At 69.2% G+C, this 182168-nt stretch carries 167 protein-coding genes, 3 tRNA genes and 1 pseudogene; 73 read left to right on the top strand and 98 right to left on the bottom strand.

The genetic code is table 11. From position 1 onward, the window contains the following. Positions 1–220 precede the first annotated feature (220 nt). Both ACO057_RS04370 and ACO057_RS04365 read left to right on the top strand, forming a co-directional pair. Complete coding sequence (locus ACO057_RS04370; protein ID WP_421989130.1) at positions 221–934, top strand: DUF1428 domain-containing protein; 714 nt, start codon at positions 221–223, stop codon at positions 932–934. Between the two features lie 42 nt (positions 935–976). After that, positions 977–1600: a dihydrofolate reductase family protein gene (locus ACO057_RS04365; RefSeq protein WP_421989129.1), complete on the top strand. Its 624-nt coding sequence runs from the start codon at positions 977–979 to the stop codon at positions 1598–1600. Here the strand turns inward: ACO057_RS04365 and ACO057_RS04360 are convergent. Continuing rightward, a complete protein-coding gene (locus ACO057_RS04360; RefSeq protein WP_421989128.1) occupies positions 1597–3186 on the bottom strand; it encodes a cisplatin damage response ATP-dependent DNA ligase in 1590 nt (529 codons plus the stop codon). The genes ACO057_RS04365 and ACO057_RS04360 overlap by 4 nt on opposite strands. Continuing rightward, positions 3183–4205 (bottom strand): ligase-associated DNA damage response exonuclease, encoded by a 1023-nt coding sequence (locus ACO057_RS04355; protein ID WP_421989127.1) that lies wholly within the window; start codon positions 4203–4205, stop codon positions 3183–3185. Before ACO057_RS04355 ends, ACO057_RS04360 begins: the two co-directional genes overlap by 4 nt. A 47-nt stretch (positions 4206–4252) precedes the next feature. Between ACO057_RS04355 and ACO057_RS04350 the strand changes: the two genes are divergently transcribed. Beyond that, positions 4253–6778 (top strand): ligase-associated DNA damage response DEXH box helicase, encoded by a 2526-nt coding sequence (locus ACO057_RS04350; protein ID WP_421989126.1) that lies wholly within the window; start codon positions 4253–4255, stop codon positions 6776–6778. Beyond that, the gene (gene pdeM / locus ACO057_RS04345) at positions 6775–7503 is read left to right on the top strand and encodes a ligase-associated DNA damage response endonuclease PdeM (RefSeq protein WP_421989125.1); all 729 of its coding nucleotides are present in this window, start codon (positions 6775–6777) and stop codon (positions 7501–7503) included. Before ACO057_RS04350 ends, pdeM begins: the two co-directional genes overlap by 4 nt. Here the strand turns inward: pdeM and ACO057_RS04340 are convergent. Continuing rightward, complete coding sequence (locus ACO057_RS04340; RefSeq protein WP_421989124.1) at positions 7493–8101, bottom strand: fasciclin domain-containing protein; 609 nt, start codon at positions 8099–8101, stop codon at positions 7493–7495. The two genes, pdeM and ACO057_RS04340, sit on opposite strands and share 11 nt — an antisense overlap. A 123-nt stretch (positions 8102–8224) precedes the next feature. On the opposite strand from ACO057_RS04340, the gene ACO057_RS04335 reads away from it, so the two are divergent. Together ACO057_RS04335 and ACO057_RS04330 are read left to right on the top strand one after the other, a co-directional pair. After that, positions 8225–9661: a cryptochrome/photolyase family protein gene (locus tag ACO057_RS04335; RefSeq protein ID WP_421989123.1), complete on the top strand. Its 1437-nt coding sequence runs from the start codon at positions 8225–8227 to the stop codon at positions 9659–9661. Then, a complete protein-coding gene (locus tag ACO057_RS04330) occupies positions 9658–10389 on the top strand; it encodes a metallophosphoesterase (RefSeq protein ID WP_421989122.1) in 732 nt (243 codons plus the stop codon). Before ACO057_RS04335 ends, ACO057_RS04330 begins: the two co-directional genes overlap by 4 nt. A 7-nt stretch (positions 10390–10396) precedes the next feature. On the opposite strand, the gene radC is transcribed toward ACO057_RS04330, so the two are convergent. The 3 genes from radC to ACO057_RS04315 form a co-directional block, all read right to left on the bottom strand. Next, the gene (radC, locus tag ACO057_RS04325) at positions 10397–11113 is read right to left on the bottom strand and encodes a RadC family protein (RefSeq protein WP_421989135.1); all 717 of its coding nucleotides are present in this window, start codon (positions 11111–11113) and stop codon (positions 10397–10399) included. Positions 11114–11349: 236 nt separating this feature from the next. After that, entirely contained in the window at positions 11350–13596 is a 2247-nt protein-coding gene (locus tag ACO057_RS04320; RefSeq protein ID WP_421989121.1) for a xanthine dehydrogenase family protein molybdopterin-binding subunit, read from the bottom strand. A gap of 50 nt (positions 13597–13646) precedes the next feature. Beyond that, complete coding sequence (locus ACO057_RS04315) at positions 13647–17270, bottom strand: hypothetical protein (protein WP_421989120.1); 3624 nt, start codon at positions 17268–17270, stop codon at positions 13647–13649. A 20-nt stretch (positions 17271–17290) separates the two neighbouring features. On the opposite strand from ACO057_RS04315, the gene ACO057_RS04310 reads away from it, so the two are divergent. Together ACO057_RS04310 and ACO057_RS04305 are read left to right on the top strand one after the other, a co-directional pair. Next, complete coding sequence (locus tag ACO057_RS04310) at positions 17291–20215, top strand: bifunctional [glutamine synthetase] adenylyltransferase/[glutamine synthetase]-adenylyl-L-tyrosine phosphorylase (protein ID WP_421989119.1); 2925 nt, start codon at positions 17291–17293, stop codon at positions 20213–20215. Between the two features lie 122 nt (positions 20216–20337). Further along, positions 20338–20631, top strand: a complete 294-nt coding sequence (locus ACO057_RS04305; RefSeq protein ID WP_421989118.1) for a hypothetical protein — start codon at positions 20338–20340, stop codon at positions 20629–20631. 3 nt (positions 20632–20634) lie between these two features. Here the strand turns inward: ACO057_RS04305 and ACO057_RS04300 are convergent, their stop codons facing one another. The 4 genes from ACO057_RS04300 to ACO057_RS04285 form a co-directional block, all read right to left on the bottom strand. Next, on the bottom strand, positions 20635–21450 hold the full coding sequence (locus ACO057_RS04300; protein ID WP_421989117.1) for an ABC transporter permease: 816 nt from the start codon (positions 21448–21450) through the stop codon (positions 20635–20637). After that, positions 21447–22394: an ABC transporter permease gene (locus tag ACO057_RS04295; protein WP_421989116.1), complete on the bottom strand. Its 948-nt coding sequence runs from the start codon at positions 22392–22394 to the stop codon at positions 21447–21449. The genes ACO057_RS04300 and ACO057_RS04295 overlap by 4 nt, the downstream gene beginning before the upstream one ends. A 4-nt stretch (positions 22395–22398) precedes the next feature. Next, on the bottom strand, positions 22399–24048 hold the full coding sequence (locus ACO057_RS04290; protein ID WP_421989115.1) for a peptide ABC transporter substrate-binding protein: 1650 nt from the start codon (positions 24046–24048) through the stop codon (positions 22399–22401). Positions 24049–24213: 165 nt separating this feature from the next. Then, positions 24214–24939 carry an orotate phosphoribosyltransferase gene (locus ACO057_RS04285; RefSeq protein ID WP_421989114.1) on the bottom strand — a complete coding sequence of 242 codons (726 nt, stop codon included), beginning with the start codon at positions 24937–24939 and terminating at the stop codon, positions 24214–24216. A 53-nt stretch (positions 24940–24992) separates the two neighbouring features. Between ACO057_RS04285 and ACO057_RS04280 the strand changes: the two genes are divergently transcribed. The 4 genes from ACO057_RS04280 (at position 24993) to ACO057_RS04265 (ending at position 28257) form a co-directional block, all read left to right on the top strand. Continuing rightward, the gene (locus ACO057_RS04280; RefSeq protein ID WP_421989113.1) at positions 24993–25910 is read left to right on the top strand and encodes a mitochondrial fission ELM1 family protein; all 918 of its coding nucleotides are present in this window, start codon (positions 24993–24995) and stop codon (positions 25908–25910) included. After that, complete coding sequence (locus ACO057_RS04275) at positions 25907–26782, top strand: sulfite oxidase heme-binding subunit YedZ (RefSeq protein WP_421989112.1); 876 nt, start codon at positions 25907–25909, stop codon at positions 26780–26782. Before ACO057_RS04280 ends, ACO057_RS04275 begins: the two co-directional genes overlap by 4 nt. 30 nt (positions 26783–26812) lie before the next feature. Next, entirely contained in the window at positions 26813–27883 is a 1071-nt protein-coding gene (locus ACO057_RS04270; RefSeq protein WP_421989111.1) for a tartrate dehydrogenase, read from the top strand. A 134-nt stretch (positions 27884–28017) separates the two neighbouring features. Beyond that, positions 28018–28257 carry a hypothetical protein gene (locus ACO057_RS04265; RefSeq protein WP_421989110.1) on the top strand — a complete coding sequence of 80 codons (240 nt, stop codon included), beginning with the start codon at positions 28018–28020 and terminating at the stop codon, positions 28255–28257. 47 nt (positions 28258–28304) lie between these two features. Here ACO057_RS04265 and ACO057_RS04260 read toward each other — a convergent pair whose 3' ends face one another. Genes ACO057_RS04260 through ACO057_RS04235 form a run of 6 tightly spaced genes read right to left on the bottom strand, consistent with a single transcriptional unit; the run spans position 28305 to position 34599 of the window. After that, the gene (locus tag ACO057_RS04260; RefSeq protein ID WP_421989109.1) at positions 28305–29465 is read right to left on the bottom strand and encodes an aminotransferase; all 1161 of its coding nucleotides are present in this window, start codon (positions 29463–29465) and stop codon (positions 28305–28307) included. Between the two features lie 49 nt (positions 29466–29514). Next, a complete protein-coding gene (locus tag ACO057_RS04255) occupies positions 29515–30465 on the bottom strand; it encodes a Bug family tripartite tricarboxylate transporter substrate binding protein (RefSeq protein ID WP_421989108.1) in 951 nt (316 codons plus the stop codon). Positions 30466–30487: 22 nt separating this feature from the next. Then, positions 30488–31441: a Bug family tripartite tricarboxylate transporter substrate binding protein gene (locus ACO057_RS04250; protein ID WP_421989107.1), complete on the bottom strand. Its 954-nt coding sequence runs from the start codon at positions 31439–31441 to the stop codon at positions 30488–30490. Next, a complete protein-coding gene (locus ACO057_RS04245; RefSeq protein WP_421989106.1) occupies positions 31438–32994 on the bottom strand; it encodes an acyl-CoA carboxylase subunit beta in 1557 nt (518 codons plus the stop codon). The genes ACO057_RS04250 and ACO057_RS04245 overlap by 4 nt, the downstream gene beginning before the upstream one ends. After that, complete coding sequence (locus tag ACO057_RS04240) at positions 32994–34373, bottom strand: acetyl-CoA carboxylase biotin carboxylase subunit (RefSeq protein ID WP_421989105.1); 1380 nt, start codon at positions 34371–34373, stop codon at positions 32994–32996. The genes ACO057_RS04245 and ACO057_RS04240 overlap by 1 nt, the downstream gene beginning before the upstream one ends. 4 nt (positions 34374–34377) lie before the next feature. Further along, positions 34378–34599 (bottom strand): biotin/lipoyl-binding carrier protein, encoded by a 222-nt coding sequence (locus ACO057_RS04235; RefSeq protein WP_421989104.1) that lies wholly within the window; start codon positions 34597–34599, stop codon positions 34378–34380. A gap of 62 nt (positions 34600–34661) precedes the next feature. On the opposite strand from ACO057_RS04235, the gene ACO057_RS04230 reads away from it, so the two are divergent. Next, entirely contained in the window at positions 34662–35357 is a 696-nt protein-coding gene (locus ACO057_RS04230; protein WP_421989103.1) for a GntR family transcriptional regulator, read from the top strand. Positions 35358–35415: 58 nt separating this feature from the next. Further along, positions 35416–37764, top strand: a complete 2349-nt coding sequence (locus tag ACO057_RS04225; RefSeq protein ID WP_421989102.1) for a CoA transferase — start codon at positions 35416–35418, stop codon at positions 37762–37764. A 4-nt stretch (positions 37765–37768) separates the two neighbouring features. Here the strand turns inward: ACO057_RS04225 and ACO057_RS04220 are convergent, their stop codons facing one another. Together ACO057_RS04220 and ACO057_RS04215 are read right to left on the bottom strand one after the other, a co-directional pair. Beyond that, positions 37769–38878 carry an LLM class flavin-dependent oxidoreductase gene (locus tag ACO057_RS04220; RefSeq protein WP_421989101.1) on the bottom strand — a complete coding sequence of 370 codons (1110 nt, stop codon included), beginning with the start codon at positions 38876–38878 and terminating at the stop codon, positions 37769–37771. 124 nt (positions 38879–39002) lie between these two features. After that, complete coding sequence (locus ACO057_RS04215; RefSeq protein WP_421989100.1) at positions 39003–40235, bottom strand: ABC transporter substrate-binding protein; 1233 nt, start codon at positions 40233–40235, stop codon at positions 39003–39005. Between the two features lie 258 nt (positions 40236–40493). Here ACO057_RS04215 and ACO057_RS04210 point away from each other — a divergent pair, with 258 nt between their 5' ends. Next, positions 40494–42095, top strand: coding sequence for an ABC transporter substrate-binding protein (locus ACO057_RS04210; RefSeq protein WP_421989099.1), 1602 nt, complete (start codon positions 40494–40496; stop codon positions 42093–42095). 3 nt (positions 42096–42098) lie between these two features. On the opposite strand, the gene ACO057_RS04205 is transcribed toward ACO057_RS04210, so the two are convergent. After that, on the bottom strand, positions 42099–43064 hold the full coding sequence (locus tag ACO057_RS04205; protein WP_421989098.1) for a Bug family tripartite tricarboxylate transporter substrate binding protein: 966 nt from the start codon (positions 43062–43064) through the stop codon (positions 42099–42101). A 4-nt stretch (positions 43065–43068) separates the two neighbouring features. Continuing rightward, positions 43069–44883: a CocE/NonD family hydrolase gene (locus ACO057_RS04200; RefSeq protein WP_421989097.1), complete on the bottom strand. Its 1815-nt coding sequence runs from the start codon at positions 44881–44883 to the stop codon at positions 43069–43071. A gap of 76 nt (positions 44884–44959) precedes the next feature. On the opposite strand from ACO057_RS04200, the gene ACO057_RS04195 reads away from it, so the two are divergent. Genes ACO057_RS04195 through ACO057_RS04180 form a run of 4 tightly spaced genes read left to right on the top strand, consistent with a single transcriptional unit; the run spans position 44960 to position 48742 of the window. Next, a complete protein-coding gene (locus ACO057_RS04195) occupies positions 44960–45877 on the top strand; it encodes an ABC transporter permease (protein WP_421989096.1) in 918 nt (305 codons plus the stop codon). Continuing rightward, entirely contained in the window at positions 45874–46743 is an 870-nt protein-coding gene (locus ACO057_RS04190) for an ABC transporter permease (protein ID WP_421989095.1), read from the top strand. Before ACO057_RS04195 ends, ACO057_RS04190 begins: the two co-directional genes overlap by 4 nt. Continuing rightward, positions 46740–47717 carry an ABC transporter ATP-binding protein gene (locus ACO057_RS04185; RefSeq protein WP_421989094.1) on the top strand — a complete coding sequence of 326 codons (978 nt, stop codon included), beginning with the start codon at positions 46740–46742 and terminating at the stop codon, positions 47715–47717. Before ACO057_RS04190 ends, ACO057_RS04185 begins: the two co-directional genes overlap by 4 nt. After that, on the top strand, positions 47714–48742 hold the full coding sequence (locus tag ACO057_RS04180; RefSeq protein ID WP_421989093.1) for an ABC transporter ATP-binding protein: 1029 nt from the start codon (positions 47714–47716) through the stop codon (positions 48740–48742). The genes ACO057_RS04185 and ACO057_RS04180 overlap by 4 nt, the downstream gene beginning before the upstream one ends. Here ACO057_RS04180 and ACO057_RS04175 read toward each other — a convergent pair. From ACO057_RS04175 to ACO057_RS04145, 7 genes are all read right to left on the bottom strand, one after another. Continuing rightward, on the bottom strand, positions 48673–48933 hold the full coding sequence (locus ACO057_RS04175) for a YbaK/EbsC family protein (RefSeq protein ID WP_421989092.1): 261 nt from the start codon (positions 48931–48933) through the stop codon (positions 48673–48675). The two genes, ACO057_RS04180 and ACO057_RS04175, sit on opposite strands and share 70 nt — an antisense overlap. Then, on the bottom strand, positions 48930–49145 hold the full coding sequence (locus ACO057_RS04170) for a hypothetical protein (protein WP_421989091.1): 216 nt from the start codon (positions 49143–49145) through the stop codon (positions 48930–48932). Before ACO057_RS04170 ends, ACO057_RS04175 begins: the two co-directional genes overlap by 4 nt. Positions 49146–49224: 79 nt before the next feature. Continuing rightward, a complete protein-coding gene (locus ACO057_RS04165) occupies positions 49225–50772 on the bottom strand; it encodes an ABC transporter substrate-binding protein (protein ID WP_421989090.1) in 1548 nt (515 codons plus the stop codon). Between the two features lie 68 nt (positions 50773–50840). Continuing rightward, a complete protein-coding gene (locus tag ACO057_RS04160; protein ID WP_421989089.1) occupies positions 50841–52187 on the bottom strand; it encodes an LLM class flavin-dependent oxidoreductase in 1347 nt (448 codons plus the stop codon). Between the two features lie 22 nt (positions 52188–52209). Next, on the bottom strand, positions 52210–53007 hold the full coding sequence (locus ACO057_RS04155; protein WP_421989088.1) for a MetQ/NlpA family ABC transporter substrate-binding protein: 798 nt from the start codon (positions 53005–53007) through the stop codon (positions 52210–52212). A gap of 16 nt (positions 53008–53023) precedes the next feature. Further along, on the bottom strand, positions 53024–53665 hold the full coding sequence (locus ACO057_RS04150) for a methionine ABC transporter permease (RefSeq protein ID WP_421989134.1): 642 nt from the start codon (positions 53663–53665) through the stop codon (positions 53024–53026). A gap of 17 nt (positions 53666–53682) precedes the next feature. After that, positions 53683–54711, bottom strand: a complete 1029-nt coding sequence (locus ACO057_RS04145) for a methionine ABC transporter ATP-binding protein (RefSeq protein WP_421989087.1) — start codon at positions 54709–54711, stop codon at positions 53683–53685. A 344-nt stretch (positions 54712–55055) separates the two neighbouring features. Between ACO057_RS04145 and dapA the strand changes: the two genes are divergently transcribed. Then, entirely contained in the window at positions 55056–56006 is a 951-nt protein-coding gene (gene dapA / locus ACO057_RS04140) for a 4-hydroxy-tetrahydrodipicolinate synthase (RefSeq protein WP_421989086.1), read from the top strand. On the opposite strand, the gene ACO057_RS04135 is transcribed toward dapA, so the two are convergent. The 5 genes from ACO057_RS04135 to ACO057_RS04115 all read right to left on the bottom strand — a co-directional run bounded on the left by ACO057_RS04135 (position 55994) and on the right by ACO057_RS04115 (position 64677). Beyond that, a complete protein-coding gene (locus ACO057_RS04135; protein ID WP_421989085.1) occupies positions 55994–56968 on the bottom strand; it encodes a Bug family tripartite tricarboxylate transporter substrate binding protein in 975 nt (324 codons plus the stop codon). The two genes, dapA and ACO057_RS04135, sit on opposite strands and share 13 nt — an antisense overlap. Continuing rightward, positions 56969–57685 (bottom strand): SDR family NAD(P)-dependent oxidoreductase, encoded by a 717-nt coding sequence (locus ACO057_RS04130; protein WP_421989084.1) that lies wholly within the window; start codon positions 57683–57685, stop codon positions 56969–56971. A gap of 209 nt (positions 57686–57894) precedes the next feature. Continuing rightward, the gene (locus tag ACO057_RS04125) at positions 57895–58761 is read right to left on the bottom strand and encodes a transglutaminase family protein (RefSeq protein WP_421989083.1); all 867 of its coding nucleotides are present in this window, start codon (positions 58759–58761) and stop codon (positions 57895–57897) included. A gap of 105 nt (positions 58762–58866) precedes the next feature. Next, a complete protein-coding gene (locus tag ACO057_RS04120) occupies positions 58867–61323 on the bottom strand; it encodes a circularly permuted type 2 ATP-grasp protein (RefSeq protein ID WP_421989082.1) in 2457 nt (818 codons plus the stop codon). An 18-nt stretch (positions 61324–61341) separates the two neighbouring features. Continuing rightward, the gene (locus tag ACO057_RS04115; RefSeq protein WP_421989081.1) at positions 61342–64677 is read right to left on the bottom strand and encodes a DUF2126 domain-containing protein; all 3336 of its coding nucleotides are present in this window, start codon (positions 64675–64677) and stop codon (positions 61342–61344) included. Between the two features lie 108 nt (positions 64678–64785). Here ACO057_RS04115 and ACO057_RS04110 point away from each other — a divergent pair, with 108 nt between their 5' ends. Continuing rightward, positions 64786–65865: an aminotransferase class V-fold PLP-dependent enzyme gene (locus tag ACO057_RS04110; protein ID WP_421989080.1), complete on the top strand. Its 1080-nt coding sequence runs from the start codon at positions 64786–64788 to the stop codon at positions 65863–65865. A 38-nt stretch (positions 65866–65903) separates the two neighbouring features. On the opposite strand, the gene ACO057_RS04105 is transcribed toward ACO057_RS04110, so the two are convergent. From ACO057_RS04105 to ACO057_RS04035, 15 genes are all read right to left on the bottom strand, one after another. Next, positions 65904–66746, bottom strand: coding sequence for a universal stress protein (locus tag ACO057_RS04105; RefSeq protein ID WP_421989079.1), 843 nt, complete (start codon positions 66744–66746; stop codon positions 65904–65906). 131 nt (positions 66747–66877) lie between these two features. Beyond that, positions 66878–67672 (bottom strand): enoyl-CoA hydratase/isomerase family protein, encoded by a 795-nt coding sequence (locus ACO057_RS04100; RefSeq protein ID WP_421989078.1) that lies wholly within the window; start codon positions 67670–67672, stop codon positions 66878–66880. 64 nt (positions 67673–67736) lie between these two features. Further along, positions 67737–69338 (bottom strand): complex I subunit 5 family protein, encoded by a 1602-nt coding sequence (locus ACO057_RS04095; protein WP_421989077.1) that lies wholly within the window; start codon positions 69336–69338, stop codon positions 67737–67739. Then, positions 69335–70786, bottom strand: a complete 1452-nt coding sequence (locus ACO057_RS04090; RefSeq protein WP_421989076.1) for a complex I subunit 5 family protein — start codon at positions 70784–70786, stop codon at positions 69335–69337. Before ACO057_RS04090 ends, ACO057_RS04095 begins: the two co-directional genes overlap by 4 nt. Then, the gene (locus ACO057_RS04085) at positions 70779–71078 is read right to left on the bottom strand and encodes an NADH-quinone oxidoreductase subunit K (protein WP_421989075.1); all 300 of its coding nucleotides are present in this window, start codon (positions 71076–71078) and stop codon (positions 70779–70781) included. The genes ACO057_RS04090 and ACO057_RS04085 overlap by 8 nt, the downstream gene beginning before the upstream one ends. Then, positions 71075–72016, bottom strand: coding sequence for an MnhB domain-containing protein (locus ACO057_RS04080; protein WP_421989074.1), 942 nt, complete (start codon positions 72014–72016; stop codon positions 71075–71077). The genes ACO057_RS04085 and ACO057_RS04080 overlap by 4 nt, the downstream gene beginning before the upstream one ends. After that, positions 72013–72300, bottom strand: coding sequence for a cation:proton antiporter (locus ACO057_RS04075; protein WP_421989073.1), 288 nt, complete (start codon positions 72298–72300; stop codon positions 72013–72015). The genes ACO057_RS04080 and ACO057_RS04075 overlap by 4 nt, the downstream gene beginning before the upstream one ends. Then, on the bottom strand, positions 72297–72557 hold the full coding sequence (locus tag ACO057_RS04070) for a monovalent cation/H+ antiporter complex subunit F (protein WP_421989072.1): 261 nt from the start codon (positions 72555–72557) through the stop codon (positions 72297–72299). The genes ACO057_RS04075 and ACO057_RS04070 overlap by 4 nt, the downstream gene beginning before the upstream one ends. Next, positions 72550–72999: a Na+/H+ antiporter subunit E gene (locus ACO057_RS04065; protein WP_421989071.1), complete on the bottom strand. Its 450-nt coding sequence runs from the start codon at positions 72997–72999 to the stop codon at positions 72550–72552. Before ACO057_RS04065 ends, ACO057_RS04070 begins: the two co-directional genes overlap by 8 nt. Before the next feature lies 1 nt (position 73000). Continuing rightward, positions 73001–76063 (bottom strand): efflux RND transporter permease subunit, encoded by a 3063-nt coding sequence (locus ACO057_RS04060; RefSeq protein ID WP_421989070.1) that lies wholly within the window; start codon positions 76061–76063, stop codon positions 73001–73003. Continuing rightward, positions 76060–77148, bottom strand: a complete 1089-nt coding sequence (locus ACO057_RS04055; protein ID WP_421989069.1) for an efflux RND transporter periplasmic adaptor subunit — start codon at positions 77146–77148, stop codon at positions 76060–76062. Before ACO057_RS04055 ends, ACO057_RS04060 begins: the two co-directional genes overlap by 4 nt. A gap of 151 nt (positions 77149–77299) precedes the next feature. Next, positions 77300–78757: an alpha/beta hydrolase gene (locus ACO057_RS04050; protein ID WP_421989068.1), complete on the bottom strand. Its 1458-nt coding sequence runs from the start codon at positions 78755–78757 to the stop codon at positions 77300–77302. A gap of 34 nt (positions 78758–78791) precedes the next feature. Then, positions 78792–79316 carry a hypothetical protein gene (locus ACO057_RS04045; protein WP_421989067.1) on the bottom strand — a complete coding sequence of 175 codons (525 nt, stop codon included), beginning with the start codon at positions 79314–79316 and terminating at the stop codon, positions 78792–78794. A gap of 54 nt (positions 79317–79370) precedes the next feature. Further along, a complete protein-coding gene (locus ACO057_RS04040; RefSeq protein WP_421989066.1) occupies positions 79371–80825 on the bottom strand; it encodes a GntP family permease in 1455 nt (484 codons plus the stop codon). Between the two features lie 3 nt (positions 80826–80828). Further along, positions 80829–81893, bottom strand: a complete 1065-nt coding sequence (locus tag ACO057_RS04035) for a patatin-like phospholipase family protein (protein WP_421989065.1) — start codon at positions 81891–81893, stop codon at positions 80829–80831. Positions 81894–82188: 295 nt separating this feature from the next. Here ACO057_RS04035 and ACO057_RS04030 point away from each other — a divergent pair, with 295 nt between their 5' ends. The 7 genes from ACO057_RS04030 to ACO057_RS04000 all read left to right on the top strand — a co-directional run bounded on the left by ACO057_RS04030 (position 82189) and on the right by ACO057_RS04000 (position 87506). Then, positions 82189–83205 (top strand): AI-2E family transporter, encoded by a 1017-nt coding sequence (locus ACO057_RS04030; protein ID WP_421989064.1) that lies wholly within the window; start codon positions 82189–82191, stop codon positions 83203–83205. Between the two features lie 118 nt (positions 83206–83323). Next, positions 83324–83398: transfer RNA gene (locus tag ACO057_RS04025), tRNA-Asn, on the top strand. A gap of 424 nt (positions 83399–83822) precedes the next feature. Next, positions 83823–84866 carry a hypothetical protein gene (locus ACO057_RS04020; RefSeq protein WP_421989063.1) on the top strand — a complete coding sequence of 348 codons (1044 nt, stop codon included), beginning with the start codon at positions 83823–83825 and terminating at the stop codon, positions 84864–84866. Between the two features lie 171 nt (positions 84867–85037). After that, positions 85038–85550: a winged helix-turn-helix domain-containing protein gene (locus ACO057_RS04015; RefSeq protein WP_421989062.1), complete on the top strand. Its 513-nt coding sequence runs from the start codon at positions 85038–85040 to the stop codon at positions 85548–85550. Positions 85551–85579: 29 nt separating this feature from the next. Continuing rightward, a complete protein-coding gene (locus ACO057_RS04010; RefSeq protein ID WP_421989061.1) occupies positions 85580–85876 on the top strand; it encodes a hypothetical protein in 297 nt (98 codons plus the stop codon). A 235-nt stretch (positions 85877–86111) separates the two neighbouring features. Beyond that, on the top strand, positions 86112–86615 hold the full coding sequence (locus ACO057_RS04005; protein ID WP_421989060.1) for an invasion associated locus B family protein: 504 nt from the start codon (positions 86112–86114) through the stop codon (positions 86613–86615). Between the two features lie 192 nt (positions 86616–86807). Beyond that, a complete protein-coding gene (locus ACO057_RS04000; RefSeq protein WP_421989059.1) occupies positions 86808–87506 on the top strand; it encodes an SAM-dependent methyltransferase in 699 nt (232 codons plus the stop codon). A gap of 194 nt (positions 87507–87700) precedes the next feature. On the opposite strand, the gene ACO057_RS03995 is transcribed toward ACO057_RS04000, so the two are convergent. Further along, a complete protein-coding gene (locus tag ACO057_RS03995; RefSeq protein WP_421989058.1) occupies positions 87701–92944 on the bottom strand; it encodes a beta strand repeat-containing protein in 5244 nt (1747 codons plus the stop codon). 438 nt (positions 92945–93382) lie between these two features. Continuing rightward, complete coding sequence (locus ACO057_RS03990) at positions 93383–93748, bottom strand: hypothetical protein (RefSeq protein ID WP_421989057.1); 366 nt, start codon at positions 93746–93748, stop codon at positions 93383–93385. A 293-nt stretch (positions 93749–94041) separates the two neighbouring features. Here ACO057_RS03990 and ACO057_RS03985 point away from each other — a divergent pair, with 293 nt between their 5' ends. From ACO057_RS03985 to ACO057_RS03970, 4 genes are all read left to right on the top strand, one after another. Next, positions 94042–94293, top strand: a complete 252-nt coding sequence (locus ACO057_RS03985) for a hypothetical protein (protein WP_421989056.1) — start codon at positions 94042–94044, stop codon at positions 94291–94293. Positions 94294–94344: 51 nt separating this feature from the next. Continuing rightward, positions 94345–94932 carry a hypothetical protein gene (locus tag ACO057_RS03980; RefSeq protein WP_421989055.1) on the top strand — a complete coding sequence of 196 codons (588 nt, stop codon included), beginning with the start codon at positions 94345–94347 and terminating at the stop codon, positions 94930–94932. Positions 94933–95020: 88 nt separating this feature from the next. After that, positions 95021–95356: a hypothetical protein gene (locus tag ACO057_RS03975; RefSeq protein WP_421989054.1), complete on the top strand. Its 336-nt coding sequence runs from the start codon at positions 95021–95023 to the stop codon at positions 95354–95356. Positions 95357–95449: 93 nt separating this feature from the next. Next, positions 95450–95836, top strand: coding sequence for a VOC family protein (locus ACO057_RS03970; RefSeq protein ID WP_421989053.1), 387 nt, complete (start codon positions 95450–95452; stop codon positions 95834–95836). A 48-nt stretch (positions 95837–95884) separates the two neighbouring features. Here the strand turns inward: ACO057_RS03970 and ACO057_RS03965 are convergent, their stop codons facing one another. From ACO057_RS03965 to ACO057_RS03945, 5 genes are all read right to left on the bottom strand, one after another. Further along, positions 95885–97981, bottom strand: a complete 2097-nt coding sequence (locus ACO057_RS03965) for a catalase (protein WP_421989052.1) — start codon at positions 97979–97981, stop codon at positions 95885–95887. A gap of 60 nt (positions 97982–98041) precedes the next feature. Further along, positions 98042–98323 carry a hypothetical protein gene (locus ACO057_RS03960; RefSeq protein WP_421989051.1) on the bottom strand — a complete coding sequence of 94 codons (282 nt, stop codon included), beginning with the start codon at positions 98321–98323 and terminating at the stop codon, positions 98042–98044. After that, positions 98324–98824 carry a ferritin-like domain-containing protein gene (locus ACO057_RS03955; RefSeq protein ID WP_421989050.1) on the bottom strand — a complete coding sequence of 167 codons (501 nt, stop codon included), beginning with the start codon at positions 98822–98824 and terminating at the stop codon, positions 98324–98326. It lies immediately after the preceding gene. A 126-nt stretch (positions 98825–98950) separates the two neighbouring features. Further along, positions 98951–99958: an alpha/beta hydrolase family esterase gene (locus tag ACO057_RS03950; protein ID WP_421989049.1), complete on the bottom strand. Its 1008-nt coding sequence runs from the start codon at positions 99956–99958 to the stop codon at positions 98951–98953. 56 nt (positions 99959–100014) lie between these two features. Further along, positions 100015–100956, bottom strand: a complete 942-nt coding sequence (locus tag ACO057_RS03945; RefSeq protein ID WP_421989048.1) for a glycosyltransferase family 2 protein — start codon at positions 100954–100956, stop codon at positions 100015–100017. Between the two features lie 155 nt (positions 100957–101111). On the opposite strand from ACO057_RS03945, the gene ACO057_RS03940 reads away from it, so the two are divergent. After that, positions 101112–102707, top strand: coding sequence for a hypothetical protein (locus ACO057_RS03940; RefSeq protein ID WP_421989047.1), 1596 nt, complete (start codon positions 101112–101114; stop codon positions 102705–102707). Positions 102708–102713: 6 nt separating this feature from the next. Here the strand turns inward: ACO057_RS03940 and ACO057_RS03935 are convergent, their stop codons facing one another. Next, a complete protein-coding gene (locus ACO057_RS03935) occupies positions 102714–103841 on the bottom strand; it encodes an alpha-D-ribose 1-methylphosphonate 5-triphosphate diphosphatase (RefSeq protein WP_421989046.1) in 1128 nt (375 codons plus the stop codon). 2 nt (positions 103842–103843) lie between these two features. Continuing rightward, positions 103844–104581: a phosphonate metabolism transcriptional regulator PhnF gene (gene phnF, locus ACO057_RS03930; protein ID WP_421989045.1), complete on the bottom strand. Its 738-nt coding sequence runs from the start codon at positions 104579–104581 to the stop codon at positions 103844–103846. A gap of 81 nt (positions 104582–104662) precedes the next feature. Here phnF and phnG point away from each other — a divergent pair, with 81 nt between their 5' ends. From phnG to ACO057_RS03890, 8 genes are read left to right on the top strand one after another with little or no spacing between them, the layout of a single operon-like run. Continuing rightward, the gene (gene phnG / locus ACO057_RS03925) at positions 104663–105097 is read left to right on the top strand and encodes a phosphonate C-P lyase system protein PhnG (protein WP_421989044.1); all 435 of its coding nucleotides are present in this window, start codon (positions 104663–104665) and stop codon (positions 105095–105097) included. Continuing rightward, the gene (gene phnH / locus ACO057_RS03920; protein WP_421989043.1) at positions 105094–105663 is read left to right on the top strand and encodes a phosphonate C-P lyase system protein PhnH; all 570 of its coding nucleotides are present in this window, start codon (positions 105094–105096) and stop codon (positions 105661–105663) included. The genes phnG and phnH overlap by 4 nt, the downstream gene beginning before the upstream one ends. Continuing rightward, a complete protein-coding gene (locus tag ACO057_RS03915; RefSeq protein WP_421989042.1) occupies positions 105663–106781 on the top strand; it encodes a carbon-phosphorus lyase complex subunit PhnI in 1119 nt (372 codons plus the stop codon). The genes phnH and ACO057_RS03915 overlap by 1 nt, the downstream gene beginning before the upstream one ends. Continuing rightward, entirely contained in the window at positions 106778–107635 is an 858-nt protein-coding gene (locus ACO057_RS03910) for an alpha-D-ribose 1-methylphosphonate 5-phosphate C-P-lyase PhnJ (RefSeq protein WP_421989041.1), read from the top strand. The genes ACO057_RS03915 and ACO057_RS03910 overlap by 4 nt, the downstream gene beginning before the upstream one ends. After that, on the top strand, positions 107632–108405 hold the full coding sequence (gene phnK / locus ACO057_RS03905) for a phosphonate C-P lyase system protein PhnK (protein ID WP_421989040.1): 774 nt from the start codon (positions 107632–107634) through the stop codon (positions 108403–108405). The genes ACO057_RS03910 and phnK overlap by 4 nt, the downstream gene beginning before the upstream one ends. Beyond that, on the top strand, positions 108402–109100 hold the full coding sequence (gene phnL / locus ACO057_RS03900) for a phosphonate C-P lyase system protein PhnL (protein WP_421989039.1): 699 nt from the start codon (positions 108402–108404) through the stop codon (positions 109098–109100). Before phnK ends, phnL begins: the two co-directional genes overlap by 4 nt. Beyond that, positions 109097–110230 (top strand): alpha-D-ribose 1-methylphosphonate 5-triphosphate diphosphatase, encoded by a 1134-nt coding sequence (locus ACO057_RS03895; RefSeq protein WP_421989038.1) that lies wholly within the window; start codon positions 109097–109099, stop codon positions 110228–110230. The genes phnL and ACO057_RS03895 overlap by 4 nt, the downstream gene beginning before the upstream one ends. Beyond that, complete coding sequence (locus ACO057_RS03890) at positions 110230–110898, top strand: DUF1045 domain-containing protein (RefSeq protein ID WP_421989037.1); 669 nt, start codon at positions 110230–110232, stop codon at positions 110896–110898. The genes ACO057_RS03895 and ACO057_RS03890 overlap by 1 nt, the downstream gene beginning before the upstream one ends. 3 nt (positions 110899–110901) lie before the next feature. Here the strand turns inward: ACO057_RS03890 and ACO057_RS03885 are convergent, their stop codons facing one another. Beyond that, entirely contained in the window at positions 110902–111522 is a 621-nt protein-coding gene (locus tag ACO057_RS03885; protein ID WP_421989036.1) for an EF-hand domain-containing protein, read from the bottom strand. A 214-nt stretch (positions 111523–111736) separates the two neighbouring features. Between ACO057_RS03885 and ACO057_RS03880 the strand changes: the two genes are divergently transcribed. From ACO057_RS03880 to ACO057_RS03840, 9 genes are all read left to right on the top strand, one after another. Next, positions 111737–112240 carry a GNAT family N-acetyltransferase gene (locus tag ACO057_RS03880; protein ID WP_421989035.1) on the top strand — a complete coding sequence of 168 codons (504 nt, stop codon included), beginning with the start codon at positions 111737–111739 and terminating at the stop codon, positions 112238–112240. A 43-nt stretch (positions 112241–112283) separates the two neighbouring features. Continuing rightward, positions 112284–112925 (top strand): hypothetical protein, encoded by a 642-nt coding sequence (locus tag ACO057_RS03875; RefSeq protein WP_421989034.1) that lies wholly within the window; start codon positions 112284–112286, stop codon positions 112923–112925. A 226-nt stretch (positions 112926–113151) separates the two neighbouring features. Next, positions 113152–113793: a YopT-type cysteine protease domain-containing protein gene (locus tag ACO057_RS03870; protein ID WP_421989033.1), complete on the top strand. Its 642-nt coding sequence runs from the start codon at positions 113152–113154 to the stop codon at positions 113791–113793. Positions 113794–114021: 228 nt separating this feature from the next. After that, the gene (locus ACO057_RS03865; protein WP_421989032.1) at positions 114022–114297 is read left to right on the top strand and encodes a hypothetical protein; all 276 of its coding nucleotides are present in this window, start codon (positions 114022–114024) and stop codon (positions 114295–114297) included. A 102-nt stretch (positions 114298–114399) separates the two neighbouring features. Beyond that, positions 114400–114633, top strand: coding sequence for a hypothetical protein (locus ACO057_RS03860; protein WP_421989031.1), 234 nt, complete (start codon positions 114400–114402; stop codon positions 114631–114633). A 111-nt stretch (positions 114634–114744) separates the two neighbouring features. After that, complete coding sequence (locus tag ACO057_RS03855; protein WP_421989133.1) at positions 114745–115011, top strand: HNH endonuclease; 267 nt, start codon at positions 114745–114747, stop codon at positions 115009–115011. 77 nt (positions 115012–115088) lie between these two features. After that, positions 115089–115673 (top strand): YfiR family protein, encoded by a 585-nt coding sequence (locus ACO057_RS03850; protein ID WP_421989030.1) that lies wholly within the window; start codon positions 115089–115091, stop codon positions 115671–115673. Continuing rightward, positions 115670–116941: a diguanylate cyclase domain-containing protein gene (locus ACO057_RS03845; protein ID WP_421989029.1), complete on the top strand. Its 1272-nt coding sequence runs from the start codon at positions 115670–115672 to the stop codon at positions 116939–116941. The genes ACO057_RS03850 and ACO057_RS03845 overlap by 4 nt, the downstream gene beginning before the upstream one ends. 22 nt (positions 116942–116963) lie before the next feature. After that, a complete protein-coding gene (locus ACO057_RS03840) occupies positions 116964–117404 on the top strand; it encodes an OmpA family protein (RefSeq protein WP_421989028.1) in 441 nt (146 codons plus the stop codon). Positions 117405–117786: 382 nt separating this feature from the next. Here the strand turns inward: ACO057_RS03840 and ACO057_RS03835 are convergent, their stop codons facing one another. Beyond that, on the bottom strand, positions 117787–118113 hold the full coding sequence (locus tag ACO057_RS03835; protein WP_421989027.1) for a hypothetical protein: 327 nt from the start codon (positions 118111–118113) through the stop codon (positions 117787–117789). Between the two features lie 202 nt (positions 118114–118315). Next, positions 118316–118387, bottom strand: a tRNA-Thr gene (locus ACO057_RS03830). Positions 118388–118454: 67 nt separating this feature from the next. Between ACO057_RS03830 and rlmB the strand changes: the two genes are divergently transcribed. The 5 genes from rlmB to ACO057_RS03805 all read left to right on the top strand — a co-directional run bounded on the left by rlmB (position 118455) and on the right by ACO057_RS03805 (position 122476). Beyond that, on the top strand, positions 118455–119222 hold the full coding sequence (gene rlmB, locus ACO057_RS03825; RefSeq protein WP_421989026.1) for a 23S rRNA (guanosine(2251)-2'-O)-methyltransferase RlmB: 768 nt from the start codon (positions 118455–118457) through the stop codon (positions 119220–119222). 3 nt (positions 119223–119225) lie between these two features. Beyond that, positions 119226–119987 carry a 2-keto-4-pentenoate hydratase gene (locus ACO057_RS03820; RefSeq protein ID WP_421989025.1) on the top strand — a complete coding sequence of 254 codons (762 nt, stop codon included), beginning with the start codon at positions 119226–119228 and terminating at the stop codon, positions 119985–119987. 100 nt (positions 119988–120087) lie between these two features. Then, positions 120088–120312 (top strand): hypothetical protein, encoded by a 225-nt coding sequence (locus ACO057_RS03815; protein ID WP_421989024.1) that lies wholly within the window; start codon positions 120088–120090, stop codon positions 120310–120312. 35 nt (positions 120313–120347) lie between these two features. Further along, on the top strand, positions 120348–121805 hold the full coding sequence (gene glpD, locus ACO057_RS03810) for a glycerol-3-phosphate dehydrogenase (RefSeq protein ID WP_421989023.1): 1458 nt from the start codon (positions 120348–120350) through the stop codon (positions 121803–121805). An 11-nt stretch (positions 121806–121816) separates the two neighbouring features. Next, the gene (locus ACO057_RS03805; RefSeq protein ID WP_421989022.1) at positions 121817–122476 is read left to right on the top strand and encodes an HAD hydrolase-like protein; all 660 of its coding nucleotides are present in this window, start codon (positions 121817–121819) and stop codon (positions 122474–122476) included. Here ACO057_RS03805 and ACO057_RS03800 read toward each other — a convergent pair. The 3 genes from ACO057_RS03800 to ACO057_RS03790 form a co-directional block, all read right to left on the bottom strand. Further along, the gene (locus ACO057_RS03800; protein ID WP_421989021.1) at positions 122464–124122 is read right to left on the bottom strand and encodes a hydantoinase B/oxoprolinase family protein; all 1659 of its coding nucleotides are present in this window, start codon (positions 124120–124122) and stop codon (positions 122464–122466) included. The genes ACO057_RS03805 and ACO057_RS03800 overlap by 13 nt on opposite strands. 64 nt (positions 124123–124186) lie before the next feature. Further along, entirely contained in the window at positions 124187–126277 is a 2091-nt protein-coding gene (locus ACO057_RS03795) for a hydantoinase/oxoprolinase family protein (protein ID WP_421989020.1), read from the bottom strand. Further along, positions 126274–127062, bottom strand: coding sequence for an SDR family oxidoreductase (locus tag ACO057_RS03790; RefSeq protein WP_421989019.1), 789 nt, complete (start codon positions 127060–127062; stop codon positions 126274–126276). The genes ACO057_RS03795 and ACO057_RS03790 overlap by 4 nt, the downstream gene beginning before the upstream one ends. Positions 127063–127178: 116 nt before the next feature. Here ACO057_RS03790 and ACO057_RS03785 point away from each other — a divergent pair, with 116 nt between their 5' ends. The 3 genes from ACO057_RS03785 (at position 127179) to ACO057_RS03775 (ending at position 129326) form a co-directional block, all read left to right on the top strand. Next, on the top strand, positions 127179–128156 hold the full coding sequence (locus ACO057_RS03785; RefSeq protein ID WP_421989018.1) for a 2-hydroxyacid dehydrogenase: 978 nt from the start codon (positions 127179–127181) through the stop codon (positions 128154–128156). A 255-nt stretch (positions 128157–128411) separates the two neighbouring features. After that, positions 128412–128723 (top strand): hypothetical protein, encoded by a 312-nt coding sequence (locus ACO057_RS03780; RefSeq protein WP_421989017.1) that lies wholly within the window; start codon positions 128412–128414, stop codon positions 128721–128723. A gap of 33 nt (positions 128724–128756) precedes the next feature. Beyond that, positions 128757–129326, top strand: coding sequence for a hypothetical protein (locus ACO057_RS03775; RefSeq protein ID WP_421989016.1), 570 nt, complete (start codon positions 128757–128759; stop codon positions 129324–129326). Positions 129327–129404: 78 nt separating this feature from the next. On the opposite strand, the gene ACO057_RS03770 is transcribed toward ACO057_RS03775, so the two are convergent. From ACO057_RS03770 to ACO057_RS03760, 3 genes are all read right to left on the bottom strand, one after another. After that, positions 129405–130406 (bottom strand): Bug family tripartite tricarboxylate transporter substrate binding protein, encoded by a 1002-nt coding sequence (locus ACO057_RS03770; RefSeq protein ID WP_421989015.1) that lies wholly within the window; start codon positions 130404–130406, stop codon positions 129405–129407. A gap of 93 nt (positions 130407–130499) precedes the next feature. Next, positions 130500–131855: a L,D-transpeptidase family protein gene (locus ACO057_RS03765; protein ID WP_421989014.1), complete on the bottom strand. Its 1356-nt coding sequence runs from the start codon at positions 131853–131855 to the stop codon at positions 130500–130502. A gap of 379 nt (positions 131856–132234) precedes the next feature. Beyond that, positions 132235–132870 carry an isochorismatase family protein gene (locus ACO057_RS03760; RefSeq protein ID WP_421989013.1) on the bottom strand — a complete coding sequence of 212 codons (636 nt, stop codon included), beginning with the start codon at positions 132868–132870 and terminating at the stop codon, positions 132235–132237. Positions 132871–132980: 110 nt separating this feature from the next. Between ACO057_RS03760 and ACO057_RS03755 the strand changes: the two genes are divergently transcribed. Further along, complete coding sequence (locus ACO057_RS03755) at positions 132981–134273, top strand: amidase (protein ID WP_421989012.1); 1293 nt, start codon at positions 132981–132983, stop codon at positions 134271–134273. 30 nt (positions 134274–134303) lie between these two features. Here ACO057_RS03755 and ACO057_RS03750 read toward each other — a convergent pair whose 3' ends face one another. Then, positions 134304–134669 (bottom strand): DUF6481 family protein, encoded by a 366-nt coding sequence (locus tag ACO057_RS03750; RefSeq protein WP_421989011.1) that lies wholly within the window; start codon positions 134667–134669, stop codon positions 134304–134306. 95 nt (positions 134670–134764) lie between these two features. On the opposite strand from ACO057_RS03750, the gene ACO057_RS03745 reads away from it, so the two are divergent. After that, positions 134765–136399 carry an NAD(P)/FAD-dependent oxidoreductase gene (locus tag ACO057_RS03745; protein ID WP_421989010.1) on the top strand — a complete coding sequence of 545 codons (1635 nt, stop codon included), beginning with the start codon at positions 134765–134767 and terminating at the stop codon, positions 136397–136399. A gap of 7 nt (positions 136400–136406) precedes the next feature. On the opposite strand, the gene ACO057_RS03740 is transcribed toward ACO057_RS03745, so the two are convergent. Beyond that, entirely contained in the window at positions 136407–137375 is a 969-nt protein-coding gene (locus tag ACO057_RS03740) for a lysylphosphatidylglycerol synthase domain-containing protein (protein WP_421989009.1), read from the bottom strand. A gap of 83 nt (positions 137376–137458) precedes the next feature. Then, the gene (locus ACO057_RS03735) at positions 137459–138127 is read right to left on the bottom strand and encodes a glutathione S-transferase family protein (protein WP_421989132.1); all 669 of its coding nucleotides are present in this window, start codon (positions 138125–138127) and stop codon (positions 137459–137461) included. Between the two features lie 141 nt (positions 138128–138268). Between ACO057_RS03735 and ACO057_RS03730 the strand changes: the two genes are divergently transcribed. Continuing rightward, positions 138269–138955 carry a hypothetical protein gene (locus ACO057_RS03730; protein ID WP_421989008.1) on the top strand — a complete coding sequence of 229 codons (687 nt, stop codon included), beginning with the start codon at positions 138269–138271 and terminating at the stop codon, positions 138953–138955. Positions 138956–139068: 113 nt separating this feature from the next. Here ACO057_RS03730 and ACO057_RS03725 read toward each other — a convergent pair whose 3' ends face one another. The 4 genes from ACO057_RS03725 to ACO057_RS03710 all read right to left on the bottom strand — a co-directional run bounded on the left by ACO057_RS03725 (position 139069) and on the right by ACO057_RS03710 (position 146637). Continuing rightward, positions 139069–139518, bottom strand: a complete 450-nt coding sequence (locus ACO057_RS03725) for a GNAT family N-acetyltransferase (RefSeq protein WP_421989007.1) — start codon at positions 139516–139518, stop codon at positions 139069–139071. 35 nt (positions 139519–139553) lie between these two features. Beyond that, positions 139554–144077, bottom strand: a complete 4524-nt coding sequence (gene gltB, locus ACO057_RS03720) for a glutamate synthase large subunit (protein WP_421989006.1) — start codon at positions 144075–144077, stop codon at positions 139554–139556. A gap of 5 nt (positions 144078–144082) precedes the next feature. Beyond that, positions 144083–145519, bottom strand: a complete 1437-nt coding sequence (locus ACO057_RS03715; protein WP_421989005.1) for an NAD(P)-dependent oxidoreductase — start codon at positions 145517–145519, stop codon at positions 144083–144085. A 185-nt stretch (positions 145520–145704) separates the two neighbouring features. Next, positions 145705–146637, bottom strand: a complete 933-nt coding sequence (locus ACO057_RS03710; protein WP_421989004.1) for a complex I NDUFA9 subunit family protein — start codon at positions 146635–146637, stop codon at positions 145705–145707. Positions 146638–146768: 131 nt separating this feature from the next. Between ACO057_RS03710 and ACO057_RS03705 the strand changes: the two genes are divergently transcribed. Both ACO057_RS03705 and ACO057_RS03700 read left to right on the top strand, forming a co-directional pair. Then, a tRNA-Leu gene (locus tag ACO057_RS03705) sits at positions 146769–146854 on the top strand. Between the two features lie 32 nt (positions 146855–146886). Continuing rightward, the gene (locus tag ACO057_RS03700) at positions 146887–147525 is read left to right on the top strand and encodes a ribonuclease D (protein ID WP_421989003.1); all 639 of its coding nucleotides are present in this window, start codon (positions 146887–146889) and stop codon (positions 147523–147525) included. Between the two features lie 47 nt (positions 147526–147572). Here the strand turns inward: ACO057_RS03700 and hpf are convergent, their stop codons facing one another. From hpf to ACO057_RS03660, 8 genes are all read right to left on the bottom strand, one after another. After that, complete coding sequence (hpf, locus tag ACO057_RS03695) at positions 147573–148166, bottom strand: ribosome hibernation-promoting factor, HPF/YfiA family (protein ID WP_421989002.1); 594 nt, start codon at positions 148164–148166, stop codon at positions 147573–147575. Between the two features lie 206 nt (positions 148167–148372). Further along, positions 148373–149830, bottom strand: coding sequence for an RNA polymerase factor sigma-54 (gene rpoN / locus ACO057_RS03690; protein ID WP_421989001.1), 1458 nt, complete (start codon positions 149828–149830; stop codon positions 148373–148375). A gap of 66 nt (positions 149831–149896) precedes the next feature. Further along, entirely contained in the window at positions 149897–150658 is a 762-nt protein-coding gene (gene lptB, locus ACO057_RS03685) for an LPS export ABC transporter ATP-binding protein (protein WP_421989131.1), read from the bottom strand. Between the two features lie 17 nt (positions 150659–150675). Beyond that, positions 150676–151722, bottom strand: coding sequence for an LptA/OstA family protein (locus tag ACO057_RS03680; RefSeq protein WP_421989000.1), 1047 nt, complete (start codon positions 151720–151722; stop codon positions 150676–150678). Further along, positions 151719–152399, bottom strand: coding sequence for an LPS export ABC transporter periplasmic protein LptC (lptC, locus tag ACO057_RS03675; protein ID WP_421988999.1), 681 nt, complete (start codon positions 152397–152399; stop codon positions 151719–151721). Before lptC ends, ACO057_RS03680 begins: the two co-directional genes overlap by 4 nt. Positions 152400–152414: 15 nt before the next feature. Beyond that, on the bottom strand, positions 152415–153398 hold the full coding sequence (locus ACO057_RS03670; RefSeq protein ID WP_421988998.1) for a KpsF/GutQ family sugar-phosphate isomerase: 984 nt from the start codon (positions 153396–153398) through the stop codon (positions 152415–152417). A 93-nt stretch (positions 153399–153491) separates the two neighbouring features. Next, on the bottom strand, positions 153492–154010 hold the full coding sequence (locus ACO057_RS03665; RefSeq protein WP_421988997.1) for a demethoxyubiquinone hydroxylase family protein: 519 nt from the start codon (positions 154008–154010) through the stop codon (positions 153492–153494). Then, positions 154007–154477 (bottom strand): disulfide bond formation protein B, encoded by a 471-nt coding sequence (locus ACO057_RS03660; RefSeq protein WP_421988996.1) that lies wholly within the window; start codon positions 154475–154477, stop codon positions 154007–154009. Before ACO057_RS03660 ends, ACO057_RS03665 begins: the two co-directional genes overlap by 4 nt. A gap of 292 nt (positions 154478–154769) precedes the next feature. On the opposite strand from ACO057_RS03660, the gene ACO057_RS03655 reads away from it, so the two are divergent. Continuing rightward, on the top strand, positions 154770–155522 hold the full coding sequence (locus ACO057_RS03655; protein WP_421988995.1) for a lytic transglycosylase domain-containing protein: 753 nt from the start codon (positions 154770–154772) through the stop codon (positions 155520–155522). On the opposite strand, the gene ACO057_RS03650 is transcribed toward ACO057_RS03655, so the two are convergent. The 6 genes from ACO057_RS03650 to ACO057_RS03625 are packed head-to-tail and all read right to left on the bottom strand — an operon-like array spanning position 155512 to position 162674. Beyond that, on the bottom strand, positions 155512–156684 hold the full coding sequence (locus ACO057_RS03650; protein WP_421988994.1) for an NAD(P)/FAD-dependent oxidoreductase: 1173 nt from the start codon (positions 156682–156684) through the stop codon (positions 155512–155514). The two genes, ACO057_RS03655 and ACO057_RS03650, sit on opposite strands and share 11 nt — an antisense overlap. A gap of 19 nt (positions 156685–156703) precedes the next feature. Further along, complete coding sequence (locus ACO057_RS03645) at positions 156704–158311, bottom strand: ABC transporter ATP-binding protein (RefSeq protein ID WP_421988993.1); 1608 nt, start codon at positions 158309–158311, stop codon at positions 156704–156706. Then, complete coding sequence (locus tag ACO057_RS03640) at positions 158308–159141, bottom strand: ABC transporter permease (RefSeq protein WP_421988992.1); 834 nt, start codon at positions 159139–159141, stop codon at positions 158308–158310. Before ACO057_RS03640 ends, ACO057_RS03645 begins: the two co-directional genes overlap by 4 nt. After that, on the bottom strand, positions 159138–160121 hold the full coding sequence (locus ACO057_RS03635) for an ABC transporter permease (RefSeq protein ID WP_421988991.1): 984 nt from the start codon (positions 160119–160121) through the stop codon (positions 159138–159140). Before ACO057_RS03635 ends, ACO057_RS03640 begins: the two co-directional genes overlap by 4 nt. A 34-nt stretch (positions 160122–160155) precedes the next feature. Continuing rightward, entirely contained in the window at positions 160156–161769 is a 1614-nt protein-coding gene (locus ACO057_RS03630) for an ABC transporter substrate-binding protein (protein ID WP_421988990.1), read from the bottom strand. A gap of 56 nt (positions 161770–161825) precedes the next feature. Further along, positions 161826–162674, bottom strand: a complete 849-nt coding sequence (locus tag ACO057_RS03625; protein ID WP_421988989.1) for a VOC family protein — start codon at positions 162672–162674, stop codon at positions 161826–161828. 97 nt (positions 162675–162771) lie between these two features. Here ACO057_RS03625 and ACO057_RS03620 point away from each other — a divergent pair, with 97 nt between their 5' ends. Continuing rightward, positions 162772–164169: a protein adenylyltransferase SelO family protein gene (locus ACO057_RS03620; protein ID WP_421988988.1), complete on the top strand. Its 1398-nt coding sequence runs from the start codon at positions 162772–162774 to the stop codon at positions 164167–164169. On the opposite strand, the gene ACO057_RS03615 is transcribed toward ACO057_RS03620, so the two are convergent. Continuing rightward, on the bottom strand, positions 164159–164917 hold the full coding sequence (locus tag ACO057_RS03615) for a 2-keto-4-pentenoate hydratase (RefSeq protein WP_421988987.1): 759 nt from the start codon (positions 164915–164917) through the stop codon (positions 164159–164161). The genes ACO057_RS03620 and ACO057_RS03615 overlap by 11 nt on opposite strands. Before the next feature lie 92 nt (positions 164918–165009). Continuing rightward, positions 165010–165981 (bottom strand): Bug family tripartite tricarboxylate transporter substrate binding protein, encoded by a 972-nt coding sequence (locus tag ACO057_RS03610; protein WP_421988986.1) that lies wholly within the window; start codon positions 165979–165981, stop codon positions 165010–165012. 156 nt (positions 165982–166137) lie between these two features. Here ACO057_RS03610 and ACO057_RS03605 point away from each other — a divergent pair, with 156 nt between their 5' ends. The 3 genes from ACO057_RS03605 (at position 166138) to ACO057_RS03595 (ending at position 169141) form a co-directional block, all read left to right on the top strand. Further along, entirely contained in the window at positions 166138–167106 is a 969-nt protein-coding gene (locus tag ACO057_RS03605) for a Bug family tripartite tricarboxylate transporter substrate binding protein (protein WP_421988985.1), read from the top strand. A 134-nt stretch (positions 167107–167240) separates the two neighbouring features. Next, positions 167241–168074, top strand: a complete 834-nt coding sequence (locus ACO057_RS03600; protein ID WP_421988984.1) for a polysaccharide deacetylase family protein — start codon at positions 167241–167243, stop codon at positions 168072–168074. Between the two features lie 125 nt (positions 168075–168199). Beyond that, on the top strand, positions 168200–169141 hold the full coding sequence (locus tag ACO057_RS03595) for a L,D-transpeptidase family protein (RefSeq protein ID WP_421988983.1): 942 nt from the start codon (positions 168200–168202) through the stop codon (positions 169139–169141). A 12-nt stretch (positions 169142–169153) separates the two neighbouring features. Here the strand turns inward: ACO057_RS03595 and ACO057_RS03590 are convergent, their stop codons facing one another. Then, on the bottom strand, positions 169154–169810 hold the full coding sequence (locus ACO057_RS03590) for a DNA-3-methyladenine glycosylase family protein (protein ID WP_421988982.1): 657 nt from the start codon (positions 169808–169810) through the stop codon (positions 169154–169156). Beyond that, positions 169764–171152: a carbohydrate porin gene (locus tag ACO057_RS03585; RefSeq protein WP_421988981.1), complete on the bottom strand. Its 1389-nt coding sequence runs from the start codon at positions 171150–171152 to the stop codon at positions 169764–169766. Before ACO057_RS03585 ends, ACO057_RS03590 begins: the two co-directional genes overlap by 47 nt. A gap of 146 nt (positions 171153–171298) precedes the next feature. Between ACO057_RS03585 and ACO057_RS03580 the strand changes: the two genes are divergently transcribed. The 3 genes from ACO057_RS03580 to ACO057_RS03570 all read left to right on the top strand — a co-directional run bounded on the left by ACO057_RS03580 (position 171299) and on the right by ACO057_RS03570 (position 172998). Beyond that, on the top strand, positions 171299–172003 hold the full coding sequence (locus ACO057_RS03580) for an RraA family protein (protein ID WP_421988980.1): 705 nt from the start codon (positions 171299–171301) through the stop codon (positions 172001–172003). A 3-nt stretch (positions 172004–172006) separates the two neighbouring features. Next, on the top strand, positions 172007–172498 hold the full coding sequence (locus tag ACO057_RS03575) for a thioesterase family protein (protein WP_421988979.1): 492 nt from the start codon (positions 172007–172009) through the stop codon (positions 172496–172498). Positions 172499–172794: 296 nt separating this feature from the next. After that, a complete protein-coding gene (locus tag ACO057_RS03570) occupies positions 172795–172998 on the top strand; it encodes a cold-shock protein (RefSeq protein WP_131547397.1) in 204 nt (67 codons plus the stop codon). Between the two features lie 72 nt (positions 172999–173070). Here ACO057_RS03570 and ACO057_RS03565 read toward each other — a convergent pair whose 3' ends face one another. Then, positions 173071–174033 carry an aminotransferase class IV gene (locus ACO057_RS03565; RefSeq protein WP_421988978.1) on the bottom strand — a complete coding sequence of 321 codons (963 nt, stop codon included), beginning with the start codon at positions 174031–174033 and terminating at the stop codon, positions 173071–173073. 109 nt (positions 174034–174142) lie between these two features. Here ACO057_RS03565 and ACO057_RS03560 point away from each other — a divergent pair, with 109 nt between their 5' ends. Continuing rightward, entirely contained in the window at positions 174143–175288 is a 1146-nt protein-coding gene (locus ACO057_RS03560) for an amidohydrolase (RefSeq protein WP_421988977.1), read from the top strand. A gap of 483 nt (positions 175289–175771) precedes the next feature. On the opposite strand, the gene ACO057_RS03555 is transcribed toward ACO057_RS03560, so the two are convergent. From ACO057_RS03555 to ACO057_RS03530, 6 genes are all read right to left on the bottom strand, one after another. Beyond that, the gene (locus tag ACO057_RS03555; RefSeq protein WP_421988976.1) at positions 175772–176584 is read right to left on the bottom strand and encodes a hypothetical protein; all 813 of its coding nucleotides are present in this window, start codon (positions 176582–176584) and stop codon (positions 175772–175774) included. A gap of 15 nt (positions 176585–176599) precedes the next feature. Then, positions 176600–177355 (bottom strand): hypothetical protein, encoded by a 756-nt coding sequence (locus tag ACO057_RS03550; protein ID WP_421988975.1) that lies wholly within the window; start codon positions 177353–177355, stop codon positions 176600–176602. A gap of 480 nt (positions 177356–177835) precedes the next feature. Further along, a complete protein-coding gene (locus tag ACO057_RS03545) occupies positions 177836–179029 on the bottom strand; it encodes a patatin-like phospholipase family protein (protein WP_421988974.1) in 1194 nt (397 codons plus the stop codon). A 103-nt stretch (positions 179030–179132) separates the two neighbouring features. Beyond that, positions 179133–179507 carry a cupin domain-containing protein gene (locus tag ACO057_RS03540; RefSeq protein WP_421988973.1) on the bottom strand — a complete coding sequence of 125 codons (375 nt, stop codon included), beginning with the start codon at positions 179505–179507 and terminating at the stop codon, positions 179133–179135. 41 nt (positions 179508–179548) lie between these two features. Continuing rightward, positions 179549–180232: an aspartate/glutamate racemase family protein gene (locus ACO057_RS03535; protein ID WP_421988972.1), complete on the bottom strand. Its 684-nt coding sequence runs from the start codon at positions 180230–180232 to the stop codon at positions 179549–179551. Further along, the gene (locus ACO057_RS03530) at positions 180229–180987 is read right to left on the bottom strand and encodes a sulfite exporter TauE/SafE family protein (protein WP_421988971.1); all 759 of its coding nucleotides are present in this window, start codon (positions 180985–180987) and stop codon (positions 180229–180231) included. The genes ACO057_RS03535 and ACO057_RS03530 overlap by 4 nt, the downstream gene beginning before the upstream one ends. Before the next feature lie 126 nt (positions 180988–181113). Here ACO057_RS03530 and ACO057_RS03525 point away from each other — a divergent pair, with 126 nt between their 5' ends. Beyond that, positions 181114–181935 carry a sulfite exporter TauE/SafE family protein gene (locus ACO057_RS03525; protein WP_421988970.1) on the top strand — a complete coding sequence of 274 codons (822 nt, stop codon included), beginning with the start codon at positions 181114–181116 and terminating at the stop codon, positions 181933–181935. A gap of 6 nt (positions 181936–181941) precedes the next feature. Here ACO057_RS03525 and ACO057_RS03520 read toward each other — a convergent pair. Then, positions 181942–182168, bottom strand: a pseudogene (locus ACO057_RS03520) (hypothetical protein); the annotation flags it as partial.

Here is a 182168-nt window from a genome sequence, read left to right as displayed (position 1 = left end):
CAGCGAGAACTGGCCACTGGTCAGCCCCGCCGGGCGAAGCGCCTCGTCAAACCGGCGCGCCAGCGCCCGCGCCGCCCGCTGCGCCGCGAGGCACAGGCAATGGTCGCGGACATGGATCGTCGTCTGGAAGGGAACCGGCCCGGAATTTGACATGGACCATTTAAGTTGATATCAACTTAATTAGTCAAGGCCAAGCGGCCCAAAATAAAGGAGATGTGCCATGAGCTACGTCCAGGGATTCGTTGTTCCCGTGCCTTCCGCCAGCCAGGAGGCCTATCGCGCCCACGCCGCCAGATACGTGCCGCTGTTCCAGGAATTCGGGGCCGCCCGCGTGGTCCATGCCTGGGGCGACGACGTGCCCGACGGCAAGCTGACCGACCTCAAGGGCGCCGTGCAGGCCAGGCCCGACGAAACCGTCGTCGTGTCCTGGCACGAGTATTCAAGCCAGGACGCCGCCATGGCGGCCTATGGCCGCATGATGTCCGACCCGCGGATGAAGACGCTGATGGAGGCGGGGGCGCCGTTCGACGGCAAGCGCCTGATCTATGGCGGCTTCGCCTCGCTGCGCGACGATGCCCGGGCCGGCGCCGCGCCCTATGTCGATGTCGCCATCATCCCCGTCCCCACCGTCAGCAAGGACGAGTTCGCCGCGCGCTCCGCCACGATGGCGGAGGTGCTGAAGGAACATGGGGCGACGCGCGTGGTGGACGGCTGGGGCGCGAACGTGCCGGACGGCCAGGTCACCGACTTCCGCCGCGCGGTGAAGGCCACGCCGGAGGAGACCATCGTCTATTCCTGGATCGAATGGCCCTCCCGGCAGGTGCGCGACGCCGGCTGGCAGAAGTTCATGGCCGATCCGCGCGTGCAGGGGCAGATGCCCTTCGACGGCAAGCGCATGATCTTCGGCGGCTTCGCCTCGATCCTGGATGCGTGAGCGATGGCGGACATGGGATCGGTCAGAGCGGCGGGATTCTCGGTGTCCCTGGACGGATACGGCGCGGGCCCGGAACAAAGTCTCCGAGATCCCCTGGGGCGGCGGGGGAAGGAGCTCTTCGGCTGGTTCTTCGGGACGAAGACGTTCCAGGCGATGGTCGGCGGGGACGGTGGCTCGGAGGGCGTGGACGAGGCCTTCGCCCACCGCGCGATGGACGGCTTCGGCGCCTTCATCCTCGGCCGGAACATGTTCGGTCCCTTGCGCGGCGCATGGCCGGACGACAGCTGGAAGGGCTGGTGGGGGGACAATCCGCCCTATCACGCGCCGACCTTCATCCTGACGCATCATGCCCGCGCGCCGATCGTGATGGAGGGCGGCACCACCTTCCACTTCGTCACGGACGGCATCCATGCAGCACTCGAGCGCGCGCGCGACGCCGCGGGGTCACGCGACGTCAAGATCGGCGGCGGCGTCTCGACGGTTCGCCAGTATCTCCGGGCCGGCCTGATCGATGAACTGCACCTCGCCTTCCCGCCCGTTCTGCTCGGAAGCGGCGAGGCGATGTTCGAGGGGCTGGATCTCCCTTCCCTGGGCTATCGCGTGACGGAATCCACCGCCACCGATCTCGCGACGCACGTCATGCTCGGCCGGGCGACCACGGCTTAAGCCGCGGCGGCGCCCGTTACGATGAGCGCGACGAGCGTCTCCAGCCGGTCAGCCTCCTCCGGCGGCTTGTCGCGCCGGATCCGCGCGATCCGCGGGAAGCGCAGCGCGACGCCTGATTTGTGGCGCGAGGAATATTGCGCCGCGTCGAACTCCACCTCCAGTACCAGGCCGCGCTCGACCTCGCGCACGGGGCCGAAGCGGTTGGTGGTGTGGTTGCGGATCCACTTGTCGAGCCAGAGCAGCTCCTCGTCGGTATAGCCGGAATAGGCCTTGCCGATGGGCACCAGTTCGTCACCACGCCAGAGCCCGAAGGTATAGTCGGAGTAGAAGCTGCTGCGCTTGCCGTGACCGCGCTGGGCGTACATCAGCACCGCGTCGACCGAGAGCGGGTTGCGCTTCCACTTCCACCACGGCCCCTTGATGCGGCCGGGCGAATAGAGGCTGTCGCCGCGCTTGAGCATCAGCCCCTCGATCGAGGCAGCGCGAGTACCGGCGCGGATTTCCGCCAGCTCCTCCATGGTCGAGAAGGCGATGAGGGGCGAGAGGTCCATCCGCTCCGGTCGAACACGCGCGTACCAGGCTTCGAGACGGGCGCGCCGGATGTCGAAGGGCAGCGCGCGCAGGTCCTCCTCGCCGTCGAAGAGCAGGTCGTAGAGGCGCACAGCCGCCGGATAATCTCGCAGCATTTTGGAGGTTACGACCTTCCGGTTCAATCGCTGCTGCAGGTCGGAGAAAGGCGCCACCTCGCCGTCGCGCACGACCAGCAGCTCGCCATCGGCGACGCCGTGGAAGGTCATGGCTGAAAGGATGTCGGGGAAGGTCGCGGAGATGTCCTCGCCCGAGCGCGACCAGATGCGCGCCCCTCCCGGCCCGGCCGTGAGCTGGACGCGGATGCCATCCCACTTCCATTCCGCGCGCCAGTCGGGCGCGTCGAGGCTGGAAAAATCCTTCTCCTCCAGCGGATGGGCCAGCATCAGCGGCCGGAAGACCGGCAGGCCGCTGAGATCGGGGCGCGGCCCCTGCCCCTCCAGCCAGGCGAAGATGGGCCGATAGGGCGGTGCGACGCCGTGCCACACCTCCTCGATCTCGCCCACCTCCACCTTCCCCCATTCCGCCAGCGCCGTCTTGGCCAGCCGGGCCGAGGCGCCCACGCGCAGCCCGCCCGTCACCAGCTTGATGAGCGCCACGCGCGATCCCGGATCCAGCGCGTCCATCCAGCCGGCGATGACCTGGGGCAGCGCGGCTTTCGGCGCCGTCTCCAGCGTCTCCACCACCTCGGTCAAACTGAGCGGGGGACGGTTGCTGCCCGTCTCCGGCCACATCAACGCGATGGTTTCCGCCAGATCGCCCACATAGTCGTAGCTGAGCGCGAAAAGCGTCGGGTCCGTGCGTTCCGCGATCAATTCGCGCAGGAGGGCGGGCTTGGCCGCGCGGAAGACGAGCTCGCCCGCCAGGGCCGCCAGACCGATGCCGCGATCGGGGTCGCCCTGGGTCGCGAACCATTGCCGCATCAGCGCGAGCTTGGCGTTGCGGCCGGGGGAGAAGACGAGCCCCTCCAGCAACTCGGCGAAGGCGGCGACGCTCATTCGTCCTCCGCTCCCTCTTCGCCCATGCCGACCAGATGCAGCGCCCGGCCCTTGATGCCGCGCATGGCCAGCGCGTGGATCAGCGCCTCCTCGCGCCCATGGGTGATCCAGATCTCGCCGGCCTCGACCTCAGCGCAGGTGGCGAGGAGTTCCGGCCAGTCGGCGTGATCGGAGATGATCATGGGCAGCTCCACCCCGCCCTGGCGCGCCCGCTGCCGCACCCGCATCCAGCCGGAGGCCAGGCACGGCAGCGGGTCGTTGAGCCGGCGCGCCCAGCGCTCGCCGATCTCCGAGGGCGGGGCCAGCACGATGGCGCCGGCGAATTTCTCGCGGCCCTGCACGGTGGCGGGGACCAGCTCGCCGAGATCCACACCCAGCTCCTGGTACAGCCGGCACAGCTTCATCAGCGCGCCGTGCAGCGGGATGGGCGCGTCCCAGCCGGATTGCCGCAGCAGGGCGATCAGCCTTTGCGCCTTGCCCAGCGCATAGCAGCCGATGACATGGGTGCGCTCAGGGAAGAGCCGCACGCTGCGGAGCAGCCGCGCGATCTCCAGCTCGGCCGGGGGATGATGGAAGACCGGCAGCGCGAAGGTGGCCTCGGTGACGAAGACGTCGCAGTGCTCCAGCTCGAAGGGCGCGCAGGTCGGGTCAGGGCGGCGCTTGTAGTCGCCGCTGAAGATGGCGCGCGAGCCCTGCCACTCCATGCAGACCTGCGCGCTGCCCAGCACATGCCCGGCCGGCCGCAGCCAGAGCTTCACGCCATTGACGTGCAGCACCTCGCCATAGCGCAGCGGCTGCTGGCTGTTCCCGGCGCGCTCCACCCCCATGCGCTCGCGCATGATGGCCAGGGTCTCGGAGGTGGCCAGGACGCGGTCATGGCCCGGGCGCGCGTGGTCGCTGTGGCCATGGCTGATCACCGCGCGCTCCACCGGGCGTTGGGGGTCGATGTGGAACCCGCCGGGCTCGCAGAACAGGCCGGACGGCGTCACGCGCAGCCAGGTCTCGGGATGGGGTGGCATCGGGCTCCTTCACGCGGCGCTTCCTGTCGCATATATCTGGGACCGGTATGAGAACATTGCCAGAACTTTTCGCCGGCTGGTTCGCCGGGCGCGGCTGGTCCCCACGCCCCCACCAGCTCGACATGCTGGAGGCCGCGCGGGCCGGGGAATCCGCCTTGCTCATCGCTCCGACGGGCGGCGGCAAGACGCTCGCCGGCTTCCTGCCCTCCCTCATTCAGCTCTACGAATTACCCCGCAAAGGGTTGCACACCCTCTATATTTCGCCGCTCAAGGCCCTGGCGGTGGATATCGCCCGCAACCTCGAAGCGCCCGTCGCCGAGATGGGGCTCGACATCACCATCGAGACCCGCACGGGCGACACGCCCGCCAATCGCCGCGCCCGGCAGCGCCAGAATCCGCCCAATATCCTGCTGACGACGCCCGAAAGCCTGACCCTGCTGCTCGCCTCGCCCGAGGCGGGAAGCTTCTTCGCCGATCTCGCCTGCATCGTGGTGGACGAGGCCCATGCCCTGGCCGGGATCAAGCGCGGCGACCAGCTCTCGCTCTGCCTCTCGAGGCTTTCCGCTTTGGCCCCGGCGAGCCGCCGCGTCGGCCTCTCGGCCACGGTGAACCACCCCGAGGCGCTGCGCGCCTGGCTCTCCCCCACCGCCCGCGCCGAGGACGTGGCCCTGGTCCGCGCCGCGCCGGGCGCGCCGCCCTCGATCGGCGTGCAGTTGCCGGAGGGACGCCTGCCCTGGGGCGGGCATATGGGCCTGGCCTCGGCCCCCGAGATCATGGCGCGCGTCGCCGCCGCCCGCGTTACCATCGTCTTCGTGAACACCCGCGCCCAGGCCGAGCTCGTCTTCGCCGCGCTGTGGAAGCTCAACGAGGAGGCGCTGCCCATCGCGCTTCACCATGGCAGCCTCACCGTGGAGCAGCGCCGCAAGGTCGAGGCCGCGATGGCCGCGGGCAGGCTGCGCGGCGTGGTCGCGACCTCCTCGCTCGACCTCGGCATCGACTGGGGCGATGTGGACCAGGTGATCCAGGTCGGCGCGCCCAAGGGCGTGTCGCGCCTGCTCCAGCGCGTCGGCCGTGCCAATCACCGCATGGACGAGGCCTCGGCCGCCGTGCTGGTGCCCGCCAACCGCTTCGAGGTGATCGAATGCGCCGCCGCCATCGAAAGTGTGGCGGCCGGCGAACTGGACGGCGATCCGCCGCGCCCCGGCGGGCTCGACGTGCTGGCGCAGCACATCCTGGCCATGGCCTGCCACGCGCCCTTCCGTCCCGACGATCTCTATGCCGAGGTGACGCGCGCGGGCGCCTATGCCGGGCTCTCCCGCCGCGACTTCGACGACACGCTGCGCTTCGTGGAGGATGGCGGCTACGCCCTCTCCTCCTATGAACGCTACCGCCGGCTCTTCCGCGATTCCGAGGGGATGATCCATGTGCGAGGCAAGGAGGTCGCGCTGCAGCTGCGCCTCAACCTCGGCACCATCGTCGAGCAGCCGCTGCTGAAGGTGAAGCTGCGCGGCGGGCCGGTTCTGGGCGAGGTGGAGGAGTACTTCCTCTCCACCCTCACCCTCGGGGACACCTTCCTCTTCGCCGGCCAGGTGCTGCGCTTCGAGGGGATGTCCGGCATGGTCGCGCAGGTCTCGCGTGGGGGGACGGGCGAGCCGCGCGTGCCGGCCTATTCCGGCAGCCGCATGCCGCTTTCCACCCATCTGGGCAGCCGCGTGCGCGACATCCTGGCCGATCCCTCGCACTGGGCCCTGCTTCCCCCGAGCGTGCAGGAATGGCTCGACCTGCAACGCCAGATCAGCGAACTGCCGAGCTCCGACGGGCTGCTGGTCGAGACCTTCCCGCGCGGCGGGCGCTGGTACATGGTCGCCTATACCTTCGAGGGGCCGCTGGCGCATCAGACACTCGGCATGCTCGCCACGCGGCGGATGGAGCGCCTGGGCTGGGGGCCGCTCGGCTTCGTCGCGACCGATTATGTGTTGGCGATCTGGTCCGCCTTCGAACCCGCCGATCCCGCCGCGCTCTTCACCGAGGATCTGCTCGGCGAGGAGCTGGAGGAGTGGGTCGCGGAAAGCTCCATGCTTCGCCGCACCTTCCGCAACATCGCCACCATTGCCGGCCTGATCCAGAAGAACCATCCCGATGCCGAGAAATCCCGGAAGCAGATGAGCGTGAATTCAGACCTGATCTACGACGTCCTCCGCCGCCACGAGCCCGATCACGTGCTGCTGCGCGCCACCCGCGCCGAGGCGGCCTGGGGCCTGACCGACGTGGCGCGCATCGGCAGCCTGCTCGCGCGCGCCAAAGGGCATATTCGCCATCGCCGGCTGGACCATGTCTCGCCGCTCGGCGTGCCGGCGCTGCTGGAGATCGGCCACGAACGCGTGTCCGGCGGTGCGGAGGACGCCATGCTGGCCGAGGCCATCGCGCTCGTCGAGGAGGCGACCGAGGGCGCCGACAGCTTCAGCGGACAGCTGGGCCTGGGCGATCTGATCGAGGACCGCCCCGCCGGCCCGCCGATCGACCGCACGCGCAGGCGCCAGCCGCGCCGTGCGCCGAAGGTGGCCGCGCGATGACCGCCGCCCCCCTGCATCTGGGTGGCGAGCGGCTGATGCTCTGCCCGAGCGGTGTGGCGATCTGGCCCGCCAAGCGGACGCTGATCGTCGCGGATCTGCATTTCGAGAAGGGGAGCGCCATGGCCGTCCGCGGCGCGCATGTGCCGCCCTACGACACGCGCGAGACATTGCAGCGCCTGGGCCTGGCCATTCGCCGTCACGCGCCGCGCCGGGTGATCATGCTGGGCGACGCGCTGCATGACGACGCGGCGGTGGCGCGCATGGCGCCGGCCGATCTGGCGTCGCTGCGCCATCTGCTGGAACGGCTGGAGGTCCTCTGGATCGCCGGCAATCACGATCCCAGGCCGCAGCCCAACCTGCCGGGGACCTCCGCGCCGGAATGGAGCGAGGGGCGGCTGCACTTCCGCCACATCGGCGGCGTCGCGCCGCTCGCGCGCTATGAGGCCGAGTTGAGCGGCCATTATCACCCCAAGGCCACGCTGCCGACGCGCATCGGCGGCATCACGCGGCCCTGTTTCCTGTCCACCGCTCAGCGGCTCGTGCTGCCCGCCTTCGGCGCCTTCACCGGCGGTCTCGACGTGATGGACCCCGTGATGACATCGGTAGCGAAGTCGGCCCAGCGCGTCTTCCTGCTTGGCCCCGACAGGCTCCACAGTGCCCCCTTCGAGGCGCTGCGGAACTTGCGCGACCGGGGGATGCCCTCCCCCGTCCTCATCACTGGATGAGCGGGCGATTGACCGGGAGCACGATGCCGTTGCTCGCCAGGATCTGCGGCCCGGCGAGCGAGGCCGGCGGATAGGCATTCGCCCCGCCGACGCCAAAGCCGGCATCGCCGACCAGCACGATCTGGAGCTGGCCGTTCGCCACCTTCGTCACCTGCAGGACATTGCCGTTCTTCGTGCGCAGCTGGACGGGCTGCTCGGAGAAATCGGCGATCGTGTAGCGGCCGGGGACGATGTGCATGTTCACCAGCGCCTGCAGGCGGACCATGTCGCCCTGCTGGCGCTGACCACCCGAGCCGCCGGTGCTCGGTGCGAGGTTCTCGCGCAAGGCGGCGGGGATCATGTCCACTGCCGGATCGGGCAGCGCGAAGAGGGTGAAGGGCCCCGCGCCCCGCAGCTGGTCGACGGCGCCGGCGAGGCTGGCATATTCCAGGAAGCTGTTGAATCCGCCGGCCGCGGCCAGGGAATCGATAACATTGGTCTGGGGGATGACGCTTCCGCCGGCCACGACGGGCGCATTGCTCACGCCTTGGGCGAGCAGGGGGAGCGGGATCGCGGCGGCGGCAACGGCGCCGAGAAGAACATGGCGGCGTGAGGTCATGAGGGGAGCCTTTCTTGGGGGGGAGGCCGCATCGAGGCGACTATGCGAGTGCAACGCAGCCATGAATTTCCGGTTGCACATCACGGCTTTGCGCCGTCGACACAAAACCCCCACATTGCTGAAATGACTGCCCCCACACTGTTCTGGTTCCGTCAGGATCTACGTCTCTCCGACAATCCCGGCCTCGATGCGCTCGGCGATCGGCCGGCACTGCTTGTTTTCGTGCTGGACGATTCCGCGGCCGGCGCCTGGGCGCTCGGCGGCGCGCAACGCTGGTGGCTGCACCATTCGCTGGCCGCGCTGGAGGCCTCGCTGCGCGACCGCGGCACGGTGCTCCATCTGGCGCACGGCGACGCCACGTGGATCATCCCGGAGCTGGCGGAGCGCATCGGCGCGGCGGAGGTGATCGCCGGCCGGCTTTACGAACCCTGGGCCCGCCGGCGCGACTCCGCCATTGCCGACGCGCTGGAAAAGGTCGGGCGCAAGCTCGTGCTGCACACCCATTCGCTGCTGCACGAGCCGCACCGCATCCGCACCGGCACGGGGAAGCCCTATTCCGTCTACACGCCCTTCTCGCGCGCGATCTTCGGACTGGGCGAGCCACATCCGCCGATCCCCGCGCCGAAGCGCCTCACCCCCGTCGCGCAGGCGCCCGAGGGCGTGACGCTCGACGCCCTTGAGCTACTGCCCCGCGCGCCGGAGCCGGATTGGTGGCGCGAATTCCCCCGTCACTGGACGCCCGGCGAGGCCGGTGCCGCGCGCCGCATCGAGGAGTTCGGCCGCCGCGCCATCGACCGCTACGACGACAGCCGCAACACCCCCGGCATCGACGGCACTTCCCGCCTCAGCCCGCATCTGCGCTTCGGCGAGATCAGCCCGCGCCAGGTCTGGTACGCGGCGCGCGAGGCGGGGCTGGGAGGCGAGGCCACCTTCCTCAAGGAGGTGCTCTGGCGCGAATTCTCCTACCACACGCTCTGGCACCGCCCGGACATGCCCGAGCAGCCACTGCGCGAGGAATTCGCCCGCTTCCCCTGGCAGGTCTCCAAGCCGGCGCTGACGGCATGGCAGCGCGGCCTCACCGGCTATCCCATCGTCGATGCCGGCATGCGCCAGCTTTGGCGCATGGGCTGGATGCACAACCGCGTGCGCATGATCGCCGCCTCCTTCCTGGTGAAGCACCTGCTGCATCCCTGGCAGGAGGGCGAGGCCTGGTTCTGGGACACGCTGGTGGACGGCGACCTCGCGAACAACGCGGCCTCCTGGCAATGGGTCGCGGGTTCGGGCGCGGATGCCTCGCCCTATTTCCGCGTCTTCAACCCGATGCTCCAAAGCGAGAAATTCGACGCCGACGGCGCCTATATCCGCGAATGGGTACCCGAGCTCGCCGGGCTTCCCACCCAGCACATCCACAAGCCCTGGGAAGCGCCGGCGGCGGTGCTGGCCCGGGCCGGCGTCACCCTCGGCCGCGACTATCCGCGCCCCATCATCGAGCATGGCGAGGGCCGCGCCCGCGCGCTCGCCGCCTATGCGTCGCTGCGTGCGGAGGGCGACGCAGCGTGACGACCACCGCCGCCGATCTCCGCCGCCGGGGCTTCAAGGGACTGCGCGTGGTGGGCGACGTGCATGGCGAGGCGGACGCGCTCGAAGCCGCCATCATCGGCGCCTGCGATGCCGACCTCTTCCTCATCCAGCTCGGCGACCTCACGGATTACGGGCCGGATTCCCCGGGCGTGCTGCGCGACGTCTTCTCGCTGCTGGACGCGCAGGCGGGGATGTTCATCCTCGGCAATCACGACCACAAGCTGCGCCGCGCGCTCATGGGCAACCGCGTCCGCAGCCCCGTCGAGGCGACGCCGCGCACACTGGAGCAGCTGGAGGCCGCAACCGACGGCGCCGAGCTGACCGAGCGCGCCATCACGGAGATCGGCCATGCTCCGGCCTGGCTGCGGATCGGCTCCTGGCTCTTCGTCCATGCCGCCTTCCATCCCGGCATGCTCTACGAGGCGGCCCCGCGCGAGGCCGGCACGCGCCGGCCGGACAACATCGTCTCGCGCGCCCTCTTCGGCCAGGTGACGGGCCGCACCCAGGGCGACGGTTACCCTGAGCGGCTGCTGCACTGGGTGGATTCCATCCCCGCGGGCCTCACCGTCTATTGCGGCCACGACCAGCGCTCTACGGACGGCCGCCCCCTGCCGGTCCACGGGCGCGCCGGCGGCGAGGCGGTGTTCATGGACACCGGCTCGGGCAAGGGCGGCCATCTCTCCTGGACGGATCTGCCCTTTCCCTGAGCCGCGGCTACAGCAGCCCCTCGCGGCGGAAGCTCGTATGGCGGCCGTTGCCCAGGATCAGATGGTCATGCACCACGATCTCCAGCACGGCCGCCGCGTCCTGGATCTGGCGCGTCATCTCCAGGTCGGCGCGGCTCGGCGTGGGATCGCCCGAGGGGTGGTTGTGCACCAGGATGATCGCCGTGGCGTGCAGTTCCAGGGCGCGCTTCACCACCTCGCGCGGATAGACCGGCGCGTGGTTCACCGTGCCGCGGGCCTGCGCCTCGTCGGCGATGAGGCGGTTCCTGGGATCGAGGAAGAGCACGCGGAACTGCTCGACCTTCTCGCGCGCCAGCGCCGCGTTGAGATAGTCGATCAGCCGCTCCCAGTTGTTGAGCACCGGCTGTTCGGTGATCTCCGCCTGCATCATCCGCAGGGCCGCCGCCTGCACCAGCTTCAGCGCCGAGACGCTGTGCGGGCCGAGGCCATGGCTCTCCATCAGCTTGCCGGCGGGGGCGGCCATCACCCGGGCGAAGCTGCCATGCTCTTTGATGAGGCGCTTGGCCAGCGGCTTGGTGTCGCCGTTCTTGAAGGCGAAGAAAAGCAGCATCTCCAGCAGCTCGTAATCGGCGAGCGCGTCGGGACCGCGATCGAGAAGCTTCTCGCGCATGCGCCCGCGATGGCCCTCAGGGCCGGTGGAGAAGAAGGCGCGCGGCTCGGGCGGATGTTCGGCCTCGCCGGACATCGGCGGTCCGACCTGCGACGGCGCCTGAAACGGCGCGGCGCTTTCGGCGAAGCCCCGCACCCCATAATGGGGGGCGGGCCGCTGCGGATCCGGGGCAATCTCTTCCCGCCGGCCGGCCTTCCTGAACCAGTCCACGCGAAGTTCTCCCGCGTCTCCTCAGCTATCGTTAGCCTTCCTTCATCAAATATCAAAGGAAGATTGAACATGAAATCGCAAGTAATACGCGATCGATACCGCTAATACCCGTGCAGGGCCCGCCAGATCTTCTCCGGCGTCGCCGGCATGGTGACCTCCGCTCCCACGGCATCGCGCAGCGCCGCCATGATCGCCTGGGGGGCCGCGATGCAGCCCGCCTGCCCCGTCCCCTTCACCCCGAGCCCATTGGCCTCGGTCGGCATGTCCTCGCGCAGATGGATCTCCAGATCCGGCAGGTCGGAGGCGCGCGGCATCGCATAATCCATGAAGCCCGCCGAGAGTAGCTGCGCGCTTTCGGCATCATAGGCGATGCGCTCCATCAGCGCCTGGCCGATCCCCTGCACCACCCCGCCCTGGACCTGGCCGCGCGCCAGCATCGGGTTCAGCAGCCGGCCGTAATCGTCGACGGCGATATAGGAGAGCAGCCGGATCTCGCCCGTCTCGGGATCGAGCTCCACCTCCGCCGCGTGGGCGCCGTTGGGGAAGGTCACGAGGTCGAGCGCATGGGCCGCCTCGCCTTCCAGCGCGCCCTCTTCCGTGGCGAGCTCCGCCAGGGTCAGCCCGCGTCCGTCGGCGAGCCCGAAGCGGCCCTGGGCATAATGCAACGCCTCGGGCGTGGCCTGCAGCAACCGCGCCGCGACGCTGCGGGCCTGGGCGAGCAGCGCGCCCGCCGCGAGGCGCATGGCCTCGCCCCCCATATGCAGGCTGCGCGCCCCGCCATGGCCATTGCCGCGCGGGATGCGTCCCGTATCGGCCTGGACGTAGCGGATGCGCTCCATCGGGATATCGAGCAGATGGGCGATGTATTGCGGGAAGCTCGTCTCGTGCCCCTGCCCGTTCGACTGCGTGCCGATCGCGAGCTCGACGAGGCCATCCCCGTCCACGCGCAGGCGCGACCACTCGCCCGGCGCGCCACGCGCCGTCTCGAGGAAACAGGTGAGGCCGAAGCCGCGCCGCCTGCCCTGGGCAGCGCTCGCTTCGCGACGGGCGGCAAAGCCCGCGCGATCGGACAGGCGCGCGCATTCCTCGAGCCGGGCGGCGAAATCGCCGTCGCGGATCTCCATGCCGAAGGCGGTGCGATGGGGCAATCGGGTGATGAGGTTCTTCGCGCGCAGTTCCTGCGCGTCCATGCCGGTCTGCGCCGCCGCCTTCTCGATCAGGGTCTCGATGATGAAGTTGGCTTCCGGCTTGCCGGCGCCGCGATAGGCCTCCATCGGCGCGGTGTTGCTGAAGGCGCCGCGCACGGTGAAATGAATCGCGGGGATCGCGTAGCAGCCGCCCATGGCGGTGGCGGCCGCATTGGTCGGGCAATGCGGGCCGACGGGGGAGAGGTAGGCACCGCATTCGGCGACCGAATCCACCTCCAGCGCGAGAAAGCGGCCCTCGCCATCGAGCGCGAGCCGCGCCTGGGCATGCAGGCCCCGTCCATGGGCGGCGGCCGAGAAATCCTCGGCCATGGCGGCCTTCCAGCGGACCGGCCGGCCCAGCAGGCGCGCCGCGTGCAGCAGCGGCAGATGCTCGGGGAAGGCGACATTCTTCACGCCGAAGCCGCCGCCGATATCGGGTGCCACCAGGCGCAGCGCCTCGGGCGCGATCCCCATGGCGGTGCAGATCTGGTCGCGGATACCGTGCAGGCCCTGGCCGTTGCAGTGCAAGGTGAGCTGCCCTTCCTCCACCAGCGCCAGCGCCGCGCGGGTCTCGATGGGCGCGCAGGCCACGCGCTGATTGGGGATGGTGGCGCGCACCACCGTGGCGGCGGTGGCGAAGGCGGCCTTCACGGCCTCGGCCTCGCCCTTGCGCCAGAGGAAGGCGAGGTTGCCCGGCGCCTCCTCGTGCAGCTGCGGCGCGCCCGGCTGCAGCGCGGCATGCGGGCAGCTCACCGCGTCGAGCGGCGCGTAATCGACCTCGATGCACTCGGCGGCGTCCTGGGCCTGGAGCGCGGTCTCGGCGAGGACGCAGGCCACGGGCTGGCCGACATGGCGCACCGCATCCGTCGCCAGTCCGGGCCGCGGCGGGACGATCAGCGGCTTCTCCGCCGCCAGAACGGAGGTGCAGGGCAGGCTGCCGATGCCCGCCGCCACGAGATCCGCCCCCGTCAGGATCAGCCGCACGCCGGGCATCACGCGGGCCGCAGAGGCGTCGATGGAGCGAAGGCGCGCATGGGCATGCGGGCTACGCAGGAACACGGCGTGGAGTGTGCCGGGCGCCATGTCGCGGTCATCGACATATCGCCCGCGCCCGGTCAGGAAACGCTCATCCTCAAGGCGGCGAATGGATTGCCCGAACATGCCCGTCTCCGAAATGCGAGGTTAGGTTTAGGCGGCCTGCCGCGCCGCGCCTAGCGAGCCGTGCGGCCGGAATCGGCCAGGCCGAACAACCCGCGCAGGAAGCCCGGCGTCAGGGCGGCGAGCGGGTTCACCGAGACCTCCGCATTGTCGGCCGGTCCCTGGGCGCGGAAGGTGGCCGCGAAGACGCCCCCGCCCTGCTCGGGGCTGAAGAGCCGGCCCACCAGCGGCAGGTTCCCCAGCAGCGTGTTGAAGACATAGGCCGGCACGATGGTGCCATCGAGATCCAGGATGGTGGGACGCTCGCGCAGGATGCGCCCGCGCGCCGTCAGGCCCAGCGAGGCCGAGAAGGCCCGCGCATCATTGATCCGCAGCAGCTCGGGCGTGAGGGTGAAGGGCACCACCGCGCGGCTGAACACCAGCCCGCGCTGCATCGCCTCCACCACGCCGAAGAGCGTCATCGCCTGCAGGATCTTGCCCAGGGTCGGCGCGTTGCGGATGGTGAAGTTGTCGAGCTCCGCCGTACCGGTCAGCGGCGCGCCGCGGCCCGCGCGCTCATATTGCGCGTCCAGCGTGAGCCGCCCGCCCTCGATGGTCTCGACGACGCCGAAGGCGCGCAGCAGGCCGCCGCCATCCTCGGCCGTGCCGCGCAGCTGCCGCGCCTGGCCTCGCGGCGTCATGGTCAATTCGAAATTGCCGGCGCTGCGCGAGGTCCGCCCACGCAGGCTGGCCTCGCGCATCACGCCGGCGGCATCGAGCCGCCCGCGCGACTGGGTGGCGTAGAGCTCGCGATCGGGCCCCAGCATCACGCGGTCGAAGCGCAGGTCGAGGGCGAGCGGCGTCTGGCTTTCCGACGGCGCCTCCGCCGGCTCGCCGGCCGAGCGCGCCGCCCCGCCCGAGACCTGATCGGGCGAACCGAAGAGCGAGCGCAGGTCCAGCACCGGGCCGCGCAGCGTGACGTTCCAGGGCTGGCCGGGGGCGGTGGGGGCGCGCGCATCGCCGGTGAGCCGGCTCGCACCGAAGCTGGTCTCCTGCAGCTCCACCCGCTCGACCCGCCCCTGGCGCGTCGTGGCGCGGGCGCGCAGCGCGAGTTCCAATGCCTCGATGCGGATATTGTCGATGGCGGTGAGCCGTTCGCCCTGCATGCGGAAGACGGCCTCCGCGCTGCCCGGGCTGCCCGGCGCCTTCATCCAGCCGAGCGGGGCGAAGGCCAGGGTCGCATCCCGCAGATCCCCGCGCAGATTGACCGTGCCGAGCCCGTTGCGCCGTCGCTCGCTGCGGACCTCGAAGTTCACCGGGCCGCGCAGCAGGCCCTCGGTGTCGAAGCCGATCATCGCGAAGCGCTCGGCGTCACCGCGGCCGGTCACGGTCTCGCGGCTCACCACCTGGGTGGCGGGGCCGGACCGGAAATCCATCTCGACGCCCAGGCGCAGGGGCACGCCGACCATGCTCCCCGTTCCCGTGATGCGCAGCTGCTCGGTATCCGCCACCAGCTCGATATTTGCCTCCTCAAGGTCGCGCTCGAAGAGCAGGCGCGTGAGGCGGGCATTGGCCGCCCGCGCCTCCGCGCGCAGCCGGACCTGCTCGGCCTGGAGGTGGGCGACGAGCGGGAAGGCGATGGTGAGCCGGCCCTCGAAGGTGCCGGCCGCGATGGTCGCCGGAAAGGGCTTGCGGTCGAAGAGATGCAGCCGGGGATGGCGCACGACGTTCACGACATCGGCCAGCGGCCCGGCCAGGTTGAAGGACATCTCCGTGCGGTCCTGCGCGCCCTCGGGGAAGAGGAAGCGCAACGTGCCCTCGCGGACCTCCAGCGGGCCCGGCTGGCCCGCCGCGTTCTCCTGGCGGCCGGCGGCCACCCGCACCTCGATCGCGTCGAGGCCGAAGGTGGCATAGCCCGAGGCGTTGCGCGCGGGCGGGATCGGCCGCAGCCAGTGCACCGTCGCGCCCTGCACCTCGATCCGTCCGGTGAGGCCCTTGACCGCGAAGCCGGTGTAGTCGTCGCCCAGCTCGGCCGCCATCTGCCAGCGCCCCGCACTGGCCTCGCCGGCCGTGATGTTCTCGACCATCCAGGCGCGGGCCTCCGCGGCGAGGCCTTGCGGCCAGAGCCGCGACAGGTCGGCGAAGCGGGCACGGTCGAGCTCCAGGCTGAGATCGCCGCGCCAGCGCCCCTCGCGCAGCGCCGCCTCGCCCATGGCCCGGATCGTGCTGGCATAGGCGCCGGCCCCCGGGGGCGTGGGCAGGCGCAGGGCGAAATTCTCCACACGCAGCGAATCCGGGCGCAGCTCGGCCGCCAGATCGATGGTCTCGACGGTCAGCTGCGGCCCGTTCGGCGAAACGAGCAGCGCATTCGCCAGCACCGCCTCGATCCGCGCCACTGGCAGGCGCCATTGCGTGAGGCTGGGATCCGCGGCGAGGCTGAGCCGCAGCATGGCGTCGCGCACGGCGCCGCGCGGGGCCGCCCGCCGCAGCGCGGCCCTCGTCTCGGGCGCGAGGCCCTCCGGCCAGAGATCGGGGAGCTCCCCGAGGTCGAGGCGCGAGAGGTTGGCGCGCAGGTCGCCCGCCCAGCCCTCCGCGCCCAGGGCAAGCTGGCCGGAGGCCTCCAGCGTCACGTGCCCCTGGCCCGGCAGTTCCAGCCGCGCCTGATCCAGCGAGACCTGGGTGCGGTTGCCCTCGAGGCTCGCCGAAAGGCGCGCGAAGGGCAGCGCGGCGCCGCCGTTCAGCACCAGATTGCCGCCTTCGGGCGCCTGGATGTCGAGTCCGCCGCGCAGGGGGCGGCCGTCCTTGTCGAATTCGGCGCGCGCCTGGATCGCCACGGGCGCGTCGAGGATCGCGAGCGGCGCCAGCGGCGGCAGGATCGCCGCGAGCTCGGAGGGGCGCAGCACCGGCAGGTCGACGCGCAGCGAGAAGCGCAGGGGATCGCCCTGGGCGCGGCCGCGCAGATGCACGGGCAGGTCCACCCCGCCCATGCGCATCACCGCCTCGCCATCGGCCTCGATGCCGCCCTCGGGCAGGCGGCGCAGCTCGATCTGCGTGTCGTTCAGCGACCAGTCGCGGCCCAGGAAGCGATCCTGCACCGTCACCTGTCCGCCGACGATGCGGATGCGTGTCAGCGAGGTGTGCATCGCCCGGTCCTGGGCGGGCTCCATCAGGTCGGAGAGGATATGGTCGGCGGGTTGCTCGGACTCGCCGGCGCTGGGGGGCCCGGCGCTGCCCAAGTCCAGCGAGAGGCCGCCCTCCTCGTCGCGCACCAAGGCGAGGTTGGGCCGCCGCAGCTCGATCGTGGCCGGCGCCACCAGGCCCTGGAGCAGCGAGGCGAAGGAGAGCGTGACCGCCGCCTCCGGCAGCGTGACCTGCGCCCGCCCCGTCGCATCCCGCAGCGTGACGCCGAGAAGGCGGATGTCGAGCGGGGCGGCGGTGCCGCGCCAGCCCTCCCAGGCGATGGCGGCGTGCTCGATGCCGATTCGCATGGCGCCGTCGGGCTGGTTGACCGCGCGCTCGATCTGCCGGGCGATCATGCTCCACTCGATCGGCCCCTGGGAGAGGCGGATGACCAGCGCGCCGACGGCGAGCCCGCCCAAAAGGGGAATGGCCAGCAGGAGGCCGCAGCACCAGCCCGCGATGCGCGGAAGGTGGGCCCGGCGGCGCGGCGGCGAAGGCGGGGGTTGACCCTGGCTCACCCGCGGTTCTCCTCTGCGGCATGACGCCGTTCCAAGATTCCGAAGCCGTTCAACGCCTGCGCGACCGCCTCGCCACCGGCAATGCGGGCCAGCAGGCCCTGCTGGCCCGCCCCGATGCCGCGCCCCTGCTGGAGCTGATGGGAGCGCACAGCTCCTACCTCGCCGATCTGTGCTGGGCCGAGCCCGCGGCCCTGGTACGCCTGCTCGAACGCGGGCCGGAAGAGGCGATGCAGCTCGCGCTCGACCCGCTGACCAAGGCCGATCCGACCGCGGCGCGCGACGTGGTGGCGAGCCTGCTGCGCCGCTCCAAGCGGCAGGGCGCGCTGGTGGTGGCCGCCGCCGACCTCTCCGGCGCCTGGGGCCTGGACCGCGTGACCCAGGCGCTGAGCGACCTGGCGGACCTCTCCATCGAATTCGCCTGCGCCCATCTGCTGCTGGACGCCGCGCGGCGGGGTCAGATCAACCTGCCCCGGACGAAGGGCGAGCCCCGACAGATCACGAAAGGCTCCGGCCTCATCGTGCTGGGCATGGGGAAACTCGGCGGTCGGGAGCTGAACTACTCCTCGGATGTCGATCTGCTGCTGCTTCATGATCCTGATTCGCCTTCGTATCACGAAGATCACGGCGCGGCTCCCTATGTCCGGCTCGCGCGCGATCTCGTTCGCCTGATGGAGGAACGGACGGTCGAGGGCTATGTCTTCCGCACCGACCTGCGCCTGCGCCCCGATCCGGCGGCGACGCCGCTCTGCGTCAGCGTTCCCATGGCGCTCTCCTATTATGAGAGCCTCGGCCAGAACTGGGAGCGCGCGGCGATGATCAAGGCGCGGCCCGTCGCGGGCGACCGCGCGGCCGGCGACGCCTTCCTGCGCGAGCTGCGGCCCTTCGTCTGGCGCCGGCACCTGGATTTCGCGGCCGTGGCCGACATCCATTCCATCAAGCGCCAGATCCATCGCCACAAGGGCGAGAAGGGCGCGGGCGGACAGATCGCGGTGGCGGGGCACGACGTGAAGCTCGGCGCGGGCGGCATCCGCGAGATCGAGTTCACGGTCCAGGTGCTGGAGCTGATCTGGGGCGGGCGCGATCCTGCCCTGCGCGACCCCACGACGCTGGGGGGCCTGGCCGCCCTGGCCGCGGCCGGCAAGCTGGACCGCCGCGCCGCGGCCGATCTGGCCGATGCCTATGTCTTCCTGCGCAACACCGAGCACCGGCTGCAGATGGTGGCCGACCGCCAGACCCATCGCCTGCCCGAGAAGCCGGAGGACCTGGCCCGCATCGCCAGCTTCATGGGCTATGCCGACACCGACGCCTTCGCCGAGGCGCTGACCGCGCATCAGCGCCGGGTGCAGGGCCATTACAACCGGCTCTTCGAGGCCTCGCCCAAGCTCACCTCCTCCGAAAGCTCGGGCAACCTCGTCTTCACCGGGGTGGAGGACGACCCCGACACGATGGCGACCCTGCGCGGCATGGGCTTTCGCGACCCCGGCTCGGTCGCCGCCATGGTGCGCAGCTGGCATCACGGCCGCCCGCGCGCCATGCGCAGCGAGCGCGCGCGCGAGCTGATGACCGAGCTGATGCCGGCTTTGCTCAACGCCTTCGCCCGCCAGCGCGAGCCCGACGCCGCCCTGGCGCGCTTCGACATGGTGCTGCAGCGCATGGCGGCAGGGGTGCAATGGCTGTCCATGCTGCACCGCAATCCGCGCCTGCTGCTGCGGCTGGCGGGGCTGCTCGGCGCCGCGCCGCAATTCGCCGACCATATGGCGCGCCATCCCTCCGCGCTGGAGGGGCTGCTGGCCGGCAGCTACGCCGCGCCCGGCGAGAAGCCCCTCGCCGCCCTGCCCGCCTTGATGCGCGAGGCGCGCGACGTGGAGGAGGCGCTGGACGCCACCCGCGGCCTCGTGACCGAACATCTGTTCGAGGTGGATGCGGCCGAGCTGGAAGGCCGGATCGACAGCGACACCTCCGGCGAGCAGCGCAGCGCGATCGCCGATGCGGCCATCTCGGCCCTCATGCCGGCCGTCCAGGCCGATTTCGTGCGCCGCTTCGGCAAGGTGGCGGGCGGCGGGCTCTGCGTGGTGGCCCTGGGCAAGCTGGGCGGGCAGGAGATGCTGCCGGGCTCGGATCTCGACCTCATCTTCATCTACGACCACGAGCCGGGCGCCGAGGCCAGCGAGGGCGGAGCGCGCAGCCTCGCACCCTCCGAATACTTCATCCGCCTCTCGCAGCAGATCGTGACGGCGCTGATCTCGCCCGGGCGCCACGGCCCCGTCTTCGAGGTCGATATGCGGCTGCGCCCCTCGGGCAATAAGGGCCCGCTCGCGACGCGCCTCTCGGCCTTCTCGCGCTACCACGCCGAGGAGGCCTGGACCTGGGAGCGCATGGCGCTGACCCGCGCGCGGGTGGTGGCCGGGCCCGCCGCGCTCTCGCGCCAGGTCGCTGCCGCGGTGGAGGCGGCGCTGTGCGCCCCGGCCGATCAGGCGAAGATCTTCGCCGATGCCGCCTCCATGCGTGGGCGCATGCTGCGGGAATTGCCCGCCGACGGCCCATGGGACCTCAAGGGCATGGCGGGCGGGCTGGTCGAGGTGGAGTTCATCGCCCAGGCGATGACGGTCGCCCATGCCGCGCGCCATCCCCGCCTGCTGCGCCGCACGACGCGGCTGGTTCTGGCCGAGCTCGGCCGCGAGGGCCTGCTGGACGAGCGCGAGGCGGCCACGCTCATCCAGGCCGAGCGGCTGTGGCGCTCGCTTCTGGCGCTGATGCGGCTGACCGTGGGCAAATGGCGCGAGACGGGGCTGCCGATCACCGTGGAGGAGGCGCTGCGCCTCGGCGCGGGGACGCTGGTGCACCAGGAGGTGCGCGACCTCGCGGAGCTGCGCGCGGTGATGACGGCGCATGCGGCCACCGTGCGGGCCGGCTTCGAGCAGCATCTGGGCCAGCTGATCAACTGACCGCCCGGCGGGCCGACCGATCCATTTCCGGAACAATCTGCCTCGGAATGGTGACAATTCGGCCAGGATCTTGCCCAGGCATGGATGCAGGATGACGTCCTGGATATCCAGAGGAGGAAACCATGCGTGGATTATTCGTGGCGGCCGCCCTCGGTCTCGGGCTGATCGCCGGCGGCGCCGGCGCGGCGCCCGTCCTCGGCGCGGCCCCGGCGGTGACGGCGGCTTCGGCCCTCGAGGTGCAGTACCGGCATCCCGGGCATCATCGCCCGCACTATCGGCCGCCGCCGCCCCGGCATTATTATGCGCCGCCGCCGCGCCATCATGGGTACCGGCCGCCGCATCATCACTACGGCCACCGGCCGCCCCCGCATCGTCACTACGGCCACCGGCCGCCCCGCCACTACGGCTGGCGGTAGAGCCTAGCGCCGGCGGGCCACCCCGTCGGCGACCAGGTTGCAGCCGAGCACGGTGAGCAGGATCGCCAGGCCGGGCCAGAGCGCGGTCAGCGGGGCCTGGAAGACCAGCTCCTGCGCATTGGCCAGCATATTGCCCCAGGAGGGCGCGGGCGGCGCGATGCCCAGGCCGAGGAAGCTCAGAACGCTCTCGGCCAGCACCGCCCCGCCCACGGCCAGCGCCGTCGCGATGGCGATGGGCGCGGCCAGTTGCGGCAGGACGTGGCGCCCCATCACGCGCATTTCGCTCACGCCCATCGCGCGCGCGGCCCGCACGAAGTCCCGCGCCAGGACCGACAGCGCGGTCGCGCGCACCAGCCGCGCGACCCCGACCCAGCCGAAGGCCGCGAGCAGGCCGGCGATGCGCAGCATATCGGCCGCCGCCTCGCCCCGCGGTAGCCCGACCACGGCGGGGTCGAGCGCGGCCAGGATCACCAGCAGCGGCAAGGCCGGCAGCGCGAGCATGCCGTCGGCGAGGCGCATGAGCGCGGCGTCGATCCACCCCCCGCTCCAGGCGGCCAGCAGCCCCGCGACGGTGCCGATCGCCGTCGCCGCCAGGGCCGCCATCAGCCCCACCACCAGCGAGACGCGCGCGCCATAGAGCAGTCGCAGGAGCATGTCGCGGCCGAGATCGTCCGTGCCGAGGGGATGCAGGGCCGAGGGCGATTCGAAGCGCGTGAAGAGGTCCGGCAGGAAGGGATCGTGGCCCAGCCAGCCGGCGGCCAGTGGCGCGGCGATCGCGGCCAGCACGAGGGCGAGCAGCAGGGCGAAGCCCGTCCTCATGCCTCCACCCGCGGATCCAGCCAGCGCTGCGCGAGATCGGCGACCAGGGTCGCCAGCATGGTCACGATCGCGACCACCAGCAGCGCCAGCAAGGCGAGGTTGAAGTCGTTGCCCATCACCGCGTCGTAGATGAGCTTGCCCATGCCCGGGCGCGCGAAGATCGTCTCGGTGATCAGCGCGCCCGACACCAGCGAGCCGGCATCCAGCGCCACCAGCGTCAGCAGCGGCACGCCGGCATTGGGCAAGGCGTGGCGCCAGAGGATCCGGGCCTCGCCGGCGCCCTGGGCGCGGGCCGTGCGGATATGCGGCTCGGCCATCGCGCCGGTCAAAGCGGAGGCGGCGTGGCGCGCGTAGCTGGCCAGATGCGCGAAGCTGAGCGTGGCGACGGGCAGGATCAGGAAGCTCCAGCCTCCCCCCTCGCCCCCGGACTGCTCATCGGACGGGGTGCCACCGGCGGGAAGCCAGCCGAGCTGCACGGCGAAGAGAATGATCAGCATCAGCCCCAGCCAGAAGGACGGAACGGCCTGAGCGAGAAGCGCCAGCCCCTGCACGCCCGGTGCCAGACGCGGCCGCAGCGCCGCCAGCGCGCCCAGGCCGACGCCGACCAGGACGGCGAGGGTCAGCGCCAGCCCCAGCAGCTGCAGCGAGCTCAGCAGCGCCGGTCCCAGCAGCTGCGCCACCGGCTGCGCGAAGAGCCGCGAATGCCCGAACTGGCCCTGCAGCACGGCCCCCGCCCAGGCGAGGTAGCGCGCCATCATCGGCTGATCGAGCCCATGCAGCGCGCGCAGCCGCGCCGCGTCCTCGGAGGTGAGGCGCGGGTCGCCGGCGATGGCGAGGTCGATCGGGTCGCCCGGCATCAGCGCGATGAGCAGGAAGGCGCAGAGCGAGAGGATCGCGGCGGTGACCGCGATCTGCACGAGGCGCGAGAGGATGAGGCGGGTCACGGCATCAACGCACCCGCCACTCCTCGGCCCAGAGGGACGAGAAATTGAGGTGGCCCGTCGGCCGGACACCCTCCAGCCAGCTCGGCCAGACATGGGCGTCCTGGCGGAACCACAGCGGCAGGGAGGGCAGTTCCTCGGCATAGATGGCCTGGAGGCGGTGCCAGAGCGCGCGGCGCTTCTCGCGGTCCAGCTCGATGGGCAGGGCCTCCAGCAGCGCATCCATCTCCGCGTTGCGGAATCCCGGATAGTTCTGGCCGGACCAGTTGCGCGCGACGGTCGGGATCTCCTCCGAATGCAGCGTGGTGCGCGGCACGCCCTCGGGCGAGGAGATCCAGGCATAGAGCGCCGCGCCCCCGAAGCGGCGATGGGACATGGTCTCGCCGAAGAAGACGCGCGGCGGCTCGTTGCGGATGCGCGCCTCCACGCCGATCTGGCGCCATTGCGCCTGGATCACCTGCTGCACCGCCTCGCGCGAGCGGTTGCCGGCCGTGGTCATGAGCTCGAAGGTCAGCCGCTCGCCGGCGGCGTTGCGCCGGATGCCGTCGGGGCCCGGACGCCAGCCGGCCTCCTCCAGCATCGCGGCGGCGCGGCGGGCGTCATAGGGCCAGGCCTGGACATCGGGATCGCTCGGCCAGTCGAGCGGGTTCACGTTGGAATTGGCGACCGTCTGCCGGCCCTCGAAGAGCCGGGCGACGATCTGCGCGCGGTCCAGGCCGATCAGCAGCGCCTGGCGGACCCGGCGGTCGGCGAAGATGGGCAGGTCGAGGTTCAGGTCGAGATGCTCGTAGATCAGGCCGGGACGGTATTCCACGCGAAAGCGCGCACCCGTGCGGCGCGCCAGGGCGACCGCCTGCTCGATGGGCAGGCCGAGCTCGCCGGCGATCATGTCGATCTGGCCGGCGAGGAGCTGGGCCTCCAGGGCCGGCGTGCTCTCCACGGCGCGGATCACGATGCGGCGGAAGGCGGGGGCCGCGCCGTCCCACTGCGCGTTGCGCTCCAGCGTGATGGCCGAGCCGGGTTGTACCTGGACGATGCGATAGGGCCCGTTCCAGAGGCCGGGCGTCGCCGGCTGCGTGTCGTAGAGGGTGCGCGTGCGATAGCTGCGCGGATCGGACCGCCAGAGCTCGCGCTCGAGATGGGCCGGAAGGGGCGCGAAATCGCCGAGGCTGGCGAATTCGAAGGTCACGCGGTCGAAGCGCAGGGTGAAGGTGCGGGCGTCCTCGGCGATGAACTCATAGGCCGAGCGGTAGAATTCAGCCGGGCCGATGCCGGTCGCGGGCTCACGCCCGGCCTCATAGGCGAAGCGGAGATCCTCGGTGGTGATGGGCGTGCCGTCGCCCCAGCGGCTTCCCTCGCGCAGGCGCCAGGTGACGCGGATGCCGGCCTTGCCCTCGGGCGTGGTTTCCAGACGCGCGAGGCCGTTCTCCAGCGTCGGCAGCGTCTCGCACAACAGGCAGACGAGCTTCCATTCGACGTCATAGGCCGTCACGGGGCGGCGCGCGAAGCCCAGCGTATAGGCCTTCGCGACCATGCTCTCGATATTGGGATGCAGCGTGGAGGGGTATTGCGTGACGCCGATGGTCAAGGTGTCGCGCGGCTGGGCCAGTGCGGGAAGCGCCCAGACCAGGCTCAGAAACAGAAAGCGGGCGAACATGCCGAACTCCAGGCCATAGGCACCCATGGTGGCCCGGCCCAGGTGGTAGGGGCAACCTTCCCTCGAAGGTCAGCCCCCCGGGTCGATCGGCTCATCTTCGGCTTCATGGGAGCTCCGTCGCGTGGTGATACCCAACCAGCACGCAACGGAGGGAAATCGCTCTCCTCAGGCCACCTTGTTCTTATGGGCCAGCGCCTCTTCGAGGCTGCCCACGCCGCCATGGGCGCGGCTCCAGGCCACCGGATCCTCCAGGAACTTGCGCACGCCGGTCAGCGAGGCTTCCGGGAAGTAGGACTTCTCGCGGCAGACCTCGAGCACGTCCCACCAGGTGGCGAGGTGATGCAGCGTGAGGTCCATGGCCTTCATCTGCTCGAAGCTGCCGGGGAAGACGCCGTAGTAGAACACCACGAAGGTGTGCGCGCATTTCGCGCCGGCCTCGCGCAGCGCCTCGGCGAAGCGGATCTTGCTGGCGCCGTCGGTGGTGAGGTCCTCGACGAGCAGCGTCTCCTTGCCCACCGGCACGTCGCCCTCGATGAGCGCGTTGCGGCCGAAGCCCTTGGGCTTCTTGCGCACATAGGCCATCGGCAGGTTCATGCGGTCGGCGATCCAGGAGGCGAAGGGAATGCCCGCCGTCTCGCCGCCGGCGATGCTCTCGATCGTCTCGAAGCCGATCGCGCGGTTGATCTTCTCGACGCCCAGATCGCTGATCCGCGTCCGTGCGCGCGGATAGGAGATGATCTTGCGGCAATCGATATAGACGGGGCTCTTCCAGCCGGAGGTGAGGGTATAGGGTTCCTCGGGGCGGAAATTCACCGCCTTGATCTCCAGCAGGATGCGCGCCGTGGTCAGGGCCGCGTCCTGATCCCAATCCGAGGCGTGATGGCCACTCATTCTTCCGCTCCGACACAAACGCCGTTTCCTACCCCCCGGAACCTCTTCCGTCCATGACGGTCTGGGTTCTGGAAGACCCGCGCGCGGGGACGGCCGCGCAGGCGCTGGGCATCGCCGAGCGTCTGGGCCTGCCCTTCCGCCGGATTCCGCTGCGCTTCGGCCCCTGGGCCAAGCTGCCTTGGCCCTGGGCGACCCTGGCCGGACTCGCGAACCGCTCATCCATCGCCCCGCCCTGGCCAGAGCTGGTCATCTCCGCCGGGCGCCGCGCGGCCCCCGTGTCGCGCTGGCTGCGGGCGCGTGGCGTGCGGACGGTCCACGCCATGCGGCCCGGATTCGGCGCCCATGATTTCGACCTGCTGGTGATCGGCGCGCATGACGCGCCCGCCCGGGCCGACAACGTGATGGTCATCCAGGGCGCCGCCCACAGGCTGACGCCCGGGACGCTGGCCGCCGCCCCCGCCCAATTCCCCGAACTCGCCGCCCTGCCCGCGCCGCGCGTGGCCTTGCTGCTCGGCGGGCCGGTACGGGCCGAGAACATGGCGCCCGAGGTGGCCGCGGAAATCGCGCGCCAGGCCGCCGGGCTGGGGGCGAGCGTCATGGCCACCGCCTCGCGCCGCACCGGCGTAACCGCCAGCGAGGCCGTGGCGAAAAGCCTTTCCGGCACGCCCCATCACCTGCATCGATGGGGGGGCGCCGATCCGAACCCCTTCCTGGCGATGCTGGCCTTGGCGCAACGCATCGTCGTCACGGGGGATTCCATCTCCATGCTCTCCGAGGCCCTGATGACGACAGCCCCGCTCCTCATCGCCGATCCCGGCGGCCTCGGCCCCCGGCACCGCGCCATGGCCGATGGGCTGATCGCGGCCGGCCTCGCCGCACGGCTGGGCGAGGCCCTGCCCCCACCGCGCGAGGCCCTGGACGAGACGGGCCGCATCGTCGCCGAGATCCATGCGCGCGGGCTGGTCCGGTGAGGCCGCCGCGCGCCGGGCGGGCGCCAGCCACCCCGACGATCCCCGACTGGGTGCTCTGGCGCGAGCGCAACGGCCGGCTCTCGCCGCTGCGCATCGTGGCGCTGGCGATCCTGATCCTGCCCCTCTTCTTCATCCTGGCCGATGCCTGGCGGGCCAATCTCGGCCCCGAGCCCCTGAACGCCGTGATGCATGAGACGGGGCGCTGGTCGATCCGGTTCCTGATCGCGAGCCTCGCCATCACCCCGGCCGGGCGCATCCTCGCCTGGCCGCGGCTTTATCAGATCCGCCGCATGGTCGGGCTCGGCGCGCTGGCCTGGGTGCTGCTGCACCTGACGCTTTACGTCGCCGACCAGAACTGGGTGGTGACGACCGCCCTCCTCGAGATCGCCAAGCGCTTCTACCTCACCATCGGCTTCGTCGCGGTCGCGGGGCTTTGCGTGCTGGGCTGGACCTCCACCGACGGCTGGATGAAGCGCCTCGGCCGGCGCTGGAAGCGGCTGCACCGGCTGATCTTCCCCATCATCCTGCTGGCCATGCTGCACGCCTTCATCCAGGCCAAATCCGATGTCGGGCAGGAGAGCCTGCTGACCGGAATCCTGCTCTGGCTGCTGCTGTGGCGGCTGGTGCCGGCGCGGTGGCAATCCAGCCTGCCGGCGCTGGCCGCGCTCACCGTCGTCGCCTTCCTCGCCTCGGTCGGCATCGAATACGCTTGGTACGCTTTGGCCACGAACCTGCCGGCCTCGCGCGTCGCGGCCGCGAATTTCGATCTGACCTTCGGGCCGCGCCCGGCCGCCTGGGCGACGATCGGGATGGCCGGCTTCGTGCTGCTCGCCGCCGCGCGGCAACTTGTCCAAAAACTGCGCGGGGCGTAACTCGAATTCCATCTGAGGATGGGACACGTCATGGCACGAACGCACCGCATCGCCGTCATTCCAGGCGATGGAATCGGCAAGGAAACCACACCCGAGGGCCTGCGCGTGCTCGACGCCGCCGCGCGCCGCTTCGGCTTCGACCTGAAGCTCACGCATTACGACTGGTCCTGCGAGACCTATACCAAGACCGGCCGGATGATGCCCGAGGACGGCCTGGACCAGCTGAAGGACAGCGACAGCGTCTTCCTCGGCGCCGTGGGCTGGCCGGGCGTGCCGGATCACACCTCGCTCTGGGGCCTGCTGATCCCGATCCGCCGCGGCTTTGACCAATATGTCTCGCTGCGCCCCTGCAAGCTCCTGCCGGGCGTCTCCACCCCGCTCGCCAACCGCACCCCCGCCGAGATCGACTTCTACGTCGTGCGCGAGAACACCGAGGGCGAGTATTCCTCCATCGGCGGCACGATGTTCCCGGGCACGGACCGCGAATTCGTCTCGCAGCAGAGCGTGCTGACGCGCACCGGCACCGACCGCATCATCAAATACGCCTTCGAGCTGGCCATGAAGCGCCCGCGCAAGAAGGTGACGAGCGCCACCAAGTCCAACGGCATCACCTTCACCATGCCCTATTGGGACGACCGCTTCGCCGAGATGGCGAAGAACTACCCCGAGGTGAAGACCGACCAGTTCCACATCGACATCCTCTGCGCGCATTTCGTGCAGCATCCGGACTGGTTCGACGTGGTGGTCGGCTCCAACCTGTTCGGCGACATCCTCTCCGACCTGGGTCCGGCCGTGGCCGGCTCCATCGGCGTGGCCGCGAGCGCCAACATCAATCCCGAGAAGGCCTTCCCCTCGATGTTCGAGCCGGTGCACGGCTCGGCGCCGGATATCGCGGGGCGCTTCATCGCGAACCCGATCGGACAGATCTGGTCGGGCGCGATGATGCTGGACCATCTCGGCGAGCCCGAGGCCGCCAAGGCCATTACCGATGCCATCGAGAACCTGCTGGCCAATGGCGGGCCGCGCACGCGCGACCTGGGTGGCCAGGCCGGCACGCTCGAGGTGGGCAAGGCCATCGCGGACGCCGTCGCCGCCTCCTGATCAGGACGATGGGGCAGGTGGCCGATGGGCCACCTGCCCGCCTTCCGACAGAGTGCCGGACGGACACTTGAACGACCGTGCAGATGTCGCTACTGTTGCGAAGCGTTGCGAGTGATTCGCAATTGGAGAGAACGATGGGCCAGGACTTCAGCCATATCGCCCGCCGCTGCGAACGGGCCGTTGTGACCGCTTATCGCGAATTGCGCGACGTGGGCACGCCGGATCTGTCGGCCTTCCAGGCCTGTACGACGCTCTATCGCGTGCATCACCCGGAAGCCTCGGTCACCGAGGCGCGGCGCCTGGTTGCCGAATGGGTGGACCACCACGTCATGCGCGAGAGCATGGCGCCGACTCCCGGTTGCGAATGCGACTGAGAATCGTCCGCCTCGCAACCGTCGAGGCGCTCTTTCTCTTTTCCTGACTAACCCGTCAGTCCGGCCAGCCGCTGCGGCAGTTCCGCCAGCCGCTCGGCCTCGGCATTGGCGAAGGCCAGCCGCAGATGGCGCTCCTGCCCCGGCCCGAAGAAGGGGCCCGGCAGGCAGAGCAACCCCTGCTCCGCCGCCAGGAACTCCGCGGCCTTCAGGGCATCGGGCGCGCCCTCGGGCAGGCGCAGATAGGCGAAGTAGCTCCCCATTGCATCGATCCAGCCCGCGTCCAGCGCGGCCCGGCAGGCGGCGGCGCGCTTGGCCATGATCGCGCGATTGCCCGCCCGCCAGTCGCGCAGCGCGTCGATCGCCCAGGTCACCGCCTGCTGGCCTGCGCGCGCCGGGCAGATCTGCAGGGTGTCGATCGCCTTGGCGAGCTGGGCCTGAAAGGCCTCGCCGGCGACGACGGCGCCGAGCCGATGGCCCGGAATGCAATAGGCCTTGGAGAAGCTATAGAGATGGACCAGCACGTCCTTCCAGTCCGGATCGCGGAACAGCCGATGCGGCGGGCTCTGCGCCTCGGTCAGGAAGTCGCGATAGGTCTCGTCGAGGATGAGCCAGATCCCGCGCCGCCGGGCCATTTCGGCGAAGGCCTGGATCACCTCGGGCGGATAGACCGCGCCGGTCGGATTGTTGGGCGTGACGAGCAGGATGGCGCGCGTGCGATCGTCGATCAGCGCGGCGGCGCGCCCGGGGTCCGGCACGAAGCGGTCCTCGGCGCGGCAGGGCAGCGGCCGCGCCTCGATGCCCGAGAGGCTCAGCGCCATCTGGTGGTTGAAGTACCAGGGCGTGGGAACGAGCAGGTTGTCGCCGGGCGAGGCAATGGTCTTCATCGCCATGGCGAAGGCCAGGTTGCAGCCGGCGGTGATCGACACCTGCGCGCCGGTGACCGCCGCGCCGTAGAACAGCGACACATCGCCCGCCAGCGCCTCGCGCAAAGCGGGATCACCAGCGATGGGGCCGTAGCCCGCTCCGGCGCGTGAGCCCGCCGCCTCGGCGAGGCGCGCCAGCAGCTCCGGATGCGGCGGATAGCCCGGCACCGCCTGGGTCAGGTCCAGCGCCGGCCCGTGCTGACCCTGATAGCGCGCCGCCCAGGCGCGGGCGGCGGGGATGGCGGGCTCGGCGGTGGCGAGGATGGTCGGGGCGAAGGGAGGCATGGGCGGCAAACTGGCATCGCCGCACGCGCCTTGGAAGCCGGCGGCGAACCTAATTGGCGCGGATATTGGCCCTTCGGATGGTCTCGCCCCACATCGCGCGCTCGCGCGTGATCCGCGCGGCGAAGGCCTCCGGCCCCTCGAAGGTGGGGGTCAGCCCGTTCTCCAGCAGCCGCCGCTGCAGCGTGGGATCCTGCAGCGCGCGCTCTGTCGCCGCGGCCCAGCTGCGCACCATCTGCGGGTTCATGTTCTTCGGCCCGCAGAGCCCGAACCAGCCCACCACCTCCAGGCCGGGCACGGTGTCCGCCAGCCGCGGCGCGCTCGCGAACTCCGGTACGCCCTGCGCGTCGCCCAGCGCCAGCAGACGGAGTTCCCCACCCTGGATCTGCCGGATGACGTCGCCGAGATTGGTGATGAGCAGGTCGGCCCGCCCCGCGATCACGTCCAGCGCCGCCGGCGCCGCACCTCGATAAGGAACGTGGACCATCTCGATCCCGGCCATCGCCTCCAGCCGCGCGCCGGTCAGGTGCTGGGCCGAACCGACGCCCGCGCTGGCGTAGGAGATCGTCCCCGGCCGCGCCCGAGCGGCCGCCACGACCTCGCCCAGCACCCGGAAGGGGCCACGCGCGCTGGCCACCACGCCATAGGTGGAAAGCGCCATGTTGGCGATGGGAACGAGGTCCTTGCCCGGATCGATCGGCAGCACGGCGCCCGGCAGCTCGGGGCTGATGGTCATGCCGCCCATCGCGCATTGCAGCACCACTGAGCCGTCCACCGGCCCGCGCGCCACGGCCTCGGCGGCGATGAAGCCATTGGCGCCCGTGCGGTTCTCCACGACCGGCCGCTGGCCGAGCGCGGTCCCGATTCCTTCGGCGATGAAGCGTGCCGTGAGGTCCGAGGTGCCGCCCGGCGCGAAACCCGAGAGGATGCGTGGCTGGCGATCCTGCGCCTGGACGGCGATGGGAGCGAGCGCCAGGAGCGCGGCCGTCAGCAGGCGGAGCATGGGCGTTTCCTCTTACTCTTGTTTATTCGGCGCGGATGTTCGCTCCGAGGATCACGTCACGCCAGCTCGCACGGTCGGCGGCGATGGTGCGGCTGAACGCACCCGGCGCCTCGAAGCGCGCGACCAGGCCGTTCTCGGCGAAGCGGCGCAGCGTGGCCGGATCGGCCGTCGCGGCGCGGATCGCCTCGGCCCAGCGGCCGATGACGGCCTCGGGCGTGCCGCGCGCGGCGCAATAGCCGAACCAGCCGCTGACGGCATAGCCCGGCACCGTCGCGCCGATCTGCGGCGCATCGGGAAATGCCGGCGAGCCGATGCCGTCGGCGAAGGCCAGCAGCCGCATCTCGCCGCCGCGGATCTGCTGCATCGCGTCGCCGAGATTGGTGATGATGAGATCCGCCCGCCCGGCCATCACGTCGAGCACGCCCAGCGCGGCGCCGCGATAGGGCACGTGCAGCATCCGGATATTGGCCGCCTGCTCCAGCCGCGCGCCGGAGAGGTGCGAGACCGAGCCGATGCCCGCGCTGGCATAGCTCACCTCGCCGGGACGGGCGCGGGCGGCGGCCAGGACCTCGGCCACGCTGTGGAAGGGCGAGTTCTTGCTGACCACCATCATCTGCGAGGAATGCGCGAAATTCGCGATGGGGATCAGGTCGCGGGAAGGGTCGATGGGCATGTTCGCGCCCGGCAGCTCGGGCGTGATGGTGAGCAGGCCGGTCGCGCATTGCACGATAGTGTAGCCATCCGCCGGGCTGCGCACGGCCTCGCCGGCGGCGATGAAGCCGTTGGCGCCGGTGCGGACCTCGACGACGGGGCGATGGCCGAGCGTGGCGAAGGCGGCCTCGGCCAGGATGCGGTTGATGATGTCGCTCGTCCCGCCGGCCGCGAAGCCGCCCAGGATGCGCGGCGCACGGTCGGGGAAGCCCTGCGCCGAGGCGGGTCCTGCCAGCAGCAGCGCGACCAGGAGGAGGCGCCTCATGGCCGCAGCTTCAGGCCGCTGGGCGTGGGCGAGAGCAGCGGCTGCGCCAGATCGGCGAAGTCGCAGAGCAGGCGACGCGTGTCGCGCGGGTCGATGATCTCCTCGACCCAGAAGGTCTCGGCCGAGCGGAAGGGCGAGCGCAGCTTATTCAGCCGGTCCTCGATCCGCCCGAGCTCCGCCACGGGATCCTCGGCCGCCGCCAGATCGGCCGCATAGGCCGCCTCGATCCCGCCCTCCAGCGGCAGCGAGCCCCAGCGCGCCGAGAGCCAGGCGTAGCGCAGCGAGAAGCGCCCGGCCGGCTGATGCACCACGCCGGCCACGCCGAAGGCGTTGCGGATGATCATGGTGCACCAGGGCACGGTGGTCTGGTTCACCGCAGCCATGGCGCGCACGCCCAGGCGGATGGTGGCCGCCTTCTCCGCCTCCAGCCCGACCATGAAGCCCGGGCAGTCCTGCAGATAGACGATGGGGAGGTGGAAGGTCTCGGCCAGGTCCACGAAGCGGATGATCTTGGCGCAGGCATCGGCCGTCCAGGAGCCGCCGTAGAAGAAGGGATCGCTGGCCATCAGCGCGACGGGCTTGCCGTTGAGCCGCGCGAAGCCAGTGATGATGCTGCGGCCGAACATCTTCCCCATCTCGAAGAAGCTGCCCTTGTCGACGACCGATTCCACGATCGGGCGCATCTGGTAGACGCGGCGGCGGTCGCGCGGGATGTGGGTGAAGAGCTTCTCGTCGCGGCGGTTCGGATCGTCCGCGCATTCGCTGACCGGCGGCGTGCCGTAGACCGAGGACGGCAGGTAGGACAGGAAGCGGCGCGCGGCCTCGAAGGCCTCCTCCTCGGTCTCCGTCGCGTGGTCCACGGCGCCGGACTTGGTCTGGATCTCCCAGCCGCCCAGCTCCGTCTTGCTCAGGTCCTGCCCCAGGCGCTTCACCACCGGCGGGCCGGCGACGAACATCGCGGATTTCTTGGTCATCACCGAGTAATGGCTGGCCGCCAGCCGCGCGGCGCCGAGGCCCGCGACCGAGCCCAGCCCCAGCGCCACCACCGGCACCATGCTCAGATTGGCGCCCGTATAATGATAGAGCGCGCCGCCGCCGACGCCGCCGGGCAGGTTCGCGCGGCCCGTCGTCTCGATGGTCTTCACCGAGCCGCCGCCGCCCGAGCCCTCGATGATGCGGATCAGCGGCAGGCGGAACTCATAGGCCATTCGCTCGGCCATGATCGGCTTTTCGCGGATGGTGGCATCGGCCGAGCCGCCGCGGACGGTGAAGTCGTCGCCCAGCAGGACCACCGGACGTCCATCGACCTTGCCGCGCCCCATGACGCAGTTGGACGGCGTGAGCAGCTTGAGGTTCCCGGCCTCGTCATATTCGGCCTTGCCGGCGATTGCGCCCATCTCGTGGAAGGTGCCGGCATCGGCCATGCCGTCGATGCGCTCGCGCACGGTGAGGCGGCCGCCGGCATGCTGGCGCGCCACCTTGTCGGCGCCGCCCAGCTCCTTCGCATGGGATTCGCGCAGACGCAGCTCGTCGAGCTCGGGTTGCCAGGACATCAGGCAGGCTCCTTCAGCGCCGCTTCGAGCAGCGTTTTCCTTGCGGCTTCCAGAAAGCCGGTATCCATTCGGCCCTCGCGCATCTCCGCGCTGCGGAGTGCCGCGGCGAGGAAGCCCGCATTGAGCTTCACGCCCTCCACGCGGATGGCGTCGAGCGCCTCGGCCAGCCGGGCCAGCGCCTGGGCGCGGGTGGGCGCGTGGGCGACGACCTTGGCCAGCATCGAATCATAATAAGGAGTGACGGTGTCGCCGGAGCGCACCCCGGCATCGACGCGCAGGCCCTGCCCTTCCGCCGGCAGCTCCAGCACCGCCAGCCGGCCCGGAGAGGGAAAGAAATTCTTCGATGGATCCTCGGCGCAAAGCCGCGCCTCGACGGCGTGACCATCGAGGCGGATCTGATCCTGCGTGAAAGGCAGCGCCTCGCCGGCGGCGATGCGGAGCTGCCATTCCACGAGGTCGAGGCCCGTCACCATCTCGGTCACCGGATGCTCGACCTGCAGGCGCGTGTTCATCTCCATGAACCAGATGCTGTCCACGGTCAGCGGCGCGGCGGCGATGAACTCAACGGTGCCGGCGCCGACATAGTTCACCGCGCGCGCCAGGGCGCAGGCGCGGCGGCCGAGTTCGGCGCGCAGTTCCGCGCTCATGCCAGGCGCGGGGCATTCCTCGACCAGCTTCTGATGGCGGCGCTGCAGCGTGCAGTCGCGCTCGTGCAAATGCAGGACATGGCCGTGGCTGTCGGCGATGATCTGTACCTCGATGTGGCGCGCGCTCTCCACAAGCTTTTCCAGCATCACGCGGTCGTCGCCGAAGATCGCGGCCTCGCGGCGCGCGGCGGCCAGGGCGGCGGAGAATTCTTCCGGTGAGCGGACGCGGCGCATGCCGCGACCTCCTCCGCCGCCGATGGCCTTGATCATCACGGGATAGCCGATGCGCGCGGCGGCGGCCGAAAGCCCGTCCTCCGACTGGTCGGCGCCCGGATCGCCCGGCAGGCAGGCCACGCCCGCCTCTTGTGCGATCAGCCGCGCCGCCGCCTTGCCGCCCATGGCGCGGATGGCCTCGGGCGAGGGACCGATGAAGGTGAGCCCGGCATGGCGGCAGGCCTCGGCGAATTCGGCATTCTCCGACAGGAAGCCGTAGCCCGGGTGCACGAAGCGCGCGCCGCTGCGCTCGGCCGCGTCGAGGAGCGCGGGGATGCTGAGATAGCTTTCGCGGGGATGGGCGGGGCCGATGCGCTCGGCGTGGTCGGCGGCCTCGACATGCAGCGCGCCGGCATCGGCGTCGGAAAAGACCGCGATGCTGCGGACGCCCATCTTCCGGCAGGTGCGCGCGATGCGCGCGGCGATCTCGCCGCGATTGGCGATCAGGACGGGGCCCATGAACCTACCGCCGAAGCGTGGCGACAGCCTGGCCTTCCTCGACCTGCTGGCCCTCGGAGACGAGAACCTCGACCACCGTCCCGGCATGGGGGGCAATGACCGGGATTTCCATCTTCATGGATTCCAGGATGAGGATCGGATCGTCCTCGCCCACCGCCGAACCGGCGGGGGCCGCAATCTTCCACACGGACGCGCCGATCTCGGCGAGCACTCTTGTTTCTGCCATGGGACCGTTTCCTCCGCGCCAATAATTGTAGGCTGCGCGTATTTGTGATCAAACTTTCAGCTATGGGCGTTCCTGTCAACACCTCCCCCGAAGAAAGCGTCGCCGCCCAGGTGCATCACCGCCTGAGGCTCGCCCTCATGCGCAGCCGCTTCCACCCCGGCGAGAAGCTGAAGCTGCGCGTCCTGGCCGAGGAGATGGGCGTCAGCTCCATGCCCGTTCGCGCCGCCCTCACCCGGCTCATCAGCGAGGGCGCGCTGGAGCAGCTGGACCGTCGCTCGGTTCGCGTGCCCATCCTCTCCGATGCGCGGCTGCGCGAGGTGGCCGAGCTGCGGATGGATCTGGAGGGCAAGGCCGCCACCCGCGCCGCCGAGCGCGCCACGCCCGAGCAGGTGGACGCCCTGGCCGCCATCCATGCCGGAATGCGCGACGATCGCGTCTGCGGGCGAATGGAGGAGATGATGGTCGCCAACGAGCGCTTCCATCGCGCCCTCTCGTCCATGGCCGAGATGCCCGTGCTGTCGCGCATCATCGAGGGGCTGTGGCTGCAATGCGGGCCGCTGAATGCGGGCATCAAGGAGATCCGCTTCCTGCACCATCCCGATGAGCATCCCCATCACGACGTGATCCGCGCCCTGCGCGCGCGCGACGGTGCGCTCGCGCGCCTCGCCATCCAGCGCGATATCTCCGTCTATGCTGACGCCCTGCTGCGCCGGCTGCCCGCCATCAACGCGGCCGGGCCGAAGCTTGACGAGGCCTGATCCCACCAATCTATGATCACAGATCTGGGCCGATAGAGCCCTCCAGTGGGAGAGATTCATGGCCGAGGCCCTGGCAGGAATTCGTGTGCTCGAGGCCGGCGGCGGCGCCGCCCTTGCCTATGCGGGCAAGCTCTTCGCCGACTTCGGCGCCGAAGTCCTGAAGATCGCCGACCACCACGATCCGATCGCCACGGCCTGGCCCCGCCTCGGCGAGGGCTCCGCGCTCCAGGCCTGGCTGAACACCAACAAGCGCCTGGTCGAGGGCAGCGTCTCGCAGCTGGCGCCGAGCTGCCACGTCCTGCTCGACGCGCGCCCCCGCGGGCGGGAAAGCCTGCCGCGCCACCTCGTCACCACGCGCATCTCCTGGTTCGGCGAACAAGGCCCTTACGCCCATTTCGCCGCGACCGACGTCACCTGCCGCGCTTTGGCCGGCGTCTTCGCCTGCATTGGCCCCAAGGAGGGCCCGCCCTCCATGCTGGGCGGCATGGCCGGCGAGGCGATGGGCGGCATCGCAGCCTTCATCGCGAGCGCGGCCGCGCTCTGGGGCGGCGGCGGACGGCGGATGGAGGCCAGCATCCACGAGGCCAATATCGCCATCGCCGAGTATCAGGCGGCCCAGGCCGTCACCAATCCCGAGGTCGAGCAGCGGCGCGGCGTGAACCGCTTCGCGCCCACCAGCCCGCTCGGCGTCTATCGCTGCCGGGAGGGCTGGCTCGGCGTCACCATCGTCACCCCCGCGCAATGGCGCGCCTTCTGCGAGATGCTGGGCCTCGACGATCTCGCGCGCGACCCCGCCTTCGCCGTCTGGCCCGGACGCCTCGCCCAGGCCGAGCGGCTGGAGACGCTCTTCGCCGAGCGCCTTGCCGCGCGCACCGCCGAGGACTGGTTCGCCGAGGCGCTGGCCCGCCGCCTGCCCTTCGCCGTGGTGCCCGAGATGACGACGCTGCTCGCCACGCCCACGCATCGCGCGCGCGATGCCTTCCAGCGCGTGAAGCTCGGCGCCACCGAGTTCGAGGGGCCCACCTTGCCCCAGCGCCTTACCCGCACGCCGCCGCGCCGCTACGGCATCGCGCCGCTCGGGCCCGAGCCCGCGCCGCCTGCGCCCCTCCTGACCGGCGGCCCATCGGAAAAGCTCCTGCCGTTGCAGGGACTGCGCGTGCTCGACCTCTCCATGGGCTGGGCCGGCCCGGTCTGCACGCGCACCCTGGGCGATCTGGGCGCCGAGATCATCAAGGTCGAGGCGATCCAGTATCCCGACTGGTGGCGGGGCGTGGATCCGCGCCCCGCCTTCTTCGAGCAGAAGCTCTATGAGCGCGACGTGCGCTTCGCCTTCCAGAACCGCAACAAGCGCGGCATCACGCTGGATCTCAGCCGGCCGGAGGGCGCCGCGCTGCTCCAGCGGCTGGTCGCGCATTGTGACGCGGTGATCGAGAACTACGCGCGCGAGGTGCTGCCCAAGCTCGGGCTCGATTATCCCGTGCTGAAGCGTTCCAGGCCCGACCTCGTCATGCTCTCCATGCCGGCCTTCGGCGGCCAGGGCCCCTGGCGCGACGCGCGCGCCTATGGCTCCACCCTGGAGCACGCCTCGGGCCTGCCCACCGTCTCGGGCGCCGCCGATGGGCCGCCGCTCACCAACCAGCTCGCCTATGGCGACCCCGTGGGCGGCATGAACGCGGCGGCCGCGGTGCTGACGGCGCTGCTGCACCGCAAATCCACCGGCGAGGGCCAGCATATCGACCTCGCGCAGGTGGAGTGCATGTTCCCCCTGGTCGCGCCCTGGATGATCGCGCAATCCGCTCTGGGCGACAGCGGGCCGCGCCTGGGCAACCGCCATCCGGACCAGGCGCCGCATGGGGCCTTCCCCTGCGCGGCCGAAGGCTGGGTCGCGATCGCCGTCACCGACGATGGCGCCTGGACGCGGCTCTGCGCCGTGCTGGAGCGAGCGGATCTGGCCGGACTCGACCTCGAGGCCCGCCGCGCGCGCGAGGACGAGCTGGAGGCGCTGATCGCGGCCTGGACCGGACCGCGCGATGCCGATGCCGTGATGGGCGTGCTGCAGGCCAATGGGATCGCGGCCGGGGCGGTGCGCTGGCCGAGCGAGCTGCGGCGCGACGCACATCTGCACGCCCGCGGCTTCTGGCAGGAGGCGGATCGCCCCTTCCTCGGCCCGCACACCCTGCCCTCGGCGCCCATCCGCATGGCCGGCGGGCCGCCGCTGAAGATCGTCCGGCCCGCGCCGACGCTGGGACAGGACAATACCGAGGTCCTGTCGGAGCTGCTGGGGCTTTCGTCGCAGGAGATCGCGGCCCTCGAGGCCGACGGGATCATCGGCACGGAGGCGATCCCGGTCTCGGCGCGCCGGCCCCGCAGCGATCCGCAGGCGCTGGCGCGGACGGTCAATGCGTGACGGTCTATTCCGCCGCTGAGCGTATGCCCCCCTGCGGCACCAGGTGCCGCACCAGCGGCGCGACCTCGTTCTGCAGCAGCGCCAGCGAGTTCTTCCACGCCCCCGGGTTCTCCGAATAATCGAAGCCGAAGACCAGGATGGAGCCGAACCCGCCCACCTCCTCGTAGACCTTGGCCAGCTTCTCCGCGACCGTCTTCGGCGAGCCCACGAGCCAGTTGCGCCGCGCGCAATACTCCACCGTCACGTCGCTGTCGGGCACCTCGGGGCTGTGCTTGAGATATTCGAGGAAGCCGAAATTGGCGAGCAGCGGCAGGAAGTACTCGCCCATCATCCGCCCCATCATCCCGCCCACCGAGAGCCGCCAGGCCTCCTCGTCCGTATCCGCGACGAAGACCTCGCGCACCAGGCGCCAGTCGCGCCGATGCGGCGTGCGGCCCGAGCGGCGCGCGCCCTCCTCCACCGAATCCCAGTGGCTGGAGACGTAGGCGGGGTTGAGGTTGAGGCTCATCGGCAGGAAGCCGCGCTCGCCCGCCAGCTTCAGCGTGTCGGAATTCTTGCTGAGGCCAGCGACGCCGATCGGCGGATGGGGCGCCTGCAGCGGCTTGATGTGCGGCTTGAGGAAGCCGAACATCTGATCGATCTTGTTGACGGTCCAGTACTTGCCCTCATGCCGCCAGGGCCCGTCCTCGGTCCAGGTGCGCAGGATGATTTCCAGCGCCTCGCGCGTCATGTCGCGGTTCTGGCCCGACATGCCGTCGACGTTGAAGGTGGCCCAGTCGCTCGGCAGGCCCGAGGCGGCGATGCCGAAATTCAGGCGGCCGCCCGAGATGTGATCGAGCATGGCCACGCGGTTCGCGAGCTCCACCGGGTGGTGATAGGGCAGCAGGAAGCCGCCGGGGCCCAGGCGGATATTGGTCGTCTCGCGCAGGGCCTGGGCGATCAGCAGGTCTGGCGCGGGGTGTGGCTCCCAGGGCGCGGTATGGTGCTCGCCGATCCAGGCCTCGCGATAGCCCATGCCGTCGAGCCAGCGCAGAACCTGCAGATCCCATTCATGCCCATCGCGCAGCGAGCGCTCGGGCGGATGGGACGGCATCGTGAAGAAACCGAAATCCATGGCGCTCCCTCCGGCAATTCTTGTTGGAAGCGCCGACGGCGCTCCGCCGGCAGCTTAGTCAGCTTGGAGGGTTCACCCAACGGGGCAGCCATGCGGTGCAGCATAACCGCCCCGTCGAGGCCGATCAGCCGCGCACCATCGGACAGCCACCCTCGCTCAGCGGCCGCATGGCCTGCTCCGCCTCGATGGTGCCGGCGAGCTTGTAGAGATCCCAGCCCGTCCGCACCTCAGCCGGCGCCTTCACCTCGAAGAGATAGACCGGGTGGATCTTGCGGCCGTCCTCGCGCACGCGGCCCGCGCCGAGGCAATCGTCATCCGTCGGCATCGCCTTCATGCGTTCGATGGTCGCGCGGCCGGACACCTTGGCCTGGGCGGTTCCCATCGCCGCCGCCGCCTTCAGGTAATGCGTCACCGCCGAATAGGCGCCGGCGTGGTTGGTGCTGGGATAGATGCCGGTCGGCATACGCGGCAGCACGCGCTGGGTGAAGCCGCGGGTGCGGTCATTGAGGTCCCAGTAGAAGGGCTCGGTCGTCAACAGGCCCTGCGCCGCCTCCGCGCCCATGGCGCGCACATCGCCGAGCAGGCAGAGCAGGCCCACCATCTTCATGCGTCGCGTCAGGCCGAATTCATGCGCCTGCTTCACGCAGTTCACCGTGTCCGTGCCGGCATTGGCCAGGCCGAGCACCTTGGCGCGCGACGCCTGCGCCTGCAGCAGGAAGGAGGAATAATCCGTCGTCGCCGGAAAGGGATAACGCGCCTGGCCGAGCACGCGCCCGCCCGCCGCCTCGACCGCGCGGGCCGTGTCGCGCTGGAGCGCGTGGCCGAAGGCGTAATCGGCCGTCAGGAAGTACCAGCTGTCGCCGCCGGCGCGCACCGTGGCCGAGCCCGCGCCATTCGCCAGCATCCAGGTGTCATAGGTCCAGTGGACATGGTTGGGGCCGCAGCGCGGGCCGTGCAGATCCGCCGTGGCCGGGCCGGTCGCGAGGAAGACTTTGTCCTTCTCGCGCGCGAGGTCGGCGACGGCGAGGGCGATGGCCGAGTTGTTCACCTCCAGGATCGCGTCCACGCCCTGGTCGAACCATTGCCGCGCCAGGGCCGAGCCCACATCCGCGCGATGCTGATGATCGGCATGCACCACCTCGACCTGGACGGAGGTGCCGGCGCGGGCGAGATCGTCGATCGCCTGCCGCACGCAAGCCATGGTGCCGAGGCCGGAGAGATCGCGATACGGCCCGGTGAGATCGCCGAGGATACCGAGCTTGAGCGTCGGTGTGGCCTGCGCCCGGGCCCGGCCCATGATCCCGCTCGCGGCCAAGGCGCCGCCGGCCGTCAGGATTGTCCTGCGATGACCCATCATATTTCGTCCGCTCCCAATGGGTCTCGTAACGGACCCCATGGCGGCAATCTGGCGCGGCTCGATGCGTCCGGCAACGACCCGGCGACGCGGTTACACTTCCTGAAAATCGGGCCATGATCGCTCCGCCGTCGCGCAAAAGGCGATGGACGCCTCCTCCTTCCAACTGGGCGAGGTGAAAAATTTCGTCCGTGCATCGCGGGCGGGGAAAATCGCGATCGGCCGCGGGGCGTCCCGCAAGAGCCGGGAATGGGAGCGACGATGACAAGAAACATCCGCCAGGCCTGGCCGGCCGCCCTGCTCGCGGGCGCCCTCGCTCTCGCGCCCGGCGGCGCTGAAGCGCAGGGGACAAATCAGAACCTCACCATCGGTGTCGGCGGCGCCTTCACCACGATGGACCCGCATTTCTACAACGCCTCGCCCAATGCCAGCCTGTCCTCCCATGTCTTCGAGCCCCTGGTGGTGCGCGACGCCCGCGCGGCGCTGACGCCGGGCCTGGCGGAATCCTGGCGCACGATCTCCGACACGGTCTGGGAGTTCCGGCTGCGGGCCGGCGTGAAGTGGCATGACGGGCGCGATCTCACCGCCGACGATGTCGCCTTTACCATCGCCCGCGTGCCCAACGTCCCCAACACGGCCGGCAGCTTCGGCGGCTATGTCCGCGCCATCTCGCGGGTCGAGGTCGTCAATCCGCTGACGGTCCGCATCCACACCGCTTCGCCACATCCGCTGCTGACGGTGGAGCTCGGCTCGATCTTCATCGTCTCGCGCCATGTGGGCGAAGGTGCGGCGACGGAGGATTACAACAGCGGCCGCGCGGCCATCGGCACCGGCCCCTATCGCCTCGTCTCCTACAGCCAGGGCGACCGGGTCGTGATGGAGCGCAACGGCCAGCACTGGGATCGTCCGCAGCCCTGGGCGCGGGTGAACTACCGCATGATCGGCAATGACGCGGCGCGCAGCGCGGCGCTGCTGTCGGGGGATGTGGACGTGATCGACCAGGTCCCCTCCTCCGACCTCGCCAGATTGCGCAGGGACCCGCGGGTCACGATCAGCGAGATCGAGAGCCTGCGGATGATCCATGTCGCGCCCGACTGGTCGCGCCGGGAAAATCCGATCTTCGTCTCCGACACCGCCGGCCGCCCGCTGGCGACCAATCCCTTCCTCGACGCGCGGGTGCGCCGCGCGCTCAACATCGCGATCAACCGCACGGCCCTGGCCGAACGGGTGATGGAGGGCACCGCCGTGCCCAATGGGCAATGGCTGCCGCCGGGCCTCGCCACCTATAATCCCAACGTGCCCGTGCCGCCGTTCGATCCCGAGGCGGCCAGGCGCCTGCTCGCCGAGGCCGGCTTCCCGCAGGGCTTCCGGCTCACTTTGCACACGCCCAACGATCGCTATCCCAATGACTCCCGCGTCGCCCAGGCGGTGGCGCAGATGTGGACGCGCATCGGCGTCCAGACCTCGATCGAGGCCCTGCCCTGGTCCACCTTCAGCACGCGCGCCAGCCGCCAGGAATTCGGCATGCGGCTCACCGGCTGGGGGAGCTCGACGGGCGAGGCCTCGATCGCGCTGGCCAATGTCTATGGCACCTACGACCGCGCGGCGCGGACCGGCTCGGCCAATTCGGGCCGCTACTCCAATCCCGCGCTCGACGCGCTGGTCCGGCGCGCCGTCAGCACGGTGGACGACGCGCGACGCGAGGAGATGCTGCGCGAGGCCGTGAAGATGACGATGGAGGACGACGCCAGCTTCGTCCTCTTCCAGCTCGTCAACTTCTGGGCCGTGCGCAAGGGGCTGACCTATGAGCCCCGGATGGATGAGCGGACGGTCGCCATGTCCGTCCGCCCTTCGGCACCGTAGCGGCTATTCCGGCCGCAATCCGCGGCGGCGGATGAACTCGCCCCAGACCTGGCTGTCGCTGGTCATGCGGGCCTGGAGATCCGCCGGCGAGCCCGACCAGGCGACGAGCAGGTTGTCGGCGAGGCGCTTCTGCACCGTCTCGTCGGCCAGCGCCGCGCGCACGGCCGCGTTGATCTGGTTCACGACGGGCTCGGCCATGCCGGCCGGGCCCACCACGGCGAACCACCCCGGCATGACCGGCGCATCGATGCCCGCCTCGCGCTGCGTCGGCAGATCCGGCAGGACGGGAAGGCGCTGCGCCGCGACGAGCGCCAGCGGCGTCACCGCGCCGGCCCGCACCTGGGCCAAGGCGACGGCGAGCACGAGGATCATCACATCCGTCTCGCCGGTGATGACGCTGGTGAGCGCGGCCGCGGTTCCGCCATAGGGCACATGGGTGAAGGTGACGCCGCTGCGATCGGCCAGCATCTCCATCGACAGATGCGTCGAATTGCCGATGCCCGCGCTGGCATAGGTGAGCTTGCCGGGCTCGGCGCGCGCGCGGCGCAGCAGCTCGGCGACACTCGTGATGCCCGACTTCTTGCTCGCGAGCAGGATGAAGGGCGCGTCCGAGACCGGGGCGACGAAGGTGAAATCCGCCGCCGCGTCATAGGTCAGATTTGGATAGAGATGCGGGTTGAAGGAGAGCTGCGAGACGCCCGGCATCAGCAGCGTATAGCCGTCCGGCGCCTGCTGCTTCAGGCCGTTGATCGCCACCATGCCATTGGCGCCCGGCCGGTTGTCCACCACCACCGGCTGGCCGAGGGCGCGGCCCATCGGCTCGGAGATGATGCGCGCCACCACGTCATTGGCCGAGCCGGGAGGCTGCGGCAACAGCAGGCGGACGGGGCGCGCGGGGAAGGACTGCGCCAGCGCCGGAGCGGCGGCGAGGAAGGGGAGCGCGGCGAGGCCGCGGCGCGAGATCGTCATGCGATCACTCCTGGAAAGGACGAAGGGGGAGGTCGAGGGCGCAGGCGCCCAGATGCAGCGTCAGCACGGGCGGACGGCCATGCGGGATCTGCTTGACGTGTTCGGCATCGGTGCCCGCCAGCGAGAAGCGCAGCTTGCTGCCCGGCTTGAAGATCCAGGAGGTCGGCAGCATCACCACGCGCATGCGCTCGGCGACACCGGGCGTCAGGGGCGTGGCGTCGTCGCGGTGATAGGTGCGGAAGGGCCAGGGCGACTGGTATTCCGGGGGATGCGGCGATTCCTTGCGGTGCAGCGCGCGCAGCAGGCCCTCGGTGACGTAGCGCACCCGGCCATCGGCCTCGACCTCGGAAAGATAGCAGATGATCGAGGCGTCCGGCTCACTGGAGGCCATCGTCAGATCAGCGATGGTGTTGCCGGTGAGCTCCATCGCGGTGTCGAAGGCCGCACTGTCATAGGCGGGAAGCGCGGCCTGCCGCTCATGCCAGTCGGGATAGTATTCGAGCGCGTTGATGGCGGCGATGCGCTCATAGCGCGTGCCCGAGCCCGTGCTGAAGGAGAAGTCGGTGAGATGCGCCGCCTCGCCGCCCGTCGCGGCTTCCGTCCGCAGCGCGCCGGCCGCCAGATGCAGGCGGGTCGTCTCGGGGATGGGCGGCCAGCTCGTCGCTTCCTGCCAGGTCTCGCCATGCATGGAGAAGAAGTGGATGGGCGATTCCGCCCGAAGGCCCGTATCGAGGCCCATCAGGTATTCGTCGAAGAAGCGCAGCGTCTCGCCCAGCAGCGCGAATTCCGGATCGATGCGCCCGCGCCAGGGCGAGACATTGCAGCGCGCCCCATGGTCCCACGGCCCGAGCAGCAGGTGCGTGGGATTGCCCTGCATCGTCAGGTATCGCGCGATGGCGCCATTGGCGTAGCCCACGCCGTCCATCCAGCCCGAGACGGCATAGATCGCCACGTCCTTGCGGATCGACTTGCACACCGAATAGGGGCTGATATTGGCCGAGGAGAAGGACGCGTCGTAAGGCAGCTTCTGCTCGCGGAAATTCAGGTCGGTGATGAAGTCCGGCATGCGGAAGTTGCCGGCATGCTGGGCCACGGCTTCCTTCACCAGCGCCCCGTCGGGATCCTCGTCCACCGGCATGGGTCCGGCGAAATCGGGGTTGGAGAAATAGGAGATATTGGCGAGCAGGTCGCGCCGGTCATGGTCCATCGCGACCATGAGCTCGTCATAGACCTGCGCCAGACGGTTCAGGAAAACGCCACCCGGATAATAATGATCCGACCAGGTGTCCCAGACAGCGAAGAGCGGCACGATGGCCTTCACCGCCGGATGCCCCGTGCTCGCCAGAAAATCCGAAGCCGCCCCGGGATAGGAGATACCGGTCGCGCCGATGCTCCCATCCGACCAGGGCTGCGCCACGATCCAGTCCGCAATCTCGCGCGCATCCTCGCGCTCGCGCGGGGAGCGGAAGCTGTCGCGCGTGCCGAAGCTCGCGCCCGTGCCGCGAATGTCGACGACGACGAGCGCATAGCCGCGCGGCACCAGGATGTCACGGAACTTGGCGGCGTTGGGGCAGGACTCGCCCTGGCCGCCCGGCTTCATCGCGAAGCGGCGGTAATAGGGGGTGTGGATGAGGATGGCGGGCACCGGCCCCGTCACGCCCTCCGGCACCCAGGCGTCCACCGCGAGGCGGCAGCCGTCGGGCATGGTCACGTAGCGCGAGATCGGCTGGGCCGGGATGACATGCTCGGCCGGGCGGCTCTCGAGATAGCGCGAGGGCGGCACGCGCCATGCGGCGCTGTTCAGGTCTGCATCGGCCAAGTCATGTAACTCCAAAGTGCAACGAAGCGGAGGTGATCTTGCAACGCCCTCCAACGCGCGCCTAGGCTGCGAACCAATGGCGAAATTCCTCTTGCGCAGATTGGCCGTGGCCATCCTTGTCGCTTTAACCGTGCTGACGCTGAGCTTCCTGCTCACGCGTCTGTCGGGCGACCTTGCGATCTCCATCGCAGGTCCCAATGCGTCGAGACAGGACGTCGAGATCATCCGCGAGACCTATGGGCTCAACCGCCCGGTCTATGTGCAGTATCTCGACTGGCTGTATCGCGCGGTCCAGGGCGATTTCGGCGAAAGCTACTTCTTCCGCGATCGCGTCTCCAACCTCATCGGCGCGCGGCTGCCCATCACCATGACGCTGGGGCTGGTCGGCCTCGGCCTAGCGCTGATCGTGGCGCTGCCGCTCGGCATCATCGCGGCCGTGCGCGAAAACACCTGGGTCGATCGCACCGTGATGATGGTGGCGCTTTTCGGCCAGGCCATGCCGTCCTTCTGGCTGGGACTGATCCTGATGGTCTGGCTGGGGCTGAACCTCGGGCTCTTCCCGATCTCGGGCACGGGCGGGCCGGAATATTACGTGATGCCGGGCATCGTGCTGGCCTTCTCCGCCATTCCCTCGCTGATGCGCCTCACGCGCAGCGGGATGATCGAGGCGCTGTCGTCGGACTATATCCGCACCGCGCGCGCCAAGGGGCTCAGCCGGCTGTCGATCCTGGTAAAGCACGGCTTTCGCAACGCGGCGATCCCGGTGGTCTCCATCGCGGCCGTGCAGCTGGGCTTCATGCTGGGCGGCTCCATCGTCATCGAGACGGTCTTCGCCATGCATGGCGTGGGCTATCTCGCCTGGGAGAGCATCAGCAAGAATGACTATCCCGTCGTCCAGGCCGTCGTGCTCGTGCTCGCGCTGATCTACATCGCGCTGACCCTGCTGGCCGACCTGCTGAACGCCGTGCTCGATCCTCGGCTGCGCACGTCATGAGCGTGGCGGTGCTTCCCGGCCAGGGCGTGGCGCGGCGGATGCTGCGCAATGTCGGCTTCCTCGTCGGCGCCGCGATCGTGGGGATCGTGCTGATCGTCGCGGTGCTGGCGCCCTGGATCACGCCCTTCGATCCCTTCGCGGTGAATCTCGAGCATCGCCTCGTGCCGCCGAGCTTCATGGAGGGCGGCACGCCGCTGAACTTCCTGGGGACGGACCAACTGGGGCGCGACTACCTTTCGCGGCTCATCTATGGCGCGCGCATCTCGATGATCATCGGCATCGCGACCGTCATCACCTCGGGGCTGATCGGCACCACGCTGGGCATCCTCGGCGGCTTCTATGGCGGGCGCGTCGACGATGCGGTCATGTTCCTCATCACCGCGCGGCTTTCCATCCCCGTCGTGCTGGTGGCCCTGGCCGTCGCCGGGCTGCTGGGCAGCAGCTTCCTCCTCGTCATCCTGGTGCTTGGATTGCTGCTCTGGGACCGCTTCGCCGTCGTCGCGCGCTCCACCACCATGCAGCTCCGCACGCTCGACTATGTGAGCGCCGCCTGGTGCGCCGGTTCCTCGCAGGCCAGCGTGCTGCTGCGCGAGATCCTGCCCAATATCGCCACCCATCTCGCCGTCGTCGCCACGCTGGAAATGGCGCTGGCCATCCTGCTGGAGGCCGCGCTGTCCTTCCTCGGCCTCGGCGTGCCGCCGCCTTTGCCCTCCTGGGGGCTGATGATCGCCGAGGCCAAGGAATACATGTTCTTCACGCCCTGGGTGATCCTGGTGCCGGGCATCGCGCTCTTCGTGCTGGTGCTGGGCGTCAATCTGCTGGGCGACGCGCTGCGCGACATGCTGGGCACGGATCTGAATCGATGAGTTCCTTGCTCGACGTGCGCGACCTGCGCGTGACCTTCGGCGGCACGGCCGCCGTGCGTGGTATTTCGCTCACAGTCGAAAAGGGCGAGACGCATTGCCTCGTCGGCGAGAGCGGCTGCGGCAAATCCGTCACCTCCCTGGCCGTGATGGGGCTGCTGGCGAAGGGCGCGAAGCGCGAGGCGGGCCTGCTCGCCTTCGACGGCACGGACATCAAGAACCACGGCGAGCGCGAGATGTCGCGCCTGCGCGGCGACCGCATGGCGATGATCTTCCAGGAGCCCATGACCTCGCTGAACCCCGCCTATACGGTCGGCTCGCAGATGACCGAGGTGCTGCGCCGCCATCGCGGCACGCCGCGCGCCCAGGCCGTGGACCGCGCCGCGGAACTTCTGGGCCGCGTCGGCATCACCGCGCCCGGGCTGCGGCTCGGCCAGTTTCCGCACCAGCTCTCGGGCGGTCTGCGCCAGCGCGTGATGATCGCCATGGCGCTCATGTGCGACCCCGAGTTGCTCATCGCCGACGAGCCCACCACGGCGCTGGATGTCACGGTCCAGGCGCAGATCCTGCGACTGCTGGCCAATCTGCAGAAGGAGCTCGGCCTGGGGATCCTGCTCATCACCCATGATCTCGGCGTGGTGGCGCGCATCGCCGATCGCGTCTCGGTCATGTATGCGGGCGAGGTCGTCGAAAGCGCGCCGACCGCCGAGCTCTTCGGCGATCCGCAGCATCCCTACACGCGCGGCCTGCTCACCTGCGTGCCCGTTCCGGGCAAGGTGAAACGCGACGAGCCGCTGGGCAGCATTCCCGGCATCGTGCCGCGCATTCCGCCCGGCTATGCCGGCTGCGCCTTCCGCGATCGCTGCCCGCAGGCCCATGCCGAATGCGCCGGCCCGATCCCGCGCCGCGCCGCGGGGCCGGGCCATGAGGTGCTCTGCACCCTGCCCGCCGGCTGGTTCCGGAAGCAGGCAGCGTGAGCGGCGCTCCGGCCATCGAGGTGCGCGGCCTGCGCCGCGTCTTCAACGTCCGCCAGGGCTTCTTCGCCCCCGCGCGCCAGGTCGTCGCGGTGGACGACGTGTCCTTCGCCGTGCCCGCCGGCAGCGTGCTCGGCGTCGTGGGCGAGAGCGGATGCGGCAAGTCCACCCTCGCGCGCATGATCCTCGGCCTGCTGCCGCCCAGCGCCGGCGATGTGCTGGTGGATGGCCAGCGCCTCGGCGACATGGACCGGCGCGCCCGCGCGCGGCTGATCCAGCCGGTCTTCCAGGATCCCTTCTCCTCGCTGAATCCGCGCCGCCGCGTGCGCGACATCGTGGCGATGCCGTTGGTGGCGCAGGGCAGCATCTCCCGCACGGAGATGGCGCGCCGCGTCGATGAGGCGCTGGAGCGCGTCGGGCTCTCCGTGGAACAGGGCGGCCGCTTCCCCTCGCAGCTCTCCGGCGGGCAGCGCCAGCGCGTGGCCATCGCGCGCGCGCTGGTCCTGCGCCCGCGCATCGTGGTCTGCGACGAGCCGACCTCCGCGCTGGACGTCTCGGTCCAGGCGCAGATCCTGAACCTCCTGGCCGAGCTGCGCCGGGAGCTGGGGCTCACCTACCTCTTCATCAGCCACAACCTCGCCGTCGTGGAGCATGTCGCGAGCGAGGTTGCGGTGATGTATCTGGGCCGCATCGTGGAGCGCAACGAGAGCGAGGCGCTCTTCGCCGAACCGCGCCATCCCTACACGCGCGCGCTGCTCGACAGCGTGCTGACGCCTGAGCCCGGCCTGGGCGTGCCCGATGTGGGGCTGGGCGACATCATGCCCGATCCGGCCAATGTGCCGACGGGCTGCCGCTTCCATCCGCGCTGCCCGCTGGCCTTCGATCGCTGCTCGGTCGAGGCGCCGAAGACCACGCCGAATGGCGCGGGCTTCGTGGAGTGCCACCTCGCGGAACCCGGTCAGGCCGCCAGCGCAACCGCCCTGCCGCCGAGAAGCTCCAGCGCCGCCTTGGGTTCCAGCCGGAGCTGAAGCCCGCGCTGGCCGCCATTGAGGAAGACGTGGGCCTCGGCGAGGGCCTGCTCCTCCATGACGGTCGGCACCGCGCGCCGCTGGCCAAAGGCGCTGATGCCGCCCACCTTGTAGCCTGAGCTGCGCTCGGCCTCCGCCGGCTTCATCATCTCAGCGGATTTTCCGCCGAAAGCGGCGGCCAGTCTCTTCATGGAGACCTCCCGACCGAGGGCAGGATGACGCAGACGGGCTTGCCGTCGACCAGCGCCATGAGCGTCTTGAGCACGCGCCGCGGCGCCTCGCCGAGCGCCTCGGCGGCCTGGAGGCCGATCCGGTCCGCGTCCGGATCGTAGTCGTAGCCTTGAACGGAGAAGGCGATGCCCGCCTTCTCCAGCATCTGCGTCGCACGGGTCTGTTTCGACATGGCCCTTTCCACCCCGTCGGCGCGCGGCGAGCCCTTGGGCCGCCGGCGCTCGACAAACGCCGGCGGCGTGACGCCGCGGCTATTTCCACTTCGCCAGATAGAAGCGCGGCAGCTCGTCCGGGAAGGCTTTGAACTCCAGCTGGCGCGAGAAGGCGTAGGTGTTCACATAGGTGTGCAGCGGCAGGAAGTAGGCCTGCTCGGTCGCACGGCGGATGGCGGCCGAATAGGCGCGCTTGCGCACCTCCTCATCCGCGCTGGAGCCGCCTTCCGCGAGGAGGCGATGCAGCTCGGGGTCACGCGCATAGTCGTCCAGGCTGCCCTCGCCGAACCAATTGGGCATGAAGGCCGAGACGTCATTGATCGAGTAGCTGCCCCAGCTGCCCATCGACATGGCGAGCTCGCCCCGCCAGGAGCGCTGGATGAGCGCCGCCACCTGCAGCATGTTCAGCCGCGACCGGATGCCTACGGCCAGGAGATAGCTCTGCACCGCCTCGGACCACTGCCGCGGCTGCACATAGCTGGCGAGCTCGATCTCGAAGCCGTTCGGATAGCCGGCTTCGGCCAGGAGCTCCCGTGCCTTGGCCGGGTTGTAATCGTAGAGGACGGCGGCATCGCCGTCGCAACCGAACTGCGAGGGGAAGCAGGGCGCGGGCGGCACGCGCGAGCCGCCGCCGACGAGGCGCTCCGCGATGGCCTGCCGGTCGATCGCATGCCAGACCGCCTGGCGGACCTTCAGCTTGGTCATCGGATTGTCCGCGCCGCTGCGGCCCGAGGCGTCGAGCATGAGGTAGCCCACGCGCATGGATTCCTGCCGCAGGGTCTGCAGCGTCGGCAGGCGGCTGACATTGGGGATCTGGTCGGGGTTCATGTTCCAGATCCAGTCCACCCGCTGGGCCAGCAGCTCGGTGAGCTCGGTGGCCGCATCGGTCACGAAGCGCGCGGTGATCTTGCGGATCGCGGGACGCCCCTTGGGCCCGCCCTCGTAATAGCCATCGAAGCGCTCGTATTCGACGATGGAGGCGATATCCACGCGGGTGATCTTATAGGGGCCGGTGCCGACGGGCGCGCGCGCATAGCCTTCGGGCCCGACGCGTTCGCGATAGGCCTTCGGCCAGATGGGGCCGACCAAAGCGAGGTATTCCAGCGCGGCCGGCGTCGGGCGATTCATGTGCAGGCGCACGCTGAACTCGCCGGTCTTCTCGACATTGTCGATCCAGGAGTAGTTGCTCGGCGTGGCGACGCGCGCCTCGGGCTTGCTCACGGTGTTGAGCGTGTAGACGACGTCGTCGGCCGAGAAGGCGCTGCCGTCGTGGAACTTCACGCCTTGCCGCAGCGTGAACTCGATCGTCTTGGGATCGACCAGCTTCCATTCGGTGGCGAGGGCGGGGACGATGCGGAAATTCTCGGGGTCGCGATGGACCAGCCCGTCCCAGGCCTGATGCGCGAGGATCAGGCCGGTGCGCTGGTTGTTGAAATAGGCGTCGATATTGGGGACGGAATCACGGAAGACCACGCGCAGCGTGTCGGCATTCCGCTGCGCCGAGGCGGCGCCGGAGGCGAGGGCGGGAAGGCCGAAGCCGCCGGCCGCGGCGATCCCCTTGCCGAAAGTGCGACGTCCGATGGTCATGTCCGATAGCTCCCGATTTCTATGGACGGGAGCCTAGGGACAGGGGGCCATTGGCCGCAAGACGGGAACTACTCCGCGGCCTGCGACTCTGCGGCGAAGAAGCGATTTTCCGGCCGCGGCAGGCCGAGATGGTCGCGCAAGGTCGTGCCTTCATATTCCCGGCGAAACAGTCCGCGCGCCTGGAGCTCCGGCACGACCTGATCCACGAAATCGTCGAGGCCGCCGGGCACATAGGGGAACATGACGTTGAAACCGTCGCAGGCGCGGGTCTCCAGCCATTCCTCCATCGTATCGGCGATGGTGCGCGGCGTGCCGACGATCGCCGCACCGCCATAGCCGCCGAGCCGCTGCGCGAGCTGCCGCACGGTGAGGTTGTCGCGCTTGCCCATGTTGATGGCGCGCTCGCGGCCGGATTTGCTGTTTTCCGTCTCCGGGATTTCCGGCAGCGGCGCATCAGGATCGAAGGCGCGCGCATCCACGCCGAGCACGCTGGAAAGCGAGCCGATCGCGCTCTCGTAATGCACGAGGCTGTCGAGGTGGGCGCGCTTGGCCCTGGCCTCCTCCTCGGTATCGCCCACGACGACGAGGGCGCCGGGCAGGATCTTGAGGTGGTCGGGGTTGCGCCCGATGCGAGCCGCCCTGCCCTTCACATCCGCGTAGAAAGCCTGGGCATCGGCGATGGGACCGCCGGCGGCGAAGATCATCTCCGCCGTCTCCGCGCCGATCTGCCGCCCGGCCTCGGAAGCGCCCGCCTGCACGATCACCGGCCAGCCCTGCACCGGCCGCGCCACGTTGAGCGGGCCGCGCACGGAAAGCTCGGGGCCCTTGTGGTTCAGCACATGCATCCGGGAGGGATCCCAGAAGGTGCCGCTCTCCACGTCGCGGATGAAGGCGTCGTCGGCGAAGCTGTCCCACAGCCCGGTCACGACGTCGTAGAATTCGCGGGCGCGCTTGTAGCGCTCGCCATGGGCCATGTGCTCGTCATGGCCGAAGTTGAGCGCGGCGTCCGGGTTCGCGGTGGTGACGAGGTTCCAGCCCGCGCGGCCATTGGAGATATGGTCGAGCGAGGCGAATTTGCGGGCCACGTGATAGGGGTCGTTATAGGTCGTCGAGGCCGTGGCGATCAGGCCGATGCGCTCGGTGACGGCCGCCAGCGCGGGCAGCAGCGTCAGCGGATCGAAGCTCGTCACCGTGTGGCTGCGGCGCAGCGCCTCGATGGGCATGTTCAGCAGCGCCAGGTGGTCCGCCATGAAGAAGGCGTCGAACTTCCCTCGCTCCAGCGTCTGGATGAGGCGCGAGAGCTGCGGGAAGGAGAAGTTCGCCTCGGGCCAGGCGCCGGGATAGCGCCAGGCCCCGGTATGGATGGAGACGGGCCGCATGAAGGCGCCGAGGTGAAGCTGTCTGCGTGCGGCCATGAGCTGTCTCCGGTGCAAAAAACTAGAAGGCGGGAACGACGGCCCCCTGGAAGGTCGCCGTGACGAAGTCCTTCACCTCCTGCGTCTGGTAGACGGCGAGGAGGCGGCGCGCCCAGGGCGCATCCCGATCCTGCTGCCGGACCACGATCAGGTTGGCATAGGGGCTGTCCGCGCTCTCGATGGCGATGGAATCGCGCACCGGGTTGAGCGAGGCCTGAATGGCGAAGTTGGAGTTGATCGCCGCGGCTTCAACCTCGTCGAGGATACGCGGCAGCTGCGCGGCCTCGAGCTCGACCACCCGGAGGCGGCGCGGATTGCCGGTGATGTCGGCGACCGTGGCGCGGAAGTCCGCGCCCTCGCGCAGGGTGAAGGCGCCGTTGGCCGCCAGCAGGACCAGCGCGCGGCCGCCATTGGTCGGGTCGTTGGGGATGGCGATGCGCCCGCCCTGCGGCACGTCGGCGAGGCTGCGGTGCTTGCGCGAATAGAGACCCATCGGGAAGACCAGCGTCTTGCCGAGCGCGACCAGCGCCAGGCGGCGATCGCGCACCTGCTGATCGAGGAAGGGCTGGTGCTGGTAGCTGTTGGCGTCGAGGTCGCCGGCGGCCAGCGCGACATTGGGCTGGATGTAGTCCTGGAACTCGGTGATGCGGATCGCGAATCCGTCACGGGCCGCGATCTCGCGCACCTTCTCCATCACCTGGGCGTGCGGGCCGGCGGTGACGCCGATGCGCAGCGGACGCGGCGTGGAGCCGATGTCCTGGGCCTGCGCGGCCATGGGCAGCGCCAGGCCGGCGAGAATGAGGGGGCGGCGAGAGATCATCACGAAAGCTCCGGATTCAGCGGTGGGACACGCGCCGGACCAGCCAGTCGCCGAGCGACTGCAGCCCCTGCACGAAGACGATGAGGAGAATGACGACGGTGGCCATCACCTCGGGCATGAAGCGCTGATAGCCGAAGCGGATGCCGAGATCGCCGAGCCCGCCGCCGCCGATGGCCCCCGCCATGGCCGAGAAGCCGACCAGCGAGACCAGGGCCACGGTGGTCGCCGCGATGATGCCCGGCAGCGCCTCGGGCACCAGCACCTTGAGCACGATCTGCATCCGGGTCGCGCCCATGGCGCGCGCGGCCTCAATGACGCCCTTGTCCACCTCGTGCAGCGCATTCTCGAAGAGGCGCGCGAGGAAGGCGGTGGCGGCGAGCGCGAGCGGCACGATGGCCGCCCCCGTGCCGATGGAGGTCCCCGCGACGAAGCGCGTGAAGGGCACGATCGCCACCATCAGGATGATGAAGGGCGTGGAGCGCGCGGCGTTCACGATCACGCCGATGGGCTTGTTGATCCAGGGCCTGGGGCTGAGGCCGTCACGATCGGTCACGCGCAGCAGCAGCGCGATGGGCAGGCCCAGCGCCACGGCGATCCCCGCCGAGGCGCCGACCATGACGAGCGTCTCCCAGAAAGCCTGGATCAGCAGGTCCTGCATGGTCTCAGTGAGCCAGCTCACGCCTCGATCTCCTGCACGGCGAGGCCCAGGCTGCGCATCCAGTCGAAGGCGGCGCGCACCTTGTCGTCGGGGCCATAGGCGGCCAGGGCCATGACGCCGAAGGGCTCGCCCGCGATCTCGTCCACGCGGCCGGAGACGATGTTGATGTCGATGCCGTAGTCGCGGCTCGCCTCGCTGACCACGGCGCGGGTGCTGTTGGGCCCCGCGAAGATGACCTGCGCCACGCGCCGCACCTCGTGCTCGCCGGGCACCGGCAGGCGCGCGAGCGTGGCTGCGGGGATGGAATGGCCCACCACCTCGGCGACGAAGCGCCGCGTGGTCGGATGCTCGGGGCGCGTGAAGACGTCGAAGACGCGGCCCTGCTCGATGATGCGCCCGGCCTCCATCACGGCCACGCGGTCGCAGATGGCCTTCACCACGCCCATCTCATGGGTGATGAGCAGGACGGTCAGGTCGAGCCTTTCGCGCAGGCCGCGGATAAGGGTCAGGATCTCCTGCGTCGTCTCGGGATCGAGCGCGCTGGTCGCCTCGTCGCAAAGCAGAATACCGGGGCGCGAGGCCAAGGCGCGGGCGATGCCCACGCGCTGCTTCTGCCCGCCCGAGAGCTGCGCGGGATAGGCGTCGCGCTTGCCTTCCAGCCCGACGAGGGGAAGGATCTCCTCCACCCGCGCCTGGCGCTCGGCCGAGGACAGGCCGGCGACCTCCAGCGGGAAGGCCACGTTCTGGGCCACGGTCCGGCGGGTGTGCAGGTTGAAGTGCTGGAACACCATGCCGATGCCCCGGCGCGCCGCGCGCAACCCCGCATCATCCAGCGCCAGCATGTCCTGGCCGAGGACGGAAATGCCGCCCGCATCCGGGCGCTCCAGCAGGTTCACCGTACGGATCAGGGTGGACTTGCCCGCGCCCGAACGGCCGACGATCCCGAAGATCTCGCCCGAGCGCACCTCGAGCGAGACGTCGTCGAGCGCCACCGTCCCGCCCGCGGCGAAACGCTTGCGCAGGCCGGTCAGGGCGATGGCGGTCAAATCCGCGGCTCCAGGCATATCACGCATGATAGACGTGATATGCGATCTATCCCGCGTTCGTGAAGTTATATCGGTGCGGGACAGCCATGCCCAAGCCGAGGGCGGAAAGTCATGCATCCCTTCCCTGGCCGTCGAGATCCTCCTTGACGGCCAAGGGAGGGACGGGGAACGATGGTGGCGTGATCCGCTGCCGCACCCTGCCCGCGACGTCGAAAAGCTGCCCCTCCCGGGGCAGCCTGGATCTTCGCGCGCAGTAAGCCACAGCGTCACAGGATCGAGTTGGACCCCGCCGATTGGACGGGGTCACTTCAGGTTCCGTCTCCGGCACGACAGGAGATTGACCCATGCAACCAAACCATCCGGCGCCTGGCGGCCTCTGGCTGCCCCTAGTCACACCCTTCCGCGATGGCCGCCTCGACGAAGCCTCGCTTCGCCGGCTGGTTCGCCACTACGGGAAGGAACCGATCGACGGGCTCATCCTCGCGGCCACGACCGGGGAAGGTCTGACCCTGGACGACGAGGAAACCGCCCGCCTCGTCGACATCACGGCGGAGGAATTGGCCCTGGCCAGGCGCCGCCTTCCCGTTTTCCTTGGCCTGTCCGGCAGCGACACCCGCAAGCTCGTGAAGGCCCGGGAGCGCACGGCAATCTGGCCCATCGACGGCTACCTGATCGCCTGCCCGTACTACACGCGCCCCTCGCAGGAGGGGATGATCCGCCATTTCTCCGCCCTGGCCGAAAGCGCGGCACGGCCGATCATGATCTACAACATCCCCTATCGGACCGGCGTGAACCTCGGCAACGAGGCCATGCTGGAACTCGCCCGGCACCCCAACATCATCGGCGTGAAGGATTGCTCGGCCGACATGGCGCAATCCTTCGAGCTGCTGCGCCACAAGCCACGCCACTTCGCGGTGCTGACCGGCGAGGACGCTCTCCTGCATCCCATGCTCACCCAGGGGGCGGAGGGCGGGATCGTGGCCTCGGCGCATATCGAGACGCGCGCCTTCGCCGCCGTGGGCGACTTGCTCCGCGCGGGCGACCATGCCGGCGCGCTGACGGCCTGGCACGCGATCTGCGATCTTCCGCGCCTCCTCTTCGCGGAGCCCAGCCCCGCGCCGATCAAGCATTGGCTGTGGCGGGCCGGGCTGATCGACAGCCCCGAGGTGCGGCTGCCCATGACGCCCGTGAGCAACGGCCTCGCAACCCGCATCGAGCGCGACATGCAGCGGCGGCCCAGCCGGGACGCCAACCCTCCTGGGCCGGCCGTCCCGCAAAGGTCCTATTCGGGCTGAACGTTGGCGAGCTTCAGCAGCCGCTCCGCCCGCTCGAAGTCGCTCTGGATATAGGCATCGAGCTCGGCGCCCTTCTGGAAGAGCGGCACGATGGCCAGTCCCTCGAGCCGCGTCCGCACCGCCGGCTCGGCCATGATGGCGCCCACCTCTTCGGCGATGCGCGCGGTGATGCTGTCGGGCGTGCGCGGCGGGGCCCAGACCACCCACCAGGACTGCGCGTCCACCTCGGGGAAGCCGGATTCCGCCGTCGTCGCGAGATCCGGCGCGGCGGCGTTGCGGCGCGGCGCGGTCAGCGCCAGGCCGTGCAGGTTGCCGGCGCGGACCGGCGGCAGCATGGCGAGCATGGGGTCGATCTGCACGCCGATATTGCCGCCCATCAGATCGGCCAGAGCGGGCGTCGTGCCGCGATAGGGCACCAGCGTCACATCGGCGCCGATCGCCCGCGTGAACTGGATGGTGGAGAGATGCCCGGCCGATCCCAGGGCGGAGACGCCGAAGGCCCAGTCGCGCGGATTGGCGATGGCCGCGGCCTTCACCTCGGCCATGGTCTTCTGTGGACGGCTGGGGTTGCAGGCGATGAGGCAGGGCCCCTCGCCCGTCCGCGCGACGGGCTTGAGGTCGGTGAGAGGATCATAGCCTGGATTGCGCATGACCAGCCGCGCGATGGTCTGCACGCTGGCCGAGATCAGCAGCGTATAGCCGTCCGGCGTCGCGGTGGAGACGGCGATGCCCCCGATGGTGCCGTTGGCCCCCGTGCGGTTCTCGACGGTGAAGGTCTGGCCCGTGCGCTCCTGCAGGCGCTGGGCGATGGTGCGCGCCATCACGTCGACCGAGCCGCCGGCCGCGAAGGGCACCACGATGCGCACGGGGCGCACCGGCCAGGCCGTTTGCGCGAAGACCGGCGGGGCGGCCAGCGGCACGGCGGCAGCCGCGGTCAGAAGGGTGCGGCGCGTCGTCGTCATTCAGAAGGGTTCCTTATAGGGGCGAAGGTCGAGCTCGAGGGTCCAGGCCGAACGATGCTGGCGATGGATCTGCCAATAGGCCTCGGCGATGGCCTCGATGCTCAGCAGCCCATCCTCGCCGGCCGCGGCCACGCGTTCGGGCCGCCGCGCGCGCAGGCGCTCGCCGTCGATGCCGCCATCGATCACCGCATGCGCCACGTGCAGGCCGAGCGGGCCCAGTTCGCGCGCGGCGGATTGCGCGATGGCGCGCAGCCCGGCCTTGGCCGAGGCGAAGGCCGCGAAATTCGCCGCCCCGCGCAGGCTCGCCGAGGCGCCCGTGAAGATCAGCGTGCCGCGCCCCAGAGGCACCATGCGCCGCGCCGCCTCGCGCCCCACCACGAAGCCGCCGAGGGTGTTGGTGCGCCAGGCCTCCTCGAAGGTCTCGACCGAGATGTCGCGAAAGGGCGTGCGGATGTTCACGCCCGCGTTGAAGACGGCGATCTCGGGGTCGCGCGCGCGGTCGAAGAGCTTGCCGATCTGCATGGAATCCGTGGCGTCCGCGACGATGGCCTCGGCCGCGCCGCCCGCGGCCTCGATGCCCTCCACGACGGTGGCGAGCTTGGCCATGGTACGGCCCGCGACGATGACGCGATGGCCCTCGCGCGCGAAGCGGCGGGCGATCGCGGCGCCCAATCCCTGCTCGGCGCCAACGCCGATGATGATCGCATCCGTGGCCATGCTGCGGTGCAGCCTGCCCGCACTATTACAAAGTGGCAAGTCAGGAATCGGGCGCCTGACTGGCCCGGCAAGCGCCGAAAAATACCTGAAATCACATGATATTTCCGGGTTCAGCGATCATACCGATGTTGCTGGGACGGCGGCCTCATCCCGAATGGCGGGACATCCCGCCTGGCGCGGGACCGGCCGGCCCCGCATCGGCATCCGTGTCAGGCGGCGCGCTCCGTCTCCGGCTCCAGATCCACATTCACCTCCAGACGGTGCGCCCCGCCCCCGAGGAGCACCCCGCGCAGCGGCGAGATATCGGCGAAGTCCCGTCCCCAGGCGAGCACCACATGCTCGTCGCGCACCACGATGCCGTTGGTCGGATCGAGCTGCACCCATTGATCCCCGATCCAGGCCGAGACCCAGGCATGCGACTGGTCCGCGCCCCGCCGGCGCAGCTGCCCCGCCGGCGGGCGCGTCCGCACATAGCCGGAGATGTAGCGCGACGGCAGGCCCAGGCCCCGCAGCCCCGCCAGCATCAGCTGCGTGAAGTCCTGGCAGACGCCCCGCCGCAGCCGCAGCACCTCGGAGATGGGCGTCGTGATGCTCGTCACCCCCGCCTGGAAGGTGAATTCGCGCCGCATGCGGGCATTGAGGTCGAGCAGGCCCTCCAGCACCGGGCGTCCGGGCGGAAAGCTGACCGCCGCATAGGCCGTGGCCTCGGCCAGGAGGGGGACGTAGCGGGTGGGCAGTAGGAAATCCGCCGTCTCCATCCGGTCGGCGCCGGCCGCGATCTGCTCCCAGGGCGGGGTGCTCCAGGCCGGCGGCGGCTCGGGGAAATCGACCTCGACCACGGATTCCGCCGTCACCTCGAAGGCCATGTGCGGCACGACGAGGAAAAGCCGGGTCGCGGCATTGCCGAAATGGTCCTGCGTCTCGGTGTGGTGGTCCGGTGCCGGCAGGCAGGTGAGCCGGGAGGAGAGGACGCGCTGCCCGGGCAGGGTCCGCGGCTTCAGATGCAGCAGATGCGAAGCCAGATCCACCGTGCGCGCATAGCCATAGGCGGTCCGATGACGGAGCCAATAGATCATCCGGGAACTGACGACAGCAGAATCATACCCCCATAGTGGCGGATGCGCGGGGCCACCGCCATGGTCGCACGGCGTGCAACTCCCGGACCCGCCGGGTCGCGCTCCTCAAGCCTCGATCACGGCCGCCTCGCCCGTGTCCACGCCGACGGCCCGGGCCGCAGGCAGCAGGGCAAAGTAGCGGCGGGCCACGTCGTTCGACAGCTCGCCGATCCCGCCCGCCATCTCCCGCAGCAGCCCCGGCAGGAGGCGGGTGGCCTCCAGCGCCTGGTCCGGGGCGGCCAGCAGGGTGGCGGTGATCCCCTCGGCCTGGACCAGCAGGTCGGCGGCATCCTGGGTGGGGCCTCCTTCCTCGGCGAAGCCCGCGACCTCGGCCAAAGCGGTCCGGATGGATTTGAGCTGGAAGGCCAGCCCGCGCGGATTGGAGGGGTCGGCCAGGACGAGGTCCAGCGCGGGGGCGGGCTGCAGCACGGCGAGGTAGCGGCTGCGATAGGTGATGACGCTGTCGCAGAGTTCCAGCACCAGCCGCAGCCCCGCCTCGATACGGGCGGGCGGCGTGTCCAGCGCCACCGCGACCTCGGAAGCCACGGCCTGGGCGCGCTCCATCCGCCGCCCGAGCTCCAGGAAGAGCCGCGCCCCCCCGCGCACCATGTTCTCGGAGGTGATGCCGGCGACCGCATTGGCGAAGCGCAGCGAGGGCAGCAGCGCGCGGGCGAGATCCGACAGGTCGGCCGGCGACTGCTCCAGCGCCTCCTCCGCCGCGCGAAGGGTCTGCTTGATGGTCGCATGCATGTCGGCGGTCAGGCGGTCGCGCACGGATTCCACGAGGCCGCCGATGCAGCCCTGCAGCCGGCGCACGGCCGGGCGGGCGGTGCGCCCCAGCGCGTTGGCCAGCGAGGTCAGGCTGCCCGCGCTAGGGCGGGCCTCCTCGTCGATGAGCCCCGCCTCGCAGAGGCAGGTGGCCAAAGTGGTCAGCTCCGCCAGCTCGCGCGGCAGGACCGAGCCACGGCGCAGGCGGGCGATGGCGGCGCGCATGAGCCGGGCCGCGCGATCCAGCCGCTCCACATAGCGCCCGAGCCAGAAGAGGTTGTCCGCCACGCGCGAGGGGATGGCGCCCGAGCTGCGGGTGATGGCGATGGGCGGGCCGCTGCGCGCCGCCGGGCCGATGATGGCCTCGGAGGGGTCCGCCGGCACCCAGACGTCCTTGCACCAGCCGCCGCCCGCCAGCCGCCCCGTGAGCGCGGCGCCCTCGGCCGCGACGCGGGCGATGCCGCCGGGCAGCACGTGCCAGCTCGTCCCGTCCGACATGGCGAAGACCCGCAGGACGAAGGGCGTCGGCGTCAGGGTCGAGCCGACCAGCGAGGGCGCGACCGGCAGCGGCGGCAGGGCCGTCACGGCCAGGCCGGCCGGCGGCGGCGTGTCGGGCCGCGCCAGGACTTCCGGGCCCGCCCCCTGCCCCGCCGGGCGATAGCACCAGGCCGCGTAGCCCTCGGGCAGCGGCGGCACGGGCGCGCCCGGCCTCAGCCAATGCGTCGGCAGCGAGGGCAGCCGGAGCGTCTCGCCCAGGACGGTGGGGCAAAGGCCCTCCAGGAAGGCGGCCAGGGCCGGCGCCTCGCCCAGCCCCGCGCCGGGCGCGTTGAGCAGGGTCAGCGCGCCGTGGCGCACCGCATCCAGAAGGCCCGGCACGCCGCTGGAGGCCCGGGCCTCGGGCTGGTCCAGCGGATCGAGGGTCGCCGCATCCACGCGGGAGAGCACCACATCCACCGGCTGCAGCCCGGCCAGGGTCTTCAGGAACAGGGCGCCGCCGCGCATGGTGAGGTCGCCGGTCTCGACCAGGGCGCAGCCGAGCTCGCGCGAGAGCACCACATGCTCGAACCAATGCGGGTCCTTCGTGCCCGGCGAGAGCAGCGCGACGGCGGGGTCGCGCCGGCCGTGCGGCGCGAGGCGGACCAGCGCCTCCTGCCAGAGCTCGAAGAAGGAGGAGATGCTGCGCGGCTGGGCGGCGCCGAAGGCCTCGGCCATGGCGGAGCTGTGCAGCCGCCGGTTCTCCAGCAGCTGGCCGAGGCCCGAGCAGAGGCTCGTGCGGTCCTGCAGGACGGCCCAGCTGCCATCGGGCCGGCGCAGCAGGTCGGCGGCGTAGAGATGCAGCATGGGCCGGCGCGCGGGTCCCCCGCTGCGATGCGCGGCGCGCAGGAAGGCCGGGCTGCCGAAGACCATCGAGGCGGGGATATGCCCCTGGGCCAGAAGCTCCTGCGGGCCGTAGAGATCGGCGAGGACCGCGTCCAGCAGGCGGGCGCGCTGGGCGATGCCGGCGGCCAGCGCCTCGAACTCCCCGCCCATGAGGGGCAGCGGCACGGGGTCGAGCTTCCACAGCTCGCGCGCCGCGCCGGGCAGCAGCGAGGCCACCCCGTCCTCGGCCATGGCGCGCGAGAGCCGCTCGCCCCGCTCGGCCAGAGCCGGACGGCCAAGACTGCCGATGATGCCCATGAGCGCGCGCCAATGGCCTCGGATGCGCCCGTCGCCGGACACCATCTCGTCGGGGCCGCCGGTGAGGAAATCAGCCATACGCGCAAGAATCCGTCATCAGTCGATGGTCTGGCCGGCGAAGGCGCGCAGGTCCAGCGTGCAGGGATGCTCCAGGCTGCGCTGCGGCTCGGCGAGCACGCGCGCGCCGGCCTGGTGGCCGAAGGGGATGAAGCGCGATCGGCGGCGCGCCTCTGCGGAATTGGCGTTCACGGGGAAGGCTTCATAGGCCATCCCGCCCGGATGCACGACCTCATGGGTCAGCCCGCCGATCGAGCGGCCCGTCCAGCGGTCATGCACGTCGAGGATCAGCGGCCCCTGCCCGCGCACGGAGGGATGCAGCGCCGAGGGCGGATCCCAGGCCTTGAAGCGGATGCCGGCCACGAACTCGCCCGCCCGGCCGGTGGGCTGCACGGGCACGGCGACGCCGTTGGCCGCCAGGATGTAGCGCTCCGGCACCCAGTTGCTGACCTTGGCCTGGACGCGCTCGACGCTGCTGTCCACGTAGCGGACGGTGCCGCCGGCGGCCTGTTCCTCGCCGAGGACGTGCCAGGGCTCCAGCGCGTCGCGCAGCTCCAGCTCCATCCCGCCCAGGACGACCTTGCCGATCTGCGGGAAGCGGAACTCCAGATGCGGGGCGAACCATTCCGGCTGGAGCGGGAAGCCGAACTGGCCCAGCTCCTCCAGCGCGCCGCGGAAATCCTGTTCGGCATGGTGGGGCAGCATGAAGCGGTCGTGCAAGCTCGTGCCCCAGCGCACCAGCGGGGCGCGATAGGGCCTGTCCCAGAAACCGGCCAAAGCCGAGCGCATCAGCAGCATCTGCGCGAGGCTCATCTCGGCATGGGGCGGCATCTCGAAGGCGCGGAACTCGACGAGGCCGAGGCGGCCGGTGGAGGAGTTGGGGTCGTACATCTTGTCGATGCAGAACTCGGTGCGGTGCGTGTTGCCCGTCATGTCGGCGAGGATGTTGCGGAAGAGCCGGTCGGTCATCCAGGGCGGCGGGTCGCCGCCCATCCTGTCGAGTTCGAGGAAGGCGATGTCGAGCTCGCGCAGCGCGTCCATCCGCGCCTCGTCCACGCGCGGGTGCTGGCTGGTGGGGCCGATGAAGAGCCCGCTGAAGAGGAAGCTCAGCGAGGGATGGTTGTGCCAGAAGGAGACGAGGCTGCGCAGCAGGTCGGGCCGGCGCAGGAAGGGGCTGTCCTCCGGCCGCGCCGCGCCCATCACCACGTGATTGCCGCCGCCGGTGCCGACATGCTTGCCGTCCAGCATGAATTTCTCCGAGGCGAGGCCCACCTGTCGGGCCTCCTCGTAGAGCTGCTTCGTGCGCTCCACCATCTGCGGCCAGGAGGTCGCGGGATGGATGTTCACCTCGATCACGCCGGGGTCGGGGGTGACGGAGAAATTGGGCAAACGCGGATCGCGCGGCGGCAGATAGCCCTCCAGGAAGACCTTCTGGCCCGTCTCCTCGGCCGTGGCCTCGATCGCGGCGACCAGAGCGAGCCAATCCTCCACGTCGGGCAGCGGGGGGAAGAAGATGTGGATCAGCCCGCCGCGCGGCTCGACGCAGAGGGCGGTACGGACCTTGCCGGGGTGATCCGCGTCGATCTCGGGCGCGGCCTGCGGGGTCGGGCGCTGGTCGGCCGGAAGCTCGCCTTCCCTACGCCGCGCGGCATGCAGCTGGTCGAGCTGCGGCAGGGGCTTGCCCGCCTCGGGCGAGAAGGGATCGGTGATGGAATCCACCTCCATCGCCAGCTGCTCGGGATCGACCCAGGGCAGCGAGGCGAGCGGCAGGCGCAGGCCCATCGGCGCGTCGCCGGGGGTGAGGAAAAGCGTGTCGTCGCGGAAGTGCCAGCGGCCCGATTGCCAGCGGCGCTCGCCGCCCTGGACCACGCGGCGCAGCGGCAGGACGGCCCCGACCGGTGTGGCCAGGCCACCGCGGAAGAGCCGGGCGAAGCGCGCGCGCTCCAGCCGGTCGGCGAGCCGGGCATCCTCGGCGACGACATTGGCCGGCAGCCGGCTCTCGCGCCAGAGGTAGTAATGGACGTCCTCATGCGCCGCGCAGAGCAACTCGGGCGGAACCTGCAGCCGCTCGGCGAGGATCTTCGCGAAGGCCGTGGCCTCGGCGCCGGTCGCCGTGCCCTTGTCGTCGTCCGAGGCCAGCAGCGCGGGGTTGCGCCAGACCGGCTCGCCATCCGCGCGCCAATGCGCCGAGAGCGCGAAGCGCGGCAAAGGCTCGCCCGGATATTGCTTGCCCTGGCCGGTGTGGATCACCGCGCCCTTGGCCCAGAGCGGCGTGAGCCGGCGCAGCAGCCGGCCCGCATAGGCGCGCTTGGTGGGGCCGAGCGCATCGGTGTTCCACTCGGCGGCATCGCGGTCGGTCGCGGCGACGAAGGTGGGCTCGCCACCCATGGTCAGGCGCATGCCCTGGGCCTGGATGGCCTTGTCCACCTGGACGCCGGCCGCCTCGATCGCGGCCCAGACGGCCGGCGTATAGGGCCTGGTGACGCGCGGCGTCTCGCGCAGGCGGGTCACCGACATCTCGAAGTCGAACTCGGTCTCGGCCTTCTCGATGAGGCCGGAGATGGGCGCGGCCGATTGCGGCTCAGGCGTCGCGGCGAGCGGGATATGCCCCTCGCCCGTCATCAGCCCGGAGGTGGCGTCGAGCCCTACCCAGCCCGCGCCCGGCAGATAGACCTCGGCCCAGGCATGCAGGTCGGTGAAGTCGACCGCGGTGCCCTCCGCGCCGCCGTCGACGGGCTTCTGGTCGGCCACGAGCTGGATCAGATAGCCCGAGCAGAAGCGGGCGGCGAAGCCCAGATGGCGCAGCGCCTGCACCAGCAGCCAGCCGGAATCGCGGCAGGAGCCGCGCGCTTCGGCCAGGGTTTTCTCCGGCTCCCAGACGCCGGGCTCCATGCGCACGATATAGGAGATCTTCGACTGAACGAGCTGGTTCACCTCGACCAGCATGTCCACCATCCGCCGCTCCTGGCGCGGGATCTCCGCCAGCAGCGCGGCGAGCCTCGGGCCCGGCGTCTCGACCTTGCGGAAGGGCGCGAGCTCCTGGTCGAGCACGGGGTCATAGGTGAAGGGAAAGGTCTCGGCCTCGGGCTCGAGGAAGAAGTCGAAGGGATTGATGGTCGCCATGTCGGCGACGAGATCCACCGTCACGTCGAAATGCGTGACCCGCTCGGGGAAGACGACGCGGGCCTGGAAGTTCCCCTGCGGGTCCTGTTGCCAGTTGATGAAATGCGGCTCGGGCTCGATCTTCAGCGAATAGGCCAGGATGGGCGTGCGCGCATGCGGCGCGGGCCGCAGGCGTATGGTCTGCGGGCCCAGCGTGACCGCGCGGTCGTAGCTGTAGCTGGTGCGATGCGTGAGGGCGACGTGGATCGACATGCGCGGCCTATCTCCTGGGAGGCAGGATGTTCGGCCTGATGGGCAGGGTTCCGCCATATCCTATCGTACGGATTGCGCGAATTTCGCTGAGGCGTCCATGCTGGGCGAATGTCAGCGCTCTTTCCCCCCGAGGATTTCCACATCACACCCGGCGTCGCGCATCTCTGCGCGGGCGGCAAGACGCCTGTTCTGCGACGAACGGCGGATGCGATCATCCGCTATCTCGCCGATAAATCGGACGGACCGGCCGGCGATCTCCGCCAGGAGGAGGAGATCCTGGGGCTGCGCCGCCGGATCGCGGGGTCCTGGGGCTGCGCGGTCGCGGATATCGGCCTGGTCTCCTCGGTGGCCGAGGGCGTCTCGATGCTCGCCGCCAGCCTGGACTGGCGCGCGGGCGACGAGGTGGTGGTGCCGGATGTCGAATATCCCTCGCTGGCGGCGCCCTTCGCGCTCCAGCCGGGGGTGACGCTGCGGGTCGCCGAGGGCGTCGGCGGCGTCGCAGCCGTCGTCTCGCCGCGCACGCGGGTCATCGCCGTCAGCAGCACGAGCTTCCTCCATGCCGAGCGCGCGGACCTGCCTGCGTTGCACGAACTCGCCGACAGGGTGGGCGCGCTGCTGGTGGTGGACCACACGCAGTCCGCAGGCTGGATGCCGATCGACGCCTCGATCGCGGATTTCGCTTTCGCGGCGAGCTACAAATGGCTGCTGGGGATCTCGGGCATCGCCGCCGCCTATTGGAACCGGGCGCGCCAGCCGGACTGGGCGCCGCAGAGCGCCGGCTGGTATTCGATGGCAAGCCAGGGCCGGCCGGACTGGCGCGATCCCGTGGGCCTCGTTCCCGATGCGATGCGCTTCTGCCGGGGCAATCCGAACCACGCCGGCGTCTATACGCTCAATGCCTCCCTGGACTACCTGGCGGAGCATCCGGGCGTGGAGGCGCATGTGACCGGCCTCGCCGGCGAGCTGCGTCGCCGCTGCCTGGATGCGCAGCTTCCGATGATGACGCCGGCCCATCACGGCGCCAGCGTCTGCCTGCCGCATCCGGAGGCGGCGAAGGCCGTGAAGACGCTGGAAGAACACGGCGTGCTGACCTGGAATGGACGCGGGCGCATCCGGATCAGTTTCCACGGCTATAACGACGAATTCGATATGGAACGCGCCTTCGAGCAGGTGCGCCGGCTTTATTAGCTCCTACCCCCTGGGTCGACCGGGGGGGGGGGTGCGCCTCAATGCATCATGAGCACCGGCATGTCCGCATCGCGCAGCACGCGCTGCGTGAAGCCCCCGAAGACCATCTCGCGGGCCCGGCTGTGGCCGTATCCCCCCATCACGAGAAGGCTCGCCCCGGCCTTCGCCGCGGCGGCGAGGAGAACATCCGCCGGCCTGCCGCCGCCGGCGGCGAGATGGCGCGCGGCCACATAGGGCGTGTGCCGGCTCAGCGTGGCAACCAGGCGTTCGCAGGAGCCCTCGGTGGCGTCGTCCGCGCCTTCATCCACCGTCAGCACCAGCACTTCCGTCGCCCGTGTGATGAAGGGCATGGCCGCCGCCACGGCCCGCGCCGCCTCGGCCGTGTCCTTCCACGCCACCACGACGACGTCGTGCAGGCTGGCCGGCGCCGCGCGCGGCGCCAGCAGGAGCGGCCGGCCGCCCTCGAAGAGCACCTGCTGCAGGAGCGCCATGGCGACGTCCTCGCCGCGCCAACGCCCGCTCACGATGAGATCCGCCGTGCGGCCATACCGGGCCAGCCAGCGCGCCGCGTCTCCGACCTGGACCGTGAACGCCGCCGCGTCGGACGTCAGGCCCTCGGCCAGCTGGAGCGCGGCGACCTCCGCGCGCGCCTTCGCCTCGCCCTCCGCGCCCATCCGTTCGAGGGTATCCATCAGCTCGCCCGCGGCGAAGCCGCCCGCGCCATCCATCGTGGCCAGGCCGGCCACCGCCTCGATCGGGTCGGGCCGGGCATGCAGGAATTCGAGATGCGCGTCGAACAGGCGGCTCGCCTTGAGCGCCGTGGCGAAGGTCACCGCATCCTCGGCGGTGCCCGTGGCCGGCACGAGAATCTGCTTGAACATGGACAATCCCTTTCCGGCCCAACCTGGGGCGCGCCTGCTGGCCCGTCCCAGCTTAATCCTCTCGGGACTGACCCGTGACGCGGATCGTCTGCCTAGAGCGGATGTAACGCGCCTTGGCCGACGACGCCCCCTCAGCGCCCCTTGAAGACGGGCGTGCGCTTCTCGTGGAAGGCCTTGAGCCCTTCCTTCAGGTCCTCGCTCTTCTGGCTCGCCTTGGCGCGCTCCAGCGCCCCGGCATGGTCGAATTCCTGGCGCGCGATCTCGTTCAGGCTGCGCTTCACGCCCTGCACCGCGAGCGGCGCGAGCGAGGCCAGGCGCATCGCCAGCGCATCGACGCGGGCATCCAGCTCATCGGCCGGGACCACCTCGGTCAGGTAGCCGATGGCCAGCATCTCGGGCGCGAAGATCTTCTCGGCCGTCAGGAACAGCTTCTTGGCCGCGTTGAGCCCGAGCCGGCTCGCATAGCGCTTCATGCCCGAGGGGTAGTAGTGGATGCCGATGCGCGCGGCCGGCATGAACATCTCGCAGCGCTCGACGCCGATGCGGAAGTCGCAGCACAGCGCCAGATCCGTCGAGCCGCCATAGACGCCGCCATTCAGCCGGCAGATCACCGGGACCTTCAGGTTTTCGAGCATGTCGCCGACCGCCTCGAAGGACGGACCGTCGTCCCGCGCCGTGACCTCGGCGTCCGGGCGGCTGGCGAGATCGCCGAGATGATAACCCGAGGAGAAGGACTTGCCCGTCCCCGTCAGCACCACGACGCGGATCTCGGGATCGGCCTCGATGGTCTGGAAATGCTCGATGAGCTTCAGCAGATCCGGCGGCTCGATGCGGTTGTGCACGGCCGGACGGTTCAGGCGGATGGTGGCGCGCGCGCCCTCGATGGTGAGCAGAGGCGTGGTCGCCTCCGGCTGCATGCCGTCCATGGTCAAGCTCCCTCAATCTTTCGGCGGGCAGGATACGCGAAACGCCCGCTTACGAAAGGGAAGGTCAGACCAGGGCCAGCCCGAAACCCAGCAGGAGCAGCAGCAAGGCGAGCCCCGCCTGCGGCCAGCAGTTCAGCACGCGCTCCAGCCCGTCCGCCGCACGGCCCAGCGGCCCGGCGGCCCGGTGAAACGCCCGCTCGGCGGGGATCAGCACATCGCCCTCCGGCACGGCGGGCAGCCGGCCGAGCAGCGGCACCAGCGCGGCCCCGAGGAGCATCGGCCAGACGGCCTTCCACAGCGCGTCCGTCTTGAACACGTCGGCGAAGCTGCCGACCTCGGTGAAGAGCAGCCAGGGCACGGCCATGGCGGCGGTGGTCATGGCCAGCCAGGGCAGCAGCATGCCCAGGCCCGGCCAGTCGCCCGCCTCCTTCATGCCGGCCGCCAGACGCCGCGCGAAATGCAGCATGAGCAGCGTGGTGCCGCCCGCGGAGATCATCGAAAGCGCGCCGAGCAGCCCGTAGCCGAGCTGATCCTTCACCGCCGCCTTGGCCAGCGCGCCGCCGGTCAGCGGGAAGCCGCCGAAGCTCAGCACCAGCAGCAGCACGGGGATCATCACCGCGACCATCCGCCGGCGCCCCGCCGCATAGGCGACGCCGACCGCGAGGAAGCAGGCGCCCTTCGCCAGCACGTGGTGCGAGGCATAGAAGGCCGCGTCCATCGGCGTGGCCCCCTGCCCGGCCGCGAGGCCCGCGCCGAGCGCGGCCATCACCACGCCCATCTGGCTCACGCTCGAATAGGCCAGCACGGTCTTGGGATTGGCCTGGGTGACGCCGATCGCCACGCCGTAGAAGGCGGTGACGAAGCCCAGCACCGTCAGCGCCTCGCCCAGCACCGGGCCGCCGGCATCCCAGGGCAGGAAGCGGATCAGCCCGATAATGCCGGCCTTCACGATCACGCCGCTCAGCACGGCCGAGGCCGGCATGGGCGCGGCCGGATGCGCGAGCGGCAGCCAGACATGCAGCGGCACCATGCCCGCCTTCAGCCCGAAGCCCAGGATGAGCAGCGCGATGGTCGCCCCGTACCAGGGCGAGGCCGGCAGCGCCGCCATGACGTCCGCGATGGCGATGCTGTCGCCGGGCGAGGCCACCGCGAGAACGGCGAAGCCGAACAGGAGAAAAATCTCGCCCAGCACGGCGAGCAGCAGGTAGATCGAGCCTGCCCGCCAGGCGCGCTCCGTCCGGTCGTGGATGACGAGGCCATAGGCGGAAAGGCTCACCATGGCGAAGGCCAGGTAGAAGGTGACGAGGTCGCCCGCGACGAAGACGCCGAGACTGCCGGCCATGGTCAGCAGCCACCAGCTGGCGAAGCGCTGCGTCGCCAGCTCGCGGGGCAGATAGGCGGCGGCATAGGCCCCGGCCGCGCTCCAGAGCAGGGAGGCCACGCCGAGCAGCAGCGCCGCCGGACGGCCAAGCTCCAGCGTGAAGCGAAGCCGGTCCGCATCCAGCACCATCGGCGGCTCGCCGACGGCGAGGAGCGCGGCGGCGAGGCCCGGCAGCGGCGCCAGCCAGAGCAGGCGCGGCATGCGCCGCCGGACCTCGGCCGAGAGGCAGGCCGCCAGCATCAGCAGCGGCACCAGCATGGTCGCCAGGAGCAGGTCCGCGCTCATGGCCGCCCGATCTCGACCAGCCCGAAGGAATAGAGCGGCAGCATCCCCAGCACGACGGAGATGAGCGCCAGCAGCAGCACCATCTTCTCCTGCAGACCGATCCTCGAGACGGCGACGGGGTTCTCCGCGCCGCGCATGGACGCCACCAGCACGCGGAAGACATAGCCGCCCGTGAGCAGCCCGCCCCCCAGCATCACCACGGCCCACCACCATTGCCCCGTCTGGAGCGCCGATTGCAGCAGCAGCCATTTGGCCGTGAAGCCGCCGCTCGGCGGGATGCCCATCAGCGAGAGCCCGGCCAGGCCGAAGGCGATCAGCGGCACCGGCATCGCCCGCGCGACGCCGCCGAGGCCCGCGATGCGGTCATGCCCCAGCGCATTGGAGATCACCCCCGCCGCGAGGAACATCGAGGCCTTAGCAAAGGCGTGCGAGACCGCCTGCAGCACCCCGCCGAGCCAGGCGCCCGAACCACCCGCCAGCACCAGCGGGAACATGAAGAACAGGTAGCCAATCTGCGCGATGGTCGAATAGGCGATCAGCAGCTTCAGCCGCGCCTGCCGCAGTGCGACGAGGCTGCCGAGCAGGATCGCCATCGCGCCCAATCCCGCGAGCAGCTGCGTCGCCGCCCAGGAGGCTTCCGGCGGCATCACATAGAGCCAGAGCCGCACCAGCAGGTAGAAGGAGCCCTTCACCACCAGCGCGGAAAGCAGCGCGCTGGCCGCGGCGGGCGCGCCCGCATGGGCCGGCGGCAGCCAAAGATGCAGCGGGAAGAGCGCGGCTTTCGCGATCAGCCCCGCCGTCATCAGCGCGGCGGCCAACATGGTGGGTGCGTCCATCCGGACCAGTCCGCGCAGCAGCCCGATGTCGAGCGTGCCGTGGCTGCCATAGAGCAGCGCCACGCCCAGCAGATAAAGCACCGAGCCGAGCAGCGCGAACATCAGGTAGCGCAACGCGGCGGAAATCGTCTCGGCCTTGCCGTCGAGCGCGGCGAGCGGCACGGCCGCGAAGGTCAGCAGCTCCAGCCCGACGAAGAGGTTGAACAGGTCGTTGCTCAGCAGCACGCAGGCCATGGCGGTCCAGAGCGCGAGCAGCAGGCACCAGAACATCAGCTTTCGGCGCGTCTCGGCCTCGCCGGCGGCGGAGCCGAATTCGGCCCGCGCAAAGACCGCCGTGATGCCGAGGATGAGCGTCGTCGTCAGCAGCAGCGCGGTGGACAGCCCGTCGGCCCGCATGGCCAGGCCGAGCGGCGGGGCCCAGGCGCCGAGATGATAGACCAGCGGCTGGCCGCCCCGCAGCAGCGCGGCCGCGATGGCCAGCGCGATCAGGAAGCCGACCGGCGGGGCCAGCAGCGTCAGCCTTTCGGCCAGGCGCGCACCGCCGGCGAAGCCCAGCGACATCGCCACCGCCGGCAGCATGGCGGCGAGCGGCAGCAGCCCGGCTTCAATCATGCGGGGGATCCTCGCGCAGCTTCGCCAGCCGCAGCAGCAGCGCGACGGCGAGCGTCGTGGCCGCGAAGGCCACCACGATGCCGGTGATGATGATGGCCTGCGGCACGGGATCGCCGTCGAAGCCCGCCCCCGCCCCGCGCCGCGCCACCACGCCGAAGACGAGGAAGACCCCGCCCCCCAACAGGTTGAAGGCGAGGATGCGGCGCAACGGCTCGGCATGGGTCAACACGCCGTAAAGGCCGATGCCGATCAGCGCGGCGGCGGTGAGGCCATAGATCGCGGTCTCGCTCATCGCGCGGCCTCCGGCGGGCCGACCAGGAGCAGGACCAGCCCGACCGCGATGGAGAAGGTCAGCGCCGCCTCCACCACCAGGATCAGCGGCTTGGTGAAGCCGGCTGGATAGGCCAGGAAGGCATCGGCCAGGAAGCAGCCCAGCAGCCCGACGGCGATGAAGACCAGCGGACCCAGCACCACCCAGATCCGCAGTTTCCGCGAGCTCACCGCTGGCGGGTGCACCAGCCCCGCCATCCAGGCCAGCACCCACATGGCGGCGAGCACCGTCCCGCCCTGGAAGGCGCCGCCGGGCGCATCGGCCCCGGTCCAGACGATATGCACGCCGATCACCACGCCGATGGGCGGGATGACCTGGGCCGCGAGGCGCAACGCGGGATCGGATCGCAGCGGTTGGGCCGGCCCCGGGATGCCGCCCCAGGCGTCGTCGCCGGCCACCGACCAGACGCCGATCACCGCCAGGACGAGCACAACCGCCTCCAGCAGCGTGTCCATCGCCCGCCAGGCCAGCAGCACGCCGGAGACGGGATTGCCGAGCTCCGTCGCGGCGAGGTTCGCGGCGGCAAGGGGTGCGAGGCTCGGCGCGGGCGTCGGCAGGCTCAGCAGGGCCCAGGCCAGGGCGCCGGAAAGCAGCGCGCAAAGCAGGCCCGTCGCGATCCGCAGCGCCAGGACGGGCATGTCCTTCGCCTCGGCCAGCGCCCGGCCACCCAGCCGGGCCGAGGCGCCGAGCAGCAGAACGCCCCCTGCCCCCGCGCCGACGGCCGCCTCGGTCAGCGCCACGTCCACCGTGCCGAGCCGCACCCAGGCCAAGGAGAGCAGCAGCCCGAAGGCGATGAAGCCGACGACCGCCTCGAAGATGCGTCGGGCGGCGACGGTCCAGAGCGCCAAGGCGATGGCCGACAGTGCCAGAGCGAGGTCGAGCAGGAGCAAAGGGCTCATCGGGAATCCCGCCGCGCGACGCGGGCGATCATCTGGCCGACCGTACCCCCCGCGAACATCGCCAGGGCCCAGACCAGCAGCAGCTTGAGCGCGCCGAGCAGGCTCCCCGCCTGGGGCATCAGCCCAAGCACGATGAGGCCCAGGCCGAGGCCATCGGCCTTGGTGAGCGCGTGCAGCCGGCTCAGCGTGTCGGGGAAGCGCAGCAGGCCCAGCGTGCCCGCCGCCAGGAAGAACAGCCCGGCCAGCACGGCAACCACGGTGAAGGCATCGGCCAGCAGGCTCACTCGCGGCCCTCCGGCGCATGGAGGGCGAAGGCCACCGAGGCGAAGGCCGCGAGCACGGAGAGCGACAGCGCGGCATCCAAGATGGCGCTGTTGCCCAGGCCGGCCGCGAGCAGCAGCAGTGCGGCGATGCCGCCGCTGCCCAGGAGCTGCGCGGCCATCATCCGGTCGGCATCGGTCGGGCCGCGCAGGACGCGCCAGAGCCCGACCAGCACGGTCAGCATCACGCAGCCCGAGATGAAAAGCAGGAACTCAGCCACCGAAGGCCCGCGCGAAACGCGCCTCCTCGCGGGCCATCGCGGCCGCGACGGGCCGGGTGGCGTCCAGGGCATGGACCAGCACGGCCCCCGTCTCATCCTCGCCGGCGGGCAGCGTGCCCGGCTGCAGGCTCGACCAGGTCAGGAAGGCATCGCGCAGGCTGGATCGCGGCGCATAGGGCACGAAGCCCGGCCGGAGGCGCAGATCGAAGGCGCGCCGGGCGACCTCGGTCCCGGCCAGAAGCGCCTGCAACGGAAAGCGCAGCAGCAGCCCCGCCAGGGCCAGAGGGCGCGGCCGGTAGATCCCGACCGGCAGCAGACGCAGGCTGAACCAGGTGGCGAGGGCGGCCGTGGGAATCCCCACGGCCAGATCCTTGCCGCCGGCCTCGCCGATCACGATCCAGACCGCCAGCAGCCCCGCGAACCGCAGCAGAGCCGCGGCCATGTCACCCGGCCTTCGCGGGCTGCGGCTCACGCGCCCGGAACCAGGCGACATAGAGCGTGGGCAGGAAGACCAGCGTCAGCAGGGTCGCGACCAGCAACCCGCCCATGATGGCGAAGGCCATCGGCCCCCAGAACACCGTCGGCGCGATGGGGATCATGCCCAGCACGGTCGAGATCGCCGTCAGCATCATCGGCCGGAAGCGCGAGGTGCTGGCGGCCACGACGGCCTCCCAGATGCCCATGCCCTCGGCGCGGTCGGCCTCGATCTGCACGATGAGGATGACGGCATTCTTCGCGATCATCCCCAGCAGCGCGAGGATGCCCAGGATGGCCACGAAGCCCAGCGGCTGGCGGAACATCAGCAGCGCGGCGACGACGCCGATCATGCCCAGCGGCAGCACCGCCACCACCATGGTCAGGCGCTGGAAGCTCTGAAGCTGGAACATCAGCGCGGTCAGCATCAGCACGATCATCAGCGGCACCACGGCGGCGACCGAGGCGCTGGATTCCGCGCTCTCCTCGGCGATGCCGCCGGTGTCGACGCGATAGCCTTCCGGCAGGGAGGCATTCAGCTCGGCCATGCGCGGGGCGAGCTCGTTCACCACCGTCTCCGGCAGCACGCCGATGCGCACGTCGGCCTGCACGGTCAGCGTCGGCACCCGGTCGCGCCGCCAGACGAGCGGGTATTCCTGTTCGTATTCGAAGGTGACGAACTGGCTGAGCGGCACCGAGCGCCCGCCCGGCAGCGCCACCTGCATGGAGCGCAGATTGGGGAGCGACAGCCGCTCCTCCGCCGTCGCGCGCGCCACCACGTTGATCAGGTAGATGTCGTCGCGCAGCTGGGTCACCACCTGCCCGGTCACGGCCGCGTTCAGCGCGGCCGAAACCTGGGCCGAGCTGAGGCCGAGGATCCGCGCCTGGTCCTGGTCCACCCGCACGCGCAGCTGGCGCGAGGGCTCCATCCAGTCGAAGTTCACATGCCGCGCGCCCCCGGCGGTGGCGACGACCTGCGCCACGCGGAGCGCGATCTCGCGCACCTGCTCGAGGTCGGCGCCGTTGACCCGGTACTGGATGGGCCAGCCGACGGGCGGGCCGAGTTCCAGCGGCGAGACGCGGGCGATGACGTTGGGGAACTCCTCCGCGAGCTTGCGCTCCAGCCGCAGCCGCAGCCGGTCACGGCCGGGGAGATCCTTCGCCACGACCACGAGCTGCGCGAAGAAGGGGTTCGCCAGCTGGACGTTCAGCGGCAGGTAGAAGCGGATCGCGCCGCGCCCGACATAGGTGCTCCAGCGATCCACATCCGGGTCTTCCTTCAAGGCCGCGTCCAGCAGGCCCGAGAGATCGGCGCTGGCGAAGATGGAGGAATTCTGCGGCAAGGTCAGATCGACCATGAGCTCGGTGCGGTCCGAGGCCGGGAAGAACTGCTGCGGCACGAAACGGATCGCGAAGATCGCCAGGGCGAAGATCGCGAAGGTGAGCGGAATGGTAAGGAACTTCCGCCGCATCGCCCCCAGCAGCAGGCCGGTATAGAGGCGCATCATCAGCCCGACCTTCTCCGGCCCGGCATTCGCGACGACCTTGGGCGCCTTGAGGATGGCGAGGCCGATCAGCGGCGCGAAGAGCACGGCGACGAACCAGGAGACGATCAGCGAGATGCCGACCACCGCGAAGATCGAGAAGGTGTACTCGCCGGCGGAGCTGGCCGCGAAGCCGATCGGCACGAAGCCCGCGATGGTGACCAGCGTGCCGGTCAGCATGGGGGCGGCCAGGGTGCGATAGGCGAAGGTCGCCGCCTGCTCCTTGGTGTCGCCCTTGCCCAGGCGGCGGATCATCGCATCCACCGTGGTCATCGCATCGTCCACCAGCAGCGTCAGCGCGATGATCAGCGCGCCCAGCGAGATGCGCTGGAGGTCGATACCGGCCAGCGACATGAACGGAAAGACGATGGCCAGCGTCAGCGGAATGGAGAGCGCCACCACCGAGCCCGGCCGGACGCCGAGGCTCACGAAGCTGGCGACCACGATGATCAGGATCGCCTGCCACAGGCTGTCCGTGAAATCATTGATGGCCGTGTCCACCGTCTCCGCCTGGTCGGCGACGAGGTGCGGCTCGATGCCGACCGGCAGCTCGGCCGTGATGCTCCGCATGGCGGCCCGGATGTTGCGCCCCAGGGCCAGGATATCGCCCGAATCCCGCATCGCGATCGCGACGCCGATGGAGGGCCGGCCGTTCACGCGGAACATCGGCTGCGGCGGATCGGAATAGGCGCGGCGGACCTCGGCGATGTCGCCGAGCCGGATGATCCGGTCGCCGACGACGAAGTTCACGGCGAGGATGTCGGCCTCGTTCTCGAAGGCGCCGGAGACGCGGATGGTCAGCCGCTCGTCGCCCGTCTGCACCACGCCCGCCGGCCGCACCACGTTCTGCGACTGGAGGGCGGCGATCAACGCCTGGAAATTGAGACCGAGACCAGCGAGCCGCTCGGTCGAGAACTCGATGAAGACCTGCTCGTCCTGCGCGCCGAGAATCTCGATCTTGGAGACGTCGGGCACCAGCAGCAGGCGCGAGCGCACGGCCTCCACCTGGTCGCGCAGCTCGCGATGGGTGAACCCGTCGGCCGTGAAGCCGTAGATGATGCCGAAGGTCTGGCCGAAATCATCGTTGAAGCCCGGGCCGATCACGCCCTGCGGCAGCTGACCGCGCATGTCGCCCACGCGCTTGCGCACCTCGTACCACATGTCGGACACGACGGCCGGCGGCGTGGAGCCCTTGAGGTTCACGAAGATCGTGGCGAGGCCCGCGCTGGTATAGCTGCGGACGTCGTCGACGTTCGGCGTCTCCTGCAGCGTGCGCTCGATGCGCTCGGTCACCTGCTGGAGCGTCTCCTCCAACGTCGCGCCCGGCCAGGAGGCCTGCACGATCATGGTGCGGAAGGTGAAGGCGGGATCCTCGTTGCGGCCCAGCTTCATGAAGACCAGGCAGCCCGCGATGACCGCGACCAGCATGAAATAGACCATCAGCGACTTTCGGCCGATGGACCATTCGGAGAGGTTCGGCCCGATCACGACGCGGCGCCGAGCAGGCGGACCTTCTGGCCCGGGCGTAGCGCCTGCACGCCCGCCGTCACCACGATATCGCCCGCCATGAGGCCGGAAGAGACGACGATGCCCGCCGGATCGAAGCGCGCGACCTCGACAGGGCGCAGCGAGACCGTCTGGGCCGCGGCATCGACGATCCAGACCGCCGGATTGCCCTGGATGCGCGTCAGCGCGCTGGCCGGGATCTCAAAGCCCTCGCCGCCGCCGATGCGCAGGCGGCCCGTGACCGTCGAGCCCAGGCGCAGACCCGGCGGTGGCTCGGCGAGCCCCACGCGCACCTGGAAGGTGCCGGTCACGGCATCGGCGCGGGGTGCGACCTCACGCACGCGGCCCACGGCGCGGATGGCGGGATCGGTGGTCAGGGAGACGTCGATGACCGGATTTTCCGGTGCGCGGTCCTTCACCGAGGCGGGCACGCCGAAGACGGCGTCGCGTCCGCCCTCCTGCGCGATCACCAGGATCATGCGGCCGGGCTGCACCACCTCGCCGGGCTCGGCGCCGCGGGCGGTCACCGTGCCGTTGGAATCGGCGACGAGATCCGTGTAGCCGAGGCGGTTCTCGGCGATCTGCACCTGGGCGCGGGCGGAATCGGCGGCCGAGGTCGCGGCCTGGAGCTGCTGCGTCGCCTCGTCGTAGCGCACGCGGGTGGTGAAGCCGCTGGCCAGAAGCTGGCGCTGGCGCGAGTAGTTGTTGCGCGTCTCCACGACACGGGCATTGGCCGCCTGGAGCGTCGCGCGGGCCGAGCGCAGGCCGCTCTCCTCGTTGTCGCGATTGAGGCGGGCCACCACCTGGCCCGCCGTCACGCGGTCGCCGACATTGACCGAGCGCTCGACCATGCGTCCGTCGATGCGGAAGGCGAGGTTCACATCGGTCTCGGCCTGGATGGTGCCGGTGAGCGAGATGACCTCGCCCGCGGCCCGTCCCTCGACGGTCATGACGCGGACGGGCCGGATGTCCGGCGCGGCGACGGGCGTGCCGTCGTCGCAGGCGGTCAGCGACCCCAGGAGGAGGAGCCCGATGGCTCCGGTGCGTGCGGCCGACAGCATGGTCATCCCCCAGGATTTGTCGCGGCACCCCGCCCCAAAGGGACATGGCGCCGCAGATGCGGGACCGGCCAGGGCACCGCCCAGATCGGTTAGCGCGTGGGCGCGGCCGGGGGATCAGTCTTGTATCCCAAGGCTACGCAACACGTCCCAATCTCACTCACGGGCGCGGTGGGATCACGGCTTCGATCCGCTCCATGAGATAGCTGTAGAAGGGATTCCAGGAGATCCGGGCGAGGGAATCCATGGCCAGGATCAGCACCCCCACCTCACCATGGGCCGCGAGGCCGCCCAGGCTGACGCCGAATTCCGGCTCCGGGCCCGGCTGGTTGCCGTAGAGCGAATCCTCCGGCGGGAAGGGCAGCGCGACGTGGGACAGCGAATAGACGTCGCGCGGGTAAAGCAGCCCCAGGCGGCGCGTCACCTCCTCCGTGGCGCCGGCGGCGGTCGTGCGTTCGACCACCTCAGCCTCGTCCTCGCTGGCATTGGTGATGAAGGTCAGCCGCCAGTTGCGCGGCGCGGCCGGCACCATGCGCGCCAGCACCGTGTCGAAGGCCGGTCGCAGCAGCGGGCCGAGCTTGGTGTTGCGATTGCGGTCGAAGAGCACGAGCTCGCTGCCATTGGCGGGGAGCTGCTCGTAGAGCGAGGAGATCACCGCGCGCGTGGAGACGGTGAAGTCCATCACCGACTGGAAGGTCAGGACGGGCGCAAGCTGATCCAGCCGTCCGGCGCGCGAGAGCGTGCGGATCTGCTGCTGGAGCGCCTGGGTCAGGCGGTGCGACTGGCGCGCCCCGTTCACCGGGAAGGAGTTGTACTTGAAGGGGTTGAACTCGGGCACGCGGCTCAGCCACGCGGCCTTGGCGAAGGACGGCAGGATCGCGGGCAACGCGGCCAGGCCGGCGAAGCGGGCGAAGGCGGTGATGCCGATCATGGGCGAGATCAGCACCAGGCGATCGGGCCGCGTCAGGCGCGGATCCTCGATGGCGTCCAGCGCGTATTTCATGGCCAGTGCGCCGCCATTGGAGAAGCCCAGCATATGGATCGGCGCGTCCGGCCCCACGCGGCGGCGGGCCTCGCGCATGGCCAGGCGCGTGGCCGCGCTCCAGTCCTCCCAGGCGGTGTCGGTCAGGGCAGAGGGAACGGTGCCGTGGGCCGGCACGCGAAGGCCGATGGCGACGAAGCCGTCATCGCGGTAGCGCGCGGCGATGTGGCGCGTGCTGTAGGGGGAATCCGTCAGGCCATGCAGCAGGACGATCGCGCCACGCGGCGGCCCTTGCGGCTCAAGAACGTAGGAGCGGTTCCAGTCCTGCGCGAAGTGCCCCGGATAGACGGGGCTTTCGGCGTAGTAGCGGTTGTCGACCGTGCGGCGCTCGGGCGGCAGGTGGTCCGTCACCTCGCGGCGCACCTGGTCGAAGGTACGCTGCTCGGCGGCGAGATAGCCGGCCCAGTCGAGCTGGTCGATGCGTTCGGCATGCAGGTCTTCCGGCACGAAGCTGTGCCAGAGTTCGAGCGGCGGGCCGCGCTGGCTGTCCACCGCGCGGATGACGAGGAAGGCGGCGAAAGCACCCGCCGCCAGCAGCGAGAGCCGCTTCGTCCACTTCAAAGTCCAGCGACTCATCGCATTCCCCAACTAGATTTCCGCAGGGCGCCCGTCAGCCACGACGGTCGCGGGCGGCCTGCGCGTTGCGGCCCGCCTGAGACACGCTGCCGATGCGCCCGCCGGTGATGATGCCACGGCGGTGGTCGCCTGGAAGTGGGCGCATCCCGGCATGCGTCGTCTCGCCCGCGCCGGGGTGATGGACGGCCTCCTGCCCGCGCCGGGCCAGGGCCCCGCGCAGCGCGGCGCTGGCGCGCTCGCGCTTTTCCTCGGCGCGGAGATGGCCGATCCGCGCATTCACCCGCTTCAGACCGCGCGCGAAGACCTGCTTCTTCTCCGCCATCGACCGCTCACCCGCACTTTCGGTCGCGCTGCCGCGCGCCTCCGCCTTGCCGCGATGAATGCGCCGGCGCTCGCGCATCGTGTCGCGCATGCGGCCGTGCTGCGATCGCAGCCAGCGGGCGAGGCTCACCAGATCCTCGGAGCCGAGCTCGTCCAGCTCAGGATAATGGCTGCGAATAACCTGACCGATCTCGTCCTCGGCCAGCAACCGGCGTTCGGTCGCGAATGTGGCACCCATGTCGTCTTCTTCCTTCCAAAAAACGTCGTTGAATCGACGCCGTCCTTCCTTCGCTCAAAACGATCCCACCAGGGTCCCCAGCAGGATCACGACCGCGAGCGCGACGAGCGCGCCGACGATGCAGGCCATCACGATGTCGATGTAGCTCTGCTTGTGCGTGGTGCCGCAAACCGCGAGAAGAGTCACCACCGCGCCGTTATGCGGCAGGCTGTCCAGCGTGCCCGCGCCGATCACCGCCACGCGGTGCAGCAGGCCGGGATCGATCCCCTGCTCCGCCGCGATCTGCATGTAGGTCGGCCCCAGCGCGTCCAGCGCGATGGTGAGCCCGCCCGAGGCCGAGCCGGTCAGCGCCGCCAGAACATTGGTCGCGACGGCGAGCGACACGAGCGGCCCGCCGCCGATGCCCAGCACCCAGGCGCGCACGAGTTCGAAGGCGGGCATGGCGGCCACCACGGCGCCGAAGCCCACGAGGCTCGCCACCGCGAAGATCGGCAGCACGGCGGCATTGGCGCCGGCATCCATGGTCGCGCGCACGGAGGGCAGCCGGCGCGCGCTGCAGGCCAGGATCACCAGGATCGCTGCGGCCAGCGCCACCGCGACCGACCAGACGCCGGCCACGGCCGCGAGGCTCGTGCCACCCCAGCGCGGCTCCGCCAGGAACGCCGCGTCGAAGCGCGGCAGCACGAAGAAGGACATGACGAGGTTCACCATCACCACCACGAAGAGCGGCAAGGCGGCGACCAGGATGGAGGGCTCGCCGGGCGCGTGCGCGCTGCGATGGGTTTCGGCCGGATCGAACTCGTGGGCGACCGTGGCGCGCTCGCGCACCAGCGGGCTGTCAGCAGCCGCGTCCACCGGGGCGGGCGTCACGTCGCCGAAGCCCTCGCCTGCCGCGCGCGCACGGGCCTCGGCCCGGTTCAGCCACCACAGGCCGAAGCCGAGCATGATCGCCGAGGCGATGATGCCCAGCCCCGGCGCGGCGAAGGGCGTGGTGCCGAAGAAGGGCATCGGGATCGCGTTCTGGATCGCCGGCGTCCCCGGCAAAGCGGACATGGTGAAGGTGGAGGTGCCGAGCGCGATCGCCGCCGGCATCAGCCGCCGCGGCACGCCGGCCGCCTGGAACAGCGCCATCGCCATCGGCGTCAGCACGAAGATCGCGACGAAGAGGCTGACGCCGCCATAGGTCACGGCCGCGCCCGCCAGCACCACCGCCAGCACGGCCCGCCGCACACCGAGCTTCGCGGTCATCCAGCTCGCGATGGCGGAGACCGCGCCGCTGTCCTCCATCAGCTTGCCGAAGAGCGCGCCCAGCAGGAACAGCGGGAAGAACTGCGCCACGAAGCCGGAGGCGCTGCCCATGAAGGTCTGCGTCCAATGCGCCAGCAGGGGCTCCCCGGCGAAGGCGGCGGCGATGAGCGCCGCGACGGGCGCCAGGAGCAGGACGCTCCATCCGCGGAAGGCGAGCCAGACCAGCAGCGCCAGGCCAGCCAGAATTCCGAGAAGGCCCACGGCTCAGCTGCCCGCCAGGAGCTGGTCGATGTCGAGGGTCGAGCGCTTGCCGAGATCGGCCCCCTTCTCCGCCAGGAACTCCTCCGCCGCGCGGCGGCCCTCGTCGCGCAGCATCGTCAGGAAATCCCACTCCGCATTGAGCTTGGAGGAGGCGCCGAGCTCGGTCAGGAGGTGGCTGCGCACGAGGTGGACGCGCATGTTCGCCCAATGCGCCGAGACGCTGTTGCCGGGGTCGGAGACCTTGCGCAGCAGCGCGATCATCCGCAGTTCCTTCAGCAGCACCGCGTTGAAGGACACCTCGTTCAGCCGGTTCAGGATGTCCCGCGCCGTCTTGGGCGTGCCCGCCCGCTCCACCGGGTTGATGCCGACGATGATGGTGTCGTCGGAGACGCATTCCTCCATGAGCGGCGTCATGGTCGGGTTGCCGGAATAGCCGCCGTCCCAATAGGCCTCGCCGTCGATCTCGACGGCCTGGAACATCGTGGGCAGGCAGGCCGAGGCCAGCAGCGCGTCCGGCGAGAGGTCCGCATTGCGGAAGACCCGGCCGCGCCCGGTGCGGACATTGGTCGCGGTGATGAAGAGCTTGATGGGCGCGGCCGCGATGCGCTCGAAATCGACGCATTGCGCCAGGATGTCGCGCAGCGGGTTGGAATCGCCGAAGGGCATGTCGTAGGGCGAGAAGAGCCGGCTCATCATGTCCATCGCCACGTAGCCGGGCGAGTGGTCGAGCGTCCAACGGTTGAGCAGCACGTCGATCGGGCCGCGGCGGAAGGGGCTCATGGCCGCGCCGTCCGAGACGACCTTCCAGAAGCGCTCCAGCGCGGCACGCGCGCCCTCGGCGCCGCCCTGCGCATGGCCGTCGACGAGCACGGCGGCGTTCATGGCGCCTGCCGAGGTGCCCGAGATGGCCTCGATGTCGAGCCAGTCCTCCTGGAGCAGCCGATCGAGTACGCCCCAGGTGAAGGCGCCATGCGAGCCGCCGCCCTGCAGCGCAAGGTCGACGAGCAACCGCTCGCGGCCCTCGGGCATGGGAGTATCGGATTTGGGGGTGATGCTACGTTTCGCCACTGTGCCGTCACTCCTTGCGGCAACGGCCGGGCCTGGATCGAAGGCGAGCTCCGGCCCCGGAGCCCGAAGGATTCCGGTGACCTGGCCTCTGATCCTTAGACCCGCCCATCCCCGAGCTTCTGTCGCCGATCCTAGCGCGCCGCCGGGATCGAGGTGATGGGCATCACATCCCAAATTCGCGCGTCACGTCCCAAAATCCCAGGATGGCAGACCGTGCGCCGCCTCGCCCGTTGCCGGGCGGGGAAGCGGCGTGCGAGCGTCCGGCCGCGCGAATATCTAGGACAGCTTTCGTATGATGATCGGTCTCTGTGCGGCCATCCTGGTGGCGGCCGCGCTGCATCTGGCGCAATCCATCTTCGCTCCCGTCGCCTTCGCTGTCTTCCTGATGGCGCTCGTCTGGCCGGTCCAGCGGCGGCTGGCCCGCGTGGTGCCTTCGGGCCTGGCCATGCTGGCGGCGATGCTCGCCGCGCTCGTGACCGTGGTGACGCTGGCGCTGCTCATCGCCTGGGCCTTCGGTGGCGTGGGAAGCTGGGTGCTGAACAATTCCGGCCAGATCCAGCTCCTCTATGCCCGCAAGATCCTCTGGTTCGAGGAACGGGGAATCGCCGTGGCGAGCCTGCTGTCGGACGGGTTCAGCTCGCGCTGGCTGGTGGTGATCGCGCAGGAGGTCTCGGGGCGGCTGCACAGCGTCCTCGCCTTCTCGATCGTGACCATCGTCTTCCTGGTGCTGGGGCTGCTGGAGGTGCAGGCGGTGGACCGCCAGCTTGCGCGCATGCCGGGCGAGATCGCGCCGCGGCTGCGCCAGGCCGCGATCGAGACCGCCGGCAAGTTCCGCAGCTACATGGCCGTGCGCACGCTGATGAGCGTGGTGACGGGCCTGGCAGTCTGGGGATTCGCACGGCTGATGGGGCTCGACCTCGCGGCGGAATGGGGCGTCATCGCCTTCGTGCTGAACTACATCCCCTTCATCGGGCCGCTGGTGGCGACGCTCTTCCCGACGATCTTCGCGATCCTGCAGTTTGAATCCTGGCAGACGGCGGTGGTGGTCTTCGCCAGCTTGAACGTCATCCAGTCGGTCTCGGGGAGCTATATCGAGCCGCTTCTGGCGGGCAAGCGGCTGGCGGTGTCGCCCTTCATGGTGCTGCTCGCGGTGTTCTTCGGGGCTTTCCTGTGGGGCGTGCCGGGCGCCTTCATCGGGGTGCCCGTGCTGATCGCGGCCGTGACGATCTGCCGCCAGTTCGAGGGGAGTCGCTGGGTGGCGGCGTTGCTCTCGGGCCAGGAGGGCGAACTGGCCGATAATCCCATGAACTGAGGTTCTTGCCGGGAAAAAGCGGAATTCGGCGCCCCCGCGGGGATGTTGTGGAAACTTCCTCCGGGGGGCGTGTTGCGCATCCCGCAAACGGCTGCTAGAGGGCTCCGCAGCAAGGTGATCCGGCGTGGCGCAGCGGTAGCGCAGCGGACTGTTAATCCGTTGGTCGTAGGTTCGAATCCTACCGCCGGAGCCATTGCCTCAAAAATTCTCCCGTTATTTTAAATCGATGTGCCGATTAGCGCGCGTTGTCCCCCCTACCGTCCCTCCCATTATCGGAATGCTACGACCTGCCCGTCGGCAGAGTTCGCCTTGACATGGCTCCCGCTTCGGGCCGCCCTTTGGCGTGGCGAAGTTTTCGAGCGGCGCTGCGTGCTGATGCCGGATTGGCCGCCTTCTGCTGGCGGCAGCCGGCCGTCATCCACCGCACGCCCCGCCCAGGTTCACACCCTGCGAATGCGCGAATTGCTTCACCGCCGCAGGGTATGAACCAGATTGATCGGATTCTACTCTAGGCGGCTGTAGTGTGGGTGGGCGCAATCGATGGACTGATCGCGACCGCTGATTGACACACCGACGGGGGATTTGCAGGCTCGCTCCTTCGCGGAGAGCAAAAAAGAATGTCGAAGACCGACGACCGGCTGGACGAATGCTACGATGCGATAAGGGCCGCCCTGCCCAACAGCCAGACAGATGCAAACAACGCTGTCACTCTGCTGCAACGCCAAGTGGCGGCTTGGCCGCAACGAGCGAACTTGGCGAAATACCTCTCGCTCGGTTCACGCCAGGACAAGTCGACGACGGAAACGCAGCGCAGGCAGGCGGTGCGTTGTATGGTGCTCCTTGAACTGGTGGTGGTCGGCCAGCCCGCGAGCATGGCGGCATCGTTGATCGCGCGCCACGACAACAGCCCGCTGGCGCTGCTGCAAACCAAGATCAAAGCCAGCCTCCCGCTGTTCGACAAAAGCCCCTTCCGCAACGATTGGGATCCCGCAAACTTCAGCGACCCGACCACGGGTGTCGGCGACTATGACGCGCGTGTGCCGAACCGGCAGATTGCCCCTTTCCAGTATCTCTGCTTCGGCATGATGAACGTGCCGCCGGTTGCAGGCACGGCGTATACGGACATCCTCGCCGATCCAACGATCATGCGCGAATATCTAATTTCCACCGCCCTTATCAGTAATGGTAAGGTTGCGACCTACTACCCCTACGGGCTCATCCTGTCCGTTCCGTCGGACAACATTGTCTCGACCAACTACAAGGATCAGGCGGTCAGGAACTATAACGCCAAGGTGGCCATGATCGGCGAGACCGCACAGATGACCGACCTGCGGGTGAACGATCTCCGCGCCAATGTCCGCGCGGTGACGGCGCGCTTTCCGATCCTGTCGCCGGCGAACATCCTGGCCGGTACGACGGGCACCCAAGGCATGCGAGGCTACAACGAGGTCGTTGTCCTCGGCTCGTTTGGCTCGAAATTCGTCACCCCGGTGGCGTTTTTCAAAAAGGTCAACGCCGCCGGGATCAACTTCATCCGCGATGATTCGGGTGCGACCTATCTGACGCCCGCCATTGAACAGGCCATCGTTGCGACCGGCCTGCCGGTGATCCGGCTGCTCGACACCAGCGGCCTGGATCAACCTAAGCCCGGCAAGACCTGACGCGTAGCGCCTTCCCGCGCGGGTGAAGACTGGAGCGGCCGCTATTTCGACCGGACAGGCGGCGCAATCGTGAGGGCCGAGAGTGAAACCTGTTCGATATGAATCGTTTGGGTTTCCGCGGCGCGGGCGCGATGTGATTCACCCTGCGGGCTGGTCAGGAGGCCAGCCTGCATGGGCAAGCCGCTTTCCGTAGATCTTCGTTCCAGATTGGTGGCTGCCGTTGCCAATGGCCTCTCTCGCCGCGCTGCGGCTGGGCGATTTGGCGTCTCGGCCGCGAGCGCCATTCGCTGGGTCGCGGCCTCGACCTCCACGGGTACGATCGCTCCCAAACCGCAGGACGGCAATACCTGTTCGCATCACATCGAGGCCTTTGCCGACGTGATCCTGGCCGCGATCGAGGCGCAGAAGGACGTATCCCTGATCGAGCTGGCCGAGCTCCTGCGCACAGCTTACGGCGTATCCTTCGCGCCCAGCACGGTGTGGCGGTTTCTGGATCGGCACGCGATGACCTTCAAAAAAACAGCACACACCAGCGAGCAGACACGACCCGACGCCGCCGCGCGGCGGCAAGCCTGGTTCGGCGGCCAGCCTGATCTCGATCCCGAGTGCTTGGTCTTCCTCGACAAAACCGGAGCCTCCACCAAGATGGCCCGCCAGCGTAATCTTCGGCGCCGAGAATGGTGAGGGACCGGGCATGAGGTTAAGGAAGGACCATGGTTGACCGTCCGCCCCTGACGCCAGTCCAGCGGCCATGGAAAGTGATCCTTGGCATTCTGACCGTGGCTGCCTGGCTACCGATCGCGCTGGCCTTCGCCGCAGCCGGCATCGCTTCTTCATTGGGCTGCCGGCTCAACGAAGCCGATTCTCATCCTTGCATGCTGGCCGGCCATGACATCGGCAGCACGCTCTACGGCATGTTCATGATGCTGTGGCTCGCGATCCTGGCGGCGCCGCTGATGGCAGTCACGATGATCGGATGGCTCGTGGTGTGGGTTCGCCGGGCGAGATAACCAGCGGGTAGGCAAGGCCGGGTTAGGCGCGGGAACACATGCGGGGAATCATGTAGCCGGCGACTGCACCAGGACAACGAAAGACGCCCTCCCTCGCCGGATCGTTCCCTGAGTCAGAAGAGTCTCTGAATATCGATAAATGATTAATTCCACGGAATTATCTCGGCCGTGGAAAGGCGTGAATTGAACCACTTAGCTGGTTGCCACTGCGTCTCCCCTTTTGTACCAGGGGGGAATGAGAGCAGTGATCATGATCCCGGCCCTCGCGGCCCTTTTCATCGCGCCAGCACTTGCGCAGGACGGTCCACGCCTTCTCCGCGTCATTGGACAATGGTCGGTCGCCGTGGACGTGCAGGACGGCCAGAAGCTCTGCTATGCCTATACCTCACCGACGCGCATGAGCCACAGGCGTGGCGACGTCTACCTTAGCGTCTCGCACGGCGCCCAGGGGCGAAACCAAGTTGTTCTCAACGCGGGCTATCGTTACCCCCGCGGCGCCTCCGTCACTGCAACGGTGGGACAGACGCGGCTGCCTTTCTACACCGATGGTGATGGAGCTTTCGCAAGGAACGGCCTCGCAACTGTGGCCGCCTTCCGCGCTGGCTCGGAGGCCGTTGTGCAAGGTCCGCGCGCAGCCGGGCGACCTCGGGGCGTCGTCACCGACACCTTCAGTTTGCGAGGGTTTACCGCCGCCTACTCCGCCATCAGTCGAGAATGTCCGCAGCGCCGGCGGCGGTGATGTTGGGGCGGGCCGTCACTCTTCAAATCCGACGCAAAAGTCCGCACCGTGGTCTTTCGAAATTGACGCCATGCGCCGTAAAGCAGCGCGCGGAACCTCGCGGTCACCGTCGGGCGCCGTGAGATGTGATAGGGCAGCCATGACGGCGGCGCGGGTCGCCTTAGAAGCGGCTTCGCCCCAGTATCGACTGGCATGACCGACACCGCCGCCAAATTCGACGCTCGCGCACATGAATACCAATTGCAAAGCCGCATCGCCCTTGCGGGGTACGACGCCTGCCACGAGCTTACGGCCTGCATGCTCGCTGCCAAGCTCGGCAGCGGCAGTTCGGCCCATGTGCTCGTCGCCGGTGCCGGCGGGGGTGCACGAGAGGTGCTAACGGCCGGCGCGCTCGAGCCCGGCTGGCGCTTCACGGCCGTCGATCCCTCACAGGCAATGATGGACATTGCCGTCACCGCCATCGACGCGGCGGGCCTGCTAGGCCGCACCAGCACTAAGCTCGGCACCGTGGATGACCTTCCCTCGGAAGCCGTTTTTGACGCGGCGACCCTCATCGGCGTGCTGCACCATGTCCCCGGAGACGCTGGAAAGCTTGCGTTGCTGCGCTCGATAAGCTCGCGCATGAAGCCCGGCGCGCCGCTTGTTCTCGCGGGCAATCGCTTGGCTTACGAGGATCACCAGCTGCTGCTGACCGCCTGGGGGGAGCGCTGGCGCATGATGGGTGCATCGCCTTCGGAGGTAGAGGCAAAGCTCGGCAAGATCCTGCAGGGCGCCGATCCGCCTGCCTCCGAGGCGGAAGTGGAGCGCCTACTGACGGCGGGAGGGTTCGGCAATCCGACCTGGTTCTTCTCCAGCCTCTTCTGGGGAGCCTGCCTGGCATCGCGCCGGTAAGCTAGAGTTATAGCCCCGAGCCAGTGCCAGCCCCGCCGATGGCTCTGCCGCCGCGTCCAGCCAGGCGCTGGTCGCGTCGATCTGTTGCCCTCGCCCGCATCCTGATGCGCGTCGCCTGCATCGAGGGCGAGGCCGTCGAGAGAGCGGACCAGGGCCGCGTTCGATAGCGTCCGAGACCCCCGGCCGCCCCCCGCTCAGAACTCGTAGCGGATCCGCGCGGTCCCATTCACCGCATAGCTGTTGGCGGCGAGCTCCGCATCCATCCGCGTCGTCAGCGTCATGCCCGGCGCCAGCTGCCAGTCCAGGCCGCCCGAGACCAGCGCCGCATGCGCATCCGGCCGCGCCCCGCTCAGCGAGAAGCCGGAATTCGCCAGCCCGATGAAGCGCGCGCTCATCCCCGCGTCGCGCTGCAGATAGGCCGCCCAGCCCAGGCGTCCGAAGCCGGACAGCTGCGGCGTCAGCGCCATCTCGGCCCGCAGCGAGAGCTCCATGCGCGACTGCCCCTGGTTCTGCCCCGCCACGGCCAGCGCCGCCGCGGATTGCCCACCTACGCCGGTCTCGCTGAAGGCCGGCGTGTCGTACCAGCTGCCCTGGAAGGCGATCGAGGGCGTCAGCGCCACGCGCGGCACGATCCCCTCCATCCGCCACCCGGCCTCCAGACGCGTCGAGACGCCCGAGCTCGTGTAGCGGCCGCGGAGATCGCCCAGGCCGAGGAAGGGCACGGCGCGGCGCGTCGTCACGTCCAGCCCTCCATAGGCGACCGCCGCCGCGAGCCGCAGCGCGCCGAAGGTGCCGGTGCCGTAGATCGCGCCCTGGATCTGGCTGGTCTCGGCGCGGCCCATGCCGTCGGCCAGCCGCGTCATCGCGCCCGAGCCGGCCAGCGCCATGCCGGCCACGACCTGCGCGTTGAGCCGCACATCCGCGCCCACGGCCACGCCGCCGCCGCTGGAGGTCGCCGCATAGGTGCCGGCCGTTCCGGAGGAGCCAATGCGCCCGCCGCCACCGAAGCCGCTGGCCCACACCGCATAGCGCGGCGCCGCGCCATCGGCCCCGTCGCCCAGCGCCTGGCCACGGCCGGGCTCCAGGATGGCGCCCAGGAACTGATAGGCCGAGCGCGCATGCATGCCTGGCGCGACCGCGTGGATCTGGCCCGAGACCTGGTCCAGCCCGCGCGGCAGCGCCGAGGCCGACAGGTTGTACAATGCGAAGAGCGGCGAGACGTCCGCGCCCCCCGCCACCGCGCGGTCGAGACCCGCGGCGAGGGAGATCTGGTTCGCCGTGCCACGCGGCCCGATCACGGGCGCGCTTTTGGCCACGGGCGGCGGCGCGACCGGCTCCGGGACGACGGGAGGCGTCACGGGAGGTGTCACGATCGGCACCAGCGGCGCGGGCGTCAGGATGAGCTGCGCCTGGGTGGCGGTGGTGCTCACCTCGCTGGTCACGCCCGCGCCGAAGCTGCCGGTGGCGTTCACGGCGGCGAAGTTGCCGGTGACGGCGCCGGCCTGGACGATCGTATAGGGCGCGTTGAAGGTGTAGCTCCCGCCCTGGGCCAGCAGCCGCAGCGTGCCGCCCAGTGTCGCCGTCCCGGTGACGTTGATGCGGTCGATCAGCGGCCCCTCGACCTCGATCTGCGTGGTCGAGCCGGCCGCCAGCGTCAGGTTGCCCGCGACGTTCAGCGTGCCGATGGAATTGCCCGGCGCGAGCGTGCCGCCCGAAAGGACGGAGACGCCCGGCAGGCTGCCCGTGCCGCCCAGTGTTCCGCCAGAGGCGACGGTCACGCCCGACGAACTCGCGATCGAGCCGTTCACCGAGAGGCGGCCGGCATTGACGAAGGTGGCGCCGGTATAGGTGTTCGCGCCGGTCACGATCAGGTTGCCCGTGCCGGCCTGGGTCAGCGTGCCGGTGCCGCTGATCACTTGGGCCATCGTGACGGCATCCGAGCGTCTGTAGGCCAGTGCCGCGTTGTTCACGACGTTGCCGCTGCCCAGCGCGCCCGTCATACCGCCATTGCCGACCTGAAGCGTGCCGGCGGAGATGGTGGTAAGGCCGGTATAGGTGTTGGCGCCGGTCAGCGTCAGCGTGCCGCCGCCCGCCTTGGTCAGCCCCGCGCCGGTGCCGCCCAGGATGCCGCCATCGGCGATCACGCCGGCGAAGGTGGTCGAGGTGCCGTTGCCGCCCACCGCCAGGGTGATGCTGCCGAGATCCACCGCCCCCCTCCCGGCGAGCGAGCCCAGCGTCGCGCTCGGCGCGGTCATGAAGGAGAAGTCCACCGTGCTGCCGGCCTGGCCGGTATAGGCGGCCGTGCCGCCCGTGGCATTGGCCAGGAAGCGCACGAAACCTGAATTGGCGATGCTGGCATTGCCCGCGGTGGAGGTTCCGTCGAAGTCGATATTGCCCGTGGCGGTGTTGGTGATGGTGGCCGTGCCAGCCGTCGCCGAGCCGCTGAAGCGCAGGCAGCAGCTGCTGGTGATGATCGCGCTGCCCGCGGTCGACGTCCCCTCCAGGCCGAGATTGCCGCCATTCGTGATCGTGCCGCTGCCCAGCGAGCCGTTCGCCAGCGTCAGCGTCGTCGTGGTGCCCGTGATCGTCGCGTCGCCCGGCAGGGTGACGGCGTTCAGCGCGTCGCCGAGGATCAGCGTGCCCGCTTCCACGGAGGTGCGGCCGGTATAGGTCAGCGCCCCGGTCAGCGTGGTGGTGCCCGTGCCGACCTGGCGGATCCGCCCCGTGCCGGAAATGGCGTTGGCGACGACCAGCGCGTCGTCGCTCCGGTTGAAGGCCAGGACGTTGCCGACGACGACGGCGCCGCTGCCCAGCGTGCCGGTCGAGCCGCCGTCACCGATCTGCAGCGTGCCGTTGAGGACCCTCGTCGCGCCGGAATAGGTGTTCGTGCCGGTCAGCACGAGCGTGCCGCCCGAGGTCTTCTGCAGGCCGGCGGCGCCGGTGATGGCGCCGGCGAAATTGCCGGCGAGAACGGTGATCTCCGCCGTGCTGGTCAGGGTCCCCGCGCCCTGGAGGCTGGCGATCGTGCCGGAAGCGCCGGTCCGGCCGTTGACGTCCAGCGTCGCGCCGGAATCGATCGTCGTGTCGGAGAAGGTGCTCAACAGGGCGCCGAAGGCGTTGCTGTCCACCCGCAGCGTGCCGCCCGCGACACGCAGGCCCCCTTCGGGGGAAGCCTGCGTCGCGCTGCTGAAGCCAGCCGCGACCAGCCCGCTATCCGTCGCAGAGCCGAAGACGAGCACGCCGCTGCCGCCGACCGAGAGAGCGCCCGTGAGCGTCAGGGTCTGGCCGGCGGCCGCGCCGATCGTCCCGGTCGCGGCCGCGGCGACCGCCACGTCGTTCAAGAGGCTTCCGGTGACGTTGGAACGCAGCGCGCCTCCCCCGAGCGTCACGGTGCCGGTGCCGAGCGCGGCCATATCGCCGATCGCCAGGATGCCCGCATCGACGGCCGTCCCGCCGGAATAGGTGTTGGCGCTGTTGAGCGTCAGGACGCCGCCGCCCACCTGCCGCAGCCTGCCCGAGCCGGAAATGGTGTTGGCGACGGTGAGGGCGTCGGTCCGGTTGAAGGCCAGCGCGGCGTCGTTCACCACGGCGCCGGTCCCCAGCGTGCCCGTCGTGCCGCCGGCACCGATCTGCAGCGTGCCCGAGCTGACGGTGGTCGTGCCCGAATAGCCGTTGGCGCCGGTCAGGATGGTGGTGCCCGTCCCGGCCTGCTCCACGGTGCCGGTGCCCGAGATCGCATTCGCGACCGTCAGAATGCCTGAACGATTGAAGACCAGGGCCGCATTGTTCGTCACCGCGCCGGTGCCCAGCGTCCCGGTCGTGCCGCCATCGCCCACCTGCAGCGTGCCCGAACTGATGGTCGTGGCGCCATAGGTGTTGCTGCCGTTCAGCACCAGCGTACCGGCGCCCGACATGATCAGGCCCTGGCCGCTGACGACGCCCGAGAGCGTCAGCGTCGTGCCGGAATCCGGGGCGAAATTGCTGCCGCCCATGGTCTGCAGCTCGACGGCGCGGGTCATCGTGAGGTCGGCGGTCGTTTGCAGCGTTCCGCTGTTCATGAAGAGCCTGCCCCCGTTGCCGAGGGCAGCGTCGGCGGCGATCCGTGTGGTGCCCCCGTTGAGCACGGTGGCGCCCGAATAGGTGTTGGCGCCGGTCAGCACCAGCGTCCCGGGGCCGTTGCTGCCGAGGCCACCCGAGCCAGAGATGACACCGGTGAGCGTCAGGGTGGTTCCCGCCGAAGGCTCGAAGGTGCCGCCGACCCCGTTCATCGTGATCGCGCGGCTGGAGGTGAATGTGGTGGTGGTGTCGAGGAAGCCGTTGTCGAAGGTCAGGCCGCCCGCGGCGTTGCCCAAGGCGGAATCGGTGGCGACGAAGACGAAACCGTTGATGAAGGTGCCGCCGGAATAAGAATTGACCGCGTTGAGGCTCGCGCTTCCATTGATCGTGACCGAACCGGTCCCCGAGATGACGTTCAGGACGCCGATGGAATCATGATTGAAGACCAGGGATCCGTTATTCACCACATTGCCGGTGCCCAGCGAGCCGGTCGTGCCACCATTTCCGATCTGCAGCGTGCCCGCGCTGATGGTCGTGGGACCGGAGTAGCTGTTGTTGCCCGTCAGGATCGTGGTGCCCGTGCCGGCCTGCTCCACGGTGCCGTTGCCCGAGATCTCATTCGCGACCGTCACCGGATCGGATCGATTGAAGATCAAGGCCGCGTTGTTCGTCACCGCGCCGCTGCCCAGGGTCCCGGACGTGCCGCCTGCCCCCACCTGCAGCGTGCCTGCGGTGATGATCGTGGCGCCATGGCTGTTGGCGCCCGACAGCGTCAGCGTGCCGGCGCCGACCTTGTCGAGCGTGACCTGATTGCCGCCAGGGCTGGAGAGGCTGCCGCCGAAGTTCGTGCTGGTGCCGAGGCTGCCAACCTGGAGCGTGACGTCGCCGGCCGCGTAGCTCCGGATCAGCGTGCCGCCGCCGCCGCTGAGCGCCCCCATCGTGATGGTGCGCGCCGTGCCGAAGACGGCGACCTGGGAATTGACGACGAAGCTGGAATTGCCGCCGGACGAATTGTCGTCGAGCCGCATGGCGCCGTTGACGATGTACTCGACGCCCTGACCCGAAGCAGCCGCCCCCGAGAAGAACAGGGTCGTCGAATTGCTCACGGTGATCGTCTGGCCCGTGCCGGAATTGTTCACGACGTCGCCGAAGATCGTCATGTCCTGGCCGAGGGTGACGTTGTAGCTCGACGCCCCCGCATCGAAGCGGATACCGCCAAGCGACGTATTGGCGCTTGTGGACAGGGCGGTGGGGCCGGCAGCCTGGAAGACCGCCGTGTTCCCGCTGCCGGGAGTGACCCCGGTGCTCCAATTCGCGTCCGCGTTGAAATTCGTGCCGGGACCCTGCCAGACCATCTGGCCCAGGGCCGGCGAGGCCGCCACGCTCAGGGTCAGCAGCGCGGCCGATAGCAGAAAGGGAGGCGATCGCGGGAGGAGGTGCGCGCCGACGAGCGCGGTCGAGGCCCGAAGGGCGGCGCCAAATCCAGACTCCGCGTCCAGTCCCATCCTCGGGGCCGCCTCGCCGGTGGAGCGCGGCAGCGAGCGACGATGGGAAGCGGCAGTCTGACAATCCGGACGCACATTAACCTCGGAAAACGTGAACTATTTTATAAGGGCGTATAATGAGATGCAAAGAAAGCATGCGAGAGATAGATTTCCGGAATTATACTGAATTTCAATGAAAAGCCCCGCAGGTGTGGCAGGCTGACAACAGCCCAGGAAACGCCGGAAGCTCGGGAATTGTGTATAAATTAGGCAATATCACTTGAGTTCGGACCGCTCACTCCGCGCGAGGGCGCCCCGGTCTGCCCAGCCGCATTCCTATTCCCATTGCCTCTGCTTGCGCGGGGCCGGGATCGGCTCAATGGCGGCCGGCTCCCGCGACCAGGAGCTCCACTCCCCGCGCACGGCGGCGAACTTCGCCTCGATCGTCTCCATCAACCGCGGATAGCCCGCGAATTTAAGGCCGAACACGGCGCCGGCGATGGCGAGGACGAGCGCCACGGCGAGCCAGCGGCGGCGGCGCGGCGGGGCGTCCATCACCGGCCCCGCCACCGGCCGCGCCGACCGCACCATCGACCGCGCCTGCTCGAGCAGGCGCATCCTTTCCGGAGCGTCGAGCCTGGCCCAGAGGCCCAGCAGCTCCGCCTGGCCGCCCGAAGCGGGCGCGTCGCGGGACGGGGACATGAACCCTAACCCCGGAACCGGACGTCCGAAGCCCGCGCGCATCCAACCAGGATCGAGCCAGCCAGGATCGTGAAAGAAGACATGTCGCTGCACCTCTGAATGGCGGGCATCACGGGGCTGCGCATTCGCATTCCCCGGTCCGCTTGTCCCCGCCATCAAAAGAAGCTTCACCGGTGAAGTCAACGGAATGCGCTTGCGATCACATCACCTCAAAAACGCCCGCTTTGGCGTGTCGATGAGGGTCGCGACACGCCGGGCCTTTGTGAATTCCATCGCCGACATCGCGCGATGCCTTGGAGGAAGCCATCCTGAAGCCGTCCACCCTCTGGACGATCGGCGTCTGCCTGGTCGTGATCGGCGTCGCCGCGCATTGGTTCGGCTGGCCGGCCCTGCTGTGGTTCCCGCGCAGCGTTCTGGAAGGCCTGGAATGGGCCCCGGCGGCCCTATTGGAGGCCATCGCCGCCTCGCCCACTACGGTTGGGCTGATCGCCCTCGGCATCGTGCTGATGGTGGCGGCGCGGATCTGGACGGGCCGCAAGGGCTAGCCGCCACGCCGATCCCCTGGCATCGATCGATCCCAGGCGGGAGAGTGGCATATGGCGGATTCCAAGGCTGATCCGCCGCGACGGCGCCGCTGGCGCTGGCCCGCCCATCTACTGAGTCTGCTTCTGCTGGGTCTGCTTCTGCTGAGCGCCGCGGCGCTGCTCGTCCTGGATGCCGCCGGCCGGCTGCCGCCGCAGCTCCAGCGCGCCTGCGAGAGGGCCGGGTTGTGCGGCCATGATCTGCTCCCTGGCGCCCATCGGACGACGCGCCTCGAATTCACCGTCACCGCCCCGCCGCAGGCCCCGCAACCGACGCGCGCGGCCGTGCTCGCCCAGCGGCAGGGCGAGGAGTGGCTGCTGCGCCTGCGCATCGACGCCCTGCCCGGCGCCCAACGCTATTCGCTGATCCAGGTGTTCGCGACGCGCGAGACCGCGCCGCCGGGCCAGCCGGCCCTCCTCACTTTGCACGACGAGAATCGCGACCCGTTGCTGAACGGCCAATGGGAGGTGACGGTGGCGGTTCCCAACACGGTCTTCCGCGAGCGCGAATGGGTCCTGCGCTACCGGGCCGATACGATCGACGCCCTGGCCGTCAGCGAGGACATCGCGCCCTTCATCCGCCAGTCAGGCGCCATTCGCTGAGCGGCCCTGCCCCGATTTCGCCCGACCCTGAACACCACCGCGTCGCAGAGCGAGCGTTATGGTCACTGCAACGACAACGGGTCATGTCATGGAACGCCATTCGAATCGCCGCGCCTTGCTGCTCGCTTTGATCGGCGTTGCGGCCGCGCCGGCAGCCTTCGCCCAGGATCGCCACTGGGAGGAGGATCGCCGCCGCCAGGAGGAAGAGCGCCGTCGTCACGAGGACGAGGACCGCCGCCGCCGTGAGGACGAAGAACGGCGCCGCCATCAGGAGGCGCGTCGCCGCGAGGAGGAGATGCGCGGCCGCCGTGGTGAGCAGGAGCGCAACCGCCAGATGGCCGAGCGGCAGCGCTGGGAGGCGGAGCAGCAGCGACGCCGCGTCGAGGCCGATCGCCATCGCATCGAGGAAGACCGGCGCCGATAGGCCGCCGCCAAAGGCGTGGCGGCGCGGCCCTCAGGGTCTAGCCGCCTTCCCCGCCCTGCCGCATTCTGCGCCGCGACAGAGGAGGACTTGTCCATGGTCAAATACGGTTTCGATCACATCCACCTGCGCACGCCCGACGTGGAGGCGACCGCCGCCTGGTACGAGCGCGTCTTCGACGCGCAGATCATCCGCTCGATGCAGAACGGCAAGCCGCGCGTCGACATGAAGGTGGGCGGCACGGACATCTTCCTGATCGCCACGGACGCGAAGTCCGCGCCCGCCCCGGTCGCGCCCTATGCCGGCATCGATCACTTCGGCTTCATCGTCGAGGACCTCGACGCGGCCTATGCCGACCTGAAGGCCAAGGGCGTGGTCTTCACCATGGAGCCGACGCAGCTTCGCCCCGAGATCCGCATCAGCTTCATCCGCGGGCCCGAGGACGTGTCGATCGAAATCCTGGAGCGCAAGAACGCGGCCTGAACGGCCCGCCTCCCATGAAGGCTTCCCGCATCTCGCGGGAAGCCGCCTTCAGCCGAACTTCTGCTCGCGCTCCCAAAAGCGCATCGCGCGGCATGCCGCCACGAAGCCCTGGGCATCGCCCGGCGCCTTGAGCGTGACGAATCCCTTATCGGGCTTCGCCACACCGGCGCCCCGCAGAAGCGGCGCCGCCTCCGCCACATGCGCGATGAATTTCGCGTGGGCATAGGCGTCGCTCACGAAGCCCTTGGCCGCGGGGTGATCCGCAAGCAGGGCCGCGCCCGCTTCCGACGGCAGCAGCGCCACCGCATCGAAGAGGACCGAAGGTCCGCCATCGACGGCGTGGTGCGCGGGAATCTTCTTGCCGTCGCTCGCGACGATGCCGCCGATCTTCGGCGCGATCAGCTCCAACAGCGCGCCCTCCGCCTCCAGTGCCTTGCGAAGTGCCGCGAGGAGTCCTGCATCCGTCCCATCCGTGACCAGCGCGCCCACCTTGCGTCCCTCGAAGCTCGGCGGCGGATTTTTCAGGATGCTGAGCGGTGCCGAGGGCGGCAGGTCCAGGCGCGCGCGCGCGGGCTCCGACGCATGGGGCAGATCCATCCCGAGACCGTCCGCGACCTTGGCCGCCAGAGCCTCGTCCACATTGCGGAGATTCGACAGGAGGCGGATGCGGATGGCCGGCGTCTCGACCTTGCTCAGCTCGAAGATGAAGGCCTTGGCGATATGCGTCTGCTCCACGGCCGCCTGGCTCACATAGAACTGGCGGGCCTGACTGTAATGGTCGGCGAAGAGCGCGCCGCGCTCGCGAACCTTCGGGCCGTCATCCACGGCGGGAAAGCTGCGGAAGCCCGTCTCGGGCGCCTCGCGCGGCCCGCCCACGTCAGGCCCCCAGGAATTGGGCTCGTAATTCGCCCGCCCCTTGGGATTGCGGAAGGCCATGTGGCCGTCCTGCTGGAAATGCGCGAAGGGGCATTTGGGGGCGTTGATCGGCAGATGTGTGAAATTCGGCCCGCCCAGGCGCTTCAACTGGGTGTCGAGATAGGAAAAGTTGCGCCCCTGGAGCAGCGGATCGTTGGTGAAGTCGATGCCGGGCACGATGTTGTGCGTCATGAAGGCGACCTGCTCGGTCTCGGCGAAGAAATTGTCCACGACGCGGTCGAGCACCATCCGACCGACACGGCGGACCGGCACCAGTTCCTCGGGAATGAGCTTGGTCGCGTCGAGAATGTCGAAATCGAAGCTGTCAGCGAAATCCTGATCGAAGAGCTGCAGGCCGAGTTCCCATTCGGGGAAGGCGCCCGTCTGGATCGAATTCCATAGATCGCGGCGATGAAAGTCGGGATCGGCGCCGTTGAGCTTTACCGCCTCGTTCCACACCACCGACTGCACGCCGAGCTTGGGCTTCCAGTGGAACTTCACGAAGGTCGATTTCCCCTCGGCATTCACGAGCCGGAAGGTATGGACGCCGAAGCCTTCCATGAAGCGCAGAGAGCGCGGGATGGTGCGGTCGGACATGATCCACATGAGCATATGCGTGGATTCAGGCATCAGGGACACGAAGTCCCAGAAGTTGTCATGCGCCGTTTGCGCCTGGGGAAAGCCGCGGTCCGGCTCCTGCTTCGCCGCATGGATGAGGTCGGGAAACTTCATCGCATCCTGGATGAAGAACACCGGGATGTTGTTGCCGACGATGTCCCAGTTGCCCTGCTGCGTGTAGAGCTTCACCGCGAAGCCGCGCACGTCGCGGGCGAGATCCGGCGAGCCCTTGTTGCCGGCCACCGTCGAGAAGCGCACGAAGACCGGCGTCTTCTCGCCGACGCGCTGGAAGACATCGGCCTTGGTGATGTCGGTGAGCGACTCATCCAGCTCGAAATAGCCATGCGCGCCGAAGCCGCGCGCATGCACGATGCGCTCGGGAATGCGCTCATGGTCGAAGTGGAAGATCTTCTCGCGGAAATGGAAGTCCTCGAGCAGCGCCGGGCCGCGCGCGCCCTGCCGCAGGGTGTTCTGATCGTCGGAGACCGGCGCGCCTTGCGTCGTCGTCAGCGCCGCGACGTCCCCGCCCGCGACCTGGTGCGTCTCTCCGCCGGCACCGCGCGTGGTGTTCCGGGCGGCGGACTTGGGCTTGGCTGGACGGCTCGCGGGCATGGGACGTTCCTTCCGGATGATTTTCAGAGGAGGATCAGGATGAGCCGCCGCGGCCGCGCATCACCGCCGGTGCAGGACGCCGAAGACGTAACCGGCGAAAGCGGCGATCGCGATGGAGGTCAGCGGCCGGTCGCGAATGGCGATGGAGAGCCGCTCCGTGCGGTTCGCGATGCTGTCGGTCACGCGGTGGGCCGCTTCCTCCGCGCATTGGGCGGCCGAAACCACGGCGGGCGTGACGCAGTCGTTCATCAGGGATTCCACCTTCTCGCGAAGCGCCGTGATTTCGGCGTGGATATCGGCCTGTTCCGACGAAATATTCGTCTCTTCGGTGTTATGGGACATTCATGGCTCCTTAAGGCCGAGTTCGTTGATGCCGGCGTCGGCGATTGCGGTCAGATCCCTGTCGGTCTGGGTCTCCTCCTGCAGCGTCTGATCGAGCAGCGAGGCCGCCTTCTTGTGGCCAAGGACCTCGGCCCAGCGCTTGAGCGTGCCGTAGCGCGCGATCTCGTAATGCTCGACGGCCTGAGCGGAGGAGATGAGGCCGGCATCCACGGCGGGCGTGCCGCCATATTCCTCGATGATCTCCTCGCCCTCGGCGACGATTCCTTCGATGGCCTCGCAGGTCTTTCCCTGGGGGCGCTTGTCGAGGATCTCGAAGATCTGCTTGAGCCGCTCGATCTGGCCTTCGGTCTGCGTCCGATGCTTCTCGAAGGCCGCCTTCAGATCCACCGATTGCGCGGCGCGCCGCATCTTCGGCAGCGTCTTCAGGATCTTCCGCTCTGCGTAATAAATGTCTTTGAGCGTGTCGTGGAACAGGTCCGCGATCGTCTTCACCTTAGCCATGCCGGGGTCTCCGCCGCGCGATGCCGTCGCCGCAGGACAACGCGAGGTCGGGCGGAAAGTTCCCGAGCGCGTCGCGTTTCTGGCGATGGCGCATCGGGGCGGGCGCTCTTCCCCAAGGGGTCTCCTTCAGAGACCCCAGAATTCGGCGATGCGCCGCGTTGCCGAAATTCCGGCCTCGCGCACCCAGGGGCCGGCCCTGCCACCGTCGGCCGTGGCGTCGATGGGATAGGCGTGGGCCAGCCCCGCCATCGTCCAGAGCTCAGCCCGGACGCGCGCGCGCGAGCCCCAGCGGCGGCATCGAATGCCGGGGAGAATTTCCTCGTCGGTCATCGCCGCGGCAGCCTGGCCATGCACCCCGGCCCATTGCGCCGCCAGAAGCTCCGCATTGCCGGGATCCACCGTCCGGTCCGCGAGCCCCTGCCAGATCGTCAGACGCGGCCAGATCCTGCGCGCGCTGCTCGACGTCACCGCATGCACCGCGGCCACCAAAGCGCGCTGATGGCCAAAGGGATCGGATCGGCGCATGCGATGCAGCGCCATCATCGAGCCCGAGGCCGCGCCCACGGGCATCCCCGCGACGATGGCGCCCCCCGCGAAGACGGCCGGATAGGCCGCCAGCATCGCCGCGGTCATCGCGCCACCCGCGGAGAGGCCCAGGATAAAGATCCGCCGCCGGTCGCTGTCGAAGTCCTTCGCCGCCCTGGCGATCATCTGGCGGATGGACATCGCCTCGCCCTTCCCCCGCCCGGTATCTCCCGGCCGGTACCAGTTGAAGCAGCCATTGGCGTGGTTCGCGGTGACCTGTTGGGGCAGGAGCAGCGGGAACCGCAACTCCCGCGCGAGGGCGATCCATCCGCTGTTCGTGGCAAAGGACGCGGCATCCTGGCCGCAGCCATGCAGCACGACGACGAGCGGCGCTCCGGCCGGCATTTGCGGTGGGGCGAAGACGAACATGCGCAGCGCGCCGGGATTGGAGCCGAAGCCCGTACGCTCCGTCACCCGGTCGGTGGGAACGGATCGCGCGGAAACGGGGCTGGCGGCCGGCTTCAAAGCCCGCGACGCCAGCTTGATCGTGGCCGATTGCAGCCGGCTCATCCGGCGCAGGAAGCCCAAAGTCTTCGAGATCCGCGCCATGACTTCACCCTCGCCCCGAGGCCTGAACACCTGGGGAGGACGAAAGGTCGGCCGGCCTACCGCAGCGGCGGGATCGCCAGATAGGCCAGACGCTTCAGCTCCTGCCGGCTGCGCGTCACCGCGTCGAGCATCAGGCCCACCGCGAAGGACATCAGCGCGGCGAGCATGATTGCCGCGGAGAGCAGCGCGGTGGGCAGGCGCGGCACCAGCCCGCTCTCCCAGAATTCAAAGACCACCGGCAGGCCGAGACCCAGCGAGGCCAGCATCATCGCCAGCGCCGCGACGCCGAAAAACTCCAGCGGCCGCTCGCGGCGGATGAGTTCGCCGATCATGCGCAGGATGCGGAAGCCGTCGCGCCAGGTCTGCAGCTTGCTCGCCGAATCCTCCGGCCGCTCGCCATAGGGTGCCGAGATTTCGCCGATGGGGATGCCCAGCTCGAGCGCGTGGATCATGATCTCGGTCTCGATCTCGAAACCGCCGCTCATGGCGGGGAAGCTCTTCACGAAGCGCCGGGTGAAGATCTTGTAGCCGGAGAGCATATCCGCCGTTTGCGTGCCGAAGACGCGGCCCACGAGGCCTGTCAGCAGCGCATTGCCGAAGCGATGGCCGGGCCGGTAGGCCTTCTGCGCCGTCTCGACGCGGGCGACATTGACCATGTCGTAGCCGCCCTCCAGCGCCGCGGCGATGAGGCGCGGGGCGGCCGAAGCGTCGTAGGTCGCATCGCCGTCCACCATGATGTAGAGGTCCGCCTCGACATCGGCGAACATCCGCCGCACGACATTGCCCTTGCCCTTGCGCCCCTCACGCCGGACAAGGGCGCCGGCGGCCTGGGCGATCTCGGCCGTTCCGTCAGTGGAGTTGTTGTCGAAGACGTAGATCTCCGAATCGGGCAGCGCCGCCCGAAAATCGCGCACCACCTGAGCGACAGCCGCCGCCTCGTTGTAGCAGGGCACCAGAACGGCGATGCGTACGGGCGGAACCAAATCCTGGGCGGTCATGTGGCCTCCGAACAATGGGGGGCCATAGACCCTTCGGGGCGATTACTGAACTCTGCCCCGGGGCGCAAGCATGACCAGGCAGAATCCATCTGACCGCCCAACCGCCTGGGGCTCTGGCTCCCTGGCTCCCCATTTATCCGATACGAGACCGATCCATGCCGAATAGCGCAACCGAAACGACGAGCAGCTGGAAGCGACAAACGGCGCTCCTGGTCATACTTTGCTGCGCCACCGGCCTCTATTCCCTGTGGCGCGGAACAGACGCGAATTGGGACCTCAGGAATTACCATCTTTATTCCGCCTATGCCTTCCTGAACGGCCGCATCGGTTTCGACATCGCGCCCGGCCAGCTGCAGAGTTATTTCAACCCACTGTCCAACCTGCCGATCTACGCGCTGGTCCGCCTCCTGAACGACCACCCCCGGGCGGTTGCCTTCCTAATGGGTGCTCCAGCCGGGATCTATGCCTTCGCGTTGAGCGGCATCAGCCTGCTGATGGCCCGATGGGCCTTCGGGCCGGGCCTCATGGCGCCACTTGCCGCGATCGTCGCGACCCTGGCCGGCATGACGGGCGCCGCCGTAATGCCCGGCATCGGCATGAGCGCCAATGACGTGGCGATCGCCACCTTCGTGATGCTGGCGCTCTGGGCCGTGCTGCGAGCCGCCGAGATCGGGCCGCAAGCCTTCCCGCGGATCTGGCCCATGACCGCCACGGCCGGCTTGCTGGCCGGCGCGGCCCTGGGGCTCAAGCTCACCAACATCATCTATGTAGCGCCCCTGGGACTCACGATCCTGGCCTTCCTTGGGCTACGCCACGCCATCATTGCCGCGACGGGAATGGTGGTCGGCTTCATCGTCTGCTGGGCGCCCCAGGCGATGCTGCTCTGGCGCGAATTCGGCAACCCCGTCTTCCCGCTCTACAACGACATCTTCGCCTCGCCGGACTATCGGCGCGCGGGTATCGCCGATCTGCGCTTCCTGCCGCGCAGCACGTTGCAGGCGGTCTTCTATCCCTTCTATTGGCTGCGGGAAAATGCGGAGATGGTGACCGAGCTGCGCATGCGCGACTCCCGCGTCGCCATCGGCTACCTGGCAGCCCTGGTCCTGATCGTGGATCTTCTGCGCCACGGCCTCCACCAGGCCTGGAAGAACGAGCGGCCGACCCTCATTCTCCTGTGCTTCAGCGTGATGACCTATGTGATCTGGGTCCGCCTCTTCGGCATCTACCGCTATCTTCTCGTCCTGGAGAGCCTTTCGGTCGTTCTGGCGATGCTGGCCCTGGCGCGCCTGCTGGCTTCGCGGAAGGTTCTCGCTTTCGGTTCCTTCGCAGGGCTCATGCTCCTGGCGTCCCTCACCACGCAGCGGCCCGACTGGGGCCATGTTGCCTATGGCGCGCGGGTCGTCAGCTTCGATCCTGTGCCGGACGTGCCCGCGGGTTCGATGCTGATCATGATCGGCGACGAGCCCATGAGCTACGTCATCCCCTTCCTGCCGGCGGATATCCGGGCGCTGGGCCACGCAAACAACCTGATGCGACTCACCGACGACCACGGCCTGGCGCGGCGCGGACGCGAGGCCCTCGCCGGCCATACCGGACCGATCCGCCTGCTAGCCCAACCCTCGCTGACGCCGGACGCCATCGAGGCCAGCCTGGCGCCGCTCGGGCTCCGGCTGGGCGCCTGCAGCCTGCTGCGCAGCAATATCGAGCCTGGCGGCCACCGCCTGTGCGAGCTGTCTCGCACAGGCGGATGATCGCCCTCAGCCGAGCCGCGCCGCCGCCATCGGCGAGACCCAGGCCAGGCCGCCGCCCACGAAGACCGCCGCGAGCGCGCCTTCGGGCGTGACCAGGGTGAGGTCTCCGCGCAGCCCGGTCGCGATGCGGCCGCGATCCTTCAGCCCCAGCGCATCGGCGGGGTTGGTCGAGACGAGCGCCCAGGCCTGGGCGATGTTCATCACCCCGCGCGCGGCCATGCGGAAGGGCGCGGCGAGCAGGGCGGGCCAGTGGTAGTCGCTGGCCAGCACGGTCACGAGGCCGCGTTCGGCCAGCGGCGCCGCGCTGGCCCAGCCGAGATGGCTGCCGCCGCGCACCACGTTGGGCGAACCCATGACCACCGCCTCGCCGGCCTCGCGCGCATTCACCGCGACGGGCTCGGTGATGGGGAACTCACAGATGCCTGCGCCGAGCTCGCGGAACAGCGCGCGGTCCTCGAGATTCGCATCGTCATGGCTGAGCATCGGAATGACGGCGGATTTCGCCGCCGCCGACAGGCGGGCGCGAGATTCGGGGATCTCCCCGCGCCGCGCGAAGGCGGCTTCGGCGCGCGCTCGGAACTCCTCCTCGCTGACCCCCGCGCGGCCGGCATATTTGCCGAGCTCCTTCGGATTGCCGAGCTTCCGGCGGATGCTGGGCGTGTGGTCGTTGAAGCCGAGCAGATGCGCCTCGCCCGCCTCGATGGCGGCGAGCGCGGCCGGCTCGGCCTCGAAGTTGTCGGCCTCGAAGCGCAGATGCACGCGCATCTCGGGGCCGGGCGGCGGGTTGCGCAGCGCGGCGAGCGTCTTCTCGAAGGAGGTCAGCGAGCGCAGCCCCGGCTCCCAGGAAAGCGTCACGCCCAGATAGGCCGTGGTGATGCCCGAGGCGAGGAGCTGCGCCGACGCGTCGCGCAGGGCGAAGTCGGCGGAGAAATCCACATTGGGGCGCGGCTGGAGCGCGCGCTCATGCGCATCGCCATGGATGTCGATGAGGCCGGGCATGACCAGCAGCCCGCTTGCGTCGAAGGCGCGCTCGGCGCCTTGGCCCTGCGCGATCTTTCCCCCGGCCAGCGTCACGTCGCCGGCCGTCATCGCGCCCTCGCGCAGGGCGTGACCGCCCGTAATGGTCCAGGACATGCTCAGGACTCCACGACCAGCTGCGCGCGGCCGGCGGCATAGCGCGTGAGGGTGGCGTCCACGGGACGCCCCTCGGAATCGACATTGACCGCCTCGTTGATCAGGACGGGACGTGAACGGGATTGCTGCAAGGCTTCGGCTTCCTCGGAACTGGGCATACGGGCGGTGATGCGCGTGATGCGGCGGCGGTAGTCGGGCACGCCGGACTCGGCCAGCGCGCGGGTGATGGACGGATCCTCGCGCAGCAGCGCCATGATCCGCGGAAAGCGTTTGGCCGGGAAATGGTGCGCGCCTAGCGCCACCGGGCGGCCATCGGCCATGGCGATGCGCTCCGCCAGCACGACCAGGCTGCCGGGGCGGACTTCCAGAAGCTCGGCGATGCGCGGCTCGGCGGGGATCTCGGCCAGGCGCAGCAGCCGGCCCGCCGGCTCGCGATTCTGGGCGCGGATGATGTCGCTGAAGCGCGTATGCGGGCCGAGCGGATAATCCAGCACGTCCTCGGCGACGAAGCTGCCGCGCCCCTGCTCGACGCGCACCATCCCCCGCCCCTCCAGCTCCTCCATGGCGCGGCGGATGGTGTGGCGGTTCACGCGGAAGCGCGCGGCGAGCTCGGCCTCGGTGGGCAGGCGCTCGCCAGGGGCATGTTCGCCGGCCTTGATGGCCGCCTCGATGGCCGCGCCGATCTGCCGCCACAGGGCAATTCCGGCGCCTCGATCCAGCGCGGTTGTCGTCGGTGTCACGGAAGCTTCAACCAACTCGCTACTCCGGGATGGCAGTTTCGTCTTGACCATACAGGGTCAGACGTTTAGTCGTCTATACCAATGATAGACCGTTCCGCATGGATGTCTATCCTCGCCCGAGCCTCGGCCGAGGATATGGAAAGCAAGCTGTCGGGGGTCCCGCCCCTGCCGGTGCATCGGGTCATACGTGGCCCGGAAATCGGCCTCACCATGCTGCGCGGCCGTGCCGGCGGCGATGGCGCGGCCTTCAACCTCGGCGAGGCGACCGTCACGCGCTGCTCGGTGAGCCTGGGCGATGGCACGCTGGGCCATTGCTGGCGCCTCGGCCGCGACCGCCGCGCCGCCGAACTGGCCGCGACCCTCGACGCAGCACTCCAGCAGGAGTCCCTGCGGCCCACGCTGGTCGAGGCCGTGATCGAGCCTCTCCGCGCCACCCAGGCCGAGGCCGCCGCGCTCACCGCGCGCCGCGCCGCCGCCACCGAAGTTCGCTTCGCAACCCTGGCGACCATGCGATGAAACCCGCCTTCACCGACCCCGTCTTCGGCGCCCAGGACGCGTTCCGCGCGCTGATGGACGCCATGTCCCGTCCCGGCCGCATCCAGCGCTGCGACGTGCTGCCCGACCTGCCCGCCGCGCTCGCCCCGGCCGCCGCCGCCGCCCTGCTGGCGCTGGCCGATGCCGAGACCCCCGTCTGGACCGACGCCACCGGCGAGGCGCGCGAGTGGATCGCCTTCCACACCGGCGCGCCCTTCGTCGCCGATGCCGCCCGAGCGCAGTTCCTGCTCGCGACCGGCGCCATGCCGAAACTCGCCATGCTGGACGCCGGCTCCGACGAAACGCCGCAGGACAGCGCCACGCTGATCCTGCAGCTCGAAGCCTTGGCCGAGGACGCCGGCTGGCGCCTGACCGGCCCCGGCATTGAGCATGAGCATCGCCTCCAGGCGACCGGCCTGCCCGCCGACTTTCCCGCGCAATGGGCCGCCAACCGCAAGGGTTTCCCGACCGGCGTGGACGTCGTCCTTTGCGCCGGCACGCGCCTCGCGGCCCTGCCCCGCTCCACCCGTATCGAGGAGATCGGCTGATGTATGTGGCCGTGAAGGGCGGCGACGCCGCCATCTCCGCCGCCCACGCTTGGCTCGCCCAGCGCCGCCGTGGCGACGAGACCCTGCCCGAGCTTTCGCCCGCGCAGATCGAGGAACAGCTCGGCCTCGCCGTCGACCGCGTGATGGCCGAGGGCTCCTGCCACGACCGCGCTCTGGCCGCGCTCGCCATCAAGCAGGCACGCGGGGACCTGATCGAGGCCGCCTTCCTGCTGCGCGCCTATCGCAACACCCTCTCGCGCTTCGTCGCCTGCGAGCCGATCGACACCGGCGCGATGCGCGTCCAGCGCCGCATCAGCGCCACCTATAAGGACCTCCCCGGCGGCCAGGTGCTGGGCCCGACCTTCGACTACACCCACCGCCTGCTCGACTTCGCTCTGGCCGCCGAGGGACTGCCCCCCGCCGAGCCGGAGGAGGCCGAGGCCGAGAACGCCACCATGCCCCGCGTCACCGAGCTCCTGGCGCGCGAGGGGCTGATGTCCCGCGATGCGGCGGGCGGTGACGAGGCCCCGGCGGATCTGACGCGCGAGCCCCTGCCCTTCCCCACGCCGCGCCCGCTGCGGCTCCAGTCGCTGGCGCGCGGCGACGAGGGCTTCCTGCTCGGCATGGGCTATTCCACCCAGCGCGGCTACGGCAACGCCCATCCCTTCGTGGCCGAGCTGCGCATGGGCGAGGTCGAGGTGATGCTGGCCCCCGCCGAGCTGGGCTTCACGATCTCCATCGGCGATATCACCGTCACCGAATGCCAGATGGTGAACCAGTTCGCCGGCAGCAGCAGCAAGCCGCCGCAGTTCACGCGCGGCTATGGCCTCGCGATGGGCCATGGCGAGCGTCGCGCCATGGCGATGGCGCTGGTGGACCGCGCGCTGATGGCCAAGGAGCTCGGCGAGGAGGCCACCGCCCCCGCGCAGAACGCCGAATTCGTCCTGCTCCACGCCGACAACGTCGAGGCCACGGGCTTCGTCGAGCATCTGAAGCTGCCGCATCACGTCGACTTCCAGAGCGAGCTCGAGAAGCTCCGCAGCATCCGCGCGCGCTGGCAGGCCGATCGCGATGCCAACCCCTTGGCGGAGGCCCCCAGCCTGGAGGCAACGATATGAACGCGATCTCTCCCCGGAACGCACCGGAGAACGCCTACAACTTCGCCTATCTGGACGAGGCGACGAAGCGGATGATCCGCCGCGCCATCCTCAAGGCCATCGCCGTGCCGGGACACCAGATCCCCTTCGGCGCGCGCGAGATGCCGCTGCCCTATGGCTGGGGCACGGGCGGCATCCAGGTGACGGCGGCCATCCTCGGCCCGCGCGACGTACTGAAGGTCATCGACCAGGGCGCGGACGACACGACCAACGCCGTCTCCATCCGCCGCTTCTTCGCCCGCGTGGCGAATGTCGCGACGACCACGCGCACGGCGGAGGCGACCATCATCCAGACGCGCCACCGCATCCCCGAGCGTCCGCTCACCGAGGGCCAGATCATGGTCTTCCAGGTGCCGATGCCCGAGCCGCTCTTCAAGCTGGAGCCGCGCCTGGCGGAGACGCGCCGGCTGCACGCGCTGGGCGACTATTCGCTGGCCCAGGTGAAGCTCTACGAGGACATCGCGCGCCAGGGCGAGAGCGGCAGCAGCTACAATCACCCGGTGATGGTAGGCGGGCGCTACCTGATGTCGCCCTCGCCCATTCCGGGCTTCGACAATCCCAAGCTGCACAACTCGCCGGCGCTGATGCTCTTCGGCGCGGGACGCGAGAAGAAGATCTACGCGGTACCGCCCTTCACAGCGGTGGAAAGCCTCGATTTCGACGACCATCCCTTCAAGCCGATGCGCGCGCCGCATCGCTGCTCGGCCTGCGGCAGCGCCGACAGCTACCTCGACGAGATCGTCGCCGACGACCAGGGCGGGCGCATCTTCGTCTGCTCGGACACCGATCATTGCGCGGAGACCCAGGGACTATGAGCGCCCCCCTTCTGGAAGCCGCCAACCTGCATCTGCGCTTTGGCGCGGTCCGGGCGCTGGACGGCGTGAACGTCGAGATCTTCCCCGGCGAGGTCGTCGCCATCGTGGGCGAGAGCGGCTCGGGCAAGTCGACGTTGCTGCGCGTCCTGGCCGGCGCCATGGATGCCGAAGCCGGCACCGTGCTCTATCGCGATGCGGAGGGTGAGGCGCAGGACATCCACGCCCTCAGCGAGGCCGGGCGCCGCAAGCTGATGCGCAGCGACTGGGGCTTCGTGCACCAGAATGCGCGCGACGGGCTGCGCATGAGCATCTCGGCCGGCGGCAATGTCGGCGAGCGGCTGATGGCGGCGGGCAACCGCAACTACGGCGACATCCGTGCCCAGGCCGCCGATTGGATGGCCCGCGTGGAGATGGACCCCGCGCGCATCGACGAGGCGCCGCGCAACTTCTCGGGCGGCATGCAGCAGCGGCTGCAGATCGCGCGCTGCCTCGTCACCAATCCCCGGCTGGTCTTCATGGACGAGCCGACGGGCGGCCTCGACGTCAGCGTGCAGGCCAAGCTTCTCGACCTGATCCGCGGGCTGGTCTCGCAGCTCGGTCTCGCGGTCTTCTTCGTCACCCACGACATCGCGGCGGCGCGGCTCCTGGCCCACCGCATCGTCGTGATGCGCCATGGGCGCGTCGTCGAGGAAGGCCTTGCGGACCGCGTGCTGGACGATCCGCGCCACGCCTATACCCAGCTCCTCGTCTCCTCGGTGCTTGCCGCATGATCCCCGCCATCGACGTCCAGGCCCTCGCGAAGGGCTTCACCTTGCACCTGCAGGGCGGCATCGGCTTCCAGGTACTGAAATCCGAGGCGCTGACGGTCATGCCCGGCGAATGCGTGGCGCTGACCGGCCCGTCCGGCGCCGGCAAGTCGACGCTGATGCGCTGCCTCCAGGGCAATTACGGCGCGGATGCGGGGCGGATCATGCTCGCCCATCGCAGCGGCCAGGCCGATCTCGCCGCCGCCGATGCGCGGCTGGTGCGCGAGATCCGGCGCGAGACGCTGGGCTATGTCTCGCAATTCCTGCGCGTCATCCCCCGCGTCTCGGCCCGCGACGTGGTGGCCGAGCCGATGATCGACCGCGGGATGGACCCCGAGGAGGCCCGCGAGCGGGCGAGCGCCCTGCTCACCCGCCTCAACCTGCCCCCGCGCCTGCATGGCCTGCCGCCCGCCACCTTTTCGGGCGGCGAGCAGCAGCGCGTGAACCTCGCCCGTGGCTTCGCGCCCGACTATCCCATCCTGCTGCTGGACGAGCCCACGGCGAGCCTCGATTCCGCCAATGCCGAGGTCGTGATCGGCCTCATCGCCGAGGCCAAGGCGCGCGGCGCGGCGCTCGTGGGAATTTTCCATGACATCGAAGTCCGCGATCGGGTCGCGGATCGCCTCCATCAGGTTCTCCCCCTAGAAGAAGCGGCATGACTGAAACCATCTGGACCAATGCCCGCCTCGTCCTGCCCGAGGCGGTGATCGACGGCACCATCATCCTCCGCGACGGCCGCATCGCCGACATCCAGTCCGGCAATTGTTCGTCTCCCGCCGCCATCGATTGCGGGGGCGACATCGTCATCCCCGGCGTGGTGGACGTGCATACCGACAATCTCGAGCGCCAGGTCCTGCCGCGCGCCAATGCCCGCTGGCCCTCGCGCTCGGCCTTCGTCTCGCATGACGCGCAATGCGCCGCCGCCGGGGTGACGACGGTGCTGGATGCGCTGTGCCTGGGCGATCTCGGCTTCGACCAGGGCCGCGACCAGACGTTCCGGGACGGCGTGGAGGATCTGACGGCCATGGCGGCCTCGGGCCTCATGAAGTCCGAGCACCTGCTGCATCTGCGCTGCGAGCTGCCGGCCCGCGACATGCCCGGCGCGCTGGAGCCCGTGGCCCAGCACCCGCTGATCGCCATGGTGAGCCTGATGGATCACTCGCCCGGCATCGGCCAGTACCGCGACCTGCCCCGCTACCGCGCCATGCGCATCCGCCAGACGCGCATGACGGATGACGAGGTGGAACGCCGCATCGCCCAGCTCCAGGAACAGCGCGCCGAGCTGCGGGAGAAGCAGCGCGCCTGGGTGCTCTCGCTCTTCGCCGGGCGCGACATTCCGCTCGCCAGCCACGACGACGAGGAAGCCGGCCAGGTCCGCCGGAATGCCGAGGACGGCATCCGCGTCGCCGAATTCCCGGTGACCATGGAGGCGGCCGTGGAGGCCGCGCGCATCGGCGTGGGCGTGATCGGCGGGGCGCCCAACATCGTCCGCGGCGGCAGCCATTCGGGCAATGTGGCCATCATGGATCTGGTTCGCGCCGGGGCGCTGGACGTCATCGCCAGCGACTATGTGCCGCCGGCGATGATCGAATCCGCCTTCATCGTCGCCGAGGAGATCGGGCTGGCGAAGGCCATCGCCATGATCACCTCCGCGCCGGCGGCCATGTGCAAGCTCGCCGATCGCGGCGCGCTCGCGCCGGGGCTGCGGGCGGATCTCGTGCGCGTCACGAAGCACGACGCGATGCCCGTGGTGCGCCAGGTGTGGCGCGGCGGCGAGCGCGTGGCCTGATGCGGCGCGCCGCCGTCTATTTCGCGCCCGACCTCGACGATCCGCTGCACGCGGCCGCCAGCGCCTGGCTCGGCCGCGATGCCGAAACGGGCGCTGAGGTCGCGCAGCCGGGACTGCCGGAGATGGCCGCCATCACCGCCGATCCGCGCGGCTATGGCTTCCATGCGACGCTGAAGCCGCCCTTCCGCCTCGCGACCGGCCCGGCCGAGCTCGTGGCGGATGTGACGCGCTGGGCCGCCGCCATCGCGCCCTTCGAACTGCCGCCGCTTTCGGTGCAGGACCTCAAGGGCTTTCTCGCGCTGCGCGAGACCGCACCCTGCCCGGCCCTGCATGCTCTGGCCGACAGCGCCGTCGAGGCCCTCGACGCGCATCGCGCCCCGCCCACCGAGGACGAGCTGGCGCGCCGGCGCAAGGCGAAGCTCAGCGCGGCGCATGAGGCGCTGCTGCTGCGCTGGGGCTACCCTTATGTGATGGGGGAGTGGCAGTTCCACATGACGCTGACGCGCCGCCTCACGCCCGAGGAGCGCGCCGTCTACCTCCCCGCCGCCGAGGCGCATTTCGCCGGTATCGCAGGGGCTCCACGCAAGGTCGGGACGGTCTGCGTCTTCACGCAGGCCGCCCCGGGGGCGCCCTTCCTGATCGCGGAGCGGATCAGGCTGGGCGGTTAGGCCTCAACGCGCCGGCGCGGCGGGGGCAGCGGGAGCGGCGGGGGCAGCGCGCTCGCCACGCTCGCCGCGGTGGCCATGGTGACGGTCATGCCGGCCATGACGCGGAAGTTCGTCGCGGGTCACGGCGCCGTCGCCATTCGCGTCCAACGCCCGGAAGCGGGCCTGGGCGAAGGGCTGGATCTCCGCCAGCGTCACGATGCCGTCGGAATTGGCGTCGAGGCTACGGAACATCGCGCTGCGCATAGCCTCCATCCGCTCCGGCGTGGGGCCCCCGCGCCGGCCGTCACGACCTTCGGGCCGGCCCTCGGGCCGATGGCCCATCCGCAGGGTGCTGAACTCCTGAAGCGTCAGCCCTCCGCTGTGGTCGGCGTCGGCGGTGTTGAAGCGGGCGGTGATGAAGGTCCAAGCCTCATCCCAGGTCACGCGGCCATCGTGATTGGCGTCCATCAAGGCGAACAGGCGCCCGCCGGGGGCCGGTGCGGCCGGGGCGGCTGCGGTAGGGGCGGTTGCGGTAGGGGCGGTTGCGGTAGGCGCCGCGGCCGCAGGGGGCGCAGCGGGTTGGGCGAGGGCCACGCCGCTGCCGAGCAGCGCCACGCCGAAAGCCAGGGTCTGGGCCAGTCTCATGGGTCTTCTCCATCGGCGGCGACACGAAATGCGTCCCCGTTGTGAGAGAAGATGGGGCATCGATGTAACACTCGCGTGCCAAAATGGGCCGCTTTGCGTGAGGAAATGTGACGGGCCAACACGGGAGACGGATCGGATTCTCTGCCGGAACGGGCATTCTCCAGGCGATCCTCTTGGGGATATCATGGCGACGGGTAGGGCGGAGCAGGGAACCTTGGACGCGGACCACCTCTGGCGTGCGGCGACACCGGCCGACCTCCCCGCCATCGCCGCGATGGCGGATCAGGTCCACCCGTCCTTTCCGGAGGATCCGGCCATCTTCGCCGAGAGGATGCGGCTTTATCCGGATGGGATGCGCCTTCTCGAACAGGAGGGGCACGCCTGTGGCTATCTCGTCAGCCACCCCTGGCATGCGGGCGCGGTGCCGGCCCTGAACGCCCTGCTCCATCGCCTCCCGCCGGATGCCGACACCTTCTACCTCCACGACCTCGCCTTGCTCCCAGCCGCGCGGGGCAGCGGCGCCGCCCGCGCGATCGTGGAGCAGATGGCGGAGCATTCCCGCGGCCGGGGCCTCGCTTCCATGAGCCTGGTGGCGGTGAATGGCTCGGTTCCGTTCTGGCAACGCCTTGGCTTCAGGATCGAGGACTGCCCGGCCCTGGCGGAAAAGCTCGCGAGCTATGAGGACGCGGCTCGCCTGATGCTGCGCAGGCTCACATGACCCGCCCCCACCAGGCAGCCCCACGATCCGGACGACCCGCCGGATGCTGAACGCGGAACGCTTCGCCGACGATGCTGGTTATCGGGATCTCCTGGCGCATCTTCCGCCGGGCACGGCGGCCGAGGTCGACGAGGCGATGGGCCAGCCGCACCGGCGCTACCACACGCGATGGCATCTGGGCCGCATGTGGCGGCTTCATCGCGAGCAGGGGCGGGATGCGTGGTCGGAGAGCCTGATGTGGGCCATCGCCTATCACGACATCGTCTACGAGGCGGAGAACGCCCCGAAGCGGAACGAATTCGAGAGCGCCGCGTGCTTCCTGAGAGCCGCCCATACCGGTGGGCTGGGCCTGGAAGCGGCTGCCCGCATCACGGGATGGATCCTCGCCTCGGCGGATCACCTCGGCGCCGGCACCTTCATCGCGCCCGATGGCGATCCTGTCGGGACCTGGTTCCTCGATCTGGACCTGGAACCCCTGGCCTCCGAGGCCTTCACGGACAACACCGCCTTGATCCGGGAGGAGTTCCGGCACGTCCCGGACGAGGCGTTCAAGCATGGCCGGAGCGCATTCCTCGCGGGCATCCTCGAGCACCCCGCGATCTTCCGCACGGATGCCGCCGCACGACTCGGATGGGAGGCCGCGGCGCGCCGGAACATCGTAGAGGCATTGCTACCCCGCCCGTAAACGATCGCGCGGCCGGTTTTCCAGGATTGGCGCCATGAATTCGAAGAACATATCCGTGAATGTCCCGGATATCAGGACACCACCGACCGGAATTTCTGCCTTATCTTTCAGATCTCAATAGATTCTGATCGCATTCCTAAGAATTTGTATTGCTACGGCAAAATGTAAGACTGTCGGCGAAACGGCATATGCGCTATATTTTCGTCCCTTAGTCGAAAGGTTGCGCATGGCCGATGAGATGAAGACAGCCGCCATCGCGGCGAAGGCCACCTTCACCGCGCGACCCGGGCAGATGAAGCTGCTGCAGAACGTCGCGGCGTTGCGTGAGGTCGCGGGCGGGGCGTCCGGCATCTGCTACGGTCTGGCCTGGGTCTGGATGGAAGCGAAAGCGAAGGGCCAGACCGACGCATTGTGGGGTGCCCTGGGCTCAAATCAGGAAAAGCCCAACACCCTGAAGGCCGCGCGCATCTACTCGGTCACGCAGCGCCTTGCGGACAAGCACGATCAATCGGCCGCGCTGTGCCAGATGAAGGTCGCGCGCGATGCCGAGGACGAGCACAAGACGAGGAACGATCTCCGCTGCTCCCTGCCACAAGACATGCTGACCCTGGCGACTTGGATGGCAGCCGCGAAGGGCACGCGGTATTTCCTGATCGAGACGGGCGAGCGCGGACACGCCATGGCAGGCGCTGGAAGCAAGTTCGGCAATCTTGAATTCTACGATCCGAATTTCGGCGTCGTGAGCTGCTTCAAGGCGACCACGATGGCGAAGTTCTTCAGCGCCTATTTCGCCAAGGAGCGCATCAAGGATGCGTATTTTGTGTCTCCGAAGTTTGCGCTGGACGTGATCAAGGTGAAGACGGCGTAGACGCCGCCTGGGCGGGTCCCGCATTCATGAAACCAGGCAGAACGGGTCGCGGCCCCATTAAGCGAGGCTAAGGAACGCCCAGGAAGCCTTCATAACGATGCCGTAACTGGACAGGGTTCACGGGCCAATTCATAGCGGGTCGGTCATCGGGGCGCGAACATGGTCTTCCTGTGGAGAGAGCGCGGTTGGGCGGCGCCATGCCTGGCAGCTCTTGGCTTGTTCGCTCCGATGCTCTTCCTCGGTGGAATTGAGGCACCTGGGGTCGAGAAGGGAATGGCCCTGGGCCTGGCGGTGGCCGCCGTTGCTACCTTCTGGCTCGGCCTTCGCTGGAACCGCGACCGCAAGCCCGGTGAGCGGACGCGGCACTCTTTTTGGTTTGTGCCGCTCCAGTTCTGGGCCATCCCGATGATGTTATTTGCAATTCTGGTAGGGATACAGGTGGTCAAGACCAGCCCGGACCGGTCCAGTCTCCAAGCGACAATTCCGGCAACCCATCAGAAATAACCGAGGGGTCGGCAGGCCCTCGCCACGGGCCTCGAAGGCGGAAGGCTGCCTCACCTTATCCACGCTCCAGGAAGATCGGAGGTTCGGCGGAGGTTCTTCGTTTTGAACCACGTCACGATCCGATCCGTGTTGCTGAACTGGCCTTTGCGCGGGCACAATCGCTACAACCGCTGGGCCAAAGCCGCTGTCTGGCTGCGGATCTTCGAAGCTCTTTCCGCCGCCTCGCCCCAGTCGCTGCACCTGATCGACAGCTCCATCGTCCGGGCTCACCAGCACGCGGCAGGCGGAAAAAAGGGGGCGAAGATCACGCCATCGGTCGTTCTCGTGGAGGACTGAGCACCAAGATCAACGTCGTAGTCGACCAGGACGGCCTGCCGCTGCGCATCGTCCTCTCCGCCGGCCAGGCCTCCGACAAGGCGGCAGTCGCGGCCTTGATCGAAGGCTTATCTGGTCGCATACGGGGAGCGCGGGCGGGGCTTCATCGAATGCCACCACACGAGACCCCTTCACACGCTTCGGCCCGGCGACAAAACGAAGATCGCAGACCTCGTTCTCGTCTGCTCCAATTGCCATTGGATGTTCGGCTCTTTGATCGTGGATTATCGGCAGGGCCGGTTAGTGTTCGACTGGAAGCATGTCACATCAGGCTCAAAAGCCTACTCCAGGGAGGACCACTTCAATGGGGGCAGGCCACAACAACAAGATCGGGAATAAAGATCCGGCGTGTGCCAGCATCCTTTGCTCTCATTGCCCGGGTCCGAGCGCTTTCGCTGCATAACATCCGAGGTGCTGTGATCACGATCATGTCAAATTTTTCCAAAGGTCCGCGCAGGCTTTCGATCTGCGGCAGAATCTTCGGTACCATCATGATCTTCGCGCTGGGTGCCTTTTCCACCAAATCCGCCTCGGCGGAGGAAGTGGTTGCGAACAACACCTCGGCTGTAACCCAGGCCGTACTTGGTATTATGAGCTATGTACGCTGGCCGTCGGATCCAGCGGAGTTACACCTTTGCGTACTGGCTGACGCAGCCTATGCCGGCGGCCTGCTTGCAGCATCTCACCGCGCTGCCAACCGGCCAGTCACAGCCAAGCGCATCGCCATAGAGAGCCAGACGCTGACCAGCGCCTGTCATGTCGCCTTTGTCGGGCGAACCAGTCCGGCGGAGCATGGTCGGGTATTTTCCCGCCTTACTGGCCTTCCGGTTCTGACTATTAGCGAAGACGACCCATCCTGCTCAGCTGGCAGCATGTTCTGCCTGACTGTCGGAGGGGGGCAGATCTCATTCCAGGTCAATCTCGATGCGATTGCCCGTAGCGGCTTGCGCGTTCACCCCAGCGTGCTTCGTTTAGGACAGCGGCGGGGAGTTTCGCCATGAGCAAACCCACGCTTCGGTTACCCACACTTCAGGCGGTGCTGCGGCGGGCGCATCTTGGTATCGTGCTTTTTGCTGTCATGACCGTCGGTATCACGCTGACGGTCGCAGGCCTGGTCGCACTGCGCGTGCATGCCGAGCAGAACTTGGCACTGATCGCTCGCTCCATGCGCTACACCGTCGAGGCTTCCGCCGTGTTCCGAGATCCGGTGGCGGCCGAGGAAGCGATCGCGCTGATTGCCAATGCGGAGGAGGTTGCCGAAGCGAAAGTCGTGCTCCACGACGGAAGAATTCTGGCGACCTGGGCGCGGCCCAGTGGCAGCAGCCTTGCGACTTGGCTGGAGCAGCGCCTTGCAACTTTGCTGAACCCACCCACGGTCGTGCTTCCCATCGTCCACGAAAGTGCGCCGATTGCTAATCTGATTGTTCGCGGCCATATCGGCGCGACCCTCAACTTTCTAATATCCGGGCTTGGTGGCCTTGCGCTGTGTTTGGTGATCAGCGCGGGCGGCGCGATCTACTTGTCGCACCGCATGCGGCGAACCATCGTCAAACCTCTCGAGGCTCTGGCCGGCCTGGCGCATGCGGTGCGTCAAGACCGAACATTCAATTTGCGGGTCCCGCCTGCGCCGATCGTGGAGATCAATTCGCTCGGGGATGATTTCAACGCCTTGTTGGATGAGTTGGAGGTTTGGGACAAACGCCGTCAAAAAGAGAACGATTCCCTCGCTCATCAAGCCTCTCATGACACCCTCACCGGGCTGCCGAACCGAGCGCTCTTCGTCCGCCAACTCACCCATGCCATCCAGGATGCACGGGTGACAGGACATCGGGTCGCGGTATTGTTCTTGGATTGCGATAAATTCAAAGAGATCAATGACCGCCGGGGGCATGCCGCAGGGGATGCTGTGCTGGTGGCCATCGCGGAACAACTTCGGGCGATTCTTCGCGCTGATGGCCTGGTCGCCCGCTTCGGTGGCGACGAGTTCGTCGTGCTGCTGACCCAAATGCGCCGGATGGAAGACGCCACCCGCGTGGCTGACAGCGTTGTTGCCCGCATGGATGAGCCAATCACTTTGCCTTCCGGCGACAATATCACCGTATCGCTGAGCGCCGGGATCGCCGTCTTTCCTGACCATGCGCAAGACGCGAGCGTCTTGATCCATCTGGCGGATTCGGCGATGTACCGTGTGAAGCGCGTACAACGGGGCGGGTGGCAAACCGCCAGTACCCAAGAGGATGCTGATGCCAAGGAAGAATCGGGAAATTAGGTGCTCCAGACGAGCGCTTCTCGTGGTCCTGCCGCTTGGGCTACTCGCCGCCTGCCAGCAGCGTCCAGGCCTATCCGCCGAACAGATCGCGGTGCTGAGGCGCGAGGGGTTTGAACTGACCGGCGATGATTGGAGCCTCGGCTTAAGCGACCGCATCCTTTTCGCCAGTACCCGTGCCGAATTGGCGCCCGCGGCGCTCGGAACTGTCGAACACCTTGGTCGCACGCTGCGCGGGGTCGGCATCTACCGACTGCGGGTGGAAGGCCATTCCGACAGTTATGGCGATGCCGCCTACAACGAGCAGCTCTCTCAGCGCAGGGCGCAGGCGGTCGCCGATGTGCTAATCGGCATTGGCCTGCGCCAGGAGGATGTCGTGGTTCAGGGGCTTGGCAGCCGCGTCCCTTTACCAGGCCTGAGGTCCAACGAGAATCGACGGGTCGCCATTATCGTTCCCAATCAGTGATGCAATCTTTTCTCCCCAACGACGGCGGCCCGTTACTGCATCACCTTTGTGCATCGAGCGTGCCGCAGCGGCTCCAGCAGCCTCACCGTTTCTGTAATCAGCGTCTGTGCGTCGCGAGTGGACTCGCGCGGCTCGGTTGTCCTGCCGAGTTAGCTGCGACGCCTATCCAACGCGCATCCCCGTGAAGGCCATAATCCATGCGCCCAACGCAATGCGGGAAACTTTTCCAGGGCGAACGGCCGTAAGGATCGCAACGGCGTCAGCGTCGTCATAGGGAAGCTTCTTAGCGCTCTCGCCTTTGTCCAAGCGGAGCCCGAGACAGGGATTGGGGCCGGGCAGAACATCATCCGCAATTGCCCCGGCGAGCGGGCCACTCACATGGCTAAACGGACACGCCGGCTATGCGGAGCGCCTCAGCTGTGTGGTGCTCCACGCGGCTTCTGATGCGGGCAAGCTTTTCGGCGGGCTGGGTCGCATCCTCGGGGCCGGGGCTGAAAAGATCACTGTCCTCCCCGCCCATGTCGAAGGCGGCATCTCGCCGCGCCCAATCAAGCCAAGTCGCCGCGATTTCATCGGCACGCTCCGGCGTGACGGACACGGCATTAGCTAGACGGTGCCATTCGGCCTGCATCGCCGCCCACTTCGCGAGGGTAGCGGGCCAGATGTCGCGGACCTCCGCAGGGTCCTTCGTTTCCAGGGTCCACTTCACGGCGTCCCGCGCCGGCCGCCGCTACAAGCCCGCGAGGCACGCGCTGGCGGAAGTAGTAGCCACCCGTTTTCGGGTGCTTCCAGGGTTGCGACATCGAAAGAACCGCCATGGCGTGTGTACCACCTCTGTGTACCACCAGATGCCTTCTAAGTCGCTGATTTCGCGATAAGCCACGGAAACCACAGGCTTCCGGGCGTGCGTATGCCGGGTGTCGGGATTGAACCGACGACCTACCGCTTACAAGGCGGTTGCTCTACCGCTGAGCTAACCCGGCGCGCCTGCGGTATCTAAAGCAGCACGGCAATGCTTGCCAGCGTGCCCCGCCCGCGCTTCATGGCGAAATGCGCTCCCATCGTCACCGGCCCCGCCCCAATTCGGACGCCAGCTCCCCCCCTGAAGGCGGCACCTGGCTCTACGGCATGCATGCCGTCTCCGCCGCTTTAGCCAATCCCGAACGGCGCCTGCGCCGCCTTCTGGTGACCCGCGGCGCCGAGGCGGAGCTGGCCGAACGGCTCTCGCCGCCCTGGCGCGTCGTGCCCGAAATCGTCGAGCGCCCCCGCCTGGATGGGCTGCTGCCGCCCGATTCGATCCACCAGGGCGCCGCCCTCCTGGTCGAACCGCTGGAAGCGCCGCCCTTGGAAAGGCTCCTGGAACAGACGACCGGCCCGGTCCTGGTGCTCGATCAGGTGACCGATCCGCGCAATGTAGGCGCCATCCTGCGCTCGGCCGCGGCCTTCGGCGCCGCCGCCATCGTCGTGCAGGACCGCCACGCCCCGCAGGAGACCGGGCTGCTGGCCCGCGCGGCCTCGGGCGCGCTCGAGGTCGTGCCCCTCGTGAGGGAGGTGAACCTCGCTCGTGCGCTGGAGATGCTGAAGAAGTCGGGCCTCTGGGTCGTCGGGCTGGAAGCGGCGGGGCCCGTCACCTTGGCGCAATCCGGCCTGATCGGCCGGCGCGTGGCCCTGGTGCTCGGCGCCGAGGGCGAGGGCATGCGCCGCCTGACGCGCGAGGGCTGCGACGAATTGGTCCGGCTGCCCATCAAGCCCGCCATGGAGAGCCTGAACGTCTCGGCCGCCGCCGCGGTCGCCCTTTACGAACTCGCCAGGGAGTGAAGCATGAGCGCCGCGCAAACGATCCTCGAGACACGTAGGGCCAGGCGAATCCTCGCCCCCCTCGGCGCGGCGAGCCCGAAGACGTCCGCGGAGGGCTATGCCCTCCAGCTCGAGGTCGCCCAAGCCCTGAGCGCCGTGCCGCCGGCCGGCTTCAAGATCGGCGCCATCGCCAAGCAGATGCAGGACTATCTGGGCCTGCACGACCCGGCCGCCGGCTTCGTCCCCGCGAGCAGCCTCAACACGGACGGCGCGACCCTGCCCTTCGCCGACTTCCTTGCCGTGGGCGTGGAATGCGAGATCGGGGTGCGGCTCGGTGCCGACCTGCCCTTCGGCCCCACCAGCCGCGCCCAGGCCGAGGCCGCCGTGGCCGAGGTCTTCCCCGCCATCGAGATCGTCGAGCGGCGCTATGGCGACCTCGCCGAGATCGGCACGCCCACCCTCATCGCCGACCAGTTCTTCCATGCGGCCGGCGTCCTCGGCGCGCCGCATCCCGACTGGAAGAGCCTGGACCTCGGCGCCACGCGCGGCGAGATGACGGTCGATGGCGTCTCGGTCGGCTCCGGCCATGGGCGAGACCTGCTGGGCCATCCGATGGAATCTCTGGCCTGGCTCGCGAATTCCGGCGCGGCCGAGGTCTTCGGCGGGCTGCGCAAGGGCCAGGTCGTCTGGCTCGGCTCGGTGACGCCGCCGATCTGGCTGGAGGGCCCCTGCACGGTCGTCGTGGCCTTCGAGGGCCTCGGGAAGGTCTCCCTCCGCTTTTCCTGAAAGCCTTTGTTAAGACGAATCGCTTTAGATACGCATGCCCGGCGGTCTGCCGGGCTTGAACACCACCGCCAGAAGGGCGGGCAGAAGGATGAACCATCCCATGCCTCCCGACTGGACGGAGATGCCCGACGAGCTCCAGCTCGTCCTGGCGCGTGAAGCCCTGCGCCGCGCCGCCGAGACGCTGGCCGAGCATGCCGATCTGCTGGCCCTGGAGATGGAGGGCGGCGCCCTGAACGATCGCGGCGGGCCGGACGCGCTGCGGCTCTTCGCCTCGGTCGTGCGGGCCACCAATCTGGACGGGCTGGGGCCGGTCGGGCACGCCTGACTTCCCATTCCCGCGGGCAACGTCATCCTCGGGCCATGCAGTCCTTCGATATCCTGGTGATCGGCGGTGGGGTGAACGGCGCGGGGATCGCGCGCGACCTCGTGGGGCGCGGGCATTCCGTGCTCCTCGCCGAGCAGGGAGACCTCGCCCAGGCCACCTCCTCGGCCTCCTCCAAGCTCATCCATGGCGGGCTGCGCTACCTGGAGCATTACGAGTTCCGCCTGGTCCGCGAGGCCCTGGGCGAGCGTGAGGTGCTGCTGCGCCTCGCACCGCACATCATGTGGCCCCTGCGTTTCGTCCTGCCGCATCGGCCGGAGATGCGGCCGCGCTGGATGATCCGGGCGGGGCTGTTCCTCTACGACCACCTGGCCAAGCGCGTCTCGCTGCCGGGCGCCGAGGCCTTCCGCACCGCCGCCAACCCCATGGGCGCGGCGCTGAAGCCGGAAATCACCCATGCCTTCGCCTATTCCGATGGCTGGGTGGAGGACAGCCGGCTCGTCCTGCTGAACGCGCGCGACGCCGCCGCGCGCGGCGCCGATATCCGCACCCGCACCCGCTTCGAGGACGCCACCCGCCACGCCGACCATTGGACGGTGACGCTGCGCGGGCTCGACGAGCAGGCCCAGCAGTTCCGCGTGCGCGGCATCGTGAACGCGGCGGGGCCCTGGGTGCAGGGCGTCCTGGACTCGGCCCATGCGCGAAAGCCGGGCGCCGTGCGGCTGATCCGCGGCAGCCACATCATCCTGCCGCGCCTCTATGAGGGCGAGCACGCCTTCATCCTGCAGAACGACGACCGCCGCGTGGTCTTTGTCATCCCCTATGAGGATCGGTTCAGCCTCGTGGGCACCACCGACGTGCCGCATGAGGGGGATCCGGCCCACCCCGTCTGCACGCCGGAGGAAGCGGAATATCTCTGCGCCGCCGTCTCGCGCCAGTTCCGCCGGGCGATCACGCCGGCCGAGATCGTCTGGACCTATTCGGGCGTGCGCCCGCTCTTCGACGACGGCGCGGCCGACCCCTCCTCGGTGACGCGCGACTATGTGCTGAAGCTCGACACCCAGGCCGCGCCGGTGCTGAGCGTCTATGGCGGCAAGATCACGACCTTCCGCCGGCTCGCCCAGGAAGCCGCCGGCAAGATCGGCCATGCGCTCGGCCGGGAGGGCACGGCCTGGACCTCGGGCGCGGTGCTGCCGGGCGGCGAGCTCGGCGGGAAGAGCCGGGCGGAATTCGCGGCCGAGATGGCGCGCGCCCTGCCCTTCCTCGATCCGGCGACCCTGCCCCGCCTGGTCCGCACCCATGGCAGCGACCTCCCGAAGGTCTTCGCCAAGGGCACAGGCGCTTTGCTGCCCGCCGGCCTCACCGAGGCCGAGCTGGACTGGATGAAGCGCGAGGAATGGGCGCGCACGGCCGAGGACGTGCTCTGGCGCCGCACCAAGCTCGGGCTGCACATGACGCCCGCCGAGAGGGACGCGGTCGCGGCCGCGATGGGCTGACGCGCCCGCGGTTGATCATCCTCGACTTCGACGGCACCCTGGCCGACAGCGCCCCCTGGTTCGCCGGAGAGCTCAATGCCGTGGCCCGGCGCTTCGGCTTCCGCGAGGTCGACAGCGTCGGGATGGGGCGGATGCGCCGGATGGACACGGCCGCCATCCTCCGCTTCCTGCGCGTGCCGGCCTGGAAGCTGCCTTTCATCGCCCGGCACATGCGCCAGCGCGTCGCCGAGGATGCGGCCGCCATCCCGCTCTTCCCCGGCACGCTCGCGCTGCTGGAGCGCCTGGCGGAACAGGCGCCGCTGGCCGTCGCGAGTTCCAATTCGGAAGCGAATATCCGCCGCATCCTGGGCCCCGGCGCGGCGCGGATCGGCCGCTACGCCTGCGGCGCCTCGCTCTTCGGCAAGGCGCGGAAGTTCCGGCGGCTGATCCATGCGGCGGGTGTCGAGCCCGGCTCGGTGCTCTGCATCGGCGACGAGCTGCGCGACATCGAGGCGGCGCGGGCCGTGGGCGCGCGCTGCGTCGCGGTCGCCTGGGGCTATGCCGATCGCGCGGTCCTGGTCGGCGGGAGGCCCGATCTCGTCGCCGACGAGATGGAGGCGCTGCCCGCCGCGCTTCATCGGATGGGCTGGCCGGGGACGCCCCCTGCCAGCCCGGGAGGCTACTTGCCGTAGACGCGCTTGGCCTCGGCCGCGCTGACGAGGCCGTCGGCCACGTCGCGCTCGACCAGAGCAGCGTCGCGCTCCTTCGGGTCGCCCATGCCGCCGCCGCCGGGCAGCAGCAGCACGAGGTGGCGGCCTTTGGGGATCACCTGGAAGCCCTTGGTGCGCAGGACCGTGCCGTTGTCGTCATCCAGCCCGACCCAGCCGCCCGCGCCCATGCCGCCGCCGAAGCGGCCCTTGGGCGCATTGGCCACGCGGTCGAAGATGGCGTTCACGGCGAACTCCGCGTTCTTCTTCGCGCCGATCTCCATGATCTGGCCGAAGCCGCCGCGCGTACGGCCGGGGCCGGCGCTGTCGGGACGTAGCTCCTTGCGCCAGAAGATCACGGGCGCGACGTTTTCCGTCGCCTCGACGGGCATGGTCCGCACGCCCGAGGGGAAGGCGATGCCGTCCAGACCGTCCTTGGTGGGACGCGCGCCGGTGCCGCCGGAGTTGAAGGTGATGATCTCGAAGTCCTCCACCTCCGCATTCTGGCCGGAGACCTGCGAGCCGCCGCGCAGGGGCGGGTTCCACAGCGCGGAGCTGCCCTCGGCATTCACCTTCTCGGGCACGGCCTGGCCCAGGCAGCCCATCATCAGGTCGGGCAGCAGCTGGCCCACCACGTGGCGGACGCTGACCGGATAGGGCCGTGGCGCATTGAGGATGCAGCCCTCGGGGATCTCCATCACGAAGGGCGAGAGGCTCGCCCAGTTGTTCGGGATCTCGGGGGCCACGACGCATTTGATCCCGAAGCAGGAATAGGCGCGGCAATAGGCGGGCGGCACGTTGATGCCGCGCGTGGAGAGGCCCGACGTGCCGGTGTAGTCGACGATGATCTCGTCGCCCTCGACGCGCATGGCGGCCTTCAGCGTGACCTCGAACTCATAGCCGTCCGACTTGATCCAGGACTCCCAGACCTGGCCCTTGGGCAGTTTTCTGATCTCGGCCTGGGTGGCGGCGAGGCTGCTGTCGAAGATGAACTCCGCCAGCTCGTCCACGCCCTCCATCGCATACTCGTCCATCATCTCGACGAGCCGCTTGGCGCCGGCGTCGTTGCAGGCGCAGAGCGAGTAGATGTCGCCCTCGAGCTCGACCGGCGTGCGGCTGCCGACGCGGATGAAGTCGAAGAAGGTCTCGTTGGGCGCGCCCTGGTCGAAGCACTTCACGATGGGGATGTAGAGCCCCTCCTCGAAGACCGAACGGCCCTCAGGGCCCATGCCGAGGCCGCCGATGTCGATGATATGGGCGGTATTGGCGAAGAGGCCGACGATCTTGCCGTTGCGGAAGGCGGGGGTGACGACGGTGAGGTCGTGCAGGTGCCCGGTGCCGAGCCAAGGGTCGTTGGTGATGTAGTGGTCGCCCGGCTTCATCGTCGCGGCTGGGAACTTGTTCAGGAAGTGCCCGACGCTCTCCATCATGGAGTTCACATGGCCCGGCGTGCCGGTGACGGCCTGGGCCAGCATGCGGCCCTTGAGGTCGAAGATGCCGGCCGAGAGATCGCCCGCCTCGCGCACCGTGGTGCTGAAGGCGGTGCGGATCATGGTCTGCGCCTGTTCCTCGACCACCGCGATGAGGCGGTTCCACTGGATCTGACGATGGATCTTTTCGAGGGCGTTCATCAGTTCATCTCCGATCGCAGGAGGGCGGAGCGCAGCGAGCACCGGATGCGTGAATCGGAGAGCATCAAACGTCTCCCCGTGTCAGTTCGAGATAGCCCAACCCATCCATGCGGCAGGTCCAACCGGGGCCGACCAGCGTGCTCGTCTCGTCCTCGGCCACGATGCAGGGGCCGGGCACGGTCGCGCCCGGATTCATCTGCGTGCGGTCGTAGATCTGCCAGGTCGTGACGGTCCCGGTCGAGGTATCGCGCACCTGCTGCGTGCGGATCGGCGCCGGGGCCGGCGCATCCGCCACCAGGGCGACGGGCTTCGCCGCGTCCACCCTGGTCGCGACGGTGACGGCAAAGCTCAGCACCTCGACGTCCGAGCCCGGCACGGGACGGTCGTAGAAGCGCGTGTACTCGGCATCGTAGGCCGCGCGGATCTCGGCGATATCCGCCTCCACCAGCGGGCGCACCGGCAGGGCGACGGCGATCTCATGCCCCTGCCCCACATAGCGCATGTAGCCGATGCGATGCTCGACGGTGTCAGCGCCGAAGCTGCCTTCCGCCACCACCTTCGAGGCCTCCGCGCTCATCGAGGCGAGCAGCGCATTCACGCCGGCCACGTCGAACTTCGCGAAGCGGGTGTAGAGGCTCTTCACCACTTCGTAGCCGACGGGCGCGCGAAGGAAGCCGATGGCCGAGCCCACGCCCGCGCCGCTCGGCACCAGCATGCGCTTCACGCCGATCTTCTCGGCCACGCGATAGCCGTGCACGGGCCCGCCGCCGCCGAAGGCGATGATAGCGCGGCCCTCATAGGACTTGGCGCTCTCGATGGCATGGACGCGGGCCGCATTGGCCATGTTCTCGTCCACCATCTCGACCACGCCGAGGGCCGCCATGCCCGCTTCGAGCCCGAGCCCCTTGCCGACATGCGCGACCAGCGCCGCCTCGGCGGGCGCGGGATGCAGACGGAGCGCGCCGCCCGCGAAGGCGATCGGATCGTAGCGGCCCAGCGCCAGGTTGGCGTCGGTCACGGCCGGCTTGTCGCCGCCGCGGCCATAGCAGGCCGGCCCCGGATCGGCGCCCGCCGATTCCGGGCCCACCTGGATGCGCCCCATGCTGTCGAGATGCGCGAGCGAACCGCCGCCGGCGCCGATCTCCACCATCTCGATCACGGGGATGCGCAGCGGCAGGCCTGAGCCCTTGCGGAAGCGGCCCACGCGCGCGACCTCGAAGGTGCGGCTCGCCTGGGGCGCGAAGTCGTCGATGAGGCAGACCTTGGCCGTGGTGCCGCCCATGTCGAAGCTGAGCACCTTCTCCCAGCCCAACTGGCGCGCGACATGCGCCGAGAAGATGGCGCCGCCCGCCGGGCCGCTTTCCACCAGCCGGATCGGGAAGCGCGAGGCCGTCTCGATCGTCGTCAGCCCGCCACCGGAGAGCATCAGGAAGATCGGGCAGGTCATGCCGCCGGAGCGCAGGCCCTTCTCCAGCCGCGCGAGGTAGCTGGCCATCAGCGGCTGCACATAGGCATTGGCGGCGGTGGTGCTGAAGCGCTCCCACTCGCGCATCTCGGGGCTCACCTCGGAGCTGAGCGAGATGGGCAGCTCCGGCCATTCGGCACGGATGATCTCCGCCGCACGCTTCTCATGCGCGGGGTTCACGAAGCCGTGCAGGAAGCCGATGGCGAGGCTCTCGATGCCTTCGGACTTCAGGAAGGGGATGTGCGCGCGGACGGCCGCCTCGTCGAGCGGAATCAGCACCTGGCCGGTGTTGTCCAGGCGCTCGGGCACCGGCAGGCGCCAACGGCGCGGCACCAGCGGCTGCGGCAGCTCAATGTTGAGGTCGTACTGGTCGTAGCGGCTCTCATTGCCCAGCGCGAGGACGTCGCGGAAGCCTTCGGTGGTGAGCAGCGCGGTCTTCGCGCCCTTGCGCTCGATGAGCGCATTGGTCGCGAGCGTGGTGCCATGGATCAGCAGCACGATGTCGGAGGCCTGCATGGCCGCCTTGGCCAGCACCGCCTTCACGCCTTCCAGCACGCCGAGCTCCGGCGCGTGGGGCGTGGTGAGGACCTTGGTGGTCCAGCGAGAGACCTGGTCCTCACCGGTCGTCGCCTCGATGGCGACGTCGGTGAAGGTGCCGCCGATATCGACAGCGAGTCTTGCGTTGCTCACCACCCGCGCACCACGCCGCCGTCCATGCGCAGGATGCTGCCCGTGATATAGGCGCCCTGCGGGCTGCAGAGGAACGCGGCCATCGGGCCGAACTCGGCGGGCGTGCCGTAGCGTCCGGCGGGGATGGTCTTGTTGCGGTCGGTCATGACCTCCTCGGCGGACTTGCCCTGGCGCTTTCCGGCCGCGGAGGCCAGCTCCAGGCTGCGGTCGGTGCGGATGGCGCCGGGGGCGACGATGTTGCAGGTGATCCCCTCGCCCGCCACTTCGGCGGAGAGCGTCTTCATCCAGGCCATGATGCTCGCGCGCAGCGTGTTGCTCAGCACGAGGTTGGGCAGAGGCTGCACCATGCCGCTGCTGCCCACATTGAGGATGCGTCCGAACTTCTGCGCGCGCATCGCCGGCAGCAGCCGGTTCGCGACCCGGATGGGGTTGAGCACGATTCGCGGGAACCAGGTGGTCAGCAGCTCCTCGGTCAGGTCGACCGCCGCACCCGGTGGCGGGCCGCCATGGTTCTGGACCAGGATATCCACCCCGCCCATCGCCTTCACCGCGCCGTCCGCCAGCGCGTCCATCTGCTCGCCGCTCGCCACATCGGCAGGAATGCCCACGCAGGAGGCAGCGCCCAGCGCGATCAGCTCGCGCGCCGCGACGTCCAGCGTCGCCTGGTCGCGCCCGCTGATCACCAGGGCCGCGCCCTCCGCTGCCAGCGCATCCGCGATCGAACGCCCGAGGCCCTTGGAGGCCCCCATCACCAATGCGCGCTTGCCCTTGAGACCGAGATCCATAACGCCACTACCCTCATGAGGAATTTGGCCGGACCGTGCCGCGAGAGGCCCCCTCTGGCAAGCGGGGCCATGGACGTTATGTTGCGGGTCAGTTCAGAAACGACCAGGAAATCGCCATGTCCAAGCCCGTGCTGCTCATCACCCGCAAGCTCCCCGAGGCCATCGAGGCGAAGGCCGTCCAGAATTTCGACGCGCGGCTCAATTCGAACGACGAGCCCTGGTTCCGCAGCGGCGCCGAGATCGCCAAGCGCGCCAATGAGGTGAAGGCCGAGGGCATCCTGATCGCCGCCGGCGATCCGATGAACGCCGAGACCATCGCGGCCCTGCCCGCCTCGGTGAAGGTCATCACCACCTTCAGCGTCGGCTACGACCATGTGGACGTGAAGGCCGCCAAGGCGCGCGGCATCACCATCACCAACACGCCCGACGTGCTGAGCTTCGCCACGGCCGAGACGGCCATGACCCTCATGCTCATGGCCGCGCGCCGCGCCGGCGAGGGCGAGCGCATGGTCCGCGCCGGCAAGTGGGAGGGCTGGGCGCCGACGCAGCTGATGGGCGTGACGCTGGAGAACAAGAAGCTCGGCGTTCTCGGCTTTGGCCGCATCGGGCGCGAGCTGGCGGACATGGCGCGGGGCTTCAAGATGGAGATCCACTACCGCGATGTGAACAAGCTGCCGCCGGAGCTGGAGAAGGGCGCGACCTACCACGGTAGCGACGACGAGTTCCTCGCCACCATCGACGTCATCTCCATGCACGTCCCCGGCGGCGACGCGACGCGCAAGTGGCTGAACGCGGAACGCCTGGCGAAGATGAAGAAGGGCAGCCTGGTCGTGAACTCGGGCCGTGGCGGCAGCGTGGACGACGAGGCGCTGATCGCGGCGCTCTCCTCGGGCCATATCCGCGCCGCGGGCCTGGATGTCTATGACGGCGAGCCGGTGGTGAATCCGGGCTACATGAAGCTGGAGAACGTGGCCCTGCTGCCGCATCTGGGCAGCGCCACCATCGAGGTGCGCGACGCCATGGGCCATCGCGCGCTCGACAACCTCATCGCGCTGCTGGTCGAGGGCAAGGAACCGCCGCACGCCGTGCGGTAACGCGCATTCCAGTGCGCCAGGGCTTGAGGCCCTGGCGCCGGAGGGCGACGCCCAGGCTTATCCAGCCCGTTCCTGATTTGACGCCTTCGGGGCCGGAGCCTCTCGCGGGCTTCCGCCCCGTCTCATGATCCGCGTGCGAGTGTAAACGCCGCAGCAAAATTACTCCCGACGCCCGACCGAATGCATGCCTCAGCCGTTGATCAATCAGCAAGCGCAGCTAGCGCAGGCGGCGGAAAAACTGAGGAGGACTATCTCATGCGGCTTCACATCGGCGCGCTGACCTTTGCTGCGACAATCCTCGCGGCTCCCCTGGCATTCGCCCAGACCCAGCCCGCCAATCCCACTCCACCGACCACCACGGCTCCGGCCGCGGGCGCCAATAGCTTCACCGAGAGCCAGGCCCGCAGCCGTATCGAAGCTGCCGGATTCACGAATGTGACGGATCTGCAGAAGGACGACCAAGGCGTCTGGCGCGGACGCGCCTCCCGCAATGGGACCAGTGCCGCCGTGGGCCTCGATTTCCACGGCAATGTGGTCGAGGGCTCGGCCCCCGCCACCACCCGCTGATCGCGTCCAAGCAAACATTCAAGGATAGACATCATGGCGACCAAGACCATCAGCCGTCTCTTCGACAATCATGACGATGCGCTGGCAGCCGTCCGGGAGTTGGAGGCCGGCGGCTTCTCCCACGCCGATATCGGCATCGCCGCGGGCAACGCCGACAATCGCTACGGCACGACGCCCGTCGTGGACGAAAAGGAAGCCAAGTCCGGCGCCGGGATCGGTGCCGCCGCGGGGACCCTGGTCGGTGGCGGTGCGGGCCTGGCGGCGGCCCTCGGCGCTTTGGCCATTCCGGGATTTGGGCCCATCGTCGCGGCCGGCCTTCTGGTTGCGACGCTAACGGGCGCGGGTGCGGGCGCCGTTGCCGGCGGCCTGCTCGGAAGCCTGACCGGTCTGGGAATGAGCGAGAAGGACGCCCATGTTTTTGCCGAGGGCGTTCGCCGCGGCGGCAGTCTCGTGACGGTCAAGGTCGATGATTCGCGGGAGCTCGAAGCGCGCACGATCCTCGATCGTTATACGCATGTGGATCTGGCCAAGCGGGAAGCGGAGTACCGGGCCGGCGGCTGGACCGGCTACACCGACGGTCCCGATCGTCCCATCGGACACTGAGCGGAAGTGACCGCGGGCGGCCCGGGATTTCCCGGGCCGCTTTCGGTTAAGCAGAACTTTCGAAAGCTTCGCGAACCGCTACTGCTGCCGCGCGCCCGAGCGCTGCACCACGCCCGCCCACATCGGGATATCCGCCGCCAGCCGCGTGCGCATCTCCTCCGGCCCGCCGAGCATCATGGTGAAGCCCAGCTGTTCCAGCCGCACGCGCATCTCCGGCGTGTCCGTCACCTTGCGGATCGCCGTCTGAAGGCGGTCGATGATCGGCCGCGGCGTCTGCGCGGAGACGACAATGCCGTACCAGGTCGTGCTCTCGAAGCCGGGCATGCCGCAGGCCTCGGCGATGGTGGGGATTTCCGGCAGGCTCGGCAGCCGCTGCGCCGAGGTGATCCCCAGCAGCCGCACCCGGCCCGAGCGCCAGTCGTCCAGCACCGGGCCGGACTGGTAGAAGAAGAGATCCGCATCGCCCTGATAGAGCGCCGTCATCGCGAAGGGACCGCCGCGATAGGGCACATGCACGATGTCGATATTCGCGGCCGAGGCGAATTGCGCGGCGGCGAGATGCGTGGAGGCGCCGATGCCGCTGCTGGCATAGTTCAGCCGCCCCGGCGCGGCGCGGGCGGCGGCGATCAAGGCCTGGCAGCTGTCGAATTGCGGCCGCTTCTCGGCGCTGACGACCAGCACGTTCGGCACCGCGAAAAGAGTCATGACCGGCGCGAGGTCAGTCTGGGTGTCGATGGGCATGGAGGGCAGCACGGCGCGGTTGATGGCCAGCATCGCCGAGGTCGCGGCCAGGACCGTCGTGCCGTCCGGCGCCGAACGGGCCGTCGCCTCCATGGCGATATTCCCCGAGGCGCCCGTGCGGGCCTCGACGACCGTCGGCGAGCCCAGCTCGACGGAAAGCGGCTGCTGGATCAGGCGCCAGTAGATGTCGCCCTGGGTGCCGGCGGGGAAGCCGCCCATCAGCACGATGGGGCGCCCATTGGTCAGGGAGGGTTGGGGCGGGGGAGACGGCGTCTGGGCCTGGGCGGCGGGGGCCGCCGCCATGCCGGCGATCACGGCGAGAAGAAAGCGGACCTGCATCCTTAGGAACTCCTGGGTCTGTTTGACACGACCGCGTGATTTGGCGCCCCGGCTTTGTTACACGCCGGTCAGGCGATGGACAGCCCTGGCCGGTCAGTCAGGCCGAAGTGCAGCAAGGGACGCCTCCAGCCTGTCCGGGCGAAGGCGCAGCCGCTGCCAGAGATCCGCGTCGCGGCCGTAGAAATCCGGCCGGAATTGCAGGCCGCCCTCCGCATCGGCGAAGGCCGTCTGATAGGTCACGAAGATCGGCACGGGGGTGGGCAGCGCTTGGCGCGTCGTTGCGCCCAGGGCGATCACCTCCTGGATCGCCTCGGCCGGCCGCTCCATCAGCAAAGCAGCGAATTCGACGGGATTCTGGACCCGGATGCAGCCATGGCTGATGCGTCGGTTGTCGCGGCCGAAGAGGCCCCGGTTGGGAGTGTCGTGCAGATAAACGTCGAAGCGGTTGGGCATGTCGAACATGATCAGCCCAAGCCCGGCCTCAGGGCCCGGCGCCTGCTCGATCTCGCCGTTGTCGCGCAGGACCATGTTGTTGCGCGTCAGGTAATCCGGATCGCGGTCGAGCTTCGGCAGGATCTCCGCCGAGACGATATCGCGCGGGATCACCCAGGGAGGATTGAGGATGCTCGCCTCGATCTGGGTGCGGAACTCGGGGCTCTGGCTGCGCTCGAAAGCCTCGCCGACCACGACGCGCGTTGTGAACACCGGCTGGTCGGCCCGATAGAGCACCAGGCGCTGATCGGCGACATTGACCCAGGCGCGGTCCGCCGGCAGGGGCCGTGGCAGCCAGCGTTGGCGTTCCAGGTTCACCTCGATCCGTCGCAGCAGGCTCGTAGCGGCCGCACCGCCCGCCCGCGCGCTCTGGCGCGCCCTCGGCAAGGCCTGGCGCAGGGCCCGGTAGTCCGGCGTGGCCGGGGCCAGCGCCTCGATCGCCGCCGCCGGATCGGGGCTGTCGAGCGCCGCATCGAGCACGGCCGCGACATCGACCGGCTGGGGCATCAGGGCCTCGCCGTCCTTCCGCCGCGCGGCCGGGACGGCGCCATGGGCCAGGGCATCGGCATAGGACAGCACCGCCGCCGACAGCGCGAGCTCGCGGCCCTGTGGCGATAGGGTCTCCGTCCGGCGCAGCAGCTCGGCATGAAACATGTCGGGGTCGAGCCCCTGGTCGCCGGCGCGCATGACGGCGTTCACCAGGGCATTCGCCTGGCTCTGCCGGCCCGTCCAGACCGCCTCGAAACCCCGGCGCGCGTAGAAGCTTCGCAGCGGCCCGACATCCAGGCTTTCGCCGCCGACGACCAGCCCGCCGTCGAGAAGCCCGGCGAGATCGCCCTCGGCGCGAAGCGGCGGCTCGAAGGACGCATCGGTCTGCGGATCGGCGCTGCAGGCGGCCAGGGCGCAAGCCGCCGCCAGCGTGCCGCGCCGGGACATGGCCCCCCGGGGATGGGTCATGGCGTCCACCGGGCCAAAGCCGTCATGCCCCCTGTCCCTCGCCGATTTACACAAACCACAGTTGATCCTTGCTAATGACTGCAATTGAATCCTAACCTGTCTCCGCAACGATACAATCGAGGAGTAACAGATGTCCGCTGTTTCCAAGATAGCTTTCCGTGGGCTGTTCCGTGGCATCGCAATGATGACCATCGTCGCGCCCGTGGCGCTCCTCGCAGCCTGCGCCGAGCCGCCGCCGCCGCCAGCTCCGGTCATGGTGGCCCCGCCCCCGGCTCCGGCACCGGTCTACGTTCCGCCGGCACGGGGTTAGCCTACTCCACGAGCTCGCCGCCCAGGTTTGGGCGGCGAGCTTTCTTCGACTTACTTCCTGCCCGCTGGACTATGGACTGTTCCGCATCCGATAGGCCTCGATGGCCGCGATTGCGATCTGCGCATCGATGATGTCGGCATAGCGCCGCCCCACATCCTTCAAATTCTGATCATGCGCGACCTGATCCTGGTCGCCCACGCAATCTTCCGGCACCTGCACGCGAAAGCCCAGCGAGAAGGCGTCGATGACGCTCGCCCGCACGCAGCCCGAGGTGATGCAGCCCGTCACGATCACGGTGTCCACCCGCTCGCGCGTCAGGATGGCGCCGGCGGCCGTGCCGAAGAAGATCGAGGGCGCCGTCTTGGACATCACCACATCCGGTTCCTCGGCCGCGATGCGCGGATCCAGCCGGGTGCCGGGATGACCTGCCTGCAGCTCGAAGACCGGGGCGATCTTCCAATGCGGCGCGCCCCTCGCCCCGTCGAAGGCGACGACGCAGGCGATGATGGGAATCCCGGCTGCCTTGGCCGCGCGCATCACCCGCGCCGTGTTGCCCACCGCGCGCTCGACCATGGGCGCGCCGCCCAGCGGATAGGCCGGATCGGTGAAGCCGAGCTGGAAGTCGATGACGACGAGGCCCGGCTTCTCGCCGAAGCCCATCCCCTTCGCGCCGTATCCGCGCGCCGCGTAGATGTCCTGTTCCATGAGCCCGCCCTTGCGATGTGCCGCGGCGGGACAAGCAATAACCGGGCCTCTTCACGGCCGGCACGGGGAATGGGACGCTTCCCCATCCTTGGCCTGGAGATGAGATGCCCGTGAGCGAATATGTGTCCGATCCCGGCCGGCTGCGGGACCTGTCCGCCGCCATGCGCTCCGGCGCGCTGACCTCCGAGGCGCTGGTGCGGCGCTGCCTGGACCGCATCGCCGCGGTCGACGGCAAGGTACAGGCCTGGATCCACGTGCTCGCCGACGAGGCCCTGGCCCAGGCCCGCGCGCTCGACGCCGAGAGCGTCAGGCGCGGCCCGCTGCACGGCATCCCCCTCGCGGTGAAGGATGTGATCGACGTGCGCGGCCTGCCGACGCGCGCCTTCAGCCCCTCGCGCGCGGAGGCCCTGCCCGCGACGGCCGATGCGACGGTGGTGGCCCATCTGCGGGCGGCCGGCGCCATCGTTCTGGGCAAGGTCCACACCACGGAATACGCCTATTTCTCCCCCGCCCCGCCGACCCGCAATCCCTGGGACCTGCGCCGCACGCCGGGCGGTTCCTCGGCGGGCTCGGGCGCGGCGATCGCCTCGGGGACCGTCCCGCTGGCGCTCGGCACGCAGACGGCGGGGAGCGTGAACCGGCCGGCGGCCTATACCGGCACTTGCGCCTTCAAGCCCTCGACCCTGTCGATCGGCGGCACGGGCATCGTGCCGCTGGCCCCCTCCTTCGACACGGTGGGCGCCTTCGGGGCCTCGGCGCAGGACGCGGCCCATCTCGTGGGTGGCTTCGCGGGCGCGCATCTGCGCCTGGCGGACCCCCGACCCGCCAAGCCGCGCATCCTGATGCTAGAGGATGCGCTGATCGCGCGGCTCACCCAGCCCGAGACCGCCGCGCGGATCGCCGCCTTCGCCGGCCAGCTGCGCGAAGCGGGGCTGCCGGTGAGCCGGGTGGAATCCACCGTCTCGCTGGAGGCGGTGCTGGTCACCCATCGCCGCGTGCTGCTGGCCGAGGCCGGGCGCACCCATGCGCGCCTGCCGAGGGAGCTGATCTCGCCGCGTCTGGCTGCCGATATCGAGGAGGGGCTGGCGATCCCGGAGGCGGAATACCACGCGGCCTTGCGCGAGCTCGCGCGCTTCCGCCAGGCCTTCTGGCGCGGCTGCGGACCCGATGACCTGCTGCTGCTGCCGGCCGCGCCGGACGTGGCGCCGATGGATGGGACGACGGGCGATCCGTCCTTCGTCATCCCCTTCACCGCGCTGGGCGGACCCATCGCGACGCTGCGGGCGGGACTCGGGGCGGAGAGCGGGATGCCGGTGGGCGCGCTGCTCTGCGCGGCGCCGGGGTCGGATGCCAGGCTGGCATCCTTCCTCTTCTCGGAGCTCGCGACGCGGCTGGATCTCTGAAAGCCAGGTCCAGCGCGAGTCGCGCCGAGGTCAGCGGCGCTTTTTCTTCTCGGCGATGCGCGCGTCGCGCTCGGCCTTCTGCGCGGCGAGCATCGCGGCCGTGCGGCGGCGGGCCTCCTGCGCGGCGTTGATGGCGGCCGCGACGGCGGCGGCCTTCTTCGCGGCCTCCTCGGCGGCCTTCTCGGCGGCGAGGGCGGCGGCCTTGTCCGCGGCACGCTGGGCCGCGGCGGCCTCGCGCTCACGGCGGGCCTCGCCCAGGGCCTTCTGGGCCTCCAGGCGGGCGATCACCTCGGGATCGTCGGCCGGCGGGCGGGCCTTGAATCTCTCGAGGAGCTTCTGACGCGCAGCAGCGGCGTCGGTGCGGCGTTCGTCGAACGTGTCTTTGCGGGCGGCCATGGCGCGCCTCCTAGCAAAGGTCGCGACGCCTTGGGAGAGGGGGAAATGCATGGCGTCTCTTGACGCGGAGCATGGCGCGGGACGAGTGAACGCCCATGCTACGTCTCCATGAAATCCGCCTGCCGCTCGATCACCCGCCGGAAGCGCTGCAAGCGGCGCTGACCGAGCGGCTCGGCGCTCCCGCGCTGGGCTTCACCGTCGTCCGGCGCGGCTATGACGCGCGGAACCCCCGGCGCATCATCCTGTCCTATACCCTCGACGTGGAAGTGGACGACGAGGCCGCCCTGCTGGCGCGCGGCGGGCCGGCGATGCGGCAGGCGCCGGACATGCGCTACCGATTCGTCGCCGCCGCGCCGGAGGGGCTGGAGGAGCGCCCGGTCGTGGTGGGCACCGGCCCCTGCGGGCTCTTCGCCGGGCTGATCCTGGCGCAGTCGGGCTTCCGGCCGATCATCCTTGACCGCGGCAAGCAGGTGCGTGAGCGCACCAAGGACACCTGGGACCTCTGGCGGCGCGGCATCCTGCACCCCGAGAGCAACGTCCAGTTCGGCGAGGGCGGCGCGGGCACCTTCTCCGACGGCAAGCTGCATTCGCAGATCCGCGACCCCTTCTTCTTCGGCCGCAAGGTGCTGGAGGAGTTCGTGAAGGCCGGCGCGCCGGAGGAGATCCTCTACGTCAGCAAGCCGCATATCGGCACCTTCCGCCTCGTGCAGATGGTCGAAGCCATGCGCGACACCATCGAGGGGCTGGGCGGCGAATACCGCTTCGGCCATCGCGTGGACGGGCTGGAGATCGACGAGGCGCGCCGCGTCTCAGGCGTCGTCCTGCAGACGGGCGAGCGAATCGCCACGCGGCATGTGGTTCTGGCCATCGGCCATTCCGCGCGCGACACCTTCGAGATGCTGCATGCCCAGGGCGTGGCCATGACCGCCAAGCCCTTCTCCATCGGCGTGCGCATCGAGCATCCGCAATCGCTGATCGACGCGCAGCGCTTCGGCCCCCATGCGGGCCATCCGATGCTGGGGGCCGCGGATTACCGCCTGGTGCATCACGCGAAGAACGGACGCTCGGTCTATTCCTTCTGCATGTGCCCCGGCGGGACGGTGGTGGCCGCCGCCTCCGAGGAAGGCCGCCTCGTCACCAACGGGATGAGCCAGTATTCGCGCAACGAGCGCAATGCCAATGCCGGCATCGTCGTCGGCATCACGCCCGAGGACTATCCGGGCGGGCCCCTGGCGGGCATCGCGTTCCAGCGTCACTGGGAGGAGCGCGCCTTCCTGGCCGGCGGCAGCACCTATGCCGCCCCGGCCCAGCGCGTGGGCGATTTCCTCGCAGGCCGGGCTTCCACGCATCTCGGCGAGGTCGCACCCTCCTACCGCCCGGGCGTGACGCCCACCGACCTCTCGACCTGCCTGCCCGATTTCGCGGTCGCCGCCATCCGCGAGGCCCTGCCCGCCTTCGACCGCGATATCCCCGGCTTCTCGCTGGGCGACGCGGTGATGACCGGCGTGGAGACGCGCACCTCTTCGCCCGTGCGGATCGAGCGCGGCGAGGACTGCCAGAGCCTCAGCGTGGCGGGGCTGTTCCCCGCCGGCGAGGGCGCGGGCTATGCGGGAGGAATTCTCTCGGCGGCCGTGGATGGCATCCGCGTGGCCGAGGCCGTGGCGCTGGCCATGACCGATGGCGGCCCGGTGCGCAGCAGCGGGCGGCATTCCGAGACACCTATCTACTGAGGGGAGGTTACGTGGTCCGGCGCCCGCGCGCCTCGTCGCGACGCCAGGCGCCAAGGCCCGACAGCCCGACCAGGATCTCGCGCGTGCGGCGGATCAGCGCCGCGTTCAGCGCGATCCCTGGCGGTACGCCGATCAGCGCGCCCGCCGCCACGATCGCCCCTTCCTGCACCAGCGCCGCGCCGGGCAGCAGGAAGCCTGCGCTGCGGATCACCTGGGCGAAGCTCTCGATCACCAGCGCCTCGGCGAAGGTCACCGGGAAGCCCGTGATGTTGAGGAGGAGGAACATCTCCACCGCCCCCATCATCCAGGAACCCAGATGCGACAGCGTCGAGAGCACCAGCGCCTTGCGGTCCTCGTGCAGCCGCAGGAGCGATTCCTGGAACCGGTCCAGCCAGACGGGCTCAAGCCTCGGCCAGCGCCGCGACAGCCGCTCCAGCACCCGGCGCAGCAATCCCAGGGCCCAGGGCCGCTGCAGCGCCACCAGCGCCACCGCCGTGACGGCCGCGACCCCTGCCCCGATCCAGAATCCCGTCGCCTCCGTCGCATGGCCGAGCGCCAGGAAGGTGGCCAGGCCGAGCAGCGTGAAGAGCATCTGCGACACAGCCTCGAGCGTGATCCCCAGCGTCGCCGTCCCGGCCGCGAGGTCCGCAGGCATGCCGTCGCGGATCATCAGCCGCGTCACCGCCGCCTGCCCCACCACCGCGCCCGCCGGCACCAGGGAATCGCAGGCCTCGCGATACCAGCGCAGGAGAAGGATGCGCCGGATGCGCGGCCGCTGCGGGGCCGGCAGCAGCGCCAGCCACGCAAGTCCCGTGAAGAGCAGCTGCGGCAGATGCGAGGCCAGCGAGGCCGCCAGCGCCAGGGGGAAGGCCGCGAGCACGGTGCCCAGCCCCGCCAGGTCGCGCGCGTTGAGCGCCACGATGCCGATCAGCGCCAAGCCACCCAGGATCAGCCCATTGCGCAGCCCGCGCTGCACGGGCGGCGCATTTTGAGGATCCTCGGAAATCGCGATGTCCCGGCGTGTTGTCTGGACGCCCCCTATAGAGCGTCCGGATGTTGTCAGAAATCCAGGTCCGCGTAATGCGGCGGCGGTTCCAGGCCGGTCACCCGGTCGGCCAGCAGCGTGCGGAAGGAGGGGCGCGACTTCACGCGGCTGTACCAGTCGCGCGCCGCGGCGTTCAGCGTCCAGTCGATGTCGTTCACATAATCCAGCGCCGAGAGATGCGCGGCCGCCGCGAAATCCGCGAGGCTGAGATGCGCGCCGGCCAGCCAGCACCGCCGCTCGGCCAGCCAGCCGATCACCTCCATATGCGTCTTGAGATGGGCATAGCCCGCACGGATCGCCGCGCCGTCCGGATTGCCCTGGCCGAGCTGGCGCTTCATGTGCCGCTCCCACAGCAGGTTGCGGTACACCTGCTGGCCGAAATGATTGTCGAACCAGGCGAGCAGCCGGCGGACTTCCGCGCGCTCGGCCAAGGTGCGGCCGAAGAGCGGAACATCCGGATAGGCCTCGTCCAGATATTCGCAGATGGCATAGCTCTCGCAGAGAACGAGGCCGTTCTCCTCCACCAGCACGGGCACGGTGCCGGCCGGATTCATATCCACGAATTCGGGACGCCGCTCCCACACCTTCTCGACGCGCAATTCGAAGGGAATGCGCTTTTCGGCAAGGGCGAGGCGAACCTTCCGGCAGAAAGGCGAAAGCGGCAGATGATAGAGGATACGCACGGGGGTCATATGCCATCCGCATGCGATTCCTGGAAGCCATCGGGCGGAACTCTGGCCTGAGACACACGTGACAGTTGCGTCAGTTCCATGCTCCCGCAGGCTTGTTTAGCTTCCCGTCATCGGGCGGGGAGACATGGCACGATGATGACCTTGGGCGAGATCATGGCCGCCGCACGCGACAACGAAGCGCGGTCCGGCGGCGTTTCCGAGGCGGATATCCGTCTCGGCCGGCAGGCGGGCATGCTGCCGGCGGATGTCGCGGCGATCCGCGGCTTCACGGCGAGCGCGCCGGGATTCTGCGTCGTCGTGCGCTGCCCCAAGGCCAGCGCCTATGCCTGGCAAGGATTGCTGCCGGGCAAGATCGGCGCGGTGTCGAAGAAGACCGGCGATTCGGGCGTCGTCTCGGTCCACAAGCTCCGCCGCAACGCCCAGGGCGCGCCGATGTTCCGCGACGGCGAGCCGATCATCGATGCCGCGCTCTACGTGTCGGATTACGACCTGATGGGCATCTGGCAGAAGTGGCACGGCGCCTTCCAGCGCGTGCGCGTGACGGCGCAGAACGGCGGCAAGCGCGGCGGCTACGGCAGCCAGGCCACGGAAATCCTGCAGCGGATGAACCGCACCCTAGTGACGAAGATCCAGCACGGCTGCCAGGACGATTGGGTGTCGAAGGACAATCGCGGGGTGAAATCGGACGACGCCTTCGCGGGCATCGCCGATGGAGAGGCCGAGTTCCTCGACGGGGCGGCGGCCTGCCGGGGATTCTATGCGAGCCGGGGTTTGGGGGCCTTTCCCTATCACGGCGAGAGCGGGGCCTTCGTGGGTTAGCCCAGCGCTCCTAGAGCATTATCCGGCCAGACGGAATCGTCTGGCCGGATAAAGATGCCCGTAAAAACAAATGGCTAGAGCCTGCGCAGTGAGCCCTTGCGAACGGAGAAGGCTTAGGCCTGCTTGCGCAGGGACCGCACGAAGCGCGGTCCAGCCTCGGCGAAGCCCGTGGCCCGGCAGAAGGCGTGCAGCGAGGACGCTTCGGATGCGGTCACGATCTCGATATGGCCGCAGCCCGCCATCCGCGCGGATTGCGCAGCGCTCTTGAGCAGCATCCGGCCGATACCCTGCCGGCGGTGCTCCTCGCCGACCACCAGCATCGTGATCTGCGCGACGGGCTTGGCCATGGCCAGATCCGGATACCAATGCATCACGAGAAGCCCGCTCGGCGGCCCCCACTGCACGGCGAGCAGCGCCTTGGCGGCCCCCAGACGCAGCGCGGCAAGCCGCTCCCCCAGATCGCGGGCATCGACAACCTGCCCGGCCCCGGCCAGCAAAGCGACCAGGTCCGGAGCGTCGGCCGCCGTGGCCGCGCGTATTTCCAGGCCATGGCGCAAGGTCACCGCCGAGGCCTGCCGGGGGGCGAGGCCCCCATCGGCTACTCCGCCGCCGCGGCGACCTCCGTCATCGGCTGTTCGAGGTACTTCGCGTAGTCCTTGGGCACGACATGCCAGAAGGCATCCCGCTCCGTCCCCCAATCGTTCAGGATCCGCGCCGCGTGGCGGCTCGCCGTCTCGGCGACATGCCGCTCCAGCAGCCGGCGCAGCTCGCCCTCCCAGAAGGCCGAGCCCAGCCGCTGCCACTGCAGCGATTCCGGATTGATGCGGCATTCGAAGGTCTGGTTCGGATCGTGCACGAAGGCCGCGCCCCCGGTGAAGCCGGCGCCGAAATTGTCGCCGACCTCGCCCAGGATCACCACCGTGCCGCCGGTCATGTACTCGCAGGCATTGGTGCCCACGCCCTCGACCACGGTGATCGCGCCCGAATTGCGCACCGCGAAGCGCTCGCCCGCCCGGCCCGCCGCGAAGAGCGCGCCCGACGTCGCGCCATAGAGGCAGGTGTTGCCGATGATGGAGTTCTCGTTCCACACCAGCCCCGAGGACGGCGCGGGACGCACCACGATGGTGGCGCCCGAAAGCCCCTTGCCCACATAGTCGTTACTGTCGCCATAGACCTCGAGCTTGAGGCCCTTCACGCCGAAGGCGCCCAGCGACTGCCCCGCGCTGCCGCGCAGCCGCACCGTGAGATGGCCTTCCTGCAGCCCGCTCATCCCGTATTGCCGCACGATCTTGGACGACACCTTGGTGCCGATCGCGCGATGCGTGTTGCGGATGTTGTAGGCGAGCTGGATCTTCTCGCCCCGGTCGAAGAGCGGCGCGGCGTCACGGATCATGTCCGCATCCAGCGTCTCCGGCACCTCGTTGCGGCCCGTGCCCGTCCAATAGGGCTTGTGCGGGCCGGCATCGGCCTTCACCAACAGCGGGTTGAGATCGAGGTCGTCGAGGTCGTCCGCGCCGCGGCTGACCTGCTTCAGCAGCTCGGTCCGCCCGATGATCTCCTCGATCTTGCGATAGCCGAGCGAGGCCAGGATCTCGCGCACCTCCTCCGCCACGAAGCTGAAGAGGGTGATGACCTTCTCCGGCGAGCCCGTGAATTTTTCCCGGAGTGCCTCGTCCTGCGTGCAGACCCCCACGGGGCAGGTGTTGCTGTGGCACTGGCGCACCATGATGCAGCCCATGGCCACCAGCGAGGCCGTGCCGATGCCGAATTCCTCGGCGCCGAGCATGGCCGCGATCACGATGTCGCGCCCGGTCTTGAGCCCGCCATCCGTGCGCAGCTTCACGCTGTGGCGCAGGCGGTTGAGCAGCAGCACCTGGTGCGTCTCGGTCAGCCCCATCTCCCAGGGCAGGCCGACATACTTGATCGAGCTCACTGGCGAGGCGCCCGTGCCGCCCGAGTGACCCGAGATCAGGATCGCATCGGCCTTGGCCTTGGCGACGCCCGCGGCGATCGTGCCGATGCCCGAGCGCGCGACGAGCTTCACGCAGACCGAGGCCTCGGGGTTGATCTGCTTCAGGTCGTAGATGAGCTGCGCCAGATCCTCGATCGAATAGATGTCGTGATGCGGCGGCGGCGAGATCAGCATCACGCCCGGCGTGGAGTGCCGCAGCTTCGCGATGAGCGCGGTGACCTTGAAGCCGGGCAGCTGCCCGCCCTCGCCGGGCTTCGCACCCTGGGCCACCTTGATCTCGATCTCGCGGCAGTTGTTCAGATACTCCGCGGTGACGCCGAAGCGGCCCGAGGCGATCTGCTTGATGGCCGAATTGGCGTTGTCGCCATTGGGCCGCGGCTTGGCGCGCGCGGGGTCCTCGCCGCCCTCGCCGCTGTCACTGCGCGCGCCGATGCGGTTCATCGCGATGGAGAGCGTCTCATGCGCCTCGGGGCTGAGCGCGCCGAGCGAGATGCCGGGCGCGAGCAGGCGCTTGCGGATCTCGGTGATGCTCTCGACCTCCTCGAGCGGGATCGGCTTCACATGGTCCATGCGGAAGTCGAGCAGGTCGCGCAGCGCGACGGGAGGCTGCTTGCGCACGGCCTCGCTGTAGCGCTTGAAGGTCTGGTAGCTGTCGGTGTCCACCGCCTTCTGCAGCGTGTGGATGAGCGTACCGCCGAAGGCGTGCGCCTCGCCCTTCTGGCGCAGCTTGTAGAGGCCGCCGATGGGCAGCGTCATCACATCGGTGTTGAAGGCGCGCGAATGCAGCGCAAGGATGCGCCGCGACAGACCGGCGAGGCCGATGCCGGAGATGCGCGAGGCGATGCCGGGGAAGAACTCCGCCACCAGCGCGCGGGAGAGCCCGATGGCCTCGAAGTTCATGCCGCCGCGATAGGAGGAGATGACGGAGATGCCCATCTTGGACATCACCTTCAGAAGCCCCTTGTCCACCGCCTTCTTGAAGCGGCCGATCGCCTCGGCCAGCGTCATCTCGCCGAACAGGCCATGGCGATGACGATCGGCGATCGAATGCTCTGCGAGATAGGCGTTGATCGAGGTCGCGCCCGCGCCGATCAGCACGGCGAAGTAATGCACGTCGAGGCATTCGGCGCAGCGCACGTTCAGGCTCGTGAAGGTCCGCAGCGAGGTCTTCACCAGATGCGTGTGCACGGCGGCGACGGCCAGGATCATGGGAATGTCGCAGCGGTCGCGATCGAGCGATTCATCGGTCAGGATGACGTGCTGGCAGCCGCTGCGCACGCCGTCCTCGGCCTCGCGGCGGATGCGGGCCAGGGCGCTGCGAAGGCCCGCCTCGCCCTCGGCGGCGGCGAAGGTGCAGTCCACCTCGCAGACGCTGGAGCCCATGTAGCTGCGCATCGCGGCGAACTCCGCGCTGGAGAGCACGGGGCTGTCCAGCATCAGCATGTCGCACTGGGTCGGATCCTCGTCGAGGATATTGCCGAGATTGCCGAGGCGCGTCTTCAGCGACATCACCCGCGTCTCGCGCAGGCTGTCGATCGGCGGGTTGGTGACCTGGCTGAAGCTCTGGCGGAAATAGTGGTGCAGCGCGCGGTACTGGCTGGACAGCACGGCGAGCGGCGTGTCGTCGCCCATGCTGCCGATGGCTTCCTGCGCGTCCTCCACCATCGGGTGGAGAATCGTCTCCAGCTCCTCGAGCGTGTAGCCCATGGCGAGCTGCGCGCGGCGCAGCGCCTCGCCCGTCAGCCACTCCTGCTCGACGGCGCGCGACTTCACGATGTCGTCGATCCGCGTCGTGCGCCGCACCCAGTCGCCGAAGGGCTTGCGGGCGGCCAGCGTGTCCTTGAGCTCGTCGTCGAGATACAGGCGCCCCTCGTCGAGATCGACGCCGATGCACTGACCGGGCCCGACGCGGCCCTTCGCGGTGACCGCATCCTCGGCGATCTTCACCATGCCCGTCTCCGAGCCGACGAAGAGCAGGCCTGAACGCGTCACGGTGTAGCGCAGCGGGCGAAGGCCGTTGCGATCGAGGCCCGCGACCACCCAGCGGCCATCGGTGGCGCAAAGGCCGGCCGGACCGTCCCAGGGCTCCATCACCGCGTTGCAGTAGAGGAAGAGGTCGTGATGCGCGGGCGACATGGTCGCGTTGCTGGTCAGCGATTCCGGGATCAGCATCGCCTTGGCCATGGGCGCATCGCGCCCGCCGCGCACCAGCAGCTCGAAAACGTTGTCGAGGCTCGCCGTGTCGCTGCCGCCGGCCTGGATGACGGGCTTGATCTCGTCCAGCTGCGCGTCGAGCATCGGATGGGACAGGCGCGTCTCGTGCGCCTTCATCCAGTTCACATTGCCCGAGAGCGTGTTGATCTCGCCGTTATGCGCAATCATCCGGAAGGGCTGTGCCAGGCGCCAGGTCGGGAAGGTGTTGGTGCTGTAGCGCTGGTGGAAGATCGCGAAGCGCGAGACGAAGCGCTCGTCCAGCAGGTCGGGGTAGAATTCGGTCAGCGCCTCGGCGAGGAACATGCCCTTGTAGACGATGTTCCGCGAGGAGAGCGAGCAGAGGTAGAGCTCGGGAATCTGGGCCGCGATGGCCTCCTTCTCGATCCGCCGGCGGATGACATAGAGGTCGCGCTCCATGGTCTCCGCGTCGCGCTGCTCCGGATCGTAGATCAGGATCTGCTCGATCTCGGGACGGGTCGCATTGGCCTTCTCGCCGATGCATTCGACGTTGATGGGCACCTGGCGCCAGCCATAGATGCCGTAGCCGCCGGCCAGGATCTCGGTCTCGACGATCTGGCGGCAGCGCTCCTGCGCGCCGAAATCGGTCTTGGGCAGGAAGACCTGACCGACCGCGATGCGGCCGGGCTTCACCTTGTCGCCGCCGTCGCGCACGGCCTGGGCGAAGAAGTCCTGCGGGATCTCGAGGTTGATGCCCGCGCCGTCGCCGGTCTTGCCGTCGGCGTCCACCGCGCCGCGATGCCAGACGGCCTTGAGCGCGTCGATGCCCGCCTCCACGACGGCGCGCGAGGGCTTGCCGTCCAGCGCCGCGACGAGGCCGACGCCGCAGGCGTCATGCTCGGTCGTGTCGATGCCCGCATTGTCGAGCAGCGCCTTATTGGCCTCATAGGCCTCGACGAATTGCTTGCCGCTTTCCATGTCGATCACTCCGCCGCCTGGGGGATTTCGGCCTTGGCCTTGATGTAAGCTTCGATCTGTTCGGCCGCGTCGCGCCCGTCGCGGATTCCCCAGACGACGAGCGAGGCGCCGCGCACGATGTCGCCGCCGGCGAAGACGCCGGGGAGGTCGGTCATCATGGTGCGATGGTTCACCTTCAGCGTGCCCCAGCGCGAGACGGGCAGGCCCGGCTCCTCGAAGGCCAGCGGAATGTTCTCGGGGTCAAAGCCCAGCGCCTTGATGACCAAGCTCGCGGGCGCGACGAAATGGCTGCCCTCGATGGACGCGACCTGCTGGCGGCCGGTGGCGTCGGGCAGACCCAGATGCATCTTGACGGCGCGCACGCCGGTGACGTCCTCGCCGCCGAGGAAGGCCTCGGGCGCGGAGAGCCAGAGGAAGCGCACGCCCTCCTCCTCGGCGTTGTGCACCTCGCGCATCGAGCCGGGCATATTGGCCTTGTCGCGGCGGTAGAGGCAGGTGACCGACTTCGCACCCTGGCGGACGGCGGTGCGCACGCAATCCATGGCCGTGTCGCCGCCGCCGATGACCACGACGTCGCGCTCGGCCGCGTCCAGCATGCCGGAGTCGAATTCCGGCACGGCGTCGCCCAGGCCCTTGCGGTTGGAGGCGGTGAGATAGTCCAGCGCCGGCACCACGCCGCCGAGCTCCGCGCCGGGCAGCGCGATGTCGCGGGCCTTGTAGACGCCGGTCGCGATGAAGACGGCGTCGTGCCTCTCGCGCAGCTCGGCCAGCGTCACGTCGCGGCCGATGGCGACGTTCATGTGGAAGTGGATGCCGCCCGCCTCGTACTGCTTCCAGCGGCGGAGGACGATCTCCTTCTCCAGCTTGAAGTTGGGGATGCCGTAGATCATCAGCCCGCCGACGCGGTCGTAGCGGTCATAGACATGGACCTGGAAGCCGCGGACGCGCAGGCGCTCGGCCGCGGCGAGGCCGGCGGGGCCGGCGCCGATGATACCCACGCTCTCGGGGCGCTCGCGCGTCGGGGTCGGCGGCTTCACCCAGCCCTGCTCGAAGGCGTTGTCGACGATATAGCGCTCGACGGAGCCGATGGTGACGCTCTCGAAGCCCTTCTCGATGACGCAATTGCCTTCGCAGAGCCGGTCCTGCGGGCAGACGCGGCCGCAGATCTCGGGGAAGGTGTTGGTGGCCGCGGCGACCTCATAGGCCTCTTCGAGGCGCCCCTCGGCGGTGAGCTTCAGCCAATCGGGGATGTTATTCTGCAGGGGGCAATGCACCTGGCAGAAGGGCACGCCGCACTGGCTGCACCGGCTGGCCTGAGCGGAGGCCTTTTCCGGCTCGAAGCGATCGTAGATTTCCGCAAAGTCCTCGCGACGCGTCGAAGCTGCTCGCTTTTGCGGCGTCTGCTGCTGGAGACGGACGAATTGCAACATACGCTCAGCCATTGTGCATTCCCAACTGGATGACCCACCGCAATCCATTGCGGCGCAGCACCTTTAGCGAAGCCAAAACGGCAACGCCAGAGGAAAATCTCCATTAGGACAGCATAGATGACTTAGTTGTTGCGAACATTTCGCAGATTCACATCGATCTTCACGTAGAAGCTGAATTTAAAGACCGATACGGACCTTCACATTGCCGGACGCACGCGCCGCGCCCCGCCCACCTGGAACCGCGACAGATAGGGCGGCACCAGCGCCTCTACCGCGGAGGGCGAAATGCCGAGATCGGCCAGGGTTGCCGCCCCGGAGGCGACCACATTGTCGCGCGAGAGAAGCAGCAGCTGATCGCGCGTCAGAGGCGGATTGGGCAGGAGCCCGCAAATGGCCGCCTGAATGGCGGCGAGCCCGGCGGGGATATTGACCAGCCTGCGGTTCCGCCCGGTCTCCTTCACCACGAAGGCCATCAGCTCGCGGAAGGTCCAGACCCTGGGGCCGCCCAGTTCATAGGTCTTCCCTTCGGTGGCCGGATCGGCCAACGCGGCCATGATCGCCTGCGCCACGTCGCCCACATAGACCGGCTGGAACTTCGTATCGCCGTGGATCACGGGCATGAAGGGCAGCACCATCGCCATCTGGGCGAAGCGGTTGAAGAAGCGATCACCCTCGCCGAAGACGATGGAGGGCCGCAGGATCGTCGCCCTGGGGAAGGTCGCCAGCAGCTCCGCCTCGCCCTCGGCCTTGCTGCGGGCATAGAGGCTCGGACTCGCGGCGTCGGCGCCGAGGGCCGAGATATGCACCACCCGATCCACGCCGGATGCGGCGGCAATCCGCCCGATGCGGCCCGGCGCCTGCGCCTGGATCGCGGCGAAATTGCCGTGAAGGATGCCCACCGTGTTCACCACGATGGAGGCGCCCTCGATGGCGCGGGCCACCGCCGCCTCATCCGTCACATCGGCGGCGAGGCCCGCGATCTGACCGACGCGGCCCATCGTGTGCATGCCCTGCGCGCCCATCGGATCCTTCGTGGCCACGCGCACCACGTAATCCTCGCGCGCCAGGCGCTGGACCACGTGCCGCCCAATGAAGCCCGAGCCGCCAAAAACAGTCGCCACCTTGCGCATCACGAAACTCCTCCGTCCTCGAATTCCATACGTGTGCCCGCTGCGGACGCCAAGCGTCAGAAAAGTCAGCACCCCCGGTTGACGGCCCCCGCCCCCAAGGCTAATTCCCCCTCACTTCGCCCCTACAGATTGCCCAGGTGGTGGAATGGTAGACGCGCTGGCTTCAGGTGCCAGTGACCGCAAGGTCGTGGAGGTTCGAGTCCTCTCCTGGGCACCACTGTACTGTTCATAGCGCCGAGGTCCCACAATATGGCGAAGACACTCTTCACACCTTCCGGTGCGATTCATCTTCACATCCAGGATCTTCCGCCCGATCTCAACTTCGGCCCGGTGATCGCCGTCGATACCGAGACCATGGGCCTCGATCCGCGGCGCGACCGTCTTTGCCTCGTGCAGATTTCTTCGGGCGATGGCGTGGCCCATCTCGTGCAGATTTTCCCCGGACGCGGCCCCTCGCCCAACCTCAAAGCGCTCATGGAAGATGCGGGGGTGGTGAAGCTGTTCCACTATGCCCGATTCGATGTGGCGGCACTTCAGCAGGGAATCGGCGCGACGGTGGCGCCGGTGCGCTGCACGAAGATCGCCTCCAAGCTGGTGCGGACCTATACGGACCGTCACGGGCTGAAGGATCTATGCCGCGACCTGCTGGGGGTCGACATCAGCAAGCAGCAGCAGACCAGCGACTGGGGCGCGCCGGAGCTCTCCACCGACCAATGCGCCTATGCCGCCAGCGACGTGCTGCACCTGCATGCGCTCTGGGCCCGGCTGGAGGCGCTGCTGAAGCGCGAAGGCCGGCTGGAGCTGGCGGAGGAGTGTTTCCGCTTCCTGCCCGCGCGAGGAAAGCTGGACCTGATGGGTTATTCGGATCCGGATATCTTCGCCCATTGAGACCGCGAGGGGGCACCGCCCCCTCGCGGTCCCTGGCGCCTTCCTGATCAGGCGGTGGGAGGGTCGATCCAGCCGACATGGCCGTCCAGCCGGCGATAGACCACGTTGATCGCGCCGCTTCCGCTGTTGCGGAACACCACGACGGTGCTCCCCGACAGATCCAGCCGCATGGTCGCCTCGCCCACCGTCAGCTGATGCAGCTCGCCCAGCGGCTCCGCCACCACGGCCGGATGCTCGGCGCCGTTCACCTCGGGCGCGTCGTCGCCCTCCTCCTCCATCGGCAGCACGTATTCGCGCAGCACCTCGCCCTCGCGGATCGGCGCGAGGCTGCGCGCGTGTTCATTCACCCTGCGGCGGTATCGCCGGAGTCGTTTGCCGACATGCTCCGCCGCGACGTCGAAGGCGCGCATCGCATCCGTCCCCTGGCCCTCGCCGCGCATGGTGAGGCCGCGTCCGGCATGCAGATTGATGTCACAGGCGAAGTGTCCGTCCTTGCCGCCCTTGGCGTCCTTGCGGAAAGTGACCCTCGCTTCGAGCGCATGGTCGAAGTACTTCCCGGTGATGGTGCCAAGGCCGGTTTCAACGTGGGACCGCAGGGCATCGCTGGTGGCGAGCTGCTTGCCGGCGACAGTGATTTGCATCTGGTCTTTCCCTTTCGAGAGGCCGTCTCCATCCGTCGGAGACTCGGGTCGTTCAGGCGAGTCCGTATCAGCGAAACCGACCAACCCATTGATTCAACCGCCATCAACAGCATCGGCTGCCTGCACTGTCCGAAAAATCCCGGGAGTTCCGACATTGGTCACGGCGTCCCTTGGCCAGCCGCCAGCCGGCCGCGGGGAGATGCCCTTCAGGCCGTGACAGCCTTATCGCGCTTGCGCTGCACCGAGGACGGGATGCGCATCGCTTCCCGATATTTGGCCACCGTCCGCCGGGCGATGTCCACACCTTCTTCACGCAATCGCAAGACGATCGCGTCGTCCGAAAGGACCGAATCGGCGGTCTCGGCCTGCACCATCCCGCGGATCCGGTGGCGAACGGCCTCAGCGCTGACGCTCTCGCCGCCGGCGGTGCCCTGGATGGCCGTGGTGAAGAAGTATTTCAGCTCCAGCATGCCGCGCGGCGTGGCCATGTACTTGTTCGCGGTGACGCGGCTGACGGTGCTCTCGTGCATCTCCACCGCCTCGGCGACGTCGCGCAGGATAAGCGGGCGCAGGAAGGCGACGCCGTGGCGGAAAAAACCGTCCTGCCGACGCACGATTTCCGACGCCACCTTCAGGATGGTGTTGGCCCGCTGCTCCAGGCTCTTCACCAGCCAGTTGGCGCTTTGCAGCTGCTCGGCGAGGAAGCTCTTCTGCTCGCGATCGCGCAGGCTGACGACGGCGCGCGCGGCAAAGCCGCGATTGACCAGCACGCGCGGCAGCGTGTCGGGATTGAGCTCCAGCACCCAATTGCCGTCGGGCGTGGGCCGCATGAGCACGTCGGGCTGAATCGCGGTGAGCGGCGGCTCGTCCCCGCCCGCGCCGGGCTTGGGGTCAAGCCGCTTCAGCTCGGCGATCATCTCCGTCAGATCCTCGTGATCGACGCCGCAGACCTCCATGAGGCCGCGATAGTCCCGCCGGCCCAGCATCGGCAGATGGTCGAGCAGTCGTTCCATGAAGGGGTCGCAGCGGCCCGCCTCCTGGAGCTGGACGGCCAGGCACTCGCGCAGATCCGCGCAGAACATGCCGGTCGGCTCGAAGCGCTGCATGGCGCGGCGCACGGCCTCAACGACGTCGACCTCGCAGCCGAGCCTCTCGGCGAGCGCGCGCGCGTCCAGCGTGAGCCGGCCCGAGGGCTCCAGCATGGCCAGCAGCGCCGAGCCGATCAGCCGGTCGCGCGCATCGTCGAAATTGAGGCGGATCTGCTCGGCCAGGCGTTCGCGCAGGCTGGGCCCCTGCCCCGCCATCTCGTCGATGCCGCTGAGGTCGTCGCTGAAATCGGCGCGCCCGCCCGCGCCCATGCTGGGCGTATAGGCCTCGCCCTCATCGACCACATTGGAATAATCGACGTCGAGGGCCGAGGAATCGCCAACCGCCATGGTCCCGGCCGCGACGGCGGAGGCCGCGTCCTGCAGGGGTGCGGCCGGTTCGGCGACGACGGTGCGAGTCTCGTCGCGCTCCAGGAGCGGATTGCGCTCCAGCTCCTCCTCGACGAAGGCGATGACCTCCATGTTGGAGGACTGCAACAGCTTGATCGCCTGCCGCAGCTGCGGCGTCATCACCAGCGATTGCGATTGCCGCAGGTCGAGGCGAGGACCGATGGCCATGCTAGCCGTCCAGGATGGCGCGAGACGATGAACGAAGGGTGGGGGCCGCTCCGCGCATCATTGCCGTCAAAGGCTGAACTTCTCGCCGAGATAGACGCGGCGCACGCCCTCATGCGCCACGATCTCGTGCGGCAGGCCCTCCATCAGCACCTGGCCGTCGTGCATGATATAGGCCCGGTCGATGATCTCCAGCGTCTCGCGGACATTGTGATCCGTGATGAGCACGCCGATGCCGCGATTCTTCAGATGCTTCACGAGATCGCGGATCTCGGAGACGGCGATGGGATCGATGCCGGCCAGCGGCTCGTCCAGCAGGATATAGGAGGGGTGCGTCGCCAGAGCGCGCGCGATCTCGCAGCGCCGCCGCTCGCCGCCTGAGAGCGCCAGCGCGGGCGCGCGGCGCAGATGGGCGATGCCGAATTCCGCCAGCAGGCTGTCGAGCATCTGCTCGCGCCGGTCGCGCTTGGGCTCCACCACCTCGAGCGCGGCACGGATATTCTCCTCCACCGAAAGGCCCCGGAAGATCGAGGCTTCCTGCGGCAGATAGCCCAGGCCGAGGCGCGCGCGGCGGTACATGGGCAGGCGCGTGACGTCCGAGCCGTCCATCGTGACCGTGCCCTCGTCGGGCTGCACGAGGCCGGTGATCATGTAGAAAGTCGTGGTCTTGCCCGCGCCGTTGGGCCCGAGCAGACCCACCGCCTCGCCCCGCTTCAGCGAGATCGAGACGTTCCGCACCACCGGCCGCTTCTTGTAGCGCTTGCCCAGGCCCGTCGCGACGAGCCCGCCCGTGCCATCGAGCGCCGTGAGCTCCGGCTTGAAGCCGATCACCGTGGGGCCCGGCTTGTTCAACGCGGCAATCCTTGGTTCTGCCCGGCGGGCCGGGTGGGGCGCGGCGCGGCCGCTCCGGGCGCGGTCGGCGCCGGCGCATTGGTGCGCGGCGCGGTCGGGTCGCCCTGCGGCCCCTGCGAGCCGGGGACGATCAGCCCCTGCACGCGCTGGCCGGGCTGGGAGATGATGCGCGACACGCCGGTGTTCATGTTCACCAGCGCCTCGCGCCCGTTCACATGGTTGTCGCCGCGCGTGATGCGGACATTGCCGAGCACGCGGGCGAGGCCGGTGGCGGCCGAATAGACGCCGCGCTCGCCGCGCACGACCTCGGTCTCGGTGCGGATCTCGACATTGCCGAAGAGCTCCACGCGATCGATGCGCCCCTGCCCCGGCGGCGGGCCCTGCGTGCCCTCGGTGCCGGGCCGCGCCTGGGTCGGCGTACGGACGGAGACGGGCTGGCCGGGCTGCGCGGCCGCTGCCGTCGGCGCGGTGCCGGGCGCGGGATCCTCGAGCATATAGGCCACCAGCGTATCGGCCGTGATGCGCCGGCCGTCCTGGGTGGTGACCACCGCCGAGCCGCGGCCCACGGCCATGCGCCGCTGGCTCCAATATTCCAGGCTGTCGCGCGCGGTGATGACCTGCTGGGGCGTGGTGTAGCTGACGTTCCGCCCGGTCAGCACGAGCACCGCCTGGTCCATGTCATAGACGGCGCGGTCACCCACGGCGACGTCGGTCGCGGTCGAGATGCGGACGTTCTGCTCCGCCTCCATGCGCCAGATCTCGCTCCCGCCGGAGAGCGGGCTCTCGCCGGGCTGGGCGGGCTGCTGCGTCGGCGCGGGCGCGCCCGCCCGGGGACGGTAGCGCGCGAGCAGGCGTGCCGCGTCCACCGTCGTGCCGTCGCGCACCGCGCGCGCATTGCCGCGCGCGATCACGACCTGATCGTTCTGCCGCCACTCGATGCCGTCATCGGCCGTGATGTCCGTGGGGCCACCCTGGGACATGTCGATGCCCTGGGCGGCGGCCCATCCCGGAACCAGCAGCAGCACGGCGAGCCAGGACCTCATCGCTGACGTCCCTCCAGCACGGCATGGGCCTTGCCCGTGAAGATCATCACCGCCCCCCGATCGCGCAGCTGGAAGCCCTCGGATTCGATGGTCCCGAAGGAACCCTGGGCCTGGGTCGGGCGGTCGCCATCGGCGCTGCCCTGGTCGATCTGCACCGCGGCCGCCTCGGTGCGGAACAGCATGCCGTTGTCATGGAAGATGCGCACGTCGCCATCGAGGTCCAGATGCTGCGCGGGCTTGTCGTAGCGGCCGTTATTGGCCTCGATATAAACCCAGGCGCCGTCGTTCAGAAGAATATCGGCGCGCGGCTGGTCGAGAAGCATGACCTCCTCCTGGCCGACCTGGCGGCCGATGCGCGCGGTGATGGTATAGGGCCGCCCCAGCTCGTCGATGCCCTGGAAGCGCGGCGCGACCAACTGCAGCGCCTCGGGCACCAAGGCGGGGCCGCGGCGGAAGGACAGCCGCCCGTCCCGCCCCTCGAGCTCCGGCCAGAGCAGCAGCAGCGCGAGCAGCCCGGCCGCCCCCAATGGCAGCAGGAATTTCATCGCCTGCACGAAGCGGTGGCGGCGATGGATGGAGCTCGCGCTCGGCACTTCGCGCGCGCGCGAAGGCATGAGCACGCGGCGGCGGTCGTGCAAAGGCGCGGCGAAATCGGCGCGGTGCACCTTCTCGCTCATCTAGGCGGCATCCATCTAAGCGACCCCGAGCCTCAGCAGGTCGTGGATATGCAGCATGCCGACCGGCCGCCGCGCCTCGTCCACCACGAAGAGCGCGGTGATGGCACCCTCGTTCATGATCCGCAGCGCCTCGGCGACCATGACCTCCGGGCGGATGGTGCGCGGCTTGGTGGTCATGACTTCACTGACCGGGCGGGAGAGCAGGCCGTCGCCGAGGCCCGAGCGCAAAGCGCGCCGCAGGTCGCCGTCGGTGATCACGCCGATCAGCCGGCCATCGTCGCTGGCGATGCCGAGGCAGCCGAAATGCTTGGCCGTCATGGCCACCAGACCCTCGGCCATGGAGAGGTCGGCGGGCGCCAGGGGCACCTCCGCCGAGCCGTGCATGACGTCGGAGACGCGCCGTAGCCGCGCGCCGAGCTTGCCGCCCGGATGGAAGACGCGGAAATCCTCGGCCCCGAAGCCGCGCCGCTCCAGCAGCGCCACGGCCAGGGCGTCGCCCATGGCCATCTGCATGGTGGTCGAGGTCGTGGGGGCGAGGCCGTTGGGGCAGCCCTCCTCGGCCGCAGGCAGCACCAGCGCGATGTCGGAGTCGCCGCCGATCGTGCTGTCGGGACGCCCGACGATCGCGACCAGCGGAATGCCGAAGCGCCGCGTATGGGCCACGAGGTCGCCGAGTTCGGTGGTCTCGCCGGAATTGGAGATGGCTAGCACCACATCGCCGCGGACGATCATGCCGAGGTCGCCATGGCTCGCCTCGCCCGGATGGACGAATTGCGCCGGCGTGCCGGTGGAGGCCATGGTCGCGGCGATCTTGCGCCCGACATGGCCCGACTTGCCCATGCCCGAGACGACGACGCGCCCGGTCGCGCCCGCGAGCATGGCCACGGCGCGATCGAAGCCTTCGTCGAGCCCGGCCGACATCGCGGCCAAAGCCTGCGCTTCGAGGTTCAGGACCCGCCGGGCGGTTTCCAGGCAGGAAGGAAGGAGAGATTGATCCACACGACTTCTATGGGGGGCCGACCGGGAGGGGTCAAGGCAAGGATCGTGCCAAAGGGTTACCGAAGCCTTTACTCGCCGAAAGGCCAGGGAAAATCAGACTTTCTCCGCGACCCTGATGGCCACCTTGCAACCGGCCTTGATGACGGCCGAGAGTAGCCGATAGGCCGGCGTCAGCTCGGCCTCATTGGCGATTCCGATGTCGCGGTGCTCCAGTTCCTCGGCGCGGAAACGGGCGATATCGGCTTTCAGCGCCGCCTCGTCCTCGCCCAGGGTCGCCTCCTGCTCCTGGTAATGCTCGTCGATCGCTTCCTCGACCGCGACGGTGCAGGCCATGGCGGCGCGATAGCCCATGGCCGCCGTCGCCGCCCCCAGGGCGAAGCCGGCGACGTGCCACAGCGGCAGCAGCGCGGTGGGGCGGACGCGGCGCTGGGCGATGAGGCGGGAGAAGGCGTCGAGATGCACCTGCTCCTGCTCCTGCATATGCTCGATAATCGGGCCGTGGCGGGTGTTGCGCAGGATGGCGAGCTGGCCCTGGTAGATGCGCTTGGCGCCATACTCGCCCGCATGGTCCACCCGGATCACCTCTTCGAGGTAGCGGCGGGGCGTGGTCATGCGCGGGGCTCCTTGCGGGCGAAATTCCAGGCGAGGACGGCGACGAACAGGCCATAGAGGGCGTTCATTCCCGCCATGGAGAGGGGCAGGCCGGGGATGAGGAAGACGGGCAGGTCGCAGGGCTTGGTGGGCGCGGCCGCCATGGAGCGCAGCATGTCGTCCACCGAGAGCGCCCCGCCGGAGGTCGCCACCTGGCAGCCGGCCAGCGGCGAGGGCCACCAGCTCCATTCGACACCGAGATGGAAGACGCCGACGGCGGCGGAGCAAAGGGCGGCGAGGCCCGCCAGGCGGAGCATCGTCCGCCGCGCGATCACCAGGGAGAGAGCGGCAAAGCCGACCGCGACCCAATAGGGCCAGCGCTGCCAGAGGCAGAGCTCGCAGGGGGCGAGGCCGAACCAGCCCTCCGATCCGCGGGCAAAGAGCGGAGCCGCCAGCGAGAGGACGAGGATCAGGAGGGAGCCTTGCATGGACCACTTGTCCCGCTTCGCGGCCCTCTTCGCAACGGGGGGCGGGTTCACGCCGTGGCGGGAATGCGCTGGCGCGTGCGAGCGGGCAAAAAAAATGGCGACCCATTGCTGGGTCGCCAAGTTTAGGGAGGAAACGTCCAAGAAAGCAGGCAAGGACCTAAGTCCCTGCCGCCGAAGACAGATATAGGTCAGAGATCGCTCGCATGCAAGCAATATTTTGCATTGCAGCATTCCGTGAATGCAGGGCTCGCGGGGCAAGCTCTTTTGGCATGCGGCTTGCGCAGAGCCCACCATGCGCATCGCCCTTCCCCTTCTGGTCCTCCTCGCCGCGCTCAACCCTGAGACAGGCCGCGCCCAAGCCTCTGCCGGCCCCGATCCGACCCTCCAATGCCGTGCCGCCATCGCCCAGGCCGAGCGCGGGGCCGGCATCCCCGCCGGCCTGCTCCAGGCCATGGGTCGGGTGGAATCGGGGCGCCGCAACCCCGAGACCGGCGTGGCCGGCCCCTGGCCCTGGACCCTGAACGCCGAGGGGCGCGGCCAATTCTTCCCCACGAGGGAGGCAGCGATTGCCGCCGTGCGGGAATTGCAGGGCCGCGGCGTGCGGGTCATCGACGTCGGCTGCATGCAGGTGAACCTGCATTTCCACCCCCGCGCCTTCGCGAATCTGGAAGAAGCCTTCGACCCTGCCGCCAATGCCCGCTACGCCGCGCGCTTCCTCGGCGAGCTGCAGGCCGCGCGCGGGGACTGGATGGTCGCCGCCGGCCATTACCACTCCCAGACGCCCGATCTGGCCCAGGCCTATCGCGCCCGCGTCCAGGCCGCGCTTCCCGCCGAGCAGGCGCGGGCCGGACAGGACCTGGCCCTGCGCCCCAGCCCGCCAATGGCACTCTCGCTCTCCAATCGGGCCGAGCGGGCGGCGGTGCTGCCGCCTGCCGCCCTCGGGACGCCCGGCCGAGGGCGGGGCCTCGACGCCTATCGTGCCGCGCCGATTCCCCTGACCGGGCGGCAATTCGCCCTCATCCCCAACGCCCTGATCAGGCGGTGAAGTCGATCGCGCCCCGGGCGGCGGCGATTCCCGTCGCGAAACAGGCCTGGAGGAGATAGCCGCCGGTCGGCGCCTCCCAGTCCAGCATCTCGCCGGCGAGGAAGGTGCCGGGATGGGCGCGCAGCATGAAGCGCTCGTCCAGCGCCGCGAATCCCACGCCGCCGGCCGAGGAGATCGCGCGCTCCAGACCCTGCGCGCCGGTCAGCCGCACCGGCAGGGCCTTGATGAGCGCGGGCAGCTCCGTCGTATCGCCGGAATGGCGCGCCTCCTGCACCAACCCGATGGCGACGGGCGAAAGCCCGGCCTTGCGCAGTAGGTTGGACAGCGAGAGGCCGCGCCCCGCGAGCTTGCCGGCCAGGGTCGCCGCATCGAGGTCGGGCCGCAGGTCGATGTGCAGCGTCGCCGCACCATCGCGGGCCAGCGCCTCGCGCAGCGGCGCGGAGAGGGCATAGACCGCGCCGCCCTCGAGGCCCTCGGCGGTGACCATGGCCTCGCCGCGCAGGCTCCGGCCTTCGAAGGACAAGGCGATGCGCTTGAGGGGCTGGCCCGCGAAACGCTCGCGGAACAAAGGCGACCAGCCCACGCGGAAGCCCATATTGGCGGGGCGGAAGGGCGTGACGCCCTCCAGCAGGGGCGTCCAGGCGCCATCCGAGCCCAGGCGCGGCCAGGAGGCACCGCCCAGAGCGAGGATCGTGGCGTCGGCGGCGAAGGTCGATTCGCCCTCGGGGGTGTCGAAACGCAGGGCGCCCTGGGCGTCCCAGCCCAGCCAGCGATAGCGCGCGCGCAGGCTCACGCCCGATCCGCCCAGCCGCGACAGCCAGGCGCGCAGCAGCGGCGAGGCCTTCATGGCCTTGGGAAAGACGCGGCCGCTGCTGCCGGTGAAGGTCTCCTGGCCCAGGGCCTCGGCCCAGGCGGTCAGGGCTTCGGGCGGAAAGGCCCGGATGGCGGGCTCCAGCGCCGCGCGGGCCGGGCCGTAGCGGTCGAGCAGATGGTCCAGCGGCTCGGAATGGGTGAGGTTCAGCCCGCCCCGCCCCGCGATCAGCAGCTTGCGCGCGGGCGAAGGCATGCGGTCGAAGACCGTGACGGAGCGGCTGGACTGGGCGAGGATTTCGGCGGCGATGAGCCCTGCGGGGCCCGCGCCGATGACAGCGATATTCTTCATGCGCGCCTTATAGGCGCGGTTAGCGCGATGCCGCGAAGCCCCGGCCCGGCACCGCGGCGAGAAGTGACCGGGTATACGGGTGCTCGGGATGCTCGAAGACCCGGCCGATCGGCCCGCTCTCCACCACCTCGCCGTCCTTCATCACCGCCACCAGGTCGCAGACCTGCACGGCCACGCGCAGGTCATGGGTGATGAGGATGATGGATAGGCCGAGCCGCTCGCGCAGCTCCGCCAGCAGCCGCAGCACCTGGGCCTGGACCGAGACGTCGAGCGCCGAGACGGGCTCGTCCGCCACCAGCACCTCCGGCTCCAAAGCGAGCGCGCGGGCGATGCCGATGCGCTGGCGCTGGCCGCCCGAGAACTCGTGCGGGTAGCGGTCCGTCGCCGCCGGATCGAGGCCGACCAGGGCGAAGAGTTTCTTCGCGCGCGCCATGGCTTCCTCGCGCGGGGTTCCGTGGATGATGGGGCCCTGGGCCACCAGTTCGCCCACGCGGCGGCGGGGATTGAGCGAGGCATAGGGGTCCTGGAAGACCATCTGCATGCGCTTGGCGCTCGCCCGGTGCTCAGCGGGCGATTGGGTGGCGAGGTCGGTGCCATCGAGGCGGATCGCGCCCGTATCGGGCTTGATGAGGCGCATCACGCAACGCGCGAGCGTGGACTTTCCCGAGCCGGACTCGCCCACGATGCCCAGCGTGCCGCCACGCGGCAGGGTCAGCGAGACGTCGCGCACCGCGTGGGTCACGCGCTTGTTGCGGCCGAGGAAGCCGCCGGTGCGATAGGTCTTGGAGATTCCCTCCAGCCTCAGGATCGCCTCGTCGGAGAAGGCGCGCGGCGGGGGAGCCTTCAGCGGCGGAACGGCGGCGATCAGCGCCTGGGTATAGGGGTGCCGCGGCTGGTTGAGGACAGTGGCCGCCACGCCCTCCTCCACCACCACGCCATGCTGCATGACGGCCACGCGATCGGCGATCTCCGCCACCACGCCGAAGTCATGGGTGATGAAGAGCACCGCCGTGCCCAGCCGGCGCTGCAGGTCGCGGATGAGGGAGAGGATCTGCGCCTGGGTCGTGACGTCGAGCGCGGTGGTCGGCTCGTCGGCGATGAGCACGCGCGGGCTCAGCGCGAGGGCCATCGCGATCATCGCCCGCTGCCGCTGCCCGCCGGAGAGCTCATGCGGATAGGCCCGCATGGCGAGCCTGGGGTCGGGGATGCGGACGTCCTCCAGCAGCGACAGGGTCCGCGCCTGGATCTCGGCCGAGGAGAGTTTCGTGTGGATGCGGAACATCTCGCCGATCTGGTCGCCCACGACGCGCAGCGGGTTCAGCGCCGTCATGGGCTCCTGGAAGATCATGGCGATGCCCGCGCCACGGATGTCGCGCATCTGGACCTCGGTGGCCGCCGCGAGATCCTGGCCCTCGAAGAGGATGCGGCCGCCGTCCAGCGTCACGTTGTCGGGCAGCAGGCGCAGGATGGCGCTGGCCGTCATCGACTTGCCGGAGCCGGATTCACCCACGACGCACAGGATCTCGCCGGCATGCAGGTCCAGCGAGACGCGGGACAGCGCATGCGCCCGGTCGGCGCCCTTGGGCAGCGCGACACTCAGATCCTGGATGGAGAGGATCGCGCTCAACGTCCGCGCAGCCTAGGGTTGAGGGCGTCGTTCAGCCCCTGCCCCACCAGCGAGACCGCCAGCACCGTCACCAAAATCGCCACGCCCGGGATGGCCGAGACGTACCATTGCACCCGCAGCACATCGCGCCCCAGGCCGATCAGATTGCCCCAGGAGGCGACGTTGGGGTCCGACAGGCGCAGGAAGGCGAGCGCGGATTCCAGCAGGATCGCCACCGCCATCACCACGCTCGCATAGACGATGACCGGCGGGAGCGCGTTGGGCAGGATCTCGCGGAAGATGATCTGGGCGTCGCGCATGCCCAGCGTCCGGCAGGCCTCGACGAACTCGCGCGAGCGCAGCGACAGGAACTCCGCCCGCGTAAGTCGCGCGGGTGCGGGCCAGGAGACGAGGCCGATGGCCACCACCACCGTCGTCAGCTCCGAACCGAAGACCGAGACCAGGACCAGCAGCAGCAGGAAGTTCGGGAGCGTCTGGAAGGCCTCGGTCACGCGCATCAGCACGTCGTCGACGATGCCGCCGTAATATCCCGCCAGCGCGCCGATCACGATGCCGATCACGACCGCGATGGAGGTCGCCACCAGCCCGATCAGCAGGGTGATGCGCGCGCCATGAAAGATCTGCGCGGCGATGTCTCGGCCGGAATTGTCCGTGCCGAGCCAGAAGCGCGGATTGGCGCCGGGCCATTGCAGCGGGCGACCGGCCAGGGAAAGCGGGTCGCGCGGGAAAAGCCAGTCGGCCGAGGCGGCCATGAAGATCACCGCCAGCAGCAGCACCAGCCCCACCACCGCCGCCGGGCTGCGCGCGTAATCGGCCAGGAAGCGCCTCAACCGCCGGTCTCCTTGGCGATGCGCGGGTCGAGCCGGGCGTAAAGCAGATCGACCAGGAAGTTCACCGCGATTACCAGCACGGCCGAGATGAAGACGATGCCCAGCAGCGTGTTGAGGTCGCGCTGCACCACGGCCTCATAGGCCAGCCGCCCGAGACCGGGCAGCGAGAAGACGCTCTCCACCACCACCGAGCCGCCGAGCATGGTGCCGGCCTGGATGCCGATCAGCGTCACCATGGGCAGCATGGCGTTGCGCAGCACATGGCGGGTGATGACGCGCGTCTCGTCCAGGCCCTTGGCGCGGGCGGTGCGCACGAAGTCGAGCGTCAGCACCTCCAGCATCGAGGCGCGCATGATGCGCAGATAGATGGCGAGGAAGATCAGCCCCAGCGTCAGCGTCGGCAGCACGAAATGCGCGGCGACGTCGAGGACATGGGCCAGGCCGGTCAGCCCCTCGCCAATGCTCTCCATTCCGCCCGCCGGCAGCCATTGCAGGTGCACGGAGAAGAGAACGATCGCCATCAGCCCGAACCAGAAGGAGGGCGTGGCGTAGAAGACGAGGCCGAGGGTGGAGATGATCGTGTCCTGCCAGCCATTCACCCGCCGCGCCGCAATCACGCCCAGCAGCAGGCCGAAGAAGAAGGCAAAGGAGAGCGAGGCGCACATCAGCGTCAGCGTGGCCGGCAGGCGCTCGAAGATCACGGTCGCCACGGGCTTGCCGTAGATGGAGGAGAAGCCGAGGTCGAACTGCACGAGGCGCCAGAGGTAGTTCAGCAGCCGGGCGGGCACCGAGAGATCGAGGCCGTAGAAGGCGCGCAGCTCCGCCATGAGCTGGGCGTCGCCGCCCCCGCCCATCTGCGCCATCAGCGCGTCCACCGTGTCGCCCGGAGCCAGCTGGAGAAGCAGGAACATCCCGACCAGGATGATCAGCAGCGACGGGAGCGAGGCGGCGAGGCGGCGGCCCGCCAAAGCGAGGATCATGGGCGGGCCCGGGGCCGGCGCGCTCCGTCGATGATCACGGCGCGATCCACAGGTCATGCCAGCTGGACGAGCCCCAGCGCGGCATATTCCCATGGTTCCGCAGCTTGCGGCTGAAGGCGCTCAGGAAGAGCTGCTCCATCGGGTTCCACAGCAGCTGCTCGCTGTTCCCGCGCCGCACAAAATCGGCATAGAGCGACTTGCGCTTCACCGGATCGAGCTCGGTGGCCGCCGCGTCGATGATGCCGTCGATCTGCGTGTCCTCGAAGCCGAACTGGTTCGTCCACGGGGCCCCGCGCGGCGAGCCCGTGCGATACCACACCGTGGTCGAGACGGCGGGGTCGTTGCGGTACTGGTGCCAACCGGTCGCGAGGTCGAAATTCCAGTCGTTGTAGACGGTGCGCAGGAAGCCGGCCGCATCCGTGCGCACGATCTCGACGCGGATGCCCACCTCCTGCAGCGACTGCTGGATGAAGGTGGAGAAGAGCCCGATATCCTCGCCCCAGGGCGCGGGGTTGAGCCGCAGCGTGAAGCGCACGCCGCCCGCGCCGGGGCGATGCCCGGCCTCGGTCAGCAGGCGCATCGCCAGCGCCTTGTCATAGGGATACTGCGGCATCGGCGAGGTCGGATAGAAATCCGTCGAGACGGTCGGGATCGGCCCCGTGCCGGGCTTGGCGTAGTTCTCGTTGAGGAAGTTCTCGATGAAGAACGGAACGTTGATCGCATGCGCCAGTGCCTTGCGCACGCGGATGTCGGCCAGGATCGGGTTGCGGAAGTTGAACTCCAGCGTGTTGGTGCGCGGATTGCCCTCGTTGCCGCGGGTCGTCACCTCGAAGCGCGGATCGCGCCCGAGCCGCGCCAGATCCGCCAGGGCCAGCGAGGAGAAGGGGCTGTAGAGGATCTGCCCCGCCTCCATCTGCGCCGCGGCGGCCGAGCGGTCGCTGATCACGCGCCAGACCACGCGGTCGAGATAGGGCAGGTTCGGGCGCCAGTAGTTCGGGTTGCGGTCGGCGATGATGAACTGGCCGCGCTCGTATTGGACGAACTTGAACGGCCCGGTGCCGATGGGCGCGGTATTTGCCGGGTTCTGCCGGATATCCGTGCCCTCATAGATATGCTTGGGCGAGACGTAGCCGAGATCCGGCAGGGCCCGCAGCAGCAGCCCCAGCGGCATCGGACGGCCATATTTGAACACGGCCGTGTGCGCATCCGGCGTTTCGACCGCCTCCAGGAAGAGCTGCACCGCCGTGCCGTAGTTGAGGATCTTCTTCCACATCTCCATCGCGGTGAACTGTACGTCCGCCGAGGTGAAGGGCCGCCCGTCATGCCAGGTCACGCCCTGGCGGAGCTTGAAGGTGATGGTCTTGCCGTCGGCCGAGGATTCCCAGGATTCCGCGAGGCAGGCCGTGGGATTGCCGCTGGCGTCGAGATCGACCAGCGGCTCCTGGATCTTGCCGCCGACGATATAGACGCCCGTCGAGGCCTGGAGGCTGGGATTGAGGATGCGCTGCTCGGTCGCGAAATGCACCGTCATGATGCCGCCGCGGCGCGGGGTTTCCTGCGCGAAGGCGGAGCCCGGCGAATTCACGCTGGCGGCGATGGCGGCGATGGCGGCGGAGGTCGCGAGCGCGGTGCGGCGGGTCAGTTCCATGAACTTATCCTCATTTTGCGGCGCAGCATGACGGCCACGCGCCGATCGCGTCAATCTTATCCCGCGACGACGAAGCGCAGCAGCACGCCCGTCGCGCGCGCGGCCGGAACGCCGACCGTCGCGCCCGGCGCGGTGCCCAGCGCCTTGGCCGCGCCGGCCAGATCGCGCGTGGCCAGAACCAGGGCGGCCGCGCCCTCCTCCGGCAGCCCGTCGAGCGAAACGCCGGGATGGCGCGCGGCCAGCAGCGCTCGATCGAGGAAGACGATCTCGGCACGGCCCGCGCCGGTCGGCACGACATAGGCGCCATCGGCCGCGCGGGAGACGGCGGCGTCGATGAGACCGGCCAGCTGCTCGGCCGCCGCCTTGGGATCCTTCGCCAGCGCCTCGACGCGCAGGATGCCCACCGCGCCATTGGCGTGCGCCTGGAGCTCAGGGATCCACACCGTCTCGCGCGTCAGATGCTGGCAGGCGAAGATGCGCATGCCGCCGGGCCGCAACGCCACGGGCCAGTGGAAGACCTGGAATCGCGCCTCGGAGGTCGAGCCGTCGGGCATGGGCACGGGGCGGCCGAAGGCGATGGGGCCGGTGGCCGCCACGCCGCGCGCCTGGATCTCGGCCACGCCGGCCGCCGCGTCGTCCGTGGTGAAGGCCGCCCGCTCGATGCCCTCGTGCGAGGCGAGCCAGTCGCGCACCGGCTGGTTGTGCGGCGTGGGCGTGATGATGCCCAGCAGCTCCATATAGTCCTCGCCGAACATGATGGTGTAGTTGCCCGAGCCCATCTGCGGGCTGTGCGTGCCGCGCGGCGAGACGGTGAAGCCCAGCCCCTTCCAGACCTCGGCCGAGGCATCGAGGTCGCGCACGGCGACCACCACATGATCCACGCCGATGATGTGCCTGAGCGCCATGGTCGCCTCCGATGATTTCACGCAGGGCAGCAGATGCGCGGCATCGCCGCAAGATCGGGTGGATACATTCCTTCCCCGATCCGCGTTACACGGGGTGATGCCCGTCTCCCCCATCTTCTCCCCCTCGCGCGCCCATGCCGATCTCGGCGAGACGCTGTACGACCTCGTGGCCGCGGCGGAATTCCCGAAGCTGACCCTGCGCCATCGCGACCAGCGATGGGCGGCGCGCGTGGGCCTCGACACGCTGAGCGACGCGGAATGGCTCGCGCATTTCGGCCGCTTCGAGCCTCTGCCCGGCTCCTTCGAGGCGCCGCTGGCGCTGCGCTATCACGGCCATCAGTTCCGCCACTACAACCCCGACCTCGGCGACGGGCGCGGCTTCCTCTTCGCGCAGATGCACGACCTGCGGGACGGCCGCCTGCTCGACCTCGCGACCAAGGGCAGCGGGCAGACGCCCTGGTCGCGCGGGGCGGATGGACGGCTCACGCTCAAGGGCGGCATGCGCGAGATTCTGGCGACCTCCATGCTGGAAGCCCAGGGCGTGGAGACCTCCAAGACCTTCAGCCTGATCGAGACCGGCGAGGAGCTCTTCCGCAACGACGAGCCCTCGCCCACCCGCGCGGCGGTGCTGGTGCGGCTGAGCCATTCGCATCTGCGCATCGGCACCTTCCAACGCCTCGCCTATCTCCGGGACGCCGAGACGATGCGGCGCCTGCTGAGCCACATCATCCTGCGCTACCTGCCCGAGGCGGAGGCGCCCTCCGAGCCCGAGCGCATCGCGCGCTTCTTCGCGGCGACGACCCGGCGCGTCGCGCGGATGGGCGCGCAATGGATGGCGGCGGGCTTCGTGCATGGCGTGCTGAACACCGACAACATCAACGTCACCGGCGAGAGCTTCGACTACGGCCCCTGGCGCTGGCTGCCGAAATACGACCCCGCCTTCACCGCGGCCTATTTCGACCATGGCGGCCTCTACGCCTATGGCCGCCAGCCCGAGACGCTGCAATGGAACCTCGCCCAGCTCGGCAGCAGCCTGCTGCAGCTCGAAGGCGATGGGGACCTCAAGACGCCGCTGCAAGCGGAGCTGAACGCCTTCGGCCCCCTCTTCCAGCGCGAATTCGCCGCCGCCGTGCTGTGGCGGCTTGGCCTTGCCCCGCGCGATCCGGATCGCGACGCGACCCTGGCCGCGGCCTTCTTCTCCGCCCTGCAGGCGAGCGAGGCGCCCTTCGAGCAGGCCTTCTTCGACTGGCGCGGCGGACGGCTGCGCGAGGGCTATGAAGGCCCCGCCTTCCAACCCTTTCGCGATGCCCTCGAAGGGTATGCGCCGTCCGGCCCCGCGCATCCCTATTTCGAGGGCGCGCCCTGCACCTTGCTCATCGAGGAGGTCGAGGCGCTCTGGGCCCCGATCGCCGAGCGCGACGACTGGCAGCCGCTGCACGACAAGCTCGCCGCGATCGAGGTCATGCGGCAGGCCTATGCCGGCCTCACGGACTGAAGGTCAGCTCCGCCTCGCCCAGGCCCTCGAACGCAACGTGGCAATGGTCACCCGGCTGGAAATACAGCAGCCCGGTATAGGAGCCGCAGGTCACGTATTGCCCCGCCTTCACGCCGCCGGCATTGCGCATCATCTCCACGAGCGCGACGGCGACGCCCAACGGATCGTCGATGGGATGGCCGCCGGCCTTCTCCACCACCGTCGCGCCGTTCACCGTCAGCCGGACCTTGATCCGGGCGAGGTCCAGGCCGCGCCAATCCTCCACCGGGGCGGCCAGAACCAGGCCGCCATTGCTGATATTGTCGGCCAGCTTGTCGAGCTTGGTGGCGGCCTCCGCATCGGCGAAGCGGCTGCTCACCACCTCGATCGCGACGCAGGCCTCCAGGCCCTCAGCCACCTCGTCGCGCGAATAGGGTGCGGCGCGCGGCGGCAGGTCGCGGCGGAACCGAAAGGCGACCTCGCCCTCGATGCCGCATTGCGGCGCCTCGGCCACCGGGAAGCGGGCCGGCGAGGTGTGGATGACGGGCGCGAAGATGAGGCCGCGCACGCCCTCGGAGCTCGCGGTGGGCGCATTGGCCTTGAAGGCGCCTACCTGCGCGTCCGTCCGGTGCGCCACCTCGTCCTGGATGGCATGGGCCTCGCGCACGAAGTGCGGCGAGGCGCCGGCGGGCAGCGTCGCGATGCGCGTGCCGGCCTGGCGGGCGGCGGCCAGAAGGCCGGCGGCCTCGGCGATGCGGGTGGGGTCCATGCGTCCTGATCTCCTGGCGGTCCGCCGAGGATGCGCCGGATGACGGCGCGCCCCAAGCCCTACCCCGCCAGGGCCCTACCCAGCCTGGGGCCCTACCCCGCCTGGGCGCCCGAGATGCGGACCATCTCCGCCCAGCGCGGCTTCTCGGCCTCCAGCCGCGCGCCGAGCTCGTCGGGCGTGGAGCCGGTCAGCATCGCGCCCATGCCGATCACGCGCTGCTGCAGGGCAGGATCGGCCCAGGCCGCGCGGATCTCGCGCGAGAGGCGCTCGGCGATGTCGCGCGGCATGCCGGCGGGGCCCGCCCAGCAATGCCAGGGGCTGACGTTGAAATTGTCGATGCCGGCCTCGGCCATGGTCGGCACCTCGGGCAGGGTCGGCCAGCGCTGGCCCATGGTGACCGCGAGCGCCCGCATGCGGCCCTCCTGGATCACGCCAACATAGCTCGCGAGATTGTCGATCGCGAGCTGCACGTCGCCGGAGAGCATGGCCGGGATGGTCTGCGCCGCGCCGCGGAAGGGCACATGCGTGCCGGGGATGCCCGCGCGCGCCAGGAAATAGGCCCCCGAGAGATGGATCGAGGTGCCCACCCCGGCCGAGCCGTAGCTGATCCCCTGCGGCCGCTCGCGCCCCCAGGCGATGAACTCCTGCACCGTGCGCGCGGGCACGTATTGCGCGGGGACGGCCATGACATTGGGCATGTCCCACATGGCGCTGATCCACTGGAAATCCTTCGTCATGTCGAAGGGCACCGAGGGGAAGATCATCGGGTTGATGACCACCGTGTGCATGCTGACCGTGCCGATGGTGTAGCCATCGGGCGTGGAGCGGGCGAGCGCCTCGGCGGCGATATTGCCCGAGGCGCCGCTGCGCGTCTCGACCACGAAGCTCTGGCCCAGGCGATGCGTCAGCACCTCGGACGCCAGCCGCGTCAGCACGTCCAGCGAGCCGCCCGGCGGGAAGCCGACGAGGACGCGGACGGGCTTGTTGGGCCAGGCGCCCTGCCCCAGCGCGGGCGCGGCGAGCGCGAGCGGCGGGACGGCCAGCAACGAGCGGCGTGTGAGCATGACGATCTCCCTTTCGGGCCTCTGACGGGCCTCGGTGGCGGGAGCCTATCAGGGCCGGGAGCGCGGGCGCAAAGACTTGCTCCCACGGCCGCAACAGGGTGACTTTCGCGGCAACCGATGCGATCACTTCGGCAAATAAATAACGAGGACGTCCAGATGATGAAACGCCGGATCGCATTGTCGCTCCCCCTCGGCCTCGGCCTGACGGGCGCCGCCCGGGCCCAGGCCTCCTATCCGACCCGCTCCATCCGCCTCGTCGTGGGTTTCGCCGCCGGCGGGCCGACCGACGTGATCGCGCGCCTCATCGCCCAGGACATGACCGCGACCCTCGGCCAGCCCGTGGTGGTGGAGAACCGGACCGGCGCGAACGCGCTCATCGCCACGCAATTCGTCGCGCGCGAGGCGCCGGACGGCTACACGATCCTGCTGGCCACGCTCTCGCACAGCGTCAACGCGATCCTGCTGCCGAACAACAGCTACCGCCCGATCGAGGACTTCACGCCCGTCGGGCTGGTCGCGATGCTGCCGCTGATCGCGGTGACGGGGGCGAACACGCCCTTCCGCTCCCTGCAGCAGGTGGTGGACGCCGCGCGCGAGGCGCCGGGCACCATCTCCTACGGCTCGGCGGGCAATGGCGGATCGGCGCATCTGGCGGCCGCGCTGCTGGCCTCGCGATCGAACACGCAGATGACGCATGTGCCCTTCCGCGGCAACGCGCCGGCGCTCACCGAAGTGATGGCGGGGCGGGTCTCCTTCATGTTCTATCCGATGATCGGGATCGGCGAATATGTCGCCAAGGGCCAGCTGCGGCCGCTGGCCATCTCCACGGCCGAGCGCAGCGGCGATTATCCCGAGGTGCCGACGATGCGCGAGATCGGCTATCCGGGCTTCGAGGACTACACCCAGGGCCTCGGCGTCGTCGCACCCGCGCAGACGCCCCCGGCGGTCGTGGCGCGGCTGAATGCGGCGGTGCGGGCCTCGCTGGCGCGGCCGGAGACGGCGGAACGGCTCAAGGGCCTCGGCGGGATCGCGGCGGCGTCCTCGCCGGAGGAGTATGGGAGCTTCCTGCGCGGGGATCTGGACCGCTGGCGGCGGGTGATCGAAGCGGCCAATATCAGCCTCTAGACGCGGGGCCGCGTGCCGCCCCAGGCGGCAATCCTCATACGATCCGGATCGGCCGCGCCGGCTTGCGAAGGGCGAGGGTGTCGGACACGCTGGACGGGGATCCCATCCACCGCCGCGAATCGAAAAGCCCCGCCATGCCGCGCCATATCGCCTGCCTCTCCTTCGATTTCGACACCTGGTCCGGCCTCGTCGCGCGGGGGATGACGACGCCCACGCCCGTCTCGCGCGGTGAGTTCGGCGTGGTCGGCGCGGGGCGCATCCTGGACCTGCTCGCCAGTCGGGGCATCAAGGCCAGCTGGTACGTCCCCGGCATCGTCATCAAGACCTATCCCGAGGCCTGCGCGCGCGTGCTCAGGGAGGGTCATGAGATCGGCCATCACGGCTGGAGCCACGTCCCGCCCGCCCAGTTGGAAGCCTCGCGCGAGGTCGATGAATTCGCCCGCGCGGTGGAGACCATCCGCGAGCTGACGGGCCGGCCGCCCCAGGGCTACCGCTCGCCTTCCTGGGACATCAGCGACCGCACCATCGACCTCATCCTCGAGCATGGGCTGGCCTATGACAGCAGCATGATGGGCCACGACTGCCAGCCCTATTACGCGCGGCGCGGCGACGTGGTGAAGGTAGACGAGCCCATGGTCTTCGGCGAGACGACCAACCTCGTCGAGATCCCCATCTCCTGGTCGCTCGACGACTTCCCGCATTTCGAATTCCTGCGCAGCAAGGAGGGGCTGATGCCCGGGCTGCAGAACGCCGGCGGCGTGCTGGAGAACTGGATCGCCGATTTCGACTACATGCGCCGGACGGAGGAATGGGGCGCGCTGGTCTATACCTTCCATCCTTATGTCATCGGCCGGGGCCATCGCATGGCGATCCTCGAGAAGCTCATCGACGCCCTGACGAAGATGGGCGCCGAATTCCTGACGCTGGATCAGCTTCAGGCCGAATTCCGCGCCCGAAGCCCGGGCTGAACCGGGGGCGAAGCGCCGGGAGACGGTTTTTCTGGCAACACTGTGGCAAAATTCTCAGACACCTCGAATTTCTGTTGATTTTGTCTGTACGATGCTCGGGCATCCTTCCTGGTCCGCCCCGCTTCATGACCCAGACCCGCCGTTTCCTGGTTCGCTCCGCCCTCTACGGAACGGCTTCGGCCGCCCTTGTCTCGCAGGCGGCGGGCGCGCAGACGCGCCTGGCCGCCGCGCAGATGCCCGCGCCGATCCTCCGTCCGCCGCTGAGCGCGCCCGATGCGCGCGAGCAGCTGCGAATCGCCCGGTCGGCCTTGCCCCCCAGCCATCGCAACCGCCCCGCCGTGGACCGCACGCTGGAACGGCTGGACGACATGGGCCTGGACCTCGGCACCGGTCGCTCGATCCTGGTGAACATCGCGGCCGCCGAGCTCATCGCCTATGACGACGGGCTCGAGGTCCTGCGCTCGCGCGTCGTGGTGGGCGCCAACCGCACCCGCACGCCGCAGCTCGCGACCTTCGTCAGCACCGTGCGCTTCCATCCGCCCTGGTATGTGCCGGCCTCCATCGCGGCCGAGATCCGGGCCGCTGGCGCGGTTGGCTTCAATCAGACCGGCGGGCGCCTGATTCAGCCGCCGGGGCCGACCAATCCGCTCGGCCCGCTGCGCATCGGTCTCGAGAATTCCGACGGCATCTTCCTGCACGGCACCAACCGCCCGGGCCTCTTCGCCGGGTCGCGCCGCTCGCTGTCGCATGGCTGCGTGCGCGTGGAGCGCGTGCGCGATCTGGCCGCCTGGCTGCTGGACACCACCTCCGCCTCGGTGGATTCCACCCTGGCGACCGGCCGCACGCAGGACATCCATCCCCTGCGCGAGGTGCAGGTGGCGCTGGCCTATCTGACGATCTGGCCCGATCGCGGGGGGCAGCTGGTGGCGCATGGCGACACCTACGGGCTCGATGCGCCCGGGGTGCGCCGCGCCTCGTTCCGGCGCGTCTACCGCGCGCCGCCCCCATCGATCGAGCAGATGGAGGCCGCGGCGCGGATCCCGCCGCCGGACGACAACCCGCTCTGAGCCGAGCGAGTGTCACGGATCCTCGATGAGGGTCCGCCCGGTCTGGTGCCGCCAGTGATGCCACATCAATCGCGCCGCCAGCGATCGCTGCGGCGCCCAGGCCAGGGCCATGCGGGCGAGCGTCAGGGGCTTGGGCCGCTCGTTCAGCCGGAACAGGTGCTGCGCGGAATTGGCGAGCGCGATGTCACCGGACGGGAAGATGTCCGTCCGCCCCTCGGCGAAGAGCAGATGCACCTCCGAGGTCCAGGGGCCCAGGCCCTTCACCGCGCTCAGCATGGCGATGGCCTCGGCATCGGGCAGCGTCGACAGGACGTCGAAGTCCAGCCGCCCGTCCAGGCAGGCCGTCGCCAGCGAGCGCGCATGCGCGGCCTTGGGGCGCGACAGCCCGGCCACGCCGCACAGCGCCGCATCGTCCAGCGCCAACAGGCCTTCGGGCGTCAGTGCGCCCGGAATGGCGGAAAGCCGCCGCCAGATCGCGCCGGCCGCCTGGTTGCTGATCTGCTGGCCGCAGATGGTCCGCAGGATGCCGGGAAATCCGCGCGGCCGCGTGCGCCAGGGCACGGGCCCCGCGCGCTCCTCGATGCCGGCGAAGAGCGGCTCCGCCGCGAACAGGACCTCCCGCTCAGAAGGCGGTGCGCAGGCGGAGGGAGAAGACGGAGACGGGGCCACGGTCGGCATTATAGGCCGGGTTCACCAGCAGCTGATAGCCGAGCGCCGCATTCACGCCGGGCGCGAGGCGCGCGTCGTAATAGAGCTCGGTGATCCATTCGGGGCGGTAGTTCAGCCGCCCGTCGCCCGTGATGAAGCCGATGCCGCCCTGCTCCAGATAGCGCTGACGCCCGCCGCTGATCCAGCCGACATTGGTGCCGAGTCCGACCGTGTCGTTGGGGCGGTTCCAACGCAGGCCCGTCAGCGCGCCGCCGAAGCTCACCGCGCGGTCCATCTCGGTGAACATCCAGTTCTGCGTCGCACCGTCATTCCAGGAGAGCCGCCCGAAGACGCCGAAATCCTCGGTGATCTGCTGATCAGCCGAGATGGTGAGGTTGTGCTTCAGGCGATAGGAGCGCGCGTTCCGTTCGAAGGTGCCGGGGTTGCCGGGATCGATCTCGCTCCAGGGCGACTGCCGGCTGCGCGAGGCGCCGTAGATGAGGCGCACGGCGCCTTCCCGCTCGCCGAGACGCCAGAAGCGCTCCAGCGACGCAAGAAGCTGGAAGCCGCGGGTGATCGAGGGGTCGAGGAACAGCCCGTTCACCACGCGCGAGACCTGGAAGGCGCCGCCGCGCACGGCCCAGTGGCCGTTCTCCCATTCCACGGCCGCGCCATTGGTGAAGCCGCGCGCATCGGCCGCGTAGTCGAAGGCCCCGCCGCCCACCAGCGCCCAGTTCAGGAACTGCGTGCGCGCGTCATGGGCGTAGCGGTTGTCGTCGAAGATGTCCCAGACCGACATCTTGCCGATGGTGATGGTGATGCGCTCGCGCGCCATCGGCTCGCTGAAGCGCAGGGGGTCGTCGTCGCTCGGCACCGTGTCGCCCGAGAGGCCGATCGTCTGGCGGAAGAAGGCGCGGGGGACGAAGAAGTACGGATCCGTGGAACCGAGGCGGAAGGCCTCGTTGTTGGGGAAGGCCGCCGCGCCCGTCGAATTGGACAGCCCGAAGCCGCGCGTCACCGAGGCGTCCACGACCACCTCCGCGCCGTGCCAGAGCCGCCGGCCGAGGATCAGGTCGGTGGAGAGCGTGTTGCGCGCCTGGGCGGCCGGCGTGAGGCTGCCGGCGGCGCGATAGGGCGAGCTGAAGCGGGTGACCCCCTGCAGGACGAAGGTCGCCTGGCCGCGGAGGAGCCAGCCCTGCTCCTCCAACCGGTCCTGACGGGCGGCGAACGAGGGGAAGAGCGCGTCCTCCGCCGGCCCGATATTGGGCACGCCGGCCGAGCCGTAGCGACCGGTCTGCGCCGCGGCGAGCCCAGGGAGAAGAGAGGCCAGTAGGATCGCCGGCAGGATCGGGAAAGTGCGCATGCGCGCCCGCTAGACCGCATAATCCCTCACTGCAAGCGCGACATCAAAACGTCATCTCCGATTCGTCGCCCAGCGCAAGGCATGCCGGGCGTGTTTGACGCGCGGCGCGCCTGCCATGAAGGTGCGGCCTTCAACCGGAGGAACACATGACCCAGCGCCCCTACACCCAAGCGGATCTCGACGCCCTGTGCGAGTGGGACACCCCCACCATCTGCAACGCGCTCGAGCTCGTCGTCCCCGCGCGCCGGGGCTACGGTTTCACCGTCCGCACCTTCGACTGCGCGCATCCGTCCATGAAGCCGATCTGCGGGCCGGCCCGCGTCGGCACGCTGCGCGCGGCGCATCCGCATGGCCGCACGGCCGAGGCCGACCGCGCCTCGCGAATCGGCTGGTACGAATACGTCGCCAACACCGACATGCCGACCGTGGTCGTGCTGCAGGACCTCGATGACGTGCCCGGCACGGGCGCCTTCTGGGGCGAGGTGAACACCAACGTCCACAAGGGCCTCAAGTCGCTCGGCTGCGTGACCAACGGCTCGATCCGCGACCTCGACATGGTGGCGCCGGAGTTCCAGCTCCTCGGCATCATCAATCCGAGCCACGCCTATGTGCACATCGTCGACTGGGGCCGCCCCGTCACCGTCCACGGCATGGCCGTGAACCATGACGACGTGGTCCATGCCGACCGTCACGGCGCCGTGGTGATCCCCGCCGACGCGGTGAAGGGCCTCCCCGCCGCGATCGACCTGCTGACGCGCAAGGAAGCCGTGATCCTGGAGATGGCCAAGCACCCGGATTTCGACATCGCCAAGCTGCGCGAAGCCCTCGCCAAGTCCGCGGATATTCACTGAGCTATGCCCCCCGTCGAGAACGACCTTCTTCCTCGCCTCGACGCGGGGTGGTTTCACTGGGACCAGCCGCTTGCCTCCGTCCGCCCCGAATGGGTGGACGGATACAAGCACATGAACATGGGCAACTACCTCGTTGCCTATGACCTGCAGACGGATCGCCTCTGGCCGCATATCGCCCTGGGGCACCCCCTGCGCGCTGCCGGCCTGGGCACCTTCGCCGCCGAAGCCTGGCTCGACTACCAGCGCGAGATGCTGGAGGGCATGCCCATCGGCGGCTCCAGCATGGTGCTCGCCTTCGACGAAAAGCGGCTGCTCTGCCGCCACCGGATGTTCCACCTCACCGAAGGGTGGACCGCCTCGGAGCACGAGGTGCTCTACCTCTGCGTGGATCTCGGCAAGCGCAAGGTGGCAACCTGGCCGGCGAGCGTGATGTCGCGCTTCGCGGAGGTCGCGACGGGCGAGCCGGCCAAGCGGCTGGCGCTGAAGCGCCGCTGACCGGCACGCCGATTCTTCGCAGTAGGGATCGACAGAAATTTCGGCCAAGCAGCGACATCATCGGTCCCCGGCGGGCCGCCATTCGCAACGATTGGGCAGGCCGGGACGCATCGAAGGACGCTTTCTTTCTCAAGGCCGATGGTATTTGACTTCTGCCCCTTGATCTGCGTTTCTAACGATGCCTCGTCTGGCCGTGCCGATCCCAGAAGTTCTCCAAAGACCAGCTGGATGCGTATCGTTTGTCTGGCGTGAGTTGCGCGAGGAATTTCCACGCGCATGAGATCAGGAGAATTAATATGGCTTCAGGTACGGTTAAGTGGTTCAACGCCACCAAGGGCTACGGCTTCATTTCCCCCGCCGGCGGCGGCTCCGATGTGTTCGTGCACATCACGGCCGTCCAGGCCGCTGGTCTGCAGGGCCTCAATGACGGCCAGCAGGTTTCCTTCGACCTGACGGAAGAGCGCGGCAAGACGTCCGCGGTCAACCTGAAGGCCGGCTGAACCAGCCTTACGGCTTGTTTGACTGAGAGAGGGCGGCCTTCGGGCCGCCCTTTTTCGTTTCCGGACGCCGTCTCACCCCGCCGGGATCAGCTCCTTCTGCCGGGCCAGGCCGTTCGACGGCATCTCGCTTTCCTCATAGGTGACGGGCGTGCCGTCCCGAGGGTCGCGATGGCGCGCCCAATAGGCCTCGCGCAGCGACATCGTCACCGCCCCCGGCGCCCCATTGCCGAGGATGCGCCCCTCGATCCGCGTGATGGGCATCACCCCGCCCGCCGTGGTGCTCATGAAGATCTCGTCCGCCTCCAGGAACTCCTCCCGCGAAATGGCGCGCACCTCCACCGGCAGGCCGCGCTCGGCGCAGATGTCGATCACCGTCTGGCGCGTGATCCCCTCCAGCACGCCACGATCGGGCGTCGCCACGCGGCCGTTCGTCACCGCGAAGACGTTGAAGCCCGGTCCCTCGGTGACGTTGCCGTCCGGCCCCAGCAGGATCGCCGTGTCGGCGCCGCGGTCATAGGCCTCGAAGAGGCTCCGCTCGAGGTCGAGCCAGTGGTAGTTCTTCACCGTGGGGTCCACCGATTCCGGCGCGATGCGCGGGATGGAGCTGATGATGGCGCTCACGCCCTTCACCTGCGCCGCCGGCTCCGAGACCCAGACGAAGGGCACCGCATAGGCGAGCAGCTGGTTCTCGCAGCGCCGCAGGTCGCGGAGGCCCGCCGGCGGACGACCGCGCGTGCAGACCATGGCGACATAGGCGTCGCGCAGGCCCGAGCGGCTGACGCAGCCCGTCAGGATCTCGCGCAACCCGTCGCGATCCACCGGCAGCACCATGCGCAGCGCGGCGACGGAGGCCAGGAAGCGGTCCAGATGCTGCTCCAGCCGGAAGAAGCTGCCATCCCAGACATGCACCACGTCGTAGGTGACATCGCTGCGGGTGAAGCCGAAATCGAAGGGCGAGATGCTCGCCTGCTCGGCCGGAATGAAGGCGCCACGCGACCAGGCGATGCCGGTGCTGGGGGGCTGGGGCTGGGTCATGGCGCTCTCCTCGATGCGAAGCGGCGAGGTTAGCGCAGACGACCTGTCGCGCCACTTCCCATCGGACGCTGGTCGTCGTTCAGTCACGGCCGGAACGAGGGGAACGACCATGGACCAGGACCTGACCGAGAAGCTGACCGCCTGGCGACGGCATCTGCATGCCCATCCGGAGCTGTCGCAGCAGGAGGCGGAGACCTCGCGCTTCGTGCAGGAGAAGCTGACCGAGCTCGGCGTGAGCTTCGTCGCCGGGGTGGGCGGCCATGGCATCGTGGCGACGCTGCATCGCGGCGGCTCCAACCGCAGCGTGGGCCTGCGCGCGGATATGGACGCGCTGCCCATCGCGGAGACGACCGGCCTGCCCCATGCCTCGACCCGTCCCGGGGTGATGCACGCCTGCGGTCATGACGGACACACCGTCTCGCTGCTGGGCGCGGCCGCGCTGCTGCAGGCCGACCGCTCCTGGACGGGCACGGTGCAGCTCATCTTCCAGCCCGCCGAGGAGAACGGCGCCGGCGCGCGGGCGATGATCGCCGACGGGCTCTTCGAGCGCTTCCCGATGGATCAGGTCTTCGCCTACCACAACTGGCCGGGGATGGAGGCGGGCACGGTCGCCGTGCGGGAGGGGCCGGTCATGGCGCAGGGCGGGCGCATCACGATCACGGTGAAGGGCCATGCGGGCCATGCGGCCAAGCCCAACCTCGCGCGCGACCCGATCGTGGCGGCCGGGGCCCTGGTCTCGGCGCTGCAGACCGTCGTGTCGCGCAACGTCGATCCGATGGAGGCGGCGGTGCTGACCATCGGCACGATCCATGGCGGCACGGTGGCCAACCAGATCCCGGAATCGGTCGTGCTGCAGGGCACGGTCCGTTCCTTCCGCCGCGGCCAGCGCGAGGAGATCGTGGCCGATATCCGGCGCATCTGCGCGGGCATCGGCGCGGCCTTCGGCCAGACGGTGACGCTGGAGACAGGCCCCGGCGGGCTGGTGACGGTCAACACCAAGGCCGAGGCGGCGCTCGGCCTCGCGGCGGCCGAGGCGGCGGGCTACGCGATCCGGCGCGACCTCCCGGCCAGCACGGGCGGCGAGGATTTCGCCGCGATGCTGGAGCGTGTGCCGGGCGCGATGGCCTGGATCGGCAATGGCCCGGCCGCGCCGGGGCGCGAGCTGCACAATCCCGGCTACGACTTCAACGATGCCATCCTGCCTGTGGCCTCCGGCTGGCTGGCCGGGGTGGCGAAACATGCGCTGAACGGGTGACGTCGCGAGGGGGGCTTTGCCCCCTCGCGCCTTCCTTTACCACCACACTGGCCGCCTGGAATGGCGCTCGTTAGCTAACAGAGTGAGGGGAGCGTGGGGACGCCTGCGCTCCCCGTTTTTGTTGAATATCAATGGGACTCAGAACCACAAAATTTCCGGCTTCTGTGAGTCTTAGAGACTCTGAAATTTTCGTGTAATGAGTCCGCTTGTTATCGCATTTGTACTTCGTCATAGATGATGAACCAAACGCGCGGCTCACGGCCCGAGTTAACTAGATCACTACTTTCGGGCTTAGGTCGGACTTGCATGGTCGTCTGGCGGGCATCTCGCAGGCCAGAATCTAAAAGGTAGGAGCACACATGCGTCTAACATTTACATCCCTCGAACAAATTACGCCGTTCGTGCTGGCGATCTTGATCAGCCTGCGTCGCCTCAGGGCACTTAAGCTACGTTTCGGCTTGCAGCTTAATTTCGCCTGAGAGTCTACGAGCCGAATGGGTCATAAGGCTCAAGATTGGGAACGAGGATGGTGGACTTGTGCTCACGGGTCGCTGTTGATGGCAGCGACCCATCCTCTGCATGGTAATATCCCACACAGCCACGCGGAGGTAGATCCTGAGTAGAGCTGCCTAAATCCTTCCAGTCATAGATATCCAAAGCGAACATGCACCACCAACGAGTGCCTTGGTCGTCTTTTACCCAAACGCATTCGTATCGCAACTTGTCGTTGTTCGCGACGATCCTATCCAGGTTGTTAAATGCTCGGTTGAGTTTGATCACCTTAATGGCGTTTAGGTGGATCTGCTCTATGGGCCTAAACATCATGCGCAAAGTCGCACTGTGTGGGTCATGGTCTGCGCGCGGGAATGGCGTTTGGATGTTGTAGCTAGGATTGGTTAGATGCTCTTGATATAGCGCAGCGTGGAAGCCGGTTATCCATCGCGCAACCGCTTCGTCCACGTTGAGGTTGGTCACTGCTGTTGCGCCAAATGGGCTGTTGACGTGATTGAACTTCTCAAACTTCAAAGCCTCATCGCGCTCAGAAGTTGGGAACACACGGCGCTTCAGACCAATGAGTTGAATCGTCTGCTTGTCCACGAGGCTGCGTGAACCGTTGCATTTCGTGTGGGTGCGCAGGATTAGCGGCGGCGAACGATCCTCAGTGGCAAACATAGCTTGCGGGGGAACGTGATCCCTGTCTGTCGCATCCTCGGGAGTGAACGTCTCACCGCAGACGTAACAGAACGGCAGCTTCGCTACAGCGCGGAAGTCCTTCTGTTTGATGAGGCTCGGCATCTGCTGAAGCTGATATCAAGGACAGGCACTAAGGCTGCGCGCGAAAAGGTATGCCTTGCTAGACGCGCGGAATGCTTTGTTCACCTCGATCAGGTCAGGCAGATGGATGTCGATCACACTCGCATCCGTGTCTGCTGCGAGCATCATGGTTGGCGTGATCGGGATGACTGCACGGACGGGGGTGTCGGGCACGAGGAGTTCACCGCCATGCACCTTGATGATGCCCCAGGTTGCTGTGCCGATCTCGGTTGACATGAGCCAATCGGTTCGGACCATGAGCTGCAAGCCGTTGAGCTGGCGCGTAGGAAATCTGCCTCCCTCGCGCACAAAGCCGTAGCCGTTGCTCTCTAGGTTCTCTTCCTGCTCCTTCGTAAGTGCGTCACCCGCAACGCCGTTTAGCTGCTCCTCCTGCGAGGGCAGTTCGCGCATGAGGGCTCGCGCTTCCCATAGGGCATAGAAACGCGAGCAGTCCTTGAATGAGCTTTCGGGTATCTGCGGTTCGTCAGAAGCTAGGAGGCTATCAACCAAAGCCTGGAACGGGGCTTCGATGTCCTGCATGAAGCCCGTCTCTTCGCGGCGCGTCCAAGCGCGCATGGCGCAAAAAGCGGTGTCGTTGGGAGCAGCAGGGCGAATGATGTCCCGCTTCAAGTCCTGGAAGCTGACTATGCCATCCGGCGTCGTGAAGCGCTCAATGCTCTTGCGCGGGAACACATGCTGGCGGATCGGTAGCTGGTTCGGATTCCCCTTTCTCGTCGGCTCGTAGCTTGGCATGCAGCGAAACTACATCGCGGTAACGTTTGAGACGAACGATTCTATAGGTCAGCTCGCGAGTTGGCGCTGTAGACGCAACGGCGGTGCGGGCGAAGGCTTTAGGTATGTCGGGGCTAGCTCCGAGGCTTCGCCAGCAACGGCAATAGGGAAACGACGCCATAGATGCCGCGAATGCCAGCGTGGTGCCGGACGGGTTGACCGCGACCGTTGAGCCAAGTGCGCGCAAGGCAGGGAATAACGTGCGAGTCAGCAGGGTCGTCATGATCTCGTCGGTCGTTTGCTCGGATGGGCAGGCGCTACTCCTAGAAAAGGTTCCCCTAATAGCTTCCGATCAGCCATCGGGCGCGGAGTGAGCTAGTGACCAGCATCGGGCCCGTGGCATTGTCGATAAAGGAAGGTCCAGGCCCTCGAACTCCCCCGGCAAGGAACACCTCCCCTGCCCCCATGCCCGCTCGGTCAGGCCGCGCGCCGGCGTCGAGCTCAGCCGGTGAAAGGTGGCTGCCGGACCCAGGGATACCCGGCCCGGCCCCGCTCGAAGCCGTAGTTGAACAGCGGCGTCATATAGGCCTGGTCGAAGGGCTTGTCGTAGACCACCGTGAAATCCGGCCCGATGAAGGCCATCCGGAACTCGACCCCGTCGCGCTCCGCGTTCAGCCAGATCCGCACCGCGTCGTTGTAGCCGCTCGCCGCCGTCATGGTGGCCACGGCGCGCTGGGCGATGCTCAGGGTCCGGCGGTCCGTCATGGCCCAGTTGGCGTCCATCCTCGCATTGCGGATCATCCAGGCGCGGATGACCGAAACCGGACGGCGGGCCGCGCGATTGGCGCGGCGGATCGCGGAGACGGCCGTCGGATAGAGGAAGGCCTGCGCCACGGCGCCGCCATCGACATGCAGCTCCTGGTACTTCCGGCCGTCCACCTCCACGTCGAAGAGCACCGGCGGGAAGGCGCCGGGGATGGCGGCCGAGGCCAGCATGATGCGCCGGATCAGGTGAGGCGCGCGCGGATCGCCGCTATTGGCGATGGCGCCTATGTTCCAGATCACCGGCAGCTGCGTGTCGAGGTTGGTGGTGCCGATGAGCAGCAGCCGCCCCTCCCGGTAGCCCTGGGCGATCTGGGCCAGCATGCCGTCGTTCAGCTCGCGCGTGATGGTGCCGAGGAGCGGCGTCGTATCGGCCATGGCGTCGTCGAGGATCGCGGCCAGCATGCCGCGCTGGATCGCGATGTCCGCCAGCGTGACGCCGGTATAGACGTTCTTCAGCGCCGCATCCGCCGAGGGACCGATGAAGGCGAAGGGCGCCGTCAGCGCCCCGGTGCTCACGCCCGTCACCAGGGCGAAGGTCGGACGCGAGCCCTCCTGCGTCCAGCCGTTCAGAAGGCCCGCGCCGAAAGCGCCATCCTCGCCGCCGCCGGAGACGGCGAGCAGGTCCATGGGCGGCAGCACGGCGTTGGGAGGGAGGCCCAGGAAGACCCGGCGGCGCTCCATCGCGGCCGCGTATTCATGAGTGATCGCCTCGAAGCCCTCGCCGGTGAAGAAGCGCTCGTTCGGCAGGCCGAGGACCGTGGCGCGGGCAGCCTGGCCACGGGGCACCGCCGGCTCGCGGACCGGCAGGGCGCAGGCCGAGACGCTCCCCGCCCCCAACAGGAGCGCGGCGCGGCGAGAGAGCTTGGTCATGTCGGGTCCCCGGAAGCGTTCGGCACGGCAGGTGCGGTCCCATTCTGGCGGCAAACCCAGGCCCGCACCATGACCGCGTGGAAGACATTATGGGGACCGGACCTCAGGTCGCCGAGGCGAAGCCCTGGCCGGCCTTGCGATAGGCCTCGCGCGGCGGGGCGAAGATGTCCAGCACCTTGCAGCCCTCGGCACCGGCCCGCATCGTGTGCTCGATGCCGCCGGGCGTGCGCCAGAAATCGCCCTTGGTGACCGCGATCTCCTCGCCGCCCTGGATGCGGATGGCGCTGCCCTCGAGCAGCATGCCCCATTGCTCCTCGGGATGGCTGTGCATCGTGCCCTGGGCGTTGGCCGCGATGGTGACGACGGACAGCATGGCGTGCTCGCCGGGGAAGATGCGCGTGGTCAGCCCCGGCGCGAGCTCGCGGAAGAGCCCCTGGCTCTCGTCGTGGATGTTGTGGAATTCCTCGGACTGACTCATCGGACGCTCCGTTGCTGGTTTCGGCGCAGGCTAGCCGGGCCTTAGGCTTTCGCCCAGTCGATGGCCGCGCGCGCCAGCGCCGCGATGGTGTCGACGACGGGGAATTCGAGCTCCGGCCCGGCGGCGATCCCCAGCGGGATCTCGGTGCAGCCCAGCACGACGGCGCTCGCCCCCTGCGCGTGCAGCCCGCGCGCCACCAAAGCCAGCGGCGCGTAGGTCTCCTCGATGCGATTGGCCTTCACGAGGCCCACGGCCGGCATCACGAAGCCCTCCTGGATCTCCGCATCGGGCGTGAGGCATTCGAAGCCCAGGCGCTCCTGGTAGAGGCGCATGGCCAGGGTGCCGGAGGTGCCCATCAGCCCGATCGGCCCCTCGTTCACGCCCAGGCGCCGCAACTCGGCGGCGGCGGCATCGACGATGTGCAGGATGGGCAGGCGCGTGGCCTCGCGCATCCCTTCGTACCAGCCATGGGCGGTGTTGCAGGGGATGACGATGGCCTCGCAGCCGGCCGCCTCCAGCCCGCGAATGCCGCGCACCAGCGCCGGCAGCGGATCCTCGCCGCCGTGGACGCGCGCCGCCGTGCGGTCGGGCACGCGCGGGTCCGACCACAGCACGGTCGGGATATGGTCCTGGTCGCGATCGGCCGGCGTCAGCAGCGTCAACTGGCGCATGAATTCGGCGGAAGCGAGCGGACCCATGCCGCCCAGGACACCCAGCATCTTCATCGGAACAGACCCTCATAGACGAGCTCAACGCCGGTCACGGCGAGGAGCAGATAGATGATGCGGTAGAAGACCCGGTCGCTCATGCGCCCCTGCAGCCACACGCCCATCCTGATGCCGATGGGCGCGAGCGGCAGCAGGACGAGGCTCGTCAGCAGGTTCTGCACCGAAAGCGCGCCCAGGAAGAAATAGGGCACGAGCTTCATGTAGTTCACCGAGGCGAAGAGCGCGACGGTGGTGGCGGTCAGCCGCGCGCGGTCGAGCTTCAGCGGATAGAGATAGACCGCCGCCGGCGGCCCGCCCGCATGGGCGATGAAGCTCGTGAATCCCGCGCAGGCCGACCAGAAAGCGCCCCTGATCCGCGAACCTGGCCGTGGCGCGACGACGCGGGCCCCGCGCTCCAGCCAGAGGCTGCGCGCCAGGAAGACCAGCGTGATCGCGCCGATGAAGAGCTTCACCACCGAATCGGACAGCGCGCCGAAGACGAAGCTGCCGGCCACGATGCCGACCACCGCGCCGGGCAGCATGATGCGCAGCTGCGCCGCGTCCCACCTGCCCCACCAGGCGCGCAGTGCCGCGATATCCATCGCGCAGAGCACCGGCAGCGCGATGCCCGCCGCCTGAGAGGCCGGCATCACCAGCGACATCATCGGCACGCCCGTATTGCCTGCCCCCGAGGCGAAGCCGCCCTTGCTGATGCCGGTGATGAGGAAGGCCGGAATGGCGAGCGCGTAGAACCAGGGATCGGTGATGAGCAAAGCGCCTCGCGGGGATGACAGCGTATCGGCGCGAAGCTATGGCACTGAGGGCGAAACGACCATTACCCCCACCCTACCCTCTGGGCATCCCTGGGCTGTCCGAACGACCTGAAAGGCGAAATCGCGATGGACCATTGGGTCGAGCTCGGACTGCTCGCGCTGGCGATGGGCGCCACGGGACTTTTCTCCGGGCTGCTGGCGGGGCTGTTCGGCGTGGGCGGAGGCATCGTGATCGTGCCGGTGCTCTTCTACATCCTGCCGATCTTCGACGTGCCCGAGGCGACGCAGATGAAGGTCGCGGTCGCGACCTCGCTGGCCACCATCATCCCGACCTCGATCGTCTCGGCGCGCAAGCATTGGGCCAAGGGCGCGATCGACATGCCGCTGCTCAAGAGCCTGACGCCCTCGATGTTCCTCGGCGTGCTCCTGGGCACCTATCTCACCGCGACGCTGAAGGGGCCGGGCCTCACCTTCGTCTTCGCCTGCGTGGCGCTGCTGGTGGCGCTGAATATGGGCTTCACGGGCGTCGCCTTCCGCCTGCGCGACAGCATGCCCTTCGGCTGGGCGCGGCAGGTGATCGGCGGCGGGATCGGGACGATCAGCGCCATCATGGGGATCGGCGGCGGCACGGTGGGCGTGCCGGTGCTGGGGATGTTCGGCACGCCGATCCGCTCGGCGGTGGCGACGGCCTCCACCTTCGGCATCGTGATCGCGATCCCGGCGACGATCGGCCTCATCCTGGCGGGCATCGGCGCCGACGGCCGGCCGCCCTATTCGCTGGGCTGGGTGAACCTGGTGGGCTTCGCCCTGATCGTTCCCGGCTCGATCCTGGCGACACCCTGGGGGGTCTCGCTGGCGCACAGCATCCGGCCGGAACTGCTGAAGCGGTCCTTCGCCATCTTCCTGGCCTTCACCAGCATCCGGATGTTCTATTCGCTCTTCGGCTGAGCGGGCCTATCGCAGGCCCGCGGGGGTCTCGGGCATCTCCATGAAGTTCGAGGCCGAGGCGGCGCGGCCGATGAGCGCGCGCAGCGCCGGGTTCTTCGCGCCGTCCAGATCCGTCAGCACGTCCATCGGGCAGAAGAACTCGTGGGCCTGGGCGGTCTGGCTCGACATGAAGCCGCGGAAATGGCGGTCCTGCAGGGCGAAAAGCACGCGCGCATCCCGCACCGGCAGGACGA

Source organism: Roseococcus sp. (assembly GCF_965227005.1).
In the GTDB taxonomy this organism is placed as follows: Bacteria; Pseudomonadota; Alphaproteobacteria; order Acetobacterales; family Acetobacteraceae; genus Roseococcus.
The sequence above is the reverse complement of the archived record's forward strand: the minus strand, read 5'-3'. Positions and strand labels throughout refer to the sequence as shown.

Excerpts from the sequence above, each read along its gene's own strand:
- ACO057_RS04300 (WP_421989117.1), bottom strand. The coding sequence starts at position 21,450 with ATGAGGACGGGCTTCGCCCTGCTGCTCGCCCTCGTGCTGGCCGCGATC.
- ACO057_RS03550 (WP_421988975.1), bottom strand. The coding sequence starts at position 177,355 with ATGCCAAGCTACGAGCCGACGAGAAAGGGGAATCCGAACCAGCTACCG.
- ACO057_RS03945 (WP_421989048.1), bottom strand. The coding sequence starts at position 100,956 with ATGACCGCCCAGGATTTGGTTCCGCCCGTACGCATCGCCGTTCTGGTG.
- ACO057_RS04235 (WP_421989104.1), bottom strand. The coding sequence starts at position 34,599 with ATGGCAGAAACAAGAGTGCTCGCCGAGATCGGCGCGTCCGTGTGGAAG.
- ACO057_RS04230 (WP_421989103.1), top strand. The coding sequence starts at position 34,662 with ATGGGCGTTCCTGTCAACACCTCCCCCGAAGAAAGCGTCGCCGCCCAG.
- ACO057_RS03655 (WP_421988995.1), top strand. The coding sequence starts at position 154,770 with ATGCGCATCGCCCTTCCCCTTCTGGTCCTCCTCGCCGCGCTCAACCCT.
- ACO057_RS04030 (WP_421989064.1), top strand. The coding sequence starts at position 82,189 with ATGATCGGTCTCTGTGCGGCCATCCTGGTGGCGGCCGCGCTGCATCTG.
- ACO057_RS04105 (WP_421989079.1), bottom strand. The coding sequence starts at position 66,746 with ATGTTCAAGCAGATTCTCGTGCCGGCCACGGGCACCGCCGAGGATGCG.
- ACO057_RS04005 (WP_421989060.1), top strand. The coding sequence starts at position 86,112 with ATGAGAGCAGTGATCATGATCCCGGCCCTCGCGGCCCTTTTCATCGCG.
- ACO057_RS04225 (WP_421989102.1), top strand. The coding sequence starts at position 35,416 with ATGGCCGAGGCCCTGGCAGGAATTCGTGTGCTCGAGGCCGGCGGCGGC.
- ACO057_RS04240 (WP_421989105.1), bottom strand. The coding sequence starts at position 34,373 with ATGGGCCCCGTCCTGATCGCCAATCGCGGCGAGATCGCCGCGCGCATC.
- ACO057_RS04305 (WP_421989118.1), top strand. The coding sequence starts at position 20,338 with ATGCGTGGATTATTCGTGGCGGCCGCCCTCGGTCTCGGGCTGATCGCC.
- ACO057_RS03935 (WP_421989046.1), bottom strand. The coding sequence starts at position 103,841 with ATGTCCTGGACCATTACGGGCGGTCACGCCCTGCGCGAGGGCGCGATG.
- ACO057_RS03595 (WP_421988983.1), top strand. The coding sequence starts at position 168,200 with ATGACCCAGACCCGCCGTTTCCTGGTTCGCTCCGCCCTCTACGGAACG.
- ACO057_RS04250 (WP_421989107.1), bottom strand. The coding sequence starts at position 31,441 with ATGAGGCGCCTCCTCCTGGTCGCGCTGCTGCTGGCAGGACCCGCCTCG.
- ACO057_RS03525 (WP_421988970.1), top strand. The coding sequence starts at position 181,114 with ATGGACCATTGGGTCGAGCTCGGACTGCTCGCGCTGGCGATGGGCGCC.
- phnK (WP_421989040.1), top strand. The coding sequence starts at position 107,632 with ATGAGCGCCCCCCTTCTGGAAGCCGCCAACCTGCATCTGCGCTTTGGC.
- ACO057_RS04120 (WP_421989082.1), bottom strand. The coding sequence starts at position 61,323 with ATGGCTGATTTCCTCACCGGCGGCCCCGACGAGATGGTGTCCGGCGAC.
- ACO057_RS03585 (WP_421988981.1), bottom strand. The coding sequence starts at position 171,152 with ATGCGCACTTTCCCGATCCTGCCGGCGATCCTACTGGCCTCTCTTCTC.
- ACO057_RS04150 (WP_421989134.1), bottom strand. The coding sequence starts at position 53,665 with ATGCAGGACCTGCTGATCCAGGCTTTCTGGGAGACGCTCGTCATGGTC.
- ACO057_RS03750 (WP_421989011.1), bottom strand. The coding sequence starts at position 134,669 with ATGGCCGCCCGCAAAGACACGTTCGACGAACGCCGCACCGACGCCGCT.
- rlmB (WP_421989026.1), top strand. The coding sequence starts at position 118,455 with ATGCGCTCCCATCGTCACCGGCCCCGCCCCAATTCGGACGCCAGCTCC.
- ACO057_RS04155 (WP_421989088.1), bottom strand. The coding sequence starts at position 53,007 with ATGATCTCTCGCCGCCCCCTCATTCTCGCCGGCCTGGCGCTGCCCATG.
- ACO057_RS04125 (WP_421989083.1), bottom strand. The coding sequence starts at position 58,761 with ATGATCTATTGGCTCCGTCATCGGACCGCCTATGGCTATGCGCGCACG.
- ACO057_RS04045 (WP_421989067.1), bottom strand. The coding sequence starts at position 79,316 with ATGGGTGCCACATTCGCGACCGAACGCCGGTTGCTGGCCGAGGACGAG.
- glpD (WP_421989023.1), top strand. The coding sequence starts at position 120,348 with ATGCAGTCCTTCGATATCCTGGTGATCGGCGGTGGGGTGAACGGCGCG.
- ACO057_RS04270 (WP_421989111.1), top strand. The coding sequence starts at position 26,813 with ATGGCACGAACGCACCGCATCGCCGTCATTCCAGGCGATGGAATCGGC.
- ACO057_RS03580 (WP_421988980.1), top strand. The coding sequence starts at position 171,299 with ATGACCCAGCGCCCCTACACCCAAGCGGATCTCGACGCCCTGTGCGAG.
- ACO057_RS03665 (WP_421988997.1), bottom strand. The coding sequence starts at position 154,010 with ATGACCACGCCCCGCCGCTACCTCGAAGAGGTGATCCGGGTGGACCAT.
- ACO057_RS04065 (WP_421989071.1), bottom strand. The coding sequence starts at position 72,999 with ATGGCCGCGGCTCTGCTGCGGTTCGCGGGGCTGCTGGCGGTCTGGATC.
- ACO057_RS04100 (WP_421989078.1), bottom strand. The coding sequence starts at position 67,672 with ATGGACGGCATGCAGCCGGAGGCGACCACGCCTCTGCTCACCATCGAG.
- ACO057_RS04370 (WP_421989130.1), top strand. The coding sequence starts at position 221 with ATGAGCTACGTCCAGGGATTCGTTGTTCCCGTGCCTTCCGCCAGCCAG.
- ACO057_RS03710 (WP_421989004.1), bottom strand. The coding sequence starts at position 146,637 with ATGCGCAAGGTGGCGACTGTTTTTGGCGGCTCGGGCTTCATTGGGCGG.
- hpf (WP_421989002.1), bottom strand. The coding sequence starts at position 148,166 with ATGCAAATCACTGTCGCCGGCAAGCAGCTCGCCACCAGCGATGCCCTG.
- ACO057_RS04335 (WP_421989123.1), top strand. The coding sequence starts at position 8,225 with ATGACTGCCCCCACACTGTTCTGGTTCCGTCAGGATCTACGTCTCTCC.
- ACO057_RS03790 (WP_421989019.1), bottom strand. The coding sequence starts at position 127,062 with ATGGATCTCGGTCTCAAGGGCAAGCGCGCATTGGTGATGGGGGCCTCC.
- ACO057_RS03915 (WP_421989042.1), top strand. The coding sequence starts at position 105,663 with ATGTATGTGGCCGTGAAGGGCGGCGACGCCGCCATCTCCGCCGCCCAC.
- lptC (WP_421988999.1), bottom strand. The coding sequence starts at position 152,399 with ATGAGCGAGAAGGTGCACCGCGCCGATTTCGCCGCGCCTTTGCACGAC.
- ACO057_RS03565 (WP_421988978.1), bottom strand. The coding sequence starts at position 174,033 with ATGACCCAGCCCCAGCCCCCCAGCACCGGCATCGCCTGGTCGCGTGGC.
- ACO057_RS03990 (WP_421989057.1), bottom strand. The coding sequence starts at position 93,748 with ATGTCCCCGTCCCGCGACGCGCCCGCTTCGGGCGGCCAGGCGGAGCTG.
- ACO057_RS04015 (WP_421989062.1), top strand. The coding sequence starts at position 85,038 with ATGGGCAAGCCGCTTTCCGTAGATCTTCGTTCCAGATTGGTGGCTGCC.
- ACO057_RS03650 (WP_421988994.1), bottom strand. The coding sequence starts at position 156,684 with ATGAAGAATATCGCTGTCATCGGCGCGGGCCCCGCAGGGCTCATCGCC.
- ACO057_RS03660 (WP_421988996.1), bottom strand. The coding sequence starts at position 154,477 with ATGCAAGGCTCCCTCCTGATCCTCGTCCTCTCGCTGGCGGCTCCGCTC.
- ACO057_RS03785 (WP_421989018.1), top strand. The coding sequence starts at position 127,179 with ATGTCCAAGCCCGTGCTGCTCATCACCCGCAAGCTCCCCGAGGCCATC.
- ACO057_RS04185 (WP_421989094.1), top strand. The coding sequence starts at position 46,740 with ATGAGTTCCTTGCTCGACGTGCGCGACCTGCGCGTGACCTTCGGCGGC.
- ACO057_RS03895 (WP_421989038.1), top strand. The coding sequence starts at position 109,097 with ATGACTGAAACCATCTGGACCAATGCCCGCCTCGTCCTGCCCGAGGCG.
- ACO057_RS03610 (WP_421988986.1), bottom strand. The coding sequence starts at position 165,981 with ATGCTCACACGCCGCTCGTTGCTGGCCGTCCCGCCGCTCGCGCTCGCC.
- ACO057_RS04280 (WP_421989113.1), top strand. The coding sequence starts at position 24,993 with ATGACGGTCTGGGTTCTGGAAGACCCGCGCGCGGGGACGGCCGCGCAG.
- ACO057_RS03865 (WP_421989032.1), top strand. The coding sequence starts at position 114,022 with ATGCTCTTCCTCGGTGGAATTGAGGCACCTGGGGTCGAGAAGGGAATG.
- ACO057_RS04285 (WP_421989114.1), bottom strand. The coding sequence starts at position 24,939 with ATGAGTGGCCATCACGCCTCGGATTGGGATCAGGACGCGGCCCTGACC.
- ACO057_RS04055 (WP_421989069.1), bottom strand. The coding sequence starts at position 77,148 with ATGACCATGCTGTCGGCCGCACGCACCGGAGCCATCGGGCTCCTCCTC.
- ACO057_RS04195 (WP_421989096.1), top strand. The coding sequence starts at position 44,960 with ATGGCGAAATTCCTCTTGCGCAGATTGGCCGTGGCCATCCTTGTCGCT.
- radC (WP_421989135.1), bottom strand. The coding sequence starts at position 11,113 with ATGTCCGGCGAGGCCGAACATCCGCCCGAGCCGCGCGCCTTCTTCTCC.
- ACO057_RS03615 (WP_421988987.1), bottom strand. The coding sequence starts at position 164,917 with ATGGACCCCACCCGCATCGCCGAGGCCGCCGGCCTTCTGGCCGCCGCC.
- ACO057_RS03620 (WP_421988988.1), top strand. The coding sequence starts at position 162,772 with ATGCCCGTCTCCCCCATCTTCTCCCCCTCGCGCGCCCATGCCGATCTC.
- rpoN (WP_421989001.1), bottom strand. The coding sequence starts at position 149,830 with ATGGCCATCGGTCCTCGCCTCGACCTGCGGCAATCGCAATCGCTGGTG.
- ACO057_RS03545 (WP_421988974.1), bottom strand. The coding sequence starts at position 179,029 with ATGACCAAGCTCTCTCGCCGCGCCGCGCTCCTGTTGGGGGCGGGGAGC.
- ACO057_RS04110 (WP_421989080.1), top strand. The coding sequence starts at position 64,786 with ATGTCAGCGCTCTTTCCCCCCGAGGATTTCCACATCACACCCGGCGTC.
- ACO057_RS03875 (WP_421989034.1), top strand. The coding sequence starts at position 112,284 with ATGCTGAACGCGGAACGCTTCGCCGACGATGCTGGTTATCGGGATCTC.
- ACO057_RS04210 (WP_421989099.1), top strand. The coding sequence starts at position 40,494 with ATGACAAGAAACATCCGCCAGGCCTGGCCGGCCGCCCTGCTCGCGGGC.
- ACO057_RS04215 (WP_421989100.1), bottom strand. The coding sequence starts at position 40,235 with ATGATGGGTCATCGCAGGACAATCCTGACGGCCGGCGGCGCCTTGGCC.
- ACO057_RS04165 (WP_421989090.1), bottom strand. The coding sequence starts at position 50,772 with ATGACCATCGGACGTCGCACTTTCGGCAAGGGGATCGCCGCGGCCGGC.
- ACO057_RS03910 (WP_421989041.1), top strand. The coding sequence starts at position 106,778 with ATGAACGCGATCTCTCCCCGGAACGCACCGGAGAACGCCTACAACTTC.
- ACO057_RS03605 (WP_421988985.1), top strand. The coding sequence starts at position 166,138 with ATGATGAAACGCCGGATCGCATTGTCGCTCCCCCTCGGCCTCGGCCTG.
- ACO057_RS03540 (WP_421988973.1), bottom strand. The coding sequence starts at position 179,507 with ATGAGTCAGTCCGAGGAATTCCACAACATCCACGACGAGAGCCAGGGG.
- ACO057_RS04175 (WP_421989092.1), bottom strand. The coding sequence starts at position 48,933 with ATGAAGAGACTGGCCGCCGCTTTCGGCGGAAAATCCGCTGAGATGATG.
- ACO057_RS03970 (WP_421989053.1), top strand. The coding sequence starts at position 95,450 with ATGGTCAAATACGGTTTCGATCACATCCACCTGCGCACGCCCGACGTG.
- ACO057_RS03775 (WP_421989016.1), top strand. The coding sequence starts at position 128,757 with ATGGCGACCAAGACCATCAGCCGTCTCTTCGACAATCATGACGATGCG.
- ACO057_RS04170 (WP_421989091.1), bottom strand. The coding sequence starts at position 49,145 with ATGTCGAAACAGACCCGTGCGACGCAGATGCTGGAGAAGGCGGGCATC.
- ACO057_RS04310 (WP_421989119.1), top strand. The coding sequence starts at position 17,291 with ATGACGCCGTTCCAAGATTCCGAAGCCGTTCAACGCCTGCGCGACCGC.
- ACO057_RS04160 (WP_421989089.1), bottom strand. The coding sequence starts at position 52,187 with ATGGCCGCACGCAGACAGCTTCACCTCGGCGCCTTCATGCGGCCCGTC.
- ACO057_RS03535 (WP_421988972.1), bottom strand. The coding sequence starts at position 180,232 with ATGAAGATGCTGGGTGTCCTGGGCGGCATGGGTCCGCTCGCTTCCGCC.
- ACO057_RS04355 (WP_421989127.1), bottom strand. The coding sequence starts at position 4,205 with ATGCCACCCCATCCCGAGACCTGGCTGCGCGTGACGCCGTCCGGCCTG.
- ACO057_RS04130 (WP_421989084.1), bottom strand. The coding sequence starts at position 57,685 with ATGGCCACGGATGCGATCATCATCGGCGTTGGCGCCGAGCAGGGATTG.
- ACO057_RS04290 (WP_421989115.1), bottom strand. The coding sequence starts at position 24,048 with ATGTTCGCCCGCTTTCTGTTTCTGAGCCTGGTCTGGGCGCTTCCCGCA.
- ACO057_RS04020 (WP_421989063.1), top strand. The coding sequence starts at position 83,823 with ATGTCGAAGACCGACGACCGGCTGGACGAATGCTACGATGCGATAAGG.
- ACO057_RS03770 (WP_421989015.1), bottom strand. The coding sequence starts at position 130,406 with ATGCAGGTCCGCTTTCTTCTCGCCGTGATCGCCGGCATGGCGGCGGCC.
- ACO057_RS03955 (WP_421989050.1), bottom strand. The coding sequence starts at position 98,824 with ATGGCTAAGGTGAAGACGATCGCGGACCTGTTCCACGACACGCTCAAA.
- ACO057_RS03885 (WP_421989036.1), bottom strand. The coding sequence starts at position 111,522 with ATGAGACTGGCCCAGACCCTGGCTTTCGGCGTGGCGCTGCTCGGCAGC.
- phnH (WP_421989043.1), top strand. The coding sequence starts at position 105,094 with ATGAAACCCGCCTTCACCGACCCCGTCTTCGGCGCCCAGGACGCGTTC.
- ACO057_RS03765 (WP_421989014.1), bottom strand. The coding sequence starts at position 131,855 with ATGACCCATCCCCGGGGGGCCATGTCCCGGCGCGGCACGCTGGCGGCG.
- ACO057_RS04350 (WP_421989126.1), top strand. The coding sequence starts at position 4,253 with ATGAGAACATTGCCAGAACTTTTCGCCGGCTGGTTCGCCGGGCGCGGC.
- ACO057_RS04010 (WP_421989061.1), top strand. The coding sequence starts at position 85,580 with ATGGTTGACCGTCCGCCCCTGACGCCAGTCCAGCGGCCATGGAAAGTG.
- ACO057_RS03625 (WP_421988989.1), bottom strand. The coding sequence starts at position 162,674 with ATGGCGCTCAGGCACATCATCGGCGTGGATCATGTGGTGGTCGCCGTG.
- ACO057_RS03950 (WP_421989049.1), bottom strand. The coding sequence starts at position 99,958 with ATGGCGCGGATCTCGAAGACTTTGGGCTTCCTGCGCCGGATGAGCCGG.
- ACO057_RS03760 (WP_421989013.1), bottom strand. The coding sequence starts at position 132,870 with ATGGAACAGGACATCTACGCGGCGCGCGGATACGGCGCGAAGGGGATG.
- ACO057_RS03820 (WP_421989025.1), top strand. The coding sequence starts at position 119,226 with ATGAGCGCCGCGCAAACGATCCTCGAGACACGTAGGGCCAGGCGAATC.
- ACO057_RS03815 (WP_421989024.1), top strand. The coding sequence starts at position 120,088 with ATGCCTCCCGACTGGACGGAGATGCCCGACGAGCTCCAGCTCGTCCTG.
- ACO057_RS04080 (WP_421989074.1), bottom strand. The coding sequence starts at position 72,016 with ATGAGCCCTTTGCTCCTGCTCGACCTCGCTCTGGCACTGTCGGCCATC.
- ACO057_RS03635 (WP_421988991.1), bottom strand. The coding sequence starts at position 160,121 with ATGATCCTCGCTTTGGCGGGCCGCCGCCTCGCCGCCTCGCTCCCGTCG.
- ACO057_RS04320 (WP_421989121.1), bottom strand. The coding sequence starts at position 13,596 with ATGTTCGGGCAATCCATTCGCCGCCTTGAGGATGAGCGTTTCCTGACC.
- gltB (WP_421989006.1), bottom strand. The coding sequence starts at position 144,077 with ATGGAAAGCGGCAAGCAATTCGTCGAGGCCTATGAGGCCAATAAGGCG.
- ACO057_RS03870 (WP_421989033.1), top strand. The coding sequence starts at position 113,152 with ATGGCCGATGAGATGAAGACAGCCGCCATCGCGGCGAAGGCCACCTTC.
- ACO057_RS04260 (WP_421989109.1), bottom strand. The coding sequence starts at position 29,465 with ATGCCTCCCTTCGCCCCGACCATCCTCGCCACCGCCGAGCCCGCCATC.
- ACO057_RS03575 (WP_421988979.1), top strand. The coding sequence starts at position 172,007 with ATGCCCCCCGTCGAGAACGACCTTCTTCCTCGCCTCGACGCGGGGTGG.
- ACO057_RS04205 (WP_421989098.1), bottom strand. The coding sequence starts at position 43,064 with ATGACGATCTCGCGCCGCGGCCTCGCCGCGCTCCCCTTCCTCGCCGCC.
- ACO057_RS04000 (WP_421989059.1), top strand. The coding sequence starts at position 86,808 with ATGACCGACACCGCCGCCAAATTCGACGCTCGCGCACATGAATACCAA.
- ACO057_RS03800 (WP_421989021.1), bottom strand. The coding sequence starts at position 124,122 with ATGAACGCCCTCGAAAAGATCCATCGTCAGATCCAGTGGAACCGCCTC.
- ACO057_RS04085 (WP_421989075.1), bottom strand. The coding sequence starts at position 71,078 with ATGAGCGAGACCGCGATCTATGGCCTCACCGCCGCCGCGCTGATCGGC.
- ACO057_RS04115 (WP_421989081.1), bottom strand. The coding sequence starts at position 64,677 with ATGTCGATCCACGTCGCCCTCACGCATCGCACCAGCTACAGCTACGAC.
- pdeM (WP_421989125.1), top strand. The coding sequence starts at position 6,775 with ATGACCGCCGCCCCCCTGCATCTGGGTGGCGAGCGGCTGATGCTCTGC.
- ACO057_RS03680 (WP_421989000.1), bottom strand. The coding sequence starts at position 151,722 with ATGAGGTCCTGGCTCGCCGTGCTGCTGCTGGTTCCGGGATGGGCCGCC.
- phnG (WP_421989044.1), top strand. The coding sequence starts at position 104,663 with ATGATAGACCGTTCCGCATGGATGTCTATCCTCGCCCGAGCCTCGGCC.
- ACO057_RS04050 (WP_421989068.1), bottom strand. The coding sequence starts at position 78,757 with ATGAGTCGCTGGACTTTGAAGTGGACGAAGCGGCTCTCGCTGCTGGCG.
- ACO057_RS03600 (WP_421988984.1), top strand. The coding sequence starts at position 167,241 with ATGCCGCGCCATATCGCCTGCCTCTCCTTCGATTTCGACACCTGGTCC.
- dapA (WP_421989086.1), top strand. The coding sequence starts at position 55,056 with ATGCAACCAAACCATCCGGCGCCTGGCGGCCTCTGGCTGCCCCTAGTC.
- ACO057_RS03730 (WP_421989008.1), top strand. The coding sequence starts at position 138,269 with ATGATGACCTTGGGCGAGATCATGGCCGCCGCACGCGACAACGAAGCG.
- ACO057_RS03980 (WP_421989055.1), top strand. The coding sequence starts at position 94,345 with ATGGCGGATTCCAAGGCTGATCCGCCGCGACGGCGCCGCTGGCGCTGG.
- ACO057_RS04340 (WP_421989124.1), bottom strand. The coding sequence starts at position 8,101 with ATGACCTCACGCCGCCATGTTCTTCTCGGCGCCGTTGCCGCCGCCGCG.
- ACO057_RS03975 (WP_421989054.1), top strand. The coding sequence starts at position 95,021 with ATGGAACGCCATTCGAATCGCCGCGCCTTGCTGCTCGCTTTGATCGGC.
- ACO057_RS03745 (WP_421989010.1), top strand. The coding sequence starts at position 134,765 with ATGCTACGTCTCCATGAAATCCGCCTGCCGCTCGATCACCCGCCGGAA.
- ACO057_RS03555 (WP_421988976.1), bottom strand. The coding sequence starts at position 176,584 with ATGCCGAGCCTCATCAAACAGAAGGACTTCCGCGCTGTAGCGAAGCTG.
- ACO057_RS04190 (WP_421989095.1), top strand. The coding sequence starts at position 45,874 with ATGAGCGTGGCGGTGCTTCCCGGCCAGGGCGTGGCGCGGCGGATGCTG.
- phnL (WP_421989039.1), top strand. The coding sequence starts at position 108,402 with ATGATCCCCGCCATCGACGTCCAGGCCCTCGCGAAGGGCTTCACCTTG.
- ACO057_RS04255 (WP_421989108.1), bottom strand. The coding sequence starts at position 30,465 with ATGCTCCGCCTGCTGACGGCCGCGCTCCTGGCGCTCGCTCCCATCGCC.
- ACO057_RS03940 (WP_421989047.1), top strand. The coding sequence starts at position 101,112 with ATGCCGAATAGCGCAACCGAAACGACGAGCAGCTGGAAGCGACAAACG.
- ACO057_RS04265 (WP_421989110.1), top strand. The coding sequence starts at position 28,018 with ATGGGCCAGGACTTCAGCCATATCGCCCGCCGCTGCGAACGGGCCGTT.
- ACO057_RS04090 (WP_421989076.1), bottom strand. The coding sequence starts at position 70,786 with ATGATTGAAGCCGGGCTGCTGCCGCTCGCCGCCATGCTGCCGGCGGTG.
- ACO057_RS03845 (WP_421989029.1), top strand. The coding sequence starts at position 115,670 with ATGAGCAAACCCACGCTTCGGTTACCCACACTTCAGGCGGTGCTGCGG.
- ACO057_RS03960 (WP_421989051.1), bottom strand. The coding sequence starts at position 98,323 with ATGTCCCATAACACCGAAGAGACGAATATTTCGTCGGAACAGGCCGAT.
- ACO057_RS04095 (WP_421989077.1), bottom strand. The coding sequence starts at position 69,338 with ATGAGCGCGGACCTGCTCCTGGCGACCATGCTGGTGCCGCTGCTGATG.
- ACO057_RS03715 (WP_421989005.1), bottom strand. The coding sequence starts at position 145,519 with ATGGCTGAGCGTATGTTGCAATTCGTCCGTCTCCAGCAGCAGACGCCG.
- ACO057_RS04135 (WP_421989085.1), bottom strand. The coding sequence starts at position 56,968 with ATGACGACGACGCGCCGCACCCTTCTGACCGCGGCTGCCGCCGTGCCG.
- ACO057_RS03700 (WP_421989003.1), top strand. The coding sequence starts at position 146,887 with ATGGCGAAGACACTCTTCACACCTTCCGGTGCGATTCATCTTCACATC.
- ACO057_RS03630 (WP_421988990.1), bottom strand. The coding sequence starts at position 161,769 with ATGGAACTGACCCGCCGCACCGCGCTCGCGACCTCCGCCGCCATCGCC.
- ACO057_RS04360 (WP_421989128.1), bottom strand. The coding sequence starts at position 3,186 with ATGAGCGTCGCCGCCTTCGCCGAGTTGCTGGAGGGGCTCGTCTTCTCC.
- ACO057_RS03560 (WP_421988977.1), top strand. The coding sequence starts at position 174,143 with ATGGACCAGGACCTGACCGAGAAGCTGACCGCCTGGCGACGGCATCTG.
- ACO057_RS03965 (WP_421989052.1), bottom strand. The coding sequence starts at position 97,981 with ATGCCCGCGAGCCGTCCAGCCAAGCCCAAGTCCGCCGCCCGGAACACC.
- ACO057_RS04245 (WP_421989106.1), bottom strand. The coding sequence starts at position 32,994 with ATGTCCTGGCAACCCGAGCTCGACGAGCTGCGTCTGCGCGAATCCCAT.
- ACO057_RS04220 (WP_421989101.1), bottom strand. The coding sequence starts at position 38,878 with ATGGATTTCGGTTTCTTCACGATGCCGTCCCATCCGCCCGAGCGCTCG.
- ACO057_RS03890 (WP_421989037.1), top strand. The coding sequence starts at position 110,230 with ATGCGGCGCGCCGCCGTCTATTTCGCGCCCGACCTCGACGATCCGCTG.
- ACO057_RS03570 (WP_131547397.1), top strand. The coding sequence starts at position 172,795 with ATGGCTTCAGGTACGGTTAAGTGGTTCAACGCCACCAAGGGCTACGGC.
- ACO057_RS03780 (WP_421989017.1), top strand. The coding sequence starts at position 128,412 with ATGCGGCTTCACATCGGCGCGCTGACCTTTGCTGCGACAATCCTCGCG.